This is a genomic window from Ralstonia sp. R-29, assembly GCF_049913345.1.
In the GTDB taxonomy this organism is placed as follows: domain Bacteria; phylum Pseudomonadota; class Gammaproteobacteria; order Burkholderiales; family Burkholderiaceae; genus Ralstonia.
The window spans coordinates 1-223,136 of record NZ_CP184378.1; the positions used below are offsets into that span (position 1 = coordinate 1).

Annotated in this window: 216 protein-coding genes, 2 pseudogenes and 1 riboswitch (1 of these 219 running past the window's edge); of the genes and pseudogenes, 120 read left to right on the plus strand and 98 right to left on the minus strand. The window is 63.7% G+C overall.

The features are described from left to right. The gene (locus ACN9M1_RS17240; RefSeq protein ID WP_426399792.1) at positions 1-717 is read left to right on the plus strand and encodes a GNAT family N-acetyltransferase; all 717 of its coding nucleotides are present in this window, start codon (positions 1-3) and stop codon (positions 715-717) included. Positions 718-745: 28 nt separating this feature from the next. Here ACN9M1_RS17240 and ACN9M1_RS17245 read toward each other — a convergent pair whose 3' ends face one another. The 6 genes from ACN9M1_RS17245 to ACN9M1_RS17270 form a co-directional block, all read right to left on the minus strand. Then, the gene (locus ACN9M1_RS17245; RefSeq protein WP_426399793.1) at positions 746-2,344 is read right to left on the minus strand and encodes a hypothetical protein; all 1,599 of its coding nucleotides are present in this window, start codon (positions 2,342-2,344) and stop codon (positions 746-748) included. 172 nt (positions 2,345-2,516) lie between these two features. After that, positions 2,517-2,990, minus strand: coding sequence for a FlxA-like family protein (locus tag ACN9M1_RS17250; RefSeq protein ID WP_426399794.1), 474 nt, complete (start codon positions 2,988-2,990; stop codon positions 2,517-2,519). A 109-nt stretch (positions 2,991-3,099) separates the two neighbouring features. Then, on the minus strand, positions 3,100-3,942 hold the full coding sequence (locus ACN9M1_RS17255) for a hypothetical protein (protein ID WP_426399795.1): 843 nt from the start codon (positions 3,940-3,942) through the stop codon (positions 3,100-3,102). A gap of 3 nt (positions 3,943-3,945) precedes the next feature. After that, positions 3,946-4,521, minus strand: coding sequence for a penicillin-binding protein activator LpoB (gene lpoB, locus ACN9M1_RS17260; protein ID WP_426400741.1), 576 nt, complete (start codon positions 4,519-4,521; stop codon positions 3,946-3,948). Between the two features lie 90 nt (positions 4,522-4,611). Next, complete coding sequence (locus ACN9M1_RS17265; RefSeq protein WP_426399796.1) at positions 4,612-5,043, minus strand: YcfL family protein; 432 nt, start codon at positions 5,041-5,043, stop codon at positions 4,612-4,614. 81 nt (positions 5,044-5,124) lie between these two features. Then, positions 5,125-6,636, minus strand: coding sequence for a COG3014 family protein (locus ACN9M1_RS17270; protein ID WP_426399797.1), 1,512 nt, complete (start codon positions 6,634-6,636; stop codon positions 5,125-5,127). 384 nt (positions 6,637-7,020) lie between these two features. On the opposite strand from ACN9M1_RS17270, the gene ACN9M1_RS17275 reads away from it, so the two are divergent. The 21 genes from ACN9M1_RS17275 (at position 7,021) to cheZ (ending at position 29,146) form a co-directional block, all read left to right on the plus strand. After that, a complete protein-coding gene (locus ACN9M1_RS17275; protein WP_426399798.1) occupies positions 7,021-7,842 on the plus strand; it encodes an ABC transporter ATP-binding protein in 822 nt (273 codons plus the stop codon). Then, entirely contained in the window at positions 7,826-8,656 is an 831-nt protein-coding gene (locus ACN9M1_RS17280; RefSeq protein ID WP_426399799.1) for an ABC transporter permease, read from the plus strand. The genes ACN9M1_RS17275 and ACN9M1_RS17280 overlap by 17 nt, the downstream gene beginning before the upstream one ends. 27 nt (positions 8,657-8,683) lie before the next feature. Further along, on the plus strand, positions 8,684-9,688 hold the full coding sequence (locus tag ACN9M1_RS17285; RefSeq protein WP_426399800.1) for an ABC transporter substrate-binding protein: 1,005 nt from the start codon (positions 8,684-8,686) through the stop codon (positions 9,686-9,688). Between the two features lie 20 nt (positions 9,689-9,708). Next, a complete protein-coding gene (locus ACN9M1_RS17290; RefSeq protein WP_426399801.1) occupies positions 9,709-10,500 on the plus strand; it encodes an IclR family transcriptional regulator in 792 nt (263 codons plus the stop codon). A gap of 69 nt (positions 10,501-10,569) precedes the next feature. Next, on the plus strand, positions 10,570-11,757 hold the full coding sequence (locus tag ACN9M1_RS17295) for a CaiB/BaiF CoA transferase family protein (protein ID WP_426399802.1): 1,188 nt from the start codon (positions 10,570-10,572) through the stop codon (positions 11,755-11,757). A gap of 1 nt (position 11,758) precedes the next feature. Further along, positions 11,759-12,613, plus strand: a complete 855-nt coding sequence (locus ACN9M1_RS17300) for a citryl-CoA lyase (RefSeq protein ID WP_426399803.1) — start codon at positions 11,759-11,761, stop codon at positions 12,611-12,613. Beyond that, positions 12,610-13,506, plus strand: coding sequence for an SMP-30/gluconolactonase/LRE family protein (locus ACN9M1_RS17305; RefSeq protein ID WP_426399804.1), 897 nt, complete (start codon positions 12,610-12,612; stop codon positions 13,504-13,506). The genes ACN9M1_RS17300 and ACN9M1_RS17305 overlap by 4 nt, the downstream gene beginning before the upstream one ends. 839 nt (positions 13,507-14,345) lie before the next feature. Then, complete coding sequence (gene flhD / locus ACN9M1_RS17310; RefSeq protein WP_089190899.1) at positions 14,346-14,663, plus strand: flagellar transcriptional regulator FlhD; 318 nt, start codon at positions 14,346-14,348, stop codon at positions 14,661-14,663. 74 nt (positions 14,664-14,737) lie between these two features. Continuing rightward, positions 14,738-15,298 (plus strand): flagellar transcriptional regulator FlhC, encoded by a 561-nt coding sequence (gene flhC / locus ACN9M1_RS17315; protein WP_426399805.1) that lies wholly within the window; start codon positions 14,738-14,740, stop codon positions 15,296-15,298. Positions 15,299-15,769: 471 nt separating this feature from the next. Beyond that, positions 15,770-16,630 carry a flagellar motor stator protein MotA gene (gene motA / locus ACN9M1_RS17320; RefSeq protein WP_021192846.1) on the plus strand — a complete coding sequence of 287 codons (861 nt, stop codon included), beginning with the start codon at positions 15,770-15,772 and terminating at the stop codon, positions 16,628-16,630. 79 nt (positions 16,631-16,709) lie between these two features. Further along, entirely contained in the window at positions 16,710-17,669 is a 960-nt protein-coding gene (motB, locus tag ACN9M1_RS17325) for a flagellar motor protein MotB (RefSeq protein ID WP_426399806.1), read from the plus strand. A gap of 22 nt (positions 17,670-17,691) precedes the next feature. Continuing rightward, a complete protein-coding gene (locus tag ACN9M1_RS17330; RefSeq protein WP_426399807.1) occupies positions 17,692-18,105 on the plus strand; it encodes a response regulator in 414 nt (137 codons plus the stop codon). Between the two features lie 30 nt (positions 18,106-18,135). Then, positions 18,136-20,325 carry a chemotaxis protein CheA gene (gene cheA, locus ACN9M1_RS17335; RefSeq protein ID WP_426399808.1) on the plus strand — a complete coding sequence of 730 codons (2,190 nt, stop codon included), beginning with the start codon at positions 18,136-18,138 and terminating at the stop codon, positions 20,323-20,325. Between the two features lie 67 nt (positions 20,326-20,392). Then, positions 20,393-20,884, plus strand: coding sequence for a chemotaxis protein CheW (locus tag ACN9M1_RS17340; RefSeq protein WP_426399809.1), 492 nt, complete (start codon positions 20,393-20,395; stop codon positions 20,882-20,884). A gap of 129 nt (positions 20,885-21,013) precedes the next feature. Further along, positions 21,014-22,876 carry a methyl-accepting chemotaxis protein gene (locus ACN9M1_RS17345; protein ID WP_426399810.1) on the plus strand — a complete coding sequence of 621 codons (1,863 nt, stop codon included), beginning with the start codon at positions 21,014-21,016 and terminating at the stop codon, positions 22,874-22,876. Between the two features lie 227 nt (positions 22,877-23,103). Beyond that, positions 23,104-25,062: a methyl-accepting chemotaxis protein gene (locus ACN9M1_RS17350; RefSeq protein WP_426400742.1), complete on the plus strand. Its 1,959-nt coding sequence runs from the start codon at positions 23,104-23,106 to the stop codon at positions 25,060-25,062. 104 nt (positions 25,063-25,166) lie between these two features. Next, a complete protein-coding gene (locus ACN9M1_RS17355) occupies positions 25,167-26,048 on the plus strand; it encodes a CheR family methyltransferase (RefSeq protein WP_426399811.1) in 882 nt (293 codons plus the stop codon). Positions 26,049-26,128: 80 nt separating this feature from the next. Beyond that, complete coding sequence (gene cheD / locus ACN9M1_RS17360; protein WP_426400743.1) at positions 26,129-26,746, plus strand: chemoreceptor glutamine deamidase CheD; 618 nt, start codon at positions 26,129-26,131, stop codon at positions 26,744-26,746. 36 nt (positions 26,747-26,782) lie between these two features. Beyond that, positions 26,783-27,910, plus strand: coding sequence for a protein-glutamate methylesterase/protein-glutamine glutaminase (locus tag ACN9M1_RS17365; protein ID WP_426399812.1), 1,128 nt, complete (start codon positions 26,783-26,785; stop codon positions 27,908-27,910). A gap of 163 nt (positions 27,911-28,073) precedes the next feature. Next, positions 28,074-28,475: a chemotaxis response regulator CheY gene (gene cheY / locus ACN9M1_RS17370; protein ID WP_426399813.1), complete on the plus strand. Its 402-nt coding sequence runs from the start codon at positions 28,074-28,076 to the stop codon at positions 28,473-28,475. Continuing rightward, a complete protein-coding gene (cheZ, locus tag ACN9M1_RS17375; RefSeq protein WP_426399814.1) occupies positions 28,475-29,146 on the plus strand; it encodes a protein phosphatase CheZ in 672 nt (223 codons plus the stop codon). Before cheY ends, cheZ begins: the two co-directional genes overlap by 1 nt. Positions 29,147-29,227: 81 nt before the next feature. Here cheZ and ACN9M1_RS17380 read toward each other — a convergent pair whose 3' ends face one another. The 3 genes from ACN9M1_RS17380 to ACN9M1_RS17390 form a co-directional block, all read right to left on the minus strand. Beyond that, entirely contained in the window at positions 29,228-30,136 is a 909-nt protein-coding gene (locus tag ACN9M1_RS17380) for an acyltransferase (protein ID WP_426399815.1), read from the minus strand. Between the two features lie 155 nt (positions 30,137-30,291). After that, positions 30,292-31,065, minus strand: a complete 774-nt coding sequence (locus tag ACN9M1_RS17385) for a hypothetical protein (RefSeq protein ID WP_426400744.1) — start codon at positions 31,063-31,065, stop codon at positions 30,292-30,294. 66 nt (positions 31,066-31,131) lie between these two features. Beyond that, positions 31,132-31,710, minus strand: coding sequence for a hypothetical protein (locus ACN9M1_RS17390; RefSeq protein ID WP_426399816.1), 579 nt, complete (start codon positions 31,708-31,710; stop codon positions 31,132-31,134). Positions 31,711-31,984: 274 nt separating this feature from the next. Between ACN9M1_RS17390 and flhB the strand changes: the two genes are divergently transcribed. Continuing rightward, positions 31,985-33,148, plus strand: a complete 1,164-nt coding sequence (flhB, locus tag ACN9M1_RS17395; protein WP_426399817.1) for a flagellar biosynthesis protein FlhB — start codon at positions 31,985-31,987, stop codon at positions 33,146-33,148. Positions 33,149-33,210: 62 nt separating this feature from the next. On the opposite strand, the gene ACN9M1_RS17400 is transcribed toward flhB, so the two are convergent. From ACN9M1_RS17400 to ACN9M1_RS17435, 8 genes are all read right to left on the minus strand, one after another. Next, positions 33,211-33,864: a YitT family protein gene (locus tag ACN9M1_RS17400; RefSeq protein WP_426399818.1), complete on the minus strand. Its 654-nt coding sequence runs from the start codon at positions 33,862-33,864 to the stop codon at positions 33,211-33,213. Positions 33,865-34,175: 311 nt separating this feature from the next. After that, entirely contained in the window at positions 34,176-35,630 is a 1,455-nt protein-coding gene (locus ACN9M1_RS17405; RefSeq protein WP_426399819.1) for an amidase, read from the minus strand. 8 nt (positions 35,631-35,638) lie between these two features. Then, on the minus strand, positions 35,639-36,967 hold the full coding sequence (locus tag ACN9M1_RS17410) for an aspartate aminotransferase family protein (RefSeq protein ID WP_426399820.1): 1,329 nt from the start codon (positions 36,965-36,967) through the stop codon (positions 35,639-35,641). Further along, positions 36,948-38,093 carry an aminotransferase class III-fold pyridoxal phosphate-dependent enzyme gene (locus ACN9M1_RS17415; RefSeq protein WP_426399821.1) on the minus strand — a complete coding sequence of 382 codons (1,146 nt, stop codon included), beginning with the start codon at positions 38,091-38,093 and terminating at the stop codon, positions 36,948-36,950. The genes ACN9M1_RS17410 and ACN9M1_RS17415 overlap by 20 nt, the downstream gene beginning before the upstream one ends. Positions 38,094-38,103: 10 nt before the next feature. Continuing rightward, the gene (locus ACN9M1_RS17420; RefSeq protein WP_426399822.1) at positions 38,104-38,988 is read right to left on the minus strand and encodes a TauD/TfdA family dioxygenase; all 885 of its coding nucleotides are present in this window, start codon (positions 38,986-38,988) and stop codon (positions 38,104-38,106) included. Continuing rightward, positions 38,960-40,546, minus strand: coding sequence for an AMP-binding protein (locus ACN9M1_RS17425; protein WP_426399823.1), 1,587 nt, complete (start codon positions 40,544-40,546; stop codon positions 38,960-38,962). The genes ACN9M1_RS17420 and ACN9M1_RS17425 overlap by 29 nt, the downstream gene beginning before the upstream one ends. Then, a complete protein-coding gene (locus tag ACN9M1_RS17430) occupies positions 40,543-41,160 on the minus strand; it encodes a thermostable hemolysin (protein ID WP_426399824.1) in 618 nt (205 codons plus the stop codon). Before ACN9M1_RS17430 ends, ACN9M1_RS17425 begins: the two co-directional genes overlap by 4 nt. 224 nt (positions 41,161-41,384) lie before the next feature. Next, positions 41,385-43,028 carry a fatty acid--CoA ligase gene (locus tag ACN9M1_RS17435; protein ID WP_426399825.1) on the minus strand — a complete coding sequence of 548 codons (1,644 nt, stop codon included), beginning with the start codon at positions 43,026-43,028 and terminating at the stop codon, positions 41,385-41,387. Between the two features lie 159 nt (positions 43,029-43,187). Here ACN9M1_RS17435 and ACN9M1_RS17440 point away from each other — a divergent pair, with 159 nt between their 5' ends. Beyond that, positions 43,188-44,399: a cyanate transporter gene (locus ACN9M1_RS17440; RefSeq protein WP_426399826.1), complete on the plus strand. Its 1,212-nt coding sequence runs from the start codon at positions 43,188-43,190 to the stop codon at positions 44,397-44,399. Positions 44,400-44,475: 76 nt separating this feature from the next. On the opposite strand, the gene ACN9M1_RS17445 is transcribed toward ACN9M1_RS17440, so the two are convergent. Further along, a complete protein-coding gene (locus ACN9M1_RS17445) occupies positions 44,476-45,402 on the minus strand; it encodes a LysR substrate-binding domain-containing protein (RefSeq protein WP_426399827.1) in 927 nt (308 codons plus the stop codon). Between the two features lie 793 nt (positions 45,403-46,195). On the opposite strand from ACN9M1_RS17445, the gene flhA reads away from it, so the two are divergent. The 4 genes from flhA to ACN9M1_RS17465 are packed head-to-tail and all read left to right on the plus strand — an operon-like array spanning position 46,196 to position 51,748. Beyond that, positions 46,196-48,286: a flagellar biosynthesis protein FlhA gene (flhA, locus tag ACN9M1_RS17450; RefSeq protein ID WP_426399828.1), complete on the plus strand. Its 2,091-nt coding sequence runs from the start codon at positions 46,196-46,198 to the stop codon at positions 48,284-48,286. Beyond that, positions 48,283-50,187 carry a flagellar biosynthesis protein FlhF gene (flhF, locus tag ACN9M1_RS17455; RefSeq protein ID WP_426399829.1) on the plus strand — a complete coding sequence of 635 codons (1,905 nt, stop codon included), beginning with the start codon at positions 48,283-48,285 and terminating at the stop codon, positions 50,185-50,187. Before flhA ends, flhF begins: the two co-directional genes overlap by 4 nt. 14 nt (positions 50,188-50,201) lie before the next feature. Continuing rightward, positions 50,202-50,978, plus strand: coding sequence for a MinD/ParA family ATP-binding protein (locus tag ACN9M1_RS17460; RefSeq protein ID WP_426399830.1), 777 nt, complete (start codon positions 50,202-50,204; stop codon positions 50,976-50,978). Between the two features lie 8 nt (positions 50,979-50,986). Next, the gene (locus ACN9M1_RS17465) at positions 50,987-51,748 is read left to right on the plus strand and encodes an RNA polymerase sigma factor FliA (RefSeq protein ID WP_426399831.1); all 762 of its coding nucleotides are present in this window, start codon (positions 50,987-50,989) and stop codon (positions 51,746-51,748) included. 29 nt (positions 51,749-51,777) lie between these two features. Here the strand turns inward: ACN9M1_RS17465 and ACN9M1_RS17470 are convergent, their stop codons facing one another. Beyond that, positions 51,778-52,860: an MBL fold metallo-hydrolase gene (locus ACN9M1_RS17470; RefSeq protein WP_426399832.1), complete on the minus strand. Its 1,083-nt coding sequence runs from the start codon at positions 52,858-52,860 to the stop codon at positions 51,778-51,780. Between the two features lie 269 nt (positions 52,861-53,129). Here ACN9M1_RS17470 and ACN9M1_RS17475 point away from each other — a divergent pair, with 269 nt between their 5' ends. Both ACN9M1_RS17475 and ACN9M1_RS17480 read left to right on the plus strand, forming a co-directional pair. Next, positions 53,130-53,864 (plus strand): hypothetical protein, encoded by a 735-nt coding sequence (locus ACN9M1_RS17475; protein ID WP_426399833.1) that lies wholly within the window; start codon positions 53,130-53,132, stop codon positions 53,862-53,864. Between the two features lie 179 nt (positions 53,865-54,043). Further along, on the plus strand, positions 54,044-55,456 hold the full coding sequence (locus tag ACN9M1_RS17480; RefSeq protein WP_426399834.1) for a nucleobase:cation symporter-2 family protein: 1,413 nt from the start codon (positions 54,044-54,046) through the stop codon (positions 55,454-55,456). Between the two features lie 17 nt (positions 55,457-55,473). Here ACN9M1_RS17480 and ACN9M1_RS17485 read toward each other — a convergent pair whose 3' ends face one another. After that, on the minus strand, positions 55,474-56,556 hold the full coding sequence (locus tag ACN9M1_RS17485; protein ID WP_426399835.1) for an aldose epimerase family protein: 1,083 nt from the start codon (positions 56,554-56,556) through the stop codon (positions 55,474-55,476). Then, a complete protein-coding gene (locus tag ACN9M1_RS17490; protein ID WP_426399836.1) occupies positions 56,553-57,785 on the minus strand; it encodes a XylR family transcriptional regulator in 1,233 nt (410 codons plus the stop codon). Before ACN9M1_RS17490 ends, ACN9M1_RS17485 begins: the two co-directional genes overlap by 4 nt. A 263-nt stretch (positions 57,786-58,048) precedes the next feature. Between ACN9M1_RS17490 and xylF the strand changes: the two genes are divergently transcribed. The 5 genes from xylF to ACN9M1_RS17515 all read left to right on the plus strand — a co-directional run bounded on the left by xylF (position 58,049) and on the right by ACN9M1_RS17515 (position 63,686). After that, a complete protein-coding gene (gene xylF, locus ACN9M1_RS17495) occupies positions 58,049-59,077 on the plus strand; it encodes a D-xylose ABC transporter substrate-binding protein (protein ID WP_426399837.1) in 1,029 nt (342 codons plus the stop codon). Positions 59,078-59,164: 87 nt separating this feature from the next. Further along, complete coding sequence (xylG, locus tag ACN9M1_RS17500) at positions 59,165-60,751, plus strand: D-xylose ABC transporter ATP-binding protein (RefSeq protein WP_426399838.1); 1,587 nt, start codon at positions 59,165-59,167, stop codon at positions 60,749-60,751. Beyond that, a complete protein-coding gene (locus ACN9M1_RS17505; protein WP_426399839.1) occupies positions 60,748-61,959 on the plus strand; it encodes a sugar ABC transporter permease in 1,212 nt (403 codons plus the stop codon). The genes xylG and ACN9M1_RS17505 overlap by 4 nt, the downstream gene beginning before the upstream one ends. Before the next feature lie 45 nt (positions 61,960-62,004). Beyond that, positions 62,005-62,772 carry an SDR family NAD(P)-dependent oxidoreductase gene (locus ACN9M1_RS17510; RefSeq protein ID WP_426399840.1) on the plus strand — a complete coding sequence of 256 codons (768 nt, stop codon included), beginning with the start codon at positions 62,005-62,007 and terminating at the stop codon, positions 62,770-62,772. After that, complete coding sequence (locus tag ACN9M1_RS17515) at positions 62,769-63,686, plus strand: SMP-30/gluconolactonase/LRE family protein (RefSeq protein ID WP_426399841.1); 918 nt, start codon at positions 62,769-62,771, stop codon at positions 63,684-63,686. Before ACN9M1_RS17510 ends, ACN9M1_RS17515 begins: the two co-directional genes overlap by 4 nt. On the opposite strand, the gene ACN9M1_RS17520 is transcribed toward ACN9M1_RS17515, so the two are convergent. Next, entirely contained in the window at positions 63,677-64,861 is a 1,185-nt protein-coding gene (locus ACN9M1_RS17520; protein ID WP_426399842.1) for a fumarylacetoacetate hydrolase family protein, read from the minus strand. The two genes, ACN9M1_RS17515 and ACN9M1_RS17520, sit on opposite strands and share 10 nt — an antisense overlap. 126 nt (positions 64,862-64,987) lie before the next feature. On the opposite strand from ACN9M1_RS17520, the gene ACN9M1_RS17525 reads away from it, so the two are divergent. Next, positions 64,988-65,743: an IclR family transcriptional regulator gene (locus ACN9M1_RS17525; RefSeq protein ID WP_426400745.1), complete on the plus strand. Its 756-nt coding sequence runs from the start codon at positions 64,988-64,990 to the stop codon at positions 65,741-65,743. Between the two features lie 105 nt (positions 65,744-65,848). Further along, complete coding sequence (locus ACN9M1_RS17530; RefSeq protein WP_426399843.1) at positions 65,849-66,838, plus strand: LacI family DNA-binding transcriptional regulator; 990 nt, start codon at positions 65,849-65,851, stop codon at positions 66,836-66,838. A gap of 31 nt (positions 66,839-66,869) precedes the next feature. On the opposite strand, the gene ACN9M1_RS17535 is transcribed toward ACN9M1_RS17530, so the two are convergent. After that, entirely contained in the window at positions 66,870-68,654 is a 1,785-nt protein-coding gene (locus tag ACN9M1_RS17535) for an IlvD/Edd family dehydratase (protein ID WP_426399844.1), read from the minus strand. A 337-nt stretch (positions 68,655-68,991) separates the two neighbouring features. Here ACN9M1_RS17535 and ACN9M1_RS17540 point away from each other — a divergent pair, with 337 nt between their 5' ends. After that, positions 68,992-69,510, plus strand: a complete 519-nt coding sequence (locus ACN9M1_RS17540) for a hypothetical protein (protein WP_426399845.1) — start codon at positions 68,992-68,994, stop codon at positions 69,508-69,510. Between the two features lie 18 nt (positions 69,511-69,528). Here the strand turns inward: ACN9M1_RS17540 and ACN9M1_RS17545 are convergent, their stop codons facing one another. Next, positions 69,529-70,188, minus strand: coding sequence for a cysteine hydrolase family protein (locus tag ACN9M1_RS17545; RefSeq protein WP_426399846.1), 660 nt, complete (start codon positions 70,186-70,188; stop codon positions 69,529-69,531). 160 nt (positions 70,189-70,348) lie between these two features. On the opposite strand from ACN9M1_RS17545, the gene ACN9M1_RS17550 reads away from it, so the two are divergent. Beyond that, a complete protein-coding gene (locus tag ACN9M1_RS17550) occupies positions 70,349-71,317 on the plus strand; it encodes a GlxA family transcriptional regulator (RefSeq protein ID WP_426399847.1) in 969 nt (322 codons plus the stop codon). 22 nt (positions 71,318-71,339) lie between these two features. Here ACN9M1_RS17550 and ACN9M1_RS17555 read toward each other — a convergent pair whose 3' ends face one another. Both ACN9M1_RS17555 and ACN9M1_RS17560 read right to left on the minus strand, forming a co-directional pair. Next, entirely contained in the window at positions 71,340-71,522 is a 183-nt protein-coding gene (locus ACN9M1_RS17555; protein ID WP_426399848.1) for a glycine zipper 2TM domain-containing protein, read from the minus strand. A gap of 69 nt (positions 71,523-71,591) precedes the next feature. Beyond that, complete coding sequence (locus ACN9M1_RS17560; protein ID WP_426399849.1) at positions 71,592-72,149, minus strand: YggT family protein; 558 nt, start codon at positions 72,147-72,149, stop codon at positions 71,592-71,594. A 172-nt stretch (positions 72,150-72,321) separates the two neighbouring features. On the opposite strand from ACN9M1_RS17560, the gene ACN9M1_RS17565 reads away from it, so the two are divergent. Further along, positions 72,322-72,891, plus strand: a complete 570-nt coding sequence (locus ACN9M1_RS17565; protein ID WP_426399850.1) for a YbhB/YbcL family Raf kinase inhibitor-like protein — start codon at positions 72,322-72,324, stop codon at positions 72,889-72,891. Between the two features lie 43 nt (positions 72,892-72,934). Here the strand turns inward: ACN9M1_RS17565 and ACN9M1_RS17570 are convergent, their stop codons facing one another. The 7 genes from ACN9M1_RS17570 to ACN9M1_RS17600 form a co-directional block, all read right to left on the minus strand. Further along, positions 72,935-73,708 carry a molybdate ABC transporter substrate-binding protein gene (locus tag ACN9M1_RS17570; protein ID WP_426399851.1) on the minus strand — a complete coding sequence of 258 codons (774 nt, stop codon included), beginning with the start codon at positions 73,706-73,708 and terminating at the stop codon, positions 72,935-72,937. Between the two features lie 44 nt (positions 73,709-73,752). Beyond that, the gene (locus tag ACN9M1_RS17575; RefSeq protein WP_426399852.1) at positions 73,753-74,745 is read right to left on the minus strand and encodes a sulfonate ABC transporter substrate-binding protein; all 993 of its coding nucleotides are present in this window, start codon (positions 74,743-74,745) and stop codon (positions 73,753-73,755) included. A gap of 365 nt (positions 74,746-75,110) precedes the next feature. Continuing rightward, the gene (locus tag ACN9M1_RS17580) at positions 75,111-75,401 is read right to left on the minus strand and encodes a DUF971 domain-containing protein (protein WP_426399853.1); all 291 of its coding nucleotides are present in this window, start codon (positions 75,399-75,401) and stop codon (positions 75,111-75,113) included. Continuing rightward, complete coding sequence (locus ACN9M1_RS17585) at positions 75,388-76,344, minus strand: HEAT repeat domain-containing protein (RefSeq protein WP_426399854.1); 957 nt, start codon at positions 76,342-76,344, stop codon at positions 75,388-75,390. Before ACN9M1_RS17585 ends, ACN9M1_RS17580 begins: the two co-directional genes overlap by 14 nt. Before the next feature lie 7 nt (positions 76,345-76,351). Then, positions 76,352-76,615 (minus strand): 4Fe-4S dicluster domain-containing protein, encoded by a 264-nt coding sequence (locus ACN9M1_RS17590; protein ID WP_426399855.1) that lies wholly within the window; start codon positions 76,613-76,615, stop codon positions 76,352-76,354. A gap of 2 nt (positions 76,616-76,617) precedes the next feature. Then, complete coding sequence (locus tag ACN9M1_RS17595) at positions 76,618-78,342, minus strand: fumarate reductase/succinate dehydrogenase flavoprotein subunit (RefSeq protein WP_426399856.1); 1,725 nt, start codon at positions 78,340-78,342, stop codon at positions 76,618-76,620. Continuing rightward, positions 78,339-79,127, minus strand: a complete 789-nt coding sequence (locus ACN9M1_RS17600) for a GntR family transcriptional regulator (protein ID WP_426399857.1) — start codon at positions 79,125-79,127, stop codon at positions 78,339-78,341. The genes ACN9M1_RS17595 and ACN9M1_RS17600 overlap by 4 nt, the downstream gene beginning before the upstream one ends. Positions 79,128-79,457: 330 nt before the next feature. On the opposite strand from ACN9M1_RS17600, the gene ACN9M1_RS17605 reads away from it, so the two are divergent. The 7 genes from ACN9M1_RS17605 to ACN9M1_RS17635 all read left to right on the plus strand — a co-directional run bounded on the left by ACN9M1_RS17605 (position 79,458) and on the right by ACN9M1_RS17635 (position 88,065). Next, entirely contained in the window at positions 79,458-80,447 is a 990-nt protein-coding gene (locus ACN9M1_RS17605) for an ABC transporter substrate-binding protein (RefSeq protein WP_426399858.1), read from the plus strand. 193 nt (positions 80,448-80,640) lie between these two features. Then, positions 80,641-82,227 (plus strand): sugar ABC transporter ATP-binding protein, encoded by a 1,587-nt coding sequence (locus ACN9M1_RS17610; protein ID WP_426399859.1) that lies wholly within the window; start codon positions 80,641-80,643, stop codon positions 82,225-82,227. After that, a complete protein-coding gene (locus tag ACN9M1_RS17615) occupies positions 82,224-83,282 on the plus strand; it encodes an ABC transporter permease (RefSeq protein ID WP_426399860.1) in 1,059 nt (352 codons plus the stop codon). The genes ACN9M1_RS17610 and ACN9M1_RS17615 overlap by 4 nt, the downstream gene beginning before the upstream one ends. Next, on the plus strand, positions 83,279-84,355 hold the full coding sequence (gene yjfF, locus ACN9M1_RS17620) for a galactofuranose ABC transporter, permease protein YjfF (protein ID WP_426399861.1): 1,077 nt from the start codon (positions 83,279-83,281) through the stop codon (positions 84,353-84,355). Before ACN9M1_RS17615 ends, yjfF begins: the two co-directional genes overlap by 4 nt. A gap of 229 nt (positions 84,356-84,584) precedes the next feature. Further along, entirely contained in the window at positions 84,585-86,156 is a 1,572-nt protein-coding gene (locus ACN9M1_RS17625; RefSeq protein WP_426399862.1) for a methyl-accepting chemotaxis protein, read from the plus strand. A gap of 93 nt (positions 86,157-86,249) precedes the next feature. Beyond that, the gene (locus tag ACN9M1_RS17630) at positions 86,250-87,224 is read left to right on the plus strand and encodes a GNAT family N-acetyltransferase (RefSeq protein WP_426399863.1); all 975 of its coding nucleotides are present in this window, start codon (positions 86,250-86,252) and stop codon (positions 87,222-87,224) included. A gap of 31 nt (positions 87,225-87,255) precedes the next feature. Then, complete coding sequence (locus ACN9M1_RS17635) at positions 87,256-88,065, plus strand: arylamine N-acetyltransferase family protein (protein WP_426399864.1); 810 nt, start codon at positions 87,256-87,258, stop codon at positions 88,063-88,065. Positions 88,066-88,206: 141 nt separating this feature from the next. Here ACN9M1_RS17635 and ACN9M1_RS17640 read toward each other — a convergent pair whose 3' ends face one another. Together ACN9M1_RS17640 and ACN9M1_RS17645 are read right to left on the minus strand one after the other, a co-directional pair. After that, positions 88,207-89,229, minus strand: a complete 1,023-nt coding sequence (locus ACN9M1_RS17640) for a DUF4062 domain-containing protein (protein WP_426399865.1) — start codon at positions 89,227-89,229, stop codon at positions 88,207-88,209. A 449-nt stretch (positions 89,230-89,678) separates the two neighbouring features. Further along, positions 89,679-89,954 (minus strand): hypothetical protein, encoded by a 276-nt coding sequence (locus ACN9M1_RS17645; RefSeq protein WP_426399866.1) that lies wholly within the window; start codon positions 89,952-89,954, stop codon positions 89,679-89,681. Positions 89,955-90,555: 601 nt separating this feature from the next. Between ACN9M1_RS17645 and ACN9M1_RS17650 the strand changes: the two genes are divergently transcribed. Next, entirely contained in the window at positions 90,556-93,498 is a 2,943-nt protein-coding gene (locus ACN9M1_RS17650; RefSeq protein WP_426399867.1) for an HD domain-containing phosphohydrolase, read from the plus strand. A gap of 36 nt (positions 93,499-93,534) precedes the next feature. Here the strand turns inward: ACN9M1_RS17650 and ACN9M1_RS17655 are convergent, their stop codons facing one another. Beyond that, on the minus strand, positions 93,535-93,861 hold the full coding sequence (locus ACN9M1_RS17655; RefSeq protein ID WP_426399868.1) for a hypothetical protein: 327 nt from the start codon (positions 93,859-93,861) through the stop codon (positions 93,535-93,537). A gap of 25 nt (positions 93,862-93,886) precedes the next feature. Continuing rightward, entirely contained in the window at positions 93,887-94,513 is a 627-nt protein-coding gene (locus ACN9M1_RS17660) for a TetR/AcrR family transcriptional regulator (protein ID WP_426399869.1), read from the minus strand. Between the two features lie 108 nt (positions 94,514-94,621). Between ACN9M1_RS17660 and ACN9M1_RS17665 the strand changes: the two genes are divergently transcribed. Further along, entirely contained in the window at positions 94,622-95,077 is a 456-nt protein-coding gene (locus ACN9M1_RS17665; protein WP_426399870.1) for a DUF6130 family protein, read from the plus strand. 9 nt (positions 95,078-95,086) lie between these two features. Here the strand turns inward: ACN9M1_RS17665 and ACN9M1_RS17670 are convergent, their stop codons facing one another. The 5 genes and pseudogenes from ACN9M1_RS17670 to ACN9M1_RS17690 all read right to left on the minus strand — a co-directional run bounded on the left by ACN9M1_RS17670 (position 95,087) and on the right by ACN9M1_RS17690 (position 97,618). Further along, positions 95,087-95,410, minus strand: a complete 324-nt coding sequence (locus tag ACN9M1_RS17670) for a hypothetical protein (protein WP_426399871.1) — start codon at positions 95,408-95,410, stop codon at positions 95,087-95,089. A gap of 85 nt (positions 95,411-95,495) precedes the next feature. Next, positions 95,496-95,606: pseudogene (locus ACN9M1_RS17675) on the minus strand (aromatic alcohol reductase); the annotation flags it as partial. Between the two features lie 84 nt (positions 95,607-95,690). Then, on the minus strand, positions 95,691-96,326 hold the full coding sequence (locus ACN9M1_RS17680; protein WP_426399872.1) for a DsbA family oxidoreductase: 636 nt from the start codon (positions 96,324-96,326) through the stop codon (positions 95,691-95,693). 16 nt (positions 96,327-96,342) lie between these two features. Next, a complete protein-coding gene (locus ACN9M1_RS17685) occupies positions 96,343-96,996 on the minus strand; it encodes an NAD(P)-dependent oxidoreductase (RefSeq protein WP_426399873.1) in 654 nt (217 codons plus the stop codon). A 4-nt stretch (positions 96,997-97,000) separates the two neighbouring features. After that, positions 97,001-97,618, minus strand: a complete 618-nt coding sequence (locus tag ACN9M1_RS17690) for an FMN-dependent NADH-azoreductase (RefSeq protein WP_426399874.1) — start codon at positions 97,616-97,618, stop codon at positions 97,001-97,003. Positions 97,619-97,727: 109 nt separating this feature from the next. Between ACN9M1_RS17690 and ACN9M1_RS17695 the strand changes: the two genes are divergently transcribed. Further along, a complete protein-coding gene (locus ACN9M1_RS17695) occupies positions 97,728-98,162 on the plus strand; it encodes a winged helix-turn-helix transcriptional regulator (protein ID WP_426399875.1) in 435 nt (144 codons plus the stop codon). A gap of 124 nt (positions 98,163-98,286) precedes the next feature. Here the strand turns inward: ACN9M1_RS17695 and ACN9M1_RS17700 are convergent, their stop codons facing one another. Genes ACN9M1_RS17700 through ACN9M1_RS17710 form a run of 3 tightly spaced genes read right to left on the minus strand, consistent with a single transcriptional unit; the run spans position 98,287 to position 100,168 of the window. Next, entirely contained in the window at positions 98,287-98,685 is a 399-nt protein-coding gene (locus ACN9M1_RS17700) for a putative quinol monooxygenase (RefSeq protein WP_426399876.1), read from the minus strand. A 10-nt stretch (positions 98,686-98,695) separates the two neighbouring features. Beyond that, on the minus strand, positions 98,696-99,121 hold the full coding sequence (locus ACN9M1_RS17705) for a GlcG/HbpS family heme-binding protein (RefSeq protein WP_426399877.1): 426 nt from the start codon (positions 99,119-99,121) through the stop codon (positions 98,696-98,698). A 33-nt stretch (positions 99,122-99,154) separates the two neighbouring features. After that, complete coding sequence (locus ACN9M1_RS17710; protein WP_426399878.1) at positions 99,155-100,168, minus strand: zinc-binding alcohol dehydrogenase family protein; 1,014 nt, start codon at positions 100,166-100,168, stop codon at positions 99,155-99,157. Between the two features lie 99 nt (positions 100,169-100,267). Here ACN9M1_RS17710 and ACN9M1_RS17715 point away from each other — a divergent pair, with 99 nt between their 5' ends. Beyond that, a complete protein-coding gene (locus ACN9M1_RS17715; RefSeq protein ID WP_426400746.1) occupies positions 100,268-101,197 on the plus strand; it encodes a LysR family transcriptional regulator in 930 nt (309 codons plus the stop codon). Between the two features lie 108 nt (positions 101,198-101,305). Here the strand turns inward: ACN9M1_RS17715 and ACN9M1_RS17720 are convergent, their stop codons facing one another. The 5 genes from ACN9M1_RS17720 to ACN9M1_RS17740 all read right to left on the minus strand — a co-directional run bounded on the left by ACN9M1_RS17720 (position 101,306) and on the right by ACN9M1_RS17740 (position 107,647). After that, the gene (locus ACN9M1_RS17720; RefSeq protein WP_426399879.1) at positions 101,306-101,926 is read right to left on the minus strand and encodes a LysE family translocator; all 621 of its coding nucleotides are present in this window, start codon (positions 101,924-101,926) and stop codon (positions 101,306-101,308) included. A gap of 103 nt (positions 101,927-102,029) precedes the next feature. After that, the gene (locus ACN9M1_RS17725) at positions 102,030-103,178 is read right to left on the minus strand and encodes a Rieske 2Fe-2S domain-containing protein (RefSeq protein WP_426400747.1); all 1,149 of its coding nucleotides are present in this window, start codon (positions 103,176-103,178) and stop codon (positions 102,030-102,032) included. A gap of 22 nt (positions 103,179-103,200) precedes the next feature. Further along, complete coding sequence (locus ACN9M1_RS17730; protein WP_426399880.1) at positions 103,201-104,901, minus strand: NAD(P)/FAD-dependent oxidoreductase; 1,701 nt, start codon at positions 104,899-104,901, stop codon at positions 103,201-103,203. Between the two features lie 44 nt (positions 104,902-104,945). Further along, positions 104,946-106,031, minus strand: a complete 1,086-nt coding sequence (locus ACN9M1_RS17735) for a monodechloroaminopyrrolnitrin synthase PrnB family protein (protein ID WP_426399881.1) — start codon at positions 106,029-106,031, stop codon at positions 104,946-104,948. Then, positions 106,031-107,647: a tryptophan halogenase family protein gene (locus ACN9M1_RS17740; RefSeq protein ID WP_426399882.1), complete on the minus strand. Its 1,617-nt coding sequence runs from the start codon at positions 107,645-107,647 to the stop codon at positions 106,031-106,033. Before ACN9M1_RS17740 ends, ACN9M1_RS17735 begins: the two co-directional genes overlap by 1 nt. Positions 107,648-109,072: 1,425 nt before the next feature. Between ACN9M1_RS17740 and ACN9M1_RS17745 the strand changes: the two genes are divergently transcribed. Continuing rightward, entirely contained in the window at positions 109,073-109,579 is a 507-nt protein-coding gene (locus ACN9M1_RS17745; RefSeq protein WP_426399883.1) for a MerR family transcriptional regulator, read from the plus strand. 174 nt (positions 109,580-109,753) lie between these two features. After that, positions 109,754-110,414 (plus strand): annotated as a pseudogene (locus tag ACN9M1_RS17750) (flavin reductase family protein). Between the two features lie 114 nt (positions 110,415-110,528). Here ACN9M1_RS17750 and ACN9M1_RS17755 read toward each other — a convergent pair. The 3 genes from ACN9M1_RS17755 to ACN9M1_RS17765 all read right to left on the minus strand — a co-directional run bounded on the left by ACN9M1_RS17755 (position 110,529) and on the right by ACN9M1_RS17765 (position 112,168). Continuing rightward, positions 110,529-110,882 carry a cupin domain-containing protein gene (locus ACN9M1_RS17755; RefSeq protein ID WP_426399884.1) on the minus strand — a complete coding sequence of 118 codons (354 nt, stop codon included), beginning with the start codon at positions 110,880-110,882 and terminating at the stop codon, positions 110,529-110,531. Between the two features lie 249 nt (positions 110,883-111,131). Next, a complete protein-coding gene (locus ACN9M1_RS17760) occupies positions 111,132-111,458 on the minus strand; it encodes an EthD family reductase (protein ID WP_426399885.1) in 327 nt (108 codons plus the stop codon). A 416-nt stretch (positions 111,459-111,874) separates the two neighbouring features. Continuing rightward, complete coding sequence (locus tag ACN9M1_RS17765; RefSeq protein ID WP_426399886.1) at positions 111,875-112,168, minus strand: DUF1330 domain-containing protein; 294 nt, start codon at positions 112,166-112,168, stop codon at positions 111,875-111,877. A gap of 64 nt (positions 112,169-112,232) precedes the next feature. On the opposite strand from ACN9M1_RS17765, the gene ACN9M1_RS17770 reads away from it, so the two are divergent. Both ACN9M1_RS17770 and ACN9M1_RS17775 read left to right on the plus strand, forming a co-directional pair. Then, a complete protein-coding gene (locus ACN9M1_RS17770) occupies positions 112,233-112,691 on the plus strand; it encodes a MarR family winged helix-turn-helix transcriptional regulator (RefSeq protein WP_426399887.1) in 459 nt (152 codons plus the stop codon). Between the two features lie 193 nt (positions 112,692-112,884). After that, positions 112,885-112,967: riboswitch (ZMP/ZTP riboswitch) on the plus strand. Positions 112,968-113,111: 144 nt separating this feature from the next. Then, positions 113,112-113,951, plus strand: coding sequence for a tetrahydrofolate dehydrogenase/cyclohydrolase catalytic domain-containing protein (locus tag ACN9M1_RS17775; protein ID WP_426399888.1), 840 nt, complete (start codon positions 113,112-113,114; stop codon positions 113,949-113,951). A gap of 65 nt (positions 113,952-114,016) precedes the next feature. Here ACN9M1_RS17775 and ACN9M1_RS17780 read toward each other — a convergent pair whose 3' ends face one another. From ACN9M1_RS17780 to ACN9M1_RS17790, 3 genes are all read right to left on the minus strand, one after another. Then, complete coding sequence (locus ACN9M1_RS17780) at positions 114,017-114,391, minus strand: VOC family protein (protein WP_426399889.1); 375 nt, start codon at positions 114,389-114,391, stop codon at positions 114,017-114,019. Positions 114,392-114,423: 32 nt separating this feature from the next. Next, on the minus strand, positions 114,424-115,146 hold the full coding sequence (locus tag ACN9M1_RS17785) for a helix-turn-helix transcriptional regulator (RefSeq protein WP_426399890.1): 723 nt from the start codon (positions 115,144-115,146) through the stop codon (positions 114,424-114,426). A 151-nt stretch (positions 115,147-115,297) separates the two neighbouring features. Next, on the minus strand, positions 115,298-116,218 hold the full coding sequence (locus tag ACN9M1_RS17790; protein ID WP_426399891.1) for a LysR family transcriptional regulator: 921 nt from the start codon (positions 116,216-116,218) through the stop codon (positions 115,298-115,300). A gap of 81 nt (positions 116,219-116,299) precedes the next feature. Here ACN9M1_RS17790 and ACN9M1_RS17795 point away from each other — a divergent pair, with 81 nt between their 5' ends. The 7 genes from ACN9M1_RS17795 (at position 116,300) to ACN9M1_RS17825 (ending at position 120,950) form a co-directional block, all read left to right on the plus strand. Beyond that, positions 116,300-117,268 carry a ketopantoate reductase family protein gene (locus ACN9M1_RS17795; RefSeq protein WP_426399892.1) on the plus strand — a complete coding sequence of 323 codons (969 nt, stop codon included), beginning with the start codon at positions 116,300-116,302 and terminating at the stop codon, positions 117,266-117,268. Next, positions 117,265-117,657 carry a VOC family protein gene (locus ACN9M1_RS17800; RefSeq protein WP_426399893.1) on the plus strand — a complete coding sequence of 131 codons (393 nt, stop codon included), beginning with the start codon at positions 117,265-117,267 and terminating at the stop codon, positions 117,655-117,657. Before ACN9M1_RS17795 ends, ACN9M1_RS17800 begins: the two co-directional genes overlap by 4 nt. A gap of 2 nt (positions 117,658-117,659) precedes the next feature. After that, positions 117,660-118,118: a MaoC family dehydratase gene (locus tag ACN9M1_RS17805; protein ID WP_426400748.1), complete on the plus strand. Its 459-nt coding sequence runs from the start codon at positions 117,660-117,662 to the stop codon at positions 118,116-118,118. Continuing rightward, positions 118,118-119,338, plus strand: a complete 1,221-nt coding sequence (locus tag ACN9M1_RS17810) for a CaiB/BaiF CoA transferase family protein (protein WP_426399894.1) — start codon at positions 118,118-118,120, stop codon at positions 119,336-119,338. The genes ACN9M1_RS17805 and ACN9M1_RS17810 overlap by 1 nt, the downstream gene beginning before the upstream one ends. Further along, a complete protein-coding gene (gene aroE, locus ACN9M1_RS17815) occupies positions 119,338-120,171 on the plus strand; it encodes a shikimate dehydrogenase (protein ID WP_426400749.1) in 834 nt (277 codons plus the stop codon). Before ACN9M1_RS17810 ends, aroE begins: the two co-directional genes overlap by 1 nt. Before the next feature lie 44 nt (positions 120,172-120,215). Continuing rightward, complete coding sequence (aroQ, locus tag ACN9M1_RS17820) at positions 120,216-120,659, plus strand: type II 3-dehydroquinate dehydratase (protein WP_426399895.1); 444 nt, start codon at positions 120,216-120,218, stop codon at positions 120,657-120,659. A gap of 102 nt (positions 120,660-120,761) precedes the next feature. Beyond that, positions 120,762-120,950 (plus strand): CsbD family protein, encoded by a 189-nt coding sequence (locus ACN9M1_RS17825; RefSeq protein ID WP_426399896.1) that lies wholly within the window; start codon positions 120,762-120,764, stop codon positions 120,948-120,950. A 137-nt stretch (positions 120,951-121,087) separates the two neighbouring features. Here the strand turns inward: ACN9M1_RS17825 and ACN9M1_RS17830 are convergent, their stop codons facing one another. The 3 genes from ACN9M1_RS17830 to ACN9M1_RS17840 form a co-directional block, all read right to left on the minus strand. Further along, positions 121,088-121,300 carry a hypothetical protein gene (locus tag ACN9M1_RS17830; protein ID WP_426399897.1) on the minus strand — a complete coding sequence of 71 codons (213 nt, stop codon included), beginning with the start codon at positions 121,298-121,300 and terminating at the stop codon, positions 121,088-121,090. A 69-nt stretch (positions 121,301-121,369) separates the two neighbouring features. After that, the gene (locus tag ACN9M1_RS17835; protein ID WP_426399898.1) at positions 121,370-121,624 is read right to left on the minus strand and encodes a translation initiation factor 1; all 255 of its coding nucleotides are present in this window, start codon (positions 121,622-121,624) and stop codon (positions 121,370-121,372) included. A gap of 75 nt (positions 121,625-121,699) precedes the next feature. Further along, on the minus strand, positions 121,700-121,930 hold the full coding sequence (locus ACN9M1_RS17840) for an isochorismatase (protein ID WP_426399899.1): 231 nt from the start codon (positions 121,928-121,930) through the stop codon (positions 121,700-121,702). Positions 121,931-122,554: 624 nt separating this feature from the next. Between ACN9M1_RS17840 and ACN9M1_RS17845 the strand changes: the two genes are divergently transcribed. The 4 genes from ACN9M1_RS17845 to ACN9M1_RS17860 all read left to right on the plus strand — a co-directional run bounded on the left by ACN9M1_RS17845 (position 122,555) and on the right by ACN9M1_RS17860 (position 124,236). Then, a complete protein-coding gene (locus ACN9M1_RS17845; protein WP_048933461.1) occupies positions 122,555-122,758 on the plus strand; it encodes a cold-shock protein in 204 nt (67 codons plus the stop codon). A gap of 340 nt (positions 122,759-123,098) precedes the next feature. Beyond that, positions 123,099-123,425 (plus strand): hypothetical protein, encoded by a 327-nt coding sequence (locus tag ACN9M1_RS17850; RefSeq protein WP_426399900.1) that lies wholly within the window; start codon positions 123,099-123,101, stop codon positions 123,423-123,425. Between the two features lie 60 nt (positions 123,426-123,485). Next, a complete protein-coding gene (locus tag ACN9M1_RS17855; protein ID WP_426399901.1) occupies positions 123,486-123,770 on the plus strand; it encodes a hypothetical protein in 285 nt (94 codons plus the stop codon). 85 nt (positions 123,771-123,855) lie between these two features. Next, on the plus strand, positions 123,856-124,236 hold the full coding sequence (locus ACN9M1_RS17860) for a hypothetical protein (RefSeq protein WP_426400750.1): 381 nt from the start codon (positions 123,856-123,858) through the stop codon (positions 124,234-124,236). A gap of 70 nt (positions 124,237-124,306) precedes the next feature. Here the strand turns inward: ACN9M1_RS17860 and ACN9M1_RS17865 are convergent, their stop codons facing one another. Both ACN9M1_RS17865 and ACN9M1_RS17870 read right to left on the minus strand, forming a co-directional pair. Further along, positions 124,307-124,876 carry a YdeI/OmpD-associated family protein gene (locus ACN9M1_RS17865; protein WP_426400751.1) on the minus strand — a complete coding sequence of 190 codons (570 nt, stop codon included), beginning with the start codon at positions 124,874-124,876 and terminating at the stop codon, positions 124,307-124,309. 49 nt (positions 124,877-124,925) lie between these two features. Continuing rightward, the gene (locus tag ACN9M1_RS17870) at positions 124,926-125,351 is read right to left on the minus strand and encodes a lipocalin-like domain-containing protein (RefSeq protein ID WP_426399902.1); all 426 of its coding nucleotides are present in this window, start codon (positions 125,349-125,351) and stop codon (positions 124,926-124,928) included. Between the two features lie 231 nt (positions 125,352-125,582). Here ACN9M1_RS17870 and ACN9M1_RS17875 point away from each other — a divergent pair, with 231 nt between their 5' ends. The 3 genes from ACN9M1_RS17875 (at position 125,583) to ACN9M1_RS17885 (ending at position 127,742) form a co-directional block, all read left to right on the plus strand. Next, complete coding sequence (locus tag ACN9M1_RS17875; protein ID WP_426399903.1) at positions 125,583-125,981, plus strand: hypothetical protein; 399 nt, start codon at positions 125,583-125,585, stop codon at positions 125,979-125,981. Between the two features lie 146 nt (positions 125,982-126,127). Then, positions 126,128-127,048, plus strand: coding sequence for a recombination-associated protein RdgC (locus tag ACN9M1_RS17880; protein ID WP_426399904.1), 921 nt, complete (start codon positions 126,128-126,130; stop codon positions 127,046-127,048). Between the two features lie 124 nt (positions 127,049-127,172). Further along, positions 127,173-127,742: an isochorismatase family cysteine hydrolase gene (locus ACN9M1_RS17885; RefSeq protein ID WP_426399905.1), complete on the plus strand. Its 570-nt coding sequence runs from the start codon at positions 127,173-127,175 to the stop codon at positions 127,740-127,742. A 15-nt stretch (positions 127,743-127,757) separates the two neighbouring features. Here the strand turns inward: ACN9M1_RS17885 and ACN9M1_RS17890 are convergent, their stop codons facing one another. From ACN9M1_RS17890 to ACN9M1_RS17900, 3 genes are all read right to left on the minus strand, one after another. Continuing rightward, positions 127,758-129,266, minus strand: a complete 1,509-nt coding sequence (locus tag ACN9M1_RS17890) for a diguanylate cyclase (RefSeq protein WP_426399906.1) — start codon at positions 129,264-129,266, stop codon at positions 127,758-127,760. Positions 129,267-129,481: 215 nt separating this feature from the next. After that, positions 129,482-129,913 (minus strand): hypothetical protein, encoded by a 432-nt coding sequence (locus tag ACN9M1_RS17895; RefSeq protein WP_426399907.1) that lies wholly within the window; start codon positions 129,911-129,913, stop codon positions 129,482-129,484. A gap of 163 nt (positions 129,914-130,076) precedes the next feature. Beyond that, on the minus strand, positions 130,077-130,877 hold the full coding sequence (locus ACN9M1_RS17900; protein WP_426399908.1) for a hypothetical protein: 801 nt from the start codon (positions 130,875-130,877) through the stop codon (positions 130,077-130,079). 267 nt (positions 130,878-131,144) lie between these two features. Between ACN9M1_RS17900 and fae the strand changes: the two genes are divergently transcribed. From fae to ACN9M1_RS17920, 4 genes are all read left to right on the plus strand, one after another. Further along, entirely contained in the window at positions 131,145-131,663 is a 519-nt protein-coding gene (gene fae, locus ACN9M1_RS17905; RefSeq protein WP_426399909.1) for a formaldehyde-activating enzyme, read from the plus strand. A 10-nt stretch (positions 131,664-131,673) separates the two neighbouring features. Continuing rightward, positions 131,674-132,696 (plus strand): aldo/keto reductase, encoded by a 1,023-nt coding sequence (locus ACN9M1_RS17910; RefSeq protein WP_426399910.1) that lies wholly within the window; start codon positions 131,674-131,676, stop codon positions 132,694-132,696. A gap of 10 nt (positions 132,697-132,706) precedes the next feature. Beyond that, positions 132,707-134,158 (plus strand): NAD-dependent succinate-semialdehyde dehydrogenase, encoded by a 1,452-nt coding sequence (locus ACN9M1_RS17915; protein ID WP_426399911.1) that lies wholly within the window; start codon positions 132,707-132,709, stop codon positions 134,156-134,158. Positions 134,159-134,336: 178 nt separating this feature from the next. Further along, a complete protein-coding gene (locus ACN9M1_RS17920; RefSeq protein WP_426400753.1) occupies positions 134,337-135,677 on the plus strand; it encodes an MFS transporter in 1,341 nt (446 codons plus the stop codon). Here the strand turns inward: ACN9M1_RS17920 and ACN9M1_RS17925 are convergent. Next, a complete protein-coding gene (locus ACN9M1_RS17925) occupies positions 135,655-136,545 on the minus strand; it encodes a LysR family transcriptional regulator (RefSeq protein WP_426399912.1) in 891 nt (296 codons plus the stop codon). The two genes, ACN9M1_RS17920 and ACN9M1_RS17925, sit on opposite strands and share 23 nt — an antisense overlap. A 322-nt stretch (positions 136,546-136,867) precedes the next feature. Here ACN9M1_RS17925 and aldA point away from each other — a divergent pair, with 322 nt between their 5' ends. The 14 genes from aldA to ACN9M1_RS17995 all read left to right on the plus strand — a co-directional run bounded on the left by aldA (position 136,868) and on the right by ACN9M1_RS17995 (position 152,238). Next, positions 136,868-138,292 carry an aldehyde dehydrogenase gene (gene aldA / locus ACN9M1_RS17930; protein ID WP_426399913.1) on the plus strand — a complete coding sequence of 475 codons (1,425 nt, stop codon included), beginning with the start codon at positions 136,868-136,870 and terminating at the stop codon, positions 138,290-138,292. 103 nt (positions 138,293-138,395) lie between these two features. After that, positions 138,396-138,629 (plus strand): hypothetical protein, encoded by a 234-nt coding sequence (locus tag ACN9M1_RS17935; RefSeq protein ID WP_426399914.1) that lies wholly within the window; start codon positions 138,396-138,398, stop codon positions 138,627-138,629. After that, complete coding sequence (locus ACN9M1_RS17940; protein ID WP_426399915.1) at positions 138,620-139,711, plus strand: MFS transporter; 1,092 nt, start codon at positions 138,620-138,622, stop codon at positions 139,709-139,711. Before ACN9M1_RS17935 ends, ACN9M1_RS17940 begins: the two co-directional genes overlap by 10 nt. Positions 139,712-139,720: 9 nt before the next feature. After that, positions 139,721-141,043, plus strand: a complete 1,323-nt coding sequence (locus ACN9M1_RS17945) for an MFS transporter (RefSeq protein ID WP_426399916.1) — start codon at positions 139,721-139,723, stop codon at positions 141,041-141,043. Further along, complete coding sequence (locus ACN9M1_RS17950; RefSeq protein WP_426399917.1) at positions 141,040-142,257, plus strand: mandelate racemase/muconate lactonizing enzyme family protein; 1,218 nt, start codon at positions 141,040-141,042, stop codon at positions 142,255-142,257. The genes ACN9M1_RS17945 and ACN9M1_RS17950 overlap by 4 nt, the downstream gene beginning before the upstream one ends. A 16-nt stretch (positions 142,258-142,273) precedes the next feature. Continuing rightward, entirely contained in the window at positions 142,274-143,965 is a 1,692-nt protein-coding gene (locus tag ACN9M1_RS17955; protein WP_426399918.1) for a GMC family oxidoreductase, read from the plus strand. 44 nt (positions 143,966-144,009) lie between these two features. Next, a complete protein-coding gene (locus ACN9M1_RS17960) occupies positions 144,010-145,161 on the plus strand; it encodes a porin (RefSeq protein WP_426399919.1) in 1,152 nt (383 codons plus the stop codon). 215 nt (positions 145,162-145,376) lie between these two features. Further along, on the plus strand, positions 145,377-146,486 hold the full coding sequence (locus tag ACN9M1_RS17965; protein WP_426399920.1) for a branched-chain amino acid aminotransferase: 1,110 nt from the start codon (positions 145,377-145,379) through the stop codon (positions 146,484-146,486). Between the two features lie 7 nt (positions 146,487-146,493). Then, entirely contained in the window at positions 146,494-147,306 is an 813-nt protein-coding gene (locus tag ACN9M1_RS17970; protein ID WP_426399921.1) for an alpha/beta fold hydrolase, read from the plus strand. A gap of 317 nt (positions 147,307-147,623) precedes the next feature. Beyond that, complete coding sequence (locus ACN9M1_RS17975) at positions 147,624-148,787, plus strand: alkane 1-monooxygenase (protein ID WP_426399922.1); 1,164 nt, start codon at positions 147,624-147,626, stop codon at positions 148,785-148,787. A 72-nt stretch (positions 148,788-148,859) separates the two neighbouring features. Next, positions 148,860-149,747, plus strand: coding sequence for a helix-turn-helix domain-containing protein (locus ACN9M1_RS17980; protein ID WP_426399923.1), 888 nt, complete (start codon positions 148,860-148,862; stop codon positions 149,745-149,747). 93 nt (positions 149,748-149,840) lie between these two features. Beyond that, positions 149,841-150,731 carry an NmrA family NAD(P)-binding protein gene (locus ACN9M1_RS17985; RefSeq protein WP_426399924.1) on the plus strand — a complete coding sequence of 297 codons (891 nt, stop codon included), beginning with the start codon at positions 149,841-149,843 and terminating at the stop codon, positions 150,729-150,731. Between the two features lie 124 nt (positions 150,732-150,855). Next, positions 150,856-151,641, plus strand: coding sequence for a hypothetical protein (locus ACN9M1_RS17990; protein ID WP_426399925.1), 786 nt, complete (start codon positions 150,856-150,858; stop codon positions 151,639-151,641). Between the two features lie 72 nt (positions 151,642-151,713). Further along, entirely contained in the window at positions 151,714-152,238 is a 525-nt protein-coding gene (locus ACN9M1_RS17995) for a BON domain-containing protein (protein WP_426399926.1), read from the plus strand. 18 nt (positions 152,239-152,256) lie between these two features. Here the strand turns inward: ACN9M1_RS17995 and ACN9M1_RS18000 are convergent, their stop codons facing one another. The 4 genes from ACN9M1_RS18000 to ACN9M1_RS18015 all read right to left on the minus strand — a co-directional run bounded on the left by ACN9M1_RS18000 (position 152,257) and on the right by ACN9M1_RS18015 (position 154,194). Continuing rightward, complete coding sequence (locus tag ACN9M1_RS18000) at positions 152,257-152,736, minus strand: YbhB/YbcL family Raf kinase inhibitor-like protein (protein ID WP_426400754.1); 480 nt, start codon at positions 152,734-152,736, stop codon at positions 152,257-152,259. 210 nt (positions 152,737-152,946) lie between these two features. Next, entirely contained in the window at positions 152,947-153,309 is a 363-nt protein-coding gene (locus ACN9M1_RS18005) for a DUF1304 domain-containing protein (protein WP_426399927.1), read from the minus strand. Positions 153,310-153,388: 79 nt separating this feature from the next. Next, a complete protein-coding gene (locus tag ACN9M1_RS18010) occupies positions 153,389-153,823 on the minus strand; it encodes a MarR family winged helix-turn-helix transcriptional regulator (RefSeq protein WP_426399928.1) in 435 nt (144 codons plus the stop codon). Beyond that, positions 153,820-154,194: a GIY-YIG nuclease family protein gene (locus ACN9M1_RS18015; protein ID WP_426399929.1), complete on the minus strand. Its 375-nt coding sequence runs from the start codon at positions 154,192-154,194 to the stop codon at positions 153,820-153,822. Before ACN9M1_RS18015 ends, ACN9M1_RS18010 begins: the two co-directional genes overlap by 4 nt. A gap of 216 nt (positions 154,195-154,410) precedes the next feature. On the opposite strand from ACN9M1_RS18015, the gene ACN9M1_RS18020 reads away from it, so the two are divergent. Then, the gene (locus ACN9M1_RS18020) at positions 154,411-155,124 is read left to right on the plus strand and encodes a dienelactone hydrolase family protein (protein WP_426399930.1); all 714 of its coding nucleotides are present in this window, start codon (positions 154,411-154,413) and stop codon (positions 155,122-155,124) included. Here the strand turns inward: ACN9M1_RS18020 and ACN9M1_RS18025 are convergent. After that, positions 155,121-156,755 (minus strand): NAD(P)-binding protein, encoded by a 1,635-nt coding sequence (locus tag ACN9M1_RS18025; protein WP_426399931.1) that lies wholly within the window; start codon positions 156,753-156,755, stop codon positions 155,121-155,123. The genes ACN9M1_RS18020 and ACN9M1_RS18025 overlap by 4 nt on opposite strands. Then, on the minus strand, positions 156,755-158,332 hold the full coding sequence (locus ACN9M1_RS18030; RefSeq protein WP_426399932.1) for a polyamine aminopropyltransferase: 1,578 nt from the start codon (positions 158,330-158,332) through the stop codon (positions 156,755-156,757). The genes ACN9M1_RS18025 and ACN9M1_RS18030 overlap by 1 nt, the downstream gene beginning before the upstream one ends. A gap of 190 nt (positions 158,333-158,522) precedes the next feature. On the opposite strand from ACN9M1_RS18030, the gene ACN9M1_RS18035 reads away from it, so the two are divergent. The 7 genes from ACN9M1_RS18035 to ACN9M1_RS18065 all read left to right on the plus strand — a co-directional run bounded on the left by ACN9M1_RS18035 (position 158,523) and on the right by ACN9M1_RS18065 (position 164,874). Further along, positions 158,523-158,921 (plus strand): DUF350 domain-containing protein, encoded by a 399-nt coding sequence (locus tag ACN9M1_RS18035; protein ID WP_009240530.1) that lies wholly within the window; start codon positions 158,523-158,525, stop codon positions 158,919-158,921. A gap of 58 nt (positions 158,922-158,979) precedes the next feature. Beyond that, the gene (locus ACN9M1_RS18040) at positions 158,980-160,023 is read left to right on the plus strand and encodes an SPFH domain-containing protein (RefSeq protein WP_426399933.1); all 1,044 of its coding nucleotides are present in this window, start codon (positions 158,980-158,982) and stop codon (positions 160,021-160,023) included. 88 nt (positions 160,024-160,111) lie between these two features. Beyond that, complete coding sequence (locus ACN9M1_RS18045; RefSeq protein WP_426399934.1) at positions 160,112-161,560, plus strand: DUF4178 domain-containing protein; 1,449 nt, start codon at positions 160,112-160,114, stop codon at positions 161,558-161,560. Then, entirely contained in the window at positions 161,557-161,742 is a 186-nt protein-coding gene (locus ACN9M1_RS18050; RefSeq protein WP_426399935.1) for a hypothetical protein, read from the plus strand. The genes ACN9M1_RS18045 and ACN9M1_RS18050 overlap by 4 nt, the downstream gene beginning before the upstream one ends. Next, positions 161,739-162,149: an adenosylmethionine decarboxylase gene (speD, locus tag ACN9M1_RS18055; RefSeq protein WP_426399936.1), complete on the plus strand. Its 411-nt coding sequence runs from the start codon at positions 161,739-161,741 to the stop codon at positions 162,147-162,149. The genes ACN9M1_RS18050 and speD overlap by 4 nt, the downstream gene beginning before the upstream one ends. Positions 162,150-162,286: 137 nt before the next feature. Further along, entirely contained in the window at positions 162,287-163,549 is a 1,263-nt protein-coding gene (gene cqsA / locus ACN9M1_RS18060; protein ID WP_426399937.1) for an alpha-hydroxyketone-type quorum-sensing autoinducer synthase, read from the plus strand. Between the two features lie 29 nt (positions 163,550-163,578). Next, positions 163,579-164,874, plus strand: coding sequence for a sensor histidine kinase (locus ACN9M1_RS18065; protein WP_426400756.1), 1,296 nt, complete (start codon positions 163,579-163,581; stop codon positions 164,872-164,874). Positions 164,875-164,906: 32 nt separating this feature from the next. On the opposite strand, the gene fumC is transcribed toward ACN9M1_RS18065, so the two are convergent. Next, entirely contained in the window at positions 164,907-166,292 is a 1,386-nt protein-coding gene (fumC, locus tag ACN9M1_RS18070) for a class II fumarate hydratase (protein WP_426399938.1), read from the minus strand. 175 nt (positions 166,293-166,467) lie between these two features. On the opposite strand from fumC, the gene mdtD reads away from it, so the two are divergent. Then, positions 166,468-167,892, plus strand: a complete 1,425-nt coding sequence (gene mdtD, locus ACN9M1_RS18075; RefSeq protein WP_426399939.1) for a multidrug transporter subunit MdtD — start codon at positions 166,468-166,470, stop codon at positions 167,890-167,892. Positions 167,893-167,905: 13 nt separating this feature from the next. Here the strand turns inward: mdtD and ACN9M1_RS18080 are convergent, their stop codons facing one another. From ACN9M1_RS18080 to ACN9M1_RS18140, 13 genes are all read right to left on the minus strand, one after another. Continuing rightward, the gene (locus ACN9M1_RS18080; protein ID WP_426399940.1) at positions 167,906-170,047 is read right to left on the minus strand and encodes an ATP-dependent helicase; all 2,142 of its coding nucleotides are present in this window, start codon (positions 170,045-170,047) and stop codon (positions 167,906-167,908) included. A gap of 146 nt (positions 170,048-170,193) precedes the next feature. Continuing rightward, on the minus strand, positions 170,194-170,592 hold the full coding sequence (locus tag ACN9M1_RS18085) for a 2-oxoglutarate dehydrogenase (RefSeq protein WP_426399941.1): 399 nt from the start codon (positions 170,590-170,592) through the stop codon (positions 170,194-170,196). Between the two features lie 11 nt (positions 170,593-170,603). Beyond that, positions 170,604-172,421, minus strand: coding sequence for a S10 family serine carboxypeptidase-like protein (locus ACN9M1_RS18090; RefSeq protein WP_426399942.1), 1,818 nt, complete (start codon positions 172,419-172,421; stop codon positions 170,604-170,606). 919 nt (positions 172,422-173,340) lie between these two features. Continuing rightward, entirely contained in the window at positions 173,341-173,685 is a 345-nt protein-coding gene (locus tag ACN9M1_RS18095; protein ID WP_426399943.1) for a hypothetical protein, read from the minus strand. 145 nt (positions 173,686-173,830) lie between these two features. Continuing rightward, complete coding sequence (locus tag ACN9M1_RS18100; protein WP_426399944.1) at positions 173,831-174,166, minus strand: YnfA family protein; 336 nt, start codon at positions 174,164-174,166, stop codon at positions 173,831-173,833. 54 nt (positions 174,167-174,220) lie between these two features. Further along, positions 174,221-175,147: a carbohydrate kinase family protein gene (locus ACN9M1_RS18105; RefSeq protein ID WP_426399945.1), complete on the minus strand. Its 927-nt coding sequence runs from the start codon at positions 175,145-175,147 to the stop codon at positions 174,221-174,223. Then, positions 175,144-176,643: a xylulokinase gene (gene xylB / locus ACN9M1_RS18110; protein WP_426399946.1), complete on the minus strand. Its 1,500-nt coding sequence runs from the start codon at positions 176,641-176,643 to the stop codon at positions 175,144-175,146. Before xylB ends, ACN9M1_RS18105 begins: the two co-directional genes overlap by 4 nt. Positions 176,644-176,713: 70 nt before the next feature. Beyond that, positions 176,714-178,114, minus strand: a complete 1,401-nt coding sequence (dalD, locus tag ACN9M1_RS18115) for a D-arabinitol 4-dehydrogenase (protein ID WP_426399947.1) — start codon at positions 178,112-178,114, stop codon at positions 176,714-176,716. An 18-nt stretch (positions 178,115-178,132) separates the two neighbouring features. After that, positions 178,133-179,233: an ABC transporter ATP-binding protein gene (locus ACN9M1_RS18120; protein ID WP_426399948.1), complete on the minus strand. Its 1,101-nt coding sequence runs from the start codon at positions 179,231-179,233 to the stop codon at positions 178,133-178,135. 39 nt (positions 179,234-179,272) lie between these two features. Beyond that, on the minus strand, positions 179,273-179,965 hold the full coding sequence (locus ACN9M1_RS18125; RefSeq protein ID WP_426399949.1) for an HAD family hydrolase: 693 nt from the start codon (positions 179,963-179,965) through the stop codon (positions 179,273-179,275). Then, positions 179,962-180,783, minus strand: coding sequence for a carbohydrate ABC transporter permease (locus ACN9M1_RS18130; protein ID WP_426399950.1), 822 nt, complete (start codon positions 180,781-180,783; stop codon positions 179,962-179,964). The genes ACN9M1_RS18125 and ACN9M1_RS18130 overlap by 4 nt, the downstream gene beginning before the upstream one ends. Next, positions 180,780-181,727, minus strand: coding sequence for a carbohydrate ABC transporter permease (locus ACN9M1_RS18135; RefSeq protein ID WP_426399951.1), 948 nt, complete (start codon positions 181,725-181,727; stop codon positions 180,780-180,782). The genes ACN9M1_RS18130 and ACN9M1_RS18135 overlap by 4 nt, the downstream gene beginning before the upstream one ends. 28 nt (positions 181,728-181,755) lie before the next feature. Further along, on the minus strand, positions 181,756-183,114 hold the full coding sequence (locus ACN9M1_RS18140) for an ABC transporter substrate-binding protein (RefSeq protein WP_426399952.1): 1,359 nt from the start codon (positions 183,112-183,114) through the stop codon (positions 181,756-181,758). Between the two features lie 203 nt (positions 183,115-183,317). Here ACN9M1_RS18140 and ACN9M1_RS18145 point away from each other — a divergent pair, with 203 nt between their 5' ends. After that, on the plus strand, positions 183,318-184,271 hold the full coding sequence (locus ACN9M1_RS18145) for a sugar-binding transcriptional regulator (RefSeq protein ID WP_426399953.1): 954 nt from the start codon (positions 183,318-183,320) through the stop codon (positions 184,269-184,271). 1 nt (position 184,272) lies between these two features. Here the strand turns inward: ACN9M1_RS18145 and ACN9M1_RS18150 are convergent, their stop codons facing one another. Then, positions 184,273-185,289, minus strand: coding sequence for a TraB/GumN family protein (locus ACN9M1_RS18150; protein ID WP_426399954.1), 1,017 nt, complete (start codon positions 185,287-185,289; stop codon positions 184,273-184,275). Between the two features lie 79 nt (positions 185,290-185,368). Beyond that, positions 185,369-186,559 carry a hypothetical protein gene (locus ACN9M1_RS18155; protein WP_426399955.1) on the minus strand — a complete coding sequence of 397 codons (1,191 nt, stop codon included), beginning with the start codon at positions 186,557-186,559 and terminating at the stop codon, positions 185,369-185,371. 172 nt (positions 186,560-186,731) lie between these two features. Here ACN9M1_RS18155 and ACN9M1_RS18160 point away from each other — a divergent pair, with 172 nt between their 5' ends. From ACN9M1_RS18160 to ACN9M1_RS18180, 5 genes are all read left to right on the plus strand, one after another. Beyond that, positions 186,732-187,133 (plus strand): DUF2946 domain-containing protein, encoded by a 402-nt coding sequence (locus ACN9M1_RS18160; protein WP_426399956.1) that lies wholly within the window; start codon positions 186,732-186,734, stop codon positions 187,131-187,133. Between the two features lie 83 nt (positions 187,134-187,216). Further along, positions 187,217-189,520 (plus strand): TonB-dependent receptor, encoded by a 2,304-nt coding sequence (locus tag ACN9M1_RS18165; protein WP_426399957.1) that lies wholly within the window; start codon positions 187,217-187,219, stop codon positions 189,518-189,520. Beyond that, complete coding sequence (locus tag ACN9M1_RS18170; RefSeq protein WP_426399958.1) at positions 189,520-190,776, plus strand: sialidase family protein; 1,257 nt, start codon at positions 189,520-189,522, stop codon at positions 190,774-190,776. Before ACN9M1_RS18165 ends, ACN9M1_RS18170 begins: the two co-directional genes overlap by 1 nt. After that, positions 190,773-191,279 (plus strand): redoxin domain-containing protein, encoded by a 507-nt coding sequence (locus ACN9M1_RS18175; RefSeq protein ID WP_426399959.1) that lies wholly within the window; start codon positions 190,773-190,775, stop codon positions 191,277-191,279. The genes ACN9M1_RS18170 and ACN9M1_RS18175 overlap by 4 nt, the downstream gene beginning before the upstream one ends. Positions 191,280-191,350: 71 nt before the next feature. Further along, positions 191,351-192,052, plus strand: coding sequence for a hypothetical protein (locus ACN9M1_RS18180; RefSeq protein WP_426399960.1), 702 nt, complete (start codon positions 191,351-191,353; stop codon positions 192,050-192,052). A 136-nt stretch (positions 192,053-192,188) separates the two neighbouring features. Here ACN9M1_RS18180 and ACN9M1_RS18185 read toward each other — a convergent pair whose 3' ends face one another. After that, positions 192,189-192,539 (minus strand): hypothetical protein, encoded by a 351-nt coding sequence (locus ACN9M1_RS18185; protein ID WP_426399961.1) that lies wholly within the window; start codon positions 192,537-192,539, stop codon positions 192,189-192,191. A 17-nt stretch (positions 192,540-192,556) separates the two neighbouring features. Beyond that, a complete protein-coding gene (locus ACN9M1_RS18190) occupies positions 192,557-193,312 on the minus strand; it encodes a sulfite exporter TauE/SafE family protein (protein WP_426399962.1) in 756 nt (251 codons plus the stop codon). Between the two features lie 129 nt (positions 193,313-193,441). On the opposite strand from ACN9M1_RS18190, the gene ACN9M1_RS18195 reads away from it, so the two are divergent. From ACN9M1_RS18195 to ACN9M1_RS18205, 3 genes are all read left to right on the plus strand, one after another. Next, on the plus strand, positions 193,442-194,326 hold the full coding sequence (locus tag ACN9M1_RS18195) for a LysR substrate-binding domain-containing protein (protein WP_426399963.1): 885 nt from the start codon (positions 193,442-193,444) through the stop codon (positions 194,324-194,326). Positions 194,327-194,462: 136 nt separating this feature from the next. Next, positions 194,463-194,996 carry a hypothetical protein gene (locus ACN9M1_RS18200; protein WP_426399964.1) on the plus strand — a complete coding sequence of 178 codons (534 nt, stop codon included), beginning with the start codon at positions 194,463-194,465 and terminating at the stop codon, positions 194,994-194,996. A gap of 121 nt (positions 194,997-195,117) precedes the next feature. Then, positions 195,118-196,815, plus strand: coding sequence for an AMP-binding protein (locus ACN9M1_RS18205; RefSeq protein WP_426399965.1), 1,698 nt, complete (start codon positions 195,118-195,120; stop codon positions 196,813-196,815). Positions 196,816-196,920: 105 nt separating this feature from the next. On the opposite strand, the gene ACN9M1_RS18210 is transcribed toward ACN9M1_RS18205, so the two are convergent. Beyond that, a complete protein-coding gene (locus ACN9M1_RS18210) occupies positions 196,921-197,262 on the minus strand; it encodes a DUF1488 family protein (protein WP_426399966.1) in 342 nt (113 codons plus the stop codon). Between the two features lie 957 nt (positions 197,263-198,219). Here ACN9M1_RS18210 and ACN9M1_RS18215 point away from each other — a divergent pair. The 3 genes from ACN9M1_RS18215 to ACN9M1_RS18225 all read left to right on the plus strand — a co-directional run bounded on the left by ACN9M1_RS18215 (position 198,220) and on the right by ACN9M1_RS18225 (position 202,528). Beyond that, positions 198,220-199,206: a hypothetical protein gene (locus ACN9M1_RS18215; protein ID WP_426400758.1), complete on the plus strand. Its 987-nt coding sequence runs from the start codon at positions 198,220-198,222 to the stop codon at positions 199,204-199,206. A gap of 129 nt (positions 199,207-199,335) precedes the next feature. Continuing rightward, entirely contained in the window at positions 199,336-200,928 is a 1,593-nt protein-coding gene (locus tag ACN9M1_RS18220; RefSeq protein WP_426399967.1) for a S53 family peptidase, read from the plus strand. Next, positions 200,822-202,528 carry a S10 family peptidase gene (locus tag ACN9M1_RS18225; protein WP_426400759.1) on the plus strand — a complete coding sequence of 569 codons (1,707 nt, stop codon included), beginning with the start codon at positions 200,822-200,824 and terminating at the stop codon, positions 202,526-202,528. The genes ACN9M1_RS18220 and ACN9M1_RS18225 overlap by 107 nt, the downstream gene beginning before the upstream one ends. A gap of 27 nt (positions 202,529-202,555) precedes the next feature. On the opposite strand, the gene ACN9M1_RS18230 is transcribed toward ACN9M1_RS18225, so the two are convergent. Further along, positions 202,556-202,687 (minus strand): hypothetical protein, encoded by a 132-nt coding sequence (locus ACN9M1_RS18230; RefSeq protein ID WP_426399968.1) that lies wholly within the window; start codon positions 202,685-202,687, stop codon positions 202,556-202,558. Positions 202,688-203,141: 454 nt separating this feature from the next. On the opposite strand from ACN9M1_RS18230, the gene ACN9M1_RS18235 reads away from it, so the two are divergent. Further along, on the plus strand, positions 203,142-203,288 hold the full coding sequence (locus ACN9M1_RS18235; RefSeq protein WP_426399969.1) for a hypothetical protein: 147 nt from the start codon (positions 203,142-203,144) through the stop codon (positions 203,286-203,288). Between the two features lie 104 nt (positions 203,289-203,392). Here the strand turns inward: ACN9M1_RS18235 and ACN9M1_RS18240 are convergent, their stop codons facing one another. Further along, positions 203,393-204,019: an FMN-dependent NADH-azoreductase gene (locus ACN9M1_RS18240; RefSeq protein WP_426399970.1), complete on the minus strand. Its 627-nt coding sequence runs from the start codon at positions 204,017-204,019 to the stop codon at positions 203,393-203,395. A gap of 126 nt (positions 204,020-204,145) precedes the next feature. Between ACN9M1_RS18240 and ACN9M1_RS18245 the strand changes: the two genes are divergently transcribed. Together ACN9M1_RS18245 and ACN9M1_RS18250 are read left to right on the plus strand one after the other, a co-directional pair. Then, positions 204,146-205,114 (plus strand): LysR family transcriptional regulator, encoded by a 969-nt coding sequence (locus tag ACN9M1_RS18245; RefSeq protein WP_426399971.1) that lies wholly within the window; start codon positions 204,146-204,148, stop codon positions 205,112-205,114. A gap of 89 nt (positions 205,115-205,203) precedes the next feature. Beyond that, on the plus strand, positions 205,204-206,775 hold the full coding sequence (locus ACN9M1_RS18250) for an MDR family MFS transporter (protein WP_426399972.1): 1,572 nt from the start codon (positions 205,204-205,206) through the stop codon (positions 206,773-206,775). 7 nt (positions 206,776-206,782) lie between these two features. Here the strand turns inward: ACN9M1_RS18250 and ACN9M1_RS18255 are convergent, their stop codons facing one another. Further along, positions 206,783-207,679 (minus strand): oxygenase MpaB family protein, encoded by an 897-nt coding sequence (locus ACN9M1_RS18255; protein WP_426399973.1) that lies wholly within the window; start codon positions 207,677-207,679, stop codon positions 206,783-206,785. Positions 207,680-207,840: 161 nt separating this feature from the next. Here ACN9M1_RS18255 and ACN9M1_RS18260 point away from each other — a divergent pair, with 161 nt between their 5' ends. Beyond that, positions 207,841-208,755: a hypothetical protein gene (locus ACN9M1_RS18260; RefSeq protein ID WP_426399974.1), complete on the plus strand. Its 915-nt coding sequence runs from the start codon at positions 207,841-207,843 to the stop codon at positions 208,753-208,755. Between the two features lie 14 nt (positions 208,756-208,769). Here the strand turns inward: ACN9M1_RS18260 and ACN9M1_RS18265 are convergent, their stop codons facing one another. Beyond that, complete coding sequence (locus ACN9M1_RS18265; RefSeq protein WP_426399975.1) at positions 208,770-209,201, minus strand: PGDYG domain-containing protein; 432 nt, start codon at positions 209,199-209,201, stop codon at positions 208,770-208,772. A 335-nt stretch (positions 209,202-209,536) separates the two neighbouring features. Between ACN9M1_RS18265 and ACN9M1_RS18270 the strand changes: the two genes are divergently transcribed. From ACN9M1_RS18270 to ACN9M1_RS18285, 4 genes are all read left to right on the plus strand, one after another. Next, the gene (locus ACN9M1_RS18270; protein WP_426400760.1) at positions 209,537-210,742 is read left to right on the plus strand and encodes an IS110 family transposase; all 1,206 of its coding nucleotides are present in this window, start codon (positions 209,537-209,539) and stop codon (positions 210,740-210,742) included. A gap of 41 nt (positions 210,743-210,783) precedes the next feature. Next, positions 210,784-212,214: a dipeptidase gene (locus ACN9M1_RS18275; RefSeq protein ID WP_426399976.1), complete on the plus strand. Its 1,431-nt coding sequence runs from the start codon at positions 210,784-210,786 to the stop codon at positions 212,212-212,214. Between the two features lie 344 nt (positions 212,215-212,558). Then, positions 212,559-214,064: a hypothetical protein gene (locus ACN9M1_RS18280; RefSeq protein WP_426399977.1), complete on the plus strand. Its 1,506-nt coding sequence runs from the start codon at positions 212,559-212,561 to the stop codon at positions 214,062-214,064. Positions 214,065-214,323: 259 nt separating this feature from the next. Beyond that, complete coding sequence (locus ACN9M1_RS18285; RefSeq protein WP_426400761.1) at positions 214,324-215,448, plus strand: helix-turn-helix transcriptional regulator; 1,125 nt, start codon at positions 214,324-214,326, stop codon at positions 215,446-215,448. 75 nt (positions 215,449-215,523) lie between these two features. On the opposite strand, the gene ACN9M1_RS18290 is transcribed toward ACN9M1_RS18285, so the two are convergent. From ACN9M1_RS18290 to ACN9M1_RS18305, 4 genes are all read right to left on the minus strand, one after another. Continuing rightward, the gene (locus tag ACN9M1_RS18290; protein WP_426399978.1) at positions 215,524-215,829 is read right to left on the minus strand and encodes an NIPSNAP family protein; all 306 of its coding nucleotides are present in this window, start codon (positions 215,827-215,829) and stop codon (positions 215,524-215,526) included. A 71-nt stretch (positions 215,830-215,900) separates the two neighbouring features. Continuing rightward, positions 215,901-216,932, minus strand: a complete 1,032-nt coding sequence (locus ACN9M1_RS18295) for a cytochrome d ubiquinol oxidase subunit II (protein WP_426399979.1) — start codon at positions 216,930-216,932, stop codon at positions 215,901-215,903. Next, positions 216,929-218,299: a cytochrome ubiquinol oxidase subunit I gene (locus ACN9M1_RS18300; RefSeq protein ID WP_426399980.1), complete on the minus strand. Its 1,371-nt coding sequence runs from the start codon at positions 218,297-218,299 to the stop codon at positions 216,929-216,931. The genes ACN9M1_RS18295 and ACN9M1_RS18300 overlap by 4 nt, the downstream gene beginning before the upstream one ends. A gap of 21 nt (positions 218,300-218,320) precedes the next feature. Continuing rightward, positions 218,321-218,881, minus strand: coding sequence for a GbsR/MarR family transcriptional regulator (locus ACN9M1_RS18305; RefSeq protein WP_426399981.1), 561 nt, complete (start codon positions 218,879-218,881; stop codon positions 218,321-218,323). 459 nt (positions 218,882-219,340) lie between these two features. Here ACN9M1_RS18305 and ACN9M1_RS18310 point away from each other — a divergent pair, with 459 nt between their 5' ends. The 4 genes from ACN9M1_RS18310 to ACN9M1_RS18325 all read left to right on the plus strand — a co-directional run. Continuing rightward, entirely contained in the window at positions 219,341-220,885 is a 1,545-nt protein-coding gene (locus tag ACN9M1_RS18310) for a methyl-accepting chemotaxis protein (protein WP_426399982.1), read from the plus strand. Positions 220,886-220,996: 111 nt separating this feature from the next. Further along, complete coding sequence (locus ACN9M1_RS18315) at positions 220,997-221,251, plus strand: GlsB/YeaQ/YmgE family stress response membrane protein (protein WP_124381963.1); 255 nt, start codon at positions 220,997-220,999, stop codon at positions 221,249-221,251. Positions 221,252-221,418: 167 nt separating this feature from the next. Further along, positions 221,419-221,709, plus strand: a complete 291-nt coding sequence (locus ACN9M1_RS18320; protein ID WP_426399983.1) for a hypothetical protein — start codon at positions 221,419-221,421, stop codon at positions 221,707-221,709. A 377-nt stretch (positions 221,710-222,086) separates the two neighbouring features. After that, positions 222,087-223,136: the 5' portion of an MFS transporter gene (locus ACN9M1_RS18325; protein WP_426399984.1), read on the plus strand. 279 nt of this gene lie beyond the right edge of the window; only the first 1,050 of its 1,329 coding nucleotides appear in the window; its start codon is at positions 222,087-222,089; its stop codon lies off the right edge, out of view.

Sequence of the window (223,136 nt, forward strand, 5' to 3'; positions counted from 1 at the left end):
ATGACCACCACCACGCTCAACCCGTATGAACAACCCATCGGCATGCTGCTGCCGGACTGGAGTGCCCGTCCGCTACCGCCGCATACACCGCTGCTCGGCCGATATTGCAAGCTGGAGCCGCTGGACCCCGCCCGCCACGCAGACGCCTTGTTCGAGGCCTTCCGCCACGCGCAGGATGGCCGCGATTGGACGTATCTAATGGAAGGCCCATTTACGGAGGCCGCTGCGCATCGCGCCTATCTGGAGCGCATCGCGGCGCGGCGCGATCCATTGCAGTACGCCGTGATTGATGCGCGTACCGATCGCGCGGTCGGCACGCTGGCCCTCATGCGCATCACGCCGGAACACGGCGTGGTGGAGGTGGGGGCGGTGACGTTCTCACCGCTGCTGCAACGCACGCCGGCTTCCACCGAGGCGCAGTTCCTATTGATGAAGCACGTGTTTGATGACCTCGGCTACCGCCGCTATGAGTGGAAGTGCGACAGCCTGAATACGCCATCGCGGAAGGCGGCGCTGCGGATGGGCTTTCAGTTTGAGGGCGTCTTCCGCCAGGCGATCGTCTACAAAGGGCGCAGCCGCGATACCGCGTGGTTTTCCATCATCGACACCGAATGGCCGCCATTGCGGGCGGCATTTGAGCAATGGCTCGCACCGGAAAATTTTGATGCGCAGGGACGCCAGCGTGCATCGCTCGGTGCGCTGCGGGCCGCAGCGTAGATTTCAGCGACGTTTGATCTACGCGCCGCTAAGCGTCGGGTGCGGAGGTATCGGCGTACATGCCGCGCAGCGCAAGTGCGCGTTCGGCGTCGGGCAGGGCAAGGATGGCCTGCGCGAAGCTGATCAACGCCTGGCAGCGCGCCGCGGCCGGGGCAGCATGGCGCAGCGTGGGCAGGGTCAGCACGCGCTGCTGGTCGAGCGGCAGGGCAGCCACCGCCAACTGCAGCACGGGCAGGGTTTGCGCCCGGGTGACCACAGGGGCGTGGTCAGGGTCGGCCGCCTGCATCAGTTCAGCAAACAGGTTTTGCTCGCGGGCGGCCAGGGCGCGCGGCAGGCGCGCGGTGGCGGCACTCGCATTGGCTGTGCCGTCCAGGTAGGCGACGCAGGCTTCGGGGCTCAGGCGCTGCAAGGCCTGCGCGGCGTCCAGCGTCAGTTGCGCATTGGCAAAGAGCAGCGCGTCGGGCGCGGTCGGAATCAAGGCGCGATACAGCTTGGTGGATTGCGCACGCAGCAACGCCGTGACCTGGGCATCGGTGGCGTTCTGCTGTAATGCTTGCCAGACGGTATCGAGCAGTTGGCCAAAGTGCGCGGGATATTTGCGCTCCAGCGTGGCGTAGAGCGGCGTGTTGCGCAGTTCAGCGGCCAGCGCGTCGCGGCTGCGCAGCTGCGTGGCCATGGTGGCGTATTCCCCGCCGGCAGAGACGCGCGTGACCACGTGGTTGGTCTGCAATTCCTCCGCGCTTGGAAACCACATCCCATCAAACGGGGTGTTCTGCACGTGGCGCACGAATGCATCGGGCAGGCCGGCGGCGCTGTAGGCATCCCAGAGTTCATTGCCGGTGGCACCGGGGGTCTGGTCGTGCTCGGCGCCGACTGCACGGGGGCGGTGGAAGCCGATGCGTGCGCCAGGTGCGGCGGCGCGGTCCTCACCCGCCAGGAAGGCGATGGTGCAGGCCGATGCGCAGGCGCGCTCAACATAGGTGCGCAGATGGTGCTGACGGATGATGTCGGCCACCAGCGCGCCTTCGCGCAGCCAGCCGCCTTCGGAGCGCAGCACCACGGCGGTGGCTTGCGGCGCCTTGCGCAGCGCGGCTTCCAGCGCATCGGCGGCCCCGTCGTTCATGCCGCCGGTAAACAGGATGGCGCGCCCATCGTGCTGCAGCACCACCGTAAATGGCGAGGCGGCCTGTTCTCCCAGCGCCGTGCGCAGATGCGCGCCCAGGCGCGGCAGGTCGTTCACGACGCGTGAACTTGTCGCCAGGGCGCCCAGCACGATCATGATCTTGGCCACTACCGGCCATACGTTCGACAAGCGGGCGCGCTCGCGCTCGGCGGCACGCCAAGTGCCGACGATGGCCCAGATCCACAGCGCCAGCCCCATCCCATAAATGACCAGCAAGGCCGACGACGAAGTGCGTGCCGGCGCGTTGTGTGCCAGTGCGTGCGTGACCCCGGCACTGAGCGCGACCACGCCAAATTGCATGAGCGCGGTGTGCAGCCAGTACGAGCGGGCGAGGCTGTAATCACCACGCCAATGGCGGGCGAAGAAATTGCGGGAGGGTGTACGCGCCGTAGGCGGAGCGACGGGGGTGGTCGGAGGCAAGGCGTCGCTGGCGGCGGAGGTCATGCGGAATCTCGGTGCCGCGCGGGTGCAAGCGGTGCGGCGATTGTCGCCGTTGGTGGCAGGAGCTGACGTCCCCCCGGTGGGAGGGGGTGGCCGATGTGTGGGGCGAGGACGGGGTCTGGCGCCATGGCAGCAGGACAGCCGCGAGCGCGCCGCCCCTTAGGTCCTCAGGCCTTCAGGCCTTGACCGAAACCAGCGGTGGTTCTGCCGGCTCGATGGCTTCGGCGCTGGCCGGATGCGCCGGCTGTGCCGCTTGCGCCTGACGTGCCTGTAAGCGGGCATCGGCAGCGGTGGACGAACCGGTGACCTTGTCCGTCGTGCGTGCCCGGGCGGTCGCGCTGGTGTTGCTGGTGCTGGAAGTGTCCGATGCCTTGTGGCGGTTCTCGACCTGCGTTTCCGCCTGCTCCAGGCCTTTGCGTGCCTGCAGCCGCTCAATCTGTGCCTGCACGATCTGGACTTGCATGCTCAAGACCTCAGCTTGCGCCTTGGCTTGATTGGACGGCAGCCCCTGGCTATGCAGGTCTTCCATCGACTTCTGCAGGTGCTTGAGCTGGCGCTGCAGTTGCTCGATTTCATTGGCCGAACTGCTTCCGCCGCCAGGAGTGCCGGCGACTGCAGGGCTGGAAATGGAAGGGGAAGAGAGTTGCATCGCCATCTCGCTGATCAGTACGCCTGTGATCGGATGGCGCGCAGAAAACTTTAGGGGCCGGAGCAGAAATTTTTTCGATGGATCAGTTTCTGCGCGGCCCCAAGTGCACTTATTCGAACACGCGGACCTTGGCCGCAGTCGCTGCCTCGGCAGGCTCGCGTGCCTCGCCACCTGCCTCGCGCGGCGCCGGGAAGCCCCGCACCTGCTCAGACAACTGTGTCGACACTTCTGCCGCCAGCGAGCGGGACACCGCTTGCATCACCCGCGCCTTGTTGGGCGTCAGGCGGGCGCCGCCACTCCAGATCTTGTTGTCGTTGCCTTCGCCCACCACCGAGAACGCCGCCTTCACTTCATGCGTGCGCGTGTTGATGAGGCTGAAGTCCACACCCAGCTCCAGGCTGTAGAGCAGCATCGTGTTGCGCGTGCCTTGCAGTGGCTGCACATCGTCGCGCCATTCCACGCTGGTGACGGTGCCGAACAGCACGTAGTCGGCACCCGGGAAGGCGCCTTGCTTGATGCGGCTGATCACGTCGAACAGCTGTTCGGTCGGCTTGGCCGTGTACGGGCGCGCCTGCACCACGCGGAAGGCGCCCGATTTGATCAGGTCGCCCTTGATGTCGGCGGTGAACTTGCGCAGCTCGCCGATCTCGATGCGGGTGACGGTGCCTTCGGCCTTCACATACGCGGCTTCATTCGAACCTGAATAGCTGGCGCGGCCGCGCGAGCCGGAATCGCTCTCGCTGTACGAGCCCGACAGGCGCTCGCTCGACTTGGCATAGCCGGCTTCGTACGAGAAGTACTCCTGCACGGTGTCCTTGTACGACAGGTCGGCGACTGCCACCTTGGCCTGCGCGTGCGCGCCGCCAGAAGTGACCAACGCGACCAGCGCCGCCAGCCCGAGTGCGGCGCTCACGACACGCATGGCGCGCGCGGCTTGGTTGAACGCTCGCATGGCTTACCTCGCGCTCGTCTTGCGGATTTCCTTGTCGTCAGCCCACTCCAGCATGCCCGACTCGTTGTTGATCAGGCTCAGGTTGAAGATGTAGTAGACGTCCTTCACGTTCGACGAGCGCTTGACGATCGACGAGATGCTGCCTTCCAGGCGGTACTTGGCGCCTTGCATCTGGCCCATCTTGGCCTTGCCGGCGTTCTTGTACAGGCCCGACTGGTTCTGGCGGCTCAGCTCATCCACCTGCGATTGCATCTCGTTGGTGCTCACTGCAAAGCGCACGGCGCCGCTCTTGACGAGTTGCGTGCGGATCTTCTCGGTGATCGAGCGGGTGTCGATGTATTCGCTGGTCTTGTTCTTCACTTCCGCCAGCGTGACGATCGGCGCCTCGCGCGGAGCGGTGATCGGGCGCGATTGCAGCAGCGAGCGCGTCATCGATTCAGCAATGGTCTGCAGGTCGGTCGAGCCGAATTCGTTGGTGACGGTCTCAACGGCCTTGGCATCGCCGTATTGCACGTTGCCGCCCACGTTCGGGCCGGAAACGTTGGCGCAGCCGACCATGGCGGAAGCGGCCAGGCCCATGGCGGCGAGCTTGAGGGCATTGCGGGAAACAGCTTGGAACATGTCGGTCCTCTTATCGAAAGGAAAGGGAGTGGGGTGGGCGCGTGCCGATCAACGCGGGGCGTTGGTCATTGGCATGCTGTTGTCGACGGCATGCACTTCCACGCGGAAATCGGTGGCCTGCGTGGTGGGCGCGAGCGATTGCACATCGACCGATTGCGCACCGTGGATCAGCAGCGGCTTCCAGGGCTCGTCTTCCCACACGCTGAACTGATCCTTGTCGAGCCACTTGAAGCGGTACGACATGGTGCGGTCGCGGTTGTCCTGATTGGTGAAGCGCACCTGGACGAGCATGCGGCCGCCGCGCTCGGTGGCGCGCAGGGCAGCGACCTTGATGTAGGTCATCTCGCCCAAGCCTTCGACGCGCGAGGCAATGGTGTCGGCAAGGGCGGGCGTGCCGGCGGCAAACGCCAGTGCGCACACGGTAGCGCGGGCAGCGTGGCGCAGACCACGCGGAAACTGCGGGAGAAACGGAACGGACATCGCTCGTGACTCGGTTGGGGTGAACAAGCAAAAACCGCCCGCGCTCGGGCGGAGCAGCGGGCGAGGGGAACGGTGCGCGGCTTACTGCGCCGAGACGCCGGAGCTGGTGGCAGCCGCAGCCGACTTGCGCGCGGGGGCGTGGGCCGCCTTGCGTTTGGTCGGTGCCTGTGCGGCCGGGGCGGCTTCTGCAACCATGACGGGCTCGTTGGCCGGCGCCACGGAAGCCAGCGTGCTGACGGTCGGGCCCAGCGGACGCAGCACCAACACGGCGTAGCGGCCGGTGACGTTGACGTCGGTGGTGATCGGGCCACGCGGGGTGGCGAGCGTGATGTGCTGCGGGCCGCTCGGCACGCTCAGGCGCGCCAACGACACGTGCGCCGGCAGCGATTGCCACTCACGCGTGTCCGCATCTGCCGTGACGGCGCTGCCGATGCCCACCGCGAGGCTGATCAGCGAAGCGGCCGTGTTGTTCTGGCGGTCGAGCGCTTCTTGCGCGACAGCCGAGACGACCATGCGCGTGACGCTGCGCGCGATCATGGTCGGCATGTCGTCACGCAGGGCACGGCGGGCCATGGCGTCGAGGTTGGTCACCATGGCGGTGTTGGCCGTGTCGGTGCCGACCGTCACGCTGGTGGGCACGAGGTCATCAGGTTGCGGGCGCAACGTGGGGTAGGCGGCCGACAGAATCTTGATCTTGCCGTTGATGGGCACCGGCAGCGAGATCTTGAGCGACTCGCGGCGCGGGATGAAGCCGGTTTCCACCAGCACCAGCACATCGGTCTTGCCGGGCTGCGGCTTCTTGCTGTCCAGGCCGGCCAAGCCGTCGCGCAGCGAGGTCACGTCGGGGCGCAGCTCGATGGCCTTGCGGTAGCCGGCGGCAGCTAGGCTCTTGTCGCCCGAAGCTTCGAACAGGAAGGCGGCCAGATAGTGCGACACGGCGCTTTGATACGCGTTGCGCAGGTTGGTCACTTCCGGGTCGTTGAAGATCTCGACCGGGTAGCCCTTGATGTCGGCCGTCTTAACGGCGGTGGCATCGGCCTTCTTTTCCTTGGCGGCGTCCTTGATGGCCTCGACTTGCTTGTCGCGCAGGTCTTCGATCAGGGTTTCGCGCTCGTACATGCGGCGTACTTCTACGCGGGCCTTGTCCCAATCGCCGGCGGCCAGGTGGTTTTCAGCCAGGCGGGTGCTCAGCCAGACCTTTTCGTAGTCCTGGCCGTCATAGCGGGCCAGGCCGTCGGAGAGCAACCAGGCGCCGAGCTGGCCGGCACCCTTCTGCAGCTTGCCGCGGGCCTCGTCTTCCCAGCCGCGCACGCGTTCGTCGGCGGTCAGCCACGCCTGCGTGCTTTCGGCCACGTCCTTGTTGCCGGTGCGCAGCAGCTCGCCGCGCTCCATGAAGTAAAGCAGGTCACGGTCGGCAACGGCGGTGTCCTTGTAGGCCGCTTCGTGCGCCGCAATGGCGTTGTCCACCGCGCCGGTCTTCAGGGCATCGGTGGTCGAGCTGATCTTGTGTGTGTAGTTCTGGGCGCAGGCGCCCAGCAGTGCCGTGCAGGCAAGCGCGAGCGTGCCGCGCGTGAGCAAACGCGATGCGTTCATGGAATGACCCCCCGGTCAGTTGTGCTTTTTGTTTGTGTGCTTCTTCGCGCACTGATCTAGTGCGCGCGAGCAGCGGGAGTGTATGCGGTGTGATCCGTGTGCCGCATCCACACTTGGGGGGATTGCAATTTTTACAAAGCCGCGAGGATTGCTCGGCGTAAATAAACAAGGCGGTTGGCAATCTGCATGTTCTATCAGAAAGAACATAGTTTCTTTAGAGAGAATAACTTGGCGAAAATCGGATGGAAATTCCGTCGTACGCTTGGGCGCCTTATGATGGTTTACGGGTTAACGCCCGTTAACTGCGCAAGCTTGTACGCATAAAATAGAACCAGATTCCATCAAACAGAACGCATCAAATCAGGCGCGTTCAAGGAGACGTCCATGCTTGCTTTCTCCCAGGCCGCCAGCGGTCGATTGCACGCCGGGTTGCCGGCGGTCCAGCTCAATCAGGTGTCAGTGCGGTTCGGCAGCTTCACGGCGGTGGAGGGCGTCGACTTGTCGATCGGTGAAGGCGAGTTCGTGGCGGTGGTCGGGCCGACTGGCTGCGGCAAGAGCACGCTGCTCAACGCCGTGACCGGGCTGCTCAAGCCGGCCGGCGGCACCGTCAATGTGTTTGGCGAGCCGCTGACTGGGCTCAATGGCAATGCCGGTTTCATGATGCAGCAGGACTCCCTGCTGCCCTGGAAGACGGCGCTCGACAACGTCGCCCTGGGCCTCGTGTTCCAGGGCGTGCCAGTGGATGAGGCCCGCGAACGCGCCCGCCCGTGGATGAAGAAGGTGGGCCTGGCGGGCTTTGAGGCGCGCTATCCGCATCAACTGTCGGGCGGCCAGAAGAAGCGTATCAGCATGGCGCAGACGCTGATCCTCTCGCCCAAGATCGTGCTGATGGACGAGCCGTTCTCGGCGCTGGACGTGCACACGCGCCACCTGATGCAGAGCGAACTGCTGCGCCTGTGGCAGGAAGACCGCAAATCGCTGCTGTTCATCACGCACGACCTGGAAGAGGCCATTGCGTTGGCCGATCGCGTGGTCGTCATGTCCGCCGGGCCGGCCAGTCGCCCCGTAGGCGATGTGGAAATCACGCTGCCACGCCCGCGCAATGTGTCTGAAATCAACATGACCGACGCGTTCATCCGCCTGTATCGCGAGATCTGGTCGATCCTCGGCACCGAAGTGGAGAAGAGCCATGCCGTCCAGCACTAACGTTGCGCCTTCCATGAGCACGCCGCGCGCGGGTCTCGCGCACAAGACCAAGATTCGCCTGTTCCAGCTAGCCGTTGTGGTGGTGCTGTTCGGCTCGTGGGAGAGCTTCGGCCGTGCGGGGGTGATCGACCCGTTCTACTTCTCGATGCCGTCGTCCATCGTCGCGCGCGTCTGGGAGTGGTTCACCGGCGGCGACATCTACACGCACCTGGCCATCACGCTGGCCGAGACGATCCTCTCGTTCGGCATCGGCACGTTGATGGGCATCAGCCTCGGGTTGTGGCTGGGCTTATCCAAGCTGGCTGCCGAGGTGCTCGACCCGTTCATCAAGATCGTCAATGCCATCCCGCGGATTCTGCTCGCGCCCATCTTCGTGATGTGGTTCGGGCTGGGGTTGACGTCCAAAGTGGCGCTGGGCGCGACGATGGTGCTGTTCATCACCTTCTTCAATACGTACCAGGGCGTGCGCGAGGTGAACCCTGTGATCCTGGCCAATGCGCGCCTGCTCAAGGCCAGCCGCATGAGCCTGCTGCGCCATGTGTATGTGCCGTCCGCCACGAGCTGGATTCTCTCCAGCCTGCGCGCCTCCGTCGGCATGGCGGTGATGGGCGCGATCGTGGCTGAGTACCTCGGCTCATCCGCCGGCCTGGGCCACCTGATTGCGCAGGCCGAAGGCGTGTTCGATGCGACCGGCGTGTTCTCGGGGATCGTCGTGCTGTCTGCCTTCGTGATCGCGCTGGACCGCAGCGTGGATGCACTTGAAGGCAAGTTGCTGGTGTGGCGCCCGAAGGCGGACTCGGAAGCCGGCGCCTGACCCAAAACAACATCTACGGAGACAACCATGAAGCGATGGATTTCGGCCTTGCTGTGCGCAGCCGTCTGCACGGCAGCCAACGCCGCCGAGCCGGAAAAGAAAAACGTGAGCCTGTCGGTCGGCTCGATGATCCTGAACTACATGCCGGTGCCGCTCACGCAGTCGCTCGGCAACTTCCAGAAGGAAGGGCTCAATGTGAAGGTGGAGAACTTCCAGGCCGGCGGCAGCAAGGCATTGCAGGCGCTGATTGCCGGCTCGACCGACGCGGTGGTGGGCTTCTATGACCACACCATCCACATTCAGGCGCAAGGCAAGGACATCGTGTCGGTGGCGCTGCTCAACATCACGCCGGGCATCGTGCTGGCGGTGCGGCCCGATCTCGACATCAAGAGTGGCAAGGATTTGAAGGGCAAGAAGATCGGCATCACCGCGCCGGGTTCGTCCACCGATTTGTTTGCGCGCTACTACGCCATCAAGAACGGCCTGCAGGTGAACGACGTGTCGTATATCGCGGTGGGGTCGGGCGCGCCGGGCATGGTGGCGCTGGATCGCAAGGAGATCGATGCACTGGTCAACTTCGACCCCGTGGCGAGCCTGCTGGAAAAGCGCCGCGCTGCCAAGTTCCTGGTGGATACGCGCACCGATGCCGGCTCCAACGCCGTGTTCGGCGGCCGCTACCCGACGGCGACGCTGTACGTCACGCGTGACTTCATGACCAAGAACCCCGAGACCGTGCAGCGTCTGGTGAACGCCTTCATCCGCACGCTCAAGTGGATCGACGCCAGCACGCCCGAGGCCATTGCCGACAAGATGCCCAAGGAGCAGCAGGTGGGTGGCCGCGATGTGTTTGTGGATGCGCTGCGCCACTCCAAGCCGATCTTCTCCAAAGACGGTTTGATGACGGATGCGGACGCCAAGGTGGCCCTGACGGTGCTCTCCAGCTACGACGAAAAGATCCGCAACGCCAAGATCGACCTGAGTAAAACGTACACTAACCGCTTCGTCGACCAAGCCTTGAAGACGGTCCAGTAAGCCGCCTTCCCCACATCGTCATGACTGCAGAACGCCAAACCGCTCAGAACGACACGCAGCTGCCAGCCAGCGAAGGCGATAGCACGCCGGGCGCATCGGGCGTGGCCGCGCTGGACCGCGCGTTCTCGATCCTGTTCGCGTTCCGCCCCGGCGATTACGCGCTCACGCTGGCCGAGCTTGCCGCACGCACGGGGCTCTATAAGAGCACGATCCTGCGGCTGGCGGGTTCGCTCATCCAGCACCGCATGCTGTACCGGCTGGAAGATGGCCGCTACCAGATTGGCGCCGCACCGCTGATGCTGGGCGCCCTCTACCAGCGCAGCATGCGCCTCGGCGATGTCGTGCTGCCGCACATGCGTGCGCTGGCCGAGGCCACGGGCGAGGCGGTGTCGTTCTACATCCGCGAGCGTGACGTGCGTGTGTGCCTGCATCGCGTGGATTCGAGCCATTCGATCCGCGACCACGTGCGCGAGGGCGACGTACTGCCGCTGGAGCGTGGTTCGGGCGGGCGCGTGCTGTGCGCGTTCTCGGGCATGCAGGGCGCCACGTATGACGCAATCCGGCGCGACTACTACTACGTGTCGGTTGGCGAGCGCGACCGGGAAACGGTGGGCCTGTCGGTGCCGGTGTTCGGTGCGCAGCAGGCGCTGCGCGGGGCGCTGTGCCTGGCCGGCCCGGCTTCGCGCATCGACGGAGCGTTGCTGCAATCGTGGCGCGTGCCAGTGCTGGAGCACGCCGCGCAAATCACTTCCACGCTGGGTGGCGACCCTGCGCCGTTGCGCAACGCCGCTCAGCTAATCCAGAAAACCTAGGCTCTGCCAAACGCGCCCAGCACTTCTTAGAAGGGCGAGGGGCGGAGCCGTTGTAGCAGGAGTTGTTTCATGGCTTTGCCTCTCGCGGGTTTGCGCGTGCTCGATTTGTCGAACGTGCTGGCCGGGCCGTTTTGCGCCTATCAGCTGGGCTTGCTCGGTGCGGAAATCATCAAGGTCGAGGTGCCTGGCAATGGCGATCTCGCCCGCCGCTTGGGTGCCGACCCGGAGCAGGCGCGCCGCAAGATGGGCGCCTCGTTCGTTGCCGTCAATGCGGGCAAGCAGTCCGTCACCGTCAACCTGAAGCACCCGGAAGGGCGGGCCATCCTCCTCAAGCTGGTGGCGCAGGCGGATGCGCTCATCGAAAACTACCGCCCGGGTGTGATGGACCGACTGGAGCTCGGCTACGACGTGCTGCGCGAGGTGAACCCGCGCCTCGTCTATTGCGCCATCTCCGGTTTCGGCAAGGATGGTCCGCTGGCGCATCGCCCGGCGTACGACCAGATTATCCAGGGCATTTCCGGCGTGATGAGCGTCACGGGCGATGATGAATCGGCCCCGCTGCGCGTCGGCTACCCGATCAGCGATACGGTGGGCGGCATCACGGCGGCATTGGCTGTCACGGCCTGCCTGCTCGGCGCCCAGCGCACGGGCGAGGGCCAGATGGTGGACGTGTCGATGTTGGAATCGACGCTGGCCACGATGGGCTGGGTGGTGTCGAACTACCTGAACGCCGGCGTGAGCCCGCGCCCGATGGGCAACCAGAACTTCACCGCCGCCCCGTCGGGCACGTTCAAAACGGGCGACGGGCTGATCAACATTGCCGCCAACGAAGACAAGCAGTTTGCCGCGCTGTGCCGCGTGATCGGCCAGCCCAGTCTGGTCACCGACGCGCGCTTTGCCGAGCGCCACGCACGCAAGGAACACCGCCGGGCGCTTAACGACGCGTTGGAAGCCGCGCTGGCTGAGCGCCCCGCCTCCGAATGGGAACCGCTGCTGATCGATGCCGGCGTTCCCGCCGGCTTGGTGCTGGATGTGCCAGGCGTGCTAGCGCATGAGCAGGTGACGGGGCGCGGCTTCGTCTCCTCGTTCCCGGAGGAAGGCCAGCACGTCACGCGCGCTGGTTTCCGCCTGTCGGGCGAAGACCCGTGCCCGCACGCGCCCGCCCCGACGCTATCCGCCCACACCGACGACTGGCTCGCCAAGCTCGGTTACCGCCCCGACCAAATCGAAGCCCTCCGTGCTGAAGGCGCCATCTGATATGACATCGACGCTTCCTCAAGACGCCGCCGGCCTCGCCGCCGACTACTGGCGCACCGACATCATCGACATCGAACCCGGCCGCATCCACGTGCGCGGCTACCCGATTCAGGAGCTGATTGGCCACATCGGCTTTGCCGAAATGATCTGGCTGATGCTGCGCGGCGAGTTGCCGAGCAAGCGCCAGGCTGCGTTGCTGGAAGCAGCGCTGGTGGCGTCCGTCGATCATGGCCCGCACGCACCGTCCATTGCGATTGCCAAGATGGCGACGAGCTGCGGGTTGCCGCTCAACGGTGCGATGGCGTCTGCGCTGAATGCGCTGGACGACGTGCATGGCGGGGCGGGGCAACAGGCGGTCGAGCTGTTCCACGACATCGAAGCGCGCATGTTTGATGGTGCGTCGCTGGAAGCGGCTACGGCAGCCGGTGTCGACGCCTTCATCGCCGCGCATGGCAAGTACCTGCCGGGTTTCGGGCACCGGTTCCATCCGGTCGACCCGCGCGCGGGGCGTCTGCTCGCGCTGGTGGACGAGGCTGCGCAGGACGGCGTGGTCGGCGGCCGCTACGCCGCTATCGGCCGCGCCATCGAAGCTCTGCTCTCCGGCCGCAAGGGCAAGCCGATCCCAATGAATATCGACGGCGCCACGGCCGTCATCTATGCCGAACTCGGGTTTGCGGCGCCGCTGGCGCGCGGGGTTTTCTGCCTGTCGCGCGCAGTCGGCATTCTGGCGCACGCGTGGGAACAAAGCGGCCGCAGCGAGCGCAACAAGGGCCCGATGCCACGTCAATTGCCCTACCGCTACACCGGCGCCGCCACGCGGCATCTGACCGAAGCCGAGCCGGCTGCTGCACCATGACCTACTTCAACTGGGCCGTTATCGAAACCACGGTCTTTGCGGAGATGCCCGCCGCGCTGCGCCGCCCGGTGCCGACTGAATGGTCGCGCGCTAATAAGGGTGGGGCACCGGTCGATTGCTTTCTTGAGGGCCCGTGCTGGGATGCGCAGGGCAACCTGTGGCTGGTCGACATTCCGCATGGCCGCATCCTGCGTGTCTCACCGCAGGGCGATTGGAGCGTCGTTGCCGAATACGACGGCGAACCGAACGGCCTGGCGCTGCGCCACGACGGCACGTTGCTGATTGCTGACTATAAGAACGGGTTGCTGTCGCTCGACCCAGCGACAGGCGCAGTCAGCCCGTTCCTCACCCGCCGCAATAGCGAACGCTTCAAGGGCCCGAACGATCTGGTCGTCGCCCGCAACGGCGATGTCTATTTCACCGATCAAGGCCAGACCGGCCTGCACGACCCGACTGGCCGCGTGTACCGCCTGCGCACCGATGGCCGGCTCGATTGCTTGTCGTCGAACGGCCCCAGCCCCAACGGCTTGGCCCTCACGCCGGACGAATCGGCGCTCTTCGTTGCGATGACGCGCGACAACGCCGTCTGGCGCCTGCCGCTGTTGGCGGATGGCAGCACCAGCAAGGTGGGCCGCTTCGCGCAGTTCTACGGCACCAGTGGCCCCGACGGCATGGCGATGGACACGGCGGGCAATCTGTTTGTCGCGCACGCATCGCTGGGCGCGGTGTTCGTGCTCTCGCCGCATGGTGAGCCGCTCGCGCGCATCGCTTCGTGCCGGGGGCGGACCACCACCAACGTCGCATTGGCACCGGACGGGCAATCCGTTGTCATCACAGAATCCGCCACGGGCACCGTATTGCGCGCACGCTGCACGGTACCCAATCCCACCTGACCGAGGGCCTGGATGCCGTTGTCCTACAACGGCGTTCCGTCCTGCCGCTGTTTTCCTTCTGATTGAGCGCTGCCCTTGTGGATGGCGCTGCCCTTTTTGCTGCGTCGCGACAACCAAAGTGCGGCGATCGCTTCTTTTCTTCGCATTGTGCTGTCTGGGCGCCGATTTTTGTCACGATTAAAAATACACGTCTTTATCTGTGTGACAAATAGGTAGGAGCTGTCCTACAAAATCGCCGTCAGGCTGTAGGATCACTCCTACAAATTGGTCCAAAAACCGGTCGGCGCTGTCCTACACGACGTGTAGGACGAGGTAAGAAGTGTCCTACAAGCTGTTAACCCGGCATCCGATGCTCAGAGTCGTGGAAGTGCGACGTTTCCACAATCGATTTCGGGCTTCTTTAGGCAATAAGATTGCTATCTTTTGCCAAAGCGTAGGGTAAATACGTGTCAAACGGTCGCTTTAGCGCACGGTCCACCCAGGGCGGATACGCCGACAAACGCTTCATTTGCAACGTTTCTTAACAGTTTTGTACGAAAACGGCTTACAAATAGTCGGCCCTACCCACCCCTCCGACGTAGGGGTCCCACCTTCTTTACTTACCCCGGTCGTCAAACCACAATGTGTTCAACAGAAAACAACTTCGCCATGTCTTTAGCGACGTGAGTAAGAAGGAGGCAGGAAGTGCCGGTAACGGTACCGAATGCTAGGAACATCCGATCTGTGGGGAATTGGTGAGGGTCCGGACGAGGGCGGCGCGACATAACAGCGTCACCGGACACCACCATGTGAGATCGGATGCAGGTTGCACTTTTACTGCACACGACGACGGGACGTACATGGACACGCAAGACATTGTTTCCGAGATCAGTGAACTGAATCTCACCTATTTGATGCTCGCCCAGCAAATGCTGGTCAAGGATCGCGATGCCGCGCTGTTTCGCCTCGGCATCTCCGAAGAATTGGCAGACATCCTCCTGACGATGTCGCCCGCGCAGATCGTCAAGCTGGCCAGCACCAACATGCTGCTGTGCCGTTTCCGCTTCGACGATCACGCCATCCTGGGTCTGGTGACCCAGCCGCACCGTGACAAGGGCCTGCAGCAATCGCAAATGTCGATCCTGTTGGCACGTCAGGCGGTTGAACAGATCAACTGAGCTTATTGCGGCGGAGTTTCCGCCGGGTTCAGTCGGTATCGGATGGGTAGCAGAAGCAAAGCGGGAGCAGTGCCATGCGTCAGACCAGCGTCATGAATGAAGTGCAGCAGATCCACCTCGCAGCGGAATTGATTTCGCTCGGTGCGCGCCTGCAATTGCTGGAACAAGAAACCACGCTCAGCCGTGAGCGTCTGGTCAAGCTGTACAAGGAAATTCGCGGGGAATCGCCGCCCAAGGGCATGCTGCCCTTCTCGGCAGACTGGTTCCTGACGTGGTCGCCGAACATCCATTCGTCGATTTTCCTGAACATCTACCGTTTTCTGGGTGAGAACAGCCGCAGCACGGGTGTGCGCCGCCTGATCTCGGCCTACAAGCTGTACCAGGAACACATTCACGTCCACGAACAGGAAGAGGTGCTTTCGATCACCCGCGCGTGGATGATGCTGAAGTTCTTCGAGGGGAAGATGCTGCACACCGTGAAGTGCAAGCGCTGCACCGGCCATTTCGTGGCCCACGCAGACGACCTGCACCACGATTTTGTGTGCGGTGTATGCCAGCCGCCGTCACGCGCAGGCAAGAAAAAGCGCGTTGCTGGCCAAGTCGATGCGGTCGCAGAGAAGACGATCGACGCCTGAGCGGCGCTTGAGGGGAACACGGGACGTACGGGAATTACGGGAACCGCCGCGCAGACCGGCACATCACAAAAACAAAGCAAGACAGAACACAGAGCAGGACAGCACAGGGGCTCAGACAGCACAAAAGGGGAAGGGGGTAGGCCGGTCGCGGGAAACCGCAGACCGGCTTTTTTTTGCCGCCGCGCGTAAAAGAAGGTCGAAAAACCGGGACGGAAAGCGATTTCCGTCCCTTTTTCTTTGGATTGGCCTAGGTAGAACCCCTCTTCGGGCAGGGTGGCGCTCAAGCCGCCCGTTTTGTTGCCGTTTTTGGTGGAGAAGGGCGCGGTGGCGGGGGATTCCTGGCTGCCGCGCGACAGCAAAACCGTTGCTCAAGCCTTCAGTTAACGGGGCGGATGCCGTTATTCCTCCTTGTATTGATCGCACGAATTGATCGCGCGGTTGCCTGCATCGTCCCATCTAGGAGTTTGCCCCGTGCTAGTCGCCATCGGTTACATCGTGATTCTCGCCTCGGTGTTCGGCGGCTACATGTTGGCCGGTGGCCACCTGGGGCCCCTGTTCCAGCCGACCGAACTGCTGATCATCTTCGGCGCCGGCATTGGCGCCTTCGTGGTCGGCAACGACAAAAAGGCCATCAACGCCACGGTCAAGGCGCTGCCGGGCCTGTTCAAGGGCTCGAAGTACACCAAGGCCCTCTATATGGAAGTGATGGCGCTGCTGTATGTGGTGCTGTCCAAGATCCGCCGCGAGGGGATGATGTCGATCGAAGCTGACATCGAATCCCCGCACGAAAGCGCGCTGTTCGCCAACTACCCCGCCATCCAGGCCGATCACCACGCGCTGGATTTCATCTGCGACTACCTGCGCCTGATGGTTGGCGGCAACCTGAATCCGTTCCAGATCGAAGCGCTGATGGATCAGGAAATCGACACCCACCACCACGAAGCCGAACAACCGGCCCGCATCATCACCAAGGTGGGCGACGCCATGCCGGCCTTCGGCATCGTGGCCGCGGTGATGGGCGTGGTGCACACCATGGGCTCGGTCGGCCTGCCACCGGCGGAGCTGGGCAAGCTGATCGCCTCGGCGCTGGTCGGCACGTTCCTCGGCATCTTGCTGGCGTACGGCTTTATCGGGCCGCTGGGCTCGCTGCTGGAGCAGCGCGCCGAAGAATCGACCAAGTTGTTCCAGTGCATCAAGGTGACGCTGCTGGCCAGCATGAACGGCTACGCCCCGGCGATTGCCGTGGAGTTTGGCCGCAAGGTGCTGTTCTCGACCGAGCGCCCGTCCTTTGCCGAACTGGAAGACCACGTGCGCGGCGCCAAGACGGCGTAGCGCTGAACCCCATATGACACAGAGCGTGGCCAACGAGCCAAGCCATTAACGACGCAGCACACACCGACGGGAACGGACCATGAGCAAGTCCAGCACGCCGACCTTCATTGTGATTCGGCGCAACAAGAAAGGCGGGCACGGCCACCACGGTGGCGCGTGGAAGATCGCCTACGCCGACTTCGTGACGGCCATGATGGCGTTCTTCCTGCTGATGTGGCTGCTCAGCTCGGTCACCAAGGCCGAGTTGTCGTCGGTGGAAACGTATTTCCGCACACCGCTGAAGGTGGCGCTGTTTGGTGGCGCCGGTTCTGGCGATCAGTCGAGCATCCTGCAGGGCAGCCCGTCCGTTAAGCAGAGCATGCCGCAGCCGAACCCGAGCCCCAGCCCGACGGTGCAGCGCCAGCGCAATATCCGCGATGAATCGGACGACGCAGCGCTGAACAAGCTCAAGCAGAAGATTGCCGAGATGGTTGAGACGAACCCGGTGATGAGCCAGTTCAAGCACCAGCTGCTGATCGACATGACCACCGAAGGTCTGCGCATCCAGATCGTGGATCAGCAGAACCGGCCGATGTTCGGCAACGCCAGCGCCGAGGTGCAGCCGTATATGCGCACCATCCTGCGCGAGCTGGGTGCGGCGCTGAATGACGTGCCCAACCCGATCAGCCTATCGGGCCACACCGATGCCACGCAGTACGCCACCCAGCACGGCTACAGCAACTGGGAGCTGTCGGCCGACCGCGCCAACGCTTCGCGCCGCGAGCTGATTGCCGGCGGCATGAAGCCCGAGAAGGTCAGCCGTGTGGTGGGCCTGGAAGCCTCGGTGCCGCTGGACAAGACGAATGTGTACAACCCGATCAACCGCCGCATCAGTATCGTCGTGCTCAACGCACGCGCCGCTGAAGCCGTGCGCTCGGGTGGGATCGAGCCGGTGGCCGATCTACGCAATGACGGCAAGGACACGCTGACCGACGCCGCCGTACGTGCCACCGCGCCTGTTGCAGGTGCCGCCGATGCGGCTGCGCCGGCCAAGCCATAAGCGCCGAGGGGAGAAACAGCCAATGAGCGAGAAACACATTCTGGTGGTGGACGACTCCACTTCCATCCGCCGCATGATTGCCGCGTGCCTGCGCGAATGCGGCTTTGCCGTGACGGAAGCAGCCGACGGCACCGCCGCGCTGGAAGTGGTGCGTGACCCCAACGGCGGCAACCACGATCTGGTGATCACCGATCAGGTGATGCCGTCGATGGATGGCCTGACCCTCATTCGCGCGTTGCGCTCGCTGCCGGCCTATGCCGACACGCCGATTTTGATGTTGACCACCGAAGCCGACGGCACCATCCGCGACCAGGCGCGCGCTGCTGGGGCCACGGGTTTCCTGCCCAAGCCGTTCGATCCGGAAGGCCTGACGGATTCGGTGATGCAGTTATTCGAATGGCATGCGCAGACCCATGGGTCTGCGTCGACGCACTAACAGCCAAACCATCGACCCGAGACAAACGACATGAACCTCGATCTCAGCCAGTTTTTCGGCGCCTTCTTTGAGGAAGCGGAAGAGCTGCTCGTTGACATGGAGCGGCTGCTGCTCAATCTCGATGTCGCCAACCCTTCTTCTGATGATCTGAACGCCATCTTCCGTTGCGCGCACTCCATCAAGGGCGGTGCCGCAACCTTCGGCTTCACGCACATGACGGAACTCACGCATGTGGCGGAATCGATTCTGGACCGCGCCCGCACCGGTACGCTGCAGTTGCGCGAGAACATGGTGGATGCCTTCTTGGAAACGAAAGACGTGTTGAAAAGCCAACTTGATGCCTATCGGCAAGAGCACCCGATTGATACGGCCACGCTCGAATACATGGTGGCCAAGCTCAACAGCCTCGCTGCCGAGGATGGTGGCGCTGCACAGCCTGCGCCTGCTGCACCCGCAGCGCCCGCTGTTGCTGCTGCGGCTGCTGCTCCGGTGGCCGCGCCCGAACCCGAACCGGTGGTTGTTGAGGCGCCGGCGCCCGAGCCGATCGGCGCCATCGAGGGTGGCCTGGACATCAAGCTCATCAACGTCTCGAACGAAGACTGCGAGCTGATCGTCACCGAGCTCAAGCATCTGGGCACCGTGCTGCGTCACGTGCGCACCGGCCGCAACAGCGACATCGTGCTGCAGAGCACCTGCACGGCTGACGACATCATCGCGGTGAGCTGCTTCATCATCGATGCCGACCAGATCGTCATCGCGCCGCATACGGGCGAAGCGGCTGCCGCCGCACCCGTGGTGGACGCTGCTGCAACGGCTGCTGAGGCCGCTGCTGTGACGGCACCCGCGCCGGCTGCCGCGCAGACCGAAGCCCATGCACCGGCCGCCAACGAGGCACCGCGTGCTGCGGCCGCCGCCGCCCCGCCGCGCCCGGCCGCTTCCGACAAGCCGGCCGTGGCCGCAGAAACGACCATCCGCGTGGGCGTGGAAAAGGTCGATCAGCTCATCAACCTGGTGGGCGAGCTGGTGATTACGCAAGCGATGCTGGCGCAGACCGCATCGGCGTTCGACCCGGTGTTGAACGAGCGCCTGTTCTCTGGCCTGTCGCAACTCACGCGTAACGCGCGTGACCTGCAAGAGGCCGCCATGTCCATCCGCATGATGCCGATGGACTACGTGTTCAACCGCTTCCCGCGCCTGGTGCGCGATCTGGCCGCCAAGCTTGGCAAGCAGGTCGAGCTGTCGACGTTCGGCAAATCGACCGAGCTGGACAAGGGCCTGATCGAACGCATCATCGATCCGCTCACGCACCTGGTGCGTAACAGCCTGGACCACGGTATCGAAATGCCCGAAGCCCGCCTGGCCGCCGGCAAGGACGCTGTGGGCCAGCTGCTGCTGTCCGCCGCACACCAAGGCGGCAACATCGTCATTGAAGTGAGCGACGATGGCCAGGGCCTGAACCGCGACAAGATCCTCAAGAAGGCGCGCGAGCGCGGCCTGCCCGTGTCGGACAACATGACCGACGACGAGATCAACCAGCTCATCTTCGCGCCGGGCTTCTCGACGGCCGATCAGGTGACGGATGTGTCCGGCCGCGGCGTGGGCATGGACGTGGTCAAGCAGAACATCCAGTCGATGGGCGGCTACGTCGAGATCCAGTCGCAGAAGGGCAAGGGCACGACCATGCGCATCGTGCTGCCGCTCACGCTGGCGATTCTCGATGGCATGTCGGTCAAGACCGGCGACGAGGTGTTCATCCTCCCGCTGTCGTGCGTGGCCGAATCGCTGCAACCGCGCCCCGAAGACATCAAGGCTGTGCCGGGCGGCGGCCGACTGCTCAAGGTGCGCAACGAATACCTGACGCTGGTGCCGATGTACGAGCGCTTCCGCATCACGCCGTCGCTGCCCGATCCGTCGGAAGGCATCGTCGTGATCCTGGATTCGGAGGGCAAGAAGATCGCGCTGCAGGTCGACGAACTGGTCGGCCAGCAGCAGGTGGTGGTCAAGAACCTGGAGACCAACTACCGCCGGGTGCCTGGCATTTCGGGCGCGACCATTCTGGGCGATGGCAGCGTGGCGTTGATCGTTGACGTGTCGGCGCTGATGCGCGAGACCCGCGCTGGCCATTCAGAAAACGCGCTGCGTGCCGTTAGTGCCGAAAAGCAGGACATGGGCGAAGCACACGGTGGTCGATTCTCGACCCAAGCCATGGCCGCAGCATAAGCGGCCACGCCAACCGCCCAACAACGCATTCAATCTAGTGGCCCGACGCGGGCCGAGGGGAGCCGCAATGGAAGTCAAGGAACGTTCGATCGGTGAGGAAACCGGCGGGGAGGAGTACCTGGCCTTCACCCTGGGGCAGGAAGAGTACGGCATCGACATCCTGAAGGTGCAGGAAATCCGCGGCTACGAAACCGTCACCCGCATTGCCAACGCGCCCGACTTCATCAAGGGCGTGATCAACCTGCGCGGCATCATCGTGCCGATCGTCGATCTGCGCATCAAGTTCCAGCTCGACCGGGTGGAGTACAACCAGTACACCGTCGTGATCATCCTGAACCTGATGGACCGCGTGGTAGGTATCGTGGTGGATGGCGTGTCGGACGTGCTGACGCTGCAGAGCCAGCAGATCAAGCCGGCGCCGGAGTTTTCGGGCGCGCTGGATACGGAGTACATCCGTGGCCTGGGCTCGATCGACGAGCGCATGCTGATCCTGGTTGACATCGAGCGCTTGCTCCTGTCGGCTGACATGGCGTTGTGCGACGAGGCCGAGGCGGCCTGATCGTAGGGACAGTAGGGAAACCAGCCGGGGCGCAGTGTGCGTGCCCTCGTTGGTCAATGTGTCCGGGCTGTCATGCCCGGCTGGCGACGAGACACCGTACAAGGGGTGCGGCGCCGCAAGGGGGGAAGCATGTTCAGCAGGATGACCATCCGGCTCCGACTGGGGCTGATGATGGCGGGCGTGGGTGCGCTCGCCGTGATCGTGGGCGTGACGGGCCTGATTGGCATGCGGCACGCCAACACACGAGTGCAGGACACGTATGCCGTGCAAATGGCCGGTACCGTGGCATTGGCTGAATCCGATTCCAACCTGCTGAGTTTCCGCATCGTGCTCGACCGTGCAGCCATGGCGCCCAATGCGCCGGGCATGGACAAGACGATCGAGCGCGCCAAGATGTTCCTCGACAAGTCCGACGCCGCCTGGAAGCGCTACCGTGCGCTGCCCACCACGGTGGAGGAGCGCAAGCTGGCCGACGAGGCGGATGCGCTGCGCAGTGCCTTTTTGCGTGACGGCGCGCAGGTGCTGATGCAGGCCGTGCAGGCACATGACGAGGCACGCATCAACAAGACGGTCATGGACGTCATGCCCGCGCTGTATCGCCCGCTGGGTGACAAGGTGACCGCACTGAACCGCTTGCAGCTGGATGTGGCCAAAGACAGCTACGAGGCCAGCCAGCACGAACACACCGCGCTGAGCACGCTCACCTGCGGTTTGCTGGCGGGTGGGATCGTGGTGGGCGGCCTGCTGACGTGGGCGCTGCGCCGCTCCATCACCGTGCCGCTGATGCAGGCCATCGAACAAGCCGAGCACATTACGCAAGGCGATCTCACGCACACCATCCGTGTGGACCGCACCGATGAAACCGGCCGCATGCTGGCAGCGCTGCAACGCATGCAGGAGAGCCTGCTGAAGATGGTGGGGCAGGTGCGTTCGGGCTCGGATTCGATTGCCAGCGCCACGCAGCAGATTGCGGCAGGGAATGCAGACTTGTCGCAGCGCACGGAGCAACAAGCCTCGTCGCTGGAGCAGACCGCGTCGAGCATGGAACAGCTCACCAGCATCGTGCGGCAGAACGCCGATAACGCGCGCCAGGCCAGCACACTGGCTGGCAATGCCTCGGACATCGCCGTCAAGGGTGGCGAAGTGGTGGGCCGCGTGGTCGACACCATGGCGGGCATCAATGAAAGCAGCAAGAAGATCGCCGACATCATCGGCGTGATTGAAGGGATTGCCTTCCAGACCAACATCCTCGCGTTGAATGCCGCGGTGGAAGCCGCACGCGCAGGCGAACAGGGCCGCGGCTTTGCGGTCGTGGCCGGTGAAGTGCGCAGCCTGGCGCAACGCAGCGCCACGGCGGCCAAAGAGATCAAGGCGCTCATCAGCGATTCGGTGGGCCGGGTGGAAAATGGCTCCACGCTGGTGGCCGAAGCTGGTCACGTGATCGACGAGGTGGTCGTTGCCGTCAAACGCGTGACGGACATCATGGGCGAGATCAGCTCGGCGTCCGAGGAGCAGAGTGCCGGCATTGAACTGGTCAACCAGGCCGTGAACCAGATGGACGAAGGCACGCAGCAGAATGCCGCGCTGGTGGAGCAGGCCGCTGCCGCCGCGATGTCGTTGCAGGAACAGGCGACCGGGCTGCGCCAAGTGGTGGCGGTGTTCCGCACACAGGGTGGGGCCGCGCCGGTGGCTGTCGTACCGCGCGTGGCGGCTGTAGCGTCAGCCAAGCCCGCGCTGAAAGCCAAAGCCGAGACCAAGGTCAAAGCCAAAACCAAAATCGAACGCCGCGCAGCCAAGCCGAAGGCCGTTGCGGCTGTCACAACCCAAACGGAAACCGCTGCCGCGCCTGCTGCGCCGGTTGCCGCAACAGAACAACCACGTGGGCGTACCGCGGCCGCTGCCGTACCGAAAGCAGCTGCGTCAGCGCCCAAGTTGCAAACACCCAAGCTCGTTGCCGCAGGCGGTGACGATGGCGACTGGGAGACCTTTTAACCATGTATGCACGGGATCTTCGCTGCTCGCGAAAGCTCTCTCGTGTGTGTTTGTGGTGTGCAGCCTGCCCTTCGGGGCAGGTTTTTTTTTTTGCCTGGGCTAGCGCTCACTACAGCAGGGGTGATCCCCCACTGAAGTGGCATGTGCCCTAGGCGGTTCTAAAGAGCCGTCCCCATGAACCGATAGCGGTTAGAGGGGCATATAAAAAACGAAGAGGTAGACAGATGATGGGTTGGATCAAGCGGTTACCGGTGTCGACGGTGCTGACTGGCGGTTTCCTGATCGTGGCCGCTGTGGGCGCGGCTATCGGCGGGTTGGGCGTGTACACCATCACGCAGTTGACCAAGGCCAGCGAGGAGCTCGCGCAAAAGCAGATGCGCGCCATCACGCAGATGGGCAGCGCGGCCAATAGCCTGGCGCATGCCAGCCGGGCGCAGACGGCCCTGCTGATCGCCACCACGCTGGACGAGCGCAAAGCGCTCAGCGGGCAGATCAACGACAGCATGCAGCACCTGAAGGAGGGCGTAGAGAACGTGCGCCCGCAGTTCGTATCGGATGAAGGCAAGAAGATGATCCGCGAGGTGGACGCCGTCTACCCCGTCTGGAGCAAGCGCATGAACGACTTCGTTGCGCTGATGGACAAGCAGGGGCTGGACCCGACCCAATTCGACAGCCGCGTCACAGCCGAGAACGTCGGCCTGCTGGACGACACCGCGGCCTTTGAAAAGACGCTCGACAAGATGGTCAAACGGGTGGAGGAGGTCTCTGCTGCGTCCACCGCCCGTGCCCGCGATGATGCGCAGCGCTCGCGCCTGGTGATGATCGTCATGGCGTGCGTGGGAGCGTTGCTCGGCATCGTGCTGGGTATCGTCATCGCGCGGCGGCTGTCACGCCAATTGGGCGGCGAGCCGGGGTATGCGGCCGAGGTTGCACGCCGCATTGCTGCCGGAGACCTGGCCGTACAGGTGCGCACGCGCCCGGGCGATCGCGACAGCATGCTGTTCGCCATGGCGCAGATGCAGCAGCAACTGACCGGCACCATCAGCAACATCAAAAGCTCGGCCGATTCCATTGCCAGCGCCACCAAGCAGATCGCGGCCGGCAATGCGGACTTGTCGCAGCGCACGGAAGAGCAGGCCAGCTCGCTGGAGGAAACCGCTTCCAGCATGGAAGAGCTGACCAGCATCGTGAAGCAGAACGCCGACAACGCACGCCAAGCCAGCCAGCTTGCCGGCAGTGCGTCGGACATTGCCGTCAAGGGCGGGCAAGTGGTGGGCCGCGTGGTGGAAACCATGGCCGGCATCAACGCCAGCAGCAAGAAGATCGCCGACATCATCGGCGTGATTGAAGGCATCGCTTTCCAGACGAACATCCTCGCGCTGAACGCGGCGGTGGAAGCCGCACGGGCAGGCGAGCAAGGCCGTGGCTTTGCCGTGGTGGCGGGTGAGGTGCGCAGCCTGGCGCAGCGCAGTGCCACGGCAGCCAAGGAGATCAAGGAGCTGATTGGCGATTCGGTCGGCCGGGTGCGCAATGGCTCCGCGTTGGTGGCGGAAGCGGGCGAGGTGATCGGCGAGGTGGTGACCGCCGTCAAGCGCGTGACCGACATCATGGGCGAGATCTCCGCCGCGTCGGACGAGCAAAGCTCCGGCATCGAGCAGGTCAACCAGGCCGTGAACCAGATGGATGAGGTGACGCAGCAGAACGCCGCATTGGTGGAGCAGGCCGCTGCCGCAGCGCTCTCACTGGAGGAGCAGGCACAGCTGCTGCGCAATGCCGTGGCGGCGTTCCGAACGGATGAACACGCCGAGCACATGCACCATGCGGCGCCCGTGGTGGCCCATGTGCCGTCGGCCCCGGTAATGCCCGCTGCGCCGGCCGTGCGCAGTGAAGTCCGGGCGGAAAAGCCCACCCAAGTCGTGCCTTCCATTGCGCGCGCCATTGCCGCACGCAAGTCGGCAAAGGCGGCGCCGGTGGCTGCTGTCGTCGCCGCAGGCGACACCCCGGCGATTGCCCACGAGCACGTCGAGCCTGTCGAGCACGCCGAAAAAGCGCGTGATGAGGCACATTCATCCGCCGCGCCGGTCGCTGCGGTGGCCGTTTCAGCGGCCGTTTCGGTGGCCGCAGCGGCACCAGCCCTCAAGCTGGCAGGGTCTTCTGCCGATGATGAGGACTGGAGCACCTTCTGACGCGAGCCTCGCCAACATCCAACTTGGCGTGGCGCTGAGGTTGCGGTGCCCGCCAACGATTGAAAGCGGGCACCAAGACTCGCCAAACACGGGGTTAGTTATCCATGGCAGCACAAAATTTGGCGCCTGTTTCGCCGACGCTCGCATCGCGTGAGTTTTCCTTCACCGCGCAAGATTTCGCCCGCATTCGCGACCTGATCTACCGTCGCGTCGGCATTTCGCTGTCCGATCGCAAGAGCGAGATGGTCTACAGCCGCCTGGCCCGCCGCCTGCGCGTGGTCAACCTCGGCTCGTTCCGCGATTACCTGGACGCGCTGGAACACGGCCACCTGCCCGACGAGTGGGAAGCCTTTACCAACGCGCTCACCACCAACCTGACCGCGTTCTTCCGCGAGCAGCATCACTTTCCGATCCTGGCCGAGCACGCCAAGGCCAAGCGCACGCCGTTCACCGTGTGGTGCTCGGCGTCGTCCACCGGCGAAGAGCCGTACTCGATCGCCATTACGCTGGCCGAGGCCTTTGGTTCGATGAACCCCGGGCAGGTGAGCGTGATTGCCTCCGACGTGGATACCAATGCGCTGGCCCGCGGCCGCGCCGGTATTTATCCGATGGAGCGCGTGGCAGCCCTGTCGCCAGAGCGCCTGAAGAAGTATTTCCTGCGCGGCACCGGCAAGCAGGAGGGCTATGCCCGCGTGCGGCCCGAGCTGCAGGCCATGATCGAATTCCGCCAGATCAACCTGCTCGACCGCGATTGGCCGTTGCAGCAGAAGTTTGACGTGATCTTCTGCCGCAACGTGATGATCTATTTCGATAAGCCCACGCAGGCCAAGATCCTCGAGCACTTCATCGACGTGATGAAACCCGATGGCCTGCTGTTTGCGGGCCATTCGGAGAGCTTCCTGCAAGTAACCAAGGCGTGGTCGTTGCGCGGCAAGACCGTGTACGAAATCGCGCCCGAGCTGCGCGCCAAGATGGGGGCCCGATGATCGAATTCGGCAAGAGAGCCATCCCCCGTGCTGCCATGACCGACACCGTGCGCAACGACAGCGGCATGACGGCGGGCGCCATGGCCACGCTCGCCCAATCGGCTGCCAGCACGCACGCCTACTACGACACCACCTTCAGCCGCCGCGCCATGAAGGTGCTGCCCGGCGAGTACTACGTCACCACCGAAGACCTGATGCTCGTGACGGTGCTGGGCTCGTGCGTGTCTGCCTGCGTGCGCGACAAGATTCTCGGCATTGGCGGCATGAACCACTTCATGCTGCCCTCGCGCAACGAGGGCGAGTCCATTCTGTCGCCCTCCATGCGCTACGGCACGCACGCCATGGAAGTGCTGCTCAACCAGCTCTACCGGGCCGGCGCCCGGCGCGAGCACCTAGAGATCAAGGTGTTTGGCGGCGCCGCCGTGCTGGCCGGCATGAGCACGCTGGATGTGGGCGAGCGCAATGGCAAGTTCGTCCTCGAATTCCTGCGCAACGAAGGGCTGACGGTCGCCGCCAAAGACCTCTTCGATGTGCACCCGCGCAAGGTGTATTTCGTGCCATCCACCGGCCAGATCATGGTGCGCAAGCTGCGCTCGCAAAACTCGGCCGCCGATCTGGACAGCGAAGCGCAATACGCCAGCAAGCTGTCGAAGTCCATCACGACGAAGCCTGCCTCGCGCCTGCAACTGTTCACGTAATTTCGTTTTTTTCCTGACCTTGCCCCCCAAAACAGCATGAACGACAAACGCAAGATTCAGGTGCTGTGCATCGACGATTCCGCACTGATCCGCAGCATCCTGAAGGAAATCATCAACGCGCAACCCGACATGGAAGTGGTGGGGGTCGCGCCGGACCCGATCATCGCGCGCGACCTCATCAAGCAGACCAATCCGGATGTGCTCACGCTGGACGTCGAAATGCCGAAGATGGACGGCCTCGACTTCCTGGAAAAGCTCATGCGCCTGCGCCCGACGCCGGTCGTCATGATCTCTTCGCTCACGGAGCGCGGCTCTGAGGCCACGCTGCGCGCGCTGGAGTTGGGCGCGGTGGATTTTGTCGCCAAGCCCAAGCTGGGCATGCGCGACGGCATGAACGAATACGCCGATCAGATTGCCGACAAGATCCGTGCGGCGGCGCGCGCCAAGCTGCGTCCGCGTACTGCGACGCCTGCCACTGCACCTGCATTGGCCGTTGCACCGGCACATGGCGCACACGTTCGCGCGGACCATGCACCGGGCACAGCAGCGCCGGCGCGTACCCATTTCTCGTCGACGGAAAAGCTCATCATCGTGGGCGCTTCCACCGGCGGCACCGAGGCGATCAAGGATTTCCTGCTGGAAATGCCGCCCGATTGCCCTGGCATCCTGATCGTGCAGCACATGCCGGCGGGCTTCACCACGTCGTTCGCCAAGCGGCTGGACGGCCTGTGCCGTATTCGCGTGAAGGAGGCCGTGCATGGCGAGCGCGTGCTGCCAGGCCACGCCTACATCGCCCCGGGTGACATGCACCTGTCGCTGGGCCGCAGTGGCGCCAACTACGTCACCGAGCTGGACCAGGGCCCGCCCGTGAACCGGCATCGCCCGGCGGTGGATGTGCTGTTCCGCTCTGCCGCGCGCAACGCCGGGGCCAACGCCCTGGGCGTGATCCTGACCGGCATGGGCAAGGATGGCGCGGTCGGCATGCTGGAAATGCGCAACGCCGGCGCCTATAACGTGGCCCAGGACGAGGCCTCGTGCGTGGTCTACGGCATGCCCAAGGAGGCCGTGGCCCATGGCGGTGTGCACGAGGTGCTGCCCCTGTCGCAGATCGGCCCGCATGTGCTGGCCAAGCTGTCTGCGCATGGCCGTGTGACGCGCGTGTAACGCCTATTTTTCCGGGACCATTGGTTGCGGGGCGCAGCAGTCAGGCGCCCCCAAATCTTTCCAGACGCATGCCGACACTCAAGAATCGGCCACAGGCGCCGATAAGATTGCCAAGGTAGCCCCGAAAACCCCCCAATTCAGTTAGTTTGCGGAGATTGTGTCCATGGACAAGAGCCAGTACCGATTCCTCGTCGTCGACGACTTCCCGACGATGCGCCGGATCGTGCGTAACCTGCTCAAGGAACTCGGCTTTGGCAACGTCGAGGAGGCCGAAGACGGCGCCGCCGGCCTGGCCAGAGTCAAGGAAGGCCGGTTCGATTTCGTCGTCTCCGACTGGAACATGCCGAACATGGATGGCCTGCAGATGCTGCAAGCCATTCGCGCTGACGCCAACCCGAGCATCAGCAAGCTGCCGGTGCTGATGGTGACGGCCGAGGCCAAGAAGGAAAACATCATCGCCGCTGCCCAGGCAGGTGCCAACGGCTACGTGGTCAAGCCCTTTACGGCCGCCACGCTGGACGAAAAGCTGAGCAAGATTTTCGAAAAGCTCGAAAAGGGGGCGTGATGAGCGAAATGCACGATGGCGCCCAGGCGCCGGTCGCAGAAGGTGCGGAAGGCGTAGACCACGGTGACATGCCGGAAATGCTCCAGCGCATCGGCCACCTCACGCGCATGCTGCGCGAGAGCATGCGTGAGCTGGGCCTGGACAAGGGCGTGGAAAAGGCCGCATCGGCCATACCCGACGCACGCGACCGCCTGAACTACATCGCCAACATGACCGAGCAGGCGGCCACCCGCGTGCTCAACGCCATCGACGCGGCCCGCCCAGTGCAAGACGCGCTGGAGAGCGACGCCGAGGCGCTGGTCAACCGCTGGCAATCGTGGATGGACCGCCAGCTTGGCGACGCAGAGATCCGTGATCTGGTCGGCCAGACCAACGGCTTCCTGCGCAGCGTGCCGGAAAAGACGCGCGACACGAACCAGCAGTTGATGGAAATCCTGATGGCCCAGGACTTCCAGGATTTGACCGGCCAGGTGATCAAGAAGGTGCTGGATGTCGTGCAACTGATCGAAAGTCAGTTGGTTGGCATCCTGCTGGAGAACGCACCTGAGCATCTGCGCACGGAAGCCTCGTCGTCGTCGCTGCTGAACGGCCCGCAGATCAATCCGGACCACCCGGACGTGGTCGGCAGCCAGGAACAGGTTGACGACCTGCTGGAAAGCCTCGGCTTCTAACGCCGGTCTGCCCGGCCTTCGCTTGTGCGAGGGCCGGCGCTTCTCTTGTCCAGGGCCCGCTCCGGGCTTCTATCCGGGCGCCTAGTTCTTCACCGCAGCTTGCGCCAGCATGGCGTCGATCTGCGCGTCTTTCTCTTCCCAAAGTTGTGCCAGCCAGCGGTGAAACTCGCTGCGGAACGCCGCATCGGCGGTGTAGTCGCCTGCGCACAGGCCGGCCGGAATTGGCAGCTCGCGAATGTGCACCATCACGCGGCCAGCCCGGCCGCTGGCGAGTTCCCAGAAGCTGGGTGTGCCGTCGGGGTAGACGATGCTCACGTCCAGCAGCGCCTGGAACTGGTCGCCCATGGCGTTGAGCGCCAGCGCCATCGCGCCGGCCTTGGGCTTGAGCAGATGGCGATACGGCGAGGATTGCGCGCGGTGCTTGGCCGCCGTGTAGCGGGTGCCTTCGGCAAAGTTCATGACGCTGGTCGGTACCTTGGCGAACTTGGCGCAGGCGCGCCGCGCGGTCTCCCGGTCTTGGTTGCGCAGTTCCGGGTGCTTGCGCAACGCCGCCTTGGTATGCCGCCGCATGAACGGAAAATCCAGTGCCCACCAGGCCAGGCCGATCACCGGCACATAGATCAACTGCTGCTTGAGGAAGAATTTCAGCAGCGGAATGCGCCGGTTCAGCACCCGCTGCAGCACGAAGATGTCGACCCACGAACGGTGGTTGCAGTTGACCATATACCACCCCGCGTAGCGCAGGTTGGAGGCGCCTTCCACGCTCCATGGCGCGCGCTGCAGCAGGCCGATCCAGAAGTTGTTGCAGCCGATCCAGCAGGTGGCGATCCAGTTCAGCACCGGGTCGATCCGCTGACGGACAGCCGTGACTGGAACCAGCAGCTTGAGGGCGGAGAACAGAAACAGCGGCACGCTCCAGAACAACGTGTTCAGTGCCAGCAGGATCAGGCTAATCGTGCCCAGTACGACGGGCGGCAAGACGCGTATCAACGGCAACTCCAAAAAAGTACCCGCCGGCAGGATCGCGGCGGGCATGGATGGTGATGATGAGGATACGCGAGGGTAGCGCTGATCGCCTGCCAACGCCATGCGCCGCGTCAGACTTTACGTCGGGGACGTCTGGAGGCGCCGAGTCCGTTGCCCCCTCAGTTGCGCGCCTGCTGCGACACCTGCGTCAGGATCTGCCCCGCCGCGCTGTAGCTCGCGTTCATGTAGATTTTCGAGAACGAGTGCCCCAGCGCGTCAGACAGCGGATGCCAGCCGAGCGAGTAGTTGGCGGGCAGCACCGTCTGCACCAGGCTGAGCGCGCCGATCACCGTGTCGGCATGCGACGTCAGGTAGCTGGACCCCGGCAGTTGATAGCGCGTGGCGTTGCCCACGTTGACCGCGCTGATCTTGCCTTGTGCCTGATCCGGCCCGGTCACCAGCAGGTTGATCTCGAAGTTGGTGTACAGCGTGCCCTGCGAGTGGCCCACCAGCACCACCTTGCGCTGCGCCTTCAGGTAGTTGCGGTACTGGTTCAGGTGGTCAGGCAGCTCCGGGATGTCGTTCTTCGTCAGCAGGTCGATGTACTTCTGCTGCAGCGCTGCGTTCATGCCGCCGGCCGGCAGGCTGTTGCCGTCGATGGCGCGCCAGAAGTCGGCCGGGCTCGTGCCTTCCACACCCTTTTGCTTGAACACCTGGTAGACGTCGCTCAGGGCGCCTTGCGTGGCGTTGTAGGCGTTGCCATAGACGTAGGTGTTGTTCTTGTCGCGCGCGTTGAGCTGGGTCTTCAGCACCTGCAGGCTGGCCACCGCATCGTCAAACGTGTTGTTGATGCCGTTGACGAACACGATGGCCGACCCAGGCGCAGCCGAGATGGCACAGAGCGGCGCGGCGAGCAGCGAACCGGCGAGCACGATGGTGGCAAGTTTCTTCATCTTCATGCAGCAGTCTCCTTGGTGGTGGGGTGAAGGGGGGGCCAAGTCAGGCGGGCAACTCCGTGCTCAGTTCGGCAGCGTGGCTGGGTCAAAACTGCACGCGGCGGCACCGGGGTCGTCAAAGTACTGGCCGCCGGCCAGCGCCTGGAAGCGCAGGTAGGCCGTCGTGTCGCTGTCGTTGTCGAGCATGACGGCGCGCGCATTCTTGATGCGATCGAGCATCGTCTGTTGGTCAACGCCGGTGGTGGCGAGTACGCCCGGGCCCAACGCACAGGCGATGCCACTGGCGATGGCATCGCCGGCCAGCTTGGCGTCCTGCGGGCCGCGCACGTTGTTCACGGCCTGGCTCCAGCCGTAGGCGATCTGCGTGAGGGCCTGGCGCGTGGCGGCGGAATTGGGGTACTCGCGGGCGAGGTACTCGGTAAAGCGAGGTGGCAGCGGCGGGTTTGCCTGCGTGGGCGGTGCCAGCGGCGCGCTGGCAGGCGTGGGGAGGGGTGAGGGCGGTGTGGCCGCAGCGGCCCGTTTTGGCGGATCGGGCGGCGGGGCGTCATGCGCGTCTGCGGCACCGGCTGAAAACAGCCGCACCCCCGCAAACACCAGTACTGCTGTCGCCAGGATGGCCCCAGCCTTGACCTGCCACCGCATACCCCCTCCTGCCTGATGAGGTTGGACTGCCCGATGTACGTACCGCAAGCGTCACAGCGCATGCGACTGCGACGCATGGTAGTTGCCGGCGGGGGGTGTTTTGTTAATCCAGTGTTATCAAGTGGCTGTTTGGAGAGTGTGGGCGGGTTGGCGCGCATTCCGGGGCCATTCCACGGAAAAAGGCGTCCCGAGGTGGTTTTCTCCCCGCTTTAGCCGGCGTGCGGTGCGGGAATAATGCGAGCGTCTAGTCATCCACCCCTCGCATCCTCCCGGCATGTCCGAAGAAAGCGATCTCGAAAAAACTGAAGCCGCCTCACCCCGGCGCCTGGAGCAGGCGCGCGAGGAAGGCGACGTTCCCAGATCACGGGAACTGGGTTCGTTCGCCCTGCTGGCAGCGGGCGCAGGCGGGATGTGGGTGATGGGCGAGTCGATCGTGCGGGGGGCGTCGTCGTTTCTGGCGCGCTGCCTGGAGTTTCACCGCTACGACATCACCCGCGGGCAAGACCAGTGGACCTACGTGGCGGCGCAGTTCACGCCGCTGGGCATCGCGCTGGGCGGGTTGCTGCTGTTGCTTATCCTGGCCGCGCTCACGCCGCTGGCGCTGACTCGCGGCGCCATCTCGTTCAAGCCGCTGGAACCCGATATCACGCGGCTGTTCAAGCTGCAGGGGCTCACGCGCATGTTCTCCGTCGAGGGCCTGCTGGAGTTGCCGCGCCTGCTGATCAAACTGGCACTGGTGGCTGGCGTGGGTTGGTGGCTGATCCGGCACTACCGCGCGGATTTCATCGAACTGCCGCAGCAAGACCTGCGCGCCGCCATGGGTGACACCATGCATGTGGCCGGCGTGGCCTATCTGTGCATGGCGGCGGTGATGCTGCTGGTGGTGGCGGTGGATGTGCCGCTGGCGCTGTGGCAATACGCCCGCAAGCACCGCATGACCAAGGAAGAGGTGCGCAAGGAGCACCGCGAATCCGAAGGCGATCCGCACGTCAAGGGCCGCATCCGCGCCATGCAGCGCCAGGCGGCCCAGCGCCGCATGATGGCCGACGTGCCCAAGGCCGACGTGATCGTCACCAACCCGACGCACTACGCCGTGGCGCTGCGCTATTCCGAGCAGGAAGGCGGCGCACCGCGCGTGCTGGCCAAGGGCGCCGACCTGGTGGCCGCCAAGATCCGCGAGCTAGGCACCGAGCACAAGATTCCCATTCTGGAAGCGCCGCCGCTGGCGCGTGCGCTGTACCGGCACACGGAGATCGGCCACCAGATTCCGGAGGCCCTGTATGCCGCCGTGGCCGAGGTGCTGGCGTATGTGTATCAGCTGCGCCGCATGCATCAGGTGGGTGGGCGGGCGCCGAAACGCCCGACCGAACTGCCGGTGCCGGCGGATATGGACCCCGGCCCTCAGGCCGGCCTCGAAGACACCAACGACGACGCCTAAGGGATTAGCAGGGATCTGCAATCCCAACGCCGATGCTGCGGCCGGTGAGGCCGCGACTGGCGCTACCGCACCACGACGTTATATCGACCTGGGCGGTGCCACGCGATCACCATCGCGCTCATGGCCACCGCGCTCAGTGCCGACCACCCTGCGCGGCCAGGCGCGATCACCAAGATCGATGTCAGCAGAATCGTCGAATCGATGGCCACCTGCACGATCCCGGCATTGATCCCACGCGTGCGTTGCAGCCAGAGCGTCAGAACGCCAGTGCCGCCAACGCCCGAGCCGTGTCGCGCGAGCGCCAACACCCCCATGCCGTTGAGCGTACCGCCCACCAGCGCTGCAAATAGCGGGCTTTCAAAATCGATGTGCAAGGCCCGGGGCGTCAACGCAAGCAGGAAGGTGATGCCACAACTGGCCAGCGTCGACTTGATGGCAAAACGCGGGCCCATCACGAAATAGGCAAACACGAAAAACGGCACGTTGACCAACGTGAAAATGGTGCCGACCGATAACGGCGCGACATACGACACCAACAACGCGATGCCCGCAATGCCACCGGTCACGAGTCCGGCCGCGCTCAGCAGTACTACCCCCGTCACGATGAACATCATGCCGACGGCCATGCCATAGATGTCCTCAAGCATCGTGTGTCCGGCTGCATGGGGGCGGCTTGCCGCAACGGTGCCGCTTGCGTGATGAAGCTGATGGTCCATGGTGCCGCTCATCGCGTGAACGGCCAGTCCGGCAAACAATCGTGTATGTCGAGTAATCCAGATGCGGGGTGCTTCATTGAACGTTGCCTATGCTCGGGTTGGTGCATCCACACACCGGCCCATGCACCACCTTCGTGCGGTGTGCCTGGGTTCGGGTCTGGTGGGCTCGCGATTCGGTCGCTGCGGGGATGATTTGCAATTCCCATACCCAGCGCCCACGACAGAGCTGCCAGTGCCGGCGGATATGGCACCGGCGCCTAGCGTGGGGCCAGACGACGATCGGATGACGACGCGGATTCTATCCCGGGCGGCTAGACCGGCCGCCACGCCGGCAAGCGTCTTTCCAACTGAGCGGCGACTGCCAGCAGTTCGTGTTCGTCCCAATGACGCCCGACCAGTTGGAGGCCGATCGGCAGCTGGGTCTGCGGGCAGCGGCCCGCAGGGATCACCACCGCGGGCGAGCCAGTGAGGCTGAATGGGAATACGTAGCGATAGGCGCCCGGTTCGCGCAGCGATTCTCCGTGCCGGAAGGCAACGTCCGGGTAGACCGGGCTGATCAGCACATCGATGTCCCGGAACAGCGCGGCCAGTTGGTAGCGCACCGTATCGCGCATGACCAATGCGCTGCGGAGTTCGTCGACGCTCATTTCCAGCTGCGTGCTTGAGGACAGCATCTGTGCGAGCGGAGCGGAGAACGCATGCTTGTTCATGTCTGCGAACAGGTGTTGCCAGTGGCGGCCGCTGTCACCACCCAGCACCAACACCTTCCACAGCACGTCACAGGCCTCGTCCATCATCGGCGGCGTAGTCTCTTCGACGGACGCCACGGCGCCGTCAAGCAGCGCTGCCGCCTGCTGCAGTAGCGTAGTGGTTGCCGCAGAAGGGCGGGCCGGCCCGCTGCTCTCTTGCCAGATGCCGATGCGCAACCCAGCCAGTTCCTGTGCACGGTAATCCAGGAATGGCGCGGGGACGGTGTCCGGGTCGTGGCCGTCCGGGCCGCTGATCAACTTGCCGAGCAAGGCGACGTCATCCACACAGCGGCCCATCACCCCGAACGATGAACTGAGATGGAACAAGCCGGAGCGGTCGTGCGGGAACTGACCGGTCAGCGGCGCGCGCCATTGCGTCAGCTTCAGGCCGCATACGCCGTTGAAGTGCGCGGGCACGCGCACGCTGCCGCAAGCATCGGAAGCCAAGCCCCCAGGGCTCATGCCCGATGCGATGGCGGCGGCCTCGCCACCGCTGCTGCCGCCGGCCGAATGATCGGGATGGTGCGGATTGAGCGTGCGGCCGTAGAGCAGGTTGTCGGTATCGAAGGCCATGCACATCTCGGGCACGTTGCTCAGCCCCAGCGCGATGGCCCCAGCGTCGAACAGCCGCTGGGCAACCGTGGCGCTGGTCTCGCTGGGCTTGCCGTGCAGTTCGCGCACGCCACGGCTCGGGTGGAAGCCGCGCACGTGGCAAGCGTCCTTGAAGCTCAGTGGTACGCCGTGCAGGGGCCCCTGCAACTGCCCGCGCCGTAGCGCGGCGTCGGCGGCGTCGGCTTCTGCAAGCACGCGCTCGGGCGCCGCCTGCTCGATGATGGCATTCACCTCCGGGTTGCGGCGGGCGATGCGGGCCAGGTAGTGTTCGGCCAGCGCGCGGCTGGTCAGCCGGCCGCGCCGTTGCAGGCCGACCATGTCTCTCAAGGGTAGGGTGTCGATATCGTCGATAGGGTCGATAGGGTCGATAGGGTCGATAGGGTCGATAGGGTCGATACGGGTCATGGGCCCCCTCAGAGCTTGCGCAACAGCGCGTTGGGCAGCCGATACATGGAGCGCGTCACCCGGCGCATCACCGCCACTTTCCAAGCGGGCAGGGCGGCCACGGCTTCCAGCGCCTCGCGGCTGCGATCCAGCACATCGTCGATCGTCTCGGCGCTCACGGTCAGTGGCGGGTAGTAGCGCAGTACCGGGCGCTCGGCGCGCTCGTTCATGGAGTGGCCGGTATGGACGTTCCGTTTGCCCAACTCCATCGACAGCAGCGATTCGTACACCGCGCCTTTGAGCCGCAGCCCCGTCATCAAGCCGATGCCAGGCACGTCTTCGATGATGTCGGGAAAGCGTCTTGCCAGCGCCATCAGCCCCTGGCGCAGTTGGTGGCCGCGCTCGACGGAGGCTTGCAGCAGCCGTTCTTCTTCGATGACGTCAATCGCTGCCAAGGCGGCCGCACAGGCAAACGGGTGGCCACCGCAACTGCCGCGATCATCCTGCGGCGCGGGCAGCCGCTCCAGCGTCTGCTGGCGGTACATCACACACGCGATGGATGCGTATCCGCCGGTTAACCCCTTGGACAGGATCAGGATGTCGGGCTCGATGCCGGCGTATTCCACCGCGAACATCTTGCCGCAGCGGCCGAAGGCGGTCTGGATTTCATCTGCGACGAACAGCGTGCCCGTGCGGTCGCACAACGCGCGAATGTCTTGCAGATAGCCCAGTGGCGGCATGCGCAGGTGGGCACCGCCCAGAATCGGCTCCAGGTACACGGCACAGGCGCCGTCGCCAACGGCTTCGCGCATCGCTGCCATGTCGCCGTAGGGCACGATGACCACGTCGTCGGCGAGCCTGCCGAAGCTGGCTTCGTGTTGCCGCTGGCCCAGGATGCTCATCGCGGCCAGCGTCTTGCCGTGGTAGGCGCCCGCGGTAATCACAATGCGGCGGCGCGGCGCGTTGGCGGCAAGCACGTAGCGTAGCGAGTGCTCCACCGCCTCCGCACCCGACAGCATGTAATGGACGTCGCCCCACTGGCCGGGTGCCAGGGCTTTCAGACGCGCCGTCAGCGCTTGCTGTGCGGGGTGGGTGGTGCCGTGCGGAAGCCAGGCCAGTTGCGCCAGCTGCGCATCGACGCGGCGCTGCACGGCGGGGTGGCGATGGCCAACAATGAAGACGCCGTAGCTGCACGCGAAATCGAGATAGCGGCGGCCCGTGTGGTCGCGCACCTCGCAATCGGAGGCTTCTGCCTCGACTTGGCTGCCGGCAATCCGGTACAGCTTGGCGGCCGACGCACCCCAGTGTTTTTCACAGGTGTCCAGCAGTTGCTGGCGATCAATGGTTGTGGTCGTCATGGAATGCTCTCCTGATGGCAACGAGGGCTTCGTCAAGCGCTAGCGCGTGGGTGGCGGCCGACGGGTGCAGGGTCAACGTTCTGCCGCTTGGCGGCCGCACCAGCACGCCCTCTGCCAACAAGCGTTCGGGCAGGCTGATTACGTCCACGTGGTCTGGCACGCGCAGGTTGACGATGCCGCCAACCACACTGCGGATGTGCTCCGGCAGCGCGTCGGCGATGGTGTTGCCGAGCGCTTGAAACTGGCTGGGTGTCTTGCGCCGCGTCGCGTAGTCCAGTGCGGCGAGCGCGGCGGTGCAGGACAGCGGGTTGCCGCCGGTGGTGCTGCCGTGTTTGGCGGGCGAGCTGCTGCCGTACACCTTGTAGGCGCGCTCGGCCGAGGTGAGATAGCAACCGATGGGCACCGCCCCGCCGCCGAGCGCCCCGCCCAGAACCAGAATGTCGGGGGCCACGCCGGCCAGTTCGTGGCCGAACATCACGCCGGCGGCGCCAAGGCAGACTTCGCTGGCCTGGCAGACCAGCGGCACCTTCGCGGCACGGGCCAGGCTGGCAATCTCACGCAGGCGTTCAGCCGGGAGTGGCACCAGTGAACCATCGTCCTGGCGGATCAGTGGCGAGTAGCACAGCGCATAGCACTGGGCCAGATCGCTGGCCGATGGCAGTGCGCCGTGGCGCTCGATTGTCAGTGTTTCCAGGCCCAGGAAGCTGCGCAGTTCGCCATAGCCTTCCGGTTTTTCCAGGCAGCGGCCAAAACTCAGCGAGCCGAATTCACTGCCGCGCACGTGGGCCAGGCGCCGCAGTTGAGGCTGCAGACCCTTGCAGAGCTTGAGCGCGCCTTCGAAGGCCTCGTCGCCGGAGCTGCACACATAGGCGTTGGACAGCGTGGACGGCAGCATGGCGGCCAGCTCGCGGCATAGCCGCAGCAGCGGTTCGGACATCATCACCCGGTTGGACAGGCCCATGACAGCGGCCTGCGCACGTACCTTGTCGATGATCTCCGGAAGGCTGAAGCCCAAGTGGCCGCTGGCCAGATCGACAATGCGGCGGCCGTTGACGTCGATCAGCGTTTCGCCTTCCCCGCTCAGGAGCTGCCCAGCCAGGGCAGGCAGGGCATCGCGTGCGGTCATGGTGCCCTCCTCACAGGTAGCTGAGCGCGTTGAAGATCTTGCGCCGGGTGTCGACGATGGCGCGCCGGCCATGCATGACACGGCGGTTGTCGATCATCACGAAGTCGTTGTCGCTCCAGTCCACGGGGATGGTGTTGGCGTCGGTCACGCGAATCAGCTCTTCCATCATGGCCGCCGGGATCGGTTCGCCGCTGGCCGCGATCGTGATGCGGGGCTTCTCGTAGTTGTACGAGGGGCCGAGGATGCTGTTGGCAAAGGCCGGCTGACGGCCGATGGCTGAGGACAACACCGCCGAGACCGTGAAGTCGTAACCGATGGATTCATCGGCAGGGTTGTAGGTGATGTGGGTATTCGGATCGTCGCCGACAATGCGCTGCAGATCCTCGAACTTCACCTGCTCCGGATTGTTCAGCGTGGGGGTGTAGTGCACCACCAGCCGCTTCCATTTATCGGCCTGCACATTGCGCGAATAGCGGATCTCGTTCTGCACGAAGAAGTCGCGGGTGCTGTCGGAGAACTGGTCCAGTACGGCCACGCCGTCGCAGACGGTGGTTTGCGAGCCCACGCGTGGGGCCTCCTTGCAATAGAACCAGGTCAGGTCCGGCCAGAACGGCGAGTTGCCGTTCTCGCAGTGCAGGCCCACCGCGTCGGTGCCGGCATCCACCAGTTGGGCGGCGCCGCCTTCCATGGTGCGTGCCGGGTCCAGGCTGAGCCGGGAGCTGTGGCGTTTGACGAAGCTGCAGAATTCATCGACGGTTTCCGCGCCGTGGGGGAACAGCAGCACACCGGTCTCGGCAAGCTCGGAGAGCAGCTCTTCGGTTTTGAGTGCGCGCATCTCTTCAAGGCAGATACGCTTGATGGTGGTCTCAGACTGCAACAAGACGGCCGTGTTCATGGTTGTGTTCCTCATTGATGGAGAAGTTGCCCCGGCGGGAGGCATAGGCCTGCGCAATGTCGCCGCGCTGCGGGCGCCCAGTAACGGTGTAGAGGCGGGAGAGCAGTTCGCTGCCGCGCGGCAGCAGCCACAGCCTGGACGGGCGCTCGATGTCGGACAGGTTGTCGGCCATCCAGCCGAGCCAAGGCGTGGTGTCGGTGGCTTCGCCGGTATGCAGCAGGGCGATCAGGCCGTCCTCGTCGTCGAGGAAGACCACCGCGTCGTGGATGCCATCCAGCTGGCGCAGTTCCAGTTCCACTTGCTCGGGGCTGACGTTGCGACCGTTCGGCAAGCAAATGACGTTCTTCTTGCGCCCGCTGATAAACAGGTAGCCATCCTCGTCCAGGGTGCCCAGGTCACCCGTATCGAGCCAGCCATCGGCCGTATGCGCGCAGGCGCTCGGGTCTTCGCCGGAGTAATGGCTGAATTGCGACGCGCTGCGGATGTGGATGCCGCCGTCGTCCGCAATGCGAATCTGCACGTGAGGCAGTGCGCGGCCCACGCTACCGTGGCGATTGGCCGTGCGCGTGTTGACGCTGACGACCGACGCGTTCTCGCTCAGGCCGTAGCCCTGGAAGATCGCAATGCCCAGCTCCGCCAGCCGGGCTAGCACGTCGGCACTGACGGCAGCGCCGCCACACGTGATGTGGGGGGCATCATCGGCACGGAGATAGCGGGCCAGTTCTGCGTCGCCCTGTTCCAGCCGCGCCAGCAGGCGGTTGACGACCATCGGGGGCACGGTGCTGGCACCGGGGCGCACTCGCATCAGCCAGTCGATCATCCGGTCGGCACTGCCGCCGGGCTCGCCCAGCAACGGTACGGTTTCCGGCAGGAAATGGACGGTGCCGCCCGCCAGCAACGGCATGTACAGCGCCGTAATCTGCTCAAGCAACAGACTCAGCGGCACCAGCGACAGATAGCGGTGGTGACACTCGGCCGGCAGAGCCTCATGCAGGCTCTTCAGCGTGGCGGCCAGGGCGTTCTCGCTCAGGCAGACGCCCTTGGGGCGGCTTGTGGTGCCCGACGTGTGGATGATCTTGCAGATCCAGCTGCCATCCGGCGCGAGTTGCGGCGACGCCGGCATCGCGCTGGGTGCCGGGGCCAACTGGTCCACCCGGAGTTTGCGCACCGCAGACGCTTGCTGCCCCCAGCGTTGTTCCAGGATGGCTTCGCCGGCTTCGTCGACCAGGAAGAAATCGCACTTGGCGGCCAAGTGTTCTGCTTGCGCGCGGGTGAAGGCTTGCGGCAACGGCAAACTGGTGAGGTTGGCGAACAGGCAGGCCAGATCGGCGATGAGCCAGTTGCTGCTGTTACGGATGACGATGCCAACCACGGGGCGTTGTTTGACGAGGTCGGGCCGCAGTTCGGCCTGCAGGGTGTCCGCCAGCACGTGCGCGGTGTTGGCGAGCTCGCGCCGGTTCATCTGGCGTTGGATGCCACCGTCGGCATCGTGGTCGATACAGGCGACTTGCTCTGGGTTGTTCAGAAATTGCTGGCACAGCTGATGGCTCAGGCTCACGATACGGCCTCCTCCAGTTGGGCGGGCTGCTTGCTGCGGATGAAATCCATGGAGGTGGTCAGTCGCTGGAACAGCTCGCGGTGGTTGGCGACGTGGATGAGCCCGGTGGTCGGCTTGTTGGCGTAGTAGCTGCCCCATCCCTCTCCGCCGCCATCGACCTTGGCCGGGTCGGCTTCGCATATCGGTTCAAAGCGGATGTCGCAAGCGCTCAGCAGCCCAGCGACCTTGGGCGTGATGGTGCACAGCAGGGCCTTGGCCCCCATGCACCACGCGAGCAGCGGCACAAGCTTGATGACACTGAGTGATGCGCGCTTGTCAAAGGAAATCAGATTGCCGACCTCTGCAATTTCGTTTCGGCTGTATTGGCATCGCCAAATCTCTTGAATGGCGGTTTCAATTGGCGTGTCCAGATACTGTTCGGAAAATAGCGTTCCGGTTGTGGCGAATGTAATTCCCGCGCAAGCCAGAATCGTTCGGTCGCCTTCTACTGCGACGACAAAGTTTTCCGGGTTGGGTTCGATCTGCGCCTCGTAAGCGCTGCGGTATTTGTTCTGTACGGCGGTGACTGCAAGATGCCATAACGCAGTCCCTTGTTTGACAACTCGGATATTCATCACATCACCCTGTAGGTTTGTCGACATTCGATGTCATCATCATGGGCGGTGCGCTGCGATGTTGCACTGCAGAAAATGGATTTGTGAATTTAAATAATAGGATTGGTATGTTTTGAATCACATTAATCTGTTATAAGCGAAATTTAATACATCGATTTGTAAAAGTGGGCATGAAAAAAACCGGCGCGAGGCCGGTCTTTTTTTCTTGGGAGGGAGAGCACCGATCAAGCCCCGCCATATTGAAGGCGCAACGCCTTCTTGTCGGTCTTGCCGACGCTGGTGCGAGGCAGTGCGTTGGTGAGGTGAATCGCATCGGGTAGCGCGTAGGACGGCAGCCGGCCTTGATGCGCCTGCACGTGCAGTGCTTTGCGCAGCGCGTCGGCCAACGCCGGGTCGTTGTCTTTCTCGGGGACGATCACGGCAACAGGGCGTTCTCCCCAGCGTGCGTCTGGAATGCCGATGACTGCGGCGTCAGCCACGCCGCTGCAATCCAGCAGCAGGGCTTCGAGTTCCAGCGACGAGACCCATTCCCCGCCGGTCTTGATCATGTCGGTCGCCCGGTCGGTCAATCGCAAGGAACCATCTGTGTCGAGCACGCCGATGTCGCGCGTATGAAGAAAGCCGTTACGCCACAGTCCTGCGCTGGCCTCGGGCTCGTTCAGATAGTCGGCCGTCAGCCACGGCGCGCGGGCGGTTACCTCGCCGGCCTGGCGGTTGTCACGGGCCACCGGCTGTCCGTCCTTATCCAGCACGCGCAGACGGACCAGCGGGATGGGCGAGCCGGCACGCAGCCGCGCGGCCAGATCCTGCGCTTCGTTGCGCGCATGGTCCGGGTGAAACTGGGCCAGCGTCAGCACGGGCCCCGTCTCGGACATGCCGTACCCCGCCCAGATGTCGATGCCGAGCGCCAATGCGCGACGCGCCAGGGCTTCCGATAAAGCCGCGCCACCGATGATGACTTTCCAGCGTGACAAGTCGCGCTGCGGCTGGCTGGGGTCATCCAACATCATTTGCAGCAGCGTCGGCACGCAGTGCGAGATGGTGACGCCTTCACGTTCAATCAGGTCGAGCAACGCTGCCGGCCGGTACCGGCCCGGATACACCTGCTTGAGGCCCAGCATCGTGGCCAGATAGGGCATGCCCCAGGCATGCACGTGGAACATCGGCGTGATCGGCATGTAGACGTCACGGCGATGCAGCCGGAGACCGTCCGCCGAACAGCCCAGCGCGCCCGCGAGCGACAGCGTGTGCAACACCAGCTGTCGATGACTGAACGAGACGCCTTTGGGCGCCCCGGTGGTGCCCGTCGTATAGAACAGGGTGGCGCGCCGATTCTCGTCGGGGGCGGGCAGCACCGGATCGGACGTTTCCGCGGCCAGGCACGCCTCGTACTCCCCGTGCCAGGGCAGGTCCGGATGCGCGGGTGCATCGGGTTGGTCGGTCAGCCGCAGCCAGGCGGTCGCTGCCGGCAGTGCCTCGCGAAGCTCGGCCAGTTGCGGCGCAAAGTCGTCGTTGACCAGCAGCACGCTCGCCCCGGAATGGCCCAGCGTGTAGGCCAGTTGTTCGGGCGACAGCCGGATATTGGCCGTCATCAGCGTGGCGCCCGTCATGGGCACGGCAAAGTACGCTTCCAGATAGCGGTGGCTGTCCCAGTCGGCCACGGCAACGGTCACGCCCGGCCCCGCCCCCAGGCGCTGCAACAGCGCGCACAGCCGCAGCACGCGCTCATGGAGATCCCGATAACGCAAGCGCACGGTGTCGCGGTAGATGATTTCGCGGTCGGGGTACTGCTCAACCGTGGGCATCAGTAATTGGTCCAGTGTCAACTGGAAACCCTGCGCGCAGACAGGCGATTCGAAAGCAGTCATGGCTCCAAGGCGGGGTGGTGAGTCGGACGGGTAGTGTAGGTAGCGGGCAAAGCGGGCGATTGCGAATTCCCCGATAGCCGATTTGAAACTTTGAATTGGCGGTAGGCGCACGTTGTTACGACAATGCCCCGGTCGTTCCTACACGCATGGAGTCAGAACGTGACGCAATCTTCCCGCGCGGCAAATCGTGTGCCGTTGATCCTTGCGCTGGTGCTGGTCGGCCTGAACCTGCGCCCGTCGATGGCCGCCATCGGGCCGCTGTTGACGTCGATCCGAAGCAGCATTCCGTTGAGCTACACGATGGTCTCCCTGCTGACCATGCTGCCGGTGCTGGCCATGGGCCTGGCGATGTTCCGCGGTGCCAAGCTGGCAGCCCGTTGGGGGGAGCACCGCGCTATTGCGGGGGCGTTGCTCGTGATCGGGCTGGCCAGCCTGGCGCGGCTGTACGCTTCCTCCGCTTTGGATCTGATCCTGACGGCTGTGGTGGCCGGTGCCGGCATCGCTGTCATCCAGTCGGTCATGCCGGGCATCATCAAGAGCCGCTTTCCGAACGCCATTGCGTTGCTGATGGGGGTGTACGTGACCGCCATCATGGGCGGGGCAGCCTTGTCCGCCTCGGTTTCGCCATTCATCAGTGGTTGGTTCGGCGGCTGGCAGCCGGCGCTGGCGGCATGGTCAGCGCTGGCCGCGGTGGCGCTGGCGGCGTGGTATGCCATCCGCGGTGACATCGTGTCGTTCGTCGCGCCTCAACAAAGCGCGGGCGGCAGCGACAAGCCGTTTGCGACCCGCCCGCGTGCCTGGCTGCTGGGCATCTTCTTTGGTCTGGGCACGGCCTCCTACACCTGCGTACTGGCCTGGTTGCCGCCGTTCTATGTCGAGCAGGGGTGGGCGGATACGAATGCCGGCCTGTTGCTGGCCTACCTGACCAGCATGGAGGTGCTGTCTGGTCTGGTGGTGCCGGCGCTGGCCAGCCGCAGCCTGGACCGCCGCCCGGTGTTGCTGCTGGTGTTGGTTTCCGTGATTGCCGGGTTTGCCGGCCTGATCCTGGCGCCCACGGCTTATCCCATCGTCTGGGCCGGTCTGCTGGGTTTTGGCATCGGCGGCCTGTTCCCGATGAGCCTGATTGTGGCCATGGACCACATGGACGCCCCGCGTCGCGCCGGCGAACTGACGGCGTTTGTGCAGGGCGTGGGTTACCTCATTGCCGCGCTGTCGCCGCTGATTGCCGGGTTCATCAAGGATGTGTCCTCCAGCTTTACGCAGGCTTGGCTGCTGCTGGCGCTGGTGTCCACCGGCATGATCTTCATGGTGGGGCGATTCCGCCCGGCCGACTATCCGAAGCATTTCGCCATCCAGCCGAGCCGCGGCTGAGCGCCACTCACGCAACCCGCCTGGCGTCGACCGCTGCTGGGTTTGCTTCGCGGCGCCAAGCGCGGAGCCCTTCCGGTCAGATGTTCACGCAAGCGCGGATCAATTGCTGACGCAGCCAGGTATTGGCCTGGTTGTTCGTCAGCGCGGCGCTCCACACCATGTCGAGCGTGAAGTCCGGCATCCCGTCGGGCATGGGGCGTGCGCCGACATTGGGCAGCTTGCGTCTGACTTTGTCGTGGATCCGGCGGGGAAGCATCAGCAGGAGATCGGTGCCGAACAGGAGCTCGATGGCCGAAAAGTAGCTGTTCGCCCGCGCCGCGATCGTGCGGCGGTGGCCCTGTGACTGCAGCCAACTGTCGACCATATTGCTGTCGGAAACCCAGGGCGTTGGAAAGACGTGACGGCGTTCCAGCAGCGCATCCAATGGCAGGGGGTCTGTATTGTCGGGGCCGTCTTGCACGGCAAGCAGCTGGTCGCGGAACAGCGTCTGGGTGGAAAGACCCGGGTAGTTGCGATAGAAGCCCGGGCCAAAGAAAACGCCCAGATCGATTTGCCCTGCGACGATATCGGCGTAGGGCAAATCCTTTTCGGGTTTGGTAATGTTGATCGAAACCTTATGGCCGGCCTCCAGAATGTTCTTCATCAGCACCGGCATGATGATGATTTCGAAATATTCCGGCGCGTAGATCGTAAATGAAGTGGATTTGATGGCGGGATTGAAGCTGGCATCGTCCTGCACGCACTCGGCCATCTGGGTGAGGATGCCCTGCACGCGTGGCGTGAGCGCCGTCGCCCGCGGGGTTGGGCTCATGCCAAAGCGCGAGTTGGTGAACAGCTCATCATCAAAGCAGTCGCGCAGGCGTTTCAGGCAGTAGCTCACGGTCGATTGGCTGACGCTGAGCAGTTCCGCCACCTCGGTGACGCTCCTCAGCTCATATATCAGGTGAAAAATCACCAGATCCTGAAAGTCCAGCTTGCGGACGCGATTATTCAGTAACAGCATGGTTGTTTTGTCCTAGATCGATGCCCGCGTGCTGACAGCATGCGCGAGATTCGATTTCTCATTCGGCAGAAGGTTGCGGCCTTCTGCGCGGGGGCGCAATTGTGGCATTACTGGCGCCCATTTAGATGACAGCCAAATTGATCAATGCGGAAGCGCGCGGAAAATGGTAGGCATTCGGTTATGTGGAGGGCTGTCGCATCGCGGTTAAGCCGGGTGCTTAATATTGGACCTGCGACAAATGCGATTTGTTGCCAATGAGAAATATAAAAGCGCCCATTTGGCGCAACCGCTCTTGGCGGGGCAGCGCCGTGGCTGACACGTGCTCTTAACAAAACCCAGCGAAGTGGTCCCGGCGAGGCGCGCCGAGTTCTGAACTCGGGCCGCCGAGAAAAAGGCCCCACACGCCAGGTTCTGAGCTCGGGCTGCCGAGAAAAAAGCTCCACGCGCCGAGTTCTGAGCTCGGGCGGCCGAGAAAAAGGCTCCACGCGCCGAGTTCTGAGCTCGGGCGGCCGAGAAAAAAGCTCCGCGCGCCGAGTTCAGGACTCGGATCGTCGAGAAAAAAGCCTCGCCCTCAGCACTTTTAACCCCGCGTTTGGCTGTTTGAGCCTCATGGATGGGGCTTGGCGGTGCGCAATGGCCGGCAGGCGGCACCGTTCGCCGCTTCCACACCCCCCAGCGGGAGGGTATTTCAAAGAAAAGCCGCCTTTTGGGCAGCTTTCTCCCGTCTTCGATTTGAGGGCCCGGGCGGCAAGATGGCATCCATCGAAATGCCCCCCGCTGCACACCCCCAACGATGAACGCCGCACTGCTCCGAGTCACCGACATCCTGCGCAAGGGCGACTACCGCTCTGCCGCCGGCCCGGTACTCATCATCCTGATCCTGGCGATGATGGTGTTGCCGCTGCCGCCGTTCATCCTGGATCTGCTGTTCACCTTCAACATCGCGCTGTCGATCATCGTGCTGCTGATCAGCATGCACACGCTCAAGCCGCTGGATTTCTCGTCATTTCCGAGCATCCTGCTGATCACGACGCTGATGCGGCTGTCGCTGAATGTGGCTTCCACCCGCGTGGTGTTGATGGAAGGCCACACCGGCCCCGATGCGGCCGGCAAAGTGATCGAGGCGTTTGGCCACTTCCTGGTGGGCGGCAACTACACGGTCGGCATCGTGCTGTTCGTCATCCTGGTGATCATCAACTTCATGGTGATCAGCAAGGGTGCGGGCCGAATTGCCGAGGTCAGCGCCCGCTTCACGTTGGATGCCATGCCCGGCAAGCAGATGGCGATTGATGCCGACCTGAACGCCGGCCTGATCCGCGAAGACGAAGCCCGCAGGCGCCGCACGGAGATCGCCCAGGAAGCCGAGTTCTTCGGTTCCATGGACGGTGCCAGCAAGTTTGTGCGCGGGGATTCGGTGGCGGGTATCGCCATTCTGCTCATCAACATCATCGGCGGCTTGGCCGTGGGTGTGATCCAGCACGGCATGGACGTGGGCCACGCGGCCACCAACTACACGCTGCTCACCATCGGTGACGGCCTGGTCGCGCAGATTCCGGCGCTGGTGATCTCCACCGCGGCGGGCATCATGGTCAGCCGCGTTTCCACCGACAAGGACGTCGGCCAGCAACTGTCGAGCGAGCTGTTTGCCATGCCGATGGTGCTGATGACCACCGCCGGCGTGATCGGTCTGCTGGGCCTCGTGCCGGGCATGCCGCACATCCCGTTCATCCTGTTTGGCGGCGGTCTGGGCTATCTGGGCTGGTACCTCAAGAAGAAGCGCGAGATTCCCGAGGTGGAACCGGTGCTGCAGGCCATTGCCCCGGTGGATACGCCGGAAGCGAGCTGGGACGACGTGTCGTGGGTCGACGTGCTGGGCCTGGAGATCGGCTACCGCCTGATCCCGCTGGTCGACAAGAGCCAGGACGGCGAGCTGCTGCGCCGCATCAAGGGCATCCGCAAGAAGTTCACGCAGGACATGGGTTTCCTGGCGCCGGTGGTGCACATCCGCGACAACCTGGAACTGGGCCCGTCGTCGTACCGCATCACGCTCAAGGGCGTGGAGATCGGCCAGGGCGAGGTGCAGCAGGGCAAGTTCCTCGCCATCAATCCGGGCGGACAGCATGGCCACATGGGCACACAACTGCCGGGCACGCCCACGGTGGACCCGACCTTCGGCTTGCCGGCCATGTGGATCACCGCCGATGTGCGCGACCGCGCGCAGGCCGAGGGCTACACCGTGGTCGATTGCAGCACTGTCATCGCCACCCACGTCAATCAGTTGATTTACACCCATAGCACCGAGCTTCTCGGCCGTTTGGAAGTGCAACAGTTGCTCGATCATTTGGGCAAGGAAGCACCGAAGCTGGTCGAAGACGTTGTGCCCAAGCTGTTGCCCGTCGCGACCGTGCAGAAGGTGTTGCAGAACCTGTTGGACGAAGGCCTGCACATCCGTGACATCCGCACCATCGTCGAGACGCTGGCGGAACACGGAGGCAGGACGCAAGACCCCGCCGAACTCACCGCCGCCGTGCGTGTGGCGCTGGGCCGGGCGATTGCCCAGCAGCTCTTTCCGAACAAGACCGAAATGCAGGTCGTCACGCTTGACCCGAATCTGGAGAACATCTTGCTGCAAAGCGTCGTTGGCTCGAATGCCGGCCCGATTGAACCGCAACTCGCGGACTCGCTCATGCAAGCGGCAGCGGACTCGTCCCGCCAGCACGAACAGATGGGTCAGACGGGCGTCCTGCTTGTACCGCCCGCACTGCGCCCGATGCTTGCCCGCTTGTTCAAGCGTGCTGCACCGAGCCTGCGCGTGCTGTCGCACGCAGAAATTCCAGATCACCGAACGATTAAGGTTGTCGCCATGCTTGGAGGCCGCGCATGAAAATGCATCGATTTACCGGACTGACGTCGCGTGACGTCTTGCGCAAAGTCCGCGACCAGTTGGGCGACGACGCGCTGATTCTCTCGAATCGCGCCGTGCCGGGCGGCATTGAAGTCATCGCCGCTTCCGACACGCATGTGGATGCCCTGGTCGATACCCATTCGACGGCACCCAAGGGCGCCCAGCGCCGCCCGATGGCACCCGCGCCGATTCCCGAGCCGATTCCCGAGCCGGCACCTGCCGCAGAGGCTGTCGCCCAGGCATCTGCCGAAACGCCGGCCCAGGCCGCCGCAGACCACAGCGCCGCGCAAGGTGCTGCACCCAACGCGCTGGCCCGCCTGCGTAATCGCTTCATTGCCTCGCGCCGCACCGCCGCGCAGGAAGAGGCGCCCGCCGCCGAGGCCGCCGCTGCTGCCCAAGCCAAGCCGGCCGGCCGCACGCTGCAAACACGCGTGGATGACGATGTCGCACTCAATGCGTCGGCAGATACGCCGGCCAACGATCCGCTGACGGCATCCACCCGCATGCTGGCGAGCCTGTCGCTGGACCGTGCCAACAAGGACGCCGCCGACACGCTGGCCAGCACCGCCCAGTTCATCGCCCGCCGCACCGTGGTGCAGGAAGACGAAGCTGCCGAGCCGGTCAAGCGTCCGGCCGCGCGCCGTGAACTCCCGCGTGAACCGTCGCGCCAGTTTGCGCGCGAGCAAGACCCGCAACCGACCACGCTGCGCGACTTTGCCGAACGCGTGGAAGCGCAGTCGCGCAAGTCGGCCGACGCCTTCAACCCCTCCAACGTCTTTGTCCGCATGGAGGACACGATGGCCAAGCAGCCTGAAGCCCCGCGCGAAGACGTCAGCCTGCAGCGCGCACCCATCGACCTGAAGGCCGATCTGCGTGCGGACCTGAAGGCCGATCTGAAAGCCGAAAGCGATGCCATGACGCGCCGCATGGTCAGCGAGATCGACGTGCTCAAGAGCACGCTGACCGATGCCATGTCGAGCCTCGCCTCGCTGGGTGTGAAGCTGGGCGACCCGGTGCGTACGCGCCTGTTCCAGACCATGCTGAATGCAGGTTTCTCGGCGCAGCTCACGCGCTACGTGCTGGAGAACATGCCGCAGCACGATACGTATGAAGGCGCGCTGGATTTCGTGCAGCGCGCGATTGAAAAGAACCTGGCCACCGTGTCGGACGAAAACAGCCTGCTCGACCAGGGCGGCGTGTTTGCCCTGATGGGCCCGACGGGTGTGGGCAAGACCACCACCACCGCCAAGCTGGCTGCGCGCTTCGTGCTGCGCCATGGTGCATCGCGCGTGGCGCTGCTCTCGACCGACAGCTACCGGATCGGCGGCCACGAACAACTGCGCATCTACGGCAAGATCCTGGGCGTCTCGGTGCATGCCGTGAAAGACGCGCAAGACCTGAGCCTGGCGCTGAACGATCTGCGCGAGAAGCACGTCGTGCTGATCGACACCATCGGCATGAGCCAGCGCGATCGCGCCGTGTCCGAACAGATGGCGATGCTGCACGCCGTGGGCCCGTCGATCAAGCGCCTGCTGCTGCTGAACGCAGCCAGCAACGGCAAGACGCTCGACGAGGTGGTGAGCGCCTACCGTGACGCCAACCTCGCGGGCTGCATCCTCACCAAGATCGACGAGGCCACCTCGGTGGGCCACGCGATGGACGTGATGATCCGCCGCCGCCTGCCGCTGCACTACGTGTCGTACGGCCAGCGCGTGCCGGAAGACATTGCGGTGCCCAACAAGAAGCTGCTGGTGCATCGCACGTTCCGCGCGGGCGCCGAGCAATCGTCGTTCGCGCTGGATTCGGACGAGTCGCTGCTGGTGGCGCAAGGCGCCACACGTAGCCGCGAACCCGGCCTGGCCGCTTTCGATTTCGCCTGAACAAGGGGGCGAGCATGACCACACCTTTCGCCAAGGATCAAGCCGCCGGGCTGCGCCGCATGCTCGGTCAGGCAGCCAGCCGCCGCGTGCTGGTGATCGGCGAGCAAGAGCAGGTGGATGACTTTGTCGACAACCTGCGCATTGCGCTGTCTGCCATGGGCCGCGACGCCGCCGTGGTGAGCGCGCAGACCATGCTGGCGGTGACGGGCATGCTCGAACAGTACGACGACACTGCGGACGTGACGCTGGTGGCCGCGCATTTCGGTACGCGCGCGCTCGCCACCGTGGCCGAGGCTTGCGACGACGTGCTGCTGACCTTCACTGATGGCCCGGAAGGCATCAAGAGCGCGTACACGCTGCTCAAGAAAACCGCCGTGCTGCAAGGTAGCGGCGCCGGCATCCGCACCGTGGTTTGCGGCGCGCATTCGGTGGATTCCGCCCTGCGCGTGTTCAGCAACCTGGCCAACACCGTGGGCCAGTACCTGAACACCCGAATCGATTTCGCTGGTTACCTCCCGGAGGACCGGCATGTAGAACTGGCGCTCTCGCTCGGCAAGCCCGTGGCGAGCGCGTTTCCCGCATCGCCTTCGGCCATGGCGTTCCGCCAGCTTGCCGAAGAGATGCTGAGCTGGGCCAGCAGTCATAGCGCCGGGGCCCAGCCTGAGGAGGGCATCGGTCAAACCGTGCCGTCGCGGGTGGAGGCATCGGCGCAGACACAGACAACAACGTCAATATCGGCACCGACAGCGACGCCCCACGCCACTGCGCGTGCGGCCGAGATGGTTTATTGAGGCGCAGCATGAACGAAGCGCCAAAGGCAGGCATGGATATGTACACCGCAACCGGTCGCAAGACCAAGTCCGACGAAATGGCCGCATACGCACCGCTGGTGCGCCGCATCGCCAACCAGATGATGGTGAAGCTGCCGGCCAGCGTAGAACTGGATGACCTCATCCAGGCCGGCATGATGGGCTTGCTCGATGCGCTGTCGCGCTACGAAGAAACGCAGGGCGTGCAGTTCGAGTTCTACGCGGCCCAGCGGATTCGCGGCGCGATCCTGGACGAGCTGCGCGGCTCCGACTGGCTGCCGCGCGGGTTGCGCCGCAATGCCCGCACGATCGAGCAGGCGATCCAGAAGCTGCAGCAGCAGAAGGGCCGTGCACCTACGGAAACCGAGATTGCTGCTGCACTGGGCATGTCGCTGGCCGAATACCAGAAGCAACTGGTCGACCTGCAAGGCAGCCAGCTGCTGTATTACGAAGACTTCGATCGCGAAGACGCCGACGCCTTCATCGAAAACCGCGCCGCCGAGAACGACGCCACGCCGCTGGACCAACTGCTGGACCACGACCTGCGCGAATCGGTCGTGGCCGCCATCGAAGGTCTGCCCGAGCGCGAAAAGCTCATGATGAGCCTGTACTACGAGCAGGATCTGAACCTGCGCGAAATCGGCGCCGTGATGGGCGTGTCGGAATCGCGCGTGTGCCAGATCCACAGCCAGGCCATTGCCCGCATTCGCGCCAAGCTGCGCGACCGCGCGTGGCTGCCGACGCCGACCTGATCTCGGCGCAGTTCTACGCTGCCAGTTTTCTATTGCGCGGCCAGCGAGTCATCTCGCGGCCGCGTTTTTTCTTGGTGCAACTCGGTGACAAGGCGCGCTGCCTCGGCATCCCACACGCGCGTTTCACCGTGGCGGAAGAGGGTGAAGCGCTCGGCCGGCACGTTGGCCGCCTTCAACGCGTTCGCCAGATCGGTGATGGGCTGGTCGAGTGCTTCGTCCGTCAGCGGGAACGTGCCCCAGTGGATGCCCACGGCCTGTTGCGCGCCGATGTCGCGCATCACCTGCACGGCTTCGGTCGGATCAATGTGCTGGGACTTCATGAACCAGCGCGGCTCGTAAGCACCCACGGCAATTGCCGCCACATCAAAGTGGCCAAAGCGCGCGCCAATGTCGCGTGTGTCTTGCGAATACCCCAAGTCCCCCGAGAACCAGAAGCGCAACTGCGGATGCAGCAGCGCCCAACTGCCCCACAGCGTGTGGTTGCGGTCGTACAGGCCGCGTGCGGACCAGTGCTGCACGGCGCAGAAATACGCGGTGAATGGGCCGAAGTTCGCCTCGTCATCCCAATCGAATGCACGTACGTTGGCGTTGCTACCCGACAGGCGCGTGCCGCGCACGTTGCGCGCAAACCAGTGGTCGATCCCCAGCGGTACGAAAAACATCGGTGCGCCACCGGGCTGGCGCATGAGCGCGCGCACGCTGGCTTTGTCGAGATGGTCGTAGTGGTTGTGCGAGATCAGCACCAGGTCGATATGCGGCAATTGCTTGAGCGACAGGCCGGGCGGCTGGTGCCGGCGTGGCCCGGCAAAGGGCAGGGGCGATGCGCGCTTGGAGAACACCGGGTCGGTCAGCACGTTCAGGCCGTCGATCTGCAGCAGCAGCGTTTCATGGCCGATCCAGGTGAGTTGCGGCACGTTGGGCGGCCGGTGCACGGCGGCCAGATTGGGCGCGACGCAGGACAGGTCCTGCGTGGGCGGCTTGGGCAGATTGAGGCGGCGGCGCTCCTGCTGCCATTTCCAGAAATCGCCGTTCGTGCGGGGGTGCGGGTAGCGGTTGCGGAATCCGTCGGGGGTGTGGTGGGGTTTGGATGGATCGTAGTGGGGGTTGGCCATGGCGTCGCAGGGGGTGGACGAGCCACCCAGGTGAGGGAAGCGGCTCGAATATCAAGAAGTATCAACTTCTGTTGGTTTCTGAATTTCGGATGCGCCACTGCCTAGGCTGAAACGGCCTCGCCGAGGCGCGCTCCGCGGCACATTTCAAGCGGGGCGCGGCAGTCAACCCTTCCTCATAGAACCCGCATGCATTCAGATTCTTACTTGGCCGGTCAACTTGATGTTTCGGATGCGCAGGCCGCGCATCAAAAAGGGGGGCCGTTTGTGGCTTGACAGGTTGTCAGGAACCCGGACATGGCGGACAGATCATCCGCTTGGCCGATGCCCGGGCTGCCACGTTTTCTCCCCGGCCATCGCGCCCGAGTGCGCCGCCCAGGTTTGTGCTGGGTGGGCCGGCGCGACAGACCAGCGGCAGCGTCGCGCGGCTGGCGCAACTTCCCTCGGGTGCCATTGTCGGCATCAACGACTATCAGCTGATTGGCGCCGCCGCCGAACTGGCTGACGTTCTCCATCTACGCGGTTATATGCACGGGCGCTGGACACATGGCCAGGCGCGCTTGGGCGGACATGTGCGGCACATCGCCGGCGATGCCGGGGAATGCCACTACGCCGTGGTCGAACAGAGCACCGCGCTGCTGCGCCGACACACCGCACTCGGGTGTCTGGGTACCTTCACATCGCCTACCGTGGCGGCCGGCAGCGGCCCTGTTGGGCAGGCGCAAGGCACGCTCGATATGGTCTGGCAGAACGGTGTCTTGCGCTTGATCGGCAGCGTGGAAGTGCGTGCAAACGGCGCGCAAGCCACTCTGCTGATCCGCCACTACCAGCCTGGGTTGGGGGCCGCGTGCCAAGGCGGCAGCCCGTTCGGGGGCAACACGTACACCCTCACGCCCGTGGTAGCGGAAAGCGGCCTGTTGCGGTGCGTCATCCTCTACAAGGTGCGGCTGGATTCGGGCGTGTTCTACCAGGGCGTGGGGATGTTCGAAGCGCACGCGCGTACATGAACCCAAAATATGTACACAAAAGACGGCGCATATTGTTGACAGATACAAACGCGGTCTCCAAGATTGCCGGCAAATGTGCGGCATCACGTCACACACATGTTGGCAGCCGATGCGCCTTGCGCGGCCTGCCCAAGCACGCTCCCCGGCACGCACAGGGGGGCGGCATCCGGAGACAAAACATGCGCCAATCCCCCGGCCACCCTTCGCCTGCGTCCTCCACCTGCGTGGACCCTGTCAACGAGCGCTTGCCGCTGCCGCGCCTGTTCGCGCTCGGCCTGCAGCACCTGCTGGTGATGTATGCCGGCGCGATTGCCGTGCCGCTGATTGTCGGCAATGCGCTCGGTCTGTCGAAGAGCGATCTCTCCTATCTGGTCAATTGCGACCTGTTTGCAGCCGGCATCGGCACGCTCATCCAGTCGCTCGGCTTTCTGATCTTCGGGATTCGCTTGCCGGTGATGATGGGGGTGACGTTTGCCGCGGTGGCACCCATGATCGCCATCGGTGTGGAGCCCGGCATGGGGCTGCCGGGCATCTTTGGGGCGTCCATCGTTTCAGGCGTGTTCGGTATTGCGATTGCACCGCTGATGGGCCGGCTGCTGGGCCTGTTTCCGCGCGTGGTGACGGGCACCGTGATCATGCTGATCGGCTTTTCGCTGCTGAGCGTGGGCATCAACTGGGCAGCGGGTGGTCAGCAGATGATTCCGCAGGTGGTGGACGGCGTGAAACAGATGGTGCCGAACCCGGCCTTTGGTGATCCGTTTGGCCTGGCCATTGCCGCGCTGGTGCTGGTGACAATTCTGCTGCTGACCAAGTTCGGCAACGCCCTGCTGTGCAATATCGCTGTGCTGCTGGGCATCGTCGCGGGCACGCTGGTGGCCGCCGCTTTCGGCAAGGTGTCGCTGGCGGATGCAGGCGCCGCGCCGCTGATGACGCTGGTGACGCCGTTCCACTTTGGCATGCCCAGGTTCGAGCTGTCGGCCATCATTTCGATGTGCATCGTGATCGTGATCACGCTGGTGGAGTCGACCGGCATGTTCCTGGCGCTGGCGCACGTGGTCGGCAAACCAATCTCGCGCAACGAGTTGACGAATGGCCTGCGTGCCGATGGCTTGGCGACGGTGGTGGCGGGTGTGTTCAACACGTTCCCGCATACGTCGTTCTCGCAGAACATCGGGCTGGTGTCGATTACCGGTGTGCGTTCACGCTATGTGGCGGCGGCCGGTGGTGTGCTGCTGATCGTGCTGGGGCTGTTTCCGAAGCTGTCGTATGTGGTGGCCTCGGTGCCGCAATACGTGCTGGGCGGCGCGGGGCTGGTGATGTTCGGCATGGTGGCCGCTGCCGGCATTCGCATGCTGGGCATGGTGGATTTCCAGCAGCAGCGCCATAACCTGCTGATCATTGCCGTGTCGGTCGGCTTTGGGATGATGCCGACGTTGGCGCCGGCCTTCTTCCATCACTTTCCGGATTGGATGCGGCCCATTACCCACAGCGGCATCGTGATGGGCACGCTGGTGGCGGTGGTACTCAATGCGTGGTTCAACGGCATTCGCGACGCGCACGAGGTCATGCATGGCGCCGCTGCGGCGCACTGAAATTTAGCCTGCTCGCCTCACGTTTCGCGGGCAATCGACACGCGATATTGGGTGCGCTGCCGATACACCGCGCCGGGCCGGAGCATGACCGTTTCCGCGTCGGGCATGTTGACGTGGTTCGGATACGCGCTCGCTTCCAGGCACAAGCCGCTGCGTGGCGCGTGCGTGCCCGAGAGTTTTTGGCCCGAGTAGAACTGCAGCCCACGTTGGTCTGTCAGCACCGTCAACTCGCGGCCGCTGCCGGGGTCATACAGCCGCGCGACCGGGCGCACTTGCAGGGCATCGTTCAACGCTGCGTTGCGCAGCACGAAGCAGTGGTCGAACCCACCGGCCTGCGCGAGTTGCGCGTGGGGCCAATCCAGCCGGACCCCAATCGGCGCCCCCTGCCGAAAATCAAATGCCGTACCGGCGACGCTGGATAGCCGCGTCGGAATCAGCTTGGCATCGACTTCCCAATACGCGTCGGCATCAATGGAGAGGATGTGGCCTTTGATGTCGGTGCCGGGTTTGCCGCTCAGGTTGAAATAGCCGTGGCTCGTCAAGTTGACGGGCGTGGGCGCATCGGTGCGCGCTTCGTAATCGATCGACAGCGTGCCGTCGTCATCCAATGCATAGCGAACCTGCACGGCGACATTGCCGGGGAATCCGGCATCGCCCTCGGGGGAGGTGAGCCGCATGACGAGTGTGCCGTCTTGCTCGTCAGTGGCCCACAGCGCGCGATGAAAGCCGGTTGCGCCGCCGTGGAGCAGATTGCCGCCTTCGTTGCGATCGAGCGCGTAGTCGATGCCATCGAGCGTAAAACGCGCGCCGGCAATGCGGTTGGCCCAGCGCCCGATCAAGCCCCCCAGGAAGCCCGCCGATTCAAGGTAAGCGAGGGGCGATTCGTGGTTGAGAAGAATCTCGCCTAGGCGCCCGCCACGGTCGGGCGCTTGCCATGAGACGAGCGTCGCCCCGAGATCGCTGATCGAAACACGCATGCCCTGGGCATTGCGCAGCGTAAACAACCGAACCGGTTCACCGCCGGGCAATCGCCCCCAAGTTGTCGTTGAGATGGTGCCATCGACCGGCGCGTAGGTGGAAAGCGCTTGCGCGATGCTCATGATTGGCCCTGTGCGATGGTGCGTTCTTGGTATTCACGTGGTGTGCAATCCAGCTCGCGACGGAATACGGCGTGCATGTATTGCGGGGAGGTAAAGCCGCAGCGCACCGCCACCTCGGCGGTGGCGACATCGCGGCTGGCCAGCATGTGCTTGGCGGCGTCGAGCTTATGGCGAAGGATTTCCTGGTGCACGGTGCAATGCAATTCACGACGAAAGTGTTCTTCGAGCGAGGAGCGCGAGATACCGACGTAGTCCGCGACCTGCTCGGTCTTGATTCCCTGGCAGGCATATTGCCGGATGAAGTGCCGCGCACGCATGACATACGGGCTGGCCAGTGGCTGGTGCCTGGACGATGCCAGTACGTTGATGCCAACCGGCGGCACGAGAATCTGCCGGCCCGCCAATTCTCCCAAACGGGCACCGCCCAGCATCTGATGCAGCAGGTGTGCGGCGGTGCGGCCCATCTCCATGGTGCCCTGAATGACGGACGACAGCGGGATACGGCTCAGCGTGCGCGTGAGCGGATCGTTGTCGATGCCGATGATGGCGATTTCTTCCGGCACCGCGAACCCCGCTGACACGCACGCCTGCAGCAGATGCCGCGCCCGCGCATCCGTCACCGCGATGATGCCGATGGGCTTGGGCAAGCCGCGCAGCCATTCAATCAACTGGCTGATCGCCTGATGCCACGTGGGCGCGCTGGTTGAGAGGCCGCGGTAGATCTCTTGCGCGATGGGCGCGGCGGGATTGTCTAGCCGCCGCAAGTGGGTAAAGGCCAACTCGCGCTGCTGCGCCCACCGGTTTTCTGGCGCCTGGGGCAGGCTGTACAGCGCGAAGTGCTGCAGGCCAGCCTCGATCAGGTGACGGTAGGCCAGCGAGACCAGCTTGCCGTTGTCCGTGGCGACGTAGGGCACGTTGGCCGGGTAGTGCGCGGCGTCTTCATACGACGAGCCGACGGCGACCACCGGCAGTGGGCAGTCACGCAGCGCTTCGGCCACGGTGGGGTCGTCGAAATCCGCGATGATGCCGTCGCCGTCAAAGCGCTCGATGCCGGGTAGGCGGCAGCGGAAATCCTCTTCCAGAAACACGTCCCACGTCACGCGGGTCGAGCGCATGTAGTCGCCAATGCCCGTGATGATTTCGCGGTCATACACCTTGTTGGCGTTGAACAGCAGCGCAATGCGATGAATCCGCGCGTGCTGCGAGGGATCGGGCAGTTGACGATGCATGGTGGTTGAGGGGCGCTCGCGGTGGCAGTGGGTTTGCCAAACGGCTGCCACATTCTAGGGGCTGCCTGCGGCGCTGTCAGACGATCGCAGTGGGGTGGCAAGAAATGTTAGGGCGCTTGGGCAATTTCGTAATTGCCGGTGCCGAGCGGGCGCATGCACCATGCCGTTGCCGTCGAGCCGGGCGAGATCACATCACTATTGCGGTGCAGCATGCGCCCCGGCACCCCAGGTGTACCCACCAACACAAGAAGATGGAGTGAGACATGAAATCGAACCAACGCCGTTGTGTTCTGAGGGCCGCGTTTTGCGGTGCAGTGCTCGCCAGCCTGTCGATGGCGGCGCCGCTGGCGCATGCGAGCAAGGAGAAGCCGGAAATCGGTTTTTGTATTGACGACCTGCGTGTCGAGCGCTGGTCGCGCGACCGCGATTACTTTGTCGCTGCAGCGGAAAAACTGGGTGCGAAGGTGTCGGTGCAATCGGCCGATGCCAGCGAGCAACGCCAGATCTCGCAGATCGAGAACCTGATCTCGCGCGGTGTCGACGTGATCGTCATCGTGCCGTTCAACTCCAAGGCGCTGACCAACGTGGTGGCCGAGGCCAAGAAGGCCGGCATCAAGGTGGTGTCGTACGACCGTCTGATTCTCGACGCTGATGTTGATGCCTACATCTCGTTCGACAACGAGAAGGTGGGCGAGCTGCAAGCCCAGGGCGTCTACAACGTACGCCCGAAGGGGAACTACTTCCTGCTGGGCGGCGCCCCCACCGACAACAACGCGAAGATGCTGCGTGAGGGCCAGTTGAAGGTGTTGAAACCGGCCATCGACCGCGGCGACATCAAGGTCGTCGGCTCGCAATGGGTGCCGGAGTGGAGCGCGTCGGCTGCGCTGGGCATCGTTGAAAACGCGCTGACAGCGAACAACAACAAGATCGATGCCGTGGTGGCATCCAACGATGGCACGGCAGGTGGCGCGATCCAGGCGCTGGCTGCGCAGAAGCTGGCCGGCAAGGTGCCAGTGTCGGGGCAGGATGCCGACCTTGCCGCCGTCAAGCGCGTGATTGCCGGTACGCAGACGATGACGGTCTACAAGCCGCTCAAGCTGATTGCCAGCGAGGCCGCGCAGCTTTCGGTATCGCTCGCCAAGGGTGACAAGCCGAAATACAACTCGCAGTATGACAACGGCAAGAAGAAGGTCGACACGGTCTTGCTGCAACCCACCCAGCTCACCAAGGACAACGTCAACCTGGTGGTGAAAGACGGCTTCTACACGCAGGCGCAGATCGGCGCCCAGTAAGGCAACTGCAGTATGTGCCGGTGATGGGGCATGAGGTATGAGTGCACCGCTTCATCGCCGGCCGCGTTCGACTCCAAAGGACGGAGCATGTCTGAACCTCTGCTGCAGATGCGCGGCATCGTCAAAACCTTTGACGGTGTAAAGGCGCTCGACGGTATCAACCTGGTTGTGAGGCCGGGCGAGTGTGTTGGCCTGTGCGGTGAGAACGGCGCAGGAAAGTCGACGCTCATGAAGGTGCTCTCGGGCGTCTACCCGAGCGGCACCTGGGATGGCGAAATCCTGTGGGAAGGGCGGCCGCTTCACGCCAGCGGCATCCGCGACACGGAGCGCGCGGGCATCGTCATCATCCATCAGGAGCTGATGCTGGTGCCGGAGCTGTCGGTGGCCGAGAACATCTATCTCGGCAACGAGATCACGCTGCCGGGTGGGCGCATGACGGGTTGTCGTATGAATTACGCGGCCATGTACCAGGGCGCAGACAAGCTGCTGCGCGATCTGAACATCCAGGGCATCAACGTTGCGCTGCCGGTGATGCACTACGGCGGCGGCCATCAGCAACTGATTGAAATCGCCAAGGCACTGAACAAGCGCGCCAAGCTGCTGATTCTGGATGAGCCGTCGTCATCGCTCACGGCGGCGGAAACGCGCATCCTGCTCGACATCGTGCGCGACCTGAAGGCGCGCGGCATTGCGTGCGTCTACATCTCGCACAAGCTCGACGAGGTGGAAGCGGTGTGCGACACGGTTACCGTCATCCGTGATGGCCGCCATGTGTCCACAGCGCCGATGGCCGAGCTGACGACCGATCGCATCATCGCGCAGATGGTCGGGCGCGAGATTACGCAGCTGTTCCCGCGCGAGCCACACGCGATCGGCGAGGTGGTGTTCGAAGCGCGCAACGTGACGTGCTACGACGTGAACAACCCAGCGCGCAAGCGGGTCGACGATGTGTCGTTTTCGGTGCGGCGCGGCGAAATTCTCGGCATAGCTGGGTTGGTTGGCGCGGGGCGCACGGAGTTGATGCAGGCAGTGTTTGGCGCGTACGAGGGCGCCAGTGAAGTGGAACTGGTGCTTGACGGAAAACCGTTGAAGGTCCGCGCGCCGCTCGACGCCATCCGTGCGGGTATTGCGATGGTGCCGGAAGACCGCAAGCGTCACGGCATCGTCTCGTTGATGAGCGTGGGGCACAACATCACGCTCGCCGTTCTCCAGCGTTTCGCAAACTTCGGGCGGATTGACGGGGCGGCCGAGCTCGACACGATCCGCAAGGAGATGCGCCGGCTTGCGGTGCGTGCCGCGCATCCGATGTTGCCGATTGCCAGCCTGTCTGGCGGCAATCAGCAAAAGGCTGTGCTCACGCGTATGTTGCTGACCGAGCCGCGCGTGCTGATTCTGGATGAGCCGACCCGCGGCGTGGACGTGGGCGCCAAGTACGAGATCTACAAGCTGATTGGCGACCTCGCCAAGCGCGGCATGGCCATCATCGTGATCTCGTCGGAGTTGCCGGAGGTGCTTGGCATCTCGGACCGCGTGCTCGTGATCGGCGAGGGGGAACTGCGCGGCGACTTCCTGAACGACGGGCTGACGCAAGAACACATTCTGACCGCCGCCATTCAGCCGGTCCGGCACACATCCAGGCACGTACCCACTTTCCATCAGGCAGGTCACGCATGACTTCTCAAACCAGCCCACAAACCGCCGGCAAGGTGGACCATTCGGACCCCGCGCGCAGCACGTTCAAGGCAAGCCAGCGCCTGCGGCAACTCTTCGCACGTTACAAGATCCTGGCGTTGCTGATCGCCGTGGCCGCCATCTGGCTGTTTTTTTCGATGCTGACCAATGGTGCGTTTACCTCGCCGCGCAATCTCTCCAACCTGCTGCGCCAGATGTCGATTACAGGGATGCTGGCCTGCGGGATGGTGTTCGTCATTATCGCGGGCGAGATTGATCTCTCGGTTGGTTCCATGCTGGGCTTGCTTGGCGGCGTGGCGGCCATCCTGGATCAAGGGCTGGGTTGGCCGATCACGGCTACGGTGCCCGTGGTGTTGCTGCTCGGCGTGGCCATGGGGCTGTTCAACGGATGGTGGTCGACCTACCGGGGCGTGCCGTCCTTCATCGTTGGGCTGGGCGGCATGCTGGCGTATCGCGGCATCCTGCTGGGGCTGACGCACGGCTCGACCATTGCGCCGGTGTCAGACAGCTTCGTGCTGATCGGCCAGGGCTACCTGCCGCGCCACGTGGGCGACCTGATGGCAGTGCTGATCTTCTGCCTGTTGATCTTCGTGGTGATCCGGCAGCGGCGCGAACACCGTCGCTATGAACTCGACGTTGCGCCGTTGTGGCAGGACGTTGCCAAGCTGGTTGCGGCGGGCGCGGTCATCGTCGCGTTTGTCGCCACGCTCAACAGCTATGGCGGTATCCCGGTGCCGGTGCTGCTCGTGCTGGCGCTGCTGGGTATTTTTTCGTGGATTGCCAGCCAGACGGTATTCGGTCGCCGCATCTACTCCGTGGGCTCAAATCTTGAAGCCACGCGTCTGTCGGGCATCAATACCGATCGCGTGAAGCTCGCCATCTTCGGGCTGATGGGCCTGATGTGTGCGTTTGCCGGCATCGTCAATACGGCACGTCTCGCTGCGGGTTCGCCATCTGCAGGAAGCATGGGCGAGCTGGATGCCATTGCGGCCTGCTTCATCGGCGGCACCTCGATGCGAGGCGGCGCGGGCACGGTCTACGGCGCGCTGGTCGGTGCGCTGGTCATGGCCAGTTTGGACAACGGCATGTCGATGCTCGACGTCGACGCGTACTGGCAGATGATCGTCAAGGGCGGCATCTTGGTGCTGGCCGTCTGGGTGGATGTGATCTCGCGCTCTGGCCGCCGTTGAATCTCCGCTACACGCTTTATCTCTTTGCAGTCACTGGAATCTCCCATGTCTTACGCAATTTATCCGAGCCTCGCTAACAAGAACGTTGTGATTACCGGAGGCGGCAGCGGCATTGGCGCCGCCATCGTTGAAGGCTTTGCACGGCAGGGGGCGCGCGTTACGTTCCTGGATATCGCGCGTGCGGACTCAGAAGCGCTGGCGTCGTCGCTGGGTGAGTGCGTGCATCCGCCAGTCTTCCGTCACTGCGATCTGCGCGATATCGATGCGCTGATCGCCACGTTCGCGGAGATCGAATCGGCGTCCGGCCCCGTCGAAGTCCTGATCAACAACGCCGCGAATGATGATCGCCACCAGATCGGAGACGTGTCGCAGGCGTATTGGGACAACCGCATCGAGGTGAACCTGCGCCATCAGTACTTTTGCGCGCAAGCGGTGCTGCCGGGCATGAAGACGCTGGGGCGCGGCGTGATTCTGAACCTTGGGTCCATCTCGTGGCATCTGGCCCAGCCGGACCTCGCCATTTACATGACGGCCAAGGCGGGCATTGAAGGCCTGACGCGTGGCTTGGCGCGTGATCTGGGCGGCTTCGGCATCCGCGTCAATTGCATCGTGCCGGGCGCGGTCCGCACACCGCGTCAGATGGCGCTCTGGCAATCGCCCGAAAGCGAAGCCAAGCTGCTGCGTGAGCAATGCCTGCATGAGCGTGTTGAGCCGGAACACGTGGCACGCATGGCGCTGTTTCTCGCATCGGACGACGCCGCGCGTTGCACCGCCCGCGAGTACTTTGTTGATGCAGGGTGGTACGGCGGATGATGGCCCCGAGCGTTCCGGAATGCGTCTGGCGTGTTGCGGCAACGCTGGGCGAAGGCGCGGTGTGGCATGCCGCATCGCGCTGCGTGGTCTTTGTCGATATCAAGGGTCGGCGGCTCTATCGCTTTGACCCCGACACCGCCATGCGCCGTAGCTGGATTGCCCCTGGGCAGATCGGCTTTGCGCTGCCCAGCGTGGATGGCAGTTGGATCTGCGGCATACACGGCGGCCTTTACCAGTTCGACTTTGCCTCAGGCACCTTCAGCCGCGTGTTGCCCGTTGAGGGCGACCGGCCAGGGAACCGCCTGAATGACGGCTATGTGGACCGCACCGGGGCGCTGTGGTTTGGCTCGATGGACGATGCGGAGCGTGCGCCGAGCGGGCAACTCTATCGCGTGGGTCTCGACGGCCAACTCAGCGTGCGCGATTCGGGCTACGTGATCACGAATGGTCCAACCGCAAGCCCGGATGGCCGCACGCTGTATCACACCGATACGTTGCAGCGCGTGGTCTATGCCTTCGACCTGGGCGACGACGGCGCGCTGGAGCGCAAACGCGTCTTCACTGCGATTGAGGGCGCCGGTCATCCCGATGGCATGGCTGTGGATGAGGAAGGGTGCGTGTGGATCGCGCTGTTCGGCGGAGGCCGGATCGAACGGTTCGCGCCCGACGGCAGATGTATCGGGCGCGTCGAGTTTCCGTGTTCCAACATCACCAAGCTTGCGTTTGGCGGTGATGACTTGCAGACGGTCTATGCGACCACCGCCCGAAAGGGCCTGACGGACGCAGCATTGCAGGAGCAGCCGCTTGCGGGCGGGTTGTTCGCGTTTCGCGCGCCGGTCAAGGGGCTGCCTTCTACGGAATGTGCGGTGGACTTTTCCGCAGCGGTTTCGGCAGCGGCGACGGGTCAATCCTGACGGACGAGCCCGCGTGCCGCCAGGTTGCGATACAGGGCGCGGACACCGAAGGTCCACGGCGCAATCTCAGTCGACAGGCGCACCGTGTTGACCAGCGCGCCCAGCGGTGGCGCGCTGATCGTCACGCGGTCGCCCAGGTGATGCGTGAAGCCGGCGCCCGGCGCATCGCGATCCTTGATCGGCGAGAACATCGTGCCGAGGAACAGCATGAAGCCGTCTGGGTATTGATGATGCCGGCCCCAGGTTTGCGCAACGAGATCGAGCGGGTCACGGCTGATCTCGCTCATGTGGCTGACGCCGTCGAGCACGAAGCCGTCGTCGGCACCCTCAACGCGCAGCGACACCTGCGTTGTGCGGATGGTGTCGATGGTGAAGTGTTCGTCAAACAGGCGCACGAACGGGCCGATGGCGCACGAGCCGTTGTTGTCCTTACATTTGCCCAGCAGCAATGCGGAGCGCCCTTCGATGTCGCGCAGATTCACGTCGTTGCCGAGCGCCGCGCCCACGACGTGCCCAGCACTGTTGACCGCGAGCACGATCTCCGGCTCGGGATTGTTCCAGCGCGAGGCGGGGTGCAGGCCCACGTCGGCGCCGAAGCCCACGGCGGACATCGGTTGCGATTTCGAGAACACTTCCGCATCAGGCCCGATGCCGACTTCCATGTATTGCGACCACGCGCCCCGGCGCTGCAATTCCGCCTTGAGTCGAATCGCGGCGTCGGAGCCGGGCTTGATCTTGGAGAGATCGGAGCCCACCACCCCGACAATGGACTCGCGCACGTCGCGGGCCTTGGCCGGGTCACCGCCAGCCTGTTCTTCGATCACGCGCTCGATCAGGCTGACTGCGAACGTCACACCGCAGGCTTTGATGGCCTGCAGATCGTTCGGAGCGAGCAGGGTGGGTGCGTTGCTGGAGCGATCGGCGGCCAACGAGCGCTCGACCAGCGCTTCCACGCGGCCCAGGTCTTCCCCCGGCGCTTGCCGCGCGATGGCCAGCGCGTCCGAATGCTCAAACAGGTCCGCCACCGTTGGCATGGCCTGCGTGATATCGAACACGACCCCGTTGCGCACCACCACGACAGACGGGCCATCGCCATTGGCGGTCGTACGCCAGACCCGGCCGACGAGCGTTGCGCGCTCCAGATCGTGTGGCAGGTAATCGGTAATAGCGGTCATGTGCGCTCCATCAGTTGAACCCGAGACCGCGTGATCGTAGAGAGGGCAGTGCAGGGTGTCCAACACGGTGGCGTAATTTCCAACCTGTTGGACAATCAGCCTCATCACAAGCAGGGCGTGTTCGCAGTGAAGACCGACTACGAAGTCCCGGCGCTCAAGCGCATTCATGAAGTGCTGGAAATACTCTGCGCGGCGACGTCCCCCGTTCGTCCGGCCGCTTTGGCGCAGGCCACGGGCATGTCCAGGAGCACGCTGTACCTCTTGCTGGAGTCGCTCAAAAAACGCCGATGGATCGAGAAGCGGGCCGACGGCTATCTGATAGGCTTGACCCTGTTTGAGCTGGGTAACGCCTATTTCCGGCATGATCATCTACTGGCTGCATTCCGGCGCGAATCCGCTGCCTTTGTGGCGACACACAACGAAGTCGTGCAGCTTGCCGTGCTCGACGGCACGGAAGTCGTGTACATCGCGCGGGAGGATGCACCCAGGCCGGTCCGCCTCGTCTCCGATGTTGGCCTGCGCCTGCCGGCACATTGCTGTGCGTTGGGCAAGGCGCTGCTCGCGAGTCTTGATGACGAAGCCGTATGCGCGCTCCTGCCGGCCCGCCTAGCCGCAATGACGGAGCGCACCACCACGCGCCGTGCCGACCTGCTGGACGAGCTTGCGAGCATTCGCACGCGAGGACTGGCGAGCGAGCGTGAGGAGGTGGTTGCGGGGCTGGCGTGCTTCGCCGCGTTCGTGGGCGTGACGCCGCTGGGCAAGCGCGTAGCGGTGAGTTCCAGCGTGCCCATCAGCCGGCTGGACACGCGGCGGGAGAAGCGGCTCGTTGTGGGTGTGGCAGGCATGGCAGACCGCATCGGCCGCGCGCTGGCGCAGGCGTAGTGCGCGGGCTGCACCATGGCGGTGTGGCCGGTTCCGCTATGATCGCAACTCCTCTTTTGCCTTGCCGCCATGAGCCACGACGCCGCTAACGCAACACCCCCTCGCATGGCTGATGTGGCCCGCCTTGCTGGCGTGTCGAAGATGACGGTGTCGCGGGTGCTGACGGGGGGGAGCGTGTCGCCCGCCACCCGGGCGCGCGTGCAGCAGGCCATTGACGCACTCGGCTACGTTGCAACCGCTGCAGCCGGGATGCTCTCCAGCGGTCGATCGGAATTCGTTGCCGCCCTGGTGCCTTCGCTGGCCAGTTCCAACTTTGCGGATACCGTGCGCGGCCTGACGAATGCCCTCGCCCCGCACGGCCTGCAATTGCTGTTGGGCGACACCGACTACCACCTCGATCAGGAAGAGGCGCTGGTGAAGTCCCTGCTGCGCCATCAGCCGCGTGGCATTGCATTGACGGGGCGCCACCACAGCGCAGGCACGCGCGCACTGCTGGAGCGCGCCGGCATCCCCGTTGTCGAGATGTGGGACCTGCCGGAACGGCCGATCGACATGGCGGTGGGGTTTTCCAACGCCAAGGCCTCGCAAGCGATGGTGCGTCACCTGTACGCACGCGGCTACCGGCGCATCGGCTTCCTGTGCGGCGCCAGCGAGCTGGACCGGCGCGGCACCGATCGCATGCGTGGCTATGTCAGCGGCATCAAGGCGCTGGGCCTGGGCGAGCCGCGCGTGATTCGTCTGGGCGACTCCCCCATCACGATGAGTCACGGTGGGCCCGCCATGGCCGCCTTGCTGGAAGCCTGGCCCGATACCGACGCTGTGATGTGCGTAAGCGATATGTCGGCCTTCGGCGCCATCATGGAATGCTACCGGCGTGGCCTATCCGTGCCTGGCGACATCGCGGTCGCGGGCTTCGGCAATTTTGAAATCGCATGGTGTTGCCACCCGACCATCACGACGATTTCCGTTGACGCCTATGGCATCGGCCTGCGGGCCGGCGAGGTATTGCTCGATGCGCTCGGTGTTGTCGAGTTCACGGGCGCGCGCAAGCTCTCGCGCATCGACTTCAGCGTGGTCGAGCGCGAGAGCGCATAGCCGGCGCATCCGCCGCCGGCCGCTGCATGCATCAATGCGAGTGCCGTGGGTTGCCGCGCGTCTCGATGACGTTCAGATACAGCGTGGCCGGCTCCAAGCATCCGCCAGTGGAGAGCTGCCCGACGAACTGCCGATAGAGTTCCTGCCAAGGCGTTTGCGACTGCGGCACGCTGAACGTTGCGGTTTCACGCCGGCGCGCAAGCTCGTCCGCATCCACCAGCACATCGACTTTGCGCGCGTTGAGGTCCACCCGAATGCGGTCACCGGTACGCAATAGCGCGAGCCCGCCACCAGCGGCCGCCTCTGGAGACATGTTCAGGATCGATGGGCTTGCCGAGGTGCCACTCTGCCGGCCATCGCCCATGCACGGCAGCGATTCGATCCCTTGCTTGACCAGCGCCGCGGGCGGCGCCATGTTGACGACCTCCGCGCTGCCCGGATAGCCGACCGTTCCACAGCCACGGATGACGAGAATGCAGCGCTCGTCGATCTCTAGCGCCGGATCATTGATGCGGGCGTGATAGTCCTCCGGCCCATCGAAGACGATGGCGCGCGTCTCGAAGACGTTTTCCGCGCCGGGCTCGCTCAGGTAGGTCTGCCGAAAGGCCTCGCCCACCACCGACATTTTCATGATGGCGCTGTCAAAGAAATTGCCCGACAGCACGATGAAGCCCGCACGATGCTTGAGCGGTGCGTCCGCCGGGAAGATGACGTCGCGGTCGGCATCGGGGGCGGCATCGGCAATCGCACCAATCGTGCGGCCGGACACGGTGGGGCAATCGCGCCGCAGCAGTGCCGCTGCGTTGAGCTGGCGCAACACGGCCGGCACGCCGCCCGAGCGGTGAAAACTCTCACCCAGGTATTCGCCGGCCGGCATGCAGTTCACGAGCAACGGCACGGACTCCCCATGGCGTTGCCAATCTTCCAGGCTCAGTTCCACGCCCATGTGGCGCGCAATCGCGATGAGGTGCGGCGGGCAGTTGGTCGATGCGCCAAGCGCCGATGCCACCATGATGGCGTTCTCGAATGCCGCGCGCGTCATGATCTGTGAGGGGCGGATGTCTTCGTGCACCAGGTCGACGATGCGCTTGCCGGTGGCATAGGCCATCTGCCCGCGCTCGCGATACGCCGCCGGGATGCTGGCACACCCGGGCAGCGACATGCCCAGCGCTTCGGCTAGGCAATTCATCGATAGCGCGGTGCCCATCGTGTTGCAGTGGCCAATCGACGGGGACGACGCGGTGGTCAGTTCCATGAAGCCTTCGTAGTCGATGTCGCCTGCGGCCAGCCGGTTGCGCGCATGCCAGATGACGGTGCCGGAGCCGACCCGTTTGCCTTCGTGCCAGCCGTCCAGCATCGGGCCGCCAGATAAGACGATGGCGGGTAGGTCCACCGTGGCGGCAGCCATCAGGCAGGCGGGCGTGGTCTTGTCGCAACCGGTGGTCAGCACCACGCCGTCGAGCGGAAAGCCATGCAGGATCTCCACCAGGCCGAGGTAAGCGAGATTGCGATCGAGCGCAGCAGTCGGGCGGCGGCTCTGCTCGGCCAGTGGGTGCACCGGAAACTCCATCGGGATGCCGCCCGCGTCGCGGATGCCGGCCTTTACGCGCTGGGCCAACTCCAGGTGGTGCCGGTTGCACGGCGCCAGATCACTCCCCGTTTGCGCAATGCCGATGATCGGCCGGCCCGACTGCAGCTCTTCGCGCGTCAGGCCGTAGTTCATGAAACGTTCGACGTAGAGGGCGGTCATGTCGGCGTGGCCCGGGTCGTCGAACCACAACTGGCTGCGCAGTCTGCGGGGAGGCTGGGTGGGCATGGTGTCTCCGTTGTTATGTGGAACAGGTTCCCTCTGTGGGGAATCGGCGTGGTGCTTTCTGGAGGCGTGTGCTTCCGTTGGTACCGGTAACAAATCATAGTCGCCGGAAGACGGCTCAGGCAATAGCAGACGAACCTGCGTTGGCTACATGGGCATGTGCCGCATCAACGCTGTGCGGTTGTCAGCCCCACCGTGGGGGAGGGTGTTTGGATTTGGCGACATCCATCTGAGCGCAAGCGTTTGCCGTTGGCCGGCCTGTGGCAAGGGGCGCCGGTTTCACGATTCTGCAAACAAGCCGCCCTACGGTGTGCCCATCTTTGGGGGCGGAGGGGCTGCCATGCAGATGTTGTCTGGGCGATTCGAAAAAACCGAGGCAGGGCGGTTGGAAGTCGCCGCGCGCAGCGGCATGTTGAACCGGTCCAACCGTGCGCTGCTGATCATGGTGGATGGCCAAACCACGGGCGAGGATTTGGCGGCGAGAGCGCATCAAATCGGTCTAGGCGAGCAGGCCATCGTCGAGCTGGTGAACGCGGGCTTCATCCGCCGGCAAGAGCGTGCCGGCAATGCGCCGGCGACCGAGCCAGAAGCCGCTGTGCCCAAGCCCGCCATGCCCAATCGCAAGCGCTCGCTGGCGGCGGCACGCATGTACCTGATGGACATTGCGGCGCGCACGTTTACCTCTGCTGAGCATCCCATCCGCCAGCGCCTGGTGGAGGCCACCGACCGCGCCTCTGTGGAAGGCGCGTTCGATGCGTTGATGGCAGCCCTGCGCGAAGCCACGTCAGCGTCGATGGTGGAGCAGGTAGAGGTGGCGTTCCGTGGGTTCTTGCCGGCCGAAGAGGCGGTGGCCGGCTGAACCATTACGCATTGCGCATTACGCTGCCTGCTGCGCCACCTCGTCCTTCAGCAGGCCGCGCGCCCGCTGATTCGACTTGTAGATGTTGTCGCGCACCGGCACCGCGCCGGTCTTCACGCTGTGCACCCATTCCTGGGTCGACATTACGGCCGCAAAGCGCGATTGCAGGACCACGCTGAAGACGCGGTGGATCTCTTCCGCCGTCGCAAAGCCCGCCTGGTTTTGATACGGCACCGAGCCCGATGCATCGTGCAGAAATTCCACCGCCGTACCGTTGTGCAGCGCGTGGTTGATGGTGGATGCATCGCAGTTGTGCGTCATGTAGCCGACCACGGTGAGCGTGTCGATGCCACGCGTTTCCAGCCATTGCGCGAGGTCCGTTTCCGGATAGGCGCTGGGCAGCAGCTTGCGCAGGTAATGATCATGCGGGCGCGAGGCCACCACGGGGTGCAGTTGCCAGCCATCGGTGTCGATCGCAAACAGCGGCGAGCTGGCGGGCGATGTCTGCTGCACGACGATCACCGGAATGCCGGCCGCGCGCGCCGCGTCCATGGCAACGCCGATATTGGCGACGGTTTGCTGCGGGTCCGGATACTCGATCGGCAGGCCGCCGGTGAAGTATTCGTTCTGCACATCGATGACGATCAGGGCGCGCTTGGGTTGTGTGGCTGCAGTCATGGCGAGACTCCTTGAGCGGGTGGCGGGGTTGTGACTGGGGGCATTTGTGTGAGCCCGTGGACAGCATCTTCGGGCATGGCTATCCTTCCCGACAGTGGCCCGGAAGACATTCATCGAAAGAATCGGGCCAAACGAATGGAGTCAAACCAGCGGACACCTCATGCCCCCGAAGGAAATCGCCGTTCTGGCGTTCAATGACATCAGCCCGTTTCACCTGTCTGTGCCCTGCCTGGTGTTTGAAGACCGCGTCTGGGCCGGGCTGCCGGCGTATCGCTTAAGCATCTGCGCGGGCGAACCCATGAAGCGGGGTGGTTTGCGTACCACCGCCGGCTTTGCCGTGCAGACGGACCTGACGCTGGAAGACGCCGCGCGTGCCGACGTGCTGATCGTGCCGTCGTGGCGCGACACGGATGAGCGGCCGCCTGCGTCCATGGTCAATGCCGTACGAGACGCGTACGAGCGTGGCGCGACCGTGGTCGGCCTATGCCTCGGTGCGTTCGTGCTGGCTGAAGCTGGCGTGTTGGATGGCTTAGAGGCCACCACGCACTGGAGCGCGGTTGAAGCGTTTTCAGAGCGCTATCCGCGTGTGAAGCTGGTGCCCGATGTGCTGTATGTGGATGCGGATGACGGACGGCTGGTGACCTCTGCCGGCACCGCCGCTGGGCTGGACTGCTGCCTGCATCTGGTGCGCCGTTGGCATGGCGCGGAGGTGGCCAACCGTATTGCGCGGCGGCTGGTGGTGGCGCCGCACCGGCAGGGCGGGCAGGCGCAATACATTGAGCAACCGCTGCACGATGCGCCGGGCGGCGATCGTCTCTCCGATTTGTTGAACTGGACGGTCGCCAACCTGGCTGAGCCGCACACGCTGGACTCGCTAGCCGAGCGTGCCACCATGAGCCGACGCAATTTCACGCGGCGGTTTCGTGAGCTGACCGGCACAACGGTCGGGCAGTGGTTGCTGGGTCAGCGGCTCGCTTATGCACAGCGCATGCTAGAGACCACGCACCAGCCGGTGGAAGCGATTGCGCAACTGGCGGGTTTTGGCAGTGCGGTGTCGCTGCGGCAGCATTTCGGCCGGACGTATCACACGTCGCCCAGCGCGTATCGCGCGTTGTTTGCGCAGATGTAGCGCTTGAGGTGACTGACTGAGGTTACTTACTCAACTCGTGGCCGATGACCGCGCCGGCTGCCGCACCGCCAATCGTGCCGGCCGTGCTGTGTGTCAGTTCATGCCCCGCCACACCGCCAGCCACTGCGCCGCCCGCCGTACATGCCGCCAGCGTGGGTGCCAGGGCGGCCATCGCACACACCAGTGCCGTTTTCCATCTGTTCATGATGCCCTCCTGAGTCGCCGCCCGGAACCCGGGCCGGCATACCTCAGTTGAGCAAAGTGCATGCCGCACTCACATGAACAACGGTGAAAGCGCCAAATGCGACAGCGCAATCACGATCACTTGTGCGATCACCAACAAGATGAGAGGCGACAGGTCAAAACCACCCAGCGGGGGAACCACGCGGCGGATGGGGCGCAACAGCGGATCGACCAGCGTATTGAGCACCGCGCCCATGGGCGAATGTGGCCCTACCCACGACAGCACGGCCGAGGCAATGGTCACCCACACCAGCGTGTTGAAGGCCCACTTGAGCACGGTGAGCAGCGCCGCCACAAAGCCCATCGGCAGGAATGCCAGCGGGCTGATGCCCACCGTGGCCAGGAGCAAGAGCAGATACACCAGCGCCGTCACATAGGCCGCGATCAGGCACGACCAGTCGATATAACCCGTGGCCGGAATCACCCGGCGCAGCGGATGCACCAGCCAGCCCGTCAGCTGAAAGATCGCCTGCGACAGCGGATTGCGCGGTGACAGCCGCACCGCCTGTGTCCAGGCGCGCAGGAGCAGCGCCGCGCCGAAGAGTGTGAAGATCGTGTCGAGCAGAAAACGCGTGATATCGCCGAACATGCGTCCGGTTCTCCTATGGTCAGGTCAGGCAACAAGCGCGGAGGCAGCGGGGTGCCCCCGGGGCGGGCTATTGTCGCACGGGACTCTGAGGGCAATCTGTGCGGTGATGTGGCCGCCACGGACGTTGTATTCGCGTATTGTGGTGGCCGTTCGTCGGCTTCCCTTCCAGGAGATGCATATCGTGAAATCCCCTCTGTTTTGTGCGGTGTTCTCGTTGGCTTGCCTGTCTGCTGCGGCGCACGTCCATGCGCAGGGTGACACGTTCACCATTCAATCGGCCGCGTTTGCAGACAACGGCGTCATGGACCGGAAATACGCCGGTAAGAACCCTGCCAACGCCAACTGCACCGGCGACAACATCTCGCCTCCACTGGCGTGGTCTAACGTGCCGGCCGGCACCGCAAGCCTGGCGCTGATCGTGACGGACCCGCAAGGCGCGGGTGGCCTGGGCGTGAACCACTGGATGGCCTACGGCATTCCGGCCACGCAGACGAGCTTGGCCGAAGGTGCCGGTACAGGGAGTGGCCTGCGCATGGCACAGAACGCCATCGGCAAGCCGGCCTACCTGGGGCCGTGTCCGCCCAAGGGCACGGGCTTGCACCACTATGTGTTTGTGCTGATCGCCACCGACCTGGCGCCAGACGCCTTGGCCGACGGGCTCACCCGCGCAGAGCTCGACGCCGCGCTCAAAGGGCACACCAAGGGTGCAACGGCGTTGATCGGTCGCTTTGGCAACTTCTGACGTGGGCGAGCCGGCCCCGCGGCACTTATTGCGCTCACTGTGCTCACTGTGGCGCTGCCGGCTCCATGCCTTTGCGCTGGAGCACGGCGGCGGCCTCGTGGCTGCGTAGCGCATCCAGCAGCGCCTGCGCACCTTCCACGCTTTTTGCGTGGGGGCTGATGCCGGCGGCGTACACCGTGTCGTTCTGAATAGCAGCGGGCAGTGGCCCGACGTATTGGATATGCGGCACCGCGAGCAACTCGCTCACCTGATGGACCGCCAGCGCAGCCTGGCCGTCGACCAGCCGGGTGCCGACCAGTCCGCCATGCACGAGCACCGCCTTGGGCGCGATCGCCTGCGCAATGCCCAGCGTCTGAAACAGCTTTGACAGATAGATGCCCGACGACCCACCCGCCGCCGGGTCCAGATACGCCACCGATGGTGCAGCCAGCAGCGCTTGCTTGAACTGTTCGACCGTGGAGATATCCGGTTTCGGCGCGCCCTCTGGCACCGCCACACCAATGCCGACGCGCGCAACAGGCCTGACGGTGGGTGTCAGGTTGCCCGCTTCCGCCAGCGTTTTTGCCAGCGGCTCGGGCAGGATGGCCACATCAAACACCGCTCCCGCACGGATGCGCTTGGCCAGCTCGCCCGCCGTGTCGTTGGTGATGATCAGATGGAGGTGGTTCTCGCGTTCCAGCGAGGGTGCTAGCGCATCGAGCACGGGCCGAAACGCACCGGCCGTGAGGACGGTGACCTCTGCTGCGCAGGCCGGCGCGCCATGGCCGGCCATACACACAGCAAACAGCGTTGCCAGAAGCGGGGTTCTCGGGATCAAGATGCGGCTCCGTTGCATACGGTGGTGCCGCACCTTAGCACTGCTTACAACCCTGCGATGGGAAAGCTCGCCTGCCAGACCGCGCTTTGCACGTTCACCGCTTTCGGAATCAGTTTCTGCTGCAGGAACAGGTCGGCAATCTGCTGTTGTGACGCTACGATTTCCGGCGTGATGGGCGTTACGCCGTAAGGCACGCGCCGCAGCCAAGTTTCCACTACGGGTTGTTCAATACCGAGCTTGGGCGCCAGCAGCGCCGCTGTCTCCTGCGGATGCTGATTCACCCACAGGCCCGAGGTGCGCAACTGCGCCAGGATGGCATTCACAGCGCGCGGATGCGCTTTGACAAACTCCGGCGTAGCCTCGTAGAAGTTGGAGGTCGGCACCGCGCTGAAGTCGCCCAGCGTGCGGGTCTTCAGGGCCTTCTGCGCCAGCGCGTAGTACGGATCCCACACCACCCAGGCGTCGACAGCGCCGCTCTCGAAGGCGGCACGTGCCTCGGCGGGCGGCAGGTAGATCGGCTGCACATCCTGCACCGTCAGGTTGGCGTGCTTGAGCAACTGCACCAGCAGGTAGTGCGAGCTGGAGCCCTTCTGCAGCGCAATGCGCTTGCCCTTCAGGTCAGCCACGCTGTGCGCGGGCGAGCCGTCGAGCACGAACAGCGCCTCGTTGGTCTTGCCGCCCGGCTCCGCACCCACGTAGACGAGGCGTGCGCCTGCCGCCTGGGCAAAGACGGCCGGCGGCGCACCGGTATAGCCAAAGTCGATACTGCCCGTGTTAAGTGCCTCCAGCAGTTGCGGCCCGGCGGGGAATTCCTTCCACTCGACCTTGTAGCCGAGGTCACCCAGCGGTTTGTCGAGTGAGCCCTGCGCTTTCAGCACGGCCAGCAGCCCCGCCTTCTGAAAGCCGATGCGCACCGTGCCGGCCGGGTCTGCGGCTTGGGTGAGGCCTGCGCTCAGCGCAAGGCCGGCGCCCAGCAGCGCGGCAAGCCAGCGTCGTCGGCCAGACGATGGGGCGGTATGGGGCGATTGGGGTTGCATGATTCCTCCAGCGAGTTGAGTTTTGTGCGGTCGATGCTACGGACCACCCGTGCGCGAAGGAACGAACAAGATTGCATGTGCATAGACGCAGCTAGGGTCTGTCAACCTGTGAAACGCGTGCGCGTTGGCCCAAGCGGGGGCCAGATGCGCGAAGGACGCCGCCGCAAAGGGTCATTCCCTTTGCAAGGCGCGCCGACAAAGCAGATGGCCCCCGCTCGGGTCAACCCTTCGGGCGAGGGGCAGATGGGCCGCAGGGCGTCGTTGCGGCCGGCTTACTTAGCTGGCTAAGCTGCGCCGTCCACGCCTAGCCCTGCGGCCCATCTGCCCCTCGCGTGCGCGCGTTTCACAGGTAGACAGACCCTAGGTCAGCCTATTGCTATGGCAGCCAACTCAGCCAGGTAGGCCCATGGATAGATGCCGCGCGCATGCCCATCGCTGAAGACCAGCTGCACGCCGTAACCCGCCGGCTCAATGGCGGTGATGCGCACATCGGCCGGCGCGCGGACCGGCGTGCCGTGGTGTCGCTTGGACTGGCAGCCAGCGCAGCGGCAGGCTTCGCGCAGCGCCGCGTGGTCGAGTGCAATGGCTGCGTTGGCCCAGCGCAGCCGCAGTCGGCTTTGTGCGATGTCGTTGTCGATGCGCTCAGGTGGCTGCACGGGTGCCCTCGATCTGCGCAAGCGCAATCCGCACGGCCTTGACGACTTCGGGGTCGCCATCGCCTTCGGCGTTGCGCAGGGCGGGCAGGGCAGCGGCTTCGCCGATCTCGCCAAGCGCCAGCGCCGCTTCCTTGCGCAGATTGCTGATGGGGTGTGCGAACAACGCGGCAAGCGCATCAATCGCATGCGCCGCACGCCAGCGGCCGAGTGCGCGAGCGGCTTGCAGACGGACTTGCCAGTAGTCATCCGCCAGCGCATCGGCCAACGCCTGCGTGACGCGCGAGTCGGGAGCCAGCGCGCGGAGCTTGCCGAGCGTGTTGGCGCTTTCCTCACGCACACGCCAGGCGGTGTCGCGCAGAGCTTCGAGCAACGCGGGCAGTACAGATGCATCCGTCGCAAGGCCGAGCGCACCCACAGCCGCGCGCCGCACCTCTGCATCGTTGTCGTGACGGGCGCGTTCCGCCAGCGCTGGCAGTGCGGCTACATGCTTGCGCCAGCCGAGTACAGCCACGGCTTCGCGGCGGACGGTGGCATCCGTGTCTTGCAAGGCGCGCAGCGCGGGCGCTTCGCTGTCGGGCACGCGCAACTCGCGCAAGCCGCGCAGGGCCGCTGCACGGACAAAGGCGCTTGCGTGGCTCACGTAGGGCAAGAGCACGGCGGCCGAGTCCGCCGATTTCAATTCGCCCAGGCCGAGCGCCGCTGCATCACGCACGGCAGCATCCGCGTCTTCGAGAGCGTGGACGAGTGCTGTCACGGTGTCCGGCTGTTCCCAGGTTGAGAGGATGCGCACGGCTTCGAGCCGAACCTCGGGCGCAGGGTCGTGCGCGAGCAGCGCAATCACCTCGGGCAGCGCATCGGCGTCTTCCTCATCGGCAAGCTGCAGCAGGGCGACGCGGCGGGTGGCGGCATCGTCATCGCGTAATCGGTGCAGGTAGCTAGTCATCGCCACCTCAACGCAACAGATAGGGGATGTCGACCTTCACCGCGCCGGTCGGGCAGTCCTGCTCGCAGGGCATGCAGTACCAGCACTCGTCAAACTGCATGAAGGCTTTGCCCTTGGTCAGGTCAATGGCGAGCAGGTCGAGCGGGCAGACATCCACGCACACCGTGCAGCCCTTGTCGGCAATGCACTTGGCTTCGTCAATGGTGACGGGGGCGCTGCTGCGCGAGGTGATGTCGTGGGGCGTGTGCAATGAGAGTGGGGCGTGAGACATGATCAGGCTGCCTGGGGGATGCGCAGGTGCGCGTAGGAATCGGTGCCGCGCACATCGACGGGGATGACGTACGGCTCCACCGCCTGCTTGCGGCTGGCCATGGCGCCGCGCGCGTCCTTGTACAGGCGTGTGTGGCAGAACCAGTTGGCGTCGTCGCGCTCGGGGTAATCCACGCGGTGGTGGTACAGGCCCCAGCGGCTCTCGGTACGAAAGAGCGAGGCGCGCGCCGCCATCTCCGCGCAGTCGCGGATGAAGCTGACTTCCATCGCGCGCATCAGCTCGTGCGGGTTGCGCGCGTGTAACTGCGTGATGTCTTCGGCAATCTCGTCGAAGCGGCGCAGACCGATTTCCATCTTGCGCGTGACCTTGGGTGGCTGCAGGTAGTCGTTCACCATGCGGCGCAGCTTGTATTCCACCTGCGCTGGCGCCAAGCCGTGATCGCGCTGCAGTGGCGCGAAGATGCGTGCGCGCTCGCGTTCGATTTGATCGCTATCGATGCGTACCTCGCCTTGTTTGCCGGCGATGTAATCCGCTGCGTTCTGCCCCGCAAACCAGCCGTACGTGAACGCGCCGAGCATGTAGTTGTGCGGTACGGCGGCCATGTCGCCAGCGGAGTAAAGGCCAGGCACGGTAGTCTCAGCACGCGCGTTGACGTACACGCCCGATGCGCTGTGCCCGCTGCAGAAACCGATTTCCGAGATGTGCATCTCCACCATCTGCGTGCGGTAGTCGGTGCCGCGCCCGGCGTGGAAGCGGCCACGGCTCGGGCGCTCGTTGGTGTGCAGGATCGTTTCGATGGTCTGGATGGTTTCTTCCGCCAAGTGATCGAGCTTGAGGAAGACGGGGCCCTTGCCGCCCTGCAGCTCCTGATAGAACTCCCACATCATCTGGCCGCTCCAGTAGTCGCACTGGATGAAGCGCTCGCCGCGCGCATTGGCGGTGTAGCCGCCCAGCGGGCCGGTTACATAGGCGCAGGCGGGGCCGTTGTAGTCCTTGATGAGCGGGTTGATCTGGAAGCATTCCAGGTTGGAAAGCTCCGCACCGGCGTGATACGCCATCGCATAGCCGTCGCCCGCGTTGGTGGGGTTCTCGTACGTGCCCATCAGGTAGCCCGATGCAGGCAAGCCAAGCCGCCCGGCCGCACCACAACTGAGCACCACGGCCTTGGCGCGGATGACAAGGAAATCCGCCGTGCGGCAATCGAAGCCCAGCACGCCGCACGCTGCGCCATCTGCATCGGTCAGCACGCGCGTGACGACGATGCGGTTGGTGATCTCCACCCGCGCGCGCTTGAGCTGTCGATACAACACCTTCTTGATGTCGTGCCCTTCCGGCATCGGCAGCACGTAGCTGCCCATGTGGTGCACCTTCTTGACGGCGTAGTCGCCCGTCTCGTCCTTCTCGAACTTCACGCCCCAGCGGTCGAGCTGTTCGATGGTGGCAAAGCTGTGCTGCGCATACGCATACACGGCCGATTGATCGACGATGCCATCGTTCGCCAGCGTGATCTCGCGCGTGTATTGCTCGGGCGTGGCGTGGCCGGGAATGACCGCGTTGTTCAGCCCGTCCATGCCCATCGAGATGGCGCCGCTGCGTTTCACATGCGCCTTGTCGATCAGCAGCACGCGCAGCGCGGGGTTGCGTTCCTTTGCCTTGATGGCTGCCATCGGGCCGGCGGTGCCGCCACCCACGATGACGAGGTCGTATTCCAGTTCCAACGTATTCATGCGATGCCCTGCGAGGGGAGGATGGATTGCGAAGCGGCCGCCACCTGCCGGTCCAGCCGCAGCCGGTACTGGAAGGCGTCGCCACGGAAATAGAGGCGTTCAAAGTCGATGGGTGTGCCGTGCGCGTCGTGCGTCAGGCGCTCCACGCGCAGCAGCGGCGCACCGGCGCCCGTGTCGAGCGCGGAGGCAGTAGCGTGGTCTGCCAGGGCGGCATCGATGGCCAGCGTGGCATGGCCGAGCGCCACACCGGCGTCATGCTCCAGCACGAGAAACACATCGCGCGTGGCCAGGTCGGCACGGGCGACGACGCGGCCCAGGGCTTCGGGCAGCCACGTCACCTCGAGCGACACGGGCGCCTGATCGAGTAGCCGCACGCGATGCAATTCGGTGACGGGCGCGCCGGGCGTGAGGTGCAGCGCCTGTGCCACGTCTGTGGGCGCAGGCACCGTTTGCAGCTTCAGCACGCGGTTGCGGATCGCATGGCCCTGCGCCGACATCGCCTCCGCAAAGCCTTGCAGCGCCGTTACGTTCTGGAATGCCTTGGGCTGGCTCACAAACGTGCCCTTGCCATGGTGGCGGTAGATCAGCCCCTCGTTCTGCAAGTCAGCCAAGGCCTGACGCACGGTGATGCGGCTGGCGCCAAACTGCGCACCCAGCGCCGCCTCCGAAGGCAGCAGGGATGCCGGCGCATACAGGCCGCTGACAATGCCCTCGCGCAGCGCGCCCTTGATCTGCTCATAGAGCGGCGGGGCCGGCAGGCGAGGTGAGGGTGGGGATGTCGTCATCTGGGTGCGAACTCGTCATAACAAGTGAGTGCGCCCAGTCTAAAAAGCCGGCAATGCCAGGGGAACGAAGCTTTTTCGATATGGTTCTGCGGTTTTTGCGGGCGAAAGCCTGGTGCGTTTTGTGCGCTGCACGATGCTGCAGCCTAGCGCGCGATATCAGAATCGATATCCATGTCGCCAGAAAAAAGCATTAGACGGTTATGTCTCACTGTCCATAACATGGCTCAGCACGAACGGCTGGCCACGAGGGCATGGTTGCCGGCTGAAAAAGAAACGTGCGCAGCCGCAAGGGCAGTGACGGGCTGCTTCCACCATAAGAGGAGATATGCAATGACAACAACGCGCGCTGACCGCGCCAGACGTACCGTATTGACCTTTCTCGCCACGGCCGGCGTGCTGTTGGCAACCGGCGCGGGGCCCGCTGCCTACGCGGCTGACAAGGCCTTCACCATGGGCTTTGCCCAGGTGGGTGCCGAAAGCGAGTGGCGCACCGCCAACTCCGAGTCGATCAAATCCGCCGCCAAGGCGGACGGCGTGAACCTGAAGTTCTCCGACGCCCAGCAGAAGCAGGAAAACCAGATCAAGGCGATCCGCTCGTACATCGCACAGAAGGTCGACGTGATTGCGTTCTCGCCGGTGGTGGAATCCGGCTGGGACACCGTGCTGCAAGAGGCCAAGGCCGCCAAGATTCCGGTCATCCTTACCGACCGTGGGGTCGACAGTAAGGACACCTCCCTCTACACCACCTTCATCGGGTCGGATTTCGTGGAGGAAGGCCGCAAGGCAGGGCGCTGGCTGCTGGAAAACGTCAAGCCCAAGGGCGGCGATGTGAACATCGTCGAGTTGCAGGGCACCGTCGGCTCCGCCCCGGCCATCGATCGCAAGCGCGGCTTTGAAGAGATCATCAAGGCCGACTCGCACTACAAGATCATCCGTTCGCAAACCGGTGATTTCACCCGCGCCAAGGGCAAGGAGGTGATGGAAGCCTTCCTCAAGGCCGAAGGCAAGAAGATCAACGTGCTGTTCGCGCATAACGACGACATGGCGATCGGCGCCATCCAGGCCATTGAAGAAGCGGGCCTGAAACCGGGCAAGGACATCACCATCATTTCCATCGACGGCGTGAAGGGCGCGTTTGAAGCCATGATGGCCGGCAAGCTGAACGTGACGGTGGAATGCAGCCCGCTGCTCGGGCCGCAACTGATGGATACCGCGCGTGCCGTGCTGGCGGGCAAGCCTGTGCCCAAGCGCATCGTCACCAAGGAAGGCATCTTCCCGATGGACGTGGCCGCCAAGGAGTTTCCGAACCGCAAATACTGATCCTACAGCGCGGCCCGATCTTGGCCCGGGTCTGCCAAATTCGTGCTCGCCGTACCCATGTACGGCTGCCGGTTTGGACAACTCGTCGGACCAACCCGGGCCGCTCGCTACGGATCATGAAAAGGTTCTGAGGGGGCCGGCACGGCGAACGATTCCGCCGTACCGGCTTGCGCCACGTTAACAGGTGACACCCATGTCGGATCACGTTGATCAATCCGCCGCGCACGATGCCCGCGGCGCGCTGCTGCACATGCGCGGCATCTCCAAAAACTTCCCCGGTGTGCAGGCGCTGGCGGGGGTGGATTTCCGCTTGTTTCCCGGTGAAGTGCATGCCCTGATGGGGCAGAACGGTGCCGGAAAATCGACGCTTATCAAGGTGCTGACTGGCGTGGAGGCGCACGACGCGGGCGAGATCCTGCTGGGTGGCCAACCCATTGCCCCAGGCTCGCCGCTGGAGGCGCAAAAGCTCGGCATCAGCACGGTGTATCAGGAGGTGAATCTCTGCCCGAATTTGACGGTGGCGGAGAACATCCACATCGGCCGCTTCCCCATGCGCATGGGCAGCATCGACTGGCGCGCTACCAACCGGGCGGCCGAGGCGCTGCTGGCCGATCTGAACATCCACATCGACGTCACGCTGCCGCTGTCGCTGTACCCGGTGGCCATTCAGCAGATGGTGGCGATTGCGCGGGCGCTTTCCACCGAAGCGCGCATTCTCATCCTGGACGAACCCACCTCCAGCCTGGACGACGACGAAGTTGCGCGCCTGTTTGCCGCCATTCGCACGCTCAAGGCACGCGGCATGGCCGTGCTGTTCGTCACGCATTTTCTGGAGCAGACCTACGCCATTTCCGACCGCATTACCGTGCTGCGCAATGGCCGGCTGGAAGGCGAATACGCCGCGCGTGATCTGCCGCAATTGCAATTGATCAACAAGATGGTCGGGCGCGACATCGATGCCAGCCGCTTCGAGCGGACCGAAGTGCCGCCGGTGGATGACACGGCGCCCGCGTTCCTGAGCGCACGCGGCATGGGACGCCGTGGTGTGGTGCAACCGCTCGATCTGGACGTGCGCCCGGGCCAAGTGCTGGGCCTCGGTGGGCTGCTCGGCTCTGGCCGCACCGAGACCGCACGCCTGTTGTTTGGCGTGGACCGCAATGACGCCGGCTCCATCAACGTGCAGGGCCAGTCGCGCCAGTTCAGCTCGCCGCGTGATGCGATTCGCCAGGGCATCGGCTTCTGCCCCGAAGACCGCAAGACCGAAGGCATCATCGCCGAGCTTTCGATTCGCGAGAACATCATCCTCGCGCTGCAGGCCAAGCGCGGCCTGTTCCGTTATCTGCCCAAGAAGCGCCAGCGCGAGATTGCTGACCAGTACATCGCGCAACTCGGCATCAAGACGCCGGATGCGGAAAAGCCCATCGGCCAGCTCTCGGGCGGCAACCAGCAGAAGGCCGTGCTCGCACGCTGGTTGGCGACGGACCCGGCCATGCTCATCCTCGACGAGCCCACGCGCGGCATCGACATTGCCGCCAAGCTCGACATCATGGACTTGGTGACCGCGCAGTGCCGCAAGGGCATGGCGATCCTGTTTATCTCCAGTGAACTGCCCGAAGTGCTGCGTGTGAGCCACCGGCTGGCGATCCTGCGTGACCGAAAGAAGGTCGGCGAGCTGGCCGGCGAAGACGTCACCGAAGACAACCTGTACGACGTGATTGCCGGCGGGGAATTGCCGGCTAAATCACCGATCAGCCAGTCCACCACCGGAGGCGCCGCATGACGCAACCTTCTCGCATGCGTACGCTTGCTGGCCATCGGCTGTTCTGGCCTTGCGTGACGCTGATCCTGCTGTGCCTGCTCAACACGTGGTTCAACCCGCATTTCTTTCACCTGGAAATCCGCAGCGGGCACCTGTACGGCAGTGTGATCGACATCCTCAACCGCGCAGCACCGCTGATGCTCGTATCGCTAGGCATGACGCTGGTGATTGCCGTGGGCGGCATCGACATCTCTGTCGGCGCGGTGGTCGCCATTTCCGGCGCCATTGCGGCATCGCTCATCGGCGGCACGCTGGTCGTGCAGAACGGCCTGCCCGTGTATGTGACCAAGGTGCCGCTGGTGCTCGCGCTGCTGGCCGCCGTGGGCGCGGCGCTGGTGTGTGGCCTGTGGAACGGCATGCTGGTGGCGGGCGCAGGCATGCAGCCCATCATCGCCACGCTGATCCTGATGGTGGCCGGGCGCGGCGTGGCGCAGCTCATTACCGGCGGCCAAATCATCACCGTCTACTACGAGCCGTTCTTCTTTGTCGGCAACGGCTACCTGTTCGGGCTGCCGTTTGGCCTGTACATCGCCGCCGCCGTGTTGGGCCTGCTACTGCTGTTGATGCATCGCACAGCGTTGGGCCTGTTCATCGAGGCGGTGGGCATCAACCCCGTGGCGGCGCGGCTGGCCGGGCTGAATACCAAGGCGCTGCTGTTCGGCATCTACGGGTTCTGCGGTGCCATGGCCGGCGTGGCGGGGCTGATCATCTGTTCCAACGTGAAGAGCGCGGACGGCAACAACGCTGGGCTGCTGCTGGAGCTGGACGCCATCCTGGCCGTCACGCTGGGTGGCACCTCCCTTGCGGGCGGCAAGTTCAGCCTGTGGGGTAGCGTGATTGGCGCACTCATCATCCAGACGCTCACGTATGCGATCTACTCGATGGGCGTGCCGCCTGAAATCAACCTCGTAGTCAAAGCCGTGGTGGTGTTTGCCGTGTGCCTGGCGCAGTCGGAATCGTTCCGCGCCATGCTCTTTCAACGCCAAGGCCCACGCCGTACCGGGGCGCAGTCATGAAAATCAATCCACGGCGCTTGCCGTTCTACGTCACGCTGTTTCTGTTCGTGCTGTTGTTCGGCTTCGGGTCCGTCACGTACACGGGCTTCTTCAGCGTGCAGGTGTTTCTGAACCTGTTGATCGACAACGCGTTCCTCATCGTCGTCGCCATCGGCATGACGTTCGTCATCTTGTCGGGCGGTATCGACTTGTCGGTCGGGGCGGTGGTGGCGCTCACCACCATGATCTCTGCCGCACTGGTCGAGCACCATGGCTGGTCGATCGGCGCAGTGGTGCCGCTGGTACTGGCCGTGGGCGCGTTGTTCGGCTTGATGATGGGGATGCTGATCCAGGTGTTCCGCATTCAGCCGTTCATCGTCACGCTGGGCGGTATGTTCCTGGCGCGGGGGCTGTGCTACCTCATCAGCATTGATTCGATCAGTATTACCGACCCTACCTATACGGCGCTCTCGCAGCACAAGATTTTTGTGGGCGGCGGCAACTACGTGTCGCCCAGCGTGGTGATTGCGCTGGTGGTGTTTGCGGCGGCCGTGTGGCTAGCGCATTGCAGCCGCTTTGGCCGCACGATGTATGCGCTGGGCGGCAACGAGCGCTCGGCCTTGCTGATGGGCTTGCCCGTGGCGCGTACGCGTGTTCTCGTCTATGTGCTGAGCGGGTTGTGCTCGGCGCTGGGCGGGGTGCTGGTGACGTTCTACATGCTCTCCGGCTACGGCCTGCATGCGCAGGGCATGGAGCTGGATGCCATTGCCGCCACCGTGGTCGGCGGCACGTTGCTTACCGGCGGTGTAGGACTGATCAGCGGCAGTGTGGTGGGCGTATTGCTGCTGGGTGTGATCCAGTCGCTGATCACGTTCGACGGCACGCTCAGTTCGTGGTGGGCACGCATTGCCATCGGCGTGCTGCTGTGCGTGTTCTGCCTTATGCAGCGCGTGCTCGGGCGCAGCCAGCGCGGTGCGTCTGTGCCGCCATCGGGCGGGAATCGGCCGGCACAGCAGGCGCCCAAGCCGGCCAAGGATGCCGCTGCGCCGGCTGCCATCGTCCATGCCCATCATGCAACGGTATCGCCGGGCTGAGGTATCACGTCAACACCGTACCGGTGCATCAAATTGGAGCATGGCGATGCACTAGTTTGGCCCGGGAGTCGCCTGCAGAGCACTGCGTGCAGGCGCCATGTGAACCGCAGTCGTCTGCTGACGCTTTTTGTTCCTCAACAAGCTTCAAAACCCTTTAGGTGCTTGTTCCCCGGCCGATATGCAGCCTATGCAAGGCTGATTTAACAGCGAGCAACGAACGGGGGAAACAATGCGCTCAATGGTCCATTCGGTACGGTTCAAACTTTTTGCAGCCTTTGGCATTTGCCTGGTGCTGCTGCTGGCGACGGGCGTGTTTGGCGTGACGGGCTTGATGCGCCTGAACGGCAACGTGGCCGACGCCTACACCGGCAACACGCTGCCCATTGCCCGCTTGTCGGAAATGCGTGCCGCGCAACTCGATGTGCGCTTGCAACTGCGGCGCATCCAAGTTTTCAAGGACGACGCCGCCAAGGTTGCGCAGTCCATCCAGACGATTCGTGCCGACATGGACCAGATCAACGGCACGTGGAAGCAATATTTCCCCGACAGCATCACGAGTGATGAAGAGCGCCAAGTCGCCAATCAGCTCAACGAGGCGATGCAGACGTTCAATACCGCGACCAATGATGTGGTCAACGCGCTGCAATCCGGCCACCTGGATGCCGCGTCAGAGCACATCAACCGGCACGCCGTTGCGGGCGAGGCAATCAGCAATCTGCTGACAAAAGACATCGCCATCAATCTCTCGCAAGCCAAGGAGTTCGTTGCCGATAGCGAGGCCACGTACCACCGCATCCTCGGTGTGGCCATCGCGCTGGTGTGCGCAGGGATTGCGGTGGGTGTGGGCATGTGCTGGTACTTGCTGCGTGCGATCTCGCGCCCGCTCAGCCGTGCCGTCAACGTTGCCAACGACATTGCCGGTGGCAAGCTGGAGAACGGCATCGTTGTCGACACGCAGGGCGAATTTGGCGAACTGCTGGTCGCGCTGCGCACGATGGATCAGCAACTGACCCAAACGGTGCGCGGTATCAAGGCGTCGGCCGAATCGGTGACGGTGGCGTCCAAGGAAATTGCCGCGGGCAATATTGACTTGTCCGCACGCACAGAGCAGCAGGCCGCATCGCTGGAAGAAACCGCGTCGAGCATGACGCAGTTGACCGAGACCGTGAAGCAGAACGCCGAGAACGCCGCGCAGGCCGATGCGCTCGCCTCCAACGCCAGCACCATCGCACAGGCCGGCAACGTGGCCGTGCAGGCAATGGTCGGCACGATCGACCAGATCAGCACCAGCTCGGGCAAGATTTCCGAGATCACCGGGCTGATTGAAGGCATTGCCTTCCAGACCAACATCCTGGCGCTCAACGCCGCCGTGGAAGCCGCACGGGCCGGCGAGCAGGGCCGCGGCTTTGCGGTCGTCGCCAGCGAAGTGCGCACGCTCGCACAACGCTCGGCCTCTGCTGCCAAGGAGATCAAGGGGCTGATTGGCGCCTCCGTTGCCGTGGTGCAGGCGGGCTCACAACAGGCCGCTGAAGTGGGCGAGACCATGGCCGAAGTGAAGGAAGCCATCCGCCGCGTGTCGGAGATCGTGACCGAGATTGCCGCAGCGTCTGCCGAGCAAAGCCGGGGCATTGAACAAGTCAACCAGGCCGTCGTGCAGATGGACGAAGTCACGCAGCAGAACGCCGCGCTGGTGGAGCAGGCGGCTGCGGCAGCGCAGTCGCTCGAAGAGCAGGCATCGACCTTGCGGCGCGCAGTATCGGTGTTCCGCCTTGGGAATGGCACCGGCGCAGCATTTGCCTGAAGACCACCCATAGAGCAGGGCAGAAGCGGGCGGCTTGAACTGGTTGCTCCATGCAACTATATTGGTTGTTCAACGCAACCAATCGAGGCTGTCATGGATTTCATCGAAGCGCCCGCCCAGCCCCGCGAGCAAACCATCAGCGAGCTGCGCGAGGTGTCGCGCAGGCTGGTGCGTGAACTCGGTTTCATGCGCAGCACGCTAGCGCAGAGCGATCTGCCGCCCTCCGCCGTGCACGCCATCCTGGAGATCGCCGGTACACCCGGCATTCAGGCGCGCGATCTGGCCGAACGCTTGCGGCTGGACAAATCCAGCACCAGCCGCCAGGTCACCCGCCTGGAATCCGCCGGGCTGGTCGAGCGCCGCGCGTGTGATGACGACGGCCGATCTTCCGAGCTCTACCTGACCCGCGCCGGCCAGCAGTTGCGCCGCAAGATCGACGCCTATGCGTCCGACCAGGTATCGAACGCGCTGCGCCACCTCGCTCCGCTGGATCAACAGCGGCTGCTCGCGTCGATGTCGCAGTACGTCAGCGCGTTGGCCGACGACAACGACCATCAAGCCCCACCCCCCGCCACCGAGGCCGGTATCCAGATCGTGCAAGGCTACGTGCCCGGCTGCATTGGCGACATTGCCAGCCTGCACGGTCGCTTCTACGCGCAACACTGGGGATTCGGCGTGTTCTTCGAGCGCCGCGTCGCCCAGGAACTGGCCGACTTTGCGCAATCCCTGCCCGACGACAACAAAGCGCTCTGGCTGTGCGTGGAAAACGGCCGCAGCCTTGCCTCGCTCGCCATCGATGGCAACCCCCACTATCGCGCCGCACACCTGCGCTGGTTCATCGTGGATGATGCCTTGCGCGGCACCGGCATTGGCCGCGAGTTGATGTCGCGCGCCATGCGCTTTGTCGACGCGCGCTTTGACGAGACGTACCTCAACACCTTCAAGGGCCTGGACGCCGCCCGCCACCTCTACGAGTCATTCGGCTTTACGCTTACGCACGAAGAAGCCGGCACGCAGTGGGGCAGCCCCGTGACCGAGCAGCAGTTCCGTCGCCGCGTAAAAGACTGATCCCGCGCCCCCGCGCACAAGGAGACCGCACGTGACATCGCCCATTAACCTGGACGCCTACTTCAACCGCATCCGCTGGGGCGGCAACACCCGCCCGACCTACGACACGCTGGCGCAACTCGTGCATGCACATATGCGGCACATCCCCTTCGAGAACCTCGACGTGCTGCTGGGGCGCGGCATCCGCATCGACTTGGAGAGCATTCAGAACAAGCTTGTCCACGCGCGCCGTGGCGGCTACTGCTTCGAGCACGCCACGTTGTTTGCAGCCGTGTTGGAGCAACTCGGTTTTCAGCCCACGCGCCACTCATCGCGCGTGGTGCTGCTGTTCCCGCGCACCGAAGCGCCGCGCACGCACATGTTCCTGACGGTGCCGCTGCCAGAAGGCACCTTCGTCGTCGACCCAGGTTTTGGCTCGCTGGCGCCGCGTGTGCCGGTACCGCTCGACGGCACGCAGGCCAGCATCGATGGCGAACTGCACTGGATGGCGCGCGATGGCGAACGCTGGACACTGCGCGCCCAGGTGCGCAGCGACACGCCCGTCGACGCCTGGGTCACCACGCTGGAGCAGGACTACCCGGTCGACTTTGAAATGGCGAACCACTACACGAGCACGCATCCGGCGTCGCCGTTCACGAATCGTATCCTGATGCGGTCAGTGACGGACGAGGGGCGGGTGACGGTGATGAATCGGGATGCAACGATCTGGCGGGGGGATACGCCGCATCGGTTTGAGTTGGAGGACCGGCGGGCGTTGCGGGGGGTGTTGGTTGAGTACTTCGGTATCGACTTGCCGGAGGTGGAGCAGATGCGGGTGCCTGGAGTGGAGGGGTGGGGGTGAGGCACGGAGAGCAGAAAGACGAATCCATAGACGTTTTGTCGGCCATGCGTGTGAGCGCTGGCTCCACCGCATACCCCAACTGGGTATAGACGTTCACGCTTGACGGAGGCGTCAACCATGGGAACGGCCTGCATCGGTGAATTAGTTTTCGTGCGAATCTTCTGCAATTTCATCCTCAGCTTCATCTTCAGATACCTTGAACTCCCCTTTTCTAATGGCGCGAAGATTAACAAGAACGGCATCTCCATACGGAGTCAGACTCCAGAAGGTTCGGGTGTCTTTCACGCTCCTGGCTTTCTTGCTTTGCTCAATTAGACCAAGTGCCCGCAATTGTATTTTTATGGTTTGTTCATCGCGGGACGAGACTGAGAAATTTCTGAGCGAGCGAACTCCTTTAAGATCGGGGTCTCCATTTTTTGTTTCAATCGTTCTGTCTTTAACGAGCTGAGCCAAGCCGGCACGGATTTTCTCATCTGCTACTTCGTCGAGCATAAGTGGGCCGATCTCCTCGAATATTTCATTCCATGAAAAATTGAGTTGTTTACTGAATATCCATGAATTTCCTTCGTTGTCATGGCCGTCAAATTTATAATCAATCGGAAAAATCTCTTCTCCTTGAGCAAGCTCCTCGCTGCCCTTTGGCGCACTGAGCTGAGATTCGGCGAGCTTCGCTTGCAGTTCCTCAATGGTCTTGCGAAGACGCAGCACCTCCGTTGCTGCGATCGCTGATGCAGCTTTATCAGCACGTATCCAGCCCGGCATTGGATGGGTGCCAATTAGTCTGATGATGCTGCGACTCACTGCCGATCCGAGATCTGCGGGGCTCTCCCAATACTTGCAAACCTTCTTCTGAGTCAACTCTCGGAAAGCCTTCAGCTTGGTAACCGATGCAGGATCTGATTCCGATTTTCCCACGGGGATTGATTGTGGGTTTTTATGCAGAAATGCAATTACCGGTTTTCCAGATTCGCTGGCGTATCGATATTCTTGCTCGGTGTAGCTAATTTCCTTCGGGCCTATTGATCCATATCGTCCGCCGACAATTACTATATAATAGTCGCATTCGTCAATTATTCTCTTTATGAGAGTCCATTGATCATCATCGGTCGCAGGAAAGAGCTCCATTCCTGCTGGAATGCAGTCAAGTTCCAATAGGGCTTGCATGACCTCCTGCCGTTCCTCGCGAAGGTCTTCATATGTCGAGCTGACAAAAACTTGATATCGGCGATCAGATGACATTTTAGCTATTTCTGGTTATGTAAATAAAGCGATGGATTGGGAATTTGCAGCTAGCCAAGCTCGCGGATAGCACTGTCAAATTGCGGCTGCCAATCGGGGTGGGCAAGGTTCCTTCCGAGGGCCAACGCGCCGCGAATTCACGGGTAGTCCGTTTTTCTCTTTTCGATCAGCTATCCAGCACGTTTGCATAACCCGTCCGTGCTTTTCCCGCACGGCATCCTGCAAAGTCTTGTAGGTGGTCTTCATGTGGGGTCTCCGTCTCGCGTGCACTGATAGTACGCACGCATATGAGCGGACACCAAGCGCAAAGTTGTTGCTCTTCGTTGCTTTGATGAGCTTCCCCGCCCGTCCCCGGGGAAAGCAACTACATCTTCTTATCTACCCCGCCCCCGCCCCAGTTCCTCCAACAACTCCCACCGATACAACTCCACCAACACCCCCTCCAGCGTGGTCAGCACATACACCCCAATCGCATCCAAAAACCCCGCCTGATACTCCGCAGATTTGTCACTGGCGTGCATCTGCAACTCCCACCGCAGCACCCTCGGCTCAAACTGCCGATGCAGTTTCAACCCCGCCTGCGTGCGCCGCAAAAACTCCCGCGCAGACAGTGCGCCGTTCAGATAGTCCCGGTTGTGTTCAAGCGTCATCGCACACCTCCGCACACGGCGTGGCGATCAATGCAGGGTGGGGCGGGGAATATCGCGGAGCAGCGTCCGCAAGAAGTGGAAACAGCGTGAATCAGTAATGCCATCGTCTTGCCCTCTAACTTTGAGTAAGGGGAGCCGCCCACCGGGAGGGGTGGGCGGGCACACGGCAAGGTCTGCAATACCGATCAAAACAAACCTAAAAATCGGCAGGGCCGAAGCCCTCCCTGCCGGGCCCGCCCATAGGGGCGAACGACGGCACGCCAGTGCCATAACGGCACTCACGGATATGTTTTGAATTCAGGATTGCAGTCCCGGCTGCGCTTGTTTGCGCGAGCGGGGCAGAGTTTACGGGCGGCCAGCGGTGCCGGCAAGCTGGGGTTTGTGGCGGTGCCCGGCTCAGAGTGCGCGCATCGAGCCAAAAACGCCCCGTGATAACAGCGCCCAGATCAGAAGGGCGCCTGCAAACTCCCCCAAGTGAACCCAAAGCCCCACGAACCTTGACGATCCATGAGGCGCCGTCAACACTGCACAGTGCACGCACCGCGGTCACTGCCAAGCCAACGCTGCCGCCGTCTGCCGTGTCCCACCGAGGGAGGGCCCCATGCAACCGCGCAGGAGTTACCCGCTTCATGTTCACCTGTGGGTGCTGTTTGGCTCGCTGACGCTGGCGTTGGGCGCGCTGATCTGTGGCATCCATTTCTACCAAGCCAAAGCTGCGCAGGAGAAGGCGGCGGCTGAAGCCACGCACCGCATCAGCCGGGAAACGCTGGACGAGGTCGAAGACCTGATGACCCCCTCACGGATGGCGGTCAAGCTCATCAGCCACAGCTCGCTGGCCGATGCGCAGTCGATCGACGCGCGGATGGCGCGCCTGGCGCTCGTGCGCGACGCATTGGAGACCTCGCCTGTGCTGCAGTCGCTGTATGTCGGCTATGCGGATGGCAGTTTCTTCTACGTGCGGCCACTGCGTGCGGCGGCGGATCGCGCGGTATTCAACGCCCCCGAGCGCGCCGCCTACGTGGTGCGCACCGTCGAACACGCTGGCGGAGTGCCCCGGGGGCAACTGTATTTTCTGGATGCCAATCTGACCGTTATCCAGACCGCCGATGCCTCGGATTTCGCGGTGCGGTTTGATCCGCGAGAGCGGCCGTGGTTTATCTCGGCCATGTCGGCGGGCGGGCTGATCCGTACGGATCCCTACATGTTCTTCTCAGACCGGCAGGCAGGCGCCACGCTGGCGGTACCGACGGTTTCTCGCCATGCGGTGGTGGGTGGCGATTTTCGGCTGGATCTGCTTGGCCAAACGCTGGCGCGCAAGGAGACTGTCGCGCGGTCCGTGCTTGCGTTGCTGGACGCCAGCGGCCAGGTCGTCGCCATTGATCGAGATGCGCCGGCTTCCGCTGCGGCACCGGACACGATCGAGTCGGGCCTGCTCGCGGCCGCAGCCGACTACGGCCTGCCCGTCCTCACACAGCTTGCCGCTGGCGTGCGTGATCTGGATGCATCGGGGACGCGGCAAGCAATGATCTCCGCCGGCGGCGAGCCGTGGTACACGAGCATCGACCGCCTGACCCCCACTGGCGGCAAGGCGCTGTACCTCGTCTCAGCCATCCCGCAGAACGAGTTGCTGAAGGGCGCCCGGCGCGAGGCTTGGCTGGGCATCGGCGTCACAGGGTTCATCATCGTGTTGTCCTTGCCGCTGATCGGTTGGGCGGCGCGCCGGATCGCGCGGCCCATGCATGCCTTGGCCGACGGCATGGAAGCCATCCGGCGGTTCGACTTCCAGCAGCCCATTGTTGCAACGTCGCGCATCAGCGAGGTGAGGGCGCTTGGCGAAACGTCCGAGCAGATGCGAGAGACCATCCAGCGTTTCCTGATCATCATGCAGGCTGTTGCGGCGGAAAGCCGGCTCGAGCAACTCTTGCCGTTGCTGCTGCGCAAGATGCTCAAGGCTTCCGGAGGCGGCGCAGGTGTGCTGTACCTGGCAGATGAGGCATCGCTGAACGCAGCCGTGGCGTTCGACCGCAACGGTGCAGACGTGGCACCCGCAATCGGGCAGACGCCATTGCAAACGGCGCTGCCCTTGATCCGCAGCGCCGTGAGCGCGATGGCACCGCAGGCCAGCGCACTTGCAGACGACGTCATCCGCACGGCGAAACTCGAACCGCTGACCATGGGCGCGCCATGCCATGCGGCAGCCATTCCCTTGGCGACGCGGGCGCATGAGCTGCAAGGCGCCATTCTCATCCTGCGCGATACACCCATTGAGGCGGCCCAGCTGGCTTTTGTTGGGGCGCTGGCGAGCCTGTGCGCGGGTGCGTTGGAAGTGCGTGCATTGACCGATGCCCAGCGCAAGCTATTCGATGCCTTCATTCAAGTGATGGCCGGCGCGATCGATGCGAAGAGCCCCCACACCGGCGGCCACTGCGGCCGTGTACCCGAGCTTGCCAAGATGCTGGCCCAGGCCGCATGCGATGCCACGGAGGGCCCCTACCAGTCGTTCCAGATGACCGATGCAGAACGCGAGGCCTTGCACGTTGCCGCGTGGTTGCACGACTGCGGCAAGGTCACCACCCCCGAGTACGTCATCGACAAGGCGACCAAACTGGAAACGCTGCATGACCGCATCCACGAGGTGCGCATGCGCTTCGAAGTGCTCAAGCGCGACGCGGAAATCGTCTATCTGCGCGCCGTTGCGGCTGGAGAAGATGCTGAGGCGGCGCAGCGCCGCCGCGACGCCGAGTGTGCGGCGCTGGACGATGACTTTGCGTTTGTCGCCAAGTGCAACCAAGGCGGCGAGTTCATGGATGCCTCGCAGAAAGAACGGCTGCAGCGCATTGCCGCCCGCACGTGGACGCGCACATTGGACGACCGCCTTGGCGTTTCGCAAGAAGAGCTTGCGCGTCAGCAGCGCCGGCCCGCAGCGCCATTGCCTGCGCAGGAACCCTTGCTCGCCGACAAGCCCGAGCACGTGATTGCGCGTACCGGACACGACACCATTCCCCCCGACAACCCGTGGGGATTCAAGCTGAACACGCCCAAGCACCTGTACGACCGGGGCGAGCTGCACAACCTGCTCGTGAGCCGCGGCACGCTGTCGGAAGAGGAGCGCTTCAAGATCGAAGACCACATCGTGCAGACGCAGATCATGCTCTCGCGCGTGCCGTTTCCAAAGGCGCTGCGTGAGGTGCCGGAGATTGCCGGCAACCACCACGAGAAGATGGACGGCACCGGGTATCCGAGGCGGTTGCGCCGCGAACAGATGAGCCCGCTGGCCCGCATGATGGCGATTGCCGATGTGTTTGAAGCGCTCACCGCTGCAGACCGGCCCTACAAGAAGGCGAAGACGCTGTCGGAATCTGTACGCATCATGGCCATCGCCAAGGAGCAGCAACACATCGATCCGGAGCTGTTCGACCTGTTCCTGAGCAGTGGCGTGTACCTGCGCTATGCCGCCCGCTTCATGCGGCCGGAACAGATCGATGCGGTCGATATCACGCAGTACATCGGCGGGGCGTCGCCGAGTGCCATGGAGACGGCGTAACCCTTCTGGGCGGACCGGGGTCGTACCTGCGAAGCATCATCGGCCGCGCTTGAGACTTCGAACCCGGTCCGCCTGCCACGCGCTCACCGCAGCGCTCGCTTGGGCTTCTTCCTCTTGAGACGCCTTCCGTGGTTTATACGGCGACGTGCTCGCAGACAGAATCGGGACGGAGTTGTGGATGTCCTGCGCCAGCCAGCTCAAGTAACCGCGACCTTCGTCGCGATAGCGTTGAGCCTCAGCTGCTGTCAGGCAAATCATGAAGCTGTAGCCGAACGCACCATGGTTGCAGTTGGCGTCGAGATACAGCGCATCGCCCGCTTCAAATAGGAACCAGCTGTACGGTTCGTGATCCAGCACCTGCATTGAGGTCTCCATGTGCGTAGGTGGCCTACACCTGGATGGCGCTGATGAACAGCTCCATCACGCGCAGGCTTTCGTCGAGAGCATGGTCTGGGTTTTGTCCCCAGCTCGCGAATTGGCCGTCGATGTGCATTCGCGCCAGGCCATATGCCAGCGCGCGCAGGCCGAGCACGTACCGGTCGATATCGCCGGAGCGCAAGCGTCCCTCCTGTGCCGCGGCTTCCATCAACTGCCGCATGGTTGTACGCAGGCGGTCGTTGCGGTCGCGTAGGCCGGGGCTGTCGAAATCAATCACCGCGCGCGTCGAGATGACATGGAAATGTCCAGGGTTCTCAAACGCCCACCGCAGGAAGCCCTCACCGATCGCGCGGAAGGCGGCCAGCGGGTCGTCGGCTTGTTCATGGCGGCGCGCTTCGGTGACTGCCGCGAGCAGCCGCTCCTGCGCCTCCTCGGCCACTGCCGTTAGCAAGGCCGTGCGGCTCTTGAAATGACGGAAGGGCGCGCCCGGCGAGACGCCGACGCGTCGCGCCACCTCGCGCACGCTGACTGCCTCCAGGCCCTGTTCTTCGGCCAACTCCACTGCGGCGGCAATCAAGGCGTGTCGCAGGTCGCCGTGGTGGTAGTCGCGATCGTCGACGGGTTCAGGAGTGGGCATGGCACGAATTTGGGGAAGGGGGTTATGTAATCAGCGATCACATGTTACATTGCACGAATGTAATCGATGATTACATTGGGTTGTTCCAAACCACTACAAGGAGTGCATATGCCTACGTTTACGGTCTCATTGCGCCGGGGCGCGCGCGTCGTTGCCGCGCTGTTGGCGCTTGCCGCCTGCCATGCCGCCAGTGGAGCCACGGAGGCGGCCGCCGGCCCGACGGCTGCGCCGGTTGGGGCGCCGGCAGAGGCTTCTGCTCGGCTCGAGGTCTCCGCGCCGCTGGCCGGGCTCCTCGCGCGCGGCGTCGTGGTCGTGCCGTTTCACGCCGAGCATTTGCAGCTTGTGCCGGTCTACGGAGCGGCCGCCGCCAACGTCTCGCCACGCATCGGTCATGTGCATCTAACGCTCGACAATGCCCCTTGGCATTGGGTGCAGGCGAGCCCTGATCTCATCGTCCTTCAAGGCCTTGAAGCCGGGTCGCATACGTTGCGGGTAGACCTGGCCGACGCCAAGCATCAGGTGCTCGACAGCCGTACCGTGACATTCACGGTTCCGCAGCGGTGAAGCGATTCACTACGCTTGCCACACCGCATACCCTTCCTCGCGCAATCCGATCGCCAGCTCCACTTCCATCTCCCGTGCCGCCTCGTAAGGCATCGGGTTGAAGCACTCGTACAGCTCCGGCATCAGACGCAATCCGTACTCCCGCACAAACCGGTTCGATTTCAGCCCCGCCTTGTGTTTGTCAAAACGCACGTCCGGCGACTGCCCGGTCATGCCGACATACACGCAAGGCTTGTCACCGAGGTAATCGGGGTTGGCTTTCTTGAAGCGCGTTTCGCTCAGCACTTGCCGCGAGAGTTCGATGACGTAGACGTGGTGGTGGTGACGTGGCATTGAAGAAGTCTTCGACCGTGAAGAACGCACGGTGAGCATAGCAGCGCCCCGGCCAGACGGAGCGCTTGTCGATGCCGTTTGCCTAGAGGCCGGCTTGCAGCTTGTCGGCAACGTCTCCGTAACTCACGGTGTCGCCGGCCAGGTACACGATCTCGTTCTGGATACGCGGTTTGGCGAACACGATCGCGGCGGGCATCGGCCAACATAGTCAACAGCTCCGCAGAACCTGATCGACTTGGCGTACGCCGAGTTCCGAGTCATTGGATTTGAGGAAGCCGCGTCAGAGAGAGATTGCGCCGGAAGCCGCTTGTATTGCTGCAGCAATCTCGTCTTCGCTGCGCCCCCCATTGATGGCAATGCTTCCCCCAAAGACAAAGTGAGGAACCGAACGGACACCGGCATTGGCCGACTTGAACGCTTCCGCTTCGACGCGATGGTGCTGTTCAGGATCAAGAGCGATGGCCCGAGCCTGATCGCGCTCAAAACCGTAGTCGGCTGCGATGTCGGCCAGTACATCGGCATCGGAGATATTCTTCGCTTCGATGAAGTAAGCGTCAGTGATTGCAACGGCGAGCCTGTGCTGCGTGTTACGCCCAGCGGCTGCCAGAATCACGGCATGAGCTGCCTGGGTCGGATAGGCCCAGAGCTGGCGACCAAGATCCAAGTCGAAGCCCGAAGCGCGGGCTTCTCCTTCAGGGCGAGCAAAGGCGACTTTCGGATCGGTGATGCCGTAGCGCGAACGCAGCAAGTCGGGAATATAGAGGCCACCTGCCGGCGCATCTGGCAGCAGCAGGACGGGATGCTGCCGGATATCAACGACCAGGTCGGGAAAACGCTCCGCCAGCACTTTGTCGAGACGGTGATGCCCGACGATGCACCACGGGCATGTGATTTCTGTATAGAGGTCTATTTGCATAACCAACGTTCCTGCGTCAATGGTTGGCGATGCCGGGCGCGGCACGCACGAGCTTCTTGTCGGTTACTTGGTCAACCAAGAACTTCGCAAGATTGCCTCTGGAGAGCCTCGTGCTGAGTTTGGTCTTTCCATACCAACCCACATCCACGCTGCCATCGGCAGGGCCATCCTTTAGGTTCGGGATGCGTACCAGTGTCCAGTCCAAGTCCGAATTGGCGATCAATTCGCCAGTCGCCTTGATGTCCTCATACCCCTTGCGCGCGATCACCTTGAACAACAGCGCGAACGCATGGGTTTTGGAGGCAAAGCCATCCTTGGGATCACGATACGCAGCCGTAGAAATCTGGATAAGACGGCGCACGCCTGCGTGCTTCATCGCGGCGATGATGTGGGTCAAGCCGTGCATGACCGGCTTATCGCCTTGCACCTTGAGACTGTTGGGACCCAGGGCGCTAATGACCGCATCGGCACCTTGGATGCACTTCGCAATGGCACGCGGGTCTTGCAGGTTGCCGACAACAATTTCGACCCTTCCCGCGAACGACGCGAGTTTCTTTGCGTCGCGCGTATAGACCGACAGGTTGTAGCCCTGCTTCAAGGCTTCCTCGATGATGTGCCTTCCGGTCGGTCCGGTCGCCCCGAACAGCGCGATGGTTTTTTTCCCGGCCATGAGGTCACGCAGCCTTCGCCAACAAGGCTTGGATGGCCGTTCCGGTGTTGGCGATTGCGGCCTTCACTGCATCGGGGCCGAGAACCGTGCCTTCGACACGCACCACGTCAACGTCGGTCAGACCGATGAAACCCAGCAGATGCAGCAAGTAGTTGGTCTGGAAGTCGAACGGTGCCCAAGCACCTTCCGAGAACACGCCGCCGGCAGCGGTAACGAGATAGACCTTCTTGCCGGTCAGCAGCCCCTTCGGCCCAGTATCGCCGTAGCCGAAGGTGACGCCCGGCCAGGTGACGTGATCGAACCAAGCCTTCAGCTGCGAGGACGGACCGAAGTTGATCATGCCCGAACCGAGCACGATCACATCGGCGACCTTTAGCTCATCGACCAGCTCTTGCGCGACCTTCACTGCCTCGACCTGTTCCGGCGTGCGATCTCCGGGCGACGTGATCCGGCCTTGGATGTAGGCCGGTGCGATATGGGGCGGAGGATTCGCGGCAAGGTCGCGCACGGTCAGTGGGCCGCCCGCGCGGGCTTGGATACCCTCTGCGATTTCGGTTGCGAAGCGGGTGGACAGGCTGTCAGCCCCGCGCGGGCTGGACGTAACAAGCAGGGTGTGGCTCATGACGGCTCCTAGGTATAAAATAAGAACTAAGTCAGTAAATAGGCCTGACTTACCAATTCATACGTAGGATGGTATGGGTCCTGCCCCCTCCTCACAAGAAGGCACACGCATGTCACTTAGTCACACCGAGCTACCTGCCGATATGCCTGCACCTGATGCCGGCGGCTGTGTGGCAACCCGCGAAATATTGGATCGCATCGGCGACAAGTGGAGCCTCTACATCGTCGCCATGCTGGCCAATGGCCCGCTGCGCTTCAACGAATTGAAGCGCAGCATCGACGGCATTTCCCAGCGGATGCTGACCCTGACCTTGCGCGGACTGGAACGCGACGGACTGATAACGCGAACGATGTTTCCGACCATTCCTCCGCGCGTTGATTACGAACTCACTGACATGGGAAGAACGCTGCTGGAGCCTGTCATGGCGTTGGTCAACTGGGCAAACAAGAACCAACTCGCCATTGCCGAAGCGCATCAACGTTTTGACGAGGAACCGGAGCCGGATCAGGTCTTGGTTCAGGGCGTTGTCTACCAGCGTCGATAAACGAGTCCACGCCGTAGGCTTGTGCAAACACCACGGCGAGATTCAACTGCCGGCTGGCGTTGGGACGTGTCCCAACGCGGATCTTAACTAGACGTGTCAGTGCGCGGTAACGGCGGAGACCTGCCTATGGCAGCGGTTGCAAGACGGAGGCTTCGACGGATCCGCTCAGCAGCGGCTTCAGCACACTCAGGAAACGTTGTGACTCCGGCAGCTGTTCGAAGGCGACGAACGCATCCTTGTTTCGGAAGCTTTCAATCGCCACAAAGACGTTGGGATCAGGCGTGGCAAGGACTCGAAAGTCCACGACTTCTGGACGCTGACGGCTCGCCGAGATGCGCTCCTTGATGATCCGCAGAAAGTCATTGCGGCTTTCCTGCCGGATGGGAAGTTTGACGACGAGGCCATAGCTGGCCGCATCGCGGTCGTTGGAAGCGTCTGCGGTTGACTGGGCGTGAGCGGCGGAAAAGAAGCCGAAGATCGCCATGGCAGCCACGGGCAGAGCGTAGCGAAGAGGATTCTTCATTTGGTGAGCCTCATTGCAGAAGACCTGCGTTACGCAATGCCTCTTCGGCGGCCTCGTGGTCCTGGGCAGAGCTGCCCCCGGAGATACCGATGCCGCCCACCAGACGCCCTTCGTGAAAGATCGGCACACCGCCGCCGACCGGCATCAGGCGCGGATGGTGCGCCAGCGGGGCAACGGCGGGTTCGGCCATGTACTGATTCCATTGGTGCGTGGACATGCCGAACGAGGCCGCCGTCCATGCCTTGTTGATGGCGACGTCAGCGGTCAGGAAAGGCGCGGCGTCTGCACGCTCGAACGCGCGCAGGTGGCCGCCTGCATCGGTAATGGCAATGGTCGCAGCGAACCCGCGCGCAGCACAGGCGCGACGCGCCTCCGCCAGCAAGGTTTGCGCAGCTTCCAGGCTGATCGTTGCGGTGGTGATGGTGGGGGATGTCATGGTGAGGCTCCTAGTCAGAATGCTTCAGGCGTTTCAGGCGTTCGCGACAACGACTTTGCCGATCATGTTGCCGGCCTCGACCAGCGCATGCGCCTTGATCAAGCTCGCGGCGTTGATGCCATCAATGCGTTGGGTCAGGGTGTGCTTGATGTCTCCGCGATCGACCAGTTCGGCCACGCGGCGCAGCAAGGCGTGTTGTCGGGCGAGGGTGTCGGTGGTGAACATGGCGCGCGTGAACATCAGTTCCCAGTGAATCGAAATGGACTTCCCCTTGAACGGGCCGATGTCCAGATCCACCGGATCGTCGATCAGGGCGAATTGCCCCTCGGGGCGCAGCACAGCGGCGATCTGCGGCACGTGGGTGGCGCTCTGGTTCAGCCCAGCCACATGGGTGACGTGCTTGATGCCAAGCTCTGCCAATTGAGGTGCCCAGGGTTGACGGTGATCGATGACGTGGTGCGCGCCATGCGCCAACACCCATTCACGGGTTTCCGGCCGCGAAGCGGTGCCGATCACGGTCATCCCCGTCAGTGTGCGTGCGAGTTGGGTCAGGATGGAGCCGACGCCCCCGGCCGCTCCGGTGATCAGCAGCACGTTGTTCTCGGTCGGATCAGCCGCCTGAACACGCAGACGGTCAAACAGCAATTCCCAGGCAGTGATCGCGGTCAGCGGCAGCGATGCGGCTTGCGCAAAATCCAGCGATGCCGGCATGGGGCCGACGATGCGTTCGTCCACGGCATGCAGTTCGCTGTTGCTGCCAGGCCGCGTAATGTCGCCGGCATACCAGACACGGTCACCGGGTTTGAAGCGCGTCGCACGCGGTCCGGTCGCGCGGACGATGCCCGCAGCATCCCAGCCGGCGATACGCGCACCGCCTTCCGGAATGTCTCCGCCCCGCCGGATCTTGGTATCGACCGGGTTGACGGACACCGCGTTGACTTCCACCAGCAGGTCGTGGTCGCGCAGTTCAGGCGTCGGCAGCTCGATATCTTGCAGCGCCTGCGGATGGCTGATGGGGTGGTTCTGATAGAAACCGATGGCTTTCATACACGTGCTCCAGAGAGAGTGAATGAGGGCCATGCTATCTTTCAGCGATATGCGGATAAACGGGTGATCTGCCCAAACACTTTCGGCATTCCAATGAAAATCATCCGCCTCGATGACGTGCAAATCTTCGTGCACACGGCCGACGCCGGCAGCTTCTCAGAGGCGGCACGCCAACTGAATATCGCGCCTGGGCAGGCAAGTGCGTCTGTGCAGCGGCTCGAAAAGGCGCTGGACGCGCGCCTGTTCACGCGGTCCACGCGCAGCATGCAACTGTCAGAGGCGGGGGAGCGTTACCTGCCGCATGCGCGCGTCATGGTTGGCGCGCTGGAGCAGGGCGAACAGGCGCTGGCCGGTGGTCGGGAAACACTCTCCGGCCCGCTGCGGCTATCGGCACCGTCCGATTTCGGGAGAAACCTGCTACTGCCGTGGCTCGACGACTTTCAGCACCAGCACCCGGGTTTATCGGTGCACCTGAAGTTGAGCGACCGGGCGGCCGATCTCATCCGCCAGCCGCTGGATTTCGCCGTGCGCTACGGGGCGCTGCCGGATTCATCCCTTCTGGCCATCAAGTTGCTCGACGACAACCGGCGCGCGTTGTGCGCAGCGCCGTCGTATATCGAACAACATGGCGCACCGGCCAAAGTCGACGACCTGCGTCGACACAACTGCCTTCGGTATATCTGGAGCGAACAGGTCCATGAACGCTGGCGCTTTACGGTGCCAGGTGGCGAGCGCACCGTGGCAGTCACGGGAAACCGCGTGAGCGACGACGCCGATGCGGTGCGTCGCTGGGCGATCGCTGGTGAAGGCCTGATCTATAAATCGCGCCTGGATCTCATCAACGACCTGAAGGCCGGACGATTGGTCGAGATCTTTCCGCAGGAGTACGGCGAGCCCGCGCCACTGCATTTGATTTGCGCCCACCGTGCGCAGCTGACGCCCGCAATTAAGACGCTGAGTGCATTCTTACGGGAGCGCTGTGTGGCTCTGCTCGCAAGCTACGCCACGTCAGGCGCGCCAACCGAATAGCACGCCGCCGACCAGTGCAAATTGCGCTTCCGTTCAACAACGCAACAACGGAGTCTCGCCCGAATTGCTGACGGGCATGGTGTTTCGCCTGGACGGCCCGATGTTGGATCAAACGAGATTCAACGCGTAGGTTTTGACCAGAGAACACAGTAACGTGCCGGACAGGAGCATGAGGACGAGCGACGCAAGACGCAGCAGTCTGGGGGTCTGCTCGATCAGATTGTCACTATGGTTGCATGCGCTGCCGAGACTGGCCCATCCCACGCCGATGGGAACCAGGATGGATAGGAAACAGGTCATTGCAACAGCGAAGTGTTGAGCGGTCCGAAACGCCTCTGCCGGGAAGATTGTGCTGGCAAACAGCAGGCCTTTGGGGTTCGTCAAGGTTGAGACGAACATATCCTTGGCATTCACGATGCGGTCGCCACGTTCTTTGATCAAATGGCTGCGCGCCCACATCTTCAGCGCCAAATAACTGATGTAAGCCGCGCAGCCTCCCTTGAGGACGGCTTGCAGCCACGGAAATCGGCCGGACACGGACGCCAGCAGAAATCCCAGCGAAGAAATCGCGATGAAGTACCCGAGTGCTTCGGTCGCGATCAGCGGAAGGGTTGTTCGTAATCTGACGTGCAGACCGGAGACGAACAGCAAGGTGTTGGTCGGCCCGGGGATCACAAGAATCAGCGCCGCACCTGCGATCATTTCGAACATTGAAGCCGGGAAACTCATTTCAACTCCACAATATTCGGCGCCCCGCACGCCGTGATGTTCGGGGCGCCGTTCGCCAGGTTTTCGAGCGTCTGGCGTAGCGGCGCTGCCGAAACCGGCTCGACTACGGTTGCTGACTCATGCATCGCTGCTCATTCTTGTCGGCGCGCTCGAGCTGCCGAACGGTCGTCTCGCCGACGCGGTCAACCCAGCCTCGGTAGAACGCGCGGTACTTGAGCACAAGCTTGTCGTACTTGCTGTACGCACCGCCGCCGTCCGGCTTCATCCCGTTCCAGATCTTGACGTCGTACCCGGCGGCCTGCCTGGTCTGCAGCCCAAACAGCACGTAGTCAGTCGCCCGGCGCAGCAGGCCGCCCACCTTCTTGATCGAGATGAGCATGTGCATGACGTTTTTGCCCTCGCTCACCGGCGTGACACACTGGAGCAGCTTGTATTTGACGACGCCGTCCAGGGCAACGGTCATGACGCACCCGCCGGGGTAGCCATCGAAGTGCAGGTTCATCTGCGACATGTTCAGGCCGAGCGCACGCGACAGCATGCCGAGGGGCCCGAAATACCGGTCTACGGTGAAGTCGATCCCGGCACCGAACCACGCCCCCGCCCGCGCGAGCGACTCTACCTCCGGCCACGGGCGCCAATCGTCGAAGCGCTTGAGCTCGAAGGCCGAGATCGGGAGCCCGTGCACGGGGTTCGCGTGCTGCGCGTCGTAGAAGTTCTCGACGATCCGCAAGACCGCAGTTGTCGTCTCGAACGCGATATGCAGGTGCATAAAGTCGTCGTTGTCGACGTCGGCCGCGGCGATCTCGGGCAGCGGGTGCAGCGGCTGCGGCGACCCATACCAGACCCACACGTAGCCATATCGCTCGGCGGTGACCAATGTCGGCTGGCGCGCTGCGCGCGGGACGGGCTCCAGCTGGAGCACCGCCGGGTTGTGGCCGGGGATGTGCACGCACTGGCCCCGCTCGTCGTATCGCCAGTGGTGAAACGGGCACTGGATGCACCCGTCCTTGATCTGCCCGTCGGCCAGGTTCGCGCCGAGATGCGAGCAGTGGCGGTCCATCACCACGGCCCGGCCGGTCGCGCCACGCCACGCCACGCACGGACGGCCGAAGAGCGTCAACGCCGTTGGCTTTTCCTTGAGGTCGTCCGAGCGCATCGCAACGTACCAGCTTGCGGCCAAACGTGTGGTGGCGTCGTACATCCCCCGGGGATGCTCCTGGGTGTCCGCTTGATCCAATTGAGCGTCGTTCATCATGTTCCTGTGCGTTGGCCGACTACTTCAGCGCCAAGCCGATGCGGGTCGTGACGTACGCCCTGAGCAGCGCGAACATCGGGTTGTAGTCAAAGTACCTTTTCACCTCTGCCGGCGCGCTCGTTTGCGTCCAGTGCAACAGCTTCATCGCCGGCAGCAGGCTGTACTTCGAGTTGTTGAGCTGCGGCTTGGTCCCGTTGATGCAGTACCCGAAGCCGAACATCGGCTTGGCGAACTCTCTTTCGTTGATGAGGGTGTGAATCCGTGCCGCGGCCTCCTCGGCCGACTTGCGTCCGGCGCTCACGGCCTCGACTTCGGCTTTGGCGTCGTTGAACAACTGGTAGTACCCCTCCATGTCCGCACACAGATACCCAAGGTATGGGGGATCGTTGTCGAGGTGATCGAGATCACCCTCGTCGCGCGACGCACGGAACCTTGCGTGGGCTTGCACGAGCCGGAACTGCCCGAGGATCGTGCCGACCGCCCACAGCCTGTGGAATGCGTCCCACAGGCGGAAGTCCGAGAACGCCGTGTAGCAGCAGCTGACGAAGTCGTCGTTGTGATCCAGAAGCTTCTGCTGCAGGCGCTCGATGTACTCGAAGCGCTCGGGGGAGAAATCGTCGTCGCGCAGCGCCTTGATGAGGCGCGCCGCGAGCGCGTGGATGGTCACAGCGGTGTTCTCGAGCCCCCGGGAGAAGAGCGGATCGATGAACCCGTTTGCGTGCAGCATCAGGCAGTAGCGGTCGCCAACGCAGGCGCGCGACGAGAACTGCAGTCGGTCGGTCTTGACCCAGTCGCGCACTGGCACGGCGTCCTGGAACTGCGCCGCGATACTCGGGAACCGCGCGAGGAACTCATCGAATTCCTGCTGCGCGGAGATGTCCGATTTCGGATAGACACGCGGGTCGAGCTGCAGGCCGACGCTGACCAGGTTGTTGGTCGACCGGGGGTGGTTGTTGAACGGAATCACCCAGAGCCAGCCGCCCTCGAACATATGGTGCAAGGTCCCCTCATGCCAGCGCCAGCGCTGCCCCTTGACCTTGAAGATGTCGTCGAACGGCTTGACCCCGAGCATGTGTGTATAGAGGCTGCGCGAGTGCGTCTTGAAGCGACACGGCTCTTCGCGGAGCCCGAACTTGGTTGCGAGCGGCGCGCGGGGGCCTCCGCAGTCGATCATGTAGCGGCCGGTGAACCGTTCGCCCTGGGCGGTGGCCACCGCGACGCCGTCTTTGTCGGCGTGGTATTCGGTCACGCTCGTTTTCTGGCGGACCGTACAACCGTATTTAATGGCGGCTTGCAACAGGTAAGCATCGACGTCTTGCCGGTAATAATGGCTCTCCGGCCCCCACGGCAGTTCGGGAATGACGCACTGCGTGAACTCCTTTGGGTTGTGCTCCTGGCCCGGCTTGTGGAACACGAAGCCGAAGTTGCGTTTGATGCCCGTGCTCGACGCGACGTAACGCTGCGTCGAGTAGAACGACGTGATGTGGTCGAGCTCCGGAATGCCGTAGCGATCGGCAATGATCCGGTTCATCAGAGACGTTTCGGGGATCGACGATTCGCCGATCGTGAACCGTGGGTGCGACGACTCCTCAATGATCAGCACGCGAAACTGCTGTTTGGCTAGGATGGCCCCCATCTGGGTGCCGGACATGCCCGAGCCGAGGATGATCACGTCGAAGTGGTTGCTATTGCTCCCCGTCGCGGGGCTCTTCTGAGTCATGGGGGTAGGCTCTCTTTGTGAGGTGGAACACATGGCCGGTTGTTTCAAGCTTGGTCGCACGCGGCGCGCAGGCGCGACCGCGCGGTACGTGTGAGTTCGAGTAGATCGCCGAGCATGGCGGGCGCGTACCCGCCGCTGCCGATTGCGGGACCGCTTCGGCCGGCTTCGTACACCCGCTCCGCCAAGTTGCGATGAGGCGCCCGGAAGCGCAGCAGGACCTCGAAGACCCGGTCGAGCGCCGCCAGCCCGGCCTCGACGCGCTCGCCCCGTGCCTCGCGTGCATGCGCCTCGCCGAGCGCGCGGTCGATGAGCGACGGCCGCTCAGCGAACCGAGCGTAGACCGCCCTGAACGCGGGGAGCACATAGGGCAGGTACGTCTCTTTGAATTCTCGATAGGCCTGGTGGTCCGATTGCGAGCCCCACAGGACGTGCTCCAACACGAAGAGGGGCATTTCTACGGCACCAGGGCCGAGGTAGCTCTGGCCCCCGACTCGAATCGGATCGTAGAAAGGGCGGAGCTCGTCGTAGAAGACCTGCGGCGAGATGTAGCGGTAGGCGTAAACGATCGATTCGACCATTTTCTGCAGATAGGCCGCTAGCTCGTCGCACTTTTCCGCGAACGCGGGCGACCGAAGGGGCTCGTCGGACAATTCGACCGTCAGCGCAATGGCCGCCTCGAGGGCCGCCATCGAGATGCGCACGCTCTCGAGCAGGTGCGCTTCGTCTGGGAGCCCCGTGTAGCTACGCTGCGTGTCGGCCGCCGCCGGGTTCCAGACCGTCACATGCAGGAGCGTTTCGCGCGGCGGCAGGTCGGTCACGCGCGCCAAGTCGAGCAGCACTGGCTCCAGCCCGGGCACCGCGTCCACGGGTTCGTGCCCGTACCGCTTGAGCGACCCGAGGAAGAATCCGATGTCCCGCATCGCGGCGGCGGCTTCGACGAAGCCCCAGCCGGAGGGCACGCCGCCCGCCGGGAGGAACTCGCGCAATAGGCCGACGATGCCAGGCACGTCCTTTTTGCGGTTCAGGCTCGGCAGCTGCAGAACGTGCGCACGCGCCTGCAGCGGGTCGCAGGCCGCCACTGCAGCGTGTGTGGCGGCGACCGCGCCCACTCGGTCCAGGGCCCGCTCCACTACAGGATTTCCGACGTAGCAAGCGCCGGCCCAGACTCGCTGCGTGACAGCCGTGCGCCGGCCTCACGCAATGACCGCAGGTAGTCGTAGTTCGTCGGCAGGGTGGTCCGCAGACGCTCGGCCTCGCGCCGGATGCGGGCGAACATCGCCTCGGCCTTTTCGATCGACTGCGGTCGGTGCTCCAAGAGCGGCAGCGACCGGTCGGGCAGCATGCCCAAGCCGGCGAAGATGCAGTAGTAGTTTCCGTTCAACCAAAAGTTCTTGAACTCGTAGTCGAAGGTCTCGTAGTACGTGGAATCGTCGAACGACGTGGTGGTCAGCGGCAGCCCAGCCTTGTAGCGTTCAACCTTCTCTTTGATGGCGTCCGAGAGCCGCAGCTCGTGCCGGTTCGCAAGCCAAAACGGGGTGTCGTCGCGCTGCGAGGTGAAATAGTGCGCCTGGACGAAATCGCGGCAGTCGTCAAACATGTGGACGATCTCGGCGTTGAATGCGTCGGCCAGCCGTGGATCGAACGAGGTGTCGGGGAAGTGCTTCACGAGCTGGTAAAGCGCCGCATAGATGAAGTAGATACCCGTCGATTCCAGGGGCTCCAAAAAGCAAGACGACAGCCCGATCGCGACGCAGTTGTTGACCCATGCCCGCCCGTTGCGTCCCACCCGGAACTTGATCTGGTTGAGCGGCTGCTTGTCCGAGAGGCCCCACAGATTGAGGAAGTCGGCGGTGGCTTGGTCGCGCGAGGTGAACTTGCTCGAAAAGACGTAGCCGCTACCGAACCGGCCGAGCATCGGAATCTTCCACGTCCACCCCGAGTTCATGGCGATCGCGGAGGTGTACGGCTCGATCCCCTTGCGCGCATCGTCGTGGGGCACGGCGCTGGCGACCGCGCTGTCGCACAGCAAGTAGTCGGACATGTCAATGAAGGGCTCCTTCAGGGCCTGGTTGATCAAGAGCCCCCGCATGCCGGAGCAGTCGATGAACAGGTCCGCCTCCAGCGTGCGCCCCTCCTTGGTGGACAGGCTGGAGATGTAGCCGCGGTCGTTCAGGTGGACTTCCACGACCTCGTCGATCACGCGGTGCACCCCGCGTTCGACGGCCCAACGTTTCAAGAAGTCGGCCACCAGGTGCGCGTCGAAGTGCCACGCGTGGGACATCTGGCGGGTCCCGTCAGACAGGCACGGTGCCAGGTTGGCGTCGAGTGCCTCGGCCTGCGGGTAGCAGGCATACGCCATCGGCTGCTGAAAGCCCTGTTCGCGTTTGCGCAGCCAGTAGTGGGTCAGTGGCACACCATCGCAGTTCGGCACGGTGCCGAACATATGGTAGAAGTGATCGTCGCGCGAGGGGTCGGGAGACTTCCTCCAGTTCACGAACTTGATGGCGGCCTTGAACGCGCCGTTCACCTGGGGCATCCACTCCCGCTCCGGTATCCCGAGGAAATCGAAGAACACCTTCTGCAAACTCGGGATGGTCGCTTCGCCCACGCCGATGCGGGGAATCGCGGCGGACTCGATGAGCGTGATGTTCGCGTGCTGTTGAAGGGCGCGCACGAGGTACGACGCGGACATCCAGCCTGCCGTGCCGCCGCCTACGATGACGATATTCTTGATTGGTTTGCTCATAAAATTCTTCTCATAGGATTTAAAGCTTGAGGGGATGGTGCTGCCTTATTGAGCTGAACTCGCAACTCGTCCGGTAACGCGTCATAAGTGTCTAGCTCATCACGACAAATGACACCGGGAGGGGCGCAAAAATTTGCGAGGAAAGAATCAAAAAACCAGGAAGTCGCGAATCACGCGCAAACATCATTTGCGCATGGCAATCAGTTGCTAAGCCGGTGTAAATCACCGGCTACTGTTGCCGTTATTCGGATTGGATAGCCGATTGGAGCCGTCAACCGCGATGGCCTAGTTGCGTCGTTTTGGACCAGTGGCACTTGCGGAACCGACCCAGGTACCGGTCCCCCCGGCCGGCGGGAAGACGATCCGCCGTGTACCGCCAAACGCGGCGGAGCCCGACGATTGGATCTGTCGGTACGATGGATCAGTGAGGTGAGTGACTGCCGGAATGGAGACGTTGTCGGTATAAGCGTAGCGGGCGAAAAACGACGTAGCGACAGGCGAAATACCGAACATCGTATTTATTACACGCGTCATGCAATATTTTCATCGTGGCCAATTTCTGGAAATGTGGGAGTCGTGCTCGTCGCGACAAAAACTAGGCTAGTGAAAATCGACCGCGTCCGCCTATGAAGGCTTTTAAATTCTGATCTAAGAGATTGTTTGAAAGACGAAGTGAGTGCGACGCCGCAAGGGGGAGTGCGGAACAAGCGCATCGAGAACGCGAAGCGCAGCCAACCCACTGGCCTCGTCGTTGCCCACGTGTGGCGGCCAAGCAGGATTGAGCTTAAGCAGCGGGCCGGCGTACTCGCTTTTCGGTGGAACCCAGTCGTGGGTGTCTGCAAACGGCTTTGTGGTGGTTGGCGCTATCGCCATCGACTCGGGGCGATTACCGCTAGCTGTCAGCCTGACGCACCGCTGCCAATAGAGCATTGGCGATGGGTGCGTGCTCGTGATGGCCGCGCGTTGCTGGACTATACCGAAGGACCGCTTCTGGCTGCGGATTCAACCGGGTGAACGCCACGTCTCACTTCGCGCAGCCACTCACCGGCAGATCGATTTCTGCCCGTCAGCCGTCGAACACATGCTTTCACACCCACACTCGGTGGAAGTATCTGTGCGCGAACTCGTCCGTCGGCGTACGAACTGGACTATCCACACCATGGCCGGCAGCAACATCAGCAGCGCAAACAAAGGCGAGTGGGCTAAGCCTGCTCCGGTGATTCCAAGCCACGCAAGCAACGGTGTTAGCAGCGAAGGCGCCGCGCAGCAGACGGCACATGCTGCCGCAGTGCCCCCACCAACAATTCCCAAATTCTTCAGAATCCTTTTCATGAGGAACTCCTCGTCAATGGTCTCAAAAATGACCTTGCCAGGAATGTAAATCCTCAAGTAACTTGAGGATCAAGAGCCTTTTGGGAGGTGTTGATGGAGAGTGGGAAACTGACAATTGGGACACTTGCCGGTCGTACGCAGTGCACTGTCCCCACCATCCGATACTACGAAGAGATCGGCCTGCTGCCGCCGGCGCCTCGAAGCGCGAACGGGCTGCGCTACTACAGCGAGGTCGACCAAAAGCGCCTGCTTTTCATAAAGCGCTGCCGGGATTTCGGATTCCCTATTGAGCAGGTCCGCGACCTAGTGAGCATGTTCGAGGACGGCGATCGCGCCTGCGTCGAGGCACGCGACATGGCGCAGGGCCACGTGACACAGGTTCGCGCCAAGATTGAAGAGTTGCGTCAGTTGGAGGAAAGCCTGTTGGCGTTTGTGCAGAGTTGCGACGAGGCCTGCATAGGAGGAGCAGCGCAGGACTGCACGATCATCGGGGGCCTGTCGTCGCAACCGCCGACCCCAGGTACGAGGTCGTGCTGCAGCGGGACGCGGGAAGGTATTGTGGAGAGCGCTTCTGGAATCGTGGAAGTGAGGCGCAGTTGAACATGAAGTGGACCAGCGCCGGACGTATCGCGCGCACACAAAAAAACAGCCCCATCCCGAACGGCGCTCCCGCTTGCCCATCACCATCGAGACCAATAACAAAGCAAGAATCGGAGCGTATCTAGAGAACACAGTCGGCATCATGGACCCATCCACTCACGGAGCAAGGAAGCCATGAATAGCCCTCACGTTGTTGCCGAACCCCCCATTTTGTATCTCGGAACGCCCGTTGTTCTGGTTAGCACGGTCAACGAAGACGGCGGACATAACCTTGCCCCTATTTCGTCGGCTTTCTGGCTGGGCTGGCGGGGGGTGCTTGGTATCGCGTCGGCGTCGCAGACCACGCGCAATCTGCTTCGCACTGGCGAATGCGTACTCAATCTTCCTTCCGTCAACGAGGTAGGCGCCGTCGACCACATCGCGCGAACCACGGGCGTGCATCCTGTCTCCGACTTCAAGCAGGCGATGGGGTATGTCTATGAACCCGACAAATTCGGCCGCGCGGGAATGAACGACATTGGCATCGGATACCGTCGGGGCTGCGCGCGCGCTCGAGTGCCCGATACAGCTCGAAGCTGTGGTTGCGGCAGTTCACGGCATCGGTGATGACAGTGACCAATTACGCGGCTTCATCAGCTTGATTGAAGTGCGGATCAAACGCGTTCACGTCCATCCTGATCTGCTGATGGAAAGTCACGCCAATCGGATCGATCCGGATAAGTGGTCGCCTTTAATTATGAGTTTCCAGAAGTTCTATGGGCTCAGCGGACAGGTGCATCCGTCCAGACTCGCTGATATACCGGAAAGGGCGTACGAGCCGCTATCGCAGTTGTGATGCCGGCAGGGCGTCGCATTCCGCAGAGCGGTAAGACAGTAGCAGCATCGAGGCCACCAAGCAGACGACAAACACTGCTCTTGTTTTTGTCATTGAAACCTCGCTAGCCTTAACCTAATCCCGTTGATACACCTTGTCTTCCACAGAGGGGGCACGCAACATCAAGGTCTCCACTGGGGGGAACACTTTTGTCACCGCATGGTAAACGCCGACAGGAAAGCAGCAGAATTCCCTTTCTTTGATAAGGGTACGCACGCCTTCGACTTCCACTTCTATCGCGCCCTTTAGGACAATGAAGCATTCGTCGCTTGATGTATGGAAATGAGGTTGTTCGCCTTCGCCCACCCAACTCTCATTCGTATTGTTGTACCAAATCTGAAGCTGGCTTGATTTGAAACCAATGTCATCCGGCGGTACCCGTCCGGATAACAAGGTTGAGTAATCAGGGAGTTTTCGATGATGAATCAATGAGACCTCTTTTCATAAGTACCCTACGGCCGCGTCTTTCCATCGAGCCTCGGGCCTGGAGTTGAGTGCCTCTTCCACACGCGCGATGATCTCTGAGTCTGGCGTAGTGAGATGTCACCTCGTAGGAATGACTGCTCACTAACGCAGCGTCGGCCAAATTGTAGGTGTGCGAGCAGCGCGGTAGACCACTGCTTTCAGGACTTCCGCGCTCGATCCGCGCAACAGCGTTTGACTAGCAATCCGACACGCTCAACGCTCCGACCGCTCAACCACGACTTCGCTGACCTGGACCACCGGCACGATGTCGGTGTAGTTGGCGATGTCGCCCAGGATCTCCGCGCGATGCGGTTGGATGGCGGTCTCGTAGCCTTCGATCGAATCACAGATGAACGCGCACATCGCCACGAAGGTGGGCGGTTGACCCGGTGCTCCGCCGGCCAAGCCCTTATCGATGGTGTAGTACGCGCAGGCACTGCCCAGCCGCGCCTTCACCAGTGGCATGTGCCGGTCGCGGTAGTAGGCGTGGTCGAAGCGCGCGCCTTCGGTGTACGGGTACATCACGGTGACCTTGATCATGCGATTCTCCTTGCTGTCATTGGCGTCGTCGTCGCTGAGGGATTCTCACGACTGCCGGCGATCATACCCGTCGCACGGTCGAGGGAGCCATGCGCGCTGCATGGGGCGGGAGGCGCTTCAGGACGCCGCGTGGTTCAACGCATCAGCCGTTGATGGCAGAGGACCGTCTTCCGTGATGTAGGCACGCGAATTTCCCGCACGCTGGCGGATTGGCTTGAGCGCTTCATCGGCCGGCGACTGGTACCATGCCTTCGGGCGCCGCGCCTTCCGATATCGTCTGCGCCGAAGTCCTCATCGATCGCTACACATGAAGCCGGCGCGAACTGGTCAAGGCGTAGCGCAATCAGAAGGTGCGGCCGTGTAATGGGCGGGGTGTGGTGTGCTAAGGGCTTTCTGGGCCGAATACCCTCGAGCCCTCATGACTGCGTTTCCACCACAAACATCCGCGCCTGCTGCGCCTCCTGACGTGCGGCTTTAATGGGCGCATACCGCTCGGAATGGTAGAAGGCCAGCGCTTGGTCAAGCGTCGGAAACTCGAACACGCCGGCCAGCGGCAGCGGTTCGTCATCGCCCTCCAGCATCTGCGCAACCGGGCCGAAATGTACGATGCGTCCGCCGGCTTCTTGCAGCGCCGCTTGAAAGCGTGGCGCAAGTGCCGCCTGCTTGGCGGCGTCGATGACGCGCAGGTTGATGTGGACATATGCTGGCATTGTGCTCTCCTAAATACTGCATATACAGTATTATCGGGTGGCACGGTTGTCAAACGAGGTCGATGTGAAGGGTTTTGATCCAGAATCTTTGAAGAACGTCGCAGCGGAGTGCCCGGGCTTTCAGGCACGCGCAACGGCGCGGTCGCTCACGCGGTACTACAACGCCTGCTTCCGGCCGCTCGGGCTCACGGCGGAGCAATTTAGCCTCTTGGTCGGCATCGGAGAGGCGGGCGGTACGACGCTGGTTGAGCTTGCGGATAGAGCCGGCGTGGACCCCACGACCCTGAGCCGATCTGTTCAGAATCTTGAGAGCCGGGATTTGGTCTGCGCTACTGGTGGACGCGGTCGCGCTGGCAAGCGGCTCACCCTAACGACGCTTGGTCGTCGGCTCGTCTTGAAGGCGCTGCCGGTATGGAATTTAGCCAAGACGACACTGGCCGCTCAAATAGGCGATGAAGCCCTGGAGATGGCAAGGCAAGCAATGGCCGAGCTTGCAAAGGCTGCGGAGTCGTCTGAGGTCTAGGGCGTTAATGAATAAGGGTGCGCGCCTCGCGGACATGCCCGCTGCTGGCCGACGCGTCGAAGGAATGGCGTCATAGGCCTGCAATGCGCGACCAGAGCTGCTCCGGCTGCATGGTGCCGTACCACGACAAGAATTGCTTCCGGTCAGACTCCCACGGTTCCCCCAGGGTTGGCCGCGGGACTGCCCTATAATTCAACCGCTACGCAACTGGCGACGAAGGATGGGGCACCATCGGGAAGCGTAGCGGTTCTGCCGCCGTTCGCCTGGGCACATTGGTATTCGTTTTCAGCGACTTCACCAACGATCGCCCGTCACTCTTCCTGTATTTTCAAGCGCGCTGCCATCTACCAAACTGGCACGATTTGCCATGGGTTCGCGCTAGGCTGGGAGAGCGCACGATCGGTGCATCCGGAGCAACACATGACCATTACCCTCGATGGAAAAGCACTCGCGGCACACCTTGAAATTGCCTTGTTGCCGCGAGTTGAGGCATTCAAGAAGCGCCACGGCTACGCCCCTGTTCTGGCGACCATTTTGGTTGGCTCGGATCTGTCCTCGGCAACGTACGTAAGAATGAAGGGCAACGCGTGCAGACGCGTTGGCATGGCGTCGAAGGCGATCGAGCTACCTGAGTCGGCGACGACGGCGGATGTACTCGCCGTCATTGACGCGCTGAACGCAGACTCGCGCGCTCATGGCATCCTGCTGCAACACCCGGTCCCCAGGCATGTTGACGAACGCCGGTGCTTTGACCATATCCACGTCGCCAAAGATGTGGACGGGGTCACCAGTCACGGTTTTGGAAAAATGGCGTTAGGCGAGCCGGCATTTGGGTCGGCCACGCCGGCTGGTGTCATGCGATTGCTTGCGCACTACAACCTCCCCATCGAGGGCAAGCTCGCCGTCGTCGTGGGTCGCAGTCCAATTCTCGGCAAGCCGATGGCGCTCATGCTGTCCAACGCAAACGCGACCGTCACGCTCTGCCACTCCAAAACCGCCGATCTCGAAGCAGCGGTGCGTAGCGCAGAAATCGTTGTCGCCGCCATCGGGAAACCCAGATTCATACAGAGCCATTGGATCAGCAATGGCGCCGTCGTCGTAGACGCCGGATATCACCCTGGCGGCATCGGGGACGTCGACCACGACGGCTTGATGGGACGATGTGCAGCCCTCACCCCAGTGCCCGGCGGAGTGGGGCCCATGACGATCTCCACGCTGATCGGACATACGCTTGCGGCGGCTGAACAGTCCATCGCATAGGCGCCACGTCTCGTGGGAACGCGCGAAGCGAGAAGCGCACCGTGATGGCGCGCAGTCTCAATGCCTCAACGCCGGGGCCGAGAGAATACGTTGACGAGATTTCCGTCCGGGTCACGCAACAGGAGCGAGCGATTGCCCCAAGGCATCAATGTCGGCGGCATCACGATGTTCGCGGCGGATGCCCTCATCCGTTCGAACACCGCGTCAACGTTCTCCACTTCGAACTCCAGGATTGCCGATTGATTGGCCGCGGCAATGGCGGCTCCGGCATTGAAAAGCTTGATCAGGTGTTCGGATGACATCGCAAGGGTCGCGCCGTCGAACCGGAGTTCGGCAAATCCATCAGCAAGGCGTACGGCGTCGATGCCGGAAAGCTTTTGATAGAACGGGATCAACCTTTCGAGATCCGGGGTAACAACACGAATCGACGCGAACTTCATTCTGAGCTCCTCTCCAAGAAAAGAGCTTCAGTCTAATGATCCATGCTGTCAGGTTCTGGCAGTATCGTGCGGCTCGCAAGCTGATGGCGCTTGCGCCATTCGCGAAGCAGAGTGGAGCGCCGCTTGGGGTAGCGCGCCTCCATCTGTTCGACGTGCAGGATCCGGTCGGCCCGGAAATTCCGAAAATCCGCTCGAAGCTCGCACCAACACATCAGAACGCGTGCTTGGTCGAAGTACACCAGGGCAAAGGGCCACACAGTACGCCGTGAGTGCGTACCGCTGCCATCGACATAAGTGATGTCGAGCTTTCGTTCCACGCGGACGGCGGCGCGCAGAAGGTCTGGGGAGATGGTGTGGGTCGGTCTTTTCAGCGGCGCGCCGATCAGCAGCGACGATTCTTCCAGTTCGCGACGCAACTCTGCGGGCAGGACGGCGGCAATCTTCGCCAGCGTGCTCAGCGCACCGGACGATAACGCCGGGTCACAACGATCGGCCACCCAGCGCATGCCCAGGACCAGCGCATCGAGTTCTTCCGAGCCAAACATGATAGGGGGCAGCATGAAACCCGGCTTCATTACGTATCCAATGCCGGGTGCCCCCTCGATCATCGCGCCCTGCGCCTGCAGACTGGCGATGTCCCGGTATAGCGTGCGGATGCCGACGCCGAGTTCGTCAGCGAGGCGCTGGCCGCTCACCGGACGCCGATGACGACGTAACACTTGCAGGAGCTGGAGGAGGCGTTCGGCGCGGGACATACGGAAAGCATAGGGGCGTTCGGATGGACGCCGCATTCTTGACGATGTATGCGGCCTTGTCGAACGCCCGAGTATGGCGAGGGCGTTCGCGCACGTACTGCATGGGCGCTCGCGCGGAAGCACCCGCCGGCATACCGACCAAAGCCTCCCACTACCTCGCCCCGCCAAACAATTGACTGACCACGCCGCGCAGCCAGCGGTTGCCCGCCTCATGGTGATACCGCGCATGCCAGTGTTGCCGCACGGCAAAGCCTTCCACGGGGAACGGGCACGCGCGTACGGCCAGGTCATTGGCCTTGGCGAGCGTTTCGCCGATGTGGCGGGGCAGCGTGGTAATCAGGTCGGTCGTTTGGATAATCGCGCCGAGCCCCAGGAAGCCCGGCAGTTCCAGCACGATCTGACGCTCGATGCGCTCGCGCGTCAGTGCCTGTTGGAGAAGTTGCGCCCCGGTGCCCGCCGTGACGGCGACGTGCCCTTCCGCGCTGTATTGCTTCACGCCAAACCGCGTGCGGATTCTCGGGTGGTGCCGGTTGGCCAGGCAGACCCAATCCTGCTCGTACAACTGCTGCTGATAGATGCTGCCGCTCAGCCAGGGCACGTAGCCGATGGCGAGGTCGGCTTCGCCTGATTCCAGCGTGCGCTCCGTATTGCCGTCAATTCTGGCGGCCTCCAGGCGGACACCGGGCGCCTGCGCACGAACATGCGCCAGAAGACGTGGCAGCAGTGTAATGTGGCTCGCATCGGTCATGCAGATGCGAAACCGCCGCTGCGCTGTCGCGGGGTCGAACGCAATCTCCCAGGCCGCAAAGCGCCTCAGCGATTCGAGGATCTCCCGGCACGGCCCGATCAGCGCATCCGCCTGCGGCGTGGGCGCCATGCCGCCGGGCGTACGGATGAACAGGGGGTCCCGTATGTAGTCCCGTAGTTGCCCGAGCCAGATGCTGACCGTCGGCTGGCTCTGGCCAAGCTGCTCGGCAACACGGCTGACGTTGCGAACGTCGTATAGCAGGTCGAACAGTTGAAGCAGCTTCAGGTCGGGCAGGGCGGCAAGCGCCGCTGCATTATTGTCCATGGCAATAACGGTATTGTGATCATTGTATTGCCAGTATAAGGGCCGCCTCCTATCGTGCAACCACACGTGAAGGAGACGCCATTGAAGATTGCGATTCTGGGTGCCGGCGCACTGGGCTGCGCCATAGGGGCGACCCTCACCGAAGCCGGCCATGAGACCTGGCTGATGGTCCGTTCACCGGACCGCGTCAACGCCATGCGAAACGACGGCCTGCGGGTGGACGATGCCCAGGGCACGCGACACATCCAGGTGCGTGCGGCGACGCACGCGGCAGAGGTTGGGGTCGCAGAACTGGTGATCGTGCTGGTCAAATCATTCGAGACCGATGCCGCCATGCGCGGTGCGGTGGAGCTGGTCGGCCCCGATACGCTGGTGCTGTCGCTGCAAAACGGCCTCGGGCACGAAGAGATTCTCGCCGACATCGTGGGCCGTGAACGCGTGCTGGCAGGCAAGACCTATGTTGGCGGGGTGATGCGGGGCCTCGCGCATATTCAATCGGGTGTGGTCGGCAAGGCCACCTACATCGGCGAACTGGATGGCCGTCTTACGCCGCGCGTGCAGGCCGTGGCGGAAGCTTTCAATGCCGCCGGGCTGGCGACCACCGTTACCGACAACATCGTCGGCACGATGTGGGACAAGCTGCTCGTCAACGTGGCCACCGGCGCGCTCACTGGCATCACGCGCCTGACCTACGGCCAACTCTACGACGAGCCACTGCTCAAGGCGACCTCGCTTGCAGCCGTGGCCGAGGCCATTGCGGCGGCACAGGCCGCGGGCGTGAAGCTGTCGATGACAGACCCCGAACAGGCATGGACCCTGGCCGCCGAAGGCCTGCCAGCCGCATTCAAGACCTCGATGCTGCAAAGCCTGGAGAAAGGGACGATCACCGAGATCGATTTCATCAACGGTTCGGTTGTGCGTTGCGGGCAGCGGTACGGTGTGCCGACCCCCGTCAATGCCACGCTGGTCGCCTGCATCAAGGGGATCGAGCGCGCCATGGCAGACCAACTGGCCGACCAACAACGACAACATAAGGAGACCACCGCATGAGCACCCCCAAGGCCTATGTGGAACACGTCGCCATCTGGGTGAAAGACATCCACTGGCACATCCGTTTCTTCGAAGAGGTGCTGGGCATGACCCTGCGCGAGATCGACGGCACGCATGAAGCGCCCCGGCAGTACTGGACGCTCGGTGGCTTGCAGTTCATCCATGCCCCCGAGTTCGAAGGCCCCGAAGGCCGACTCGCTCACCTGGGCGTGATGTGCGAAGACCTCGAAGCTGCGCTGGCTTTGGCCCAGAGCTTTGGCGTGACCGAAATGCCGCAGGGCCGCAACTGGCTGCGCTTGCCGGACGGTCTGGCGGTCGAACTCATTCAGGCCAAGCCTGCGTCGTGCGTGGCGCAGGCGCTGGCGATCAACCCACGTGCGCAGGCATGAACATGACCATCGTTGAGAAATACTGGGACGACGCCCGCGAGGGCGATACGTGCGTGAGCCCGAGCTACACGGTTACGAAGGAACGCATCCTCGCTTATGCCGACCTCACCGGCGACCACACGCCGGTGCATGTCGACGAGGCCTACGCCAATGCCAGCCACTTCGGCTGCATCGTCGCGCATGGCTTGTTCGGCCTGTCGATTGCGGATGGCTTGAAGACGCAGAGCGACTATCGCTTCCTGCCCGGCATGTCGCTCGGCTGGACGTGGGATTTCCTGCTGCCGATCAAGGTCAACGACGTCTTGCACGTGAAGTTCCGGGTCGGGGAGATGCGTGCAAGCAAAAGCCGGCCGGGTTGGGGCATCGTCGTGCTGCCCTCGGAGCTGATCAATCAAGATGGCCAAGTCGCACAACGCGGCGAGCACCGCCTGATGGTGCCGCGCCGGCCGGGAGCGTTCTGATGCAGGCGCGCCCACTCGAAGGTATTCGCGTTGTCGACTACAGCCACTTCCTCGCCGGCCCCTACGTCGGCCGATGCCTGGCGGCGCTCGGCGCTGAAGTGATCAAGGTCGAACGCCCCGGCACCGGCGATGCCGGCCGTCAGCACGCCACCGTGCTCGACGACGAGCAAAGCGGCTACTTCCTGCAGCTCAACATGGGCAAGCGTGGCGTGAGCGTCAATATGAAAGACCCGCGCGGCAAGGCGTTCATGCAGCGGCTGTGCGATTCCGCCGACGTGTTCATCGAGAACTACCGGCCCGGCGCGCTGGACAAGCTGGGGTTGGGCTATGCCGAGCTGTCGGCGCGCAATCCGGGCCTGGTGTATTGCTCCATCTCGGCCTACGGACATACCGGGCCGGATGCACATCGCGCCGGTTTCGGGCTGATTGCCGAAGCCAAGAGCGGCATCATGCAAATGGTCGGCACGCCCGGCGAGCGACCACCGCTGTTGCGCATCTCGCTCGGTGATATGTACACGGGCATCCACGCCGTGGCCGCCATCAACGCCGCGCTGCTGGGGCGTGTGAAGAGCCAACGCGGCCAGCACATCGACATGGCGTTGTACGACACGCTGGTGTCGATGCACGAATACGCGGTGCAGTGCTACACCCTGCAAGGCGTGCTGCCCGAGCAGACCGGGCATGACATGCCCACCTCGACCCTCTATGGCGTGTTCCGCGCGGCGGACGCCGATTTGGTGATTGCCGCGCAGGTCGACGATGCATGGAAGCGCTTCGCCGCGCTGGTCGAAGCGCATGGCGGTCCGGCAGGCTTCGGCGCGGATAAGCGGTTCCATGACAGCGTTGGCCGCAACGCGCACCGGGCGGAGATTCTCTCTGTGGTCGAACCCTGGGTCGCCGCACGCCCCGTGGCATTGGTGCTGGAACTGCTGGATGGCATCGATGTTCCGTGCGCCAAGGTGCAGCGCATCGACGAGGTGCTGGCCGATCCGCAAATTCAGGCCCGCGGCATGGTGGTCGAGCAACAGCATCCGCGCTACGGAACGTTGCGCCTGCCCAACCTGCCATTCAAGTTTTCCGATTGCGATACGACCATCCGCGACGTTGCGCCCGACCTGGGCGAGCACAACGTTGAAGTCGCGCGCACCCTGGGTTTCGACCCTGACGAAATCCAGGCGATGCAGGCCGATGGCGTTCTTTACTCGAAGCGAGCCTCATGATGACTGACCACTATGCAGTGATCGGCAACCCGATCTCACACACCAAATCTCCGCTCATTCACGGTCTCTTTGCGCAGGCGGCGCAACAGGACATGCAGTACACGGCCATCGAAGGGCCGCTTGAGCCGGACACGGCGTTCGCCGATGTGGTGCGTACGTTCGCCGCCGGCGGCGGCAAGGGCATAAACGTCACGGCGCCGTTCAAGCTCAAGGCGTTTGCGATGGCCGACGAGCGCAGCGAGCGCGCCACGTTGGCGGGTGCCGCGAACGCATTGAAGTTCGAGGGTGGCCGCATCCTGGCCGACAACTTCGACGGCATTGGGCTGGTGCGTGACATCGAGATCAACCTGCAGCGGCCGATGGCAGGCAAGCGCGTGCTGCTGCTGGGTGCCGGTGGTGCAGCGCGTGGCGCGCTGCTGCCGTTCCTGGCGGCGGGGCCGGCGCAGTTGGTCATCGCGAACCGAGACGTGGCAAAGGCGCGGGCATCGGCAGACCATGTTGCTGGTCGCGGCCCGATCGTCGCTTGCGGGTATGCCGACCTGGAGACGATGGGGCGCTTCGTTCTGGTGGTCAATGCCACCTCCGCCAGCCTCACAGGCGATCTGCCGCCCGTTCCACCGAGCATCTTCAGCCCCGATGGGCTGGCCTACGAACTGGCGTATGGCAAACGGCTGACACCGTTCCTGCGGCTCGCGCGCAACGCGGGTGTGCGCAACATCGCCGACGGCGTCGGCATGCTGGTCGAACAGGCTGCGGAAGCGTTCGTCTGGTGGCGCGGCGTGCGTCCGGATACCCGCCCCGTGATCGATCGACTCACCGTTCCCCTCGACTGATCTGAACTGATCTGAACTGATCTGAATCCATCGCAGAGGTTTGAATGAAGCGCATCCTGATGCTCCACGGCATCAATCACAACATGTTCGGTAAACGTGATCCCACGCAGTACGGGACCATCACGCTGGCCGAGATCGACGCAAAGTTGCAGGCCCTCGGCGACGAGTTGGGCGTGCAAGTGGAATCGTTCCAGACGAACAGCGAAGCGGCGATGTGCGAACGCATTCATCGCGCCTTCGAAGAGGGCCAAGACGCCGTGCTGATCAACGCAGGCGCCTGGACGCACTACAGCTACGGTATCCGCGATGCACTCGCGATCCTCACGTGCCCCGTCGTCGAGCTGCATATGTCCAACATCCACGCGCGTGAACCGTTTCGGCATCACTCGGTGTTTGCCGACATCGTCAGCGGGCAGATCTGCGGGTTTGGCGTTCAGAGCTACCTGCTGGCGCTGCGGGCGGCGGTTTCTGCGCTCGGGCCTGCGTAGCGAAGGCCATAACAGAAGACGGCCCCGGCAACGCAGCGCCCCAGGCACGTTGGCTGCTACCCATTCCTTGTGCGCAAGCGCGCATTTTCAAAGGAGCAGACCATGAACAAGGACCAAGTGAAGGGTACTGTCGAGAAAATGAAGGGCAAGGCCAACGAGGCCCTGGGCAAAGTGACGAACAATCCTGCACGCGAGCTGAAGGGCGACCTTCAGCAGGCCGGCGGCCAAGCGCGCAAGGATGCGGGTGACGCCAAGGAAGCCGCGAAGGACATCGCGAAGAAGTCCCGCTAGCTGGGGTACACATGGCAAGGAAAAGGGCGACTGACTGGCCGCCCTTTTTTTGTTTGCCCGCTCATGCACGGGGGATGTTCGGCAGCGTGCCGGACGGCCTCGAAAAACAGCAGAGGCGAATGACGCGAGCCAGACGCTTACTGTTCCAGCGTCCACCCTGCGTTGGGCACGTTTTTCCCTTCGCGATAGGTCCAGTGCGCGCCGCAAGTCCTGCAGGTGAACGTGCTCACCGTGACGGCCGCAGTCTTGGAGGCTTTGATGCGCTGTGTGTCGGTGATTCTCAGAAAAGCATGGCCTGACGCGCCAAGTCGACCGACTTCAATAGCAAGGCAAGGGCCGCAGAGTGTCATGCGAATTCCTCTCTTAAATAACGTGGCCCCAATGTAACGCACGAACATGTGTCCGTTGCATCTTCGGCCTCAGACGCCAAAGACGGGCGCGCCATATTTCAACAGCAATTGCTCGATCTGGCTCATGTCATCGGTGCGCGGTGTTCTGTCTTCTGTCACGCGTGACGGGCCGCCATACTCGGCCGCCACATGCCTGCGCACCGTGAGTACATCGTCGGCCGGCGGCACGACGATGACGGCCTCGCCCGGCTCGTGCCGGTAGCTGCCATCTTTCCAGCCGTCGGGCGTGAGATGCAACTCTTCCCATTCATCGCTCACAGACATGGCGATTTCCTTCTAACGTTGGGTGGGCCTGCTGCTGCAGCAAGCGGAAAAGCCGCCATGGGCGGCCGGCGTGGTTCAGTTCTTGTGACGGGTGGCCAGACGTGCGATGGCGGCGCTTCCTGCACGCCGGGCCGCGTGTCTTGCAAGCGCTTCCGTACCGTGGACGTTGTGGCGCATCGAGACGTTGGCGAGGATACGTTCCACGCCATCGCTGTATTCACTGATGAGGTAGGTGGCAAACCAGACGCCTGGTTCTTGCTCGATCGGGTACACGGACACCGTGTAGGGGGATGGGACTTGGTTCAATCGACTGCTTGGTTTCGGGCGACGGCCAGTGGCAGGCGTGGTGCGACTGGGCAAACCACTGCGTGCTCAGACGTACGCCACGATGGGTAAGGCCAATGCTGTTGTGCCATCCACATAGATGTGAGGAGCAAGCCATTGGCGGCGAGGTGACCGTACTTGCGTACGCAGGCGCGCCTAGTACATGCGCGTCGGATACGGAGCGGATAACCCGCCGGTCTGGTGGTGATGGGCTGCGTGGCCCAGGACGATTCGGGTGTACGCCCGACGGGTGGCCGGCGTTGTGTTGTCTTGTCTGGCTCGGCACCCGGCCCGATCCATGCGAGAAGCGGGCAGAAGGTTGTGCATGGTAACAGCTTCTCGCCACCCCTGCGGCGAGGCAGGCGCAACATGAGGCGGGCAAGCAAAGCGCGGGTGCAACCACATTTGTGCGTTATTTCGAGGTGGATTGCTTTTTTTCGTTGACAAAACCTTGTGATGGCGGTAAAAAATGCGCCGCAGGCTTTTCAAGCAGTTACTCCGATGTTTTGGGCTGTCACACCAAGCGACACCTTTTCCTCTTTGTTCCTTCCTTGATTGTCATGCCTGGAGAGCATGGGCTCATCCAGAACATTTAAGGAATCCAACATGGAAACCGGTATCGTCAAGTGGTTCAACGACTCCAAGGGCTTCGGCTTCATCACCCCGGATGCAGGCGGCAACGATCTGTTCGCTCATTTCTCTGAAGTTCAGGGCAATGGCTTCAAGTCGCTGCAAGAAGGCCAGAAGGTCAGCTTTGTGTCCGGCGTAGGCCAAAAGGGCCCGGTCGCGACCAAGATTGCAGCGATCTGATCCAGCTCGCCCGCAGTAAAAAAACCCCGCCACGCGGGGTTTTTTTTTCGTCCCCCAGCATATGGGCCCGGGCCCGACATAGCGCGAACACCCTGTTTGTGGGCCCCGAAAGATAGTGACGCCGCCGCGCAGTTATAGGAGTACAGTGGGGCACCAACAATGGCGCGCCAAATCTTGCATTCGTTGGCACGAAGCACGTTTATCCGCACTTGAGATCGCAGCGCTCGGTGGCGCCTCCTCCGCTGGATCAAGCTCTGCACGCTGTCATCTTCGCCCGTTCCGCACACGAACGCTTGTCCGTTGATGCTTCGACTCGCGATGTAGGTCATGGAGATCCGTGATGCTCGACCTTGTCGCGTTCACCAAGCCGGTGCTCGATGAAATTACCGGGCAGGATGTGCGGACCTGGAGTGCCGGTCCGCATACGCTAGCGGCCAACTGGCAGGTCCCCGAACTCGACAGCCGCATCTGGCGTGTGAGAACGCTCACGATTGCATTCACGCACGATGTCATGAATCAGTTGCTGCACGCGGATCGGCAAGACCTGTGTCAGTTCCAGTGCATGCTTGACCGCGCTCTACGCGCGCGCCTGGGCATGCATGCTCAAACAGACCTGGGAGATCAGATGCTCATGATTACCGTCGATGATCTGGGCGTGGATTCGTAACCACCTGCGCACCATCGACGCGTTGAGCTTCGATTGTGCCCATACGAGTTGGAGTCATTCATGAATGCAAACCCGTCAGCCACGTACAAGGGGTTCGACCTGTATCCGTTGGTGTACAGGACGGAGACGGTCCAGTCATGGCCGCGCAAGCGCCCCGACCGCACATTCAACGCGTCCGTCGTGATCTGCCGCGAAGGTCATCCACCTGGAACAGAGCATTCGCGCGTGTTCCGCGTGACGCTTGCCGCGTGGGAGAACGTCGGCACGGCGAGGCGGGGAGCGCTGAAGTTTGGCGAAGACGTCATCAATGGACTGGTGGTGGGCGAATCGGTCGTGTCGCTATAACGGGCGCGATGTTTCGCTGGCCCACAGCCCTGTTAGAGACTGCGTTGGAGAGGAGTGTTGTATGCGTGACGAGCCCGAAGACAAGATGACCCCTGCGTCCGACAAGAGGAGCTTTCTCTGCACGCTTCCGGGCGAGAAGAAAGGCATGGCGTATTCCATCACCGTTGGTTTTTGCAACGATGGGCATCCGAACTGTGCGCAATTCACCAGTTTCGTGGGGGAGGGAAGGCGGTCCTTCCGGGTGTTGGCGAGCGCTTCGGATGTCTTATCTGCCGCCACGCGTAACGTTGAGACCTTTTGCCGCTTGGCAGTGGGACAAGTCATTCGAGACAGCCTCTACGCAAATACGGTGCAGGGCGACCATACCCTCGATGCGCGCGTGCAGGCTTGGCAAGGGGATCTCAGACCTGCGGGATCACGCGGCGTACAACGGCCGCTTCGTTCGCACTCGCTGATCCGAGGGTAGTTCCATCAAGCCAGCGTGAAGACCGAACATTGACGGCCAACAGGCGGCTTGGCTTATTGCTCGTCGAATGCTAGGGGTGAAGCTTTTCACCCTTGTTCAGCATGTCAATGAACTGAGCGATCTTCCTCGCGCGTGTTTCGGCTTTCTTGACGTTCTGGATTCTGAACAGAATGGCGTACCGGTTTTGGCTATTCAGGGTCGCGAAGAACTGCTTGGCCTTCGGGTTGGCGTCGAGAGCCTGCTGCAGATCATCGGGTACGGTCGACGTGCTCGCAGAAGAGTAGGCCGCCTTCCAGCGCCCGTCGCACTTGGCTTGGTCGATCGCGCGAAGCCCCATGGGGCGCATCCTGCCGGCGGAGATCAACGCCTCGGCTTTTGCCTTGTTGATCTTGGACCAGATGCTCTTGGCGGTTCGCGGCGTAAATCGCTGCAGCCAGTAGTGCGCGTTCTCTGCCTGCTTTTGCCCATCAATCCACCCGTAGCAAAGGGCGCTCTCCAGCGCCTGTGCGTAAGAAAGCGTGGGTTGTTCGGCCGATCGCTTGGCGATGCGCAGCCAAACACCCGGCACGTCCTCTCCGTGGGCGTCGAGCCAGGCTTCCCAGGCTTCCTGGTTGGTGAACGTCAGTGTGGGGCTGTGCATGATGGTGGGGCGGAATGACGTGCTCGCGAAATGGAGTTTGCCGGGAACGCTATTCACGCCTGAAGCTCAGGACGCCTCTCCCTATCGGGTTCCCAGCAACCAGCGGATTCGGCATCCACGCCGTACGGATTTCGAGCGCGTCCCCATCCAGCGTGTAGAAACGCTCCTGCTCGGTGCCGTTCCAGGCTTCATTCCAGGATGCGTCGATCGTGGTGATGAACCGATCGCCATCGATCCGATACCGCCCCGTATAGGCCATCACCGTGCGGAAAAGGGCGGCCAGTTTCTCGTCGGTATTCCCGGGCTCCCGCGCGTTTGCGGTGACGAGCACCACCATTCGCCCATCCGCGCCAAACATGAGCGCTCCCTTGGGATCCGCGCCCCACGGTTGCGTACGTTCCTTTGTGTTCTGAAGCTCGGTCTCAAAAGATACTAATCGCCAGCTGCCGTGAAGTTTTGTGTCGTGCTCAGGCATCGTCTGTCCCTGTCATGGTTCAAGTTGCGGTCGTGCCGGCCGCTGCTCGGCCCGCAAAGCCACTGTTCGCATGGTAGTCGGCCCGGATTGCTGCTGCATGCAGCCTTGTCGATCACAAGTTCCACTCAAGGAACGGAACAATGCGTTCCGTTTTTGTGCATTGCAATATCGCGTGGCGCCTCGTACCTTGAAGTGACCGTCACTTTGCTGACGACCCCAAGAAGGTATGCCATGAATACAACGCCTGATACTGCGCTCCCCTCCGTCGATTCCAAGACCAATAACACCGTCTCTGCCCTCCAGCATGGGGACATCGTTGCCGCGTTTACCGCGCAGTCATCCCAGCGCATCGCCGTGCTGCACATGCTGTATCCGCACACCGACGCCCGCACGCACCGCAGTCTGGATAGTCTGGTTGAAGCGCTGCATCGCCATGGACTTCACGGCGTGGCCACGCTGGTGGAAAGCGAGGCCCGTTACCTCGTGTTCCAAGATCCCACTGAGGCCTGGCGTGCGCTGCATGAGATTCGCCATGACTCGCTGGCCGTTGGCGTGCATCTCTACTACCGCGGCTTGACGGGTAGTGCTGCGGAAGCTGCGTTGGATGTGGATGCGCATCTGATGCAGTGAACGCCCCGCGGCCGCAGTCCGGTTGAGGACAGCACGACAGAACGCTCGGCGCTTCAGAAAAAAAGCCCCGAACGCCGAGCGACATCTCCGCCATTGGGAGGAGGGCGCCGCGATCCTTTAGAATCGCGCTCTTTGCCCGTACTCCCATGTGGTTCAAGAATCTTCAGGTTCATCGTCTTCCGGCGCCGTGGGCCGTTACCCCTGATCAGCTTGAAAAATGGCTGGCGCCCCACGCGTTTCAACCGGGCAACAGCGTCGAAAAGCAGACCGCCGGATGGGCATCGCCGCGTGACGATGGCGCGCTGGTGTATTCCACCAATCGGCAGATGCTGCTCACTTTCCGCGCTGAAAAGAAGCTCTTGCCGGCATCGGTCATCAATCAGGTGACCAAGGCCCGCGCGCAGGAGCTGGAGGAGCAGCAGGGCTTTAAGCCCGGGCGCAAACAGCTGCGCGAACTCAAGGAGCAGGTGACTGACGAGTTGCTGCCGCGCGCCTTCAGCATTCGTCGTGACACCCGGGTGTGGATCGACCCCGTCAACGGCTGGCTCGTCATCGACGCCGCTTCGCAGACGCTGGCGGACGACGTGCGTGGCCTGCTCGTGAAATCGGTCGACCAGTTGCCGCTCACCAGCGTGCGCGTGGCGCATTCGCCGGTGGCCGCGATGACGGAGTGGCTGCTTTCCGGTGAGGCGCCCGGCGGGTTCACCGTCGACCAGGACGCCGAGCTGCGCTCAACCGGAGAAGGCGGGGCCACGGTGCGATACGTCGGCCACGCGCTGGAAGCAGAAGACATGCGCCGGCATATCGAAGCCGGCAAACAGTGCATGCGCCTGGCGATGACGTGGGATGACCGCGTCTCCTTCGTGCTGACGCCGTCGCTCACGATCAAGCGCATCACGCCGCTCGACGTGATCAAGGAAGCTGAAGACCCCACCGCGCAAAACGACGAGGAACGCTTCGAGTCCGATTTCGCCTTGATGACGGGGGAACTGGGGCGGATGCTGGCGGATCTGGTCGAGATTCTGGGTGGCGATCAGCAAGACGCGGTGCTTCAGGCCGCAGCCTGAATGCGGTTGGCCGGGCCCTGACAAAGGCCGTTTGTTTCCTGGAGCGGGCTGGCTGTAGGCGGAATTCAATCGCATTGTTTTTCGCCTAGCCTTGTGACGTCGCCAGCCATTCACGCACACCGCCATGCACATCCCCAGCATCATCCCGTCCAAAACCGCGCTGCTGGTCATGCATTACCAGACCGACATCACGGGGTTGTTTCCGTCGGTCGCCCCTACGTTGTTGGCCAATACGCGCCAGTTGTGTGACGCGGCGCGGGCCAAGGGCGTGCACGTGTATTTCGCGCAGTTCCATTTCAGCCCCGGCTATCCGGAGGTCAGCCCGTTGAACAAGAACGGGCAGGGCGTGAAGCAACTGGGCTTGTTCGTGAACGACCGCATTTCGCCGGAACTCGGCCAGCGGGCGGATGAACCGCTCATCCTCGCGCATCGCGCCAGTGTGTTCTTCGGGACGGATCTTGGCGTGCGGTTGTCCGCCCAGGGTGTCGACACGCTCATCATGGTGGGCATTGCGTCGACGGGCGTGATGCTGTCTTCCGTTGCGCACGCGAGCGATGCGGACTACCGCATCTTCACCGTCAAGGATTGCTGCTACGACCCCGACGAGGTCGTGCACGCGCATCTGTTTGCCACGGCGTTTGAATCTCGCACGACGGTTCTGGCGCTGGATGATGCGTTGACGTTGCTGGCGTAGCGCTAGTAGCGGAGGTCAGGGCTGCGCTTCCACCGGGGCGCACGCTACGCGATTTCTACCGGTGCGCTTGGCCTCGTACAGGGCGATATCCGCGGCTTTGGTCAAGGCCTCGAGTGATGGGACGCTCGACCGCCTTGCCGTGGCGCAACCCACGCTCACCGTGAACGGCGCCAGGGGTTGATGGCCATTGGTGGGGTGCGAGCCTTCGACTTCTGCGCGGATGCCTTCGGCGATCTGCATGGCGCCCGCTTCGTCGGTGTCGGGCAGCACGAGCACAAACTCTTCTCCGCCGTATCGCGCTGCCAAGTCACCACGCCGGCGCACATGCTTACTGATGCAGTTGGCGAGATGCTGGAGCGCGGTGTCGCCCTGTGCATGGCCGTGCGCGTCGTTGTACCGCTTGAAGTTGTCGGCATCCACAAACAGCACGGAGAGACAACTGCCATTGCGTTGCAGGCGGTCCCACTCGTTGTCGAGCGCGGTGTCGAGGGCGCGGCGGTTCTTCAGCCCGGTGAGCGCGTCGATCTGGGTCAGCTCTCGCAGATGGTGCTCCGCCTTGACGCGCCCACGCAGGGCAAACGCAAGGAGCCACACGCCGCCGCAGAAGGCCAGGCTCACCAGCAATGACGATAGCCCGACCACCCACGCCAGCCGCGTCCACGAGGCCAGCGCATCGGACATAGCAGGCGCCACCACGGCAATGAACGGCGTGCCCGGCACGCGCTGGAACGTGTACTGCCGCAGCAGGCCGTCGCTGGCCGAGGGCGCGACATAGACGCCGGACTCCTGATTCACCATGCGCGGAAACGTCAGCGATTTGCTGTAGTTCAACGAGCGCGCTTTATTCGACGGTGGGTTTCGGGCGACGAGTGAGCCGTCGGTACGGACAATGGCCGTCACGCCGTGCGGGCCCACATCCAGCTTCGACAGCAGTTGCTGGAAATACTCCAAGTCGATCGCGACCAGCGCGGTGCCACCGAAAGTGCCGTCTGGTCGGTTGATCCTGCGGCTGAGCGCGATAGCTTCGATGCCGCCGCGTGATCGTGCGCGATAGACGTTAGATACGTACAAGCCAACGTTTGCGGAGTCGCGCTGGGCAATGAAATAGTCGCGGTCGCTGAAATCCCAGTGGTGGGTGGCGGAGCAACAGCCGTCGATGAGCAAGCCTTTATCGTCGGTCACGCCCATGCCGGTCAGGTATTGGGTGGCGGTTCGGTTGAACAACAGGTCATGTCGCACGTCAGGGGGCAGAGCGCGGATGCTGGGCTTGTCCAGCGCGGCAACCAGCGTGAGCAGGGACTGGTCGGCCGACTCCACCGTGCGGGAGATGTGGCTCGACAGAACTGCGGCCACGTTTTTCGACATGCCGTGGGCGTGTTCGATGGCCGTTTCGCGATCGGCCCACAGGGTGAGCGCGCTGATGGACAGCACCACCAGCGTCAGCAGCGTGCCCAGCGCACCGACGATAAAGGGGTGATGACCGGCCAGCGTTGTGAGCCTTTGGGCGAAGGGGCGAAGGGGCATGTTGGGGCGGCAGGTCGGCAGATGCCGTGCGTCTGTCTTTTGGGGCTGAGTGCGGCCGATTCGAAGCGTTATTCGCCCAGGCAGCGAGCGCACAGCCCTTCTGCCGGAAAGCGACAGTACGGTTATCGGCAGGAATGGAAAAAACTACAGCCTGGCTGGGCGCGCGATGCTGGCTGTGATGGCGGGCTGTTGACGGGGTTCCGACGACGCGAAGGTCAGCCGCGCATGCGTAGCAGATCTGCGTACGAGACGAGTTTGCGTTTGCCTTTCTGCAGCGTTTTTCGTTTGGAGGGCGTGCGGGCCGTTTTGCCGCGCTCGAATTTGGCGGCAGCCCGCGCGTCTTCCTTGGCGTGGATCTCCGCGGCCTTGGCTTCGGCTTTCTGACGGTCGGCTTCCAGCTTGGCGGCCACGCGTTCCTCTCGGGCAACGTCCTGCGCGGCCGACAGGATTTCAGCCTTGAGGCGATCGCGCCGTTGCTTGGCGGCGGCGCGGGCGGCTTGCAATTGCTCTTTGCGTTGCCGCAGCCAGTCTTGCCGGCTCACCGGCGCAGGGCGCGCCTCCGGGGGCACGCTCAGGCGCAGTGCCCGGCTGGCGGCAACCTTGTCTGTCCGAAGCGTGCGTCGCGCGTTCTGTTTCGCATCACTCACGGGGCGTTGTTCTCCTCAAGCGCACATCAATGTGCTCCAGACGGCAAAGGGCGGGTGGGCCCCGTAGACCTGATCTTGCCACCGTACCACAGGACTTCGCGGTTGCGCCGGGGTGGACGCGACGCCACAGGACACGGCATCGACCCGCCGGGCAGGTGTGCCGCTAACGTGCCACGTTGAACCAGAACTGCACGGCCGCAAAGCCAGCCGCCGCTGCGGCGGTCAGCGCGATGCGCAATCGGCAGGTGGCCGGTGTCGTTGCCAGTAGCACGCGCCCGAGCGTCCAGCCGAGGATGGACAGCGCCAACGCGACGGTGCCGGGCAGCCACCGCAACGACATGTCCAACCCAGTGTCGGAAAGCGCGGATTGGGGGTGGAGCCACGCTAGTCCTAGTGCACCGCCGGCGGTCAGCAGGCAGGTGCTTACGATGGTGGTGATGGCGGCATCGGCGCGCGGTTCTGCAGCTTGCTGCTCCAGTCGCGTATACGCGCTGCGCAGCCGAGCATGCGTTGCCTCGAGAATGGCGAGACCTGTCGACCCGGCAAGGCGTAGGGTCGCGCCCAGCGCATCGGAGCGGGCCCGCGTGTTGTGCAGATTGGCTTCACCGGCGATGGCACCGGCAGCCATTGCAAGATAGGGAAAGGGCGTCCACACGAAACTCATGATCAGGAACAATGCCCCGCGATAGCCCGAGATCCACAGAACCACGGTAAATGTCAGATACGTCAGCAAGGCGACCAAGGCACCGCGCAGCGGCCCGTACGCCTTCAGGTCGGCACGGCGAGGGTGGAGCAGCCATGTCCAACCGTATGCGCAGGCTGCGGCCAGAAACGGCAGCCCAAGCGCCAATTGCGAGGGCATGGGTATGGGCGGCTCGGACAGATACGGCGTCAGCACCGGCGTGAACACCGCTGCGGTGCCCAACGCGACAACGGCAAAGAATCTGGCGGTAAACGCGCGCATATGGATAGCGTGCTGCTGTATAGGGTAGTGCCGACAGGAAAGATCATCCCATGGCGCGATCCAGCCTCGACCAATCCGCCATCACGGCAATGGGCAACAAGCTTTCAGCGCGGTTTGGCGGCGGGGATTTTGCAGTGCGAGGCTCACGCCTGGAGGCTATCCCCAGTATGCGCCACCCTCATACCCCCTCATCAAAATACGTCGCTTCCCCGTGCCAATTGGGCGCCGACACAATGCGCGAGTCCAACTCATCGACGAGACTCCGCAATGACCACCCAGAAGCAGCTCTATATCGGCGAAGGCTTTGAAGGCCCCGGCGTCAATCTCGCGCATATCAACGTGCTGATCGGCCCGCGCAACGGTCCGGCAGGGCAGGCGTTCTCGACCGCGCTGGCGACGCCGTCGGCCGGCCACGCGCCGTTCGTGGTGATCGCGCAGCCGGGTGTGCCGACCAAGCCGCTCACGCTGTACGTGAACAAGGCGCAAATCGTGAACGATTTTCACGGCAACGCCACATGGGGCGCTTCGCAGGCCGGTATCGCCAAGGCTGTGGCCGAAGCGCTGGAGAATGGCACGCTGCCTCCGGAAGCCGAAAACGACTGGGTGGTTGTGACAGCCAACTGGGTGAACCCGGGCACCGACAATCTCGACGCCGTGTTCGAGAACAACTACAACGCCTGCCGCAACGCCATCGTCGCGGCCATGGAAGGTCTGCCGCGCAAGGAGGCCGTGTTTGCCGCCGCGCGTGAGGTGTCCAACCCGTTTTACACGCCCAAGCACGCCTGAGGAAGCGCAGATGGAATACGTTCGCCTGGGCCAATCCGGCCTGCGGGTCTCGCGCCTGTGCCTCGGCACCATGAACATGGGCACACCGCAATGGAAGCCGTGGATTTTCGATGAGGCGCAAAGCGAGCCCATCGTGCGCCACGCGCTCGAAGCCGGTGTCAACTTCATCGACCTGGCTGACTTCTACTCGACCGGCGTGGGCGAAGAGGTGGTCGGCCGCATCCTGAAGCGCCTGGCACGCCGCGAGGAAATTGTCGTCACCACCAAGGTGGGCTACGACATGGGCAATTACCCCAACGCGGGCGGCCATTCGCGCAAGCACATCTTTGACGGCATTGACGGTTCGCTCACGCGTCTGGGCATGGATTACGTCGATATCTACATGCTGCACTTCTTCGACGTGCACACGCCCGTGGAAGAAACCATGCGCGCGATGAACGACATCGTGCGGGCAGGCAAGGCGCGTTACATCGGCGTGTCGACCATGTACACGTGGCAGTTCGCCAAGATCATGCAGGTGTGCGAGCGCAACGGCTGGCACAAGCCGATCAACATGCAGCTGCAGCTCAACCTCGCCTACCGCGAAGAAGAGCGTGAAATGGTTCCGTATTGCCAGGACCAGGGCGTGGGCGTGTCGGTGTTCAGCCCGCTCGCGCGCGGCCTGCTGAGCTGCGAAGCGCAATCAACGCGCAACCAGACCGATTTCTTCACCGTCCAGATGTACGGTGATGCCGCATCGCTGGCGATTGCCGAATCGCTGGCACGGGTGGCCAAGCGCCGCGGCGTGCCGCCGGCACAGATCGCGCAGGCCTGGGTGCTCAGCCGCCCCGGCATCGCCAGCATGCTGGTCGGTGCGGACTCGGTTGCGCAGTTCGACAGCGCACTCGGCGCACTCGAGACCAAACTGACCGAAGACGAGCTCCACGAGCTGGAGCGCAACTACACCCCGTGTGACCTCATCAACGACTACACGGCCGGGCAGCGTATTGCGCGTGAGCCGCGTCCGGCGCAAGGCAGCTTTGCCGCAGAATAAGGAACCCCTGATGAGCGAATTTCTCAAGACTGGCCATTACATTGGCGGCGAGTGGTATGCCCCGCAGGGCATCGGTGCGGCAACCTATTCGGTGCTGAACCCCGCCACCGGCGAGACCATTACGCAAGTCGCCAAGGGCGGCGCAGCGGAAACACAGCAGGCCATTGCCGCCGCCGAGCGTGCGTTCCCTGCTTGGCGTGCACTCACCGCCAAGGAGCGCGGCGCACGCGTCAAGCGCTGGGGCGAGTTGATGCTGGAAAACCGCGACGCGTTGGCCGAGTTGCTGACCCGCGAACAGGGCAAGCCGCTGGCCGAAGCCAAAGGGGAAGTCGCCTACGCGGCAAGCTTCCTGGAGTGGTTTGCCGAAGAGGCCAAGCGCATGTACGGCGACGTCATCCCCAGCCCGAAACCGAACGCGCAGATCGTCGTCACGCGCGAGCCGATCGGCGTGGTGGCGGCCATTACGCCGTGGAATTTTCCGCTGGCGATGATCACGCGCAAGGCGGGCCCAGCGCTGGCGGCCGGCTGCACGATGGTGCTCAAGCCGTCGGAAGAAACCCCGTTGTCCGCCTTTGCTCTGGCGGTGCTGGCGGAGCGTGCTGGCGTGCCGGCGGGCGTGTTCAACGTCGTCTCGGGGGATGCAGTGGCCATCGGTACGGTGATGACGGAATCGCCCGTGGTGCGCAAGCTGTCGTTCACGGGCTCGACGCGCGTGGGCAAGCTGTTGGCCAAGCAGTCGGCTGATACGTTGAAGAAGCTGTCGCTGGAGCTGGGTGGTAACGCGCCGTTCATCGTGTTTGACGATGCGGATCTTGACGCAGCGGTGGAAGGCGCCATGGCCTCGAAGTTCCGCAACACCGGGCAGACCTGCGTGTGCGTGAACCGCTTCCTGGTGCAGGACGGCGTGTACGACGCCTTCACGCAGAAGCTGGCCGACGCCGTGCGCAAGCTGCGCGTAGGCAACGCGCTGGCGGGGGAAGTCGACCAAGGTCCGCTCATCAACGCTGCCGCACTGGCCAAGGTGGAGTCGCATATTGCCGATGCCACGGGCAAGGGCGCCACGGTGGTGACAGGCGGCAAGCGCCACGCATTGGGCGGCACGTTCTACGAGCCGACCGTGCTGACCGGCATGACTTCCGACATGCTGATCGCTGAGGAAGAGACCTTCGGCCCGGTTGCCGGTTGCTTCTGCTTCAAAACCGAGGAAGAGGCGATTGCCATTGCCAACGACACGCCGTTCGGCCTATCGGCGTACTTCTACACGCGCGATCTGGGCCGCGCCTGGCGTGTGTCCGGTGCGCTGGAAAGCGGCATGGTTGGTGTCAACGACGGGATCATCTCCACCGAAGTCGCCCCGTTCGGCGGCGTAAAGCAATCGGGCCTCGGCCGCGAAGGCTCGAAGTACGGCATCGACGAATACGTCGAGCTGAAATACACGCTGATGGCGGGGCTCGGCCGATAAGTCGGGCCGTCTCACACGCTGTACCGGCGACTGCGCCGCGCACCCTCTGGGGTTGCGCGGCGCCACCCCTCTCTCGCGGCGGTGCCTGTATCGGCACGTTTCCCGCACGTTTCCCATAACAACGAACAACACAGGAGGAGCCATGACCCAATCCCATGTCCACTATGCCGATGGCGCGATGCCGCCGTCGTGCACCGCAGAACATGTGGAGCGACAGGGCCGCATCGGCCTGGACGATGTTCCGCTCAACGGTTTCCATATCAAGATGGCGGGCCTGACGTTCGGCGCGCATCTGACCGAGGGTTTTACGCTGGGCACCGTGGGCTACGCGCTGGCGGGGCTCAACAAGCAGATGCCGCTCGATGCGTTCTGGATGGGCATGCTCGGCAGTTCGGCGCTGCTGGGCATCTTTTTTGGCAGCCTGGTGTTTGGCTGGCTGTCCGACCGCGTGGGCCGGCAGAAGATCTTCCTCACCAGCTTCGTCATCATCACGGTGGCAGCGTTTGCGCAGTTCTTCGTCACGTCGCCGCTCGAGCTGCTGATGCTGCGCCTGCTCATCGGTTTCGGCATGGGCGGCGATTTTGCCGTTGGTCACGCCATCCTGGCGGAGTTCTCCCCGCGCAAGCATCGCGGCACGCTGCTGGGCTCGTTCAGCGTGATCTGGACGATCGGTTACGTGGCGGCGAACGTGCTCGGCATGATGTATGCCGAATCGTCGCCTGATGCGTGGCGCTGGTTGTTGGCATCGGCCGGGGTGCCGGCATTCATCGTGCTCATCCTGCGCATGGGCACGCCCGAATCGCCGCGCTGGCTGGTGGGCCAAGGCCGCGTTCAGGAGGCGCGCGCCATCATCACCAAGCACTTCGGCCCGAACGTCGTGCTGGATGGTTCGACCGATCGGCATGAAAGCCCCAGCTTCTCGCGCCTGTTCCAGAAGGATCTGATCCGCCGCACGATCTTCAACTGCGCGTTCTTCGTGTGCCTGGTGATTCCGTATTTCGCCATCTACACGTTCCTGCCGACGATTCTGAATGTCATTGGCCTGTCGCAGGGTTTCGGCACGGATCTGCTGCTCAACGGCTTCCTGGTGCTGGGCGCGCTGATTGGTATCTGGCTGACGATCAAGCTGTCACGTCGGGGGTTTTTAATCAGCTCGTTTGCGGTGTGTTGCGCGGCGCTGGTGGCGCTGGCCATCCTGCCGGAGTCGGCGTCACTGGCAATGATCGTGGCGTTTGGCGTGTTCACGCTCACGATGTCGGCGTTTAGCAACTTGGTGGGCGTGTTCCCGCCGGAGTGTTTTCCGACGGATGTGCGGGCCACCGGGGTGGGCCTTGCCGTGGCGGTCAGCCGGTTGGGCTCGGCGGTCGGTACATTCCTGCTGCCTTTGAGTATTGCCACGCTGGGTTTTCACGCGACGATGTTCGCGCTGGCCGGCGTGCTGCTGGTCGGGATGATCGTGTCGATTGCGTGGGCACCGGAAACCAAGCACCTCACGCTCAACCAGGCTGCGGGGCACTGAGCTCCCCAACCTGTTCGCGCAGCCATGCGCCGAACACACATACGTGTTCGGCCGTGGCGCTGGTCGGCGCAATGTCCAGCCAATAGCCGAACGGCCCCACCACCCGCACCGGCGATAACTGAACGAGGCTGCCGTCGGCAATTTCCTCTTCAATCATGTTGAGATCGACTACCGCCAGGCCCACGCCCTTGCGTGCCGCATGGATGGCCTGCTCCAGCGTGGAAAACTCAATACCATCGTTTGTGTGCGAAGCGGACAAGCCGGCCTGGGCGCGCCAGTCGGCCCACAGCGTCAGCCGCTTGCCTTCGTGCAGCACGTGTAGCGGCGGCAGCTTGGCGAGCAATACGTCCAGCGGCTCTGCGGCAAACTGCTGCGCTCCCACCAGCGCATGCTGCTCCACCATCAGCCGTTCGGAATGCGTGCCCGGCAGGGCGGCACGGCCAAAGCGGATATGGCAATCGCAATCGTCATCGGCGCTGGTGCGGATCGATAGGTCGACTTCTGGCTGCACCTCTGCCAGCGCTCGAAGCCGCGGCGAGAACCATTGCGTTGCCAACGTCGGCGGCATCGACACTGTGAGGCGACGCCGTGTGCCGGCCGGCGTGGAGGCAATTTCGCCAATGCCGCACTCGATGGCATCGAAGGCCTGTTCGACAAACGGCAGCAGCCGCTGTCCGGCATCGGTCAGGCAGATGCCTTTGTGATCGCGCTCAAACAGCCGCGCGTCCAGCGCATCTTCCAGCAGGCGGATCTGGCGGCTCACCGCGCCCTGTGTCACACACAGTGACGTGGCTGCGCGGCTGAAACTCAGGTGATGCGCGGTCTCTTCAAAAAATCGCAGGGCGATCAGCGAGGGCAGGCGTCGCATGGGGCATGTTCTCTCGTTGTGATGTGCCGGACCTGACGCATCCGGCGCGCGCCACCTTAGCTGCGTGCGCTGCGGTGAGCATTCGGAATCGTCGGAAAAGTGTGCGGGCGCCATCGGCATCAGATTTCGCTGATGTTGCCGCATTCCCTTGCGTGGCAGGGATTGGCGCGCGCGATAGCGGTATGGCATTAGTTTTCCGCATACCCGGTGTCACAATAATTCGTTTGTCGCATGCGAAGCGCGTGAACAGAATGCCCTCCTGCTCAGTGGGTGGCGGTCACCAACCGAAGGGACCCGCCTACGTTTCTGGAGGGAGCCCCGCATGCGTACCGAGCGCAATTACGTGAACGGCGGTTTTGTCGACCCGCAAGGCGATGCGTTCATCGTTGTTCATAATCCGGCCACAGAGGTGCCCATCGCCCGCGTGCCGGCGGCCACACCGGCCGAGGCAATCGCCGCCGTGGACGCTGCGGCCGCTGCCCAGAAGACGTGGCGCAAGCTACCGAGCACGGAGCGCGCAAGCTACCTGCACAAGCTTGCCGATGCATTGACGGCGCGCGCCCCGCACATTGGCGCGGCGCTTGCGCAGGAATCGGGCAAGAGCGTGGAAGACGCCACCAACGAGGCGATCTACGCCGGCCAGATCACCCGATACCACGCGGAGTGGGCACGACGCATCGAAGGCGAGATCATCCCCAGCGATACGCCCGATGAAAACCTGCTGCTGCATCGCGAGCCGATTGGCGTTGTCGCGTGTTTGATCCCGTTCAACTTTCCCGTCTACACGCTGCTGCGTAAGGTCGCGCCCGCGCTGATCACTGGGAATACGGTTGTCGTGCGTCCCAGCAACAACACGCCGGTCTCGGCATTCGAGATTGCCAAAGCGGTGGAAGACGCGGGCTTTCCAGCAGGCGTCGTCAACATCCTGACGATGGACCACGCCACTGCCGAGGTGCTGTGCACCCAGCCGGCCGTCGGCATGATCACGCTCACGGGCAGCGTGAATGCTGGCCGCAAGGTGCTCGATTACTGCAAGGCAAACATCGCCAAGCCATCGCTTGAGCTTGGTGGAAAGACGCCCGCAATCATTGAGCCGGATGCCGATCTTGAACGCGCCGCCGCAGCGCTCGTCGCATCGAAGACAACGCACTGCGGCCAGCTGTGCACTGCCATCGAACGCGTGTATGTGCACGACAGCGTGCATGACCGCTTCGTCGCGCTGCTGAAGGAGAGGATGGCAGCTGTCCGTATTGGCGATCGTGCTGTAGACGCTTCTTGCATGGGCCCGCAGGTGAGCGCATCGGCGCGGGCAAACATCCACGCAATGGTGCAGCGTGCCATTGCCGACGGCGCGACGCTGGAAACAGGCGGCGTGATGCCCGACGGCTCGGGCTTCTTCTATCCGGCCACGCTGCTGACTCACTGCCGGCAAGACATGGAGATCGTGCAGGAAGAAACCTTCGGCCCGATCCTGCCGGTGCTGCGCTACGCGACCATCGACGAGGCCATTGCCTTGGCCAATGACCATCAGTTCGGCTTGGCGTCGGTGCTCTACACCGAGAACTACCGCACCGCGATGAAGGTGGCGAATGCCATCGAGGCGGGCGAGCTGTACGTCAACCGCACGCCAGCCGACCCCTACCAGGGCTACCACGCCGGCTGGAAACGCTCCGGCCTGGGCGGCGACGACGGCAAGCACGGGATGCTCGAGTTCACGCAGACCCGCCTGGTCGTCATGAAGTACTGATCCTCACCGCACCGTGTGTTCGATGTCTGGACCGTGGTGCCTCTGCATTTCCGAAAAAGAAAACCGGAGCGGCGCTAGACGCCTTTTCCCAGGAGACACTCCCATGACGACGAGCACTTCGTCCGTGGCGCAAACGGCGTCGCTTTCTGCCAGCGAGGCAACGCAATCCGCGCGCACGCAACGCTACATCCAGTTGGCGCTCGTGGTGCTGGCGGCGGGCACGATCTACCCGATGCTGTATCTGCGGCAGTACTACGGCCCGACGATGCAGGCGTTCTTCGGCATTGACGACCTGCAACTCGGCAGCTGTATTCCACGCTCGGCCTGGTGTTCGTAGCCTGCTACATCCCCAGTGGCTGGCTGGCAGACCGCGTGGCGCCGCGCATCCTCATCAGCTTTTCGCTGTATCTGACGGGCGCGCTTGGGTTCGTGTACTCAACGGCGCCGGCGTACCCGATGTTGCTGTTGATCTTCGGCTGCTGGGGCGTCTCCACGGGCCTGACGTTCTGGTCAGCCGTCATCAAGCGGGTGAACTCGATTGCGACGGACAGCGAGCGTGGGCGCTTCTTCGGCATGCTCGATGGGGGGCGTGGCCTGGTGGAGGCATCGCTGGCCTTCATCGCAGTCTCCGTCTTTGCGTACTTCACGCGCAACCATTCGGAGTTTGAGGGCTTCCGGGTGGTGTTGCTGATGTACTCCACCTTGTGCGTGACGATTGCCACGATTCTGGCGTTCATCAAGGACAGGAAGCCGGCCACCGCATCGGCCCTGCCCAAAGCTCAAGCGCGCAAGGGCAGCACGCTTGACGATCTCAAGACGCTGGCCAAGATCCCGGACTTGTGGATTCTGGCCGCGGTGGTGTTCTGCGGCTATCAGCTGTTCTGGTCCACCTACAACTTCGCGGCCTATCTGCGCGTGGGCGATTTCGGCCTGGCAGCCACGGTCACCGGCTTCATCACCATGGCCAAGATGTGGACGCGCCCGATTGCCGGCATTGGCGGTGGCTTCCTGGCTGACAAGCTCTCGCGCGAGGGCGTGCTGGCTGGCGTGCTGGTCTGCGGCAGTGTGGCGCTCGCCACCTTGGCCATGCTGCCAGCCGGTGCGCCGCTGGTGGTACTGGTCGGCCTCGTGCTGTTCATCGGTTTGATGGCGTATGGCGTGCGCGGGCTGTACTGGGCGCTGCTCGACAAGTGCAAGGTGCCTGAGCATTGCACGGGCTTGGCGATCGGGCTGGTTTCGATGATCGGCTATTCGCCGGACATCTTCCTGCCGTTGCTCAGCGGGCACCTCACGACCCGATATCCGCACGGCCTGGGTTACCGCTATTTCTTCTTCTACATCGTGGCAGTGGCGTTGTGTGGCGCGATCGGGGCGCTGATTCTGAAGCGCCGGTTTCGCCGCAAGGCGAACGGGGCCTGAGGCGGAACCATGACCCATTCATCGCCTTCCGTCGCTTCCATGCCGCAACCTCCCGAGAGGCAGGCCGCACATCGGGCGCGCACGCAGCGCTATGTGCAACTGCTGTTGCTGGTAGTTGCCGCTGGCGCGATCTACCCGATGTCGTACCTGCGGCAGGTGTACCAATCGACGATGCTGGAGTTCTTCCACATCGACGATGTGCAACTGGGGTATCTGTATTCGTCGCTCGGCACGATCTTCTTGCTGAGCTACCTGCCAAGCGGCTGGCTGGCCGACCGCTTGCCACCACGCTGGCTGATCTGCTTTTCGCTGTTGGCGACCGGCGCGCTGGGCCTGCTGTATGCCACGGGGCCGTCGTTCCCGGTGCTGGTGATGATCTTCGGCGCCTGGGGCCTGACCACGGGTCTCACGTTCTGGGCGGCTGTGATCAAGCGCGTGAACATGATTGCCGGGCCGGATGAGCAGGGTCGGTTCTTCGGCTTGCTCGACGGCGGCCGCGGTTTGATCGAGGCGTCGCTCGCCACCATTGCGATTGCCCTGTTTGCTTATGTGACGCACACGCGCGGCGGTACGGACATCGACGGCTTCAAGCACGTCGTCCATTTGTACGCGTTCTTCTGCATCGCGATGGGCGTGCTGCTTGCGCTGGTGAAGGAGTCCAAGTCGGCGGCGGGCCAGGGCGCAAAAGCCACCCTGGCTAGGCGCGGCAACGTGCTGGCGGATCTGAAGACGCTCGCCAGCATTCCCGAGCTGTGGCTGGTCGTCGCGATCGTGTTTTGCGGCTATCAGGTGTTCTGGGCCACCTACAGCTTTTCGGCGTACCTGCACGAAGGCGGCTTCGGGTTGACGACCACCGCTGCGGGCGTGATCACCACGCTCAAGTTGTGGATGCGCCCGATCGGTGGCATTGGCGGCGGCTGGCTGGGCGATCGCACATCGAAAGTGTCGGTGCTGTTCTGGGCGCTGGTGCTGGCCGCGGTATCGCTGGCGGCGCTGATCTTTGCTCCGACCAATAGCCCGGCAGTCATTCTGGTGGTGCTGGTGCTGTTCATCGGCATCCTGACGTACGCGGTGCGTGGGCTGTACTGGTCGCTGCTCGACGATTGTAAGGTGCCGCCGCACTGCTCCGGCCTGGCCATCGGCCTGATCTCCGTGTTGGGCTACGCGCCTGATGTCTTCCTCCCGCTCATCAACGGCTACGTCACGCAGACCTTTGCGGGCGCGCGTGGCTATCAGTTCTATTTCGGCTACATCGCGGTCATCGCCTTGCTGGGTGCAGGCGCGGCTGCCGTTCTCAAACAACGCTTGAACCGTCACAAGGAAACGTCATGAAAATCGTCTCGCTTGAAACGCACATCGTTGCAGTTCCGCCGCCGCACGTGGGCGGCATGTATTGGCTGTTCGTCAAGCTCAAGACCGACGATGGCATCGAAGGCGTGGGCGAAATCTACGCGGCCACGTTCCACCCGAAGGCGATGGTGCCGATCATCGAAGACGTGTTCGAGCGCTATCTGTTGAACCACGATCCGCACCACACCGAGCGCCTGTTCCGCCAGTGCTATTCGAGCGGCTTCACGCAGCGCCCGGACCTGACGATGATGGGCGTAGTCAGCGGCCTGGAAATGGCCTGCTGGGACATCATCGGCAAGGCGGCCGGCAAGCCCGTGTATGACCTGCTGGGCGGCAAGGTGAACGAACGCCTGCGCTCGTACACGTACCTCTATCCGAAGAACGCGCAGGGTGAATACGACTACGACGATCCGGACCTTGCAGCGGAATGCGCGCTGGAAAACGTCAAGCTGGGCTTCACTGCGGTGAAGTTCGATCCAGCAGGCCCGTACACCGCGTACTCGGGCCACCAACTGTCTCTGGAAGTGCTCGACCGCTGCGAGCTGTTTTGCCACCGCGTGCGCGAGGCCGTGGGCAGCAAGGCGGACCTGCTGTTCGGCACGCACGGGCAGATGGTGCCGTCCTCGGCCATTCGCCTGGCCAAGCGCCTGGAGAAATACGATCCGCTGTGGTTTGAAGAGCCGGTGCCGCCGGGCCAGGAGGAAGCGATAGCGACCATTGCGCAGCACACGTCCATCCCCATCGCCACGGGCGAGCGCCTGACCACCAAGTATGAATTCCACAAGCTGCTGCAGGCGGGCGGTGCATCGATCCTGCAACTGAACGTGGCGCGTGTGGGCGGCCTGCTGGAAGCCAAGAAGATCGCCACGTTGGCCGAGGTGCACTACGCGCAGATCGCGCCGCACTTGTACAACGGCCCCGTGGGGGCTGCGGCGAGCATCCAGCTTGCTGCTTGCACGCCGAACTTCCTGATCCAGGAAAGTATCGAGACGTGGGGCGGTTTCCATGCGGAAGTCGTCAAGACGCCGATCCGCTGGGAAGACGGCTACATCATCCCGTCCAACGAGCCGGGCCTGGGCATCGAGCTGAACATGGACGTGGTGCGCAAGCACGCGCCGTACACCGGCCAGCGCCTGCACTTGCAAATGGGCGAGAAGCCTGTCGACGTGAAGGACCTCGCGCCCGCGAAGGGCTGAGGCGCAGGGGGAAGATGTGAGCTACGACTACATCATCGTCGGCGCCGGGTCGGCCGGCTGCATTCTGGCTAATCGGCTGAGCGAATCGGGCAAGTACACCGTGCTGTTACTGGAAGCCGGCGAGCGCGACGATTCGTTCTGGTTCAAGGTGCCAGTCGGTTTCACCAAGACGTACTACAACCGGCGCTACAACTGGATGTATTACAGCGAGCCCGAGGCACAGCTCGCCGACCGCAAGCTGTACTGCCCGCGTGGCAAGGTGGTGGGCGGCTCCGGCTCGATCAACGCCATGGTGTACGTGCGCGGTCAGCGCAGCGACTTTGACGACTGGGCGAAGGCCGGTAACCCCGGCTGGGGTTACGACGACGTGCTGCCGTATTTCCGCAAGCTGGAAACGCACGCGGCGGCCGCGACCGACCCCCAACATCATGGTGCAGCCGGGCCGATCCACGTTACGTCGATGAAGGATGACGTGCACCCGATCGTGCACGAGTTCCTCAAGGGCTGCGAGCAGCTCGGGCTGCCGCGCACCGACGATTTCAATGGTGCGCAGTTCGAAGGCGCCGGCATCTATGACCTGAATACCAAACGCGGCGAGCGCTGTTCGAGCAGCTTTGCCTATCTGCGCCCTGCGCAATCGCGCCCGAATCTCACGGTGCGCTCGAGCACGCTGGTGCGGCGCGTGAAGTTTGATGGCAAGCGCGCGGTGGGCGTCGTTGTGGCGGGCGAGGGCGGAGACGAAACGATCGACGCCAAGCGCGAGGTGGTCCTTGCGGCCGGCGCGGTGGATACGCCCAAGCTGCTCCAGCTCTCGGGCGTAGGCGACCCAACGCTGCTGGCGCGCCACCAGGTGCCGCTTGTACAGGCGCTGCCGGCTGTCGGCCGCAACCTGCAAGACCACCTGTGCGTGAGTTTCTACTTCAAGGCCAACCGGCCGACGCTCAACGACGAGATGGGCAAGCTGATTGGCAAGATGAAGATTGGCCTGCGCTATCTGTCGACCAAGCGGGGCCCGCTGGCGATGAGTGTGAATCAGGCGGGGGGCTTCTTCCGGGGTGCACCGGACACGCAAGAGCCCAACATCCAGCTGTACTTCAACCCACTGTCGTACCGGATTCCGCAGAGCCCGGACGCCAACATTGAGCCGGAGCCGTATTCCGGTTTCCTGATCGCCTTTAACCCGTGCCGGCCCACCAGCCGCGGGTCGATCGAGATTGCATCGAACCGCGCGGAAGACGCCGCCAAGATCCACATCAACGCACTGACCACCCAGAAGGATCTGGACGAGGCGGTGCAAGGTAGCAAGGTGATTCGCTCGCTGATGTGCGCGCCTGCGCTGAAGGCCATGACCATCGAAGAGATTTCGCCGGGGCCGCAGATTCAATCCGACGAAGCCCTGCTGGAGTACTTCCGTGAGCAGTCGGGTTCGATCTACCACCTGTGTGGTTCGTGCGCGATGGGCACGGACGCTGCCAACTCGGTCGTCGATGCTTCGCTACGTGTGCACGGGCTGCAGAGCTTGCGCGTGGTAGACGCGTCGGTGTTTCCGAACATCACGTCCGGCAACATCAATGCGCCGACGATGATGGTAGCGGAGAAGGGCGCGGACCTGGTCCTTGCCGATGCCGAGGGCGCAAGCAAGGCGATCCCCCACCAGACAAGCCCGGCTGATATCGGCCACGCGTCGGCAATGGCTGAATCAATCTGATTTGAATAACGACAACAACACCGACCCCCAGGGAGCTTCTGACAATGAAAAAACGTTTCGCAGTACTGACCGTCTCTACCCTTTCCACCGCATGGGCAGGAACGGCCAACGCGCAGAGCAGCGTCACGCTGTACGGCGTGATCGACCAGGGCATCAACTTCACCAACAATGTCGGCGGCCACAGCCTGACTGAGATGGCCAGTGGCCACGTCCAGGGCAGCCGCTGGGGCTTGCGCGGGTCGGAAGACCTGGGTGGTGGCCTGAAGGCGATCTTCCAACTGGAGAACGGCTTCGCCGCCGATACGGGAGCGCCGGGTCAAGGGCGCCGCATGTTCGGCCGCCAGGCGTATGTTGGCCTGGAGAGCAACCAGTACGGCCGGCTCACGCTGGGCCGCCAGTACGACTCCGTGGTCGACTTCTTCGCGCCGACTACCGCCAACGGCAACTGGGCCGGCTATCAGTTCGCCCACCCGCTCGACAATGACAACACCGACAACTCATTCCGCCTGGACAACGCCATCAAGTACGCCAGCCCGAGCTTTGGCGGTTTCCGGTTTGGCGGGGCGTATGCGTCTAGCGATACCACGTCATTTACCGATAACCGTGTCTACAGCTTCGGCGCAAGCTACACCAACGGCGGCTTGACGCTGGGTGCGGGCTACATGCTCGGCAACCGCATTGGCAAAGGTGAAGTCGGGGCGCTCACTGCCAGCGATGCCAGCTACATCGCCAACCAGATGCGCGTGTTTGGCGCGGGCATCAACTACACGACGGGCCCGGCGACGGTTGGTTTTGCGTATTCAAACTCGAACTACAGCCAGCCATCGGGTAACGGCTACGGCGTGAGCCTTGCCGCACCGGGCGCAACGGTGGACGCGATCAAGTACCACAACTTTGAAGTCAACGGTAAGTACCAGATCACGCCCGCGTTCTTCCTGGGTGGCCAGTACGTGCTGTCGCTGATGAAGTACGACGCGTCGACAGGCCGCGCCGAACCCCGTATCCATCTGGTTGGCCTGATGGCGGACTACAGCTTCTCCAAGCGCACCGATGTGTACCTGCAGACCTCTTACCAGCGCGTGGCGGGTGGCAAGACCGGCTCGCAGTTGGACAACGGGTTCGTCATGGGGGCGCAAGGCCCGTCTTCGACATCTGGCCAGATGGCTGTACGCCTGGCGCTGCGCCACAAGTTCTGATGTGACACGGCAGATTCGTCACGCCTGATGCGTCGTGACGATATGCCGTTGAGCGCCACACCCCGATCCCCCAAAGGGCCCCCGCTCGCTGGGGGATTGGTCTGTCTGGCGGCCGAAATCCTCCCGTTCGTGAATACGCAACCCAATTGCGCGCCCGTTGGCGCAAAATAGCGGTTTGGGCATTTTTTGTGCCCCTCGAACACCTTGGAGACGGTATGAACAACGTTGCCGAATCGGCCCCTCTCGCCCTGTCGATCGAAAAGAACCCCAATGCCGTTGCGGCGGATGCGCGTGCGCGCCTGCTGGAAAGCCCGGCTTTCGGCCGTGTATTCACCGACCACATGGCCACCATCCGCTACACCGAGGGCAAGGGCTGGCACGACGCCAAGATTAGCGCGCGTGGTGTCGTCCCGATGGATCCGGCCACCCAGGTGCTGCACTACGCGCAAGAAATTTTTGAAGGGATGAAGGCCTACCGCCTGCCGGATGGCGGCGGTGCGCTGTTCCGCCCCGATGCCAATGCGCGCCGCTTCCAGAACTCGGCCAAGCGCCTGGCAATGCCGGCACTGCCGGAAGACCTGTTCCTGCAGTCCGTGCGCGAACTCGTGAAGCTGGATCGCGAATGGATTCCGTCGGGCGAGGGCTCGGCGCTGTACTTGCGCCCGTTTATGATTGCCACCGAGGTCGCATTGGGCGTCAAGCCGGCGGCCGAATATCTCTACTGCGTGATTGCCTGCCCGGTGGGCGCGTACTTCAAGGGTGGCGCGTCGGCGGCCGTCACGATCTGGGTGTCCGATACCTACACGCGCGCCGCACCCGGCGGCACCGGCGACGCCAAGTGCGGCGGCAACTATGCCGCCAGCCTGCTCGCCCAAGCCGAAGCCACGCGCGAAGGGTGTGACCAGGTGGTCTTCCTCGACGCCGTGGAGCGCAAGTGGATTGAAGAGCTCGGCGGCATGAACGTGTTCTTCGTCTTCGACGATGGCTCGCTGCAGACGCCACCGCTCACCGGCACGATCCTGCCAGGCATCACGCGCGATTCGCTGATTACCCTAGCCCGTGGCATGGGTCTGACGGTGCGCGAAGAGCCGTACTCCATCGACCAATGGCAGGCCGACGCCCAAAGCGGCCGCTTGCGTGAAGCGTTTGCCTGCGGCACCGCCGCCGTCGTCACGCCCATCGGCAAGGTCAAGGGCCACAAGCACAACTTCACCATTGGCGACGGTGGTGCGGGCGAGCTGACGACCAAGCTGAAGGCCGCGCTGGTCGAACTCCAGAACGGCCGCGTGCCGGACCCGCACGGCTGGCTCGACCGCGTGTTCTGAGCTCGGGATGGCCGCGTCGCTTTCCCCGCTTTCCATTGACGGTGCCGAGGCGTGGATCACCACGCCGGACGGCCGTCTTTACGCCAAGCAATGGGGCGGCCCAGTGGACGATGCGGCCAAGCCGCCGATCGTGCTGCTGCACGATTCGCTCGGTTGCGTGGAACTGTGGCGCGACTTTCCGCAGCGCTTGGCGCAATCGACCGGCCATGCGGTGATCGCCTATGACCGCCTCGGCTTCGGCAAGTCCGATGCCTTCCCGGGGCAGCTCGATCCGGCATTCATTCAGCACGAAGCGTACGGCGGCTTTGCAGCGCTCACCGAGCAGCTTGGCGTGGACCGCTTCATCGTGTTCGGCCACAGCGTGGGCGGCGGGATGGCCGTGTCGATTGCGGCCGCCTACCCCGACCGTTGCGCGGGTTTGATCACCGAGTCTGCACAGGCGTTTGTGGAAGAGCAGACGCGTGAAGGTATTCGCGTTGCCCAGGCGCAGTTTGCCGAGCCCGGGCAGATGGGCCGGCTCGAGCGCTATCACGGTGACAAGGCGCAATGGGTGCTGGATGCGTGGGTGAACACGTGGTTGTCACCGGCCTTTGCGCAGTGGTGCCTGGATGATGCATTGCTGGCGGTACGCAGCCCCGTGCTGGCGCTGCACGGCACGGAAGACGAGTACGGCTCGACCGCGCAACCCGAGCGTATCGTCACGCTGGCTGGGGCGCCCGCCACGCTCAAGCTGGTGCAGCGTTGCGGGCATGTGCCGCACCGGGAGCAGGAATCGACCGTGCTCGAAGCGGTCAACGCGTTCCTCCGCACATTGGCTTGATTGCGCTACCGCATCAGCGGCAGGTCTTCTCCGGTTTCTTCTCCGGCATTGGCCAACGCTGCACTTTCGAAGAGTGCACGGGTGTGCAACGCACCAAAATCGAACGACCGTTTTTAAATCGCCCGTTTCAAGCGCCGTCGTCTTTCCCACACTCCAAAAGGCCACATCCGCGCCGCGCCGTTTGGAAGGCCACGCCTAGCTTCTGATGTTGGACTCCTGGCCTGCCGAGCCTATAAAGCAGGCGTCGGGCATGACCCGGCGGCGCACGCATGTGCGTACACAAAGCCACCCAGCGGGGCAAAACAGGAGGAAGACACATGGCAACACCTGGCATGGTCGCGTCCGTGGAGTGGACCGACGGCAAGCGCTACCTCTGGATGCTTGGCGCGCTGACCATCACGCTGCCCATCATTGCGGCCGTTTCGGCGCTCGCCACGGGCTGGCATCCGCTGTGGTGGGCGGGGCCGTTCATCGTGTTTACGATCATCCCGCTGCTCGATTTCCTGATTGGCGACGACAGCGACAATCCGTCCGAAAACGTCGTTCCCGTGCTGGAAAAGCAGCGTTACTACCGCCGCATCGTTTATCTGGCGACCACGGTGCTCTACGTGAGTTTTGCGGTGGCGATGTGGGTGCTGCGTACGCATGACCTCGCCTGGCACGACTACGTTGCGTTCGCATTTTCGGTGGGCGTGGTGACGGGCATCTCGATCAATACCGCGCACGAACTGGGGCACAAGACCGACGGTTTCGAGCGCTGGTTGGCCAAGATCACGCTTGCGCCGGTCGCTTACGGCCACTTTTTTGTGGAGCACAACCGTGGCCACCACGTGCGCGTTGCCACGCCGGCTGACCCGGCTAGCGCGCGCTATGGCGAATCGTTCTGGGCATTCCTGCCGCGTACGGTGGTGGGCAGCATCAAATCGGCGTGGGCATTGGAAAAGCACCGGCTGGAGCAGCAAGGGCGCTCGGTCTGGTCGTGGCGCAACGATGTGCTCAATGCCTGGGCGATGACGGTGGTGCTGTGGGGTGTGTGCATTGCGTTCGTTGGGCCCAAGGCGGTGCCGTTCCTGATCATCCAGGCCATCTACGGCGCCTCGCTGCTGGAGGTGGTGAACTACCTGGAGCACTACGGCCTGTGCCGCCAGCAGTTGCCCAGCGGCCGCTACGAGCGCTGCACGCCGCAGCATTCGTGGAACAGCAACCACGTGGTGACGAACCTGTTCCTGTATCAACTGCAGCGGCATGCCGATCATCACGCCAACCCGACGCGCTCGTTCCAGGCGCTGCGGCATTTCGAGCACTCGCCGCAACTGCCTGCGGGTTACGCCGCGATGATCCTGATCGCCTATGTGCCGCCGCTGTGGTTCCGAGTCATGAACCCGCGCGTGGTGGCGCATTACAACGGCGACATGTCGCTGGCGAACATCAAGCCGTCGATTCGGCAGAAGGTGCTGGCACAGCATCCAGCGCGGGCTTGATTTTCGCCATGGCAATGCCGGGGCGCAGGGTTGGTAGCAGAATATCGGCGCGATCACTGCCCACCTACTGCCATGAACGCCGCCACGCCCGCCGCCTTGCTTGAACCCGTTCCCGTCAGCCTGCGCTCCAGCGAGGGCCTCGGCTGGGACGGCTTTGCCGCCACGCTGCTCGGTATCCGCCCGGGCACGTACCGGGTGCCGGCGATGGAGCACCACCGCATCAACGTGCATGTGGGTGCGCCGGTGCGCGCGAACTGTGTGTGCGATGGCCGCCGCTATTCGCGCATCCAGGCACATGGCGATGCGGATGTGATTCCCGCCGGGTTGCCCGGCATGTGGACCGATGATGCGGATTGCCGGATTCTCCGCATCGCCATCAGCGATGGCCTTGTGCTGCGCATTGGCGAGCAGATCGGCTTGCGCACCGCTCATATCACGCCCCGTCTGCAGTGGCGCGACACGCGCGTGCAGCATCTGGCTGCGGCGCTTGGCGCCGAACTGGAAGCGGAAGACACGTCCGACGCGCTCTACGCGGAAAGTCTGTGCACGGCGCTTGTGGTCCGCCTGCTGAACAGCAGCCGGGATGTCGTCTCCGGCGGAGCGAACAGCGCGCGGACGCTGGCACCCCGCGTGGCCGCGCGCGTGATCGACTACATCGAGGCCCATCTACACCAGCGGCTGACATTGGCGGAGGTGGCTGCGCAGGCCGGCCTGAGCGTGCCGCACTTCAACGTGCTGTTTCGCGCCACGCTGGGCGTGCCTGTCCATCGCTACGTTGTGCAGCGCCGCGTGGAACGCGCGAAGGCGCTGTTGCTGGAGGGCCGGCGTAGCGCCTCGCAGATCGCACTGGACGTCGGCTTTGCGCACCAGAGCCATATGACGCAGTGGATGCAGCGGCTGCTTGGCGTGACGCCGCGCGATATCACGCGGGCAGCCAGGGCAGGGGCGGCGTCCGCATAGTCGATCCTCCAGATCTGCCAGATTCCGCTGTTCCTGCAAGTTTGTCTCGCGGGGGCGGCCTAAGCTCGCGTCTCACCTGATAGGAGCGCGAGCATGTTTGTCATCTTTGGAGCATCGGGCAAGGTCGGTCACGCTACCGCCGTGGCATTGCGCAACGCGGGGCGCTCCGTGCGTGCGGTGGTACGTCACGGTCGGCAAGGCGAGGCGCTGGCCAAGATCGGCTGCGACGTTTCCATCGCTGATCTGATCGATTCGGCCTCCGTCGCGGCAGCCATCAAGGGCGCCACGGCGGTGCAGATTCTGTGCCCGGTGCCGGTGGGCGATGCGGACCCAGCGTCGACCATGGAGCGCATGATCGACGTGGCCGCTGGTGCGCTGCGCGTCAACCCGCCGCCTGCGGTGCTGGCCTTGTCGGACTACGGCGCGGAGCTGGACCACGGGACGGGCCTCACGCGGCTGTTCCATCTGCTGGAAGAACGGCTCAAACCGGTGGCCACGCACCTCACGCTGCTGCGCTCAGCCGAGCACGCGCAGAACTGGGCGGCGATGCTGCCCGTCATGCTGGCGACGGGGCGGTTGCCGAGCTTGCATCAGCCACTGGATCGCGCCTTTGCCACGGTTGCAACGCAGGACGTTGGCGCGCTGGCCGCTGAACTGCTGCTGGAAGGCCCGGCGGGGAAGGCGCCGCGCATCGTCAGCCTGGAAGGCCCGCGCCGCGTGAACCTGATCGAGGTGGCACGGGCCTTCAGCGCCGTCATCGGCCGCGAGATCATCGCTGAAGCCGTGCCGCGTGCGGCCTGGGTGCCGATGCTGCAGCGCGCCGGACTGTGTGCAAACCACGTGCAGCTCATCACCGAGCTTTACGACGCCGTGAACGCCGGGCAGATCGATGTCGAAAAGGGCGTTTCCGAACAGCGCTTCGGCAAGACCGAGTTGCACGATGTGTTTGCCGCGATGCTCGCAGCACACCGGAAGTCGAGGTAGCCGCGCGAGGTCGTGGGCCGCAAATACGAATGCCTCTTATGCAGATTTGTATCTGCGCTTCCCGGTTATTCCGCACGGCACGCTATGACCTCACTATGATCTCGGGATTGCTTCGGAGGTCACCATGCTGTCTGCACAGGCTGCGTGCGCGATGGGAACGGCGGTTGTGCTTGCGGCATCGGCGCTGCCGGCGCAGGCGGTGCTGCCGGATGAGATCCAGGTCTACACCGGTGATATCAACGCGCCGGGCGAGTTCGGGCTGGAGTTGCACGTCAATACCACCCCCAGCGGCATTGGCGTGCCGAGCTATCCGAACGAAGTCACGACGCCGCACGGCTGGCGTGCCACGGCGGAGTTCTCCTACGGCCTGACGCCCTCGTTGGAGCTCGGGCTGTATGTGCCGACCACGCTCACGCGCGAGAACACCTATTACGTGACCGGCCCCAAGGTGCGGGTGAAATGGATGCCCGTTCGGCCCGTGGATGGCGTGGGGCAATTTGCAGGCGTCAATGTGGAACTCGCCCACGTGGCCGGGCGTTTCGAAGCGTCGCAGAACGCGATGGAACTGCGGCCCATCTATGGGTATCAGGATGACCGGTGGCTGTGGGCGGTCAATCCGGTGCTTGATTGGAATCTCTCAGGGGATGGGCGCAGCGGCGTGCCGGAAGCCGCGCCCAGTTTCAAGATTGCGCGGACGGTCGCCACGGGCGTGCGCGCCGGCATGGAGTATTACGCCGGGCTTGGCCCCATCAACCATATCGCGCCACTGCACGAACAGCAGCACACGGCATTTCTGGCATTCGATGTGGACCTCAAGCCATTCGTCTTCAATTTCGGCATTGGGCGCGGCCTGACACGCGCAACCGATCGCTGGACGCTGAAGTGGATCTTCGAGATTCCGCTGAGCTGATCCTTGGCCGCTGCGCCACGTAGCATCTATCCTTTGCAGCAACCGATTGCGCCAGGTCGCCAGGAGGCCGCCATGACGATCGACTTACGCTGCATTGCACTGGCATTGCTGTTGTCAGCGTCTGCCACGCATGCCGAAGACGACCTGCAGAACCGTGGTCACGATCCGTTCTTCCAGATCTCGTCGGGCGTGGCCAACTGCCCCGAGCCTGCCGGACCGCGCATCAGCGAAGCCGAATGGAAGCGTGATTCCCACCACCGCATCGAGCACGGCAACCACTGCTGGGTCGAGGGCCGCTGTCGGCTGCCCAATGCGTTTTCCTACGACGATGAGATTGCAGAGACGGCGAAGCGCCGCCTGCAGTGGATGGCCATCCATGTGCCCGGCTGGAAGCAGAACACCACGCTGTGGGTGACGGTGTGGCAGCGCTGGATGCTTGTGCAGGGCTGTGTGGCACCGGGCTACGCGTTCGAGCCGTTCATGACTGCGCTGCGCGACGTGCCCGATGTGGAGCGTTTTATCAACGAGACGACGGCACACCCGGAGCGGGGCGTGCCGTATGCGCTGTTTCGCAAGGGTGCGGTCGCCAAACCTTGAGTTGCGCTGGGGCGTGGCTCAGGGCTTGTGCTTTTGGTAGGTGCCGATGAGTTCGGCTTCTGCCACCACATGACCGCGCATGGCGCGTTCCAGTTCGGCCTTGGTGGGCGCACCCAACTCCGGCAGCTCCACGTTCAGCGCGTAAAGCTTGTGGTAGTAGCGATGCCGCCCGGTGGGCGGGCACGGACCGCCGTAAGCGGTGCGCTGCCAGTCGTTGTTGCCGGGGCGTGCGCCGGGCGGTAGTCCTTTGCGCGCGGCATCTTCGGCCAGCGACGTGGTGCCGGGCGGGATGTTGTAGAGCACCCAGTGGACCCACGTCATCTGTGGTGCTGCCGGGTCGGGGGCATCCGGGTCATCGACGATCAATGCCAGACTGCGTGCGCCTGCCGGTACACCCGTCCACGCGAGCGGTGGCGATGTATCCGAGCCTTCGCATGTGAGGCGGCTGGGGATCTCGCCGCCGGCGGTAAAGGCCGGTGAGGTCAGGGTGAGCGTCATGGCGTTCCTCACTTGAGCGGAGATGGGCGTGCCGCATACGGCCACCAGCAGCAGCGTCAGGACGCGTGTTCGGCGGCAATGCTGGGGCATGTGTGAACTCCCGGTGGCGAGGGCGCATCCGGTGCGGTATGGCCCTCTGATTCCTTTCAAGCTAGTGCGCGACAGCGGTGCTGACAAGCATCGCCGCCGCCGCGCGAACGCACGCCGCTGTCAGGCAAACAATGGCAGCACCAGCGCCACCACCGCAGGCACCGTCTGCACATACAGAATCCGCCGGCTCACGGTGATGGCGCCCCAGATGCCCGCCACCGCTACGCAGATCAGCCCGAACAACGCAAACGCGGCATTGATGACCGGGTTGGGTGCCACCAGCCCGATCACCAGCGCAGCCACCAGAAAGCCGTTGTACAGGCCCTGGTTGGACGCCATGGCTGCGGTTTCGGCAGCCTTCTCGGGCGTCATGCGGAACACCTTCGGGCCGCGCGACTTCCACAACACCATTTCCAGCACGACGATGTAGACGTGGATCAGCAGCACCAGCAGATAGGCGATGAGGGCAAGGGTTTTGATCATGGCGTTTGTCATGTCAGGAATGAGCGTGCCGCCATGATAGAGATTTTGCGCCGCCTGCCTGCTCCCAGAAGGAGGGGTATCAGGGCCCCGTCAACGCGCGGGCCTTGGCAAAGGTGTGCAGCGACGCTTCTGCCGAGGCGATGGATGCCGGCTCGATTGCCGTCAGCGCCTGGCCGCAGAGCCTGTCGATGGTCTCGCGTGTGTTGCGCACGAGTGTCTTGCCTGCGGGGCGAATGGCAATCTGGCGGCCCGCGTGCGTGCTTTGGCGCTCGACCAGGCCGATTTTCTCCAGCGCCCGCACGCGCTTGAGCACGGCAGGGCGTGGCAGCCCGAGCGGCTGCGCGCACTCTGCAAGGCTGGCATGGCTGTCTGCATGTGAGGCCAGCCAATCCAGCAGCACGAAATCAGCGAAATCGATGCCGTAGTGCGTGCCGAGCTTGTCGTCGAGTTTGCGCTGCAGGCTGGCCTGCGCGCGCTGCACTGCCATGCAGAACGTGAATCCCGGTGTACTCATGCTGCGCGCTCCACGTTTTCATAGCCACATGCGCCTTGGCAGGGGACTTCCTGGCGCCAGAGCGTGACCAGCGTTTCCAGTTCGTGTGCTGCATCAAAGTCCGGCGCCTCGCGGTGCTTGACCAGATCGAGCACTTCAAACACGAAGCTCGATTCACCGTGGTCTGCCCAGTCCTTGCGGAGCAACGCGTTGGCATGGGTGCCGTGCTTCAGCTCGAAGTGATGGCGGTTGAGCGTGCTCTGCGCATCGGTGCTGCCCTTGATCAACGCCCGGCCGGTGATGAGGTTGCGGATGGCATAAACACCCCAGCCTGCACCCGCGCGGCTTCGGGTCTCAAGGTACTGGCGTTTCAGTTCTCGTCGGTCGGTCATGGTGGGTCCTTATGCGATGCATGTGTGGTGCAGCCTGCGTTGATAGGCGGCCGTCGTTTGTCAATTATTACCCGGGTAATAATTGTTGGTCAATAATACCCGGGTTAAATGCGCAATGAGTGTGCTGTCGAGCACTTGGACCGTTGCAGGCGCGGCTGCAAATTTCACGGCCCGCGGCTATGCTGTGCGCTTTCGTTTCAGGCAAAGGAGCCACGCATGACTGCGCCGCAAGGATCCATGATTTCGTTCAAGCGCCCGGACGGGCAGGAACTCCAGGGCTATCTGGCCAAGCCGGCCAAGGCAGAAGGCGCCCCCGGGGTGGTCGTCATCCAGGAATGGTGGGGCCTGAACGACCAGATTCGCGGCGTGGCGGATCGCCTCGCGCGCGCCGGCTATGTGGCGCTGGTGCCCGACCTGTATCGCGGCACGATGACGGTGGAAGAGGAAGAAGCCCACCATCTGATGAGCAACCTGAATTTTGGCGACGCCGCCACGCAAGATGTGCGCGGCGCCGTGCAATACCTCAAGCAGACCTGCGACCGCGTGGGCGTGACGGGCTACTGCATGGGCGGTGCGCTGACGTTGCTGGCGCTGTGCAATGTGCCCGAAGCCGCGGCCGGTGTGGTCTGGTACGGCTGCCCGCCGCTGGAGTACATCGATGCCTCGAAGATCAAGGTGCCGGTGCAGGGCCACTGGGCCACGCAAGACGGCTTCTTCAAGATCGAAACGGTGGACGAGTTGGAAAAGAAGCTGACCGGCGCCGGTGTCGATGTCGACTTCCACCGCTACCTTGCACACCACGCCTTCGCCAACGAAACGGCCGTCGGCCCCAACCGCATTGCCGCGACGCAGTACGACCCGGTGTGGGCGCAGCATGCGTGGGACCGCACGCTGACGTTCTTCGGCCGCACGCTCTGGAACCAGGGCTAACCGGCCAGAATCACCCGCGCCGCGCGGTCACCCCACCACGCGGCTTCTTCAAAGACGGAGTAGCCGGACAGGTCCGCATGTGCATAGTGGATCGGTCCGCTGCTTTCGCGCAGGCGCGCAATGCCCGGCCGCGAGAGAAAGCCCGGCGTGGGAATCGCCATGGCGTGGCCACGTAGCGTGAGGTCTGCGCGGCGAATCTGCGTGCGCAGGCGGATGCCGTACACCGTATCGAGATCGGCTAGCGCGCGATCGAGCAGCGCCTGTGGCGGTGCCTTCAGCAGCCATTCGCGCGCGGCCTTGGGCGTCATGTCCGACAGCGCCACATAGGCCGTGAACACGCTCTGCGCGGGCGGCCCCACGCGGATGTCTTGGTGATTGGCCACCACGTAGCCTAATCCCGTGCCGCGATACACCACGTTGTCCCACGCGAGCGGCGTGTCGTCGTGCTCTGGCGGAAAGCCTTCGATCAGCAGGTTGGCGAGCAGCCACGGTGCGGCTTCGGGCAACTCGGCGGCAGGCACGTCAAAGCCTTCGATGACGTGTTTGGCAACGTGCAGCGGCATCGCGCTGACCACGTGATCAGCCAGCAGCCGCACGACGCGGCCATCGGCTTGCGGCACATCGGCATAGATGCGGGCGCCGGCTTCGTTTGTGGTGCCGATGCGTGCGGCGCTGCCGGGCAGCAGGCGGCCGGGTTCGTTCAGCCCAGCCGCTTCAAAGAGCCGCTCGGCCATCCAGTCCAACCCTTCTGGCCATGTGAGTACGGTGCCCTGTTCTGCATTGCTGGCCATGCCGCCACGGCTGGCGAAGTAGGCAATGCCGGCCCAGGCGGAGACGTGGTCGGCGGTACTACCGTAGTCGTCGCGGCAACAGTAGTCGGCATACCAGTGCAGGGTGTCGGCGTGGTAGCCCTCGCGGTGCAGCCAGTCGCGGAAGGTGAGCGCATCGAGCGCGCGCCAAGTCGGGTCGGTGGAAGCCAGCGCCGTGGGGACGGTGAAGATGCGTCGGCCATCATTGCCGGTGGTCTGGCGCAGGCGGTCGATGTGGGCGAAGAAGCGGGTGTGTTCGGCGCGTTCTTCGGCCGTGATGCCCTCGTGCGGTACGAAGCCGTCTTGCCAGCGATTGCCGAGCCACAGGCGTTCATCCGGCGCATGCACGAGCACGCGTTCGTCGTAGGTGGGGCGCAGTGCAAACGGGTTGCGTTCGATCACGCCAAAGTCGGCCAGCATCTCGCGCACGTGTGTCGATTCCATCGACGGCAGCGGCAGGTAATGTGCGCCCGTCGGAAAGCGCTGGGTGCCCGACGCCGTATTGAACCCGCCGCCGGCGGCGTTGCCATAGCGCTCCGGCCCCTCCACGACCACCACATCGTGCCGGCCGCTCTTCGCCAGTCGCCACGCGCAGCTCAATCCGCCGATGCCGCTGCCGCAGATGGCCACGCCCACGCGGCGTGTTTCCGACGGTGCGGGCAAGGCGCGCAAGTCGCGCAGTTGGTGGCCGGCGGTCTGGCCGGGCATGCGCACGTTGGGCGTGATCTCCGTAAAGGCGCGAAAGCCGGCCCACGAAGCAGCACCTGCCGCGGCCACACCGGCTGCAGCAGCACCCACCAGAAAGCTGCGTCGCGTTGCCATCAGCGCAGCACGCCGTGCCAGTCTTCTTCGAAGTACCGCACCAGCGATTGGTTGTTCAGCCGGTTGGGCTCCACCTGCGGGCGCGGCATGTCGGGGGCGAAGCTGAACATCTGGTGCGTGGTGTCGGCATCCAGGAAACGTGTCGGCACGCGGTAGGACGTGGGCGGCTGGAAGTCCGCCCGGCCGGGTGCCGCGAGGATGAAACCCCATTCCCCAAACGATGGCACCAGCGCGTGGTACGGCCACGTGCGGTAGCCGGCTTCCTTCAAGGTCGCATCCACGCACCAGTACGAGCGCGGCGCGAAGTAGGGCGACGTCGCCTGGATGACCACCAGTCCCGTATCCGCCACATGGCGCGACAGCAGCCGATAGAACGGCACCGAATACAGCTTGCCGATGCTGAAGTTGGACGGGTCCGGAAAATCGACGATGGCCACGTCGAACATGTCGGTGGCCGTCTGCAGCCACTGCCCCGCATCGGCGTTGACCACCGTCACGCGCGGGTCGCTGAACGCATGCTGATTGAGCGCAACCAGCGCTTCCGCGTGCGAGAACAGGTTCGTCATGCGCGGGTCCAGATCGACCAGCGTGACGTGTTCGACTTCGGGGTACTTCAGTATCTGCCGCAGCGCCAGGCCATCGCCGCCGCCTAGCACCAGCACGCGCCGCGCACCGCGTACGGATTCCAGTGCGGGCAGCACCAGGGCTTCGTGATAGCGGTATTCGTCGCGCGAAGAGAACTGCAGGTTGCCGTTGATGTAGAGGCGCAGATCATCCTTCCAGCGCGTCACCACGAGCCGTTGATACGGCGACGAAATCGCGTGGATGATCTCGTCGCCAAAGAGCGCGCGCTCCGACCAATGCGTGAGCTTGTCCGATGCGCCAAAGCCCGCCAGCAGGGCTGCTGCCACCGCACCTGCGCGCCACGCCATTGCGCTGCGCATGCGGGCCGTCAGCACCAATTCCGCACGGAAGTGCCAGAGCGTCCACACTGCAATCGCCGTATTGAGCAGCCCGAACAGGAAGCCCGTGCGCACCAGCCCCAGGCGCGGCGCCAGCACCAACGGAAACAGCAGCGACACGGCCAGCGCGCCCAGGTAATCGAACGTCAGCACGCGGCTGACCAGGTCGGAAAACTTGGCCTGTCGGCGATGCAGCATGCGCATCACCAGCGGAATCTCCATGCCCACCAGCACGCCAATCACCGTCACCAACGCGTACAACACCAGCCGGAACGGCGCCGATTCCACCGCAAACAACACAAACAGCGCCGCCGCCGACACGCCGCCAAACAGCCCCACCAGCAGTTCCAGATCGACAAAGCGGGCGAGTAGCGCGTCATCCGTCACATAGCGCGAGAGCCACGAACCGATGCCCATGGCAAACAGATAGGCGCCGATGATGGAGGAGAACTGCAGGATGGAATCGCCCAGCAGGTACGAAGCCAATGCCCCGGCAATCAGTTCGTAGGCCAACCCGCACGAGGCGACCACGAACACGGCAAGAACGAGCAGGGCATTGCCGCGGCCGGCCGGCTGCGTGGTTTCGTAAGTGGCGTCAGGCTGCGGCGTCGACATGCGGCAAGGGTGGAAAATGAAGGAGCGTTAACAAACGGCGGGCCCGAATGGCGAGCGCGATTGTGCCGTCTTTTTCGTGCCGCCGCGAGCGCATCGCGTGCAACAGAATGGGGGGGTACGCAAGCGACGCATGAGCCGCTATAGTGGCGCCACCTATGCATTGCCAGGCCCGTGTTGGCCACTATCTGCCATGCCCGACATGACTGCTTCCGTGATCGCCTACGCCTCCCACCTGCTGGCGGGCGCCGTGGTGTTCTCCGGCTTCTTCTTCGTCTACCTGCGCCTGACGCCGTATGACGAGTTCAAGCTGATCCGTGAGGGCAACATCGCAGCGGCGCTGTCGCTGGCCGGCGCGCTGCTCGGTTTCGTGCTGACCATCGCGTCGAGCATCACGCACGCCGATGGCTTGGTGCCCTTCCTGTTCTGGGCGGTGATGGCGTCGGTCGTGCAACTGATCGTGTTTCTGGTGCTCACGCGCCTGATGCCGGATTACCGTCTGCAGATCGAGCACAACAACATCGCCGCCGGTATGCTGTTTGGCGTGAGCGCGCTGGCCGTTGGCGTGATCAACGCGGCTTGTTTGTCCTGACTCGTGTCCTGATCCTCTGATTGTTCCTGCCCCGCAAATCATTGCGAAGGAGTTTGCTGTGAGCCTGTCCAGTTTTATCAAGAAGCAGTTTATTGACATCCTGCAGTGGACGGAGAGCGAAGATGGTGTGCTCGCCTGGCGCTATCCCATGCAGGACATGGAAATCCAGAACGGCGGCACCCTGGTCGTGCGCGACTCGCAGATGGCGATGTTCGTGAACGAAGGCCAGATCGCCGATGTGTTCAGCGCCGGCACCTTCAAGCTGACCACGCAGACGCTGCCCGTTCTCACGTACCTGAAGAACTGGGACAAGCTGTTCGAGTCCCCCTTCAAGTCCGACGTCTACTACTTCAGCACGCGTCAACAACTTGGCCGCCGCTGGGGCACGCCGCAGCCGGTCACGGTGCGCGACAAGGATTTCGGCATGGTGCGCCTGCGCGCCTTTGGCGTGTATGCCTACCACGTGGCCGATCCGAAGCTGTTTTACCAGCAGGTGAGCGGCACCCGCGACATCTACACCGTCGATGACGTCGAGGCGCAGCTCGGCCCCGTCATCATGGGCGCGATGGCCACGGCGTTTGGCGAGTCCGGTGTGCCGTTCCTGGATCTGGCCGCCAATCAGATGCTGATGTCGAACAAGGTGCGCGATGCGCTGCTGCCGCAGTTCACGCAGTACGGCTTGGCGTTGGATAGCTTCCAGGTCTCCAGCGTTACGCTGCCGGACGAATTGCAGGCCGCGCTGGACCGCCGCATCAGCATGGACATGACCGGTGACATGCAGCGCTTCACGCAGTACCAGACGGCCGAATCGCTGCCGCTGGCTGCGCGCAATGAAGGTGGCATTGCCGGCACGGGTGCCGGCTTGGCAGCAGGCTTGGCGATGGGCCAGGCGATGGCTGATAGCCTGCGCACGGCAGTGCAGGGCGGTGCCGCCCAAGCGCCGGCAGCACAACCGGCCGCCGCCGCGCCTGTAGCGCCAGCCGCAGACGACCCGACCGCACGTTTGGGCAAGCTCAAGGAATTGCTCGACAAGGGCCTCATCACGCAAGCGGACTTTGATGCCGGCAAGGCTGCCGTGCTCAAGGCGCTGACCGGGGGCTGATCTTCAGCCTCACGGATCGGATGATCGGGCGGCTCCGTAAGCCGCCCGTTTTTCTGCGCAATGTTTCGCGCAATCGAACGACCTGACCATGTTTCATGCCAACTGCCCGGCGTGTGGCGCGCCGGTGGAACTGAAGTCTGCCGCCGCCGTCATGACGGTGTGCAGCTTCTGCAAAAGCACACTGCTGCGCGACGGCGAGACGCTGTCCGACATCGGCAAGATGTCCGCCGTACTGGAGGACTACGCACGCGTGCAGATCGGCACCACCGGGCGCTACAAGAACAAGGCGTTCACCGTGGTCGGCCGCATCCAGCTGCGCTACGACGCAGGTTTCTGGAACGAGTGGTACATCCTCTTCGATGACGGCACCGATGGCTGGCTGGCAGAAGCCTCCGGACAGGTGACGATCACCTTTTCGCGTGGCACACCGGCCAACGCCGTCGCGTTTGAGGCGCTGCGTCCGGGTCTGCTGTATGAGGCGGAAGGCAAGTCGTTCACACTGTCCGACGTGCGCGAAGCCGATTGCACCGGCGGCCAGGGCGAATTGCCATTCCGCGTGGGTGAAGGCTGGCATGCCAAGGTGGCCGATGGCCGCCGCGACGATGCGTTCATCACGCTGGACTACTCCGACGGCACGGCCCCCACGCTCTACGTGGGCGAAGCCACCACGCTCGAATTGCTCAAGTGCCAGCTCCTGCGTACCGACGCCGAGATCAAGGAAACCGCCGGCCGCGTTCCGCGCAAACTCACCAACCTCGACTGCCCGCAGTGCGGCACGTCGATTCCGTTCAGCCCCGGCATGACCGGCCACGTGCTGTGCCCCGGCTGCGGCGCGGCCATCGATGCGGCAACACCGCGCGGCGAGATCATCGCGCGTGCGCGGTCGGTGCCGCAGGTTGTCACCACGCTGGAACTGGGCGACAAGGCGCTCATCGATGGCCAGCAGTGGCAGGTGATTGGCGTGATGCGGCGCACGGTGGTCGACGGCGGCGGTGAATGGTTTGAATACCTGCTGTACACGCCCAAGCGCGGTTTCAGTTGGATGGTCGAGACCGATGACGGCTGGTTCCGCGCTAACGTGCTCGACCGCTGGCCCACACAGACCGACGGCCGCAAGGCCACGCTCGGCAATACGCAATACACCCGCGACGAGGACTACACCGCCCGCGTGACCTACGCCGCCGGCGCGTTCAACTGGCGTGTGCAGGCAGGCGACCAGACGCGCGTGGTGGAATACACGGCGGGTCAGGAAAGTCTTGCTGCGGAGAGCGACGCGCATGAGCTGACGTGGTCCAAGAGCACGCCGGTGAGCGCCGCCCAGATGAAGGCGTGGTTCGGCAAGGTGGTGCCGGAGCCGGTTGAAGAATCGTCGTCGAATTACATGACGGTGGCCGTGGTGGCGTGCGTGCTACTGGGCCTGCTGAACTTAGTGCCGTTCTTCATGGCGCCGGGTTCGGTATTTGGAATCACGCTGTTCGCGGCGCTGTTGCTGATCGTTCCGGCATGGTTGGTCGCCAAGGTTGGGGGTGGCGAATGAAGGGCTGGTTCGTCTTCTATGCCGTGGCGGTGGTCATTGGCGCGACATACATGGACTGGAAGGCGGGGTTTGCCGCGCCACGCACGCCGTCGTACGGCAATAGTTCCAGCGGGTCGTCCTACTGGGGTGGATCGTCGGGCGGTAGCGGCTATGGCGGTGGCTTCAGCGGGGGCCATAAGTGACGCGGACTGACGTGCCGCCCTCCATGGTCGAGGCACCCGCCGCGGTGGGCGAACATCTGCTGCTCGATCTGTACGGCGTCGCGCCCGATCTGCTGCGCGATGCTGCGGCGCTGGAAGCCACCTTGCGTGCGGCGGCAGCTGCGCTGGGGGCGACCATCCTGCATGCGCACCTGCATCGCTTTGATTCACTGCGCGGCGGTTCGCCGGTCGACGAACAGGGCGGCGTGACGGGCGTCCTGCTGCTGGCGGAATCACATCTTTCCATCCATACCTGGCCAGAACATGGGTTTGCCGCCGTGGACGCGTTCATGTGCGGTACGGGCACGACGCATGCCGCGCGTGCAGTGTTTGAGCGGGCGTTGGCGCCCACGCGTGTGGATGTGCGCGTCATGCAGCGCGGTCGATGAATGATCTAGATCTTTCGATCTAATACACATTTCGGCCTGTTCATATTCCATGCATGACGGGCAGAGTGGTACTTCGGGTTGCATTCCGATGGCGGATGCAAGGCCATCGGTGTTTTCCACCAACCGACGAGGCCTTCATGACCACACTGCCCACGCAAGTCCCTTCTTCGCTCGTTCCCACGCCCTTCGTTGCGCCGCCGGCATTGCCGGACTGGATCGAGGCCCGCATGCGGCGTCACTTCGATGACCGTATTGCTAAGCTGCTTGGGGGTGATCATCTGCTGCGTGGCCGGTTGCCGGGTCCCGACGCATTGTTTCTGAACAGTAACGATTATCTGGGTTTGCTTGGTGAACGTGCGTTGGTTCGTGCCCAAGCGCGCGCGCTATTGGAACGAGAGGACGAGTTGCTCATGTCGGCCGTATTTCAACATGGCGACACACCACAGCATCGGGTTGAGCATCGACTCGCCACCATGATGCGCGCGGAGGCCGGGCTGATTGCCCAGTCCGGCTGGGCCGCCAATGTGGGGCTGGTTCAGAGCGTTGCCGGACCGGGTGTCCCTGTTTATATCGACATGCATGCCCATGCATCGCTCTGGGAGGGCATTACCGCAGCTGGCGCAGAACCGATGCCCTTCCTTCACAACGATGCCGAACATTTGGATCGATTGATCGCACGCAGAGGCCCCGGTGTGGTGCTGGTCGATTCCGTCTACAGCACGACCGGGAGCGTTGCACCTCTGGTGGCGTTTGCCGAGATTGCCGAGTCCAGGGGTGCGGTGCTCGTGGTGGATGAATCCCATGCGTTTGGTACCCATGGCTGGGGCGGGGCAGGCTTGGTGGCACAACTCGGCTTGGAGGCGCGAGTGCATTTTCGTACGGCTTCACTGGCGAAGGCGTTTGCAGGGCGGGCAGGGTTTGTCGCTTGCGGGGCCCGATTCAAGGAGTTTCTTGCGATGGAAGCGCGGCCGGCAATTTTTAGCTCCGGATTGTTGCGTCATGAAGTCGCATGGTTTGCGGCAGCGGCGGATTTCATTACGCGAGCAGAAGACAGACGGGAGCGCCTGCGAGCGATTACCCGATCAGCGCGTGCCGCGATTGCTGCGCTGGGTTATCCCATTCAGGATGGTACGGAGCAGATCATTGCGCTCGAAGCGGGAACGGAACCACAAGTCAAAATATTGCGTGACGCTTTGCAATCACGCGGAATTTTTGGCGCGGTATTCTGTGCGCCAGCGACTCCAAAGAATCGGGCATTGATGCGGCTCACCTTGCATGCCAAGCTGCGCGCTGAGGATATGGAGCGCTTATTCGACGTGTTGCGAGATATCCGGGACGAAGTCCGGCTGGAGACCTGGTCATCCACGCGCAGGGCCCGGCGAGCGGCCGCGTTTGTCTAATACAACATGAATTTCAAGGCGCCGTGATGATGGACCAGCGCAGCTTGTATCGAGTTAGGGCGGAGGGGCTGCTGGCCCACATCTGGCGACGTTTGGAGGGCGCTCTGACAAGTACCGCTTTACTAGGGGATGATGGCACCGCGCGTTTGCAGCGTATTCGCTTTATTGGGGCGCTGGGCGTGATCGGGCATCCGCTTTATTTCGTCATCTGGACGAATATATTTCCCCAAGCTTACGAGAATATCTGGCTGCGGATGTTTGCGATGGTGGTTTTTATTCCATTGCTCTTCGCGACGCGACTGGCAAGATATCCGTGGCTTCCGGCCTATGAGCTGTTTGCCATCACGGTTGGAATGCCATTCGTTTTTTTCTTCATGTATCTCGAGAATGGCGGAGCTATGGTGTGGGCAGAGTCCTCGATTATTGCGATCGCGGTTCTTTTTCACTTCGGTTTGGCATTTGCAATGATCTCCCTTGCCGCAGGCGCTATGGGTGCGGTGACACTATTTTTGCTGATGGGGAATCCCGTCAATGCGTCGCTGTGGCAGGCGCTGACGATTCAACTACCGATTGTTGCCTTTGTGATTGCCATCCACGTGATCGTGGTCCGATTGAATCGGCGGATCATGACTGAAGAGAAGCGGCGCGGCATGGAGTTGGCGTTGGGCACGGTGGCACACGAGCTACGCACGCCGTTAGCCAGTCTCGCGTTGACAGCCCAAGGTATTCAACGACGGTTAGAGGGTTTGGTGCCAGTGGACCATCCAGACCTCCCAGTGCTACTGCAAGCCGTCGAGCGCATGCGTGCCGATGTAGTTCGTGCCAACACCAGCATCGAATTGTTGGTCGCCAACTCTAAAGACCCGCAAACCGTCAGCACCGGCTGGTTCGACCCGCACGAAGCGATCTGCTCGGCGGTGGGCGCCTACCCGTTCGAGCCGGGCACACGGGAGCTGGTGTCCATCGCGCCAAGCGCGGGCGTGCAGGTGCTGGGCAACGCCAGCTTGTTCGAGCACATCATCACCAACCTGACCAAGAACGCGCTGGAGGCGATCCACCGCGTTGGCAAGGGCAGCATCCACATCGGCTATGCGCTGATGCCGGAGACGGTGGAGATCGTGGTGCGCGACACCGGGGCCGGTGTGCCGCCCACTGTGCTCAAGCGGATGTTCCAGCCGTTCGTGTCCTACCCCGCGCATCGCGGCACGGGCATCGGCCTGATGTTCTGTCGCAAGGTGCTGCAGAGCTGGGGCGCAGGTATCTCATGCCACTCGGTGGAAAACGAATACACCGAATTCCGTATCCGCTTTCCGAACCCGCGCTGAGGCCGTCTGCGCCGGGCTCGGGAGTCCGCCGCTTACCTGCCGACCATGTTTTCCGGCCGCACCCACGCATCAAACTGCTCGGGCGTGACGTAGCCCAGCGCCAATGCCGCCTCGCGCAGGCTCGTGCCTTCTTTGTGCGCCTTCTTCGCAATCTGCGCGGACTTGTCGTAGCCGATATGCGGGTTGAGCGCGGTCACCAGCATCAGCGAGCGCTGGACCAGTTCGTCGATGCGGCTGCGGTTGGGTTCGATGCCCATGGCGCAGTGGTCGTTGAAGCTGCGCATGCCGTCCGCCAGCAACCGCACGCTGTGCAGGAAGTTGTAGGCAATCATCGGGCGGAACACGTTCAGCTCGAAGTTGCCCGATGCACCCCCTACGTTGACGGCGACGTCGTTGCCGAACACCTGGGCGCAAAGCATCGTCACGGCTTCGCTTTGCGTGGGGTTGACCTTGCCCGGCATGATGGACGAGCCCGGTTCGTTCTCGGGGATGGAGAGTTCGCCCAGGCCGCTGCGCGGGCCGCTCGCGAGCCAGCGGATGTCGTTGGCGATCTTGGTGAGGCTGGCGGCCAGCGTTTTCAGCGCGCCGTGCGCATGCACGAGGCCATCGGCGGATGCCATGGTTTCGAACTTGTTCGGCGAGGTGATGAACGGTAGACCGGTGAGTTGCTCCAACTCTGCGGCCACCTGCTCGGCGTAACCGGCGGGTGCGTTCAGGCCGGTGCCGACGGCCGTGCCGCCCAGTGCGAGTTCGCACAAGTGCGGCAGCGCGGCGTTCAGATGCGTTTCGTTGTGCTGTAACTGGGCGACGTAGCCGGAGAACTCCTGGCCGAGCGTGAGCGGCGTGGCGTCCTGCAGATGCGTGCGGCCGATCTTGATGATGTCGTTGAAGTCCGCCGCCTTCTTGGCAAGCGTTTCACGCAGCGTGCGCAGCGACGGAATCAGATGATGCGTGATGGCTGTCACTGCGGCCACGTGCATGGCGGTCGGGAACACGTCGTTGGACGACTGACTGCGGTTCACGTCATCGTTCGGATGCACGAGGCGCGACTCGCCGCGCTCGCCGCCCAGCAATTCGCTGGCGCGGTTGGCGAGCACCTCGTTCATGTTCATGTTGGTCTGTGTGCCCGAGCCCGTCTGCCAGACCACCAGCGGGAATTCGTTCGGGTGCTTGCCGGCGATGACTTCGTCGGCGGCGGCGATGATCGCATTGGCTTTGTCGGCGGACAGCAGCCCCAAGCGGTGGTTGACGGCGGCGCTGGCACGCTTGATGCGCGCCAGCGCGTCGATCAGTTCGCGCGGCATGCGGTCGCCAGCAATGTCAAAATTTTGCAGAGAACGTTGCGTTTGTGCGCCCCACAGGTGGTCGGCGGGGACTTCAATGGGGCCAAAGGTGTCGCGTTCGGTACGGGTAGTCATGGCGGGAAGAGGGCACGAGTGACGGGGGCGAACGCTCCAGTATAGGCAGAGCCCAGTGCCCTTTGTTGGCGGTAGGGCAGATGCCGGAACACGCCGTTTTGCCGGGTACACCGTTTGCGGGCCCGGGCGTGGCACGCCACAATGGCGGCTCCGCCGCACGCCCAACTGCCTCGCCATGTCATCTTCCGTTTCCGTCGACACGTCTCTCAAACCGCTGCTCTGGCTGGTGGCCATGGGTCTGTTCATGCAGACGCTGGATTCCACCATCGTCAATACGGCCTTGCCGGCCATGGCGCGCAGCCTGTCGGAAAGCCCGCTGAAGATGCAGTCGGTCATCATCGCCTATACGTTGACGACCGCCATGCTGATGCCCGCCTCGGGCTGGCTGGCCGATCGCTTCGGCACGCGCAAGATGTTCTTCGCAGCCATCTTCCTGTTCACCATCGGTTCGTTGCTGTGTGCGGAGTCGCGCAGCCTGACCATGCTGATTGCCTCGCGCGTGGTGCAGGGCGTGGGAGGGGCGCTGTTGATGCCCGTGGGGCGGCTGACGGTGCTGCGTGTGGTGCCGCGCGAGCAGTTCCTGCCGGCCATGAGCTTTGTCACCATTCCGGGGCTGATCGGCCCGCTGATCGGTCCGACGCTGGGTGGCTGGCTGGTGGAGGCAGCCTCGTGGCACTGGATCTTCCTCATCAACATTCCCGTGGGCGTGATCGGTGCGCTCGTCACGCTCAAGGTGATGCCCGATGTGCGTGCCGAGGATGACAGCCGTTTCGACTGGTCGGGCTATCTGATGCTGGCGTTTGGCATGGCGGCGGTGTCGTTCTCGCTGGATGGCCTGTCGGAATTGGGCTTCCAGCACGCGACGGTGCTCGTGCTGCTGATCTTCGGGCTAGCGGCGCTCACGGCCTACTGGTTGCACGCGGGGCGCGTGGCAGGGCCATTGTTTCCGCGCTCGCTGTTCGGTATTCCGAGCTTTTCAATTGGTGTGCTGGGCAACCTGTTTGCGCGCATCGGCAGCGGCGGTATGCCGTTCCTGATTCCGCTGCTGCTGCAGGTGAGTCTGGGGTATTCGCCGTTGCAGGCTGGCTTGATGATGGTGCCAGTGGCAGCTGCCGGTATGGCCGCCAAGCCGTTAGGCACGTGGGCCATCAAGCGCTACGGCTATCGACGCATGCTGTTTGTGAACACGTTGATGGTCGGCCTGATGATGGCCAGCTTTGCGGTGATGACACCCGATGTGCCGGTGTGGTTGCGCATCGTGCAACTGGCGCTGTTCGGCACCTTCAATTCGATGCAGTTCACGGCCATGAACACGCTCACGCTCAAAGACCTGAACGGGCCGCTGGCCAGTGCGGGCAACAGCATGCTGTCAATGGTGATGATGCTGTCGATGAGCCTGGGTGTGGCCGCCGCCGGCGCGCTGCTGACCGGCTTCACCGACTTTACCGCCGGGCCTGAAGGGCGCGACACGCTGGCCGCCTTCCACAAGACCTTCATCTGTGTGGGCGTCATGACGGCGGCGGCGGCGTGGATCTTCGCGCAGCTCTCGCGCTTCGAGTCAACGCAGGTCGTCAAGCAGCCCGAGATTGAAGTCCATTGACGACAGACGCCCTCTACTTTTGCCAGTAGCCGCGCATCTTCTTGGTGAGGTCCACCTTGGCTGCGGCGCGCGCCTCCGCAGCCGGGTCGGCACCAGGCTCGGGCGGCGGCCAGGCGCAGGCCTCGAACAGCGGTAGCAATGCGGGCGGAATGAAGCGCGTGCGCGATGCGTAGATGTGCCGATCGCCATTCGGTGTCTGCTGCGTGACGTAGAAGCGCTGCGGCACCAGGATGTCCAGATGCTCCCGCGCACGTGTCATCGCCACATACAGCAGGCGGCGCTCCTCTTCCAGCTCTTCGTGCGAGCCGGCGCCCAGGTCGGCCGGCATGCAGCCATCCACGGCGTTGAGCACATACACCGCCTTCCACTCCTGGCCCTTCGATGAGTGGATGGTCGAGAGGATCAGGTAGTCCTCATCGCGATACGGGTCGCCAGATTCATCGCTCGTCAGCTCAGGCGGGTCGAGCGTCATCTCGGTCAGGAAGCGTTCGCGCGTGGCGTAGGTGGCGGCCATGCGCGCGAGTTGGTCCAGATCGCCCTGGCGCACGGCGGCATCGTCGTGCAGGCGTTCCATGTGCGGCGTGTACCAGGCGCCCACGGCTTCGAGTTCGCTGGCCCATTCCAGGCTGTCTTTGGGTGCGCGCAACAGTTGCATCAGCGCCGTCAACGTGGCCCAGTCACCGGCCAGGCGGGCGGGTGGCTCGTGGGCGAGCAGCGCGGCAATCGGGTCCGCCGCCTCGGCCATGGCGTCGAGCACGCGTGCGGCAGTGGCGGGGCCTGCGCCCGGCAGCAACTGGATCACGCGAAACCCGGCGATGCGGTTGCGCGGGTTCTCGGCCCAGCGCAGCACCGAGAGCACATCCTTCACATGCGCGGCTTCCAGAAACTTGAGGCCGCCGTATTTCACGAACGGGATGTTGCGGCGCGTGAGTTCGATCTCCAGCGGCGCGCTGTGGCTCGCCGTGCGGAACAACACGGCCTGCGATTTCAACGCTAGCCCACCTTCACGGTGATGTAGCACCTGCTCAGCCACGCAACGCGCCTGCTCGGCTTCATCGCGCACCGAGATCAGCCGTGGGCGATGCGTTGACGCGCGATCCGTCCACAGCGTCTTGGCGAAGCGCTCGGTGGCAAAGCGCATCACGCCGTTGGACGCATCGAGGATCGGCTGTGTCGAGCGGTAATTACGCTCCAGCAACACCGTGTGCGCCGCCCGCGAAAAATGGCGCGGGAAGTCGAGGATGTTGCGCACGGTCGCTGCACGAAACGCGTAGATCGACTGCGCATCGTCGCCCACCACCGTCACGCCGCGGCCATCGGGGCGCAGTGCGCGCAGGATGGACGATTGCAGCCGGTTCGTGTCCTGGTATTCGTCAACGAGGATGTGGTCGAAGCGCGCGCCGATCTCGGCGGCCAGCTCAGCGTCGGACACCATGGCGTGCCAGTAGAGCAGCAGGTCGTCGTAGTCGAGCACGTGCTGGGCCTGCTTGGCTTCGACATACGCGTCGAACAGCGTGCGCAACTGTGCTTCCCACATCGCGCACCAGGGAAAGTGGTGCTTGAGCACGGCGTTCAGCGGGCTCTCGGCGTTGATCGCGCGCGAGTAGATCGCCAGGCACGTCTGCTTGAGCGGGAAGCGGCGCTCCTTGGTCGACAGGTTCAGCTCGTGGCGCACGACGTTGAGCAAATCCGCCGAGTCGCTGCGGTCGTGGATGGTGAAATCGGGCGCGAGGCCGACGCGCTCGGCGTATTCGCGCAGCAGGCGTGCGCCGATGCCGTGAAAGGTGCCGGCCCACGGTAGGGTCGTTTGGTACGAGGTGCCGGCCGCATGCAGCGCGCCATTGCTGCGCTCCCCCTGCATGGCGCGGGCGAGCAGATGACCGGCTCGGTTGGACAGCTCGCTTGCCGCCCGGCGGGAGAACGTCAGCAGCAGGATGCGTTGCGGGTCGGCCCCATTGGCGACCAGATGCGCGACGCGCCAGCCCAGCGTGTGCGTCTTGCCCGATCCGGCGCCGGCCAGGACGAGCAGCGGGCCGGTTTCCGCCGCATCCGCCCCGGAAATGCCGAACTCGACCGCGCGGCGCTGCTGGTCGTTCAGTTGCGCCAAGTACGCTGGCGCGTTGGCAGAGTCAGGAGTGAGTGAAGCGGAAAGCACGGCAGGGCATCACAGAAAATAACTGTATGAATATACAGCACTGTGTTGCCTGCCCAGGGATTCGATAGTGGTGATGCCACACCCAAACAACAGGTGTGGCATCACCGATTTGCAGCACGATCAGACCCGTGCTGCGTCAGACGAGCTTAGTGGCGCTGTTGTACATAGCGCTGCACATCGTCCAGCGTGACGTGGCCGGAGTGCGCCGCGTCGATCTGGTCGAAGTGCTTGGCCACGTAGCCAAGACCGCTGGCTTGTGCCTGCGCTTTGGTGATCGCGCCGCCGGCACCGAGCGTGGCGTTGGCGCTCAGCCGTTTGGTCAGACGTTGCTGCGCTTCCTGTTGTAGTTGCACGCCGGTGGTGGGCGCGACGGGCAGAGGCCGGTTGCTGGGGAAGAACGGGCCATCCACGCCATGGCCGCCCTTGGGCAACGTGATAGGCGCGACGGATTGGGTGGTCGGCGCTGCATGGGCCTGACCGATCGCCAACCCTACAAGCAGGGCCGGCAGCACGCGCCGCAGGATATTGAGAGGGGACATGATCATCGCTCCTTCCATCAAAGTTTAGGCGCCGAGCTTGCGGCGGCGGTCAGCGTTGGCGTGTCAGCGGGGTTCTCATCGGCCCACGGGGCGGGCAGCTTCGCCAGCGTCAGCGCGGACGGAATGGACTGGCCATTGAAATACGCCACGAGATCGCTCTTCATCTGCGGGCGGGCCACGTCATCCAGGTAGATCATGTGTCCGCCCTGGTAGAAGGTGACCTGCAGGTTGGGGTTCAGGCCCTGCACGGTCTGTAGACGCGCCAGTTGCTTCTCGGTATTGAAGAACGGCGTGGCGAGATCGTGGTAGCCGTTGGACGCCAGCACCTTCAATTGCGGGTTCATCTGGATCGCGGCCAGCAGGTCAGGCAACGTATCCGGCAGCGGCTGACCGTCGTGCGAGAAATCCCAGTTGCTGATGATGTTGTCGTTCAGCGGTGCGTAGGTCGCATTGGGGGCCGTATAGCCGAGGTAGTTCGGCATCTGGGTCTGCAGCGCCATGGTGAAGGGCTGTGAGATCAGAATGTCCGACGGGTCCGAATCGTTTGCCAGACGCGAATCCGAATTCGGCAGCGAGACACGACCGTCGTACCGACCAATCGTTATGCCGGGCAACAGCGACGTGTTGAACGGATTCTTGTTGAAGTAGCCCTGCAAGGCTTGCAGCGTCAGGCTTGACGGCGCTTCCCACGAGGCCAGGGTGGACTTGGACGGGTACACCGGCCTGCCAAGCGCATTTGGCGCCCCAAGCTGGCTGAGCGCCCAGGATTGCGCGTATGTCTTGAGCTGGCTGTACTTGTTCGTGACGAACTGCTCAGACTGCAGCGCATACGCAGCCTGGTTGGGCTGGGCCGGCGAGACCTGGTTGAAATACGAAGCCACCGCCGCATACCCCGGGAAGTAGCCCGCCACCGTATCGGTTGCAAGCTTCAGTCCAGCGGTGGAGTTCTCAATCGCCGTGGCTTCTACCGCATCCGCAAAGTAATTGAGGATGGACGACTGCAGCACGATCCCGGTGAGATGCACGCCCGCCGTTTCCAGCGCCAGCGCCAGCATGTCGGTGCGCGGTGTGCCGTAGGACTCGCCGTACAGATAGATTGGCGAGTTGGTGCGGTTGTTGACGGTCAGATAGCGCTGAATGAAATCGCGCATGACGTTGACGTCGACATCGCTGCCCCAGAATGAGCTATTGGTGTTCGGCGCGATCGCTTCTGAAAGGCCCGTTCCTGGCGGATCGATGAACACCATGTCCGTGGAGTCGATCAGGCTGTCGGCGTTGTCGACGAGCGAATAGTTGGGCCAGTTGGTCAACAGCGGGTCGGGCGTTGCCACACGCGTGGGCGCGAACGAGCCCAGGCGCAGCCAAATCGATGACGAACCCGGTCCACCGTTATAGAAGAACGTGACGGGCCGCGCCTGCCCGTTGCTGCTGGGCGCGGTGTACGCGACATACGACATCGTCGCCTCGGGGTTTCCGTTGGCGTCGGATGCCGTCAGGTGGCCGGTCGTGGTGGTGTAGTTCACTGGCGTTGCGCCGGCCGTCCATTGGTAATGCATGACGGCCGCCTTTTCCGACACCTGCGACAGCGCCAGGCTATCTCCCGCGTTGGACGAATACGCGACCGGGTCGACGTAAGGCTGGTTGGCCTGTGCCGTTTTCGCACTCACGTCAGCGGTGGGGCTTGCGCTGGCCGTGGACGCCACGGAGCTGCCGTCATCGCCCCCGCACGCCGTGACGAGTGATATGCCGACAAGCAACGCGCCGACGCCAACGAGCCGCCCTAACGTAGGAGCGCGGCCACGGTCATCACCACCGAAACTACGGTTTGGTTTCATTTGCATCCCTGTGATTGATGAGATACGAACAAAAAAGCCGCTTGGCGGGGAAGCCATCAGAAAATAGGCAAAAAATGCACGCGTGAATGCATCGGCGAAATCCATGGGATTTCACGCCGTCCATCAAAGCGTGCGGAAACGAATTGCCTGAAGTCTTCTAAATGAGATCGATGCGTTAGCGGCGGGGTTTTGCGCAAACTTGGGTATTTGAAAAAGAGGTGCCCAGGCTGCGCAGAAAGGCGCTAAGGCAAAGCGCAGCCGCCAGAGGGTGGCGGCTTGGAGGTCGTCGGGTCGATCGCGGGCTTCAAATCGTTATTGGTGATACGTCCCGGTAATGCGCTCGTTCTATCTCTATCGCATTCTTGCAAGCTTGCAGACAACATGCTGTCTCCCGGATCAGGATCGTTGTCGGGCCATGAACGGCTTGGACTGTGGCCGATTTGCGCACCTTTTGGGTGGTCGGCTAGAGAGTCGCCATCAGGTCGGCATCAAAAAGAGTGGTTGAATCATAGAGGCAAAATGCGCACTGTCAATGGAGTGCCACTTCGAATTTCGGCCTTTGTAATTTTGATGAGAAATCGATGTTTACGGAAAATTACACGGAAAATTTTCCATGTGAATCTGTGTGATAACGATATGGTGTTTCGCGATATGCGCTTCCACGCTTCCAAAGCGATTTGTCTGGTGCTTTTAGTATCGCGATAGATTGATTATTGCAATCTCTATTGAACGAGATTGAACGCGCAAATGCCCGGTATTGGTGCGAGGCGTGTTTGCATTCGCAGCGTAGGACTGGAGTGCGGTATGACGGAAAGCCCGGGGTGGGTGGCTCGTCACCGGCATCGACGGCGGCGTGGCGCCAGTCGATGCCGTGATGTGAAGACAGAGGAGCTGTTGCCTGCGTGCGGGTTGGGCGTCGTCAGATGCCGTCGCGCAGCGACTTCGCGAAGTCTTGCGGCGAGGTGCGTTGATTGACAGCGTTGATCAGATCGGCCACGAACCACGGCAGGATGAGCTTCGTGCCCGGATCGCTTACGCCGATGCTCAGCGTCTTGTGCGAGGACAGTTCGGCTTCCGGTGCCTGCTGGGGCGACCGTTGGGCCGGCTGTTGGACCGACGGTTGTGCGGATTGGCTGCGCGCCAGCATGGCCTGGAGTTCCCGATCGGAATACGTGGCCGACGTGGTCGTCAGCGCGGACGCGGTCATGGCCGCGGACATCAAGGCCGATGCCACGACGAAATGTTTGAGAGTTGCGGCAGCCATGTCAGGCCTCCATCGACAGAAAAAGATTGAAAGGGTGGCGACCGGTTGCAGTGCGGTCACAGGCAGCAATGATCCACCATCGGATCGTTGCGCAGGCTTAGGGTTCCGTTTCGCTCAGAAAAGCGTAAACACCGCGTGCGATCGATCAACTTGCCTGCGGCTGCAATGCGATGACGGTCATCCCCACCAAGGCGATGGCGGCACCGCCGATGTCCCAGCGCGTGAGCGTGATGCCATCCACCAGGCGCAGCCAGACCAAGGCCACGGCAATGTACATGCCGCCGTAAGCGGCATAGGTGCGGCCCGCGGCAGTCGGGTGCAACGTCAGCAGCCACGCAAACAACGCCAGCGAGGCCGCTGCAGGGAGCAACAACCAGACGGACTTACCCTGCCGCAGCACCAGCCACGGCAGGTAGCAGCCGACGATTTCCGCCACGGCGGTGACGGCAAAGAGCAAGGCGATACGAAGGAAGTCCAACATACGGTGCGCAAGCGGTCAGAAGCGAGGCGCCGATTGTGGCACGACCACCTGCCGTCAAGCGATGACGCCCGTTAGCGCAACGAGCGCTTCCACTTCGGCTCGCGTGGCGGCATACGCGCCAGGGTGCGAGGCCGTCAGCGCAGCGGCGGCGGCCGCCTTGCGCAGATGCGTTTGCGCGGGGGCATTGGGCGCTTGCAGCAGGCTGGCCAGCCAGCCGCCCATGGCCGCGTCGCCGCAACCGACCGTGTCGACCACCCGCACCGGGAACGCGGGTTGCGCGATGCGTTGATCGCCGTGCAGCCATTGCATACCGGCCGCCCCGAGTGTGAGCAGAATTTCGGCTTGCGGGGCGTGTGCGCGCAACGTCGTGAGCGGATCGGCCTCCTCCGGAAACAGATGGTGCAGGTCTTCATCCGACACCTTGATGACGGACGCGATGGCCGCCATGCGCCGGAACAGCGGTGCATAGTGAGGCGCCTCCATCGCTACGCGCCAGTTCGGGTCGAAGGTGATGCGTATGCCTTGTATCGCCAGCGCTTCGGCCAGTGCGACCAACCGGCTGGCGAGCGGCTCACGTGCCAGACTGATGCAGCCGAAGTGGGCAATCTCCACGGCGGTCTGCCAACCTTCGGGCAGCGCCCGTGCGTCGAAATGTAGGTCGGCACTGTCATCGCCGACAAAGAAGTAGTGCGGCGGCTGCGTGGAAGTCACCATCGCGAGCAATGGGGAGCGGTCCACGCGTTGCAAGAAACGCAAGTCCAGTCCGGCCGCCTGTGAATCGGCGAAGAGCGCATCGCCGAAGACGTCGTTGCTGATCGCGCCCGCATAGCCAGTGAGCACGCCCAGCCGCGCCGCCACGCGCGCCACGTTCCAGCATGCGCCACCCGGCCGGGCGAGCCACTGGCCGTTGCCCTGGTTCAGGAAGTCGGTCAGTGCTTCACCGAAGACGACGAGGCGGGGCAGGGGCAGCGTGGTGGTCATGCGGGCAGGGGCAGATCAGCAGATAGGGTGGACGGTGCCGTGGGCAATGGCGACGCGCGGCGGTACAGCGCGCGGAACATCGTCAGCCGGTCGGCAAGGCGCGCGTGGCGGGCGGCATCAGGCCGGTACGTGGCCAGCACGCGGGGCTTGGCGCAGACGATGGCTTCGGCGCCGCCATCGGCCATCCAACCCAGGCGCGCAGCACCGAGCGCGCCGCCGGCTTCGCTGCCGACGTGCGTTGTCAATTCCGTGTTGAGCGTGTCGGCCAGCAACTGCGCCCAGAACGGGCTGCGCGAACCCCCGCCGACAAACGACAGGGATGCCACCTGCGTGCCTGCTGCGCGCAGTGCGTCCAGCCCGTCGGCCATGCCGAAGGCCACGCCTTCGATCACGGCATAGCCGAGGGCGGCACGGTCGCTCTCGTGCGACAGGTTGTGGAAGTGGCCCTGCGCCAGCGGATCGTTGTGCGGCGTGCGCTCGCCGGAAAGATAAGGCAGGAAGACCGGCGCCGATTCCCGCGCGGTTTCTGGCAGCGCGGCAATCTCGTCGAGCAGCGTGGCTTCGGGCACGCTGGTCAGCCGACAGAACCAACGCAGGCAGCTCGCGGCAGAGAGCATCACACTCATCTGGTGCCAGCGTCCCGGCAGCGCGTGGCAGAACGCGTGTACGGCCTGGGCGGGGTTGGGGCGGAACCGGTCATTGACCACGAAGATCACGCCTGACGTGCCCAGCGACAGGAAGCCATCGCCCGGCTGCGTGGCGCCAATCCCCACGGCACTGGCTGCGCCGTCGCCGCCGCCGCCGGCCACGATGACGTTACGCGCCAGGCCCCACGCATCGGCCACCTCGGGCAGCAGCGTGCCGCTGGGCGCGCTGCCTTCTACCAGACGTGGCATCTGCCGGCGCGACAGGCCCGTCGCGGCGAGCAGTTCGTCAGACCAGGCACGCTGCGCCACGTCCAGCCACAGCGTGCCGCCAGCGTCCGACGGGTCGGATGCGCGCTCGCCCGTTAGACGCAGGCGCAGCGTGTCCTTGGGGAGCAGCACGCAGTTGATGGCGTTGAATACATCGGGCTCATGGCGCGCGCTCCACAGCAGTTTCGGCGCGGTGAATCCGGGCATGGCCAGGTTGCCGGCGATGGCGTGCAAGTTGGGCACACGGCGTGTCAGTTCGATGCATTCGGCGGTGCTGCGGGTGTCGTTCCAGAGCATGGCGGGGCGCAGCACACGGTTGTGTGCATCGAGCAGCACCGCGCCGTGCATCTGGCCCGACAGGCCGATGGCGCGTGTCGCGGCAAAGGCCTTGGGCGCCGCGTCGCGCAGTTTGCCGACCGCCGCACATGTGGCGTGCCACCAGTCGTCGGGGGACTGTTCCGCCCAGCCCGGATGCGGCCGCGACACGGATAGCGGCTGGCCAGCTGTGCCGACGATGGCGCCCGCTGCGTTCAGCAGCAGCGCTTTGACTTCCGAGGTGCCGAGATCGATGCCGAGGTACATGGGGGCCACCGGGTGAGTTGCGCTCAAGCCGGGATTGTCGCGCGAATCAAAGCGAGGTCATACGGTGTGGTCAATCCGCCGTGGCGGCGTGCTCGGTGGCCAGCCAGGCCCGTACGTGCTCGACGGCGTTGCGAACGAGGCCCGTGAGCGCTTCAGTGCCGGCCAAGCTACCCCACAAGGCGGCGTTTTGGCAGTACACGGCGATCGGGTCTTCCGCATCGAGCATGGCCCGTGCGGCGGCGGGATCGAACTGCCCATCCTGATAGGCATACGGCAACGTGCCCGCCCTCCAGCGTTCCAGAAACACGAAGAACAGCGCCGGCAGCATCGCCGTGGCCTGCGGCACATGCCCGCGTGCGAACGACTCCACCAGCGTGGGTGTGATGAAGCCGGGGATCTTCGAAAAGCCGTCGGCCGCCACACGCTGGTTGGTGTCACCAATGTGCGGATTGGCGAAGCGGTCGAGCACGGTGTCCCGGTAGGCTGCCAAGTCGAGCGGACTCGGAGAGAGGCATGGAATGACGTCATCCGTCACGTAACCCCACGCCATGCGGTGGATGGACGGTACGGCCACGCTCTCGTCGATGGTGCGCAGCCCCAGCAGTGTGCCGGCCCATGCGATGCAGCTATGGCTGGCGTTGAGCACGCGGATTTTCGCTTCCTCATACGGCAGCACCGAGGCGACGAATTCCACGCCGACGCGCTCCAACGCTGGGCGCCCGGCGCGGAAGTCGTCTTCCACCACCCATTGCGCGAAGGTCTCGGCCATGACGGGGCAGCGATCTTGCCAGCCCGTCTGTGCGGCGACGCGTTCGCGCAGCGCGTCGGTTGGGCGCGGCGTGATGCGGTCGACCATGGTGTTGGGTGTGCTGGCGTGCGCGTCGAGCCAAGCAACGAGATCGCCATCGCCGCGCAGGGTGAGGAATTGGCGCAGGCCATGCGCCATGCGCTCGCCGTTGTGGCGCAGGTTGTCGCAATTGAGCAGCGTGACGGGTGCGCCGCCGCGCTGTACGCGCAGGCGCAGCAGGCGGGCCAGTGCACCATAGAGTGTGCAGGCGCTGCCACGCAGGTCGGCCGCAATATCCGGCTGTGTGGTGTCGAGCTGGTGCTGTTGATCGAGGTAGTAGCCGCCTTCCGTTACGGTGAAGGAGATCACGCGTGTTTCGGGCGCGGCACCGATCTCGCACAGCGCGGCGAGTTCCGCATCCCAGGACACTACGGTATCGACGGAACAGATGCGCGTGTACTGGCGGTGCCCGGCGGTGTCGACGGTTTCCAGCGTGTAGGCACCGTGCTGGGCAGTGAGGTCGCGCAGTAGCGCAGCCGCATCGTCGCGGATATTGGCCAGCGCCAGGCGCCACGACGTATCGCCAGCCTCGCGCAGGCGATGCAGATACCACGCCTGATGCGCGCGATGGAACGAGCCGGCACCCAGGTGTAGCCAGGTAGAAGAAGCGTTGGCGGAAGGCATAGGAATAGCGGTGAGGCGTCAGGCGGCCAGTTGGGCATGCAGGCGCGGCAGCGCGCGGCCCTCGGCGTCGAACAGGTGGCAGTGGGTGGCTTCCGAGGCCAGCGTGATGGCGCTGCCGTGCGCGAGCTTGGTCGACTCCGGCACGCGCAGCACCAGGCCATCGGGCGCGGCCTCGCAATCGGCATGCAGGTACGCCACATCGCCGAGGGATTCGATATGCGTGACCGATGCCCCCAGTGCACCGGCCGCATCCAGATGTAGATGCTCGGGGCGGATGCCGAGCGTGACGGTATCGTCCGCGCGCAGTTCACCCGGCGATACGGCCACGCGCTGTTGACCCCCTGCAAGCCTCACGTCCACACCGGACGCATCGACGCGGGCGACGGTGCCGCGCAGGAAGTTCATCTTGGGTGAGCCGATGAAGCCCGCCACAAATTGGCTGGCCGGGTGGTGATACAGCGTGTGCGGCGAGCCGACCTGCTCAATGCGCCCATCGCGCAGCACGACGATCTTGTCGGCCAACGTCATCGCTTCCACCTGATCGTGCGTGACATAGATCATGGTGGTCTTGAGCGCGTCGTGCAGGCGGGCGAACTCCAGGCGCATCTTCACGCGCAGTGCAGCATCCAGGTTGGAGAGCGGTTCGTCGAACAGGAACACCTTGGGCTCGCGCGTGATGGCGCGGCCGATGGCCACGCGCTGGCGCTGTCCGCCGGAAAGCTGGCGCGGCTTGCGGTCGAGCAATGCATCGATGTGCAGCACCTCGGCAGCGCGACGCACGGCGGTGTCGACAGCTTCACGCTTCATGCCCGAGAGCTTCAGGCCGAAGGCCATGTTGTCGTACACGCTCATGTGCGGATACAGCGCGTACGACTGGAACACCATTGCAATGCCCCGCTTGGCGGGCACCACGTCGTTCACGCGCGTTTCGCCGATCAGCAGGTCGCCGCCGTCGATGCTTTCCAGACCCGCGATCGTGCGCAGCAACGTGGATTTGCCGCAGCCCGAGGGGCCGACAAACACGACGAATTCGCCGTCGGCAATGTCGAGGTTGATGTCGTGCAGGACGGTGTTCTGTTCGTAGCGTTTCTGCAGATTGCGCAGGGTCAGGCTGGCCATGAGGTGTCTCCTTAGGCGTATTCGCTATTCGTATTCGGTTCAGGCGGGCGTGGCGAGGGTCGACGTCAGGGCGTCGGCCAGGGCCCGCATATCGGTGAAGACGTGGCGTGCACCGGCAGCCAGCAGGCGCTGTGTGGCAACGGCCGGTACATGCGCGACGCCGGCAAAGCCGAAGACGGTCAGGCCGGCCGCTCGGGCGGCGCGCACGCCAGTGTCGCTGTCTTCAATGACCAGGCATTGGGCCGGGCTCGCACCCAGGCCAGCACACGCGGCGAGATATACGTCAGGCGCCGGCTTGGGCCGCGGTGTTTCATACGCGCTGTAGATGTGCGGGCCAAACACGTCGAGCAGGCCGGCGCGGCGCAGGCTGGCTTCTATGCGCGGGCGGCTGCTGTTGCTGGCAACGGCCTTCGGCTGCGGCAGGGTGGAGAGCAGGTTGGCGATGCCGGGCACCGGTTGCGATTGCGTCGCGCAGTCGTGCTCGACATCGGCTAGCACGTCGGCCAGTTGCACATCGGACAGCTGGAAGCCGATGCTGTTCTGCAGCTCACTCAGCAACGCCATCGTGTTCATGCCGAGGCGCGGCTCCAGCATTGCCTCCAGCGCCGAAGCGGAAAGATGGGGCACATGCGGACCCAGCGTGCGGATCAGCGCGCGCAGCGCCACCGATTCGCTGTCGATCAGCACGCCGTCGCAATCGCAGATCAGGTAGGCGGGTGCAAGCGTGTTCATTTGACGGCCCCGAACGTCAGGCCGCGCACCAGTTGGCGTTGCGCCAACCAACCCAGCATAAGGATCGGCGCAATGGCGAGTACAGAGGCGGCCGAGAGCTTCGCCCAGAACAGCCCTTCCGGATTCGAGTAAGACGCGATGAATACCGTGAGCGGTGCTGCGTCAATGCTGGTGAGGTTCAGGCTCCAGAACGCCTCGTTCCACGACAGGATCAGCAGGAGCAGCGCGGTGGAAGCCAGCCCGGGCAGCATCGTCGGCAGCAGCACGTAGACGAGTTCCTGCCAGAGGTTGGCTCCGTCCATGCGCGCGGCTTCCAGAATCTCGCGTGGTACGTCGTTGCAGTAGGTGAAGACCATCCACACGGCAATCGGCAGATTGGCGAGCGTGTAGACGATGACGAGCGCGGTAATCGAATCCAGCAGCCCAGCCGTCTTTGCCAGCAGATACACCGGCAGCAGCACGCCCACAGCCGGCATCATCTTCGTGGAGAGCATCCACAACAGCACCTGCTGCGTGCGCTTGTTCGGGAAGAAGGCCATCGCATACCCAGCCGGAATGGCAATCGCCAATGCCAGCAACGTGGAGATGACCGACACCGCCAGCGAATTGCCGAGGAAGCTGGGGTAGTGCGCGCGCTCCAGCACCTCACGGAAGCTATCGAGCGTGGGCGTGAACCACAGCGTGGGCGTGTAGGCATCCTGCTCGGTCTTGAACGCCGTCAACGCCGCCCACGCAATGGGGAAGAACAGCGCTAGGGCAATCGCCCAGGCCAGCACGCCGGCAAGCCGTGTGCGCCAAGTCGTCGTCAGCGTGCTCATTGCTCGTGCACTCCCTTCAGGTTGCGGGCCAGCATGCGGACCAAGAAGAACGCCACGACGTTCGCCAGCACCACGGCGACGATGCCGCCGGCCGACGCAATGCCGATATCGAACTGCTGCAAACCCAGGCTGTAGACGAAGTAGGCGAGGTTGGTGGTGGACGTGCCGGGGCCGCCCGCGGTGGTCGTGTGGATCTCGGCAAAGATGGAGAGCAGGAAGATGGTCTCGATCATCACCACCACGGCAATCGCGCGTTTCAGGTGCGGCAGCACGATGTGCCAGAAGATGCGCACCGGGCTTGCGCCATCGAGCTGCGCCGCTTCCTTCTGCTCGGGGTCGAGCGATTGCAGCGCGGTGAGCAGAATCAGGAAGGCAAACGGTGTCCACTGCCACGCGACGATGATGATGACGGAGAGCATCGGATGCGTGGCCAGCCAGTCCACGGGCTCGGCGCCGAACAGGCGTGCGACCCATGCGGCCAGGCCGTACACGGGGTGCAGCATCATGTTCTTCCAGATGAGCGCCGCCACCGTTGGCATGACGAAGAACGGGCTGATGACCAGGATGCGCGCCACGCCGCGCCCCGCAAACGGCTGGTCAAACAGCACGGCCAGCAACGTGCCCGCCACCACGCTGATGACGAGCACCGACCCAATCAGCACCAGCGTATTGCCGATGGCCGGCCAGAAGGCCGGGTCTTCGATCAGGAAGCGGTAATTGTCGAGGCCAGCCAAGCCGGTCTGATCGGGGTTGAGCAGGTTGTAGCGGCTGACCGAGAAATACAGGGTCATCGCCAGCGGCACGATCATCCACAGCAGCAGCACCAGCACCGATGGCGAGACCAACAGCGTCGGCAGCCAGCGCCGCGTGCGCTGCGTCGGCACCGACACCGGGGACGGCGTGCCACCCACGCCATTCACGTGTGACTCCAATACGTGTTCCATGAAACCTCCGGGCGCAGCCGCCGCTGCATTACTTCAGGTAGCCGCCTTGGCGCATCGCACGCTGGGCCTGCGATTGCGAAACGCGCAGCGCATCGTCCACGGTTGTCTTGCCGGTGAGCGCGCCGGCAATGGCCTGGCCCACCACCGTGCCCAGCGACTGGAACTCCGGAATGGTCACGAACTGCACGCCGGTGTACGGCACCTTCTGCGCGGATGGGTCGTTCGGGTTGGCGGTCTCGATGGCGCGGCGCACGAAGCTCGAGAACGGCGCTGCCTTCTGGTAAGCCGGATCGTCATACGTCGATGCCCGCGTGCCCGGTGGCACCTCGCTCCAGCCCTGGGCCTTGGCAACCGCACGGATGTATTCCTTGGACGTTGCCCACGCGGCAAACGTCTTGGCCGCCTCCGGCGACTTCGACGACTTCGGCACCGCCAGCGCCCAGATCCACAGCCAATGCGAGCCCTTGGGTGTTGCTGCAATTGGCGCGTTGGCAAAGCCCACCTTGTCGGCCACCTTCGAATCCTTTGCGCTGCTGACCATGCCGGCGGCGACGGTGGCGTCGATCCACATGCCGCACTTGCCGCCCGAGAACAGCACGAGGTTCTCGTTGAAGCCATTGCTGCTGGCGCCCGGCGGGCCGTACTTCTTCAGCAGATCAACGTAGGTGTTGACGGCCTGTTTCCACTGCGGCGTATCGATGGTCGGCTGCCATTTTTCGTCGAACCAGCGGCCGCCGAATGTGTTGACCATGGTGGACACCAGCGCGATGTTCTCGCCCCAGCCCGCGCGCCCGCGCAGGCAGATGCCGTAGACGCCTTTGGCCGGGTCGTGCAGCTTGGCCGCGAACTTGGTGATGTCATCGTACGTAGGCTGCTCGGGCATCTTTAGGCCAGCCGCGTCAAACAGGTCACGGCGGTAGTATGTCATCGAGCTTTCTGCATAGAACGGCACGGCGTAGAGCTTGCCGCCTTGCGACAGGCCATCGCGCACGGTGGGCAGCAGGTCGGCCGCGTCGTAGCTGGCGGGCATGTCCAGCGGCACGAGCCAGCCTTTCTTGGCCCACAGCGGCGCTTCGTAGCCGCCAATCGTCATCAGGTCGAACTGGCCGCTGCCGGTGGCGATGTCGGTGGTCACGCGCTGGCGCAACACGCCTTCTTCCAGCGTGACCCAGCGCAGCTTGATGTCGGGGTGCGCTTGCTCGAACTGGCTCGACAGTTTTTGCAGCACGATCATGTCGGGGTTGTTGATCGTGGCGATGGTGAGCGTGGTGGGCGCGGCGTATGCCGTGGCGACGGAGAAAGCGGAAAGGGCGGGGAGGGCCGCGAAAACAGTCAGCTTGAGTAGATGGGATGGGCGGGCCATCCCGCGCAAAAGCGTGCGGAACATGCAGTCGTCTCCTTTTTGGAATGTGACGATGCGGGCGCATCGTCCGGACTTGCTGCGAGGGCGTGAGCAATTGTCCGTGTTGTGAGCAAATAATCGGATGTGGTTTCGTGCTTGTCAAGCAAATGCTCGTTGAGAGGGCAAAAGCACATAAAAACGCGCTAGGATGCGATCTCATATCGCCGAGGTTCTAGAGGAGACGCTGCGTGTCCAAGCAGCAAGAGAAACGAGATCAGGCCGCCCGCGCGGCGTGGCTCTACTACGTGGGCAACCACACGCAACATGACATTGCCGAGCAGTTGGGCGTGTCGCGCCAGATCGCCCAGCGGCTGGTTGCCTATGCGGTGGAGCACGGGTTGGTGAAGGTGCGTGTGACGCACCCAGTGTCAGCGTGTCTGGAGTTGGCGGAAAGCCTGCGCAGCCGCTTCCGGCTGGAGACCTGTCACGTGGTGCCAGCCGCCGCGGACGATGCCGAAACCGCCCAGCGCATGATCGCGGTGGCGGGTGCGGAGACCATGGAGCGCTACCTGCTGGCGGAGGCGCCGCGTGTGGTGAGTGTTGGCTCGGGCCGTACGCTGCGTGCCGCGATTGACCAACTGCCCGATCTGGACCGGCCACAGCATCGCATCGTGTCCATGGTCGGGGCGATTGCGGCGGATGGCTCGTCCAACCGCTATGACGTGGCGCTGGCTGCGGCAGAGAAGACCCGTAGCCGCTATTACCTCTTACCCGCGCCGCTGGTGGCCGACAGCGCGGAAGACACACGTCAGTGGTGCCAGCACCGGCTCTATGGCGTGGTGGCCGATCTGGCCGCGCAGGCGGATGTCACGTTCATCGGCGTTGGCACGATCGCGCCGGGTTGCGCGTTGCAGGTGGATGGCTTCATCAGCGCGCAAGATGTGGAGGAGCTGCTGGCACATGGTGCAGCGGGCGAACTGATTGGCCGCCCGATCGACGCCCACGGCCGCCTGCTGGATTTGCCGCTGCAGACGCGCATCACCAGCCTTCCGCTCAAGCCGATGCCCGCGCGCCCGGTGATCGCCCTGGCCGGTGGCATCGCAAAGGCGGGTGCAATCGCAGCGGCCCTGCGCGGTGGGTGGCTGACCGGTCTGGTGACCGACGAAGCCTGCGCGCAGCAGATCCTGCAAGCAACAGGCTGAGTTAGCGCCCGGATGCCGGCGGCAACACCGGCGTCACCGTAAACCCACGCGCCGCCAGCAGGGCCGGAATGCCCTTGGGCCCGATCATATGCAGCGCGCCCACGGCGCCGAATACGCGCTGCCCACTGTCATGCACGCGCGCAATGTTTTCCGCCATGGCGCGGTTGCGGTTGGTGACCAGACGCTGGAAGGCACGCTTGTCGGATGGCGTTTTCAGGCAATCGCACCATTGCGGATAGTGCTCCAGCGTATCGAGGTCGCTCTCGGCCCAGGCGTTGGCGAGCGTCAAGGTTTCCGTACGCGCTTCGCCCGATTCGATGGCGTCGAGCACCGTGTCGAACTGCTGCGCCATTTCATTTTTCGGCACGATTTCATTCAGCACGCGCATCTGCTCGCTCAGAGTTTCCAGCGGCACGATGGGCACCTTTGCGCCCTTGGCGTAGGTAGTGAGGAACAGGTCGATACCGAAGTCGGGATAAAGCCCATCGGTGCGCACGCCCAGCACGGCCAGTGAGGCGAGTTGCAGGGTCGGCTGGAACTTGCGGATCTGCGTCAGCACCGGTTCGGGCAAGCATGACGTGGCAAGCAGCTTGTTGAAGCGTTGGCCACGGCGACCGGTCAGCAGGCGGCGCTCGTCGTTGGTGGTGCCGGCTTCGAGCGCTTTGCGGCTGTCGCCCTTGTCGAGCAGGTCGAGTTCAAGCGCGATGGCGTCGCTGTGTTTGAGCGCATCGCGCAGGGTGGGGCCAGGCAGCATCCAATCGGCCCGGGCGACGTGGATGGTGCCGTAGAGCCACGAGGTGTGGCCGTCTTTCTCGATGCGCCAGAGCAGGCCGTGGTCGGTCGCACGTTGCGCGGCGGCGGCCCAGCCGTCCTTGGGGACGAAGCTGGTGGCGGGCGGCGGGCAGTTGTCTGGCGTCGATGTGGGTGGCGGTGTGTCTTGCGCCGTGGCGGTGCCGATGCCCACCAGCAGGCCAAGCGCGGCCGCCAGTGCGCGCCACGTGGTGCGATTCCGTGCCATCACGTAACTCCCCGTTTTTTGTGTTTGATGTGCGAAGTGTAGTCGTCGACAACTAGGGCGCAATCGACGGCGCCCCCGGCTATGGGCTCAGACGCGGTGGCACGGCATGCGCGCCCCGTGTTTCGCGGAACCACAACGCCAGGCTTTCGTCTTCCAGCGCATAGGCGCCGCGCGATTCCTTCCAGATCAGGTTCTTGTCGCGCAGCGCGTCGAGTGCGGCCTGCACCGTGGCGGTGGAAAAATCACTGTGGCCCAGACGCGCGGCATACGCCTTCATCGACTCTTCCGAGAACGGCGAGTAGCCGCCCCCGTGTTCACCACGCTCGATCAACACCGCCAGCACGGCGCCCTGGATCTCGGTCAGTGCGCTGTAGTCGCTTTCGATTTCGCCCCAGATGCGGTCGCGGATGCCCTGTGCGCCGCGCTTGAGCAATTCGCCCAGATTGGCTGCCTCGCCCAGCTCCAGCGCGATCTCGCTGACGATGCCCTTGAGCATTTCCGGCCGGTGCCCAACCAGCTGGAAGGCGGCGAACATATCGTCTTCCTTGAACTGGTTGTTGGGCGCCAGGTGTTGATTCACCCACGCCGTGTACGCCGACACATACGGCCGCCCCAGCAGCGGGAAGTTGGTCACGCGCGAGCCGAAGAACGGCTGCGTGCGATTGAGCAGCAGATTGGCGAGCTTGTCGCGGTTCGACCCCGTGAAGACGAGGAACAGCCGCGGCTCTGCCACACCCTGGTTCATCTGATCGCGCGCCGCCTTGAGCGCGAACATGGCGTTGGTGCCGGCTTCGGTCGATAGCGCGTGCTGCGCCTCGTCGATGATCAGTACGACAGGCCGCTGGACTGCCTTGTAGAGCACATCCAGCGCATCGGCCAGCGTGATGCCCTCGGGTAGCCCGATCTTGCCGAGGTTGAAGGTGAAAGTCCGCAGCACGTCCACCTTCTCCATGCCGGCCTGCTTGGCCAGCTTGGCGATCGGCCCGTCGAACTGGGCGAGCTTCGATTTGATGGCATCGGCGATGAGCAGACCAGGGTCGCGGGCGCGGTCGGCCCACAAATCCACGTAGATGGCGATCCACTTGCGGCGCTCGACTTCGGGCACCAGGTCTTCGCGCAGGAACGTACTTTTGCCCGTGCGCCGTGGCGCTGCCAGAAACAGCCCGGAGCGCGCGTCGGCCAGGCCCTTGCCCTCCAGGCTGTCGCATAGCGTGTTGGCGAGGTCCTGGCGGTGGAAGTTGAAGCGGCCGGTATCGGTGTCGGAATCCATGGCAGTCCTGTTTTAGACTCGATTATGGAAGTCGGTATAAATTATAGTCGATTCAATAATTAGGGCTAATTCGACTAAGCTGCTAAGAAATCCTGCATTGCGCGACAGCTTGCCGCAGGCAAAATGTGAACTCTTGTGCAGCGCTATACTCGCGCAACTCTTCCGCCGCCCCATGCTCCATCGCCGCTGGCTCTTCCTCGTCTGGCTTGCGATCGTACTGAACGTACTGTCGCCGGTGCTTGCTTCTGCGCGCGCTGCGCAGGCAGGCACGCTCGACGTTGAGCTTTGCAGCGCAACCGCACCGCATGGCAGCACCGTGCAGATTGCCGTCGACCTGCAGGGCGATGGTGCTGCAGGCGATTCGGCGGCCCACCACGGCGTGGCGCACTGCCTGTATTGCCCGGGGTTTGCGGCCGGGTTTGCGTTGGCCTCGCTGCCGGCGCTGGATGTCCCTTCCGCCCATTTCGTCTATCGCGTGCGACAGCCGGCCAGCCCGGCACCGGTGTATGCGCGCAGTGCACTGCGCGTGGCCGAGAGTCGCGCGCCACCCGCTTCTCCGTTGTTGTCGATCTGACGCGCCTGCGGGGTGAACTCCGTGGCGCCTTTGCGTCTGGCCCCTGTTGTGGCCGGCGCCATCGCACTCCGGAGATCGTTCGAATGTCCTCGCCCAAGCGCGCCGTGGCTGCCATGCCAAGGCGCACGCTGGTGTGCCGTGCCGTGCTCGCGCTGGTTGCAGCGGCACCGCTGTCTGCCTTTGCCGCTGACGATGCGTCCGCCACCCAGGAACTCGCACCCACGGTGGTGCGCGCCAGCGCTACCCCCGCGCCGTTCGCCCGCAACACGCCGGCCGTCGTACAAACCGTAACGGCTGATCAGTTGGCCGACCGCAACGTCGTCACCACCGAAGACGCCGTCAAATACCAGCCCAACGTGATGGTGCGTCGCCGCTTCATTGGCGACCGCAACTCCATCTTCGCCGGCCGCGATTTCAACGAGATCCAGAGCGCGCGCGGCCTGCTGTACGCCGACGGCATCCTGCTCTCGAACCTGCTGGGCTCCAGCTACAGCTACCCGCCGCGCTGGTCGATGGTCGGGCCGGATGACTTGGCGCGCGTGGATATTTTGTACGGGCCGTTTTCGGCGCTGCTGCCGGGCAACTCGATGGGCACGACCATTTCGATGACGTTGCGCAAGCCGGAGAAATTCGAAGCCGCCGCGCAGACGCAGGTGATGAGCCAGCACTACAACGATGCGTACGGCTTCTCGCGCAATGTCACGGGCAACCACGAGAGCGCATCGCTGGGCAACCGCATCGGCAAGTTCTGGTATGCGCTGTCGGTGGATCGGCTGGAGAACGACAGCCAGCCGATGCAGTACGCCACGCCCAATTCGAAGCTCACGGCAGGTGGCACGCTGGTGCCGGTCACGGGTGCGCGGCAGGACCTCGGTCCCAACGGCTTGCCGCGCGTGATCCTCGGGCCGCAGATGCTCGAGCGCACGCAGCAGTTGCAAGAAACGCTGCGATTCGGCTACGTCTTCAGCGACAGCCTAGAAGCCTCGCTCACGCTTGGCCACTGGGAGAACCACTTCAACGATCAGGCGATCAGCTTTTTGCGTGATGCTGCTGGCAACGTGGTCACGGGCGGGAACGTGCTGATCAACGGTACGCCATACACGATCGCCCAGAACACCTTCGCCCCGCAAAACGGCGACCAGGAAAACTGGCTCTACGGCCTGGGCGTGAAAGGCAAGCTCGGCGGCTGGAAGATCGATACCAACGCCTCGGCCTACAACGTCACGCGCGACATCCTGCGTGCGTCCAACACCGCAGCCAACAATGGCCCCGGCACGGTGTTTTATGGCGACGGCACGGGGTGGTCGAACTTCGACATCAAGGCGACGTCGCCCACGGTGGTGGGCCATACCTTCACGACCGGCTATCACTACGACCAGTACCACCTGCGCAACCAGACGTTCAACGCGACCAACTGGTCGACGGAAACGCTGTCCACGCTGAAATCCAGCTACCAGGGCGATACGCAGACGCAGGCCGTCTTCCTGCAAGACGCCTGGGCCTTTGCGCCGCGCTGGCTGGCGACGCTGGGCCTGCGCTATGAGAACTGGCGCGCCTATAACGGCCAGCTCGGCAACGACAGTAGCACGTTTGGTTACGCCAGCCGTGCCGAAGACGCGTTCTCGCCCAAGGCGGCCATCCAATGGCAGGCCACGCAAGACACGCTGCTGCGTCTGTCGTACGGCCGTGCGGTGCGCTTCCCGACGGTGGCGGAGCTGTTTCAGGGCACGATCAGCGGCAACACTATCGTCAACAACGACCCCAACCTCAAGCCCGAGCGCGCCAATGACTTCGACTTCACCGTCGAACAGGCCGTGCCGTACGGCGTGCTGCGTACCAGCCTGTTTCAGAGCGACGTGCGCGACAGCATCTACACGCAGACCAACATCCTCGTGACGCCCAACGTGACGAACGTGCAGAACGTCGACCGCGTACGCACGCGCGGCATCGAACTGGCGTATTCGGGGCAAGACGTATTGCAAGGCGCGGGCGTGCGCGGCGTGGATGTCGAAGCCAATGTTGCCTTCACGCAATCGAAAACGCTGGCTGACGCGGCCAACCCCACCTACGTCGACAAGACCTGGCCGCGCATGCCGCGCGTGCGCGCCAACCTGTTTGCCAGCTGGCACGCCACGCCGGACTGGACGGTGGGCGCAGGGGTGCGCTATTCCGGCCGGCAATACGGCACGCTCGACAACACCGACGTGCTGCCCAACGTCTACGGTGGTACCAGCAGCTTCTTCACCGTGGATCTCAAAGCCAGCTACCGCGTCGACAAGCATTTCACGCTGGCGCTGGGCATCGACAACCTGACGGACCGCCGGTATTTCGTGTACCACCCGTACCCGTCGCGCACCTTCTATGGACAACTGAAATGGCGTCTGTAATGCACCCGATTTCTCGATTCGTTGTGGGTGCGTTGCTGGCCCTGGCGGTAACGGCTGGGCTCGCACACGAAGGTCATGACCACGGCGCGATGGCAGGCAAGACCGCAGCAGCCAAACCGCAACTCGCTACGACAGCCGCGTTCGACAAGGCGGGCCGCCTGTGGGTGACGTGGGCAGAAGGGCAGCACGTGGTGGTCGCTTCGTCTGATGACCTCGGCAAGACGCTCTCCAAACCGCAGCGCGTGAACCCGCAACCCGAGCCGATCTATACCGACGGCGAGAACCGCCCGAAAGTCATCGTCAGCCCCGACGGCGCGCTGTACATCAGTTGGTCCCGCCCGCTCGATGCGCCATACACGGGGTTCGTGCGCTTCTCGCGCTCACTCGACGGCGGCAAGACATGGAGCGCGCCGGTGACGGTCCACCACGACCGGCAGCCGATCACGCACCGCTTCGATTCGATTGCGGTCGACAGCGCCGGCCGCATCTTCGTCACGTGGATCGACAAGCGCGACCTGCTGCGCGCGCAGGCCGCCAAGCAGCCGTATGACGGCGCGGCGGTGTACTACACCGTGTCGACCGACCGTGGCGCCACCTTTGCACCCGAGCGCAAGGTCATCGACCAGACCTGCGAGTGTTGCCGCATTGCGCTGGCGCCTGACGCCGACGGCCACATGCTCGTACTGTGGCGCAACGTGTTTGCAGGGCAGATTCGCGATCACGCCTTGGCGACATTGCCGGTTGATAGCCAGCAAGTTGCCGTTACGCGGGCGACGTTCTCGGAATGGCGCGTTGATGCGTGTCCGCACCACGGGCCGGCGCTGGCCGTTACGGCCGATGGGGTGCGGCACATGGCGTGGTTCTCGGTCATGCACGACAAGCCCGGCTTGTTCTATAGCCGGCTCTCGGCCGACGGAAAGCCGATCGGCGGTGCTTGGGCTTTTGCAGGTTCCGCGCAGGCGGGAGCACAGGCCTCGCATCCCGCATTGCTGGCGGCCGATGGCGCGCTGTGGCTCGCGTGGAAGCAATTTGCCGATGACCGCATGCAGATCCTGCTGCGCAAGTCGACCGACGGCGGCGCGCACTGGACGGTGCCTGCGAGCGTGGCGAGTACCGATGGCGGTAACGATCATCCGCAACTGCTTGTGCGTGATGGCCACGTCTATCTGTCATGGCGTACGCAGGCGGAGGGCTATCGCTTGATTGACGTGACCGACGCCGTTCCGGCCAACGCAACCCTGGAGGCATCGCGATGAACCGTCGATGGAAATCGCTGGCGATGGGCGTGGCGTTGTCCGCCGCCGCCCTTGCTGTGCAGGCCGCTGGGGCGCTGCAATTCCAGCCGCTGCGCGCACGCGATGTGCCGGCGCTGCTGCAGACGCCGCAGGCGCGTCCGCTCATCGTTGAGGTCTGGTCGCTCGATTGCAGCTACTGCCGCGAGAACATCGCGCGCATTGCGCAATGGCGGCGCTCTGCCAAACAGAACGTGGATGTGGTGATGGTGTCGATGGACAGCCCGGACCAGGCGGACATGCTGAACCGCGCGCTGGCGCCGTTGGCCCGCGACAGCAAGATCGGCCTCGCACGCGTGCCGCAATACGCCAACGCCGAAGACATGCCGGAGCGCCTGCGCGCCGCGCTTGACCCCGGCTGGCAGGGCGAAATGCCGCGCACGATCATCCTGCGCCCGGATGGTAAGCGGCATGCGTCGAGCGGTCTGCTAACGCCGCAGGCCCTGGATGCCGCGCTCGCATACTAAGTTCTCTTAACCTAGCCGCACGAGGACTCTGGAATAATCGCCGCCCCAAATCTAACAACAGGGGAAGTGAAATGAGCGTTCTCAATAAGGTCGAAGGCGGCTATCTGCAATTGATGCGGATTTTGGTGCTGGCGTTGGCAACCGTGGTTCTGGTGGGTGTGGTGTTGCTGGTGGTGAGCGCCGTGAGCGATTACAACGCCAAGCCCAAGGCGGTGTCCGAGGCCATCAACATCAAGGCTTCCGCTTTCAAGCTGGATGACGAGAAGTCGAGCGCGGGCGATGAAGCCGCCAAGCCGTCCGCCGGCGCGGACAAGCATGAAGCCGCACTCGCTGCGGTCATCAGCAAGCATGGTAAGGCGCTGCTGGGTGCGTCGTTCCAGTTCGATCGGGCGGAAGTGCGTGAACTCGTGACCAACGCGTTGGACAACCCCGAGCAGGGCGATGCGTTCCTGAACGCGCAAACGGCGTATCTGGACCAGGTGCTCAGCCGCGCTGACGTGGCCAAGCAAGCCGGCACGGTCGAATCGTTCTACACGGTGGTCAACAAGGTGTTCTCGGATTACCAACTGGCGTATGCGGAAGAGCAGGCGCGCATTTCCAGCGAAAAGGACGCCGCCAAGATGGACGCCGACGGCAAGCGTTCGGGCGTCTATATCTCGCTGTACATGATTGCCGCGCTGTTCTCGGCCTTCATCATGCTGGTGATGCTGATCGTGCAGATCCGTATCGAGCGCAGCATCCGCGTGATGTCCGAAGCCAACGCTCGCGCGTAAGCCGCGTTAAGCGTGTTTCAGCCTGGATTTTTGCGAAATGGAAATGTGGGGTGTGTGTGCACCCCCCATCGTTGGGGTATGGCGGGGGGCAGGCCCTTTTTATAATGGCTTCGCTTTGTGAGTTCCGGCGCATTGCTCATTCACAAAGCACACCCGACCATCTTTCGTCGTCAAAGGCTGAAGATGTTAAGCCCGCCCGCCCCCCGGCCCGCGGGCTTTTTCTTTGCCCGGCCCACACTGCGAGGGGGCGGATGTATGTGGCGGCGGATTTTTCTGCGTCGTCCGATACTGCACTCAGGCCCACGGCCGCTGCGGCAAGCAGAATCGCCACACCGCGCGCGATGTAGAAAATCGTTTGCGCGCTGATCCACTCACGTTTGTTGGTTCCTGTTTCTGTAGCACGCACCGTGTGGCGCAGCGTCGCATCACGATGCCCACGCGGCGTGCGCATGCGGTGGGCGGGATGGGCCCGGGACATGTGGGTCATCGCGGTTCTCCTCATGCTCATGCGTGCGACCACGCGCGCCAGAACAGCAGCGCCGTCATCGAAAAGCCAAAGATGGAAATCAGCGCGCGCACCGTCGACACGGGCAAACGCTTGCCAACATGCGCCCCGACGTAGCCGCCCAACGCAGCGGCCACCAGCATCACCAAGGTCTGCGGCCACCAGACCATTTTCGCCAGCGCAAAACACAGTACGGCGACGAAGTTGGTGGCACCCACCAGCAACGTGCGCGAGGCATTCAGGGCTTTGATGTCGTCATGGCCCAACAGCGCCCACACGGCCATCATCATGATGCCGACCGCGCCGCCAAAATAGCCGCCGTAAACGGCGAGCACGCCCTGAGCGAGGAGCAGCGTTGATCGACCGATCCGAACGCGTTGGCGCAGCCAAGCCCCGGCTTGCCTGCCGAACGTAAACGCCAGCGACCCCACCAGCAGCAGCCACGGCACGATGAAGTCGAATGCGCGCGATGAGGTCGTCATCAGCAGCAGCGCGCCGAGCAGTCCGCCCGCCAGGCTCACCGCCACCATGGTGCGCATGGGCACCTGCTCGAACCCGCGATAGTCCGCTCGATAAGCCCACGCTGACGTGGCCGCACCGGGCAGCAGCGCTACGGTGCTCGATGCATTGGCATACACGGAGGGCACGCCCGCAAACATGAGCGCGGGCAAGGTGACAAACGAGCCGCCGCCGGCCAGCGCATTCATCGTGCCGGCGAGCAGGCCCGCGCCAAACAGCAGCGTGGCGGATTCCATTGGGGGCGGAGGTTGGGGTGTTGTATTGGAGGTGCCTCAGTTTCTGGTACTGGCGGTGCCCGCACAATCTGCGATAAATTGATGGAGCCTCAGGCTGGCACTGAGGCTCATGCTCCTATTGAGACCACCGTGCGCTTCGACCTGACCGACCTCCGGCTCTTCCTGTACACCGCTGAAGCCGGCAGCATCACTGCCGGGGCAGAGCGCGCGCATTTGACGCTGGCCTCCGCCAGTGCGCGTATCCGCGGCATGGAGGACACGCTGGGCGTACCGCTGCTCACGCGCAACCGGCGCGGCGTGGAGATGACCGCCGCAGGCCGCACGCTGGTCCACCACGCGCGCGTTGTGTTGCAGCAGATGGACCGCATGCGCGGCGAGCTGGGCGAATATGCGCGCGGCCTCAAGGGCTATGTGCGGCTGCTGTCCAACACCGCCGCCATGACCGAGTTCCTGCCCGAAGCCTTGAGCGCCTTTCTGGCGGCGCATCCCGAGGTCGACATCGACCTGGAAGAGCTGGTCAGCCATGAGATTGTCGAGGCGATTGCGCAGGGGCGGGCGGACATCGGCATCGTCAATGACGCGGTGGATCTGTCGGGGCTGCAGACGTTTCCATTCCGCCATGACCGCTTGGTATTGGTGACAGCGCGTGACCACCCGCTGGCCGAGCGGCGCGAACTGAGTTTCGTCGAAACCTTGCAGGAAGATTTCGTTGGCCTGACCGGTGACAACGCCTTGCAGGCTTACCTGGCCGGGCACGCCGCGCGCGCGGGCTACCGGCTCAAATACCGCGTACGGCTGCGCAGCTTTGACGCGGTCTGCCGCATGGTGGAGCGCAACGTGGGCGTGGGCGTCATCCCCGAGCACGCGGCGATCCGGCTGCAGCGTTCCATGGGCATCCGCCGGGTGCGCCTGACCGATGCCTGGGCGACCCGGCTGCTGCGTATTTGCGTACGCAGTTTCGATGATCTGCCAGCGTTTGCACGGCAATTGATCGAGCATTTGCGCGAGGCCTGACGCCACCGCCTGTCCGTCATTCGGAGGAGGCGTGCTGTTTGAACTCGCGCGGGCCAACCCGCCTCGGTACACTGCAAACAGTTGCGGTCGCCTCAGGACGGGGTGCTGCATCCACCTTCCGCTGATGGAGCGCATCATGGCGTCTGCCGGTGTTCCCCCGCGTGTTCCCCCGAAGGCTCCCCAGATCGGCCTGCTGCACGCCGCGCGTGCGCTGCGCATCTATCGGCGCCACGAGATCAACGCGCTTGCGTGGATCGCGCTGGGCGTCTGCCTGCGCAGTCCGGCGCCGATGGCAGCCATTAGCGTGGCGTTGCTGATCGTGTGCGCATGGTCGCTCACCCGGCATATCCAATATCTCAAGCCCCTGTATGAACTGCCCGTGTTCAGCCGCGTGCTGACGCATTGCGGCATGGCGTTTGCGGCCATCAGTGCGGCCTTGCTGGCGGTGGAATTGGCAACGGGGGCAGGCCGGGGCGCGTGGTTTGATGCGGACGGATGGCTGGCGATCGCCTGGCCGCACATCCTCCCGGACGTCTCTGGCACGGTCGAGTTGATGCTGGTGAGCGCCCAATGGGTGGCCGTGCTGGCCATCGTGGCGGCGGCCACGGCCTGGGCGTGGTTGAGTCTGGGTGGCGGCCGGTCGCTGCGTTTTCCGCCACGCTCCCAATGAGCGGCAGCCCGGGTGAACCCGGGTTGGTCTGGCGGAAGATTTCCTTCTATATAGATCCGTGGCAGGTGCGTTTTTCTAGCGCCCGGACGAGGCGCGTGCAATGCAATGACAGGAGACAGGCATGACATCGCTGGATGCCTTTCTGCGGTGCCGCGACTTTCTGCTCGCGCACCGTGAGGACTACGAGACCGCCGTGCGCGATTTCACATGGCCGGTGCTGGACCAGTTCAACTGGGCGCTCGACTATTTCGACACCATGGCGCGCGGCAACGACGCCGTCGCCCTGTGGGTGGTGGACGATCAGGGCAACGAGACGCGCCTGTCGTTCGCGCAGATGGCGGAGCGCTCGGCCCGCGTGGCCAACCACTTGCGGGCACTCGGCGTGCAGCGTGGCGATCGCATCCTGCTCATGCTCGGCAACGTGCCCGCGCTGTGGGATGTGATGCTCGCCAGCATCAAGACAGGCGCGGTCATCATCCCCGCCACCACGCTGCTCACGGCGGAAGACCTGCGCGAGCGCATTGCCATGGGGCAGGTGAGCCACGTGGTGGCGGGCGCAACCGATTGCGCCAAGCTCGATGCCGTATCGGGCACGTTCACGCGCATTGCAGTGGGTGCGGACAAAGCACCGCCGGGCTGGCACCGCTTTGAAGACGCCTACGCCGCGTCGCCTGAGTTCACGCCCGAGGCGCCCACGCAGGCGAGCGACCCGCTGCTGCTGTATTTCACCTCCGGCACCACGTCCAAGCCCAAGCTGGTGATGCATACGCATGCGAGCTACCCGGTGGGGCATCTATCCACGCTGTATTGGATCGGGCTGCGCCCGGGCGATGTGCACTGGAATATCAGTTCACCTGGCTGGGCCAAGCATGCGTGGAGCTGCTTCTTTGCGCCATGGAATGCCGGTGCCAGCGTCTTCATCTACAACTACGCGCGTTTTGAGCCCAAGGTCGCGCTGGACGTACTCTGCCGCGCCAAGGTGACCACGCTGTGCGCACCGCCCACCGTGTGGCGCATGCTGATCCAGGAGGACCTCGCCGCCTGGAAACCCGCCCTGCGCGAACTCGTCGGCGCTGGCGAACCACTTAACCCCGAGGTGATCGAGCGTGTGCGGGCCGCTTGGGGCATCACCATCCGAGACGGCTACGGCCAGACCGAAACCACCTGCCAGATCGGCAATAGCCCCGGCCAGCCGATCAAAGCCGGTTCGATGGGCCGACCGCTGCCGGGCTACCGCATTACGTTGCGCGACCCTGACGGCAACGAAACGGAAGAGGGCGAGATCTGCATCGAATTGAATTCACGCCCGACGGGGTTAATGGATGGCTATGCCGGCAACGCCGACAAAACCGCCGAAGCCATGCGCGGCGGCGTGTATCACACCTCCGATATTGCCGCGCGCGATGCCTCCGGCTACCTGACTTACGTCGGTCGTGCCGATGACGTGTTCAAGGCATCAGACTATCGCGTGAGCCCGTTTGAGCTGGAAAGCGTGCTGATCGAACACCCCGCCATCGCCGAGGCAGCTGTGGTGCCGAGCCCGGATCCGGTACGGCTGGCCGTGCCGAAAGCCTTTCTGGTGCTGCGCGCGGGCCACGAAGCCGGTCCGGCGCTGGCGCAAGACATCCTGCAGTTCTGCCGCAACCGATTGGCGTCGTACAAGCGCGTGCGGCGCATTGAATTTGCCGATTTGCCCAAGACCATCTCAGGCAAGATCAGGCGTGTTGAACTGCGTATGCGCGAAGCCGCGCGCAGCGAAAGCGCCCCGACCGTACGCAACGTGCAGGAGTACTGGGAAGAGGATTTCCCGGCTGATTGATCTGCGCTTGGCGCTTGGCATTTCACACCTCGCGCCGCGCGCATGGGCACCCGCGGAACGTGCGACCCCCCGACCGCACGTTCCGCTGCACCCGCGCTGGCAACTTCAGCGCGATGAACGTGGAACCAGGCGCAACTGGCGCGAACGGTCCAGATCGTAGGCCGGCACGCCGCCATGCGGCAGCGACGCACGCGAGGCGGCCAGGTCGCGGCCGCGCACGATCACGGGTGCCAGCGTGCCGGCACGGATCAAGTCCGATGCAGCCAATTCGATCCAGTCGCGGTAGCTGCGATAGACGTCTTCAGCGGTGGCTTTTTGATGTGCGCAATCGCACAGTGACAGGGCTTCGGACGTGACAAAACAGCTCACGACCTTGCCGTCGACGATGGCTTGGAAGAACAGGTCTCCTACAGACCTGAAAGTCTTGCCGGTGAACGAGATGTTCATGATGCTCCCCCCATTGATCAGGCGCGCCACGTGGCTGGCGTGCCCCACATGCCGCTTGCGCGGCGCATTTTGATCACATGCGGGAGCGTGTTTTCCGAATGGAGGGATGACGATGCCCCGGACCCTCAATCTTTCCGGATGCAATTTGACCCATGAAACTGGTCAGACAACCCCTCGGTGCCGCTAAGCGGTCTAATCAATTCGGTGTTATTCCAGCGGTTTGCTCTCGCGCTGCGACCTTCCCCGTACAAATCCTGCTTAATGTTTTTCTAGCTACCACAACCTGTGCAACAGAACGCCACCGGTACCCACCGCGACCGAAATCGCGCACAACCACCACAAAACAGCTGGCGTGCGGAGTGCTGACATGCGCGACGGAAGAAACAGGCGGCGCCGCGTTGGGATGGTTTGCCAATTCGCCGAATGTGCCGAATGGCGCTCCCAACTCCAGCGGGCAGAGATTCCCGCGCTTCCCCGTCTGATTGTTCCCATGGCTGGCTCCCGAAGCGAAGTTTGCTGCGTATTTACTTTTATTTAATTCTGGTTTTCTGTGTTTGCATTCTAGGACACTCTCGGCGGAGCGCTAGGTGGCCTTGGCATGATTTTTCTCGTCCATTTGGCTCATAAACGAGTGGTCTAGGACATATCGGGGGAGGGAATATGCGGAGCTTTTCCTAAGTGCCCGTGGAAAGGGATTATCCGATACGCAAACGCTTACGTTTTCAAAAGGAAAACGTGTGCCGTTGCAAGCTTGCTGCAAGGTGGTGCGGTTGTACTCCTGGCCCGCAAACGCTCGTGCGGTCATGCAGTCACAAGGTGGGAAAGCCGGCAGTGCTGCTGTAGAGTGCTGCCGGCCTTGATAGGCAGAGTAAGAGGCAGAACAAGCAGGATATCGATATGACGGAAGCAAGACGCGCCTGGACACATCAGGCGCTGGCAACGTGGGTACCGTGCGCGATGGCAGCGCTGAGTGCGGCGGGGCCGATGGTGGCGCACGCTCAGGAGCCTAGCCTGGCAACGCGGCGGGCGGCGGTGGAAGCGACGCTCGCACATGCCAGCAGTTGCCAGCGCCTGGGCGATTACTACTGGGAGATCGGCGACGCCCAGGGCGTGCTGATGCGCGGCCAACAGGGGCAGCGCGTGGGGGCCAACAAAACCGTGCGGTTGGCATCGGCTTCCAAGTGGGTGTTTGGCACGTATGTGGTGGAACGTGCGGGCGGCAAGCCCACGCCAGCCCAGATCGACGCGCTAACGATGCGCTCGGGCTATGACGCGCTCAACCCGCTGCTGTGCAATCGCAATGACACCGTGCAGAGCTGCTTCCAGCGCGGGCGCAACGCCACATTCACGCCGGGGCATGTCGGCCGATTCAGCTACAACGGTGGGCACGATCAGAAGCTGCTGATGGACTTCGGCCAAGGCGCCGCCGATGCCGCCACGCTCACCGAAGACCTGGAACGCGAACTTGCCCACGCCCCGGGTCTGCGCGATGCAGAGAAACCGCTGGGCATTCGTTACCTTGCACCGGAGCCGGGCGGCGGCATGATCGCCACCCCGGCGGCATATGGGCAATTCCTGCGCCGGCTGGTGCGGGGCGATTACCTGCTAGGCAAGATGCTCGGCCAGCATGCCGTCTGCACCGAGCCCGGCAGTTGCCCGACAGCCGTCAGCACGCCGGCTTCGCAGCCCTGGCATTACGCGCTCAACTATTGGATCGAAGATCAGCCCGGCGGCGATGGTGCCTATAGCTCGCCGGGCGCGTTCGGGTTCTATCCGTGGATTACCGCAGACAAACGCCACTACGGCATGCTCGTGCGCGAGACGCTGGGTGCGCGTGCCTACGTGCGCAGCGCAGCGTGCGGCGCGCTCATCCGCCGTGCGTTTGCAGAGGGCCGGCCGCAACGTCCGCCCGTGGAACGAGACTCGGCGGACGGCAACGATTGATCGGCCGGGCGGGCCATCACCTACCGTGTTTGAGGGTGGCGACGCCGTTGCGCAGCGCCGATGCGACCGGTGCCGCATGCGGCACGTAGATTGCGACGCTGAGGCCACCTTCACTCGTGGAGATGGCGTATGGCCCGGTACCCCCTGCATGGCAGTGAACGCACGATTCCGGAAGGCGCCCGCATTCTTGGCGATGCGCCACCCTCCGAGCAGCTCCAGGTGCTCGTCCAGCTTCGCCGGCCCAACGCCGCTGACCTGGATGCACGCCTTTCCGGGTTTGCACAATCCCGCGCCGCCGGCACGCCGCCACCCGCACCGCTGACGCGCGAACAATGGGCCGCGCAGTTTGGCGCCGCCGCTGACGACATCCACGCCGTACAAGCTTTTGCGCAGGACCGTGGTCTGCAGGTCACGCACGTGAACGGCGCGGCCGCGACCATCACGCTTGCGGGCTCCGTCGAGCAGTTCTGCCGCGCGTTCGACACGCACCTGCACCGCGTGGCGCATGGCGATTGCGAATACCGTGGTCGTTCTGGCCCGCTGCGTTTGCCGGACAGCTTGAAGGATGTGGTCGTGGCCGTGCTCGGGCTGGACTCGCGCCCGCAAGTGGAACCGCATTTCCGCTTTGTGCCCATGCCGCCATCGCCTGTGTCGATTCGCCCAGCGCGGGCCACGCCCGCGGCCTCGTACACGCCGGTGCAGCTCGCGCAGCTCTACGGTTTCCCGCAGGGGGATGGCGCTGGCCAGTGCATCGCATTGATCGAGCTCGGCGGTGGGTATCGCGAAGACGATCTGCGTGCGTACTTCCAGCAGGTTGGCGTGGCCATGCCGAAGATCGTCGACGTACCGGTCGGGCAGGGTGCCAACCGGCCCAGCGGAGACCCAAACGGCCCGGACGGCGAGGTCGTGCTCGACATCGAGGTGGCGGGTGCCGCCGCGCCTGGCGCCACGCTGGCGGTGTACTTTGCCACCAACACCGATGCCGGCTTCGTGCAGGCCATCAACGCGGCCATCCATGACACGACGCTGCGGCCATCGGTGGTCTCCATCAGTTGGGGCGCGCCCGAAAGCCGTTGGACGCCGCAAGCCATGCAGACCGTCAACGCCGCGCTGCAGAGCGCTGCCACGATGGGCATCACGGTGTGCGCCGCATCGGGTGACAACGGCTCAAGCGACGGCCAGCCCGATCGCGCAGACCACGTCGATTTTCCTGCCTCCAGCCCCTACGCCCTCGCGTGTGGCGGCACCAGCCTGCAGGCCAGCGGCAGCCGCATCGCCGAAGAAACCGTATGGAACGACGGCACGCAAGGCGGCGCGGGCGGGGGCGGGGTCAGCACCGTGTTTGCCGTGCCGGCCTGGCAGCAGGGCCTAGCCGCGCAGGAGACCAACGGTGCAAGCCTGCCCCTCACACAGCGTGGCGTGCCGGATGTCTCCGCCAATGCTGACCCGCTGACAGGCTATGTGGTGCGTGTGGATGGCGAGACCGGTGTGGTCGGCGGCACCAGCGCGGCCGCGCCGCTGTGGGCCGCGCTCGTTGCGCGCATCAACGCCATCAAGGGGCAGCCGGTGGGGTATCCGCACGCGCGGCTGTATCAGAACCCGGCCGCGTTCAACGATATCCGGCAGGGCGACAACGGCACCTTTGCGGCCGGCCCCGGGTGGGACGCTTGCACCGGCCTGGGCAGCCCGAAGGGCGACGCAATCGCCAAACTCTTTGAGTAGCGAGGCACGCATGACGACGACAGACCAACCGTTTTTCGACGCCACCGCCTATGGCAACGGGCCCGACGACAGCGTCACCGACACCAGCGAGGGCATGGCGATCACGCACCACACCGTGCACGTCGGTGGTCCAGGCGGGCGCGATATCGCCTACACCGCGCATGCCGGCCACCTCGTCACGGTGGACCCGAGCAGCTCGAAACCCGTGGCGAAGATGTTCCATGTGGCATTTCTGGCCGACGTGCCCGAAGGCGGTACACAGGCTCGCCCAGTGACGTTCTTCTATAACGGCGGCCCTGGGTCGTCTGCCGTGTTCGTGCTGCTGGGCTCGTTCGCGCCACGGCGCATCGTGACGTCGATGCCGTCGTTCACGCCGCCTGCGCCGTATCGCATGGAAGACAACCCCGATAGCCTGCTCGATCGCTCGGACCTCGTCTTCATCAACCCGGTCGGCACCGGTTATTCGACGGCTATTGCGCCCAAGCACAACCTCGATTTCTGGGGCGTGGATCAGGACGCGCGCAGCATCGCGCAGTTCATCAAGCGCTGGCTCACTGCCAACGATCGGTGGAATTCGCCCAAGTTTCTGTTCGGCGAGTCGTATGGCACGGCGCGTTCATGCGTGCTGTCGTACGTGCTGCATGAAGACGGGGTGGACTTGAACGGCATCACGCTGCAGTCGTCCATCCTCGACTACACGCAAGCCGGCAACCCGGTGGGGCTGTTGCCGACGTGTGCGGCCGATGCATGGTTTCACAAGCGCGCCACATCGCCCACGGGCGGTGCGCTGCCCGCCGATGTGGGTGACTTTGCAGAAGCCGCCGCCGTGTTTGCCAGCACCGACTATGAAAAGGCGCTCGCCAACCCCGCGCATGCCGATCCGGCGGTGTTGAAGACGCTGTCTGCGTACACCGGTATCGACGCGGCCACGCTGCAGGGCTGGCGACTGGATGTGGCGGCCGCCGATGGTGCAGGCACGTCGCTGTTCCTCACCACGTTGCTGGCCGACAAGGCTTTGTCGCTGGGCGCCTACGACGGCCGCGTTACGGGCATTCACACGGGCATTGCGGCCAGCGTCGACCCGAATTCCGGTGGCAACGACCCGACCATGACGGCGGTATCCGGCGTCTACACGGCCATGTGGAACACGTATCTGAATGACGATCTGAAGTACACGTCCAACTCTGCCTTCACGGATTTGAATGACCAGGCCTTCCGTCATTGGGATTTCCGCCACACCGACCCAACTGGCGCACAAAAGGGGCTCGATGCCAACGGCAACGTCGCCCTCTACACCGCCGGCGATCTGGCCGCCACGATGAGCCTCAACGTGGATCTGAAGGTGTTTTCCGCCAATGGCTATTACGACTTCGTCACGCCGTTCTATCAGACGATGCTCGACCTGAAGTCGATGCCGCTGCTGGATGCGGATGTGCGCAAGAACCTGTCGGCCGGGTTCTACCCGTCGGGGCACATGGTGTATCTGGATGGCGGGTCGCGTACGGCGTTGAAAGCCGATCTGGCCAAGCTCTACGACGCCGCCACGGCTGATCACCAGGCTGTCGCGCGCATCCGCACGCTGCAGGCGCGCAAGGCCTGAGCGGTGGATGCGGCGGTCGCCAGGCGATCAATAGCCGTGGTAATACGGGTGGTAGTGCGGGCGGTCGTAGTAGTAGCCGCCCGCCGGCACAACCACGCAGGCGCTGAGCGCGGAAGCCGCTGCTGCGGCAAGAATCAGTAGGGCGAGGGTGCGTTTCATGGTGCAGCTCCGGGGTTGTCGTTGGACCTGCATCGACTGTATGGAAACCCCTCGCAACCGCGCATTACCGTTTGTAAGAAAAACTCGGGCGCCCTGGCGAGCAAATGACGGTGCACGCTGTGTCCGCATGGGCGACACCTCTGCGGCGGTAACTTGCCGTTACCTTTGCGAACACACCGTGAAGCGACGCTCTCGTCGCGGCTTGTCTACGTGGCGCCACAATGTTGCACGAAATTGTCGATGGTGTATTGACAGAACGCAGAGATAAGCCGGAAATAGAGCAAACGGCAAACGTTGGGCACTCAAGTTCGAAGGCTTGGCGCCGATAGCCGTTCATAGAGACAGATGTCAGGGCGCGTTGAAGGATCAATGTAGCCCTGCGGGGACTACACGGTGCGCGCCTCCATTGGAGCTATAAGGTGCGCATCGGCAACACGTGTCGGGGGAACGCATCATGACGACTTTTCTGGAATCCACCATTGCCTGGGTTGTGCCTTGCCTGATCGCCACCGCGATCGTTGCGCCAGTCATGTGGCGCAAGTTGCGCACACGCCGCGCGCTCGAAGCCATCCACCACGCGCGCGAAAACCGCGACGAGTGATGCGTTGACCGACGATCGGCCACGCCGATCTTCCCAATCTGGAAAACAACAACGGGCGCCCGCAGCTACGCGGCGCCCGTTTGCTTTGGGGCCGATCTGTTTGATCAGGCAGCCACGGCTTGGCTGACCACGTCAGGCATGGCGGCGTGGGCGGCTGCCATGGCTTGCGTGCGGGCATCCGGGCCCATCGCCAGACCTTCGGCGCGCACGAACTGCACGTCGGTGATGCCGAGGAAACCGAACACGGTCTTCAGATAGGCTTCCTGGAAATCGACAGCGCCGGCCGGGCTGTTCGAATGGATGCCGCCGCGCGTGGAGGCGACGATGACCTTCTTGCCGCCAGCCAGGCCCACCGGGCCCTTTTCCGTGTACTTGAACGTGCGGCCGGCTTGCGCCACGCGGTCGATCCACGCCTTGAGTTGGCTCGGCACCGAGAAGTTGTACATCGGTGCGCCGACCACGATCACATCGCTGGCCAGCAATTCGCTGACGAGCGCTTCCGAACGGGCGTGCTCGGCGCGGGTGGCGTCGTCGAAGTCATCTGCGCCCGTGGCGCGGAATCCGGCGGCGATGGCGCCATCCAGATGGGGAATGGCTTCCACGGCCAAGTCACGGCGCACGATGGTGGCGCTGGGGTTGTCGCGGCGCAGTTCGTCGACGATGGCGGCGGTCAGGATGCGCGAGGCCGAGGCGTCACCGAGGATGCTCGAATCGATGTGAAGGATTTGCATGGTGTCTCTCCAGGAAAAGGTGGGTTGCTGGAAAGATAGTGCGGCGCAGCGAGTTCCAGTAGTGGGTCGAATCGACACTCATCGTTCTATGAGTGGGACAATGCTGGCGATTCTGAGAGAACGGCCATGGAAGACCTGAACGACCTCGTCCTGTTTGCCAGTGTGGTGACGCACGGCAGCTTTTCCGGCGCCGCGCGGGCGCTGGGCATTCCCAAATCGCGGGTCAGCCGCCGTGTGGCCGATCTGGAGGCGCGACTGGGTGTGCGGCTGCTGCAGCGCTCTACACGCGCGGTGCACGTGACGGACGTGGGCTCGGCGTTCTACGCGCATTGCGAGTCGATGACGCAAGCCGCCCGTGCCGCTTTCGAAGTGGCCGAGCACGCGGGCGAAAAACCCTCGGGCCGCCTGCGCGTGAGTTGCCCGGTGGGCGTGGCGCACGTGTTCATTGCCCCAGTGCTGTCGAAATTCCTGCGCGCGCAGCCCGAAGTGCGGCTCGAGCTGGACGTGACCAACCGCCGCGTCGACGTGATCAGCGACGGCTATGACGTGGCGTTGCGCGTGCGCTCGACGCTGGACGATTCCAACCTGGTGGTGCGCAGCTTTGGCGTGAGCGACCAGGTGCTGGTGGCCAGCCCGTCGTTTGTGGATCAGCATGGTCCGTTTGACAGCCCGGAATCGATGCGCGGGGCGACGGGTGTCGGCGTGGGTGGCGCGGCTGGCGAACGCGCGCGCTGGCGACTGACCGGTCCCGAAGGTGGCGCCATCGACGTCGATTACACCCCCGCGCTGGTCACTGACGACCTGTACCTGATGAGCCGGGTTGCCATCGAGGGCATCGGTATCGCGCAGTTGCCGTTCAACCTGTGTGCCGAGGCCATCCGCGATGGCAGGCTCGTCGTGCTCCTACCTAGCTACCGCTTGCCGGCGCATCAGTTTCATGCGGTGTTTCCGTCGCGCCGCGGCTTGGTGCCGGCGGTGCGGGCGTTTATCGAATTCCTCGCACAAGAGCTGCCCGATGTGACGGCGAAGGTCAGCCGCTGCTATGCGGATATCGCCCAAGGCGCCCAAGGCAACCCGCCGCACCTCGATCGTTGACCCTGCAACGATTGACGATCAGCAGTATCATCAACGGCTTCATTTCGTTGTTTGTGTGGACGCCCGCGACGGTGTCTGCGCAGCCCCCCATGTCCTCCCGCCCCAGCATTGAGCCGCCCCAGCCGGACACCCCCATTGCGTCGTTGACCGACCCGCTTGGCACGTCGCCCGTCCCCGAGATTCCGGTGATGGTCGTAATGGGCGGGCTGATGCTCGCCATCCTGCTGGGCGCGCTGGAGCAGACCATCGTCGCGGTGGCGCTGCCCGTCATTGCAGGCGAATTCAACGGCTTCGCGCTGATGGCGTGGGTGGTGTCGGCGTATCTGGTGGCGTCGACGGTGGTCACGCCCATCTACGGCAAGCTGAGCGATCTGTATGGCCGTCGCGCCATGCTGACCACGGCGATTGCGTTGTTCGTGCTGGCCTCGGTGGCGTGCGCGCTGGCGACCAGCATGCCGATGCTGCTCGTTGCGCGCGTGCTGCAGGGGTTGGGTGGCGGCGGGCTGATCTCGGTGGCGCAGGCGACCATTGCCGATGTAGTGCCGCTGCGCGAGCGCGGCCGCTACCAGGGCTACGTGAGCGGCATGTGGGCCATGGCGAGTCTGGCCGGCCCGGTCATTGGCGGTTATCTCACGCATTACCTGTCGTGGCGGTGGATCTTCTGGATCAACCTGCCGCTGGGCATCGTTGCGTTGTGGGTGGTGCGCCGTACGTTGCGGCATTTGCCGGTGGCGCGTCAGCGTCGGCCGATTGATGTGCCGGGCGTCGTTCTGTTTGCGGTGGGGCTGACGGCGCTGTTGCTGATGATCACGCGCGTGGGGCAGGGTGTGCCGCTTACGCAACCGGACAACCTGGGCTTGCTTGTGGCCGCCGTGGTGGTGCTGGGCGTGTTTGTCTGGCAGGAAAACCGCGCGGCTGAGCCGATCATTCCGCTGTCGATGTTCCGGGTGCGCACGGTCACGATCTGCTGTCTGGCGCTGTTCCTCTGCTTCTTCCAGTTGATTGCCACGTCGGTGCTGATGCCGTTGCGCTTCCAGATGGTGGCTGGCGCCAGCCCCGATGCGGCGGCGCTGCGGCTGGTGCCGCTTACGCTGTCGATTCCGTTTGGTGCCTTCGTTGCCGGCAAGTGGATGACGCACAGCGGCCGCTATAAGCCCTTGATGCTGGGCGGTGCCTGTGTGGTGCCGTTCGCCATCGTCGCGCTGGGCCTGCTGGACCCGCACAACGTCTGGGCGCTCACGCTGGCAATGATCGTGCTGGGCCTGGGCATTGGCGTGCAATTTCCGACCGGGCTGGTGGCTACGCAGAACGCCGTGTCGCCGCAAACGGTAGGCCTGGCGACGGCGCTTACGGCGTTCTCCCGTCTGCTGGGCGGCGCGGTGGGTGTGGCGGTGCTGACGTCGGTGCTGATTGCGCTGTTGCGTCAGGCCGCACCCGAAGCGCAGGTGGCTGCCGGGGGCGATCTGCTGATGGATCTGTTCCACGCGGCGCTCGCCAGCAATGGGGCTGATGCGCAGGCGCTGCAACGCGCGGGTGAGAGCGCCTTCCGGCATCTGTTCTTCTTTGCGGCGGCGGTGTCCGCGATTTCCCCGCTGCTGCTTGTGCGGCTGGAGGAGAAGGCACTGCGCGGTAAGGTGTCGCTCGCGCAGGCGGTGGACTGAGCCCGCGCTAGCTCGCTGCCGGCATCAACGCGCGGCGCCGGGCCTTGCGCACGACGCTGCCCTCATACAAGGCCCAACGCAACGTGGGTGCCACGGTGTGCATGGCGGCAGACGCCAGCGCTGCGCGCAACGGCGGCGGCTGGAGGTCGAGCATCTGCGCGGCCCACGGCGGCAGCAACTGGATGCCGGCATCCAGAAACAGGCGCACCGCCGGCTTCAGCCCCGGGCGCGGCACCGGCCAGTTCATCAACACGTCAACCACCGTGCGCGTGCGGTCGCTGGCGACCAGTTCCGCACGCATGGCGTTCAGATAGTCGCGGATGGCTGCGCGGGATTTCGGCACATCGCGCGCGCCCAGCAATTCGGCCACCAGCGCGGTCTCTGCAAAGTAGCGGTCCTGATCGGCGCCGCTCAGGCCGCCATCCACGTAACGCAGATAGCCCGCCAGGAAGCTCGACATTTCGGCCACGTGCACCCAGGTCAGCAGGTCCGGGTCGTTGGCGGAATAGGGGCGGCCATCCGGTGCGATGCCCTGTACGCGGTCGTGGATGACCTTGACGTGCTCGATCAGTGCCAGCGCGTCGCGCCGGCTGCCATAGGTGGTGCCGGCCACGAATTGTGCGGTGCGGCCCAGGCGGCCCTGCAGGTCTTCACGAAAGTTGGAGTGGTCCCATACGCCGGCCAGCGCCCGCGGGTGCAGTGTTTGCAAGAGCAAGGCGCTGATGCCGCCGGCCATCATCGAAGGGAAATCGGCATGGACTTTCCAGCAGACGGCATCGGGGCCAAACAGGCCGGGGTCCCCGGGCGGCGAGGCGAGATCGAGCGAGAGTCCGCCGCTGGCGCGTGTCAGGCCGCGGACCTGGTTGGCGATGCGTTCGCGCAGGATGGCAAGCGGGGAGGGCATGGTGCCGAATGGCAAGCGAAGAAGCTTCTATTTTAACGACGCACCGCACCACGCGCCGCGATGACAGAACGCCGCACGCAGTGCACAACGGCTAGGAACATTTGTTGCGCACCCGTTGCAGTAGTGCCTCCTAGAATGCAAAGACGATTCGCGAACCCGCTATGCCTATGCTCCCCCATCGATACTCCGCCTGGCTGGGCTGGATGGCCCTGGCGCTGGCCGGTTTCTGCTTCGGCCCTGCGGCGCACGCAGAAAGCGCCACATCGCTGCGCGACCGCTACCAGGCCCTGGCGCCGCAACTTGCCGACAACCCGTTCCACCGGCCGCTGGTGCTGGAATCCACCGAATCGCCCGACCGGCTCAAGAGCGATATCTACAGCGTGCTCGACTATCCGTTTGCCACTGTCAGCGGCGCGCTGAATGACCCGGCGCAGGGTGCCGCCAACTGGTGCGACGTGCTGATCCTGCACCTGAACATCAAGTATTGCCATGCCACGCAGGGCGCCAGTGGCAGCGTGCTGAACGTGAACCTGGGCCGCAAAGTAGAGGAATCGCTATCCAGCAGTTACCGGCTGGAGTTCAACTTTCACCCAGCGGCCAGCAGTGCGGACTACTTTCGCGTGGAACTGAGCGCCGCCTCCGGCCCCCTCAGCACCCGGGATTACCACATCGTGCTGGAGGCGATTCCCGCCCCAGGGGTCAGCAACCACACCTTTCTGCACCTGACCTACGCCTACGGCTACGGCACCGCCGGCCGGCTGGCGATGCGGACATACCTCGCGACCGTGGGCAGCGGCAAGGTCGGCTTTACCAAGACGGCGGATGCTTCATCGGGCACGCCCGACTATGTGGGCGGCGTGCGCGGCTTGCTGGAGCGCAACACGATGCGCTACTACCTGGCGATCGATGCTTACCTGAAATCGCTTTCGGCGCCGCCGGACAAGCGCCTGCAACAGCGTCTCAACACCTGGTTCAACGCCACCGAGCAGTACCCGCGCCAGCTGCATGAACTGGATCGGCAGGACTACATGGAGATGAAGCACCACGAGGTGGAGCGCCAGCAGACGGTGCAGTAAGGGCGAGGCTGGCTTCAAGCCGGCCGATACACCTTGGCAAACCGCTGTGCCTGCACGACACCGTAGTCGCCGGGGGCGTATTGCAGGATCCAATCACCGGCTTGGCCGTGCAGTACGTCGCCGGCTTCGGAGCGGGCCATCGAGAACGGCGCGTCCATCTGCTTGGCCAGCACCACGCTCGGGCGATTGCGGTAGGCACCGGGCTGACCATGCGCGAGCGCGGTATCGGCGGGCAGATATTTGGCATCGAAGCGCTCACGCGAGACGACCCAGCGGTCTCCCGTTGAACCGGTGATGAGCGCATCGCCGGGGGCATAGCGGTTGGGGCCTTCCAGGCTCATCAGCTCGCCGGGGGCGTGGGCAAAGTCGACGTGGACGGTCTCGTCCTTGACGAAGGGGCGCGCAGCGGGGTCGGTGCGCAGATCAACATGTTGCAGAGTGGGCATGAAGCGCGTGGCGTAAGACAGCGTAAGACGGAGCAGCGGTCAAGGCCGTAAGGGTACCCCGGATGCGGTGGCAGTGCGGTAGCGTGGAGCGCACAATACCGCAGCCCCACGTTACTATCTTCGTGCCCCAATAATCGGGGCTTTGGCCAGCCAGGCCCGGCATGATTGCTGCCCCCAGTCGCCCATGATCCGGGGGGTGTTGTCACCGGGCCTGGTGGGTGGCTGGTGATCGCTGATAGGGGCTTGGCCAGGACTTCCTGAGGCCGCCCGTAACGTGGATGCCGAGACTTGCCACCGATGTTGCCGGCCAATGTGTTTCATGGCGTCTCACCTTCATGCAAGAACCGCTTCAGCACAATTCCATTGATGTCTTTGTCGGCGTCGATGTCGGCAAGGGCCAGCATCACGCCGTCGCGCTCGATCGCAGCGGCAAGCGCCTGTACAACAAGGCGCTGCCCAATGACGAAGCCAAACTACGTGCCTTGATCAATGAACTCAAGGCGCACGGCCAGCTTCTGTTCGTGGTCGACCAACCCGCTACCATCGGCGCGCTGCCGGTGGCCGTGGCTCGCGACGAGGGTGTCTTGGTCGCCTATCTGCCAGGGCTGGCCATGCGCCGCATCGCAGATCTACACGCCGGTGAAGCCAAGACCGACGCTCGCGACGCGGCAATCATTGCCGAAGCCGCCCGCTCCATGCCCCACACCTTGCGCTCGCTGCGGCTGGCCGATGAGCCGCTGGCCGAGCTCACCATGCTGTGTGGCTTCGACGACGATCTGGCCGCCCAAGTCACTCAAACCAGCAACCGCATTCGCGGCCTGCTCACCCAGATTCATCCCGCCCTCGAACGAGTGCTGGGGCCGCGCCTGGATCATCCTGCCGTGCTCGATCTGCTTGAGCGCTACCCGTCACCCGCCGCACTTGCCGCGACCAGCGAGAAGACGCTCGCCAACCGCCTGATCAAACTCGCTCCGCGTATGGGCAAGCGCTTGGCCGCCGAGATCGTTCAAGCGCTTGGCGAACAGACCGTCGTCGTGCCCGGCACCCAGGCCGCGACTGTCGTCATGCCGCGCCTTGCCAAGCAGCTCGCTGCCTTGCTACAGCAGCGCGACGAGGTCGCTAGTGAAGCCGAGCGCCTGGTGCATGCACACCCTCTTTACCCGGTCCTGACCAGCATGCCCGGAGTCGGCGTCAGGACCGCCGCCAGACTCCTGAAAGAAGTCGCGCACAAGGCCTTCGCTTCAGCCGCACACCTGGCCGCCTATGCCGGCCTGGCGCCAGTCACCCGGCGCTCGGGCTCGTCCATCCGAGGTGAACACCCCTCCAGGCGCGGCAACAAGGTGCTCAAACGAACCTTGTTTCTCTCTGCGTTTGCTGCCTTGCGAGACCCGATCTCACGCGCCTACTACACGCGCAAGATCCAGCAAGGCAAGCGTCACAACCAAGCCCTCATCGCGCTGGCTAGGCGTCGTTGCGACGTCCTGTTCGCCATGCTGCGCGACGGGACCCTTTACCAACCCAAAACCGTCCCTAACGCTTGACGAAACACATAGGGGCACCCCCCAACCCCCGCGGAGCCCGCATGCCGATCCACTGGTCCCTCATCGCAAGCTGCGAAGCCGATGCCCTCCATGGCCGGTTGGTCGAAATCGACGGCTGGGCGATGCCGCTTGATGCAGCGGCGCCGTCGGCCAGCTACTTCCTGCTCGCCGAAGAGGCCCCGTGCTGCGGTCGCTGCGTGCCGCGCAATCCGGCCACGAGCGTGGAGGTGTTTGCTGCGCAGCCCGTGCCAATGGGCGACGGCGCTATTCGCGTGCGCGGCCGCCTGCTGCGTTTGCACGATGATCCGGCCGGCTGGTACTACCAGTTAGTGGACGCCACGCTTGCGGCGGAACAACCGGCGAGCGAATCCCCGCGCGTCAGCCGCCGGGTGTTTCTGGCCGCAGGGGCCGCGCTGGGCCTCGCGGCTTGCGCGCCCGGTCGCTTCGCCAACTACACCGAGGGGGCATCCGGCGACGCACCCACATGGACGCCCGCACCCGGCACGCTCACCATCGACATGCATAGCCACGCCGGCCGCGTCATCGTTTCACGCGACCCCAAGATCGGTGCCAACCGGCCCTTCCTTCCGCTGGCCGAGCCGATGCGCGCTGGCGGCATGCACGTGATCTGCCTGGCCATCGTCACCGATACGACGGCCACGCACGTGTCGGCCAGTGGCAACCGGTTCGAGGCCTTCCGAACGCCGGAACCGGGCGAGCTGTATCAACTCGGCATGACGGAATTTGCGCGCGCCCAACGGTTGATCGAGCGGGAGCAGTTGCACGTGGTGACGGACGCGGCCTCGTTAGCGGCCATGGGGCAGTTGGGGCCGAGCGTCATCATCGCGTCGGAAGGGGCGGATTTTCTCGAGGGCCACATCGAGCGCGTGGACGAGGCCTACACGCAGCACCGTCTGCGGCACCTGCAGCTCACGCATTACCGCGTGAACGAACTCGGCGACATTCAAACGGAGCCGCCCGTGCATGGCGGCCTCACGGATTTCGGCGCCGACGTCGTGCGCCGCTGCAATGCGCTGGGCATCGTGGTGGATGTGGCGCATGGCACGTACGATTTGGTCAAACGCGCGGCCGCTACGACCATCAAGCCGCTGGTGCTGTCGCATACGGCGTTGACCGGGCGGCCGAGGGAGCGCAGCCGGCTGATCTCTGCTGACCACGCGCGCGCGGTGGCGGAAACCGGCGGGGTGATCGGCGTGTGGCCCAATGCGTCGGATTTCCCGACCCTCGATGCCATGGCCATCGGCATCAAACGCATGGTGGATGTGGTGGGCGTGGCGCACGTCGGTCTTGGCACCGACATGCTCGGTTTCATCAAACCGCCGACCTTTACGGACTACGCACAGTTGCCGGCGCTGGCAACGGCGTTGCTCAAGGCCGGTTTTACCTCGGGCGAGGTGGGGCAGCTTCTGGGCGACAACTACCGGCGGGTGTTCGAGGCAACGGTGAGCTGAAAACCGCAACGCGGCGCGGACCGTAAGGGTTGGCGTGCGCGAACTTGCCTAGGCCATCTGTTGTTGCCTGTAGTTGGTGCAGTCACGCGGTACGTCGCGATCCAGCAAGTCTTCATCTATTTGAAGGATGAATGGCGGCATGGGCTTACGCAGAATCTCTCCCACAACACACCAGAACGGACCCGAGGGAGGGAACCATGAAGCTCACACCGATTGCAATCAGCGCTGCGGCGCTTGTTTTGACTGCCGGCTTGTCCGCTTGTGGCGGAGGCGGAGATTCCGCGCCGGCGCAAACCGGCCCGCAATCACAGACGATCAGCGGGGTCGCGGCCACTGGCGCGGCCATGCCTGGCGCAACGGTCAACGTGACGTGCTCGGCGGGTTCGGGTACTGCCACCACCAGCGCAGACGGCAGCTATTCGGCACCCATCACGGGTGCCAGCCTGCCTTGTGTGGTGACGGCCACCAGCAGCGACGGCAAGACCGTGCTGCACTCGCTGGTTGCCGGTTCCGGATCGATCAGCAGTGCCGCCACGGCCAACATCACGCCGCTGACGGAACTGCTGCTGGCACAACTGGCTGGACAGGACCCGGCAAAGTACGTGGCCGGGTTCAGTTCGACGACGACCGTCAATGCCAGCGACGTCACCGCCGCGCAAGCCGCCCTGATCAAGGTGTTGCAGAGCGCTGGCTTTGACGCGTCGGGCATCAGCGACTTCCTGGGCGGCACGATCAGCGCGGGCAGTGGCCAGGGCTATGACGGGGTGCTCGACACGCTGCAATCGACGCTGGCTGGTGCGGGCGTCACCCTGACCGACCTCAGCACCGTGGTTGCCAGCACCAGTGGCAGCTCCAGCGGGTCTGCGGGCTCGACGGTGGGCACCGTGCTGGCGCCAGCCAATTCGGCCTGTCCGGCACTCAAGAGCGGCGATCATCGGCTGGTCAAATTCTCGGATGGCTCGGCTCAGGTGGTGACTGTCGACGCGGTCAAGCTGACCGTCGCGATGGGCGGCGCGAGCTACCAACTGACCCAAGGTGCGACGGCCTGCGATTACTCGTTGAACGACACCGGTTCGACGCGCGTGCTGGTGGCCAAGTCGGGCATGGCGGTGTGGACCAACGGCACCGGCAGCACGGGCACGCTCTCGCTGTCGGTGCCCAAGCAGACCGTGGATCCGAGCGCCGTCAATGGGAACTACCTCTATGCACTCCTGAGTGGGCAAGACCAAGGCACGTTTGGCACGAACAACTATGCGAAGGGCGTCGTGACGGCCGCCACGAACTGCGCGGTCAACGCGCCTTGCGCGCCTGATCTCAATTCACCGTATGGGCATATGGTTGCCACCTCAGATGGTGGGGTCGATTGGGTTGACGATGGCGCCTCGGCAGGTACCGTCGATGCCCACGCCTATGGGTTCAAGAATGCGCAGGGCAATATGGTCTTCGTGGTTGCGCTCACCGGAGGTGGCGTGGGCATCTTCGCTCAGCAGACGACGCTGTCCGTGCCAGCAGTCGGCACGACCAACGCTTTCTGGCAAAGCAACGTGAAGTCGACTGGTCTGACTGCGGTGACGGAAGACAGCAACACCATCACGGCGGTGAATGGCTCGACGGTGACGCGCACCTTTGCCGACAACCATACGGACCAGATCATCTATAACGATCCGTTCAACGGCCTGCGCCATCGACCCGGTACCGCGGTCTGCACGAACACGAGCGGTGTGACGGTGACGTGCAACCAGACGTGGCAACTGCCCTTGGGCGGCCTGACGCTGGCATTGAGCGGCTCTCCGTCCATCACACCGAGCACGTATCAGGTGAACTTCTCGGTCAACAAGCCGGCGCAGTAACGCAACAAGACAAGCGCTCCCCGCGCGGCCCCGTTGGGGTATCGGCACCGGCCTTGAAAGGGCCGGTGCCGACGCATTTGTAGAGCCACGTTCGTCCCCCATCCCTCGCATCCTTCATTTGGTGGAAAAACACACCAAACGAACGATGCCCGCCGTGCAACACCCGTGCTACGGTGACACGCACAACATGCCCGGCGCCGACCACCACGGCGAGCGCGACGGGCGGCCGGGCCAGACAGCCATTCTTCCGGGGGGAAGCATGCTCAAAGACCAACTGATTGGAGACCTGTACGAAGCGGCCGTGACGCAGGATGGCTTCCTGGAAGTCTTCCACGACGTCACCGAGGCATTGGGTGCCAACGTGTTCCACATGTTCAGTTGGGACGCTGCGCGCAATGCGCCCCACCTTTCGACTTACTCCCCGGGAAGGGGGTGGGACGAGGTGATCGCACTCTACGATCAGTACTACGGCGCGCTCGACCCGCGCCGCGAGCATGTGCAACGTGCGGCGCTGGGTGAATTCGCTTTCTGCCAGGACTACGTATCCGACGCCTACGTCGAGCGCAGCGAGTTCTATCAGGACTACCAGCTACCGTCGGGCTTCCGCTACTTGATGGGCGTGCGGCTGGCGCGCCCTGGCAGCAGCGACATCCTGCTCGGCATGCTGCGCTCCAGCGGGCGGACGCCGTTTTCCGAAGAGGAACGCGCCACGGCCGCCGGCATGACCGGCCATCTGCAGCGCACGATCAATCTCTGGCAAGACACGCGCGTGCTGCATCGCGACGCGGCGCTCGGTGCGGAACTGATGGAGCAGCTCGGCCTGGCGGTATTCGCACTCGGGCGTGATCAGCGCGTGCTGTTTGCCAACGCTCAGGCCGAGGCGCTCTTGCGCGCGTCGACCTGTCTGCGGCTGGAGCATGGCCGCTTGCATGCCACCTTTGCCGCGGATAACGATGGTTTGCAGGCAGCGCTGTCGCGCGTGGCCAAATCCCGCAAGGGAGAGAGTTTCGCCGTGCGCCCCTCACTGGGCGCGGCGCACGAACTCTTTCTCGGCATTTCGCTCTTGCCCGCCAATGCCGCCCATGCTGCGTTTGGCGATGCGGCCATGATGGTCACCGTGCGCCGCCGTGGTGCGGCCAGCCCGGTCACGGCAGTGCAACTCCGGCAGGCGTTCGGCTTGTCAGCGGCAGAGGCCGCCGTTGCGGAGGCCTTGATTCTGGGGCGCTCTCCCGATGAATACGCTGACAGTGCCGGGGTTGCCGTGTCGACCGTGCGCACACAGTTGCGCTCGATCTACGAGAAAACCGCCTCGCGCTCGCAAGCCGAAGCGGTGGGGGCGATGCTGTGGGTGCTGTCGCAGAACAAGCCGGTGGCACAGGGATAGCGGGGGCGCCTCCATAACACGCACGGCGGAGCCTGGTGCAAGTAGCGCGGCCCGCCCGTTGCGTGCGTGCGCGAATTACGAAAACACCGGCCGAAAGAAGCTGCGCTCGTAGCTGACGATGCAGCCGGTCGCGTCCGCATATTGGAAGGCGGCGATGCAGGCAGGATCGGTTTTCGACTGCTCCCGATAGGCCTCGTAGGCCGCGAGGCTGGGGAACGAGAACAAGGCCAGTGCGACGTTGTTCGCGCCTTCGGATGGCAGAAAGTAACCGTGGTGCTGGCCGCCAAATTTCTCGACCAACGGAATCCACATCTTGCCGTAGGTCTCGAATTCAACGAGGCGGGCGGGGTTGATGATGTAGCGGAGGTAGCAGGTGACCATGGCGTGTGCGGGCAAGGGGAGAAAGGCTGTGAGCCTAAATGCCTGCCCGCCGCATCGTCAATGTCGGTCGTTCAGTAATACCGCAGCTCTGTGGCCTTGCCGTGGAACACCTTGTACGAGTATACGGTGTACGCCACGATGGTCGGCAGCACGATCGCCACGCCCACCAGCATGAATTCGAGCGACTCCGGTGCGCTGGCGGCTTGCCAGATGTCGAGCCGGTCCACCACCAGGTACGGGAACAGGCTGTAGGCGAGGCCGTTGAACGCCAGCAGGAAGATGGCACCGGTGCCGACAAAGGGCGCCCAGATCAGGTGTTCATCCCCCTTGGCAATCTGCTGCGGCAGGCGGCGCAGCACCCAGTCGATCAGGCCGAACAGCGCGATGGTGACCAGCGGCACCGGCGCCAGCAGAATGATGTTGGGCAACACGAACCACTTGTCGAACACACGCGTGCTGACCCAGGGTGTGGCGAGCGATACCGCCGCCACGCCCAGCGCAGTGAACCACAGGCTGCCGCGCGCCCATTGCACCGCGCGCAGCTGCAGTGCGCCTTCGGTCTTCATGATCAGCCACGTGGCGCCCAGCAGCAGGTAGCCCGCAATCAGCCCCGCCGCCGTGCAGATCGCAAAGACGACGTTGGCCGCGTCGTACTGAAAGCCGGTGATGTAGAGACCTAGCATCAGGCCCTGCGATGCCGTGGCGATGACGGAGCCGGCATAGAACGCGCGGTTCCACCACGGCTTGTGGTGCGCGCGCGCCTTGACGCGAAAGTCGAACGCCACGCCACGCAAGATCAGCCCGAACAGCATCAGCGCGACCGGCAGATACAGCGCGCCCAGGATCTCCCCATGCGCGGCCGGAAACGCCACCAGCAGCAGGCCGACGCCGAGCACGAGCCACGTCTCATTCGCATCCCAGAACGGGCCGATGGAGGCGATCATGGTGTCCTTCTCGGCGTCATCGGCGCGACGCAGCAGAATGCCGACGCCCAGGTCGTAGCCGTCCAGTACGACGTAGGCCAGCACGGCAATGCCCATCAGGGCCATGAACACCACCGGCAGCCAGCCGGCGGGTTGGGTGAGGTCGGGAATGGTGTTCATGCTTGGATTGCGGCGCCAGAAAGTTGCGGGGCGTGTGTGCCGGGAATGTCGGCATCGGTCGGGTCAATGGCGCCGCCAGCCTTGCGGGCCAGGTAGAACACCACGCCGATATACGAGGCGATGAGGAAGGCGTATAGCGCGAGGTACATCGCCAGCGTGGTACCGATCATCTGCGCGGGCACGGCAGAGGCGGCTTGCGCAGTGGTCAGCACGCCATAGACGAGCCACGGCTGGCGGCCGATCTCGGTGACGTACCAGCCGGCGACCACGGCCACCCAGCCCGAGAACGTCATCGCCACGAGGGTGCGGGCGAGCCATTGCGGCAATTCACCGTTGCGACGCAAGCGCCAAGCGCTCACCCACGATACGGCCAGCATCAGCACGCCCACGCCCACCATCGCCCGGAATGCAAAGAACACCGGCAGCACGGGCGGATGCTGGTCGAATTGATCCAGCCCCTTTACTTCGCCATCGAGCGCGTGCGTCAGGTACAGCGATGCCAGCTTGGGCACTGCAATCTCGAAACGGTTGCTGCGCGTGGCCGCGTCGGGCACGCCGAACAGCACCGCCGGCACGCCACGCTCGGTTTGCCAGATGCCCTCCATGGCGGCGAGCTTGGCGGGTTGATGTTCCAGCACGTTCAGGCCATGTGCGTCGCCCGCGGCAATCTGCAAGGGGATCAGCGCGGCCGCCAGTACCACACCCGTCTTGAGCGTGGCGCGCACATCGGCGCTGCGGTCGTTACGCAGCCAGCGGTAAGCGGAGAGCCCCGCCAGCAAGAACGCCACCGTCAGCCCCGAGGCCAGCAACATATGCGTGAACCGGTACGGGAACGACGGGTTGAAGATGATCGCCGGCCAGCTTTGCGGATGCGCGCGGCCGTCGACCATCACGTAACCGGCGGGTGTCTGCATCCACGAGTTGAGCGCGATGATCCAGAACACCGAAATGGTCGTGCCCAGCGCAACGAGGAATGTGGCGAACGTATGGATGCGTTGACTCACGCGGCCCGTGCCGAACAGCATGATGCCGAGGAAGCTCGCTTCCAGAAAGAACGCCGTCAGCACCTCGTACGCCAGCAGGGGCCCAGCGATATTGCCCACGGTGTTCATATAGCCCGGCCAGTTGGTGCCGAACTGAAAGCTCATCGTCACGCCGGACACCACGCCCAGCGCGAACGTGAGCGCGAAGACCTTCACCCACAGGCGGTACGCGGCCATCCAGGCCTCATCGCTGGTTTTGCGATAGCGCAGCTTGAAGAACAGCAGCACCCACGCCAGCGCAATGCTGATGGTGGGAAAGAGGATGTGGAAGGTGATGTTGGCGCCGAACTGGATGCGCGCCAGTACAACAGGATCAAGTGACATGGTTCTACTTTTGGGGCGGGGCTACTTCGATTTGCCGCCAACGACAACGGCGAGTTTGTTCTTCATCTCCAGCAGCTTGTGCACCTTGGCGCCCATCTTCATGAGCTGCTGCAGGGAGTCGGCGTCCAGCGTCTGCACGTCGTCAAACCAGTTGGTCATGAGCGTGATGAGCTGATACATCTCCTTCATGCGCGCCTGGGCGTGGCGGTCGTCCGGGTCGGTGGGGGATTCGAGCATCACGTCGCGCAGCAGCGTGAGCGTGGGGTCGATCTCGCGCTTGCGGCGCTCTTCTGCCAGCGTGCGGAAGATGGTCCAGATGTCGTCGGGGGCCGCGAAGTATTCGCGCCGATCGCCCGGCTTGTGCGACAGCCGCACCAGCTTCCACGACTCCAGCTCCTTCAGCCCGATGCTGACGTTCGAGCGTGAGAAACCCAATGCCTCGGCAATCTCATCCGCGTTGATCGGCTCGCGCGCCGCGTAGAGCAGGGCGTAGATCTGCCCGACCGTGCGGTTGATGCCCCAGCGACTGCCCATCTCGCCGAAATGCAAGACGAAGCGTTGTTTCAAGGGGGAGAGTTGCATCGTTTTGATCTTTCTCAAATTTCAGGAATTTGTGAAAGTTTAGAACGCGCAAGTGTGGTTGGCGATGTGGCGTGCTGTCGCGGGGACGACGGGGAGGTAGCGGCGGCGCTCAGTCAGCGTTGTGATGTTTGCTCACATGCAAACGTATGGAAACTAGTGAACACCTTCAGTTTTGGGGCGGACACAGAAAAATTAACGCAAATGAGGGATTAACGGATTTTTCGGTTTGAGATAACCGTCGGCGGTTCACTCCGCAAATGGGGTGGGTACCTGATGAATTCCCTTCTGCGTAGCCAGTTACGGCAGGTAGAAACCATTTTCAGAACGCAGTATCTGCTCTGGCAGTTTTATCGGCTGTTCTGTCTACACCCCGCGAAAAAAGGGTTATCTCCCCCTTAATAAATTTGATTCTCTGCCGAAAACCCGGTTGCTAAGCAAAATCATCAAAGGAGACCTCCCGTGCGTGTCAATGAACCTGTTACCCAGCGTGAATACGAGTTCCCGGATAACGCCACGCTCATGTCGACCACCGACACCCAGAGCTATATCGCCTATGCAAATGCGGCCTTTGTCGAGGTGAGCGGTTTCTCGCGTGAAGAGATCGAAGGCCAGGCGCATAACATCGTGCGCCACCCTGACATGCCACCCGAGGCATTTGCCGATATGTGGGCGACGCTCAAGGCCGGCCAGCCCTGGACGGCGCTGGTGAAGAACCGCCGCAAGAATGGCGATCATTATTGGGTGCGGGCCAACGCCACGCCGGTGGTGCGCAATGGCCGGGCCAGCGGCTATATGTCAGTGCGCACGAAGCCGTCGCGCGAAGAAATTGCAGGGGCCGAGGCGCTCTATAAAGAGTTTCGCACCGGCCAGGCGGGCAGCCGCAAGTTCCACAAGGGCTTGATCGTGCGAACTGGGTTGATGGCCTGGCGCTCGGTGTTTCAGATCATGCCTGTGCGCTGGCGCATCCGGCTCACGTTCCTCATGTTGCTGCCGGCGCTGCTGGCGGCGGCATGGGCCTTCGGGTTGTCGGGCTCGGCGCTCGGCGGTTTTACCGGTGTTTTGCTGCTGGCGCTGATGCTGGGCTCCTGGTCATTGAAGGTGCAGATCGCCACGCCGCTTGAAAAGCTGCAGGAGCACGCGCTGAGTGTGGCGTCGGGCGAGAGCCGCAAAGTCGCCATTGCGGATCGCGTGGACGAGATCGGCATGACGCTGCGCTCCATCAGCCAGCTCGGGCTGATGTTCCGCTGGCTCATCGACGACGTGGCCGAGCAGGTGGTCAACGTGCAATCGGCCAGCCAGGAGATCGCCAAGGGCAACGGCGATATCAATATGCGCACCGAGCAGGCGGCCGCTAGCCTGGAAGAAACCTCGAGTTCCATGACGCAGATGACCGCCACGGTGGCCAGCAATGCGGAAACGGCGGGCCAAGCGAATACGCTGTCGAGCGCGGCCACGCAGGCGGCTGTGAACGGCGGCCGGGCCATGGAGCAGGTGGTGGCCACCATGAGCGCGATCACGCAAAGCGCCAAGCAGATCGCCGACATCATCGGCGTGATCGACAGCATTGCCTTCCAGACCAACATCCTCGCGCTCAATGCCGCTGTGGAGGCTGCACGGGCGGGCGAGCAGGGCCGTGGCTTTGCCGTGGTGGCAGGCGAGGTGCGTGCGCTTGCGCAGCGCAGTGCAGGTGCTGCCAAGGAGATCAAGGAGCTGATCGGCACCAGCGTCGACAAGGTGGAATCGGGCTCGCGGCTGGTGGACGATGCCGGCAAGACCATGGACGACATCGTCGATCAGGTCAAAAAGGTGTCAGCCATGATCGCCGACATCAGCCTGGCGACGGCGCAGCAAACCGACGGCATCACGCAGGTCAGCCAGGCGGTCAACCATCTGGATCAGGTGACGCAAGAGAACGCTACGCTGGTCGGCCAGAGCGCGGCTGCCGCCGAGGGCCTGCGCATTCAGGCCACGCGCCTGGTGGAGGCGGTGAACGTATTCCGTTGAACACGATGCAAATGCAAAAACCGCGTGAGCGCCACATGGCGATTGTGCTGTCTTCGCCTACTATGCCTGTGCAGCATCACCCTCCAAACACACGTTCACGGGAGCACGGACATGGCATCACACGGTTTGATTGCATGGTTGATCATCGGCGCGGTCGCAGGTTGGCTGGCCGGTATCTTGGTCAAGGGCGGCGGTTTCGGCATCTTTGTCGACATCGTGGTCGGCATCGTCGGCGCGTTCATCGGCGGATGGCTTGCCGGCGTGCTGCACATCTCGCTGGGCAGCGGGTGGATCGGCTCGATCATCACGGCGGTGATCGGCGCGGTGATCCTGCTGTTTATCATCCGGCTCATCAAACGCGCTTAGTCGTTTAGTACAAGCCAGTACGGAGCCGGTACGGCGGTGGATGGTGCTGTCATCCAACCGCCGGATTTCAACCCCCATCGCATCACCTAGACTGGTTGCATCAGGACAGCCGCGCCGCGCCACAAGCGTCGGTGCGGCCGGTACACGCCATACCCCGCGAGGCCACCATGTCTGATCAACTCACCGCGCCGCAGGCCCTCTACGAAGGGTTCGAGATTCACGTTGCGCCGTCCCCCACGCGCGCCAACCCCGCCCGCTACACCTACACCGGTTACGTGTGCCACCCTGGCGCCGACCCTAACCAGCCGGGTCATACGGTGCCTTTTCATGCCGATGGCGATGACAGCTTCCGTAGCGCGGAAGAAGCCATGGAAGAGGCCATGCACGTGGCACGCAGCATCGTCGACGGCACGCATCCGGACCTCTCCGTGTTGTCGATCGTGACGCACGGCTACTGACGCGCAAAGCCTGATCAAGCAGTCGTTGCTCGCCCACCCCAAGTGATGGGTGGTCGCCTTCCCGCGGCCGCGCACGCATTTGCTGTGCCGCACCATCCCGATTCGCATCTGCACCGAAAGCGTGCGGTGCAACGCCCGTGCATGAGGCACGGGCGCTGTGCGCCGGCGCCGCTTTCTGCTGCAAACCGCGATAGATCAACGCTTCCCACGCTTGGCATACCTGTTGCATAGACCCATTGCGCGGATCAATGGCGATACGTGCTCTTCGTGGTGAAGGCCCTGGTGCTCAGGGCTACTTGGACAACGGCGTCCCAGAACCTGGCTCAGGTAGCGAGGTTCTCGGGCGCCTTTCTTTTTTTCTGGAACTGGGATTCGACATGACCGCCAATGCCACTCGGGCCACCCGAATCGATCTGTTCAGCTTGCGCACGCCGCAGATGCGCGCCTTTCATCTGACGTGGCTCGCGTTCTTCGTGTGCTTCTATGCGTGGTTCGCCTGCGCGCCGCTCATGCCGCTGCTCAAGGGCGAGTTCCACCTGACGCCGGGGCAGATCGCGAACATCAACATCGCCGCGGTGGCCGTGACGATCCTGGTGCGGCTGATTGTCGGCCCACTGTGCGACCGCTTTGGCCCGCGCAAGACGTACACCGGCTTGCTGGTGTTGGGGGCCATCCCCGTCCTGGGCGTGGCAACGGCGCAGAGCTATGAGGCCTTCCTCTTCTTCCGCCTCGCGATTGGCGCGATTGGCGCGAGCTTCGTCATCACGCAGTACCACACGTCGGTCATGTTCGCGCCTAACGTGGTGGGCACCGCCAACGCGGCGGCCGCTGGCTGGGGCAACGCGGGCGGCGGTGTGGCGCAAGGCACGATGCCGCTGCTGCTGACCGCCATCGTGATGATGGGCGTGACGCAGAGCCTGGGCTGGCGCCTGGCCATGGTGGTGCCGGGTGTGGCCATGTTGATCGTCGCGGCGCTCTACTGGCGCTATACGCAAGACTGCCCGGAAGGCAACTACGCAGAGCTGCGCGCCGCCGGCAAAACCATCGAAGGCGGTAAGAAGGGCGGCTGGGGTAGCTTCGTCACGGCCGCTGGCAACTACCGCGTCTGGCTGCTGTTCGTCACCTACGGTGCGTGCTTTGGCGTGGAGATCTTCATCCACAACATCGCGGCCACCTACTACGTTGATCACTTTGGCCTGTCGCTGTCGGCGGCCGGCATGGCGGCTGCCAGCTTCGGCCTCTTGGCGCTGTTTGCCCGCGCGCTGGGCGGCATCGTATCTGACCGCATGGCGGCCAAGCGGGGCCTGGATGCCCGCACCCAACTGCTGTGCCTCTTGATGCTGGGCGAAGGCCTGGGCCTGTTCGGCTTTGCCCACGCCGGTAGCGTGACGGTGGCCGTGCTGGCGATGCTCGGCTTCGGTTTGTTC

What these genes read in the sequence shown, in the direction of transcription:
- ACN9M1_RS17240 (WP_426399792.1), top strand. Translation starts at nt 1, where the DNA reads ATGACCACCACCACGCTCAACCCGTATGAACAACCCATCGGCATGCTG.
- ACN9M1_RS17245 (WP_426399793.1), bottom strand. Translation starts at nt 2,344, where the DNA reads ATGACCTCCGCCGCCAGCGACGCCTTGCCTCCGACCACCCCCGTCGCT.
- ACN9M1_RS17250 (WP_426399794.1), bottom strand. Translation starts at nt 2,990, where the DNA reads ATGCAACTCTCTTCCCCTTCCATTTCCAGCCCTGCAGTCGCCGGCACT.
- ACN9M1_RS17255 (WP_426399795.1), bottom strand. Translation starts at nt 3,942, where the DNA reads ATGCGAGCGTTCAACCAAGCCGCGCGCGCCATGCGTGTCGTGAGCGCC.
- lpoB (WP_426400741.1), bottom strand. Translation starts at nt 4,521, where the DNA reads ATGGGCCTGGCCGCTTCCGCCATGGTCGGCTGCGCCAACGTTTCCGGC.
- ACN9M1_RS17265 (WP_426399796.1), bottom strand. Translation starts at nt 5,043, where the DNA reads ATGTCCGTTCCGTTTCTCCCGCAGTTTCCGCGTGGTCTGCGCCACGCT.
- ACN9M1_RS17270 (WP_426399797.1), bottom strand. Translation starts at nt 6,636, where the DNA reads ATGAACGCATCGCGTTTGCTCACGCGCGGCACGCTCGCGCTTGCCTGC.
- ACN9M1_RS17275 (WP_426399798.1), top strand. Translation starts at nt 7,021, where the DNA reads ATGCTTGCTTTCTCCCAGGCCGCCAGCGGTCGATTGCACGCCGGGTTG.
- ACN9M1_RS17280 (WP_426399799.1), top strand. Translation starts at nt 7,826, where the DNA reads ATGCCGTCCAGCACTAACGTTGCGCCTTCCATGAGCACGCCGCGCGCG.
- ACN9M1_RS17285 (WP_426399800.1), top strand. Translation starts at nt 8,684, where the DNA reads ATGAAGCGATGGATTTCGGCCTTGCTGTGCGCAGCCGTCTGCACGGCA.
- ACN9M1_RS17290 (WP_426399801.1), top strand. Translation starts at nt 9,709, where the DNA reads ATGACTGCAGAACGCCAAACCGCTCAGAACGACACGCAGCTGCCAGCC.
- ACN9M1_RS17295 (WP_426399802.1), top strand. Translation starts at nt 10,570, where the DNA reads ATGGCTTTGCCTCTCGCGGGTTTGCGCGTGCTCGATTTGTCGAACGTG.
- ACN9M1_RS17300 (WP_426399803.1), top strand. Translation starts at nt 11,759, where the DNA reads ATGACATCGACGCTTCCTCAAGACGCCGCCGGCCTCGCCGCCGACTAC.
- ACN9M1_RS17305 (WP_426399804.1), top strand. Translation starts at nt 12,610, where the DNA reads ATGACCTACTTCAACTGGGCCGTTATCGAAACCACGGTCTTTGCGGAG.
- flhD (WP_089190899.1), top strand. Translation starts at nt 14,346, where the DNA reads ATGGACACGCAAGACATTGTTTCCGAGATCAGTGAACTGAATCTCACC.
- flhC (WP_426399805.1), top strand. Translation starts at nt 14,738, where the DNA reads ATGCGTCAGACCAGCGTCATGAATGAAGTGCAGCAGATCCACCTCGCA.
- motB (WP_426399806.1), top strand. Translation starts at nt 16,710, where the DNA reads ATGAGCAAGTCCAGCACGCCGACCTTCATTGTGATTCGGCGCAACAAG.
- ACN9M1_RS17330 (WP_426399807.1), top strand. Translation starts at nt 17,692, where the DNA reads ATGAGCGAGAAACACATTCTGGTGGTGGACGACTCCACTTCCATCCGC.
- cheA (WP_426399808.1), top strand. Translation starts at nt 18,136, where the DNA reads ATGAACCTCGATCTCAGCCAGTTTTTCGGCGCCTTCTTTGAGGAAGCG.
- ACN9M1_RS17340 (WP_426399809.1), top strand. Translation starts at nt 20,393, where the DNA reads ATGGAAGTCAAGGAACGTTCGATCGGTGAGGAAACCGGCGGGGAGGAG.
- ACN9M1_RS17345 (WP_426399810.1), top strand. Translation starts at nt 21,014, where the DNA reads ATGTTCAGCAGGATGACCATCCGGCTCCGACTGGGGCTGATGATGGCG.
- ACN9M1_RS17350 (WP_426400742.1), top strand. Translation starts at nt 23,104, where the DNA reads ATGGGTTGGATCAAGCGGTTACCGGTGTCGACGGTGCTGACTGGCGGT.
- ACN9M1_RS17355 (WP_426399811.1), top strand. Translation starts at nt 25,167, where the DNA reads ATGGCAGCACAAAATTTGGCGCCTGTTTCGCCGACGCTCGCATCGCGT.
- cheD (WP_426400743.1), top strand. Translation starts at nt 26,129, where the DNA reads ATGGCCACGCTCGCCCAATCGGCTGCCAGCACGCACGCCTACTACGAC.
- ACN9M1_RS17365 (WP_426399812.1), top strand. Translation starts at nt 26,783, where the DNA reads ATGAACGACAAACGCAAGATTCAGGTGCTGTGCATCGACGATTCCGCA.
- cheY (WP_426399813.1), top strand. Translation starts at nt 28,074, where the DNA reads ATGGACAAGAGCCAGTACCGATTCCTCGTCGTCGACGACTTCCCGACG.
- cheZ (WP_426399814.1), top strand. Translation starts at nt 28,475, where the DNA reads ATGAGCGAAATGCACGATGGCGCCCAGGCGCCGGTCGCAGAAGGTGCG.
- ACN9M1_RS17385 (WP_426400744.1), bottom strand. Translation starts at nt 31,065, where the DNA reads ATGAAGAAACTTGCCACCATCGTGCTCGCCGGTTCGCTGCTCGCCGCG.
- ACN9M1_RS17390 (WP_426399816.1), bottom strand. Translation starts at nt 31,710, where the DNA reads ATGCGGTGGCAGGTCAAGGCTGGGGCCATCCTGGCGACAGCAGTACTG.
- flhB (WP_426399817.1), top strand. Translation starts at nt 31,985, where the DNA reads ATGTCCGAAGAAAGCGATCTCGAAAAAACTGAAGCCGCCTCACCCCGG.
- ACN9M1_RS17400 (WP_426399818.1), bottom strand. Translation starts at nt 33,864, where the DNA reads ATGGACCATCAGCTTCATCACGCAAGCGGCACCGTTGCGGCAAGCCGC.
- ACN9M1_RS17405 (WP_426399819.1), bottom strand. Translation starts at nt 35,630, where the DNA reads ATGACCCGTATCGACCCTATCGACCCTATCGACCCTATCGACCCTATC.
- ACN9M1_RS17410 (WP_426399820.1), bottom strand. Translation starts at nt 36,967, where the DNA reads ATGACGACCACAACCATTGATCGCCAGCAACTGCTGGACACCTGTGAA.
- ACN9M1_RS17415 (WP_426399821.1), bottom strand. Translation starts at nt 38,093, where the DNA reads ATGACCGCACGCGATGCCCTGCCTGCCCTGGCTGGGCAGCTCCTGAGC.
- ACN9M1_RS17420 (WP_426399822.1), bottom strand. Translation starts at nt 38,988, where the DNA reads ATGAACACGGCCGTCTTGTTGCAGTCTGAGACCACCATCAAGCGTATC.
- ACN9M1_RS17430 (WP_426399824.1), bottom strand. Translation starts at nt 41,160, where the DNA reads ATGAATATCCGAGTTGTCAAACAAGGGACTGCGTTATGGCATCTTGCA.
- ACN9M1_RS17435 (WP_426399825.1), bottom strand. Translation starts at nt 43,028, where the DNA reads ATGACTGCTTTCGAATCGCCTGTCTGCGCGCAGGGTTTCCAGTTGACA.
- ACN9M1_RS17445 (WP_426399827.1), bottom strand. Translation starts at nt 45,402, where the DNA reads ATGCTGTTACTGAATAATCGCGTCCGCAAGCTGGACTTTCAGGATCTG.
- flhA (WP_426399828.1), top strand. Translation starts at nt 46,196, where the DNA reads ATGAACGCCGCACTGCTCCGAGTCACCGACATCCTGCGCAAGGGCGAC.
- flhF (WP_426399829.1), top strand. Translation starts at nt 48,283, where the DNA reads ATGAAAATGCATCGATTTACCGGACTGACGTCGCGTGACGTCTTGCGC.
- ACN9M1_RS17460 (WP_426399830.1), top strand. Translation starts at nt 50,202, where the DNA reads ATGACCACACCTTTCGCCAAGGATCAAGCCGCCGGGCTGCGCCGCATG.
- ACN9M1_RS17465 (WP_426399831.1), top strand. Translation starts at nt 50,987, where the DNA reads ATGAACGAAGCGCCAAAGGCAGGCATGGATATGTACACCGCAACCGGT.
- ACN9M1_RS17470 (WP_426399832.1), bottom strand. Translation starts at nt 52,860, where the DNA reads ATGGCCAACCCCCACTACGATCCATCCAAACCCCACCACACCCCCGAC.
- ACN9M1_RS17480 (WP_426399834.1), top strand. Translation starts at nt 54,044, where the DNA reads ATGCGCCAATCCCCCGGCCACCCTTCGCCTGCGTCCTCCACCTGCGTG.
- ACN9M1_RS17485 (WP_426399835.1), bottom strand. Translation starts at nt 56,556, where the DNA reads ATGAGCATCGCGCAAGCGCTTTCCACCTACGCGCCGGTCGATGGCACC.
- ACN9M1_RS17490 (WP_426399836.1), bottom strand. Translation starts at nt 57,785, where the DNA reads ATGCATCGTCAACTGCCCGATCCCTCGCAGCACGCGCGGATTCATCGC.
- xylF (WP_426399837.1), top strand. Translation starts at nt 58,049, where the DNA reads ATGAAATCGAACCAACGCCGTTGTGTTCTGAGGGCCGCGTTTTGCGGT.
- xylG (WP_426399838.1), top strand. Translation starts at nt 59,165, where the DNA reads ATGTCTGAACCTCTGCTGCAGATGCGCGGCATCGTCAAAACCTTTGAC.
- ACN9M1_RS17505 (WP_426399839.1), top strand. Translation starts at nt 60,748, where the DNA reads ATGACTTCTCAAACCAGCCCACAAACCGCCGGCAAGGTGGACCATTCG.
- ACN9M1_RS17510 (WP_426399840.1), top strand. Translation starts at nt 62,005, where the DNA reads ATGTCTTACGCAATTTATCCGAGCCTCGCTAACAAGAACGTTGTGATT.
- ACN9M1_RS17515 (WP_426399841.1), top strand. Translation starts at nt 62,769, where the DNA reads ATGATGGCCCCGAGCGTTCCGGAATGCGTCTGGCGTGTTGCGGCAACG.
- ACN9M1_RS17520 (WP_426399842.1), bottom strand. Translation starts at nt 64,861, where the DNA reads ATGACCGCTATTACCGATTACCTGCCACACGATCTGGAGCGCGCAACG.
- ACN9M1_RS17530 (WP_426399843.1), top strand. Translation starts at nt 65,849, where the DNA reads ATGGCTGATGTGGCCCGCCTTGCTGGCGTGTCGAAGATGACGGTGTCG.
- ACN9M1_RS17535 (WP_426399844.1), bottom strand. Translation starts at nt 68,654, where the DNA reads ATGCCCACCCAGCCTCCCCGCAGACTGCGCAGCCAGTTGTGGTTCGAC.
- ACN9M1_RS17540 (WP_426399845.1), top strand. Translation starts at nt 68,992, where the DNA reads ATGCAGATGTTGTCTGGGCGATTCGAAAAAACCGAGGCAGGGCGGTTG.
- ACN9M1_RS17545 (WP_426399846.1), bottom strand. Translation starts at nt 70,188, where the DNA reads ATGACTGCAGCCACACAACCCAAGCGCGCCCTGATCGTCATCGATGTG.
- ACN9M1_RS17550 (WP_426399847.1), top strand. Translation starts at nt 70,349, where the DNA reads ATGCCCCCGAAGGAAATCGCCGTTCTGGCGTTCAATGACATCAGCCCG.
- ACN9M1_RS17555 (WP_426399848.1), bottom strand. Translation starts at nt 71,522, where the DNA reads ATGAACAGATGGAAAACGGCACTGGTGTGTGCGATGGCCGCCCTGGCA.
- ACN9M1_RS17560 (WP_426399849.1), bottom strand. Translation starts at nt 72,149, where the DNA reads ATGTTCGGCGATATCACGCGTTTTCTGCTCGACACGATCTTCACACTC.
- ACN9M1_RS17565 (WP_426399850.1), top strand. Translation starts at nt 72,322, where the DNA reads ATGCATATCGTGAAATCCCCTCTGTTTTGTGCGGTGTTCTCGTTGGCT.
- ACN9M1_RS17575 (WP_426399852.1), bottom strand. Translation starts at nt 74,745, where the DNA reads ATGCAACCCCAATCGCCCCATACCGCCCCATCGTCTGGCCGACGACGC.
- ACN9M1_RS17585 (WP_426399854.1), bottom strand. Translation starts at nt 76,344, where the DNA reads ATGACTAGCTACCTGCACCGATTACGCGATGACGATGCCGCCACCCGC.
- ACN9M1_RS17590 (WP_426399855.1), bottom strand. Translation starts at nt 76,615, where the DNA reads ATGTCTCACGCCCCACTCTCATTGCACACGCCCCACGACATCACCTCG.
- ACN9M1_RS17595 (WP_426399856.1), bottom strand. Translation starts at nt 78,342, where the DNA reads ATGAATACGTTGGAACTGGAATACGACCTCGTCATCGTGGGTGGCGGC.
- ACN9M1_RS17600 (WP_426399857.1), bottom strand. Translation starts at nt 79,127, where the DNA reads ATGACGACATCCCCACCCTCACCTCGCCTGCCGGCCCCGCCGCTCTAT.
- ACN9M1_RS17605 (WP_426399858.1), top strand. Translation starts at nt 79,458, where the DNA reads ATGACAACAACGCGCGCTGACCGCGCCAGACGTACCGTATTGACCTTT.
- ACN9M1_RS17610 (WP_426399859.1), top strand. Translation starts at nt 80,641, where the DNA reads ATGTCGGATCACGTTGATCAATCCGCCGCGCACGATGCCCGCGGCGCG.
- ACN9M1_RS17615 (WP_426399860.1), top strand. Translation starts at nt 82,224, where the DNA reads ATGACGCAACCTTCTCGCATGCGTACGCTTGCTGGCCATCGGCTGTTC.
- yjfF (WP_426399861.1), top strand. Translation starts at nt 83,279, where the DNA reads ATGAAAATCAATCCACGGCGCTTGCCGTTCTACGTCACGCTGTTTCTG.
- ACN9M1_RS17625 (WP_426399862.1), top strand. Translation starts at nt 84,585, where the DNA reads ATGCGCTCAATGGTCCATTCGGTACGGTTCAAACTTTTTGCAGCCTTT.
- ACN9M1_RS17630 (WP_426399863.1), top strand. Translation starts at nt 86,250, where the DNA reads ATGGATTTCATCGAAGCGCCCGCCCAGCCCCGCGAGCAAACCATCAGC.
- ACN9M1_RS17640 (WP_426399865.1), bottom strand. Translation starts at nt 89,229, where the DNA reads ATGCAAGCCCTATTGGAACTTGACTGCATTCCAGCAGGAATGGAGCTC.
- ACN9M1_RS17645 (WP_426399866.1), bottom strand. Translation starts at nt 89,954, where the DNA reads ATGACGCTTGAACACAACCGGGACTATCTGAACGGCGCACTGTCTGCG.
- ACN9M1_RS17650 (WP_426399867.1), top strand. Translation starts at nt 90,556, where the DNA reads ATGCAACCGCGCAGGAGTTACCCGCTTCATGTTCACCTGTGGGTGCTG.
- ACN9M1_RS17655 (WP_426399868.1), bottom strand. Translation starts at nt 93,861, where the DNA reads ATGCAGGTGCTGGATCACGAACCGTACAGCTGGTTCCTATTTGAAGCG.
- ACN9M1_RS17660 (WP_426399869.1), bottom strand. Translation starts at nt 94,513, where the DNA reads ATGCCCACTCCTGAACCCGTCGACGATCGCGACTACCACCACGGCGAC.
- ACN9M1_RS17665 (WP_426399870.1), top strand. Translation starts at nt 94,622, where the DNA reads ATGCCTACGTTTACGGTCTCATTGCGCCGGGGCGCGCGCGTCGTTGCC.
- ACN9M1_RS17670 (WP_426399871.1), bottom strand. Translation starts at nt 95,410, where the DNA reads ATGCCACGTCACCACCACCACGTCTACGTCATCGAACTCTCGCGGCAA.
- ACN9M1_RS17680 (WP_426399872.1), bottom strand. Translation starts at nt 96,326, where the DNA reads ATGCAAATAGACCTCTATACAGAAATCACATGCCCGTGGTGCATCGTC.
- ACN9M1_RS17685 (WP_426399873.1), bottom strand. Translation starts at nt 96,996, where the DNA reads ATGGCCGGGAAAAAAACCATCGCGCTGTTCGGGGCGACCGGACCGACC.
- ACN9M1_RS17690 (WP_426399874.1), bottom strand. Translation starts at nt 97,618, where the DNA reads ATGAGCCACACCCTGCTTGTTACGTCCAGCCCGCGCGGGGCTGACAGC.
- ACN9M1_RS17695 (WP_426399875.1), top strand. Translation starts at nt 97,728, where the DNA reads ATGTCACTTAGTCACACCGAGCTACCTGCCGATATGCCTGCACCTGAT.
- ACN9M1_RS17700 (WP_426399876.1), bottom strand. Translation starts at nt 98,685, where the DNA reads ATGAAGAATCCTCTTCGCTACGCTCTGCCCGTGGCTGCCATGGCGATC.
- ACN9M1_RS17705 (WP_426399877.1), bottom strand. Translation starts at nt 99,121, where the DNA reads ATGACATCCCCCACCATCACCACCGCAACGATCAGCCTGGAAGCTGCG.
- ACN9M1_RS17710 (WP_426399878.1), bottom strand. Translation starts at nt 100,168, where the DNA reads ATGAAAGCCATCGGTTTCTATCAGAACCACCCCATCAGCCATCCGCAG.
- ACN9M1_RS17720 (WP_426399879.1), bottom strand. Translation starts at nt 101,926, where the DNA reads ATGAGTTTCCCGGCTTCAATGTTCGAAATGATCGCAGGTGCGGCGCTG.
- ACN9M1_RS17725 (WP_426400747.1), bottom strand. Translation starts at nt 103,178, where the DNA reads ATGAACGACGCTCAATTGGATCAAGCGGACACCCAGGAGCATCCCCGG.
- ACN9M1_RS17730 (WP_426399880.1), bottom strand. Translation starts at nt 104,901, where the DNA reads ATGACTCAGAAGAGCCCCGCGACGGGGAGCAATAGCAACCACTTCGAC.
- ACN9M1_RS17740 (WP_426399882.1), bottom strand. Translation starts at nt 107,647, where the DNA reads ATGAGCAAACCAATCAAGAATATCGTCATCGTAGGCGGCGGCACGGCA.
- ACN9M1_RS17745 (WP_426399883.1), top strand. Translation starts at nt 109,073, where the DNA reads ATGGAGAGTGGGAAACTGACAATTGGGACACTTGCCGGTCGTACGCAG.
- ACN9M1_RS17760 (WP_426399885.1), bottom strand. Translation starts at nt 111,458, where the DNA reads ATGATCAAGGTCACCGTGATGTACCCGTACACCGAAGGCGCGCGCTTC.
- ACN9M1_RS17765 (WP_426399886.1), bottom strand. Translation starts at nt 112,168, where the DNA reads ATGCCAGCATATGTCCACATCAACCTGCGCGTCATCGACGCCGCCAAG.
- ACN9M1_RS17775 (WP_426399888.1), top strand. Translation starts at nt 113,112, where the DNA reads ATGACCATTACCCTCGATGGAAAAGCACTCGCGGCACACCTTGAAATT.
- ACN9M1_RS17780 (WP_426399889.1), bottom strand. Translation starts at nt 114,391, where the DNA reads ATGAAGTTCGCGTCGATTCGTGTTGTTACCCCGGATCTCGAAAGGTTG.
- ACN9M1_RS17785 (WP_426399890.1), bottom strand. Translation starts at nt 115,146, where the DNA reads ATGTCCCGCGCCGAACGCCTCCTCCAGCTCCTGCAAGTGTTACGTCGT.
- ACN9M1_RS17790 (WP_426399891.1), bottom strand. Translation starts at nt 116,218, where the DNA reads ATGGACAATAATGCAGCGGCGCTTGCCGCCCTGCCCGACCTGAAGCTG.
- ACN9M1_RS17800 (WP_426399893.1), top strand. Translation starts at nt 117,265, where the DNA reads ATGAGCACCCCCAAGGCCTATGTGGAACACGTCGCCATCTGGGTGAAA.
- ACN9M1_RS17805 (WP_426400748.1), top strand. Translation starts at nt 117,660, where the DNA reads ATGACCATCGTTGAGAAATACTGGGACGACGCCCGCGAGGGCGATACG.
- ACN9M1_RS17810 (WP_426399894.1), top strand. Translation starts at nt 118,118, where the DNA reads ATGCAGGCGCGCCCACTCGAAGGTATTCGCGTTGTCGACTACAGCCAC.
- aroE (WP_426400749.1), top strand. Translation starts at nt 119,338, where the DNA reads ATGACTGACCACTATGCAGTGATCGGCAACCCGATCTCACACACCAAA.
- aroQ (WP_426399895.1), top strand. Translation starts at nt 120,216, where the DNA reads ATGAAGCGCATCCTGATGCTCCACGGCATCAATCACAACATGTTCGGT.
- ACN9M1_RS17825 (WP_426399896.1), top strand. Translation starts at nt 120,762, where the DNA reads ATGAACAAGGACCAAGTGAAGGGTACTGTCGAGAAAATGAAGGGCAAG.
- ACN9M1_RS17830 (WP_426399897.1), bottom strand. Translation starts at nt 121,300, where the DNA reads ATGACACTCTGCGGCCCTTGCCTTGCTATTGAAGTCGGTCGACTTGGC.
- ACN9M1_RS17835 (WP_426399898.1), bottom strand. Translation starts at nt 121,624, where the DNA reads ATGTCTGTGAGCGATGAATGGGAAGAGTTGCATCTCACGCCCGACGGC.
- ACN9M1_RS17845 (WP_048933461.1), top strand. Translation starts at nt 122,555, where the DNA reads ATGGAAACCGGTATCGTCAAGTGGTTCAACGACTCCAAGGGCTTCGGC.
- ACN9M1_RS17850 (WP_426399900.1), top strand. Translation starts at nt 123,099, where the DNA reads ATGCTCGACCTTGTCGCGTTCACCAAGCCGGTGCTCGATGAAATTACC.
- ACN9M1_RS17855 (WP_426399901.1), top strand. Translation starts at nt 123,486, where the DNA reads ATGAATGCAAACCCGTCAGCCACGTACAAGGGGTTCGACCTGTATCCG.
- ACN9M1_RS17860 (WP_426400750.1), top strand. Translation starts at nt 123,856, where the DNA reads ATGACCCCTGCGTCCGACAAGAGGAGCTTTCTCTGCACGCTTCCGGGC.
- ACN9M1_RS17865 (WP_426400751.1), bottom strand. Translation starts at nt 124,876, where the DNA reads ATGCACAGCCCCACACTGACGTTCACCAACCAGGAAGCCTGGGAAGCC.
- ACN9M1_RS17870 (WP_426399902.1), bottom strand. Translation starts at nt 125,351, where the DNA reads ATGCCTGAGCACGACACAAAACTTCACGGCAGCTGGCGATTAGTATCT.
- ACN9M1_RS17875 (WP_426399903.1), top strand. Translation starts at nt 125,583, where the DNA reads ATGAATACAACGCCTGATACTGCGCTCCCCTCCGTCGATTCCAAGACC.
- ACN9M1_RS17880 (WP_426399904.1), top strand. Translation starts at nt 126,128, where the DNA reads ATGTGGTTCAAGAATCTTCAGGTTCATCGTCTTCCGGCGCCGTGGGCC.
- ACN9M1_RS17885 (WP_426399905.1), top strand. Translation starts at nt 127,173, where the DNA reads ATGCACATCCCCAGCATCATCCCGTCCAAAACCGCGCTGCTGGTCATG.
- ACN9M1_RS17890 (WP_426399906.1), bottom strand. Translation starts at nt 129,266, where the DNA reads ATGCCCCTTCGCCCCTTCGCCCAAAGGCTCACAACGCTGGCCGGTCAT.
- ACN9M1_RS17900 (WP_426399908.1), bottom strand. Translation starts at nt 130,877, where the DNA reads ATGCGCGCGTTTACCGCCAGATTCTTTGCCGTTGTCGCGTTGGGCACC.
- fae (WP_426399909.1), top strand. Translation starts at nt 131,145, where the DNA reads ATGACCACCCAGAAGCAGCTCTATATCGGCGAAGGCTTTGAAGGCCCC.
- ACN9M1_RS17910 (WP_426399910.1), top strand. Translation starts at nt 131,674, where the DNA reads ATGGAATACGTTCGCCTGGGCCAATCCGGCCTGCGGGTCTCGCGCCTG.
- ACN9M1_RS17915 (WP_426399911.1), top strand. Translation starts at nt 132,707, where the DNA reads ATGAGCGAATTTCTCAAGACTGGCCATTACATTGGCGGCGAGTGGTAT.
- ACN9M1_RS17920 (WP_426400753.1), top strand. Translation starts at nt 134,337, where the DNA reads ATGCCGCCGTCGTGCACCGCAGAACATGTGGAGCGACAGGGCCGCATC.
- ACN9M1_RS17925 (WP_426399912.1), bottom strand. Translation starts at nt 136,545, where the DNA reads ATGCGACGCCTGCCCTCGCTGATCGCCCTGCGATTTTTTGAAGAGACC.
- aldA (WP_426399913.1), top strand. Translation starts at nt 136,868, where the DNA reads ATGCGTACCGAGCGCAATTACGTGAACGGCGGTTTTGTCGACCCGCAA.
- ACN9M1_RS17935 (WP_426399914.1), top strand. Translation starts at nt 138,396, where the DNA reads ATGACGACGAGCACTTCGTCCGTGGCGCAAACGGCGTCGCTTTCTGCC.
- ACN9M1_RS17945 (WP_426399916.1), top strand. Translation starts at nt 139,721, where the DNA reads ATGACCCATTCATCGCCTTCCGTCGCTTCCATGCCGCAACCTCCCGAG.
- ACN9M1_RS17950 (WP_426399917.1), top strand. Translation starts at nt 141,040, where the DNA reads ATGAAAATCGTCTCGCTTGAAACGCACATCGTTGCAGTTCCGCCGCCG.
- ACN9M1_RS17960 (WP_426399919.1), top strand. Translation starts at nt 144,010, where the DNA reads ATGAAAAAACGTTTCGCAGTACTGACCGTCTCTACCCTTTCCACCGCA.
- ACN9M1_RS17965 (WP_426399920.1), top strand. Translation starts at nt 145,377, where the DNA reads ATGAACAACGTTGCCGAATCGGCCCCTCTCGCCCTGTCGATCGAAAAG.
- ACN9M1_RS17970 (WP_426399921.1), top strand. Translation starts at nt 146,494, where the DNA reads ATGGCCGCGTCGCTTTCCCCGCTTTCCATTGACGGTGCCGAGGCGTGG.
- ACN9M1_RS17975 (WP_426399922.1), top strand. Translation starts at nt 147,624, where the DNA reads ATGGCAACACCTGGCATGGTCGCGTCCGTGGAGTGGACCGACGGCAAG.
- ACN9M1_RS17980 (WP_426399923.1), top strand. Translation starts at nt 148,860, where the DNA reads ATGAACGCCGCCACGCCCGCCGCCTTGCTTGAACCCGTTCCCGTCAGC.
- ACN9M1_RS17985 (WP_426399924.1), top strand. Translation starts at nt 149,841, where the DNA reads ATGTTTGTCATCTTTGGAGCATCGGGCAAGGTCGGTCACGCTACCGCC.
- ACN9M1_RS17990 (WP_426399925.1), top strand. Translation starts at nt 150,856, where the DNA reads ATGCTGTCTGCACAGGCTGCGTGCGCGATGGGAACGGCGGTTGTGCTT.
- ACN9M1_RS17995 (WP_426399926.1), top strand. Translation starts at nt 151,714, where the DNA reads ATGACGATCGACTTACGCTGCATTGCACTGGCATTGCTGTTGTCAGCG.
- ACN9M1_RS18000 (WP_426400754.1), bottom strand. Translation starts at nt 152,736, where the DNA reads ATGACGCTCACCCTGACCTCACCGGCCTTTACCGCCGGCGGCGAGATC.
- ACN9M1_RS18005 (WP_426399927.1), bottom strand. Translation starts at nt 153,309, where the DNA reads ATGATCAAAACCCTTGCCCTCATCGCCTATCTGCTGGTGCTGCTGATC.
- ACN9M1_RS18010 (WP_426399928.1), bottom strand. Translation starts at nt 153,823, where the DNA reads ATGAGTACACCGGGATTCACGTTCTGCATGGCAGTGCAGCGCGCGCAG.
- ACN9M1_RS18015 (WP_426399929.1), bottom strand. Translation starts at nt 154,194, where the DNA reads ATGACCGACCGACGAGAACTGAAACGCCAGTACCTTGAGACCCGAAGC.
- ACN9M1_RS18020 (WP_426399930.1), top strand. Translation starts at nt 154,411, where the DNA reads ATGACTGCGCCGCAAGGATCCATGATTTCGTTCAAGCGCCCGGACGGG.
- ACN9M1_RS18025 (WP_426399931.1), bottom strand. Translation starts at nt 156,755, where the DNA reads ATGGCAACGCGACGCAGCTTTCTGGTGGGTGCTGCTGCAGCCGGTGTG.
- ACN9M1_RS18030 (WP_426399932.1), bottom strand. Translation starts at nt 158,332, where the DNA reads ATGTCGACGCCGCAGCCTGACGCCACTTACGAAACCACGCAGCCGGCC.
- ACN9M1_RS18035 (WP_009240530.1), top strand. Translation starts at nt 158,523, where the DNA reads ATGCCCGACATGACTGCTTCCGTGATCGCCTACGCCTCCCACCTGCTG.
- ACN9M1_RS18045 (WP_426399934.1), top strand. Translation starts at nt 160,112, where the DNA reads ATGTTTCATGCCAACTGCCCGGCGTGTGGCGCGCCGGTGGAACTGAAG.
- ACN9M1_RS18050 (WP_426399935.1), top strand. Translation starts at nt 161,557, where the DNA reads ATGAAGGGCTGGTTCGTCTTCTATGCCGTGGCGGTGGTCATTGGCGCG.
- cqsA (WP_426399937.1), top strand. Translation starts at nt 162,287, where the DNA reads ATGACCACACTGCCCACGCAAGTCCCTTCTTCGCTCGTTCCCACGCCC.
- ACN9M1_RS18065 (WP_426400756.1), top strand. Translation starts at nt 163,579, where the DNA reads ATGGACCAGCGCAGCTTGTATCGAGTTAGGGCGGAGGGGCTGCTGGCC.
- fumC (WP_426399938.1), bottom strand. Translation starts at nt 166,292, where the DNA reads ATGACTACCCGTACCGAACGCGACACCTTTGGCCCCATTGAAGTCCCC.
- mdtD (WP_426399939.1), top strand. Translation starts at nt 166,468, where the DNA reads ATGTCATCTTCCGTTTCCGTCGACACGTCTCTCAAACCGCTGCTCTGG.
- ACN9M1_RS18085 (WP_426399941.1), bottom strand. Translation starts at nt 170,592, where the DNA reads ATGATCATGTCCCCTCTCAATATCCTGCGGCGCGTGCTGCCGGCCCTG.
- ACN9M1_RS18090 (WP_426399942.1), bottom strand. Translation starts at nt 172,421, where the DNA reads ATGAAACCAAACCGTAGTTTCGGTGGTGATGACCGTGGCCGCGCTCCT.
- ACN9M1_RS18095 (WP_426399943.1), bottom strand. Translation starts at nt 173,685, where the DNA reads ATGGCTGCCGCAACTCTCAAACATTTCGTCGTGGCATCGGCCTTGATG.
- ACN9M1_RS18100 (WP_426399944.1), bottom strand. Translation starts at nt 174,166, where the DNA reads ATGTTGGACTTCCTTCGTATCGCCTTGCTCTTTGCCGTCACCGCCGTG.
- ACN9M1_RS18105 (WP_426399945.1), bottom strand. Translation starts at nt 175,147, where the DNA reads ATGACCACCACGCTGCCCCTGCCCCGCCTCGTCGTCTTCGGTGAAGCA.
- xylB (WP_426399946.1), bottom strand. Translation starts at nt 176,643, where the DNA reads ATGTACCTCGGCATCGATCTCGGCACCTCGGAAGTCAAAGCGCTGCTG.
- dalD (WP_426399947.1), bottom strand. Translation starts at nt 178,114, where the DNA reads ATGCCTTCCGCCAACGCTTCTTCTACCTGGCTACACCTGGGTGCCGGC.
- ACN9M1_RS18120 (WP_426399948.1), bottom strand. Translation starts at nt 179,233, where the DNA reads ATGGCCAGCCTGACCCTGCGCAATCTGCAGAAACGCTACGAACAGAAC.
- ACN9M1_RS18125 (WP_426399949.1), bottom strand. Translation starts at nt 179,965, where the DNA reads ATGAACACGCTTGCACCCGCCTACCTGATCTGCGATTGCGACGGCGTG.
- ACN9M1_RS18130 (WP_426399950.1), bottom strand. Translation starts at nt 180,783, where the DNA reads ATGAGCACGCTGACGACGACTTGGCGCACACGGCTTGCCGGCGTGCTG.
- ACN9M1_RS18135 (WP_426399951.1), bottom strand. Translation starts at nt 181,727, where the DNA reads ATGGAACACGTATTGGAGTCACACGTGAATGGCGTGGGTGGCACGCCG.
- ACN9M1_RS18140 (WP_426399952.1), bottom strand. Translation starts at nt 183,114, where the DNA reads ATGTTCCGCACGCTTTTGCGCGGGATGGCCCGCCCATCCCATCTACTC.
- ACN9M1_RS18150 (WP_426399954.1), bottom strand. Translation starts at nt 185,289, where the DNA reads ATGGCACGGAATCGCACCACGTGGCGCGCACTGGCGGCCGCGCTTGGC.
- ACN9M1_RS18155 (WP_426399955.1), bottom strand. Translation starts at nt 186,559, where the DNA reads ATGGATTCCGACACCGATACCGGCCGCTTCAACTTCCACCGCCAGGAC.
- ACN9M1_RS18160 (WP_426399956.1), top strand. Translation starts at nt 186,732, where the DNA reads ATGCTCCATCGCCGCTGGCTCTTCCTCGTCTGGCTTGCGATCGTACTG.
- ACN9M1_RS18165 (WP_426399957.1), top strand. Translation starts at nt 187,217, where the DNA reads ATGTCCTCGCCCAAGCGCGCCGTGGCTGCCATGCCAAGGCGCACGCTG.
- ACN9M1_RS18170 (WP_426399958.1), top strand. Translation starts at nt 189,520, where the DNA reads ATGCACCCGATTTCTCGATTCGTTGTGGGTGCGTTGCTGGCCCTGGCG.
- ACN9M1_RS18175 (WP_426399959.1), top strand. Translation starts at nt 190,773, where the DNA reads ATGAACCGTCGATGGAAATCGCTGGCGATGGGCGTGGCGTTGTCCGCC.
- ACN9M1_RS18180 (WP_426399960.1), top strand. Translation starts at nt 191,351, where the DNA reads ATGAGCGTTCTCAATAAGGTCGAAGGCGGCTATCTGCAATTGATGCGG.
- ACN9M1_RS18185 (WP_426399961.1), bottom strand. Translation starts at nt 192,539, where the DNA reads ATGACCCACATGTCCCGGGCCCATCCCGCCCACCGCATGCGCACGCCG.
- ACN9M1_RS18190 (WP_426399962.1), bottom strand. Translation starts at nt 193,312, where the DNA reads ATGGAATCCGCCACGCTGCTGTTTGGCGCGGGCCTGCTCGCCGGCACG.
- ACN9M1_RS18200 (WP_426399964.1), top strand. Translation starts at nt 194,463, where the DNA reads ATGGCGTCTGCCGGTGTTCCCCCGCGTGTTCCCCCGAAGGCTCCCCAG.
- ACN9M1_RS18205 (WP_426399965.1), top strand. Translation starts at nt 195,118, where the DNA reads ATGACATCGCTGGATGCCTTTCTGCGGTGCCGCGACTTTCTGCTCGCG.
- ACN9M1_RS18210 (WP_426399966.1), bottom strand. Translation starts at nt 197,262, where the DNA reads ATGAACATCTCGTTCACCGGCAAGACTTTCAGGTCTGTAGGAGACCTG.
- ACN9M1_RS18215 (WP_426400758.1), top strand. Translation starts at nt 198,220, where the DNA reads ATGGCAGCGCTGAGTGCGGCGGGGCCGATGGTGGCGCACGCTCAGGAG.
- ACN9M1_RS18220 (WP_426399967.1), top strand. Translation starts at nt 199,336, where the DNA reads ATGGCCCGGTACCCCCTGCATGGCAGTGAACGCACGATTCCGGAAGGC.
- ACN9M1_RS18230 (WP_426399968.1), bottom strand. Translation starts at nt 202,687, where the DNA reads ATGAAACGCACCCTCGCCCTACTGATTCTTGCCGCAGCAGCGGCTTCC.
- ACN9M1_RS18235 (WP_426399969.1), top strand. Translation starts at nt 203,142, where the DNA reads ATGACGACTTTTCTGGAATCCACCATTGCCTGGGTTGTGCCTTGCCTG.
- ACN9M1_RS18240 (WP_426399970.1), bottom strand. Translation starts at nt 204,019, where the DNA reads ATGCAAATCCTTCACATCGATTCGAGCATCCTCGGTGACGCCTCGGCC.
- ACN9M1_RS18245 (WP_426399971.1), top strand. Translation starts at nt 204,146, where the DNA reads ATGGAAGACCTGAACGACCTCGTCCTGTTTGCCAGTGTGGTGACGCAC.
- ACN9M1_RS18250 (WP_426399972.1), top strand. Translation starts at nt 205,204, where the DNA reads ATGTCCTCCCGCCCCAGCATTGAGCCGCCCCAGCCGGACACCCCCATT.
- ACN9M1_RS18255 (WP_426399973.1), bottom strand. Translation starts at nt 207,679, where the DNA reads ATGCCCTCCCCGCTTGCCATCCTGCGCGAACGCATCGCCAACCAGGTC.
- ACN9M1_RS18260 (WP_426399974.1), top strand. Translation starts at nt 207,841, where the DNA reads ATGCCTATGCTCCCCCATCGATACTCCGCCTGGCTGGGCTGGATGGCC.
- ACN9M1_RS18265 (WP_426399975.1), bottom strand. Translation starts at nt 209,201, where the DNA reads ATGCCCACTCTGCAACATGTTGATCTGCGCACCGACCCCGCTGCGCGC.
- ACN9M1_RS18270 (WP_426400760.1), top strand. Translation starts at nt 209,537, where the DNA reads ATGCAAGAACCGCTTCAGCACAATTCCATTGATGTCTTTGTCGGCGTC.
- ACN9M1_RS18275 (WP_426399976.1), top strand. Translation starts at nt 210,784, where the DNA reads ATGCCGATCCACTGGTCCCTCATCGCAAGCTGCGAAGCCGATGCCCTC.
- ACN9M1_RS18280 (WP_426399977.1), top strand. Translation starts at nt 212,559, where the DNA reads ATGCCTGGCGCAACGGTCAACGTGACGTGCTCGGCGGGTTCGGGTACT.
- ACN9M1_RS18285 (WP_426400761.1), top strand. Translation starts at nt 214,324, where the DNA reads ATGCTCAAAGACCAACTGATTGGAGACCTGTACGAAGCGGCCGTGACG.
- ACN9M1_RS18290 (WP_426399978.1), bottom strand. Translation starts at nt 215,829, where the DNA reads ATGGTCACCTGCTACCTCCGCTACATCATCAACCCCGCCCGCCTCGTT.
- ACN9M1_RS18295 (WP_426399979.1), bottom strand. Translation starts at nt 216,932, where the DNA reads ATGAACACCATTCCCGACCTCACCCAACCCGCCGGCTGGCTGCCGGTG.
- ACN9M1_RS18300 (WP_426399980.1), bottom strand. Translation starts at nt 218,299, where the DNA reads ATGTCACTTGATCCTGTTGTACTGGCGCGCATCCAGTTCGGCGCCAAC.
- ACN9M1_RS18305 (WP_426399981.1), bottom strand. Translation starts at nt 218,881, where the DNA reads ATGCAACTCTCCCCCTTGAAACAACGCTTCGTCTTGCATTTCGGCGAG.
- ACN9M1_RS18315 (WP_124381963.1), top strand. Translation starts at nt 220,997, where the DNA reads ATGGCATCACACGGTTTGATTGCATGGTTGATCATCGGCGCGGTCGCA.
- ACN9M1_RS18320 (WP_426399983.1), top strand. Translation starts at nt 221,419, where the DNA reads ATGTCTGATCAACTCACCGCGCCGCAGGCCCTCTACGAAGGGTTCGAG.